This is a genomic window from Variovorax sp. GW821-FHT09D04 (assembly GCF_059416405.1).
Map to the genome: position 1 here is coordinate 1 of NZ_JBWKPA010000001.1, position 224251 is coordinate 224251.

Sequence of the window (224251 nt, forward strand, 5' to 3'; positions counted from 1 at the left end):
TCTTTGCTTACTTTCTTTTGGCGAAGCAAAAGAAAGTGAGTCCGCCGCCGGGCGGAACTCCCGGCCCCGGGAAGCAAACAAGCAGCAGGAGTACACACAGATCAAGCCGCCTCCTCCTCGAGCTCCGAAGAAGAAGCCCGAGCACTCCCCCCACCCAACCGATCAAACGCCAGATAAATAACAGGCGTAGTGAACAAAGTCAGCAACTGACTAACGATCAACCCCCCAAAAATCGCCAACCCCAGAGGACGCCGCAACTCCGCCCCATCCCCAAAACTGAACATCAGCGGCACAGCAGCAAACAGCGCAGCCAAAGTAGTCATCAAGATCGGCCGAAACCGCAACAACGCAGCCTGATGAATCGCCTCACGAGCCGACTTCCCCTGCGTCCGTTCCGCATCGATAGCAAAGTCGATCATCATGATCGCGTTCTTCTTCACGATGCCGATCAGCAAGATGATCCCGATGATCCCGATCACCCCCAGGTCATTGCCGGTCAGCATCAAGGCCAACAAGGCCCCAACCCCAGCAGAAGGCAACGTAGACAAGATCGTCAGCGGATGCACATAGCTCTCGTACAGCACCCCCAGCACGATGTACACACAAACCACCGCCGCCAAAATCAACCACAGCTGATTCGACAACGACTTCTCATAAGCCCCAGAAGCCCCCAGAAAAGTCATCGTCACACTGCTCGGCAGCCCGATCTCTTTAGCAGCCGCGCGAATCGCGGCAACCGATCCACCGAGCGAAACCCCCGGCGCCGTATCGAAGTTCAACGTACTCGCCGGATACTGCGCCACGTGCGTGATCTGCAACGGCGCCTGCTGCTCGCTGATCTCCGCAAACGCCGACAACGGCGTCGCCGTGCCAGACCCCGCAATGAGGTTCAGCTGCCCCAGCGTCTGCGGCGTGTTCACCATGCCGGGCTGGGCCTCGAGGATCACGCGGTACTGATTCGTCTCGGTAAAGATGGTCGACACGATCCGCTGCCCGAAGGCGCTGTACAGCGCGTCATCCACCGAGCTCGCAGTGATCGACAGCCGCGACGCCGTGTCGCGGTTCACGTTCACATACGCCGCCAGACCTTGCGCACCGGCATCGCTGCTCACGTTGCGCACCTTGTCCGATTCCTGCAGCTTCGCCACCAGCTTCTGCATCCACTCGGTGACCAGCGCGCTGTTCACGCCTTCGAGCGACACGCGGTACTCGGTCGGCCCGGTCTCGGCATCGATGGTCAGGTCCTGCGTGGGCTGCAGGTACAGCGTGAGGCCGGCCACCTGCCGCACGCGCTCGCGCAGGCGCTCCATCACCTCCTGCTGGTTGTCGTGGCTGCGGGTCAGGTTGATGAGCATGCTGCCGGTGTGCAGCATCGTGTTGTTGGCCGCGTCCACGCCGACGAAGGAGCTGAGGTTCTCGACGTCATGATCTTCAAGGATGGCGCGCGCGGCCTGCTGCTGCAGCTGCGCCATGCGCTCGAAGGAGACGTCTTGCGCGGCCTGCACGCGGGCCTGCAGCTGGCCGGTGTCCTGCGTGGGGAACAGGCCCTTGGGGATCGTGAGGTACAGCAGCACGGTCAGCACCAGCGTGAGCAGCGCCACCAGCAGCGTGAGCGGCTGGTGCGCGATCACCCAGTGCAGCGAGCGGTCGTAGCGCACCATCACGCCGTCGAAGAAACGCTGGGCGCGCGCGCCGAAGCCGGTGCCCGATGCGTCTTTCTTCGGCTCGTGCTTGAGCCAGCGCGCCGACATCATCGGCACCAGAGTGAGCGAGACCACGCCCGAGATCAGGATGGTGATCGCCAGCGTCACGGCGAACTCGCGGAACAGACGGCCCACCACGTCGCCCATGAAGAGCAGCGGAATGAGCACGGCGATGAGCGACACGGTCAGCGAGATGATGGTGAAGCCGATCTGCGTGGCGCCCTTGAACGCGGCCTGCAGGGGCTTCTCGCCCTCCTCGATGTAGCGCGCAATGTTCTCGATCATGACGATCGCGTCGTCCACCACGAAGCCGGTGGCGATGGTCAGCGCCATCAGGCTCAGGTTGTTCAGGCTGTAGCCCAGCAGGTACATCAGGCCGAAGCTGCCGATCAGCGAGATCGGCACGGCGATGCTGGCGATGACGGTGGCGCGCAGGCTGCCCAGGAAGGCAAAGATCACCAGCACCACGAGCACCACGGCCAGCACCAGCTCCATCTCGACGTGCTGCACCGACGAGCGGATGCCGGCGGTGCGGTCGCTCAGCACTTCGACCTGCAGGCCCGCGGGCATGCCGGCCTGCAGCTCGGGCAGCTGCTTCTTGATGGCGTTGACGGTGGCGATCACGTTGGCGCCGGGCTGGCGCTGCACGTTCAGGATGATGGCCGGCGTCAGCTGCACCTGCCCGTCGACCTTGCGCCCGGCCCAGGCGCCCAGCTGCGTGTTCTCGGCGCTGTTGACCACGCGCGCCACGTCGACCATGCGGATCGGCGCGCCGTTCTTGTAGCTGACGATGAGGTTCTTGTAGTCGTCGACCGTGAGCAGCTGGTCGTTCGAGTTGATGGTGTAGGCGCGCTTGGGGCCGTCGAAGCTGCCCTTGGCGCCGTTGGAGTTGGCCGCGCTGATGGCCGTGCGCAGCGAATCCAGCCCGATGCCGTTGGCCGCCAGCGCCTGCGTGTTGGCCTGGATGCGCACGGCCGGGCGCTGCCCGCCGCTGAGCGACACGAGGCCCACGCCCGAGACCTGGCTGATCTTCTGCGCGAGCCGGGTGTTCACGAGGTTCTGCACCTCGGTGAGCGGCAGCGTGTCGGAGGTGATGGCCAGCGTGAGTACCGGCGCGTCGGCCGGGTTGACCTTGGCATACACCGGCGGCGCGGGCAGGTCGGCCGGCAGCAGCGAGCCGCCGGCGTTGATGGCGGCCTGCACTTCCTGCTCGGCGACGTCCAGCGTCTGGCCCAGCGAGAACTGCAGCGTGATGATCGACACGCCCGCCGCGCTGGTCGAGCTCATGCGGTCGAGCCCCGACATCTGGCCGAACTGGCGCTCCAGCGGCGCGGTGACGGTGTTGCTCATGACCTCGGGGCTGGCCCCGGGGTAGAGCGTCTGGACCTGGATGGTCGGGTAGTCGACCTGCGGCAGCGCCGCCAGCGGCAGGAAACGGAACGCCACCAGGCCGGCCAGCACGATGGCCAGCATCAGCAGCGAGGTGGCGACCGGCCGCAGGATGAACGGGCGCGAGGGGCTCATGGGCTGCGCCGTCCCTCACCGCCGCGTTCGCCACCGCCACCGGCGCCACCGCGCTCGGCCATGCGCTGCCAGCGCTCCAGCGCGGCGGGCTCGCCGCGGTCGAGGGCTTCGAGGAAACGCTTGCGGCGTTCGAGCTGTTCAGGGTCGTCCTTGGCCGCATCGAGCATGCGCTGGCGCTGCTCGGCGGTAGGGAGCTTGGCGGGCGTGGCTGCCGGTGCGGGCGTTGTGGCCGCCGGCGCTGCGGCCGGTGCCGCCGTTCCAGCGGCGGGTGCGGCCGGTGCTTGCGAGGGCGAAGCCGGCGCCGCCGCTTCGGCCGGGCGGGCACCGCCGCCCTGAGCACCGCCAGCGCCACCCGCACCACCGCCACCTTCCTGCCGACGTCCTCCACGCCGTCCGCCCGGCGCTGCTGCGCCCGAGGCCGCACCCGCCGGCCGGTCGACCGTGGTCTGCACGCGCGCGCCGTCCTTCAGGCGGTCGCCGCCTTCGGTGACCACGGTTTCGCCGGGCTGCAGGCCCTTGGTGATGGAGGCGAAATCGACGCTCGACTCGCCGCGCGTCACCGGCCGCTGCGAGGCCGTGTTCTCGGCCGTCACCACGTACACGTAGTCGCCGTTCGGGCCGTGGCGCAGCGCCGTGACCGGCACCACCACCGCGCTGCTCACGGTGCGCAGTAGCAGCCGCAGGTTGACGAACTGGTTCGGGAACAGCGCGCCGTCGGCGTTGGTGAAGCGCGCCTTGGCCTTCACGGTGCCGGTCTGCGTGTCGACCATGTTGTCGAGCGTGGAGAAGCTGCCGTCGGCCAGCCGGCGCGTGCGCGTGCGGTCGAAGGCGGTGGTGGCGAGCGTGGCGCCCTGGCCCAGCCGCTCCTGCACCTCGGGCACGCGGTCTTGCGGAATGGCGAACTCGACGTCGATGGGCGCGATCTGCGTGATGGTGGCCACGCCGCCGGTGCTGCCGGTCGAGATGTAGTTGCCCGCGTCCACCGGCCGCAGGCCGATGCGCCCGCTCACCGGCGCCGTGATGCGGCTCCAGGCCAGGTTGAGCTTGGCGGTGTTCTCGTTGGCGCGGTCGATGGCCACGGTGCCTTCGAGCTGCTTGACCAGCGCGGCCTGGGTGTCGACGTCCTGGCGGGCGATGGAGTCCTGCCCGAGCAGCGTCTGGTAGCGCTGCAGCGTGACGCGCGCCGCGGCCAGCTGGGCCTCGTCGCGCTGGCGGGCACCGGCGGCCTGCGCCAGCGCGTTCTCGAAGGGCTGCGGATCGATGGTGGCGAGCACGTCGCCCTTCTTGACCATCTGGCCTTCCTTGAACAGCACGGCCGTGAGCACGCCCGACACCTGCGGCTGCACCGTCACGTTGGCCAGCGGCGTGACCGTGCCCAGCGCTTCGAGCTGCACCGGGATGTCGGCCTGCCGCGCGACGGCGGTGCCGACGGTGCTGGAGGCCGGGCCTCCGCCGCCCGCCCGACCGCCCGGGCCACCGCCGCCGGGGCGGCCTGCGCCTGCACCCGGCCCGCCCGCGCCCGGTGCCGGCGACTTGGAACGCTGCACCAGGTACCAGGCACCGCCCCCGAGGGCCACCAACAGAAGCAGGGCCAGCAGGCTCCCGACCCAGCGGCGCCGGCGCGCCGGAGGATGGGTCGGCGACACGACGGGTGGCAGGGGTTCGGGGGGCGTTTGGGAATCCATGGGCGGTGCGTGCGAAGGGGTGCGAAAAGGCGGCCTGAAGGGAGGCGGCCTAGAGTACAGCGCGAAATATCACTCCCGCAGTTTTCCGTGCCGTAAAGCGACGGTAAAGCTTCCGTTTGCGCGGCGCCCCGCCATCGCCGGGGTCTCCATTCGCGCCGGCGACCGGCACTTCACGCCGCCCACCCGCATTTCGTCGCATGGCCGTGGCGGGGGCCGGGCGGCATCGGCACAGTCCGCTCCATCGATTTCCTGCCCCCTTTGTCTTCTTCCAACCGAACGGAGCCTCTCATGCTGATGCAAATCCTTCTTCACACCCCGAAGTGGGTGTTCGCCGTGTTCGTCCTGCTGGCCTGGCTCGGTGGCCGGCAGCTCGTGGCCAACCGCATCGGCCTGAACCGCGTGCTGGTGATGCCGGTCGCCATGGCCGGCCTGTCGTTCTGGGGCGTGGTGTCGGTGTCCGGCGAGTCGGCCGGCGCCCTGCTCGGCTGGGCCGTGGCCGCGCTGCTGCTCATGGTGCTGGTGCTGCGCCGCCCGCTGCCGGCGACCACGCGCTACGACGCCGCGGCGCGCCAGTTCGAGGTGGCCGGCACCGCCGTGCCGCTGATGCTCATGATGGGCATCTTCTTCACCAAGTACGTGGTGGGCGTGTCGCTGGCCATGCACCCTGAGCTGCGCCACCAGGCCGCCTTCGCCCTGGGCGTGCCGGCGCTGTACGGCGCCTTCAGCGGTGTCTTCGCGGCCCGCGCCGCGCGCCTGTGGCGGCTGGCCGCCGCGTCGGGCGCGATGGTCAGCGGCGCCCGCGCGGCCTAAGATTCCGACGCCCCCCGCCCGCCCTTCGCCGCCAGGAACCGCCATGACCGTGCTCGTGTTGATCCTCAAGATTTCCATCTCGGTGGTGCTGCTTGCCTCGCTGGCCGAAGCGCTGGTGCTGTCGTGGCGCAACGGCTGGCGCAGCTACGACTGGAAGGCGGCGGGCATCTCGGTGTTCGACTTCCTGGTGCGCGAATACCCGCTGCGCTGGCTGCTGCCGCTGGCCTTCTGGGTCGGCGCCATGGACTGGCTCTACGCCCACCGGCTCTTCACGCTGCCGATGGACCACTGGACCGGCTGGCTCGCCTGCTTCGTCGGCCAGGAGTTCTGCTACTACTGGTACCACCGCGCCGCGCACCGCGTGCGCTGGTTCTGGTGCACCCATGCCGTGCACCATTCGCCGAACCAGCTGAACCTGTCGGCCGCCTACCGCTTCGGCTGGACCGGCCGGCTCACCGGCACGCTGACCTTCTTCCTGCTGGCGCCGCTGTTGGGCATGCCGCCGCGGATCATCTTGCTGATGCTCACGCTGAACCTGCTCTACCAGTTCTGGATTCACGCGACCTGGATTCCGAAGCTCGGCCCGCTCGAATGGGTGCTGAACACGCCCTCGGCCCACCGCGTGCACCACGCCTCGAACCTGGAGTACCTGGACGGCAACTACGGCGGCGTGCTGATCGTGTTCGACCGCCTGTTCGGCACCTACATCCCCGAGCGTGCCGACCTGCCCTGCCGCTACGGACTGGTGAAGCCGATCACCTCGTACAACCTGTTCGAGATCGAGTTCAGCCAATGGCGCGACCTGTGGCGCGACCTGCGCTCGGCGCGTTCGCTGCGCGCCTTCGTCGGCTACCTCGTGAAGCCGCCGGGCTGGCGGCCGGACGGGCCGGGCGAGACCACCGAGGAGCTGCGCCAGCGCGCGGCCCTGCCACCTTCACCGTCGATGCCGGCATCGGCCGCCAGCGACTTCGTTCCCCTTTCACCTGCCTCTCTCAAGGAGCTGTCATGACCCCCATGTCCTCTTCCTCTTCTTCCTCCTCTTCTTCTTCGTCCGCCGATATCGAGCGGCGCGCCCGCCGCCGCGCCGGCGCCAAGATGGGCTGGTTCATCCATGCCTTCGTCTATGTGGTTGTCAACGTCGGGCTGGTTGCGCTCGCGGCCTCGCGCGGCCACAACTGGGCCGTGTACCCGCTCATGGGCTGGGGGCTGGGCCTGCTGATCCATGGCGCCGTGGTCTGGCTCATCGCGCCCGGCGGCGGCCTGTACAACCAGCTGCTGGAACGTGAGCGCCGCGCGCTAGGTGGCGGGGACCGCCGGTGACGGCCACGGCGGACGACACGCCACGCCCGTCGCGCTTTCGCGCCGAGAACCTGCGAGACATCCTGCGGCACGGCCTGATCACGGCCGCCTTCTGCTGCGTCATCGCCGCGGCGCTGACCGTCTCGGGCATGGGCAGCTGGAGTTCGCAGATGGTGTATTCGCTGTCGATCGGAACGATCAGCTGGCTGGTCATCGACACCGGGCGCCTGTTCATCAGCGGCCACCAGAACGTGCTCTGGCCGCACGGGCCCTGGGGCTTCGTGCTGGTGGCCTTCGGTGTCACGCTGGGCTTCCTCGGCGGCGGCGCCATCGGGGACGCCTGGGTCGGTCGGCCGCTGTTCGACTTCACCGGCTTCGCCAGGCACCGGATGGTCTCCACCATCGTCATCACGCTGGCCGCCACCATCGGCATGTGCTACTTCTTCTACAGCCTCGGGCGCAGCAAGCACATGCAGCGCCAGCTCGACCTGGCCCAGCGCGACGCCACCGACGCGCGCCTCAAGCTGCTCGAAACCCAGCTCGAGCCGCACATGCTGTTCAACACGCTGGCCAACCTGCGCGTGCTGATCACCGTCGACCCGCCGCGCGCCGTGGCCATGCTCGACCGGCTCAACAGTTATTTGCGCATGACGCTCAGCGGCTCGCGCGCGCTGTCGCATCCGCTGTCGGCCGAGTTCGACCGGCTGGGCGACTACCTCGAACTGATGTCGGTTCGGATGGGCGAGCGCCTGCGCTACACGCTCGACCTGCCCGACGAGTTGCGCGACACGCCCGTGCCGCCGCTGCTGCTGCAGCCGCTGGTCGAGAACAGCATCCGCCACGGCCTCGAGCCCCAGGTCGAAGGCGGCGAGATCGCCGTGCGCGCGCGCCGCGAGGCGGGCGAACTGGTCATCGAGGTGAGCGACACCGGCGTCGGGCTCGACGCGACCCGGCCGCAGGCCTCGGAAGGCAGCGGCTTCGGGCTCGAACAGGTTCGCGAGCGGCTGGCCACCGTGTACGGCGAGCAAGGCCGCCTGAGTCTGGCCCCCGCGCCCACGGGCGGCGGGACGCGCGTCACCCTGAACCTTCCCCTGCCCGCCTGAACAGGCCCCACGACAACAACAAGACGATGCCCCTCACCGCCCTCATTGCCGAAGACGAACCCCTGCTGGCCCAGGCCCTGCAGGCCGAACTGGCCGCCGCCTGGCCTGAGTTGCGCGTGGTCGCCACCGCCCGCGACGGCCGCAGCGCCGTGCGCGAGGCGCTGCGGCTGCTGCCGCAGGTGCTGTTCTTCGACATCCGCATGCCCGGCCTGGACGGCCTGGGCGCCGCCGCCGAACTGGCCGACAGCTGGCCCACCGACGAAGCGCCGATGCCGCAGCTGGTGTTCGTGACCGCCTACGACGAATACGCCGCGCGCGCCTTCGAGGCCGAAGCCATCGACTACGTGCTCAAGCCCGTGCAGCCCGAGCGCCTGCGCAAGACCGTGGCGCGGCTGCGGCAGGCGCTGGCGGCGGCCGCGCCGTCGATGACGCCGCCCGTCCCGCCTGACGAGGTGCTGGAGCGTACGCTCGCCCAATGGCGCCAGGTGCTGGGCGCCGCCGGCGGGGCCCCGTCGGCATCGTCGGCATCGTCGGCATCGTCGTCACCGTCAGCGCCGCTGCGCATGATTGCCGCGAGCGATGCCGGCGGCGCCACCGTGCGCATGGTGCCGATCGACGAGGTGCTGTATTTCGAAGCCGCCGACAAGTACCTGCGCGTGCTCACCGCCACGCAGGAATACCTGATCCGCACGCCCCTCAAGCAACTGCTGCCCCAGCTCGATGCCGACACCTTCTGGCAGGTGCACCGGGCGGTGGTGGTGCGCAGCGCGGCCATCGAGGCGGTGCACCGCGACGAGGCCGGCAAGCTGCACCTGGCGCTGCGCGGACGGGCCGAGAAGATCCCGGTCAGCCGGCTCTACGCCCACCTGTTTCGCGCCATGTGAAATCTACGCCGCGGACGCGCAGCAAAAAGCCGGCCTTTTCGGGGCCGGCTTTTTTCATTCAGTCACGAATGGCGTTGTAAATCAGCGCCAGTGGCCGTGTCCGTGGCCATGACCGCGGTGATAACCACGACCGTAGTAGCGCGGGCCGTAATAGGCCGGCGGCGGTGCGTAGTAGACCGGTGCCGGGCGGTAGTACACCGGCGGCGGCGGACGGTAGTAGACCGGGGGCGGCGGTGCGTAATACACCGGGGCCGGCGGCGCATAGACCGGGGCCGGGTAGTAGGCGGGACCGCCCACGCCAACCGCCACGCCGGGCACGCCGACGCCGATCGACCAGCTCACGTCGCCGCGGGCGCTGGCCGAGGTGGCGGCAAACAGTGCACCGAAGGCCACCGCACCGGCGGCGGCCCATTTGAAGAGGGTAGAACGTGTGACGCTCATGATGTGGGACTCCTTGTTGGGGGGCGTTGTGCGCCCCATGTCCGTATTGAACGCTGCAATTGCAAAGCGGGTGGACGCTGCATTGTGAAGAGCGTTGCCAAAAGTAACCCCGACAGGCCCCCCTCTAGAATGACGCGATGACCTCCCCGACCGACAAAAGCGGCACCAAAACGACCGCTGCACCGAGCAATTTCCTGCGCCACGTGATCGAGAACGACCTCGCACAGGGTGCCTACGCAGGCCGCACCTGGGGCGGTTCCCCGGGCGACGCCGCCCACCACGCCCAGGGCATGCCCGACCCCGCCAAGGTGCGCATGCGCTTCCCGCCCGAGCCCAACGGCTACCTGCATATCGGCCACGCCAAGAGCATCTGGCTGAATTTCGAGCTGGCCAAGGAATACGGCGGCGTGTGCCACCTGCGCTTCGACGACACCAACCCCGAGAAGGAAGAGCAGGAGTACGTCGATTCCATCCGCGACGCCGTGAAGTGGCTCGGCTACGAAACCTACCTGGCCGACCGCCCCAGCGCGCCCGGCACGATTCAGGAACACGAGTACTTCGCCAGCAACTACTTCGACTTCATGTACGAAGCCGCCGAGTACCTGATCGGCGCCGGCCTGGCCTATGTCGACGAGCAGACGCCCGAAGAAATGCGCGCCAACCGCGGCGACTTCAACACGCCCGGCACCGACAGCCGCTTCCGCAGCCGCACGCCCGACGAGAACCTGGCGCGCTTTCGCGAGATGCGCGACGGCAAGCTCGCCGACGGCGCCGCCATCCTGCGCGCCAAGATCGACATGGCGAGCCCCAACATCAACATGCGCGACCCCGCGCTGTACCGCATCCGCCGGGCCACCCACCACAACACGGGCGACAAGTGGTGCATCTACCCGATGTACACCTACGCACACCCCATCGAAGACGCGCTGGAGCAGATCACCCACTCCATCTGCACGCTCGAGTTCGAAGACCAGCGCCCCTTCTACGACTGGCTGCTCGACCGCCTGGCCGAAGGCGGCTTGGTCGCCAGCCCGCACCCCCGCCAGTACGAATTCGCCCGCCTGAACGTGACCCACGTGATGACCAGCAAGCGCAAGCTGCGCCAACTGGTCGAAGAGAAACACGTCGACGGCTGGGACGACCCGCGCATGCCCACCATCGCCGGCCTGCGCCGCCGCGGCTACACGCCCGCCGCGCTGCAGCTGTTCTGCGAACGCAGCGGCACCACCAAGTCGGGCGGCTGGATCGAGTACGCCAGCCTCGAGGCCGCGCTGCGCGACACCCTCGACCCCGTCGCGCCGCGCGCCATGGCCGTGCTCGACCCGGTGAAGCTCGTCATCACCAACTGGGGTGAGCTGATGGGCAGCGACGATGCGCTGGACGACTGCTCCGCGCCCGTGCACCCGCACCACCCCGAAATGGGCAAGCGCGAGTTCAAGCTCGGCCGCGAAGTCTGGATCGAGCGCACCGACTACGAAGACGTGCAGCCCAAGGGCTTCTTCCGCCTGTTCCCCGGCAACAAGGTCCGCCTGAAGTACGGCCACGTCATCGAATGCACCGGCGCCACGCGCGACGCCGACGGCAAGCTCCTCGAAGTGCAGGCCACGCTGGTGCCCGACACCAAGAGCGGCACGCCCGGCGCGGACGCGATCAAGGTCAAGGGCAACATCACCTGGGTGGCCGCGGCCGATGCCGTGCAGGCCGAGGTGCGGTTGTACGAGCGCCTGTTCGCCGAAGCCAACCCCGGCGGCGGCGAGCTGCTGGACGAGCTGAACAAGCACAGCCTGGAGGTGTGCACGGCCTTCGTCGAGCCGTCGCTGGCGAAGGCCGAGCCCGGCGTGGGCATCCAGTTCGAACGGCATGGCTACTTCGTGCGCGACACGAAGGGCGGCGGTGCCGGCGGACAGGTGGTGTTCAACCGCGCGGCGGGGATGCGGGACAGCTGGGCCAAGTAAGCCCGCTGGTCGCGTTCTCCCGCAAAGCCGGGGCCGTCATGGCTCCGGCTTTTTTCTTGCGCCGAGCGTCGACAGACCCCGGCTATCCTGTCGGTTCATGAACGCTACGAGCCCTTCTTCTCGCCTGATCCGCTTCAACAAACCCTACGGCGTCCTCAGCCAGTTCACGCCCGAGGGCCGTTGGCGCGGGCTGAAGGACTTCATCGACCTCCCCGGTGTCTACGTCGCCGGCCGGCTCGATGCCGACAGCGAAGGCCTGCTGCTGCTCACCGACGACGGCAAGCTCCAGGCGCGCATCGCCGATCCGCGCTTCAAGATGGAGAAGACCTACTGGGTGCAGGTCGAGGGCGTGCCGACCGACGAAGCGCTGGCGGCGCTGCGCAACGGCGTGCAGCTCAACGACGGCCCCACGCGCCCCGCACGGGCGCGCCGGCTCGACCCGCCGCCCGCCGTGTGGCACCGCGAGCCCCCCATCCGCGAGCGCAAGCTCATTCCCACCGCGTGGCTGGAGCTGGCGATCAGCGAAGGCCGCAACCGCCAGGTGCGGCGCATGACGGCGGCCGTCGGGCTGCCGACGCTGCGCCTCATCCGCGCCGCCATCGGGCCTTACACGCTCGACGGGCTCGCGCCCGGAACCTGGCGGGAACAGAGCGGCGGCTGAGCCGCCGCACCACCAACTCTTCATTCGAATCCTGTCCATGCACATGAACCTTCCTCTCTCCGATCTCTCTTCTGCTGCATTGAACCGCCGCAGCGCCGTGCTCGGCGCCCTCGGTCTGCTGGCGCTGCCTGCCGGTGCCGCGGCCCCGGCCCCGGCCAAGAAAAACAACAAGCCGCAGGCGCCTGATGTCTGGCCGCGCGCCTTGCTGGTGCCGGGCGGCGTCGCCCGCCTGTCGCTCGGCCCCGCCGCCACGCGCCCCAAGGCTTTCGCCGGTGACGTGCCGCTGCTGGTGCTCGGCGATCCGATCGAATGGACCGCGCTGGTCGGCATTCCGCTTGCCACCCCACCCGGCGAAGCCAGCATCAGCGTGCGCGCCGAGGGCAACAAGCCCGAGCGCCAGATCGCCTACACCGTCGCCCCGAAGCAGTACCGCGAACAACGCCTGACGGTGGCGCCGCGCACGGTCGACCTGTCGCCGGAAGACGAGGCGCGCTACACCAAGGAACGCGACCACCTGACCGGCGTGATGGCCACGCTCTCCGACCTGCGCCCCGACGCCGCGCTGCAGATGCGCGTGCCCGTGCCGGGCCGCCGCTCCAGCTCGTTCGGCCTGCGCCGGGTGTTCAACGGCCAGTCGCGCAATCCGCACAGCGGCATGGACATCGCAGCCGGCACCGGCACGCCCGTGCGCGCGCCGCTGGCCGGCAAGGTGATCGACACCGGCGACTACTTCTTCAACGGCGGCACCGTCTGGGTCGACCACGGCGGCGGCCTGCTGACGATGTACTGCCACCTGAGCCGTTGGGACGTGAAGGTGGGCGACGTGCTCAAGATCGGAGACCCGTTGGCCGCGGTGGGCGCGACGGGACGGGTGACCGGGCCGCACCTGCATTGGGGGGTGATGCTGAACCGGACGATGGTGGACCCGGCGTTGTTCGTTGCGGGTTGAGGCACCCAGCCGGAACGCCGTCATGCGTGACAAAGCGCCGACCCTCTTCACCGAAGCCTGCCTCGCCTCCTCGTTCGCCCCCAACGAACGCCGCGAAGCCCTCGCTCGCCTCAACACCCTCTTGCACCCCGCCCTGCAGCGGATCGTCGCCGCCGAGGTCGCCGCGGGCAACCGCGTCGTCGATGTCGGCGTCGACTGGCCCGACGAGGGCTCGGTGCACGTCACGCTCCAAAGACACTTCACGGACCGGCACGCCGGCAAGCAGGCCGCGTTCAGCCTCTGCGACGACCCGCACTACTGGCATGCCGACTACAGCACCGCGGACAAACCGCGGCACCTGCTGATCTGCTGAACTGAAGGACGCCGCCCTCAGAGCGGCCTGGTCAGGTACACCGCCTCGCGCCCCACGATCGTGCGCTGCGCGGGCATGAAGATCGTGCAGTCGTCGCACGGCGCGCGGATTTCGTCGGGGCCGTTGGTGGCGATCAGCTCGCCCTTGGCAAAGGTCTCGAAGCCGATCAGCGGGCGCACGAAGGCGAAGTCTTCCGACTTGATCACGTGCGTCTGGAGCAGCTCGAAGCGACGCTGCTCGCCGGGCGCGGGCACGGCCGGGTCCTTGTCGATGAGGCCGAAGTGCGCCAGGAAGTCGAGCGAGATGGCGGTGGCCAGCTCGGAGGCCGAGCGCAGGAAATGCTGGCCGCACTCGGCCACCAGCGCCACGCCCTTGCCGTCGGCCCGGCCATGCTGGCCGTGCTGGATCAGCGGCGTGCCCGAGCCCAGGCCGTCGGGCATCACCAGGTGCACCGACGGGCGGCCGATGGCCATGGCGGCCTCGGCGTTGCGGTCGAAGGCCGGGTACACCCAGAACGGGATCACGGGCTGGCTCGTGGAATGGATGTCGAGGATGTGGTCGGCCGCGCTCACCACCGGGCGCAACTCGCGGGCGCGGCGCAGCTCGGGGCTGTCCTCGCTGCCGTCGAGCCATTCGGGCGACCACACGCGGTTGAGGTTGTGCACCAGCTGGCGGCTGTCGAACGGCAGCGCCTCGTTGAAGGACTCGTAGGCCGCCACGTTGGCAAAGCTGACGGTGAGCGTGCCGATCTTCGGGCGCACGCCGGTGTCGAGCAGGTGCGTGGCGGCGGTCATGCCGCAGATCTCGTTGCCGTGCGTCAGCGCGTTGATCAGCACGTGCGGGCCGGGCTTGCCGGACTCGAAGCGGTGCACGTAGTCGATGCCGACGTTGCCCTCGCGGTAGGCGGAGAGATCGCGGGGGAGGACTTCGAGGGCGGGGGGAGATTGGGTCATGGGGTGGTGAACAGGTGGGATCGGAGGCCGCCGGCAAGTTTGCTACAGCTGGCAAATTCGTGCCGTGAGCCGCAAATCCCCGGATGCGGCTCATGTCCTGAGCCGCATCGCCCTCACCAATTCACTTCGCGCTCCGGCGTCGCCGAAATGTGGTGGATCGACAGGTCCGCCCCGTCGTACTCCTCCTCCTGCGACAGCCGCAGCCCCATGGTCGCCTTGAGCACGCCGTACACCACGGCGCCGCCGATCAGCGCCCAGACTACGCCGAGCAAGGTGCCGATCAGCTGCGCCCACAGGTTCACGCCGCCGATGCCGCCCAGCGCCTGGGTGCCGAAGATGCCGGCCGCGATGCCGCCCCAGGTGCCGCACAGGCCGTGCAGCGGCCACACGCCGAGCACGTCGTCGATCTTCCATTTGTTCTGGGTGCGAGTGAACATGAAGACGAAGATGGCGCCGGCCACGCCGCCCGTCACGAGCGCGCCCAGCGGGTGCATGAGGTCGGAGCCGGCGCACACAGCCACGAGGCCGGCGAGCGGGCCGTTGTAGACGAAGCCGGGGTCGTTCTTGCCCATGGCCAGCGCCACCAGCGTGCCGCCGACCATCGCCATCAGCGAGTTGACGGCGACGAGGCCCGAGATCTTGTCGATGCTCTGCGCGCTCATCACGTTGAAACCGAACCAGCCCACGCACAGCACCCACGCGCCCAGCGCCAGGAAGGGGATGTTCGACGGCGGGTGCGCGCTGAGCGAGCCGTCGCCGCGGTAGCGGTTGCGGCGAGCGCCCAGCAGCAGCACGGCCGGCAGCGCGAGCCAGCCGCCCACGGCGTGCACGACGACCGAGCCGGCGAAGTCATGGAACTCGTGGCCGGTGACCGAAGCGATCCAGCCCTGGATGCCGAAGGCCTTGTTCCAGGCGATGCCCTCGTACAGCGGGTAGACGAAACCGACGATCACCGCGGTGGCGATCAGCTGCGGCCAGAACTTGGCGCGCTCGGCGATGCCGCCCGAGATGATGGCCGGAATGGCCGCCGCGAAGGTCAGCAGGAAGAAGAACTTCACCAGCTCGTAGCCGCTTCTTACCGACAGTTCGGTGGCGCTGACGAAGAAATGCGTGCCGTAGGCCACACCGTAGCCCACCAGGAAGTACACGATGGTCGACACCGAGAAGTCGACCAGGATCTTGACCAGCGCATTGACCTGGTTCTTCTTGCGCACGGTGCCCAGTTCCAGAAAGGCAAAGCCGGCATGCATGGCCAGGACCATGATGGCGCCGAGAAGGATGAACAGCGCGTCAGCGCCCTGTTTGAGTGCGTCCATGAGAGCTTCTTGCAGGTTTTTGGTTTGATTTGGTGCGTCGCACCCGAACGGCTCGGGGCGCCGGCGCAAGAAAGCAAAAATGGTGCCTGAAGGCTCTTGAATGGTGCAAAACGACCCAGGAATGGGCCGAATTCGCAGGGCGCGCACCGGATCGGAACGCGCCGAAACGCTCAGCCCGCGCCGCCGCGCAGCGCGTCGCGATACCGCCGGCTGCAGGGCACGCTCGTGCCGTCGTGCATGTGCAGCCGGGCGTCGCCGCCGTCGAGCGGCTCGATCTCCTTGATGCGGCCCAGGTTCACCGCGTGGCTGCGGTGCACGCGCACGAAGGTGGCGGGGTCGAGCTGGGTCAGGAAGTCGGTGAGCGTGGCGCGCAGCAGGTAGTCGTGGCCGTTGACGTGCAGGCCGACGTAGTTGCCCTCCGCCTGCAGCCAGTCGATGTCGGTGGCGGCGATGAGGAATTCGCGGCGCAGCTTGCGCACGAGAAAGCGTTCGGGGCGGGCCGGCGGCGGCGGTGCTGCCGGCGCGGGCACGTCCTGCACGGAGGGTTCGAAACCCTCCGGTTCCGCCAGCGCCTCGGGCACCGGCGCCACGCCCTCTTCTGGCGGATCGAGCACGCGCGCCTCGCCCTGCAGCCGCAGCATGAAGAGCCGGTAGGCCCACACGCCGAAGACCATCGTGGCGTAGACGCGCACGTCCTTCAGGTACTCGTAGCCCCATCGCCCCATGGCGCCGGCGAAGTCGTAGGGCTCGCCGGCGGCCGCATACACCGCGGCGCGCAGCCCGAACATCGCCGCGACGTGCGCCAGGCTCAGGAGCACGCTGGCCACCAGATGCCCGGCGAGAAAACGCACCCAGTGGTCGCGCGCCAGCGGCGACAGCCGGCGCTCCACGGCCACCAGCACCGGCACCAGCGCCAGCAGCGCGATGTGGCTCGACACCTCCCAGGTAATGACCTCCCAGTGCGCGCGCGGCACGGCGCGGCTGCGGGCGTCGATGAGCGCGACCACGGTGCTGATCGCGGCATGCACCGTCATCAGCACGATCCAGAAGCCGACTTCGACGTACCGCCGGATCGGTTCGTAGCGCTCGTACAGGTTCTTGCGCGGCTCGCTCATGCGGGGATTCTCGCGAACCGGGGGCCGGATTTCGTCCCTGAGGGCCACCGTTCGTCACAAATCCGGGCCGATCCGTCCCGGCGATGGCCCCGGAGGCGGGCGCGGGGGCCACGATGGCCGCCGTTTCCTCGTTCCAGGAGCCCGCCATGCCCTCCGATTCCGTTCCCACACCGCAGCGCCGCCACGACATCGACGCCCTGCGCGCCCTCGCCTTCCTGCTCGTCATCCTCTACCACGTGGGCATGTACTACGTGGCCGACTGGCCCTGGCACCTGAAGAGCCCGCACGCGGCCGAGTGGCTGCCGTGGCCGATGCGGGTGCTGAACCTGTGGCGCATGGACCTGGTGTTCCTGATCTCGGGCGTGTCGCTCGGCTTCCTGAGCCGGGGCCAGGGCACCTGGGGCCTGCTGCGCAGCCGGGGGCTGCGGCTGATGCTGCCGCTGGCCTTCGGCATGGCGGTGGTCGTGCCCTACCAGGCCTATGCCGAAGGCGTGGCGCGCGGGCTGGTGGCGCCGGGCTTCGGCACCTTCCTGCTGCGCTACTTGTCGATGGGCGCGCCGTGGCCCAAGGGCGCGTTCGCGGGGGCGGAGTTCGGCATCACCTGGAACCACCTCTGGTATCTGCCCTACCTGTTCCTCTACACGGCGCTGGTCGCGCTGACGCTGCCGCTGTGGCGCTCGGCGGCCGGCCAGTGGGTGCGGCGGCGCTTCAACGGGCTGCGTGGCTGGCAGCTGCTCCTGCTGCCGGCGCTGCCGCTGCTGGCGTGGACGGTGCTGCTGGCGCGGCACTTTCCGGCCACGCACAACCTGGTGTGGGACTTCCACCTGCACAGCATCTACTTCACCGTCTTCCTCTACGGCTACTGGATGGGCGTGGACACCGGCATCTGGCGCGAGCTCGAACGGCTGCGCCGCGTGTCGCTGCTGCTGGCGGTGGCGGCGATCGGCGCGTTCATCGCGCTGCGCGTCGGGGCCGTCGTTGCGCCCAAGGGCCTGTTGATGGACGTGCTGCGCACGGCCTACCTATGGCTCGCGGTCGCCACGATCCTGGGCCATGGCCACCGCCACCTGAACCGCCCCTGGCCGTGGCTGCGCTGGGCCAACGAGTCGGTCTACCCCTGGTACATGCTGCACCAGACACTGATCGTCGCCGGGGTGGCGCTGCTGGTGCCGCTGGCGCTGGGCCCGGTGTGGGAGCCCGTGGCGCTGGTCGTCGTGACGATCGCCGGCTGCTGGCTGCTGACCGACGGGCTGATCCGCCGCATCGGCTGGCTGCGCCCGCTGTTCGGGCTGAAGCGCAAGCCCGGGGCCGAGCCTGCCGTGGTGCTTACGCCGCCTGCTTCGGCTTCGGCGTCGTCGACGCCTCGTCCACCGGCACCAGGATGGCGTTCGCCGTCGCCACGAGCTTGAGCTTGTCTTCGCCCTGGCCTTCAGGCTGCGCGAACAGCTCGGCCCCGACGAACACCTGCTTGCGCCCCGCCTTCACCACGCGCCCGCGCGCCACGAAGGCCTCGCCGATGGCGGGCGAGATGCAGTTGATGGAGAAGTGCGAAGCCAGCACGCGGCCCGCCACGGTGGCGGCCGCGAAGCCGCTCACGGTGTCGAGCAGCGCGGCGATCATGCCCGCGTGCAGGAAGCCGGTGTACTGGCCCATGTCTTCCTCGCGCCATTTCATGCGCAGTTCGGCCTGCCCGTCGGCGGCCTGTGTGACGTCGAAGCCGGCCCAGCGGTTGAAGGCGGCCGAACGGTTGATGGCCTGGATCGTGTCGAGCATGGAGGGTGTCCTTTCAGGGGAGTGGATGGAAGGCGAGACCCACTCTAGGAAGTGGAACCGCCGCGCACCGTCTCTTGGGTGACCGGTTCGCCGCCGGCAGATGCCTGCGCGACAGCAGTGCGCCCGCGTCACACCGGCGTCATGAAAAAACTTCGCGACGCCTTAACCCCGTTCGCCCGCCCCGTCCGTAGAAGCGGAGATTCGTCACCGACTTTCTTCCGGAAGGCTTTCCATGTACACACCGTTCTCCGCCCGTCCCCTCCTGCGTGCCACCGCCGTCGCGGCCCTCTGGCTGGCCGCGGGCGCCGGCGCCCATGCGCAGCTGCAGGCCGATGCCTCGCGCATCACCCAGGTCAAGGTCTACCCCGGCAGCGCCACGGTGGAGCGCGTGGCGCGCGTCGCGGCGGGCAGCCGATCGGTCACCTTCGCCTGCCTGCCGGCCGGGCTCGACGTGCAGAGCCTGCAGGTGTCGGCCGGCGCGGCGGTGCGCGTGGGCGAGACCTCGGTGCTCAGCGAGGCGCGCGAGCTCTCCGCCAACTGCGCCACCAGCGCGCTCGACGGCCGCATCCGCGAACTCGAAGACCGCAAGGCCGCGTTGCAGGCCGAGACCGATGCGCTGGGCATGGTCACGGGGTATCTCAAGGGGCTGTCGGGCGGCGAGTCGGGCCCCGGCGCGCGGGCGCCGATGGACGCGCGCAACCTCGCGGCCATGACCGACGCCATGCGCCGTTCGGGCCAGGACGCGCTGCTCAAGCAGCACCAGATCCAGCGCCAGCAGACCGACCTCGACCGCCAGCTCAAGCCGCTGCTGGCCGAGCGCGGCCGCACGCAGGGCCAGGGCGCGCAGGTGACGGCCGTCACCGTCACACTGGCCGCCAGTGCCGACGCCGACGTGAAGCTCAGCTACCAGGTCAACGGCCCCGGCTGGACGCCCAGCTACCGCGCGCTGCTCGACACCACGACGCGCAAGGTGCGCATCGAGCGCCAGGCGCTGGTGGCGCAGGCCACGGGCGAGGATTGGCGCGGCGTGAAGCTGGTGCTGTCCACCGGCCAGCCGCGCCGCGAGACCACGGGGCGCACGCCGAGCGCGTGGCGCATCGGCATCGAACCGCCGCCGCGCGCGAATGCCGAGGCGGCCTACATGGCCGCGCCGATGGCCGCCGCCCCCTCGCCCATTGCCGCCGACCGCAAGATGGCCATGGAGCGCGTGCGCGAGCCGCTGTTCGACGTGAGCGTGTTCGACGACAGCTTCGCCACCGAGTTCGCCGTGCCGCAGAGCATCGACGTGCCCTCCAACGGCCAGCGCGTGACCCTGGCGCTGGGCCAGCACGAGGACACGGCGCAGCTCGCCGCACGCACCAGCCCGCGCGCGGACCCGAGCGCCTTCCTGGTCGCCGAGATGGCGCAGCCCACGGGCGTGTGGCCGGCCGGCCCGATGCAGCTGTACCGCGACGGCAACTTCGTCGGCCAGGGCCGCTGGAACGCGCCGAGCGACGCGAAGCTCACGCTCTCGTTCGGCCGCGACGAGCTGGTGCGCGTGCAGGTCGAGCCCGAGCGCGACAACCAGGGCTCGGGCGGCTTCGCGGGTTCGCGTGCCGAGCGCCAGGTGCAGCGCGCCTACGTGGTCGAGAACCGCCACCGCACGCCCATCGCGGTGCAGGTGCTGGAGGCCGCGCCGGTGTCGGTCGACGAGCAGGTGCGCGTGACCACGCGCTTTGCGCCGCAGCCCGCTGATCAAGCGTGGAACAAGCAGCCGGGGTTGGCGATGTGGCGCTTCGACCTGGACGCGGGGCAGACGGCGCGCGTGTCGGCGGACTACACGATCGGGTATCCGAAGGATGCGCGGTTGCAGATGCGCTGAGGCTGGGTTTGTTCAGGGCGAGTGCGCAGGCCACCGGGTACTTCCCTCCGCGAATGTCCCCCGGGCTTCGCCCTCCTCCTTGATTTCGCTGCGGGAAGCACCCAGTGTCCTGCGCACGGGGCACGCTGCTGGTTCTCCCCAGCGCACAGGGCTCAGAAGTCGAACTTCGCCGACACCTCGAAGGTCCGCCGCGGCGCCAGCAGCACCTGGCTCGCGGCGCGGCCGGTCCATGTCGCATAGAGCCGGTCCGTCAGGTTGCGCACGCGAAAGCTCAGCAGCGCATTCTTCAGGCGGTAGCTCACGGCCGCATCGACCGTCGTGAAGCCGTTGATGCGGATCTGGTTGGCGTTGTCGGTGTACATCGGCCCCGTGTGGTTCAGCGATGCGAAGTACTCGAACTTGGAACCGTCGGGCCTGTAGGTGGCAAAGACGTTGGCCATGCGCTCGGGCACGTTCGGCGGGGTCTTGCCCACGCGCGAGACGTTGCCGGCTTCGACCAGCGTGTCGAAGCGCGCATCGAGCGCCGCGAGGTTGCCCGCCAGCGTCCATTCGCGCGTGGGCTTCCACACGGCCGACAGCTCGAGGCCGCGTGACGACTGCCGGCCGTTGTTCACGGTGGTGGCGGCGTTGTTCGGGTCGCGCGAAAGCACGTTGTCGAGCTCGATCTTGTACAGCGCCGCGGTCCACTCCAGGTTCGCTGCGGGCAGGCTCTGCTTGAAGCCCACCTCGGCCTGCTTGCCGCGCGACATCGGGAACGCGGCGTTCGACGCCGACAGCAGGAAGAGCGAACCCACCGGCAGCGTCGCGTTGGTGTACTGCGCATACAGGCTCGACTGCGGCGACAGGTCGTACACCGCGCCGAGGCGCCCCGAGGTGGCGCGGTAGCTCGCGCCGAAGCGCGTGACGCTGCCCGCGTTGAGGTCCCAGATGCGGCGGTCGACCTCGGTGCGGTCGTGGCGCAGGCCGCCGACCAGCGTGAGGTCGCGCATCGGCTTGAACGCGTCTTCCACGAAGACCGAGGCGACTTTCACGCGCGAGAAGGTGTCGGCGCGGTTGCCCGCACCGGTGGTCAGCGCGGGGTTGTCGTCGAAGTAGCCGGTGTACGGGTCGAACACGGGCACGCGCAGTTGCGCGGCGGTGGCGGGGCTGCTGTTCGAGAAGCGGCGCTGGCTGCCGAAGCGCGTCTCGCTGTATTCGCCGCCGACGACGAAGCGGTTGTCCAGGCCGGCGATCTTTCCCTTGTGCGTGGCGTCGAAGCGGTCGAGCCAGAAGTCCTGGTCGTGCGTGATGAGCGTCTGGTCCCGCGCGATGCTGGCGGGCGGCACGAAGGTGGCGCTTTCGGAGTTGCGGAACATGCGCTTGGACTGGTTGGCCGAGAACTCGTTGCGCCACGACCAGCCGCTGTCCAGTTGCCCCGTGAGGCGCGCGCGCAGCCAGTAGGTTTCCGACGAATTCTCGTCGTCGCGCACGTTGTAGTTGGTGCGCGCCATGCGTCGGTCGATCACGCGGCCGTCGGGCGTGCTGACGACGTTCGTCGGCTGCGTGGCGAAGCTGCGCGGCACGAGCGGTGTGCCCCAGTAGGCGTCGTTGTCGTCGCGCAGGTAGTCGAACGACAGGTCGAGCTTCACCGAGCCGCCCAGGTCCACCAAGAGGCCGCTCGTGAAGTGGTCGATGCGCTCGCCGTTGCGGTCGATGGTGCCCACCTTTGTGTCGTTGCGGCTGTAGTCGAGCCGGTAGGCGCTGGCCTCGCCCAGCGCGCCGCCGAAGCCGAAGGCCGCGCGCGTGGAACCGTAGCTGCCGTACGAGAGCAGCGCCTCCTTGTGCGGGTTGCTGCGGTCGGGCCGCTTGGTCACGAAGTTGACGATGCCGCCGATGGCGCCCTCGCCGTCGAGCACCGAGGCCGGGCCCTTGAGCACTTCGATGCGCTCGTAGTTCCAGGTGTCCTGCACGCGGTTGGTGACGCCCGCGCCCGAGCTGCGCACGCCGTCGTACAGGTACATGAGGCTGGTGAAGCCGCGCAGCGACAGCGTGGTCGGCGACGACGGGGGGCCGCCGCCCGAGAGGCCCGCCATGCCGCGCAACGCCTCGCTGAAGGTGCGCGCGCCGCGTTGCTGGATCGCGTCCTGCGACAGGATCTCGACCGAGGCCGGCGTCTCGCGCACCGACAGGCCCAGGCGCGAAGCCGAGCCGCTCGACTCGTCGAGGTGCAGGCTGTTCGCGTCTCGGCTGCCTTCGATGGTGACGGTGCCGAGTTCGGCGTTGTTGCGGCTGTCTTGTGCAGAGGCGACTTGCAAGGCGGTGAAGGCGGCCAGCGCGACGGTGGTGCGGGTGAACGGGGTCATGGAGCGGTGCGTGGAAGAAATGAAGAAAGCGTCAGGCCACCGAGAAGCGCCGCAGCCGCCAGGCCGCGAGGCCGAACAGCAGCAGGCTCGGCACCAGCAGTTGCAGCACGGCCAGCGCGGCCTGCCCGCGCACGAGGTCGGCGGGCTCCTCGTGCCAGGCGAAGGTGGGCATGCGGTCGAAGTCGGCCGGGGCGAGCGCATCGCGCGCGTCGATGCGCGGGAAGAAGAAGGCCTTCCAGGCCTCGTGGTGCGCCACGGTCTGCGCGTCGAAGCGCGCATGGCGGCGCGCGCCGTTGCCGGCCAGCGCAGTCATGCCTTCGTAGGCCACGGCCGCCGGCGACACGGCGCCGAAGCGGCCCACCAGCGCCTGCTGTGCCGCCTGCTGCGCGTCGAAGCGCGCGAGCGCGGGTCGGATCGCTTCGTCGACCTCGCGCTGGATGCGGTAGTTGGCCAGCGAGCGGCCGGCGATCTCGATCTTGCCGTCGCGCGGCACGAGGATCGCGCCCTGCCCCACGTGCTGGTACTCGGTGCCCAGCAGGTCCTGGTAGCGCTTCATCGCCTCGGCCGTGACCACGCGCTGGCGCGTGGCCAGTTCGGTGCGCGAGGGCGCGGGGCTAGCCTGCGTGACGGCCAGGTTGAGCAGCACCGGCGCCACCAGCACCAGCAGCACCCAGGCGATGACCAGCACCATCGCGTTCGTCGCCGACGAGGCGCCGAAGGCGTTCACCGCCACCACCAGCGCGAACCAGAACAGCGCATAGGCGCCCACCAGCAGCGCCCACCACAGCGTGGCGCTGCCCGCGCCGCCCGCCGTGAGCCCCGCATGGCGCGCGATCCACAGCACGGCCACCGGCAGCAGCACGGCGGGGCCCAGCAACACTGCGGCGCGCACCGTGAGCTTGCCCGCGAGCAGCGTGCGCAAGCGCAGCGGTTGCGACAGCAGCAGGCGCAGGGTGCCGTTCTCGCGCTCGGCCGACAGCAGGTTGTAGCTGAGCGCGAAGATGAGCAGCGGCAGCAGGTAGACGATGACGAAGGCCAGGTCGAAATGCCCGCTCAGCAGGTGCCAGGGGTTCTCGATGTCGCTGGGGTTCATGAACACCACGCGGCTCTGGTTCGTGACCTGGTACTGGCTCGGGAACAGGTCGCTCTGCCCCAGCGCGACCGGGCCCAGCGGCGCGGTCGGCAGCAGCACGTGCTGGCCGCCGTAGCCGCTGGCCATGCGCGAAGGATCAGCCGGATTCTCGAAGGGCGTGGGCTGCGCGGTGCCGGTCAGGATGGCTTCGAGCAAGGTGCGCTGCGCGGTGCGGGTGTCGCGGTCGGCCTGTGCCACCGCGGCCTGCGCGCGGTCGCGCTGGGCGGTCTGCAGCAGGCCGTTGCCCAGCGCATAGGCCACGAGCAAGAGGAACAGCGCGCCGACGACCCAGAGGCCGCGCTCGGCGAGCATCAAACGAACTTCCTGGCGCATCACGGCCAGCAGGCGGCGGCCTTGGGGAGGATGGATGGACATGGTTGGCATCCCCTCTCAGAGCGCGCGCTGGCGCAAGGTGGCGAAGGCCGCGAACGCCGCCGCGAGCAGCAGGCCGGCGCACAGCACGAGGAAGCTGCGCGCCTGGTGCCGCAGCGCCCACCCGGCCCCCGGCGGGTGGTAGTCGAAGGGCGGCACGGTGGCCCAGAGCTCAGGCGTGGCCTGGTAGGAGAAGTGGCGGTCGCCGAGCGGATCGGCATGCGCCACGAGGTCCTTGCTCATCAGGTCCTGGATGTGGCGGCGGTGCAGCTCGGCCGCCGTGGTGAAGCGGCGGTGGTGCGAGAAGTCGGTGCCCGCCATGCCCATCGAGAAGCTGCGCACCGCGAGCAGCGGCAGCAGCAGGCCGCCCCACTCCTGCACTTTCTGCTGCTGTTCCCAGGTGTCCCACAGGCGGCCGTAGTGGCGGTCGTACACGGGGTACGAGGCCTGGTCGTCCAGGCGCAGCGCAATGCCCCACTTGCTCAGCGGCACGTCGCGCCCCCAGCGCTCGGTGGTGCCGAAGTTCTGCTGCCAGACCTGGTTCGACACGGCCTTGAGTTCCGCGCCCAGCGCTTTGTTGAATTCGAGCCGCGTCGGGCTCGGATACCAGGTGCGCGAAAGCTCGGACAGCACGCGCGGCGCCATCACGGCCTGCCCGATCCACAGCGCGAGCAGCACGGTGATCGCCATGCGCGAGGTCGACGACAGCGCCGACACACCCAGCACGAGGCACACGAAGATGCCGAGGTAGACCGCGTAGCCCAGCGACCACGCGCCCAGCCGCAGCAGCGCATCGACGCGCCCGCCCGGCTCCGCGCCCACCGCCACGGCCACAGCCGCGACCAGTGCCGCCGGCACCAGCAGCACCGCGAGCAGCGCCGACAGCGCGAGCGCCTTGCCGGCCAGCAGGCGCAGCGGCGCCACGCCCAGGCTCAGCGTCTGGCGCAGGATGCCCTGCTCGCGCTCGCCCGCGAAGGCGTTGAAGCCCAGCACGATCACCAGCAGCGGGCCGAGCACCTGCAAGATCCAGCCGACCGAGAGGTTGCCGAAACGCTGCAGGCCGGTCGCGTCCTGCGCGGCATTGAACTTGACCTCGCTCTGGCGGTGCGCCTGCAGCCACACGGTGCTGCCGATGTAGGGGTTGATGCCCGCATCGACCATCGACAGCGGCGGCTCGGGCTTGAAGGCGTGCATGCCCTGGTGCGCGGCGTCGTGCGGGTGGCGCTTGTCCTGGTGCAGCCAGTCGCGGTAGTCCATGGCCTGCGCGGCCACCTGCTCGGCATGCGCGCCGCGCTGGTGCGCCCAGCCGACGGCCAGCGCGGTGAAGAGCAGCACGGCCACGAGCCCGCCGGCCCAGTACAGGCGGCCGTCGCGCAGGCGTTCGGTGAATTCGCGTCGGGCGATCCAGCGCATCGTCATCGGGTCAGGCCCTCATGTGTTGCAGGTAGAGGGACTGCAGGTCGGTCTGGCCGATCTGCGCGCCATCGAGGCTTTCGACCAGCCGGCCGCGCTTCATGATTCCGACGCGCGTGGCGGTCTGCTGCGCGTGGAACAGGTCGTGCGTGGTGGTGAGCACGGCCACGCCGCGGTCGGCCGCGCGCCGCAGCAGGTCGGAGAACTCGGCGGCGGCATGCGGGTCGAGCCCCGAGGTGGGCTCGTCGAGCAGCAGCGCCTTGGCCTCTTTGGCCAGCGCCACCGCGATCCACACCTTCTGGCGCATGCCCTTCGAATACATGCTGACGCGCTTGTCGGCGGCCGCGTGGTCGAGCCCCACCTCGGTCATCAGCGCGAGCAGGCGTTCGCGCGGCAGCTCGTGGCCCAGCGCCAGGCCGGCGAAGAAGCGCAGGTTTTCCAGGCCCGAGAGCGTGCCGTACAGCGTGACCTGCTCGGGGATGTACGCCACGTCCTGCTTGGTCGCGACCGGGTGGCGCGTGACGTCGGTGCCGTTGATCTGCACCGTGCCGTCGGTCGGCGCGATGAAGTTCAGGAACAGGTTGATGGTCGTCGTCTTGCCCGCGCCGTTGGCACCCAGCAGGCAGTAGATGTCGCCGCCGCGGATGTCGAGGTCGAGGCGGTCGAGCGCGGTGTGCGCGCCGTAGCGTTTGGTGAGGCCGGAGGCTCGGAGCATGGCGGAGGGATTCCGATGGAAGGAAGAAGGAAAGGAAAGACGCGCGCAGGCACGCCCCGGCGTGGGCACGCCGATGCGGTCATCGAGGGGGAATGAAGGCGGCAGCGGTGCCGCCGCGCGTCAGCGCTTGTTCTTGTTCTTTGCGCCGCCTTGCCGCGCCTTGAAACGCGGGTTGGACTTGCAGATGACGTAGGTGCGGCCGCGCCGCGTCACCACCTGGCAATCGCGGTGACGCTTCTTGGCTTCCTTGAGCGAGGACAGGACTTGCATGTGCGTGGCCGGGGAGTTCGTTCGGACACGCGAATATACGTTATTGCGAATTCATTCTCAATAACTTTGTTGACCTTTCCCCTGCATCCGGGGCTTCGCCGTCGTCAGTGCGGCGGATGCGCCTTCGGCGCTTTCGCGCCGGCCCCGACACAGGCGGCGCACAGGCCATGCAGCGTGACCTCGTGGTGCGTCACCTGGAAGCCCTTGGGGGCCAGGTCGTGCATCGGCCCCGGGCATGCGTGCAGCAGGAACACCTGGCCGCAGTGCGAACAATGGAAGTAGTGATGGTGGTGGTGCCCTGCATCCCCACCCTCGCCTGCGCCGTGCGAATGGTGGTCGTGCGGGTCGGCCTTGCAGGCCACTTCGTAGCGCGCCGGTTCGCCCGGCAGCTCGACCTTGGCGATCTCGCCGTCGGCCAGCAGCAGCGAGACCTGGCGGTACACCGTCGACAGGCTGATCTCGGGCACGATGGCCCGTGCGTGTTCGAGGATTTCGGGGGCGGTCAGCACGCGGCCGGCGTCGCTGAAGGCGGAGAAAACGGCGTTGCGCTGGCGCGTGAGACGTTGCATCTCTCGATGATAGGGGCGGCCCGCGCGGCCTTCAGCGCGGCGCGCGCAAGACCTTCACGCGTCGGCCGTCGGGCCGCTGTCTGCGTCGGGCGCCTCGGGCTTGGCCTTGCCCTTCTTGCCGCGCGCCGCCTTCTTCGCGGCGCGCTCGGCGTCGGCGCGCTGGCCGGCGGCCAGCCACTGCGCGAACTCCTCGGGCGTCTCGAGCGTGATGCGCCCCAGGTTGCCGGCGCGGAACTCGTGCATCACGATCTCGGCTGCCTTCTGCAGGTTGACCTTGCCCTTGCCCAGCAGCGCCCCGCGCTTGCGGCCGATGGTGTCGAGGACGTCTTCGTCCTTCATGCCGCCCAGGGTGGCGGCGTCGAGCTCGACGAGCTTGAAGCGCGCGACGATGCCCTCGGCGTAGTTCGCCTTGAGGTAGTCGAGCAGCTCCAGCGCCACTTCTTCTTCATCGAAAGCGTTGCGCCCCACCGCGCCGCTGGCCGCGAGGTTGTAGCCGCTCTTGGGCACGATGATGCGCGGCCACAGCATGCCGGGCGTGTCCCACAGGTAGAAGTCGTCGGCCAGCGTGATGCGCTGCTCCAGCTTGGTGATGCCGGCCTCGTCGCCGGTCTTGGCCTTGCGCCCGCCGGTGAGCGTGTTGATGAGGGTCGACTTGCCCACATTGGGGATGCCGCAGATCAGCACGCGCATCGGCTTGGCCATGCCGCCGCGGTTGGGCGACAGCTCGTGGCAGGCGCGCACGATGCGCTGCGCGGGCATGGTCAGGCTGGCATCGAGCGCGATGGCGCGGGTGTCGGGCAGCGCGTTGTAGTGCGCCAGCCAGGCCTCGGTGCGCGCGGGGTCGGCCAGGTCCTGCTTGTTGAGCACCTTCAGCGTGGGCCGCCCGGCCGTGAGCTCGGCCAGCATCGGGTTGGCGCTGGAGCCGGGCAGGCGCGCGTCGAGCAGTTCGATCACTACGTCGATGTCCTTCACCCGTTCGGTGATGGCCTTCTGGGTCGAATACATGTGACCGGGGAACCACTGGATCGCCATCGATGGATGCTCTTTCTTTCGCGCTGTCTGGAAGGGGGCCGGCCTCGCAGGCCGGGTGCGCATTGTGAACCGGGAAACGGACCGATTCCTCGATGCTGCGCTTTTGATAGCACCAACTGGCGTATTCACTGGCTTGTTGGCCGCAAGATCACCCCTAGAATCCGCGCGCTGCGCCCGCAGCCGTTTCAAAAAGTCACACCGAGGGAGATCCTTTTCATGGTCCAGCGCCTTGCCGCCGCCGCCCTGCTCGCGGCCACCACCATCCTGTCCGCCACTGCGGTGCACGCCCAGCGCCCGTCGCCCCCGCCCGGTCCGCTGACCGACGGTTTCCTGTGCTGCAACATGCGCACGTATGGCGACTCGATCAGCGACATCAACTACGACGAACAGGGCACGAGCATCGTCCCGGTGGGCACGCCGGCGCGCATCACGGCCTACGACTTCCGCTTCTTCAACCTCGATCTCGCGGGCAAGCCCCAGCGCATCAAGAACGACTACAGCCGCAACATCTCGCTGATCGACTTCGCCAAGCGCTACGTGGTCACCGAAGACCCCAAGCGCAAGATCGCAAGCTTTCCACCCGCGATGGGCGCCGCCATCCTCGCGGGCAAGGTGATGCCGGGCATGACGCGCGAACAGGTGCTGATGGCGCTGGGCTACCCGGTGGCCAGCGAAAACCCGAGCCTGGACACGCCGGTGTGGCGCTACTGGCGCGACAGCTGGTCGGAGTTCCAGGTGAACTTCGACGCGCAGGGCCTCGTGAAGGACGTCGCGGGCAATGCCGTGGCGCTGAGCCGCGTGCTGGCCGCCGCGCCCTGAGCACCCTTGATCATCCCCGGGTTCGTGTGCGCGGCATGACACGCGCAACACCCGGGAGGGTTTTGCATCGCGAAGGGCGATTCCGCCCCTATGATTTGTCCGAAGCACGGCGCCGCCACGTGCGTCGGCCGGATCGAAACCCCTGAATGGAGTGCCTGCGATGAAACCCGTCTCCGAACTGCTCAAGCGCCACGATTCCGCCGCCTGGCGCACCTCGCCCGACACCAGCGTGTTCGACGCGCTGGCCACGCTGGCGCATTTCGAAGTGGGCGCGCTCATGGTGATGGACGGCGAGAAGCTCGTGGGCTTTTTGTCCGAGCGCGACTACACCCGCAAGGTGGCGCTGCAGGGCAAGAACTCCAAGGAGATGAAGGTCGCCGAGATCATGACGCCCGACGTGATGACCGTCACCCCGCAGACCCGCACCCGCGCCTGCATGGCGCTCATGAGCCAGCGCAAGTTCCGCCACCTGCCCGTGGTCGACGGCGACAAGGTGGTGGGCATGATCTCCATTCAAGACCTGATGGACGACATCATTTCCGAGCACGAGCAGACCATCACGCAGCTGACCAGTTACATCCAGAGCTGAGCACGCGGCCATGCCCCGGCAAAAAGGGGCAACACACCTACGCACAGGGGCACTCTTTCGGGTGCACAGTGAAGGCTCGTTCACCATCCAGCAGGGACATACGCAATGCAGATCCAGGTCAACACGAGCAATGGCATCACCAACAAGGACACGCTGGAGCGCTGGGCAGACACCGAGATCAAGCAGCACCTGAGCCGTTTCGTCGAAGACGTGACGCGCGTCGAGGTGCACCTGAGCGACGAGAACCACGACAAGGCCGGCGGCGGCGACAAGTGCTGCGTGATGGAAGCGCGCCTGGCGCACCACCAGCCGCTCGCGGTGACACAGCACGCCACCAGCCTCGACGAGGCCTTCCGCGGCGCGGCCGACAAGCTCAAGCGCCTGCTCGACAACACGCTGGGCCGCCTCAACAACCACCGCGCGCGCGATTCGATCCGCCGCGACGGCGAGGGCTTCGTCGCCGAATAGCGCTCAGCGCGCGGGCTTGCGCTTCGGCGCGGGCAGGCGCTGCGGCGTTTCCACCGGTATGAGCGGCGGGCGCCGCCCGTCGGCCATCCAGGCGTCGTAGAAATCGATCTTGCGATCGACCAGCGACAGCGCCTGCTGCCAGTCGGCGATCGTCTGGTGCACGCGCGCGCGGTGCGCCTCGAGCAGGTCACGCCGCTGGCGCAGCGTGGCCTTGCCCTGCAACGCGAGCGCCGTGTAGTCGCGCATCTCGGCGATCGACATGCCGGTGCGGCGCAGCCGGTCCATCAGGTCGAGCCAGCCCACGTGCAGTTCGCCGTACACGCGCCGCCCACCCGCATCGCGCGCCACGCCGGGCACGAGGCCCTGCGATTCGTACCAGCGGATGGCGTGCACCGTGCGGCCCGTGCGCGCGGCCAGTTCGCCGATGTGGAACGACGGCGTGGCAGTGCTGGCGTCAGCCGGCATGGGCGGTCGGCGCGTCGAGCGCCCGCTCGACCAGCGCGGTGTCGAAGTACTCGGTCAATGTTTTCACCTGGCCTCCTTCGAGTCGGTAGACGTAGCAATAGCGGTTGTTGTAGCGCTTGCCGGCCTTGGTGGGCACGTCGCCGCTGAACAACACCACCACGCGGTCGCCTTCCGCAATGATGCATTCGGTCTTGCTCACATAGGGCCCGGCGAACTGCCCGAACAGCGGCTTGATCAGCTCTTCGCGGATCGCCTGCTTGCCCTGGTACGTGCGCGACCAGGGCGTGCTGCCTTCCAGCGTCCAGCTGGCGTCGTCGGCCAGGCTGTCGATGAAGGCCTGGCCGTTGCCCCTGTCCAGCTCCGCGTGGATGCGCTGGACCAGGGCCTTGTTGTCGATCGTGTGCATGGCGTGATTTCCTTGGATGAATGAAGACACCGGACATCCGGTGAATTCATTGGAAATGCTCGAGTGCGCTCGAAGTCAAGCGCCATGCACCGCGTGACGAAGGCTCAGCTTCGGCCGGCGTTCGCCTGGCCCTTGGCGACTTCATTCGCGCCCTGGGCGGCGCCGCTCTGCGGCACGGCCTCGCCCTCGCGCGCGGTCACTTCCGACAGGCGCGCGGCCAGCTGCTCGGGCGTGTCGGCGGCAATGCCCAGCCAGGCGCCCTGCGTGAGCGTGATGTGGGCGGCCTCGAAGGTGCCGGCGCCGGCGCAGAGGATGGTGCGGTTGGGCGCGTCCTGCGCGGCCAGCACCAGCATCGCGGGCACCACGGCCTCCGGGCGGAAGGCCTCGAGCATGTCCTTGGGGAACAGGTCTTCCGTCATGCGCGTGGCGGCGGTGGGCGCCAGGCAGTTCACGCGGATGTCGTTCTTGGCGCCTTCGATGCTCAGCGTCTGCATGAGGCCCACGAGCGCCAGCTTGGCGGCGCCGTAGTTGCTCTGGCCGAAGTTGCCGTACAGGCCCGACGACGAGGTGGTCATCACGATGCGGCCGTACTTCTGCTCGTTCATGAGCGCCCAGACGGCCTTGGTGCAGTTCACGGCGCCCATCAGGTGCACGTCGACCACCAGCTTGAAGTCGTCCAGTTCCATCTTGGCGAAGCTCTTGTCGCGCAGGATGCCGGCGTTGTTCACCAGGATGTCGACGCGGCCCCAGGCGTCGACCGCCTGCTTGACCATGGCCTGCACGGCCTCGAAGTCGGTCACCGAGGCGCCGTTGGCAATGGCTTCGCCGCCGGCCGCCTTGATCTCGTCGACCACCGCCTGCGCGGCGCTGACCGAGCCGCCCGAGCCGTCGCGCGCGCCGCCCAGGTCGTTGACCACCACCTTGGCGCCGCGCGCCGCCAAGGCCAGCGCATGCTGGCGGCCCAGGCCGCCGCCCGCGCCGGTCACGATGGCCACGCGGCCCTGGAAGTCGATGGAGGTGCTGTTGCTCATGAGGTCTCTGCTCGCTGTCTGAACTGTGTGGGTCGGTGTTGGTGAGGGTTGCCAATTGACAACAACCCAACGTTTTACCTCAGTTCCCCGCCCTGCTTGCCGCCGGGCGCCCCCGGCGGGAGTCACCCATGCGACGGCTGGACCGTGGCGCAGTACGCCACCAACTGATCGAGTTCGGCCGATTTGTCGAAAAAGGCATCGGCGCCCAGTTGCTGCGAGCGCAGGCGCATGTCGGCGGTGGCGTAGTTGCTGAGCACCACCACCTTCTGGTGCGGCGAGCGCTGGCGGCAGGCGTTCAGCACGGCCAGGCCGTTGCCGCGCTGCAGGAACAGGTCGACGATGGCCAGGTCCCAATCGCTCTTGTGATCGCGCAACCAGTCGAGCGCTTCGTCGGCGGTGCTGGCCGAGGCGATCACGTGCGCATCGATCACGTCCTCGAGAAAGTCGACCAGGTTCTCGCGGATCACCGGACTGTCCTCGACCAGGTAGGCATGGAGCGTCATGGTGGGAGTCTCGGGTCCGGAACTGGGCAGCGCATGACGCCATCTTCGGGGCTGGCCGCCGCGCCACGGTGAGCCGGACAGGTCAATGGCTGTAGGCCATCGGCCAGCGGCGCTGTCGGCATGCGCCGGCCGGCGCCGCCGGGGTGACGCTTCAGAAGGTGTGAATGAATCCGGCGTGGCCGAGCAGCCCGCCCAGGCGCGTCCCCTCAAGGCGCAAAGCGCAGCCATAGCTTGGGCTATGGCGAGCATTTGCAACGCCGAGGGGGCGCGCCTGGGTGGGATGAGCGGACATGGCGGGTTCGTTCACACCTTCTTAGGCCGCGACCGGCAGGCGGCCGGGGTCCATGCCCAGGCGCGCCGGCGAGACGTACTGCTCGCGGTAGATCTCGAAGGGCATGGTGTCGGCCGCCTCGATGCGCTTTTGCGCCTGGATCGACTCGGCCGTCATCTGCTCGAACCCGGCCTGCTGCGCGGCCGAGAACGGCAGCGCCAGCAGCGCGGCGCGGGTCTGCTCCGACTGGGCGCGCACGAAGCCGACGAAGGAGTTGCCGTGCTGCTGCTCGATGGCCGCGAGCACGCGGGCCGAGGGCAGGCTGTCCGGGTTCTCGAGGCCGGCCTTGGCGGCGCGCACCGCGTCGACGTGCTGCGTGCCGCCCTGCGCCGCGTCGAGCGCGGCAGCAATCGGCAGGCACTGCTCGACCAGCTCCAGGCCCCAGTCGGTGAGCCCGACCTCGCGCCCGTCGCGGCGCAGCTTCAGGCCTGGTTCGCGGCCGCGCGCGGCCGTGAGGTGCTGGTTCTGCGCCAGGTCGGCGATTTCTTGCGGGGTGTCGTCGGGGCTGTCGTTCAGCAGGCAGTGCAGCAGGAACACGTCGATGAAGCGCATGGTCTGCGCGTTGATGCCGACGGTCTCGAAGGGGTCGAGGTCCATCAGGCGCACCTCGACGTACTCCACGCCGCGCTCGCGCAGCGCATGCAGCGGACGCTCGCCGGAGTGGATCACGCGCTTGGGGCGGATGGTGCCGTAGAACTCGTTCTCGATCTGCAGCAGGCTGGTGCCCAGCTGGTTGTAGTCGCCGCCCAGGTTGCGGATGCCGATGGCCTCGTAGGCCGGCCACGGACGCGTGAGCGCGTCCTGCAGCGAGGCGCCGTAGCCCTCCAGGCTGTTGTAGCTCACGGCCAGCGAGGCCTGCGCCTCGCTCTGGTAGCCCAGGCGGCCCATGCGCAGCGAGGTGCCGTGCGGCATGTACATGCTGCCGTCGCCCAGCGGCTGCAGCTCGTGCGGGCGGCCCGCGACAAAGCTCGAACACAGGGCCGGCGAGGCGCCGAACAGGTACAGCAGCAGGAAAGCCTGGCGACGGAAGTTGCGGATGAGCGCGAAGTACTCTTCGCTCGACACCTCCGGCAGCGACCAGTTGTAGTGGATGCCCGAAATGGTCTGCATGCGGCGGCCATAGCGGTGGCTCAGGCCCATGCGGTACACGCTCTTGGCACGGCCCACGTTCGACGAGCCGTAACGGCCGATCGGAATGGTCTCGTCGGTCGGCAGGCCGCAGGGCATGCTCGACACCCACAGGCGCTCGTCGCCGAGCTGGTCGAGCACACGGTAGGTGAACTGGTGCACCCGCGTGAGCTCTTCGAGCGCCGACTCCACACCCGCGTGCACGCCCGTGATGAGTTCGAGCTGCGATTCGCTGAAGTCGGTCGTGATGTGCGGATGCGTGAGCGCCGAGCCCAGCGCCAGCGGATGCGGCGTGAGGGCCAGCTTGCCGTCGGGCAGCGCGCGCAGGCTTTCCTTCTCGATGCCGCGACGCATTCCCTTCAATCGCGCGGCCGGGAGTGCACCCAGCCTCTCCTGCAATCTGTTGCTCATGTTCTTATGACCCATCAATCTTCTGTGGGGCTGGAAGGTAGCACGGGCGGACAGGCACTGCTGAAGCAGGGAATCCCGCATCCGGCTATGCTGTTTTTTGCTACTTTTTTCATAGCTACCCTCTCAAATACCACCGGCCTTGCGGCGCGCAGCGGGGTTCGAAATTCAGGCCTTGGCGCGGCCCGCCGCGAGGTCGATCTCTTCCGACTGGTAGACATGGATCGACGGCACCCCGTCGGCCATGGCCGCGAGCGCCTTGCCGAAAGCGCGCGACGCATCGACGCGAAAGTGCGCCTGCAGCGCCGCCATGTCGCTCCAGCGCTCCACGAAGGTGAGCTGCAGCGGGTCTTGCACGTCGGTCGTGACGTCATGCGAGATGCAGCCGGGCTCGGCGCGCGAGCGCAGCACGTGTTCCACGCTGATGGCCAGCATCGCCTGCAGGGTGTCGGCCTTTGCCAGCGCGTGTCCGATGACCAGGATCATGGGGGTCTCCTTCTGTGCGTTCTTGCGGGGTGACAGGATCAGGATGGATGCGCGCGCGGCCCGGCGTGGCGGGCCTTCAGCCGAACACGCGCAGCAGGAAGTGGTTGAGGTCGGCGATCTCTTCCATGCAGACCGAGTGCGCCATCTGGTATTCGTGCCATTCGACGGGGTGGCCCAGCGCCACCAGCGCGTCGCGCGACTGTTCGGCGCGCGCCAGCGGCACCACCGGGTCCTGCCGGCCGTGCGCGAGGAACACGGGCGTGTCGTGGTTGGCGCCGTGGCGCTCGGCCGCCGTGGTTGCGGCGATCGGCAGGTAGCCCGAAAGGCCGACGATGCCGGCCAGCCGCTCGCCGTGGCGCAGCCCCGTCATCAGCGCCATCGCGCAGCCTTGCGAGAAGCCAGCCACCACGATGCGATGGGCGGGAATGCCGCGTGCCTTTTCGTTGGCGATGAGGGCCTCGATGCTCGCCTGCGAGCGGCGCAGGCCGGCCTCGTCCTCGCGCGCCACCAGGTCGGCCACCGCGATGTCGTACCAGGCGGGCATCTCGTAGCCGCCGTTGATGGTCACGGGAATGACGGGCGCGTTGGGGAACACGAAGCGCACCGGGCCCACGGTCGACAGGTCGAGCTCGCCGGCGATCGGCACGAAGTCGTTGCCGTCGGCACCCAGGCCGTGCATCAGGACCACCGAGGCGGTGGGGTTCGGGGCTGTTTCGATTTCGATGGGGGGACGGGGCATGGTCAACGAAGGTATTCAGGAATGCGAATGTCCGGACCTTAGCGCATTCGGGCGACCCGGGCCGCGGCGAAACGGCCGGTTGGCTGACTTGCACCTCGCAACATCCGCGCCTTCGGGCCGCCCTGGCGCCCTTGCCGGCACAAGGGAGCGCCGGATGCAACACAATGGCGTTTCGCATGAAGACCACCCCGAACCCGTCCCCGAAGACCTCGTCGCCCGGCCCCGCCTTCGACAGCGAGGCGCTGCTGCGCGGCAGCGGGCTGCGCGTGACGCGCGCCGCCCAGACCGTGCTCGAGCTGCTCGAACACGGCTCGCAGCCGCTGACCCACGAGGAAGTGGCCGCCGCCTACACCGCCGCCACGGGCGAGCCGCCCGACCGCGTCACGCTCTACCGCGTGCTCGACCGGCTGGTCGAGGCCGGCCTGTGCGACCGCCGCGTGGGCGCCGACCGGGTCAACCGCTTCGCGCGGCACGTCGACACCGCCTCGGGCAACACCTTCGAATGCGACCAGTGCCACAAGGTGCTGGCCCTGCCCTCCGACCCCGAACTGCCCAAGGTGATGGGCCGGCTCGGCAAGGCGCTGCGCAAGCAGGGCATCGACACGCGGCACACGGCGCTCACGCTGCACGGCATGTGCGGCGACTGCGCGCGGTAGCTCGCCAAGCCGACCAGGCCGCGCGTGTACGTCTCCCGGCACCACCGCCAGCCCGACATCGGCGCGAGCCACGCGCTGATCGACGCGCATCCGCTGGGCGCCTGGGTCGTTCAGGGCGCCGACGGGCTGGTCGCCAACCACCTGCCCTTTCTGCTCGACCGCTCGCGCGGCCCGTTCGGCACGCTGCTCGGCCACGTGTCGCGCGCCAATCCCGTGTGGCGCCAGCTCGATGCCGCGGCCCCTTCGGTCGTGATGTTCCAGGGGCCGCAGGCCTACATCACGCCCGGCTGGTACCCCGGCAAGGCCGAGCACGGCCAGGTGGTGCCGACCTGGAACTACGCCGTCGCCCATGCGCACGGCATCGCGCGCGCCATCGACGACGAAGCCTGGCTGCTCGACCTGCTCGCGCGGCTGACCGCGGCGAACGAGGCCGGCCAACCGGTGCCCTGGCAGACCACGGACGCGCCCGAGACCTTCATCCGCAAGCTGGCGCGCGCCGTGGTGGGCATCGAGATCCCCATCGACCGCCTCGAAGGCAAGCTCAAGGCCAGCCAGGACGAAGCCTTGCAGGACCGTCAAGGCACGGTGCAGGGGCTGGCCGCTGTCGGCTCCGAGAACGCGTCGGCCATGGCGCGGCTGGTGCAGCAGGCGATGCAGCCCGGCAGCGCCGGCGACTGAATCTCCTGCGCCCTACGCATTCCACGACGGAAACGGATCGGGCAGGTTCTGCCACCACGAGGGGCCGAAGCGCATCTCGTTGGGCGTGAGCAGGCAGGCATCGAGCCGCGCGCGCAGTGCGGCTTCGTCCATGCCGATGCCGATCAGCACCAGCTCCTGGCGCGCGTCGCCGGTGGCGTCGTCCCAGTTCTTGCGGATGAGTTCGAGCCCGTCGGGGTCGGTCGGCCAGTGCTCGCGCGGCACCGCCGCCCACCACAGGCCCGCCACGCCGTAGCGGCAGGCACCGCCGGCCTGCGACCACGAACCCGCGCGGGTCGGCCGGCTCGCGAGCCAGAAGAAGCCCTTGGAGCGCACCACGCCCTCCCACTCGCTCTGCACCAGGTCCCAGAAACGCTGCGGATGGAACGGCAGGCGCGAGCGGTAGACGAAGCTACGGATGCCGTAGGCCTCGCTCTCGGGCACATGCTCGCCGCGCAGCTCGGCCAGCCAGCCCGGCGCCTGCTCGGCCTGCTCGAAATCGAACAGGCCCGTGTCGAGCACGCGGTCGAGCGCGACGCGGCCGAACTCCGATTCTTCGATGCGCGCACGCGGGTTGAGGCTGCGCAAGATGGCCATCAGCCGCTCGCGCTCTTCGGCCGTCACGAGGTCGGTCTTGTTGACCACGAGCACGTCGCAGAACTCGATCTGCTCGATCAGCAGGTCGACCACCGTGCGCGTGTCTTCGTCGCCGAGCGACTGGCCGCGCTGGCCCAGGCTGTCGGGCGAGCCGTAGTCGCGCAGGAAATTGAAGGCATCGACCACCGTGACCATGGTGTCCAGCCGCGCCACGTCGGCCAGGCTCTGGCCGTCCTCGCCCGCGAAGGTGAAGGTCTCGGCCACGGGCAGCGGCTCGGAGATGCCGGTCGACTCGATCACGAGCTGGTCGAAGCGCCCTTCCTTGGCGAGCCGCTTCACCTCGATCAGCAGGTCTTCGCGCAGCGTGCAGCAGATACAGCCGTTGCTCATCTCGACCAGCTTCTCGTCGGTGCGCGACAACGCGGCGCCGCCTTCGCGCACCAGCGCGGCGTCGATGTTGACCTCGCTCATGTCGTTGACGATCACCGCCACGCGGCGGCCCTCGCGGTTGTGCAGGATGTGGTTGAGCAGCGTGGTCTTGCCGGCGCCCAGGAAGCCGGACAGCACGGTGACGGGAAGACGATCGGCCATGAGGGCAGGCTCCGTAGTTGCAACATAATTGCATTATATGGATTGACGCAACTCAGTTGCATTTCATGCAAACGTGACCGACAGGCGCGCGCTCGCCTACCATCCAGCGCATGACCGATTTCTCTGCCTTCGTCGCCCCGCCGCCCTCCGACGCGCCGCACGCGACCGTCGTCGCCGCCGCGTCGGCCTGCCTCGACCGTTTCACGGCCGCGTTCAACGCCTCGGACACGCGCGGCATGGACGCCGAGCTGCACTTTCCGCACACGATGCTCTCGGGCGCGCAGCGGCTCGACTGGCCCGCGCCCGGCCGGCACCCCGCCGATTTCTTCGACACGCTCAAGGCCGGCGGCTGGGCGCGCACGCAGTACGAAAAGAAGGAGCCGGTGCTCGTGAGTCACGACAAGGTGCACTTCGTCGTGCACTACACGCGGCGCGATGCGGCCGGCGCGGTGCTCAGCACGCACGCCAACCTCTGGATCGTCGTGCAGGCCGAGGGGCGCTGGGGCATCGCCCTGCGCTCGTACTGATCAAAAAACAAGGACCGTCTCCCATGTCCCTTTCCGCACTGCAGCTCGTCTGGCCCTCGCCCGAGCATTTACCCGGCTACATCGCTGCGCTCGAGCGCGGCTGGTCGCCCAACAACCTGCGCGCCGAAGCCGGCCGCGAAGAACTGGCGCTGATCCGCACCGACCCCGACGGCTTTCTCGCCGGCCTCGTCGACCGCGAAGCCAAGGGCCCGCCCATCGCGCTGCCCACCGGTGGCACCGTGCCCCGGCTGCCGGGCTACCGGCGCTGGCTGTGGGACGGCGAGTTCTGCGGCAGCATCCAGCTGCGCTGGCAGCCGGGCACCAACGCCCTGCCTTCGTACTGCCTCGGCCACATCGGCTACGGCGTGGTGCCGTGGAAAAGCGGCCGGGGCTATGCCACCGCCGCGCTGCGTGCGCTGCTGCCCGATGCGCGCGGCATCGGCCTGGACCACGTCGAGATCACGACCAGCCCCGACAACCTCGCCTCGCAGCGCGTGATCCGCGCCAACGGCGGCGTGCTGGTCGAGGAGTTCATCACCGAGCCCGGGCTCGGCGGCGCGCCCGAGCTGCGCTTTCGCATCGACGTGCGCGACCTGCGCTGACGCGCCCTACAGCTCGAACGCCTCGACCTGCCGCCCGTCGATGTCGGTGAAGCCGTAGGCACGCGCCAGGTCGGCCACGCGCAGCACCTGGCCGGTCTTGTCGAGCACCTGCGCATCGCCCGCCAGCGCGGCCACGGCGCGACCCAAGTAGCGCGGCGATTCGGTGCGCGCCAGCGCGGGGCGCTCCTGCCAGTGCGCCTCGTCGGTCTTGTGGCCCGCGAGCACGAACTCGGTGCGCATCCAGCCCGGCGACACGGCCACCGAGGCCACGCCGTGCGGCTGCAGCTCCTGCGCGATGCCGAAGGCCAGCCGAGTCATCGACGCCTTGGCGAGGTCGTAGAACAGGTTGCCGCGCAGGTAGTGGCCACGGTCCCAGAAGGTGGTGGTGACGATCAGGCCTTGCTTGCGCGCCACCATGCCCGGCGCGGCGCAGCGGCTGGCCACGAGGTGGTTGCGCACGCCGCGGTCGAACATCGAATCCCAGTTGGCGAGCGGATGTTCCCAGAACGGCGCCTCGAAGACACCCGTGAAGCTTTCGTGGCCGCCCCAGGCGTTGTTCACGAGCAGGTCGAGCCGGCCCTGCTCGCGCTCGACGCGCGCGAACAGCGCCGCCACCTCGTCTTCCTTCGTGTGGTCGCAGGCCACGGCGATGCCGCGCCCGCCGCGTTGCGTGACCTCGTCGGCGGTGTCGTCGATGGTGCCGGGCAAGGCGGCCAGCTCGGACAGGGCGAGCAGCTGCCCGTAGCTGTCGGCCGGCCGCGCGCGGGTGCTGCGCCCGGTCACGTACACGGTGGCGCCGGCCGCGCCCAGTTCCTGCGCGATGCCGCGGCCCGCACCGCGGCTGGCGCCAGTCACCACGGCCACGCGGCCCGCCAGCGGACGGTGCGCGGCGTCAGGGGTGGAGGGGGCTGCTGTCATGTGTCGTTGCTCCTTCGTTCGGTGAGGGTCCTTGGGCAGGACAAGCGGCCACGATAGGCCGGCCTCAGCGCGCCGTCTTGGAAGAAACCGAAACCCGGCGCCCGAGGAACTCGGTGGGCGTCACGCCGCACAGGGCGCGGAACTCGTTGACGAGGTGCGACTGGTCGTAGAACCCGTGGTCCAGCGCCATGTCGGCCCAGGCCGGCGCGCTGTGCAGGCGCAGCGCGCGCAGGCAGGCATGCAGCCGCGCGAGCCGGCCCCAGGCGCGCGGCGACAGCCCGACGTGCGCATGAAAAAGCTGCTGCAGCCGGCGCTCGCCCACACCGACCGCCTGCGCCACCTCGCGCAATGCCTGACGCCCGTCGGCGGCGGCGATGAGCCGTGCAGCGTGCATCGCGGCGGCCGGCGGCGTGCAGTCGCCGGCTTTCTGCAGGCGCTTCATCAGGGCCTGCTGCAACAGATCGGCGCGTGCAACATCGCCGTGCGCTTCGGCCATGCGCACGAGCAGCGTCGTGCCCTCGCCGCCCCAGAGTTCGTCCAGGTGCACCGCGCGGCCCACGATCTCGCCGGCCGGCACGCCCAGCAGCGCCGCCGCCGCGCCGGGACGCAGCGCCACCGACAGGCCTTCCACCGTGTCGCGCATCCGCACCACGGCCGGCGCGGCGAAGGCACCGATGGCCTCGATCGCCTGCCCGGGCGCGTCGTCGGCCGAGGGCGCATCACCGAAGTTGAAGACCAGCCGGATCGCGCCGTCGGGCAGCACGCGCTCGCGCACCTCGTGGCCGGGCGCGAAGGTCTCGCGGTACATCAGCAGGTGCGAGACATGCGACCGAAGGGCCGGTGCGACCGGCAGCACCTGCAGCGTGCCGTCGGGCACGCCCGACTCCGGCCCGTGCAGCGGGTCGTCATGAAGCCGGAGGAAAAGACGTTCGCCCATGGCGGTCGATTGTGAGGAAAAACCCGCCGCCGCGCGACCCGGCGGGCACGGGCCGACAATCGGCCGGCTCCGCTTGTTCACCTGTCGTTCGCATGCCCGATTTCGCCCTCCCCGTGCTCTATTCGTTCCGCCGCTGTCCGTATGCGATGCGGGCCCGGCTCGCGCTGGTGGCGAGCGGGCAGCACTGCGAGTTGCGCGAGATCGAGCTGAAGCGAAAGCCCGCCGAGATGCTCTCGGCCTCGCCCAAGGGCACGGTGCCCGTGCTGGTGCTCGACGGCGGCGCGGCTGTGCTGGAACAAAGCCTGGACGTGATGCTGTGGGCGCTGCGCCGCCACGACCCGCTGCGCTGGCTGGCGCCGGAGCGCGGCAGGCTCGACGACCTGCTCGCACTGATCGCCGCCTGCGATAACGATTTCAAGCCGCTGCTCGATCGCTACAAGTACCCGGCACGTTATCCCGCGTCGGAAGGCTCGGCGCGCGACGAGGGCGCGCGCTTCCTGCAAGGGCTTGAAGACCGGCTCGCGATGTCAGTGCAACTGGCCGGCGCGCATGCCACGCTGGCCGATGCGGCGCTCATGCCCTTCGTTCGGCAGTTCGCGATGGTCGATATGGCCTGGTTCGACACGCAGCCCTGGCCGCGCCTGCAGGCCTGGCTGGCAGGCTGGACCGGGTCAGATCTGTTCACGCGCGTCATGCACAAGTACGTACCCTGGCAGGCGGGCGAACCGGGCGTGAGCTTTCCGCCCGTTTGATCAGTAGACGTCGCGGCGGTAGCGGCCTTCGGCGATGAGCGCGTCCATGCCGCTCTCGCCCAGCACCTCGGTGAGCGCCGCGTCCACGCCCGGCGCCATGCCTTCGAGGCTGCCGCAGACGAAGACGATCGCGCCCTCTTCGTCCACCCACTGCTTCAGCACCTGCGCAACCTCGCGCAGGCGGTCCTGCACATACACGCGCTGCGCCTGGTCACGCGAGTAGACGAAGTCGGCGCGCGCCACGAGGCCGCCGGCCTGCCATGCCGCGACCTCGTCCGCGCCGAAGCCGTCGTGCGCCGCCTGCCGTTCGCCGAACACCAGCCAGTTGCGGCCGTGCCCTCGGCGCGCACGCTCGCGCAGCAGCGCGCGCAGGCCCGCAAAGCCCGAGCCGTTGCCGATGAAGATGCAGGGCCGCGCATCGTCGGGCAGCGCGAAGCCCGGGTTGGCGACGAGGCGCAGCGCGAGTTCCGTGCCCATCGGCGCGCCGACCGTGAGCCAGCCCGAGGCCACGCCCAGGCCGTTGTCGTGCCGCGCCTGACGCACCAGCAGTTGGACGGCACCGTCGGACGGAATCGACGCCACCGAATAGCTGCGCGGCGCGGGCGCCGGGGCGCCGTCGTCGTGCATCTGGTGCGGCACGATCTCGACCAGTGCGCCGGGCACCCAGTCCATCGTGCTGCCATCGACGCGCCGCAGCTCGATCTCGAACAGCGGATCGCCCTGGCTGCCCGCATTGAGCAGCCGCCGGCCGTCGAGCCGCCAGGCGTCGAAAGCCGGCGCGGTCGACACAGGCCACGCGGCATCGCGCACCCCGAAGGTCTCCCGCAGCGCGTCGTGCCAACGCGCGAGCGCCGCCGGGTCTTCGCCGTCCACCTCGATCATCGGGAACAGCGGCTGCGCCCCCTGGTTGTGCAGGTCGTGGTCGAGCTTGCGGCCGAAGCCGCAGAAGGTCGCGTAGTGGCGGTCGCCGAGCGCGAGCAGGCCATAGCGCAGGTGGCGCAAGCCCGGGCCGCTCTGCCGCGCGAACACGCGGGCAAAGGCGCGCGCGCTGTCGGGCGGGTCGCCCTCGCCAAAGCTGCTCGCCACCCACAGCACCTGCCGGAAATGCAGCAGCGCGTCAGCGCTCAGTGACGACACGGGCCGCACCACCGCCGCGACACCGGCCGCCTGCAACGCGCCGGCCGTCTGCAGCGCGAGGCGCTCGGCATGGCCGGTCTGGCTCGCGAAGGCGACCAGCACCTGGCCCGCATCGCCTGACGTAGCGGGCACGGCGACCGCATCGAGCCGCGCGCGCTCGGCGCGCACGGCCTTCGCGGTGCGGCGGCGGCCGAGGTACATCATCCAGCCGCTGATCGCGAACAGCGCGAGCCCCAGGCTCGTGAGCATCATCACGATGCGCCCCGGCAGGCCCCAGTAGGTGCCCATGTGCAGCGGGTAGATGCTGTTCACGAAGCGGCCCATGGGCGGCTTGTCGGCATAGCGTTCGTGGCGCAGCGTCTCGCCGGTCGCGGCCTGCAGGTACAGGCGGTTGCGCGCGCGCTCGTGCTCGGCATGCGTGCGCAGGTAGACGGCCTCCACCTGCGTGCCGTTGCGCGCGGGCAGCCGCAGCGTCACCTGGGTCCAGTCGCCCCCCGTGGTGTCGACGAAGGCTTGCCAGACGCGCGCCAGGTCGAGCGTCACCGGGGCATCGGCCGGCGCGCGTTCGGCACGCACCACGCGGCCTTCGCCGACCGCGCCGTCGACCGCCTTGCGCAAGCCGTCGAAGGCCCAGTACATGCCGGTGGTGGTCGACACCACGTAGGCCAGCAGCGCAACGGTGCCGACCACCGCATGCAGGTTCCACAGGAAGGCGCGACCACGCAACGCGAAGTCGATGCGCAGCCACTGGCGCCACGCGAAAGGCCGGCGCGGCCAGCGCAGGTACAGGCCCGAGAGCGCGAGCAGCAGCAACAGACCGGCCAGCGAGCCGGTGACGGGCTTGCCGTCGTCGCGCGGCAGCAGCAGCCAGCGGTGCAGCTCCTCGACGAACTCGAAGAAGTGCTCGCCCACCGGATCGGGCAGCAGCGCGCCGGTGGCGGGATCGGCGAAGCGCGTCTCGCCGCGCCGCTCACCGGGCGGCGGTGCGAACCCGATGCGCGCGGGGCGCCCGGGCTCGGTCGACACGGCGACGGTCGCGATGCGCCGCCCGGGCATCTCGGCCTGCACGCGCGCAACGAGCGCAGGCGGGGCCAATGCGGGCGCGGCCGAGGCCGCCGGGATCGGGTTCAGGAGGTCGGTGATCTCGGCGCGGAACGACAGCGTCGCCCCGCTCAGGCCGATGACGACCAGCACGCTGCCCGCCGTGATGCCGATGAACCAATGGATCTGGAACCAGACGCGACGCAGCAAAGCCATGAAAAACAGAAGAAAACGAGAAACAGGAAGCCCCGCCAAGGCGGGGCGCGCGGGTTCAAAGATCGATCTTGACCAGGGCCTTGATCGTACGCGGCGTGCCGACCGCCAGCCGCGTGCCGGCCGCCGACCAGTAGCGCTTGTCGCCCACGTTGTCGACGTTCAGCTGGAAGGTGGTGCGCCTGCCCATGAGCTGCGCCACGTAGCGCGCGCCCAGGCCAAAGACGGTGGTGCCACCGATGAAGCCCTGGTTCAGGTCATCGACGGGACGACGCCCCGTGAAGTACGCGCCGCCGTTGACCGACAACCCCGGCACCGCCGCGATGTCGTATGAGAGAAAGGCGCTCGCCGTGGTGCGCGCCGTGTTTTCGGGCCGCTTGCCGTCGTACTGCGCGTTGATGCGGCGGAACTCGGCATCGAGCCACTGGCCCGAGAGCTGCCACGCCAGCGTGGGCGTGAGCCGCCCCTGCGCCGACACCTCGAGGCCGCGATAACGCTGGCGCCCGCTGGCCACGAAGGTGTTGGCGCTGTCGGTGTAGGCGCCGGGCCGTTCGATGTCGAACAGCGCACCCGACAGCAGCGTGCCGCCGCCGGTCAGCCAGCGCAGGCCGATTTCCTTCTGCCGGCTCACGCCCGGCGGCATGCGCGTGTTCTGGTTGGCGGTGCCGGCCGGTGCCACCTCGCCCTCTTCCACGCCCTGCGAGTACGACACGTAGGCCATGAGGTTGGGCGTGAACTTGTAGCTCAGCGCCGCCAGCGGCGTGGTCTTGCGCACGCTGTAGTCCAGGGCCGGCAGCGTGGCGCTCGCGCCCTGCCAGCTCTGGTAGCGCGTGTGGCGCAGGCCGGCCACCAGCTGCCACTGCGGCGAGAAGGTGATGCGGTCGAGCGCGTACAGGCCCAGCTCCTCGCTGTCCTGCGCGCCCGAGGTGGGCCGCGAGGGCATCGCGCTCAGCGCCAGCGCGCCGATGGGCACGGGGTTGTACAGGTTCTGCAGCGTGGTCGCACCGCCGTAGTTGCGCTGGAACACGGGCGCCTGCGTCTTGTCGCTGCGCGCCGCGCCGAGCGTCAGCTCATGCTGCAGCGCGCCGGTGGCGAAGGCGCCGAACAGCTCGGCGCGCAGCAGGTCCGAACGCTGCTCGAGGTGCTGCACATTGCCCGTCAGGCGGCCGATGCCGGTGCGCACGTTGTAGTTGCCGAACTGCGCCAGGCGCCGGTCGCGCTCGGCCTCGGAATGGCCGGCTTCCACGCTGAGCGCCCAGTGGTCGCTCAAGGCGTAGTCGGCGCGCAGCTGCGTGTTGGTGACCTCGGCCTCGAACACGGCCCAGGGCGGCGCGATCAGCTTGTGCGGATCGGGCAGCGCCGGCAGCGCGATGACGCCGTTCACCGCCGCAAGCCGCGCGATGCCGGCCTGCTCGGTGATGCGCTTGCGGTAGTGCTCGATGTCGGCCTTCAGCGTGAGCCGCCGGTTCACGCGCCAGTCGAGCGCGGCCGAGACGAAGGTGCGGTCGCCGTCCACGCCGTCGATGGTCGAGCCCAACTGGCCGCCGGCTGCATTCAGGCGCAGGCCGAACTGGTCGTTCTCGCCGAACTGGCGACCGATGTCGACCTGCCCCTGCAGCCCGCCCTGGTTGTCGACGCTCATCCCGAGCGAGGTGACGGGCGTGCGCCCCGCGCGCTTGGTGACGAAGTTGATCACCCCCGCCGGCGTGGTGAAGCCGTAGTACAGCGCCGACGCGCCCTTGAGCACCTCGACGCGCTCCTTGTTCTCCATCGGAATTTCCGACACGTTGGGAATCGCAAGCGCGCCGTTGAGGCGGTAGTTGGTGCGGTTCTCCACGGCAATGCCGCGAATGACGAGCTGGTCGAAGGTGTCGCCGCCGTTCTGCTGGCGCGTCACACCGGCCGTGTTGCGCAGCACGTCGTACACGCCCGCCGCGCCCTGCAGTTCGATCACCTCGCGCGTCACGGTATTGACCGTGGCCGGCACGTCCATCACGGACGCGCCCCGGAACGTGCCCGCCTCGACCGTCTCGGCCAGGAAGCCGTTGGCGCGCGAGGCCTCGACGTTGACGGTGCTCAGCTCGCTTGCCCGCGATTCGGGGGCAGCGGACGCAGGCACGGATTGCGCCTGCGCCGCCTGCACGGCGGCGAGCGCGAGGCTCACACAAACTCTCTTCATTCAGATCCCTTGGATGTTCTGGCGGCGCGCCTCCCGGCGGCCTGGTGACACTTCCGGCGTGCGGAAGCGGGAGGGATTATGAATGAGAGGAGTTCTCATTTGACAACAGTTGCCAGACCCTGCCGATAGGATCAGACGTCAGAGCGTTCGATGTCGAAACGCCATCAAGGAGGAATTCATGACTGCCAGTGAAACATCGACCAGGCGGGAGGCCCTGCGATGAAGACGGCCGGACGCCTGGCGCTCGGCGTGCTCGCCTGGGTCACCGTGGTCCCGCTGCTGGGACTTCTGTGCATGTGGCTGGGCCCGTCGGTCCTTGACTCGCCCGAAGCCTCGCGCGTCACCATGTATGCAGTCCAGGCCATCAACCTCGGCGCGGCCGCGCTGCTCTACTGGTATGCCGTGCCGAGCGTGCCGCACTGGGGCCGACGCGTGGCCTACTTCGCCGCCTTCGTGGTGCTGATGGTGGTCGCCAGCGCCCTCGTGGCCTTCGGCGTCAAACTGCTTTTCGTGGCGCTGGTGTTGTTCTCGCGTTGAGCAAAGGCCCGGCGGGCCGTTACGTCGCCCTCATCGCCGACGCCCGCTGAATGCACTCGATGAAGTGCTGCGCCGCCGGCGTCGACGGCTGCCCGCGCCGGCGCACCACGCACACGTTCAGCATCGGCAGCGTCTCGCGCACGTCCACGCGCCGGATGCCGTGGCGCTTGAAGCTGAGCCCGGCCAGCGGCTCGACGAAGAGGCCGATCAGATCCATGTGGCCCACCAGCGCGAGCGCTACGGTGACCGAGTGGCCCTGCAGCACGCGCGTGGGCGGCGACAGCCCGAGCGGGGTGAACAGCGGCGCCACGGCGTTGGTTCCGCCATGGTCGTCGCCCGGCAGGACCCATTCGGCGGCATAAAGGTCGTTCAGCGAGCGCGCGTTGCGCAGCGGATGGCGCTCGCGCAGGCCGACCACCAGCTGCACCGGGAACAGCTCCAGCGCCTCGAACTGCGGATCGAGCGTGCCGGGCACGATGTGCGCCACCGCGAAGTCGAGATACCCGTCGCGCAGCCGCGCGAGCATCCACGGCAGTACGGCCTCGCTGAACTGCACGTCGACCGCCGGCAGGCGGGTGTGGAAGTCCTTGAAGGCGGCGGGCAGCACGGTGAGTGCGAACGAGGCGCTCACGGCCAGCGAGACAGAGCCGGTGGCGCCGTCGCGGATCTGTGCAATTTCGTCGCGGGCGCGCTCCATGTCGGCCAGCAGCAGCCGCGCGCGCGGCGCGAAGGCCAGGCCGAACTGCGTGAGCCGCACGCCTTGCACACTGCGCTCCACCAGCGGTGCGCCGACCTCGCGCTCCAGCTCGCGCACGATCTTGGTCACGGCCGGCTGCGAAATGCCGAGCACGCGCGCGGCGGCGCGGATGCTGAGCTGCTCGACCACGGCCACGAAGGCATGCAACTGATTGGGTTTCATCTTTGGAGTGACAACCAAAAGTTATCGTTGACGCCCAATTATTGTCTTTTCATGACAGCGGCGAGTCTCTAGCATCCGCCGCGGTTCGGGCCCACGCGGCCTGCGCCCCCGATACACACAGGAGACACATGAACACCCCCGCTTCCCAGCCCTCGCCTTCCTCGCCGGCCCGCCGGCGCCAGACCATCGTGGCCACCACCATCGGCAACGGCCTGGAATTCTTCGACTTCACCGTCTACGGCTTTCTCGCGCTGGTGATCGGCAAGCTGTTCTTCCCCACCTTCAGTTCCTACGGCCAGCTGCTGCTGACGGTGGCGAGCTTCGGTGTCGGTTTCATCATGCGGCCGCTGGGCGGCATCGTGATCGGCGCGTACGCCGACCGCGCGGGCCGCAAGAAAGCCATGACGCTCACGATTTTCTTGATGGCGCTGGGCTGCGCGCTGATCGCCTTCACGCCGACCTACGCGAGCATCGGCGTCGCGGCGCCGATCGTGATCGTGCTGGCGCGCCTGATCCAGGGCTTCTCGGCCGGCGGCGAGGTGGGCGCATCCACCACGCTGCTGGTGGAGCACGCCACGCCCGCCAACCGCGGCTACATGGCGAGCTGGCAGTTCGCGAGCCAGGGCCTGGGCGTGATGCTCGGCGCGGTGGTGGTGGGCGCGCTCACCTTCTCGCTCACGCCCGAGGCGATGCAGAGCTGGGGCTGGCGCGTGCCCTTCGTGCTCGGCATGCTGATCGCACCGGTGGGCATGTACATCCGCCGCCACCTCGAGGAGTCGCTGCACATCTCGCCGGAAGACGCCAAGGCACCGCGCGAGAGCAGCCTGAAGATCGTCTGCACGCAGCACGGCAGGACGGTGCTGGCCGCCATCCTCGCGCTGGTGGGCGGCACCACGGCGGCCTACGTGGTCACCTTCTACATGCCGACCTACGCGGTGCGCGAGCTGGGCCTCACGCCCTCGGTGGCGCTGTTCGGCGCGGCGCTCACGGGCCTGCTGTCGTTCGCGCTTGCGCCGTTCGTGGGCAAGTGGTCGGACATCGTGGGCCGCAAGACGCTCATCCTCTGGAGCCGCATCGTGATGGCGATCCTGATCTACCCGGGTTTTCTGTGGCTCAACGCCTCGCCCACGCCCGTGGTGCTGTTCACCGTGCTCGGCGTGCTGAGCATCGGCCTGGTGGTGCAGACAGTGCCGGGCATCACGATGCTGCCGGAGATGTTTCCCAAGCGCGTGCGTGCCAGCGGCATGTCGCTGGTCTACAGCGTCGGCGTGGCGCTCTTCGGCGGCTTCGCGCCCTTCATCAGCACCTGGCTGGTCAACGCCACCGGCAGCAAGCTCGCGCCGGCCTGGTACCTCGTGGCGATGACGCTGGTGTCGCTGCTCGGGCTCCTTTGGTTGCGCGACCACACGGGCCGCGACATCGATGCGGCCAACGCCCACGCGCCGGCCTGATACCGTCTTCCTCCTTCCCGCCTTCATGCACAGGAATCTTCCCGCCATGTCCCAGCCTGCCACCGCCGCCACCCGCCATTTCTCGGGCACGTACGTCGAAGCCCGCGCCAAGTTCCTCGAGGCCGCCGCGGCGCGCGGCGCCACCATCGAGTCGTTCGTGCACCCCACGCACCGCGGCGCGCTCGGCGAAGAACTCGCCACCGACGTCGCGCTGATCGGCGCGGCCGACGCCAAGAAGGTGCTGCTCGTCACCTCGGGCACGCACGGCCCCGAGGGCTTCTGCGGCTCGGGCGCGCAGGTGGCCACGCTGAACGACGCCGACCTGCTCGCGCGCCTCGAACGCGCGGGCGTGGCGCTGCTGCTGGTGCACGCGGTGAACCCGCACGGCTTCTCGCACCTGCACCGCACCAACGAAGACAACATCGACCTGAACCGCAACCACATCGACTTCAGCGCGCCGCTGCCGGTGAACGCCGAGTACGCCGACGTGGAGCCGCTGGTGCTGCCCGCCAGCTGGCCGCCGACGCCGGCAGACGACGCGGCGGTGGCCGCCTACATCGCCACGCACGGCATGACCGCCTTCCGGGCGGCCGTCACGCGCGGGCAGTACACCTCGCCCGACGGCCTGTTCTACGGGGGCACCGCGCCGTCGTGGAGCAACCGCACCATCCGCGCGATCCTGCGCGGCTATGCGGCCTCGGCCACGCACCTGGGCTGGATCGACGTGCACACGGGCCTGGGCCCCTACGGCCACGGCGAAAAGATCTACCCGGGCCGCAACACGCCCGAAGACCTCGCACTGGCCCATGCCTGGTGGGGCGCCGACGTGTTCGCGCCCTTCGCGGGCGACTCGGCTTCGGCCGACGTGTCGGGCCCGGTGATCTCGACCGCCTACGACGAATGCCCGAACGCGCGCGTCGCGCCCATGGGCCTCGAATTCGGCACGCTGCCCGACCTGGAAGTGCTCGACCGCCTGCGCGCCGACACCTGGCTGCGCCGCCATCCCGAGGCGCCCGAAGCGCAGAAGCGCGAGATCCGCCGCCGCCTGCGCGACGCGTTCTACTGCGACAACGACGAGTGGAAGGGCATGGTGCTCGGACAGACGCGCGTCGTGCTCCTGCAGACCCTGCAAGGCCTCAAGAGCGCCTGATCCGGCGGACTTCGGCTCAGCCGAAGTTCGGCGCGCGCTTCTCGCGCAGCGAGGCCACGCCCTCGCGCACGTCGGCGCCCGCGAAGCCCATGAACTCCAGCGCCAGCGAGGCGTCGAAGGTCGGCCCCGCCTGGCGCAGCCAGTTGTTCAGCGCGTACTTGGTGAAGCGGATCGCGCTCTGGCTGCCGGCCGCCAGGCGGTCGGCGATCTCGTAGGCGCGCGGCAGCAGGTCGGCCTCGTCCACGGCGAGCGACACCAGGCCGATGCGCTCAGCCTCCTCGCCGCTCACCGGCTCGCACAGCAGCAGGTGGTACTTGGCCTTGGCCATGCCGCACAACAGCGGCCACACGATGGCCGCATGGTCGCCCGCCGCCACGCCCAGGCGGGTGTGACCGTCGACGATCTTCGCGTTCTTCGTGGCGATGGAGATGTCGGCCAGCAGCCCCGCCACCAGCCCCGCGCCCACGGCCGGGCCGTGCATGGCGCTCACGATGGGCTTGTCGCAGTTGACGAGGTTGTAGACCAGGTCGCGCGCTTCCTTCCACACGCGCTGGCGCACGGTGTCGTCGGTGGTCATGTCCTGCACCATGCCCAGGTCGCCGCCGCCCGAGAAGCCCATGCCCTCGCCGCGCAGCACGGCGCAGCGCACCGTGTCGTCGGCCGCCACGTCGCGCCAGATCTCCGCCAGCTCGCGATGGCCGTCATGGCCGGCCGTGGGCAGCTTGCCGTTGGCGGCGCGCATCTGGATGTCGAGCACCGCGCCGTTCGCGCCGCGGCGCGTGAGGGCGAGGGTCTGGTAGCGGGAGTAGTCCATGCGTGTGTCTCCGCCCCGCACGCACGGCCATGGCGCGGGGACTTCGTTCGGTGAGAGGAAAAGACGAAAGGCCGGAGGCCTATTTTTGCGCGGCCAGCTCGCGGCAGCGCTTCACGTTCGCATCGAAACGCGGCGCCAGGCCCGGCTCGCAGGCATCGTCGGCGGGGTTCAGCCTGCACATCCCGACCACCGCGTAGTCCATGACGGCCGCCGTGCACATCGGGTAGGCGGCCAGCTCGGGGTTGGCCTTGGCCTTGAAGCCCCAGCGCTCGGAAAACTGCACCATGCGCGTCATCGCGCCGAGGAAGAAGCTGCGGTCCTTCGCGGCAATGGCCGCTTCCATGCGCGGCAGCTCCTCGTTGAGGTAGCCGACCGAGTCCATCGGAAAGCCGGCGGGGTCGGGCTGCGGCTGCGCGAAGGCCGTGGCGGCCATCAAGGCCAGCGAGGCACCCACGCAGGCGCGTCGGAACGGGAGGAAGAAGGCGGAACCGGTGGGCAGGTGGCGGTATGGCATGGCCTGCGATTCTGCAACGTTTGGAAGCATTTTTGCGCGCCGACCGATGCGAGCACGCGACGTTTTCAGGCGGCTGCCTGCCTCTCCGCGCGGCGCGGGACAATGGCCGCTTCCGTTTTCCCTTGCAAAGACCCCCATGGCCCGACGCCCCCAACGACAGCTGCGCACCATCGAGCGCGGCATCCTCTGCCTCCTGATCGGCGTCGCCGTGCTGCTGGGGCCGCGCTTCCTGCAGGGCACGCGCTGGTTCGACATGGTGGCCGGCGCGTACCTCGTCGGCTGGTTCGCGCTCGCGCTGGGGGTGGCGCTGGTCGGTGTCGGCCTGTTCCAGCGCGGCAAGCCGGACCGCTGAGGCCCGGCCGCAAGGTCAGCAGGCGCTCAGTGCGCCGCCGCCTTCTTGCCACGCAGCTTGCCGACGAGTTCCACCACGGCCAGCACGATGGCGCCGGCCACGATGCCCACGACGGCATTGACGCCCATCGAGCCCAGCGTGCCGAACACGCCGCCCGTGGCCTTGGCCCAGTCTTCGACCGCATGGCCGAACGCCGGCACGCCGTGCACCAGGATGCCGCCGCCCACGAGGAACATGGCGGCCGTGCCGGCCACCGACAGGCCCTTCATGAGCCAGGGCGCCGCCGCCAGGATGCCGCGGCCCAGGGCGCGCGCCGCCGCGCTGCTGCGCTGGCTCAGGTACAGGCCCGCGTCGTCCAGCTTCACAATGCCGGCCACGAGGCCGTACACGCCCACCGTCATGATCAGCGCGATGCCGACCAGCACGCTGAGCTGCGTCGTGAACGGCTGGCCCTGCACGGTGCCCAGCGTGATGGCGATGATTTCGGCCGAGAGGATGAAGTCGGTGCGCACCGCGCCCTTGATCTTGTCCTTCTCGACCGCGACCACGTCGACCGTGGTGTCGGCCACGGCCTGCTGGTGACGCGCAGTGTCGGCCTCGTGCTCCTGCTTGTGCAGGAACTTGTGGACCAGCTTCTCGGCACCCTCGAAGCACAGGAACGCGCCGCCCACCATGAGCAGCGGCGTCACCAGCCAGGGCAGCCAGGTGCCGATGGCCAGTGCGGCCGGCACCAGGATGGCCTTGTTGACGAGGGAGCCCTTGCACACGGCCCACACCACCGGCAGCTCGCGCTCGGTGCGCACGCCGGTGACCTGCTGCGCGTTCAGCGCGAGGTCGTCGCCGAGCACCCCGGCGGTCTTCTTGGCAGCAACTTTGGTGAGGACGGAGACGTCATCGAGCACGGTGGCGATGTCGTCGAGCAGCAGGAGCAGGCTGGTGGCCATGGGCGAAAGTCAGGCTGTGGAAGAAGCGGCGAGCTTATCCGCAGCCGATGGCCGCGCCGGTGAAGACCGTACGCGGCATCCGGGGGTGGATCAGTCCACCGCCCGCTTCAGGCGGATTTCTTCGACGCGGACGGTGCCCAGTGCGGTGGTCTTGGCCGTCTTCATCTCGCGCTTGAAGCCGGCGAGTTCGTGGAAGCGCATGGCACGGTCGTTGCGCAGCGGCACCCAGATGGTGACCGTGGTGCAGCCTTCTTCGGCCAGGCCTTCGCGGGCGGCGTCCCACAGGGCCACGCCGGCGCCCTTGCCCCAGTGCTCGGGCTTGACGTAGATGGCCCAGATCTCGCCCGTGGTGGGCGGCGTCTTGGGGTCGCGCGAGCGGTCGAAGCCCACGAAACCGACGATCTCGCTGCCGTGCGTCACCACATGGACCTGGGGTTCGCTGAATTCGATGGCCTCGCGCCACTTGGCCTCGCGCGAGGCGGGGGCCAGCACACGCAGGTCGTCTTCGGACAGGATGCCTTCGTAGGCGGCCTTGGCAGAGAGGGCATGGACTTCGGCGACGGCCTTGGCGTCGCGCATCGTGGCGGGGCGAACTTCGTAATCGGACATGAAAGCGGAAAAACGTGTGGAACCGGCTATTGTCGCCGCACCGCTAAACTCCTCCGGCATCCGCACGTATCAACTGGAGAAAGCACATGGCCAAGGGTCAGCAACGCACCAACAAGGAAGCGAAGAAACCGAAGAAGGACACCTCGCCGCCGAAGGCCCCCACCGGCGGCATCGAGCCCGTGCGCACCGTCACCACGGCGGTGATTCCGCGCGGCAAGCTCAAGAACAAGTGACCGAGTGACCGACGTCCCCGCGCCCGCCCCCAAGCCGGCGCAGCCGCGCAACCCGTTGCATGGCCTCACGCTGGAGGCCATCGTGACCGCGCTGGCCGATTACTACGGCTGGGAGCAGCTCGGGCACCTGGTGCCGATCCGCTGCTTCATCAGCGAGCCCAGCGTGGGTTCCAGCCTCAAGTTCCTGCGCAAGACCCCCTGGGCACGCGACAAGGTCGAGAGCCTGTACCTCTTCATGCTGCGCGAGCAACGCCGCGAACAGCAACAGCAGCAAGAACCTCCCGCGCGATGAAGGTCCGTCTCGAACCGTCGGGCCTCGAATTCGAGGCCGAGGCGGGCGTCACGCTGCTGCATGCGGCGGAGGCGGCCGGCATCGAGCTGCCCAGTTCGTGCCGCAACGGCACCTGCCGCACCTGCATCTGCCAGCGGCTCTCCGGCGAGAGCCGCCACCTCATCGAATGGCCGGGCCTGAGCTTCGACGAAAAGATCGACGGCTGGATTCTTCCGTGCGTGGCCGAGGCGCAGAGCGACCTCACGCTCGACGTGCCACAGGCGCGCGCCCTCTTCGACTGACGATCAGGGCCGCGCCGAAGCCGAAGCCGGCGCTGCGACCACCAACCGGTCGCGCTGCGCCAGCGACGGGAACAGGCGGAACCACGTCAGCGCCACCAGCATCGTTCCCACGCCGCCGAGCACCACCGAGCCGACCGGCCCCAACAGCGCCGCCGTGGCGCCCGACTCGAACTCGCCGAGCTGGTTGCTCGCACCGATGAAGATCGAGTTGACCGCGCTCACTCGCCCGCGCATGGCGTCGGGCGTTTCCAGCTGCACCAGCGTCTGGCGGATCACGACGTTGACCATGTCGGCCCCGCCCGACACCGCGAGCGCGACGAGCGAGACGAGAAAGCTCTTCGACAGCCCGAACACCACCATGCACAGCCCGAACGCCCCCACGGCCAGCAGCAGCGTGCGCCCCACATTGCGCTCGACCGGCCGGCGCGTGAGCGCGATCGACATCACCAGCGCGCCCACCGCCGGTGCGCTGCGCAGCAGGCCCAAGCCCCAGGGGCCGGTGTGCAGGATGTCCTTGGCATAGATCGGCAGCAGCGCCACGGCGCCGCCCAGCAGCACGGCGAACAGGTCGAGCGACACGGCGCCCAGCACCGGCTTGCGCTTCCAGATGAAATTGACGCCCGCGAACACCGTGGCCAGCGTGACCGGCTCGCGCGCGGCCGGCGCGTGGTCGTAGCGCAGCCGCAGCACCAGCACGCAGGCCACCGCGAAGCACAGCACGCTCGCGCCGTACACCACCGCCATGCCCGCCACGAACAGCAGCCCGCCAAGCGCCGGCCCGCCGATGATCGCGCCCTGCATGCCGGCCGAGCTGAACGCCATCGCGCGCGACAGCAGCAGCGGCGGCACCAGCAGCGGCGTGAGCGCCTGCTGCGCCGGCATCTGGAAGGCGCGCACCGCGCCCAGCACCAGCGACAGCCCGAGCAGCAGCCCGCGCGTGTCGTTCTTGTGCAGCACCGCGAACAGCAGCGCCAGCGCCACCGTGCCCTGCACCGCGAAGCACACCGCCACGATGCGGCCCCGGTGATGGCGGTCCACCACATGGCCGGCCAGCAGCGCGAGCAGCAGCGCAGGCACGAACTGGTACAGGCCGACCAGGCCCAGGTCCCACGCACTGCCGGTCAGCTCGTACATGTGCCAGCCGATGGCCACGAGCATCATCTGCGAGGCGGCGGTGCCGAACAGGCGCGCCACCCACAGCTGCATGAAGGGGCGCTCGCGCCTCAGGTCGGTGAACGTGGGAGACAAGGGAGAAGAAGCGGCGCCGGGCATATCGGTCGAGGATAGCCCAGCCTTCTTCCGGCTTTCTGAGCCTCTCTACACTCGCTGTCCCCATGACCGCTTCGCCGCCCGACCTGCTTCCCGTTCACGAAGACGCCCACCTGCTGGTGCTCGATAAGCCCGCCGGCCTGCTGTGCGTGCCCGGGCGCGGCGAGGACAAGCAGGACTGCCTGAGCGCGCGCGCCCAGCGCCAGTGGCCCGACGCGCTCATCGTGCACCGGCTCGACATGGGCACCAGCGGCCTGGTGGTGATGGCGCGCGGCCTGGAGATGCAGCGCGCCCTGAGCGCGGCCTTCGCCGACCGCGAGGTGCACAAGCGCTACGAAGCCGTGGTCGACGGCGTGATGCCGCAGCGCGACGACTGGTCGCTCATCGACGCCCCGCTGATGGCCGACTGGCCGCGCCGGCCGCTGCAGAAGATCGACCCTGCCGGCAAGCCCAGCCTCACGCGCTGGCGCGCACTGGCCAGCGTGTCGCCGCCCGGCGGCCCTGCGGCCACGCACGTGCTGCTGGAGCCGCTCACCGGCCGCTCACACCAGCTGCGCGTTCACCTGCTGTCGATCGGGCACCCGATCCTGGGCGATGCGCTGTACGGCGATGCCGCGCTGCAGGCACGCGCGCCGCGCCTGCTGCTGCATGCCAGGGAACTGGGGTTCGTGCATCCCGCGACGCGGGAGCCGTTGCACTTCGAATGTGCGGCGGGCTTCGTGCTCAGCGGCCCTTGACGACGAGCACCGGCATGGTGGCGTCCTGCAGCACGCGCTGCGTCACGCTGCCCAGCAGCAGTTTCTCGATGCCGCTGCGCCCGTGCGAGCCCATCACGATCAGGTCGGCAGCGATGGCGATGGCGGTGTCCACGATGCCTTCGTGCACCACGTGGCCGTCGATCACGCGCTGGTCGCTGTGCAGGCCCTCGGCCGCCAGGGCGGCCACGCCGCGTGCGAGCGCCGCGTTGGCGCTGGCGGTGGCCGCCGCGAGGTATTCGTTCTGGCCGAGCGCGTAGTCCGCGCCCACGCCGATGAAGGGGTAGTTGTCGATCACGTGGATCAGCGTGATGCGGCTGCCGAAGGCCAGGGCGAGACCGCTGGCCTTGCTGACCGCGAGCATGGAAGTTTCGGAGCCGTCGATGGGGACCAGGATGTGATTGAACATGGCGGGACCTCGCTTAGCGTTCGCAGACAGACAGACTGACGGACCCGGTTCGCACCGGGTCGGGCCCCGAATTTAACCGCTATGCAGAACCCGCCCTGTAGGACTCCGACCAGCGAAGTCCGCAGGCGTCTCAATCCCCCTGGAAACCCTCGGACCGGCAGGTGACCACCAGCGTGTCGCGCCACCCATCGCCGCCCTCTTCCAGCGGCTGGATCGGCGTCGATTCATGGATCACGCGCGCGTCGTCGAGCAGCAGCAGCGTCCACGGCTCGGTCATGGTGAAGCGCTCGCCGCGCCGGCCGTTGGCCTCGAACACGCGCGTCTCGCCGCCCTTGATGCCCTGGCGCCCGATCAGCACCACCGCCACCAGGTCAACACCGTCGCGGTGCGCGCCTTCGGGCGTCGGGCGGCCGATGCCGCCGGCGGTGTCGATGCGGAACTGGTGCGCTTCCACGAACCAGCGCTGCGCTGCGCCGCGCATGTCGCTGCTGACCTGGCCGAGCTGCTGCATCAGCCGCTGCCACACGGGCTGCGCCACCGTGGCCTCGAGCATCGGCGCGAACCAGCGCTGCATGCCGCCGTGCAGCGCGTTGTATTCGACCGGCTGCCAGTGCGCGCGGTGCGGCACCTGCGCCAGCGTGGCGTCGGCCTCGACCGTGAAGCAGGCGTGGCGCCGCGTGCGGTAGCGCCCTCCGTCCTTCAGGTACTCGTCGGGCGGCAGGTCGTTCCAGTCGGCATGCAGCGCTTCGAGCTGCGCCAGCGGCACGCCGAGCCAGTCGCACACGCCCTGCGGGCTGAGCACCGCATAACCGTGTTCGCGCAGCGCACCGGCCAGTTCGGCCGGCGGCGTGAACGGGGGAGCGAAGGCGGCGGTGCTCACTGGGCGCTGACCTTCACGTCCTTCCAGAACGCGACGCGGTCACGGATTTCCTCGGCTTCGGGCTTCGGGTCGGGGTAGTACCAGGCGGCGTCGGCGTGAAGTTCGCCGTTGACCAGCAGCGAGTAGTAGTTCGCCGAGCCCTTCCACGGGCAGGTGGTCTTGTGGTTGCTGAAGGTGACCACGTCGCGGTTGAGCGAACTCATCGGGAAGTAGTGGTTGCCTTCGACGAGCACGGTGTCGTCGCTTTCGGCGATGGTGACGCCGTTCCAGGTTGCTTTCATGGGATCGATCTCCGGGGAGGTGCAAGGTGCCGATGCCGCATTGCGCGCTCGGGACAGCGGCTATTGTGACGCTGGCGCGACGTGCTTTCCTTGCGCCGGGTCATCCCGGCCCGATGCCGGCAGGGTTTCCCCCGCAACCTCAGCCGCGACCGCGCCCCGTGCGCCCCGACGCCGGCTCGAGAAACAGCTGCCGGAAATAGTTGCGGAACGCCGTCATCGCCGGCGAAAACTCCACGCCCTGTTTCCACCCCAGGCCGATGTTCATCGTGGGCACCGCGTCGCGCAGGTTGATGGTCTCGATGCGCTTGCCCTCCAGCGACCACGGGCGGTAGACCATGTCCGACAGCACCGTCACGCCCAGCCCGTTGGCCACCGTGCTGCGCACCGCCTCCACCGAACTCGTGCGCAGCCGGATCTGCGGCTGGTGCGGCGTCTTGCTCCAGTACTTGAGCGCGGTGGCCGCGGCCTCGTCCACCGTGAGCATGATGTAGGGCTCGGCCGCCACGTCGGCCAGCGTCACCTCGGCCTTGTCCAGCAGCGGATGCTTGGCCGGCACCCACAGCCGGCGCTGCGAGCCGAAAAAAGTTTCGAGCGACAGCTCGCGCAGCACCACGTTCGAGGTGAGCACCACGCCGATGTCGTAGCGCTGCGTGATCAGGCCCTCCTCGATGGCCTCGCGCGCCACCTCGTGCACCTTCACCGTCACCTGCGGATGCAGCTGCTCGAAGCGCTGCAGGTGGTGCGGCAGGAAGTAGCCCAGCACCGTGTAGCTGGCCGCGATGGTGAGCGAGCCCTCGACGTTCTCGCCCTCGTGCGGCATGCGCACCGCCTCGTCGGCCGCCGACAGCACCGCGTAGGCATGGCTGAGAAAGCGGCGCCCGGCCTTGGTGAGTTCCACCCCGTGCGGGTGCCGCTCGAAGAGCTGCTGCCCCATCAGCTCCTCGAGCTCGCGGATGGCGGTGGTCACGGCCGACTGCGAGATATTGAGCTGCAGCGCCGCGTGCGAGATGCGCCCCACCTCGGCCACCGCAGAGAAGTACTTGAGCTGGCGAAGGGTCAGGGACATGGCGCCGTCTTCCTAGGGTATTTACGGATACGCGCTGCCTGCCTCGGGCGAAAACCCGATACCGCGCGATCGCTTCCCTCCAGCGTAGCGCCCATTCCGGCGGCTTGCAGCATCTGTTTTTCAGATATCGGACCGTCTGAAAACAATGCTTTTCGGCCTTTCGACTGCTGGCTAACCTTCGCGCCAACCTGCATCGCCCCCTTGGCGATGCGCACCACACAAAGGCGGGACGACGTGACGAAGACAACGCGGATCGATCTGAATTCCGACATGGGCGAAGGCTTCGGCCCCTGGACCATCGGCGACGGCGTGGACGAGCAGCTCATGCCGCTGATCAGCTCGGCCAACATCGCGACCGGCTTCCATGCCGGCGACCCGAACATCATGCGCAGGATGGTGCTGCTGGCCCGCGAACACGGCGTGGGCATCGGCGCGCACCCGGGCTTTCGCGACCTCGTGGGCTTCGGGCGCCGCCACATCACCGCACCGGCCGACGAGCTGGTGAACGACATGGTCTACCAGCTCGGCGCGCTGCGCGAGTTCGCGCGCCTGGCCGGCATGACGCTGCAGCACATCAAGCCGCACGGCGCGCTGTACATGCATGCGGCGCGCGACGAGGCGCTGTCGCGCGCCCTCGTCACCGCGCTGCAGCAGATCGAACCCACGCTGCGCCTGTTCTGCATGGAGTCGTCCGTCACTTTCCAGGTGGCGCGCGAACTCGGCCAACCGGTGGTGCGCGAGTTCTACGCCGACCGCGACTACGACCTGAGCGGCTCCATCGTCTTCACGCGCCGCGTCGGCGCGCTCGACCCCGAGGCCGTGGCCACCAAGGTGCTGCGCGCCTGCACCGAGGGTGTGGTGCGCACGGTCGAAGGAGAAGACATTGCGATCGGCTTCGACTCGGTCTGCATCCACAGCGACACGCCCGGCGCGCTCGCGCTGGTGCAGGCCACACGGCGCGCCCTTGCCGACAACGGCATCGAAGTTGCAGGCCTGGCCAAGCCCGCCTGAGTTTTTTTTCCCCGTTACCCGAACCTGTTCCAGGAGTGTCCCGATGCCCGCTACCCATGAAGTCCTGAGCCCGCTGCCGGGCACCTTCTACCGCCGCTCGGCGCCCGACGCGCCGCCGTTCAAGGCCGAAGGCGACACCGTGGCCGTGGGCGACGTGCTCGGCCTGGTCGAGGTGATGAAGCAGTTCAGCGAAGTCACGGCCGACGCGGCCGGGCGCCTGGCGCGCTTCGCCGTCGAGAACGGCGAGCCGGTCGATCCGGGCCAGCTGCTGGCCGTCATCGAAACGGCCTGAGGCAACCGCCCATGACCGCCGCATTCGACACACTGCTGGTCGCCAACCGGGGCGAGATCGCGGTGCGCATCATCCGCGCCGCCAAGGAGCTGGGGCTGAAGACCGTCGCCGTCTACAGCGACGCCGACGCGCAAAGCTTGGCCGTGCGCATGGCTGACAAGGCCGTGCGCATCGGCCCGGCGCACGCCACCAAGAGCTACCTGAGCATCGACGCGATCCTGCAGGCCGCCGCCGACAGCGGCGCCGGCGCGGTGCATCCGGGCTACGGCTTTCTTTCGGAGAACGCCGCGTTCGCCGAGCGCGTCGAGGCCGCGGGCCTGGTGTTCGTGGGCCCGACGCCGCATGCGATCCGCACCATGGGCGACAAGGCCGCGGCGCGTGCTGCCGCCCTGCGCGCCGGCGTGCCCACCGTGCCCGGCAGCGCGGGCGTGGTGACCGACCCCGACACCGCCGTCGAAGTGGCGAAAGACATCGGCTACCCGATCATGATCAAGGCCTCGGCCGGCGGCGGCGGGCGCGGCATCCGCGTGGCGCACGACGAGGCCGAGCTGCGCCAGCAGTTCGCCACGGCCACCGCCGAAGCGCAGGCGGCCTTCGGCAACGGCGAGGTGTACCTCGAACGCTTCATCCGCCAGGCGCGCCACATCGAAGTGCAGATCCTGGGCGACGGCGAGCACGTGGTGCACTGCTTCGAGCGCGAATGTTCGCTGCAGCGCCGGCGCCAGAAGGTGTGGGAAGAAGCGCCCTCGGCCGCCATCAGCGAAGCCACACGCGCCGCGCTGTGCGAATCGGCACTGCGGCTTGCGCGCGCCGTGGCCTACCGCGGCGCGGGCACACTCGAATACCTGTACGACGACGACACGCGCGAGTTCTTCTTCATCGAGATGAACACGCGCATCCAGGTCGAGCACCCGATCACCGAGATGGTCACCGGCGTCGACCTCGTGAAGGAAATGCTGCGCATCGCGCTGGGCCAGCCGCTGCGTCTGCAACAAGAAGACATCCGCCTGACCGGCGCGGCCATCGAGGTGCGCATCAACGCCGAGAACGCGGCGAAGAACTTCATGCCGAGCCCCGGCCTCGTGTCGCAGCTCGTGGTGCCGGGCGGCCCGGGCGTGCGCTTCGACACCTTCCTGTTCCCCGGCTACACCGTGCCCGCGTACTACGACTCGCTGCTCGGCAAGCTCATCGTGCACGACACCGACCGCGCCAGTGCCCTGGCCCGCATGCGCCGTGCGCTCGACGAGTTGCAAGTCGAAGGTATCCACACGACGATCCCGCTGCACCGTGCGCTGTGCGAGGACGCGGATGTCGCCAAGGCCGAGTTCCACACCGGCTTTCTCGAAACCTGGCTCGCGGCGAATCCACTCGCCGATGCGCCTCCTTTGCTGAAGGTGGCCGCATGACTGCTGCAAGCACCCTCCCCGCCCAGGCCCGCTACAGCTTCGGCGGCGACGAGCACCTGTTCGTCGAGATCAGCGAAGAGATGTCGCTGCCCGCCTTCTTCAAGGGCATGGCGATCTGCAACGAGCTGCGCCGCCGCGCCCTGCCCGGCGTGACCGAGATCTGCCCGGCCAACGCCGCGTACCTCGTGCGCTTCGACCCCGACACGATCGCGCCCGACGCGCTGCTGGCCACGCTGAAAGAGATCGAGGCGGGCCTGGGCGACGCCGACCTGCAGATGCAGACGCGCATCGTCGAGATCCCGGTGCTCTACAACGACCCGTGGACGCACGAGACGCTGATGCGTTTTCGCGAGCGCCACCAGGACCCGTCGAGCACCGACATCGAGTACGCCGCGCGCATCAACGGCCACGCCTCGGTCGAGGCCTTCATCGAGGCGCACTCGTCGGCGCCGTGGTTCGTGTCGATGGTCGGCTTCGTGGCCGGCCTGCCCTTCCTGTTCCAGATGGTCGAGCGCCAGCGCCAGATCCAGGTGCCCAAGTACCTGAGCCCGCGCACCGACACGCCCAAGCTCACGCTGGGCCACGGCGGCTGCTTCAGCTGCATCTACTCGGTGCGCGGCGCGGGCGGCTACCAGATGTTCGGCGTCACGCCCGCGCCGATCTTCGACCCGGCCCAGCGGCTGTCGTACCTCAAGGACCTGATGGTGTTCTTCCAGCCCGGCGACATCGTCAAGTGGAAGCCCATCGACCGCGCCGAGTACGACCGCCAGGTCGCGCAGGTCGAGGCCGGCACCTACGCGCTGCACATCGCGCCCGTGTCGTTCTCGCTCAATGAATTTTTGGCCGACCCGGACGGCTACAACCAACAGCTCCTGAAGGTGCTCCATGGCGATTGACGTGCTCAAGCCCGGCCTCGCGACCAGCGTGCAGGACGCCGGCCGCCCCGGCTACTACCACCTGGGCATTCCGCTGTCGGGCGCGCTCGACCAGCAAAGCCTGGTGCTCGCGAACCTGCTGGTGGGCAACGACGAAGGCGCGGCCGTCATCGAAAGCACGCTGCTCGGGCCCGAGCTGCAGTTCGACGCGCCCGCGCTGGTGGCCGTGACCGGCGCCGACGCGAAGATCAAGCTCAACGGCAACGAAGCGCCGCGCAACACCTCATTCGCGGTGCAGGCCGGCGACAAGCTGAGCTTCGACTTCATGAAGCTCGGCGCACGCATGTGCATCGCCGTGGCCGGCGGCATCGACGTGCCGGTGGTGCTGGGCAGCCGCTCGACCTACGGCCTGGGCGCGTTCGGCGGCTTCAACGGCCGCAAGCTGCTGGCCGGCGACAAGCTGCCCGTGGGCACGCCTTCGGCCAACGCCCGCGCGGGCCGCACGGTCGATGCCGCGCTGCTGCCGGTGCTCGAGAAGGAAGTGGCCCTGCGCGTGCTGCCGGGCATCTACTTCCACCGCCTGCAGGAGGTGTCGGTGCACAGCTTCTTCGCCGACACCTGGACCGTCGGCTCCGAGGCCGACCGCATCGGCTACCGCTACAAGCACGGCACGCCGCTGAAGTTCCAGGACCGCACGCCGCCCTTCGGCGCGGGCGACGACCCGTCGAACATCGTCGACGCGGGCTACCCCTACGGCTCCATCCAGGTGCCGGGCGGGCGCGAGCCGATCATCCTGCACCGCGATGCGGTCTCGGGCGGCGGCTACGCGATGGTCGGCACGGTCATCAGCGCCGACATGGACCTCATCGCCCAGATGCAGCCCAACCACAAGGCGCGCTTCGTCGAGGTCGACATGGCGCAGGCGCTCGAAGCCCGCGCCGAACGCCGACGACGGCTCGACCGCCTGCGGGCCGCGCTCGCGGCCTGACGCGCGCCCGTCCTTCCCTTTTTCTTCACCGCTGTCACCCAAGGAGTTCTTCATGAACAGCTCGCCCCTGCGCGTTTCATTGATCGCCGCTTCGCTCGCCACCGCCCTGGCGTGGCACGCCCCGGCCTCGGCCGCCGACTGGTTTCCCTACAAGGCCGAGGCCACCGAGCCCGCCTTCTCGGCCGAGGGCACGAAGAAACCCATCGACTACACGCCGCTGGCCAAGGCGTCGAAGAAGTGGGACATCTGCGTGTCGTTCCCGCACATGAAGGACGCCTACTGGCTCGGCGTGGACTACGGCGTGATCGAAGAGGCGCGCCGCCTGGGCGTGAAACTGCAGGTGGTCGACGCGGGCGGCTACACCAACCTGGGCAAGCAGGTCTCGCAGATCGAGGACTGCGTGGCGCGCGGCGCCAACGCGGTGGTCATCGGCGCGATCTCGGGCGACGGACTGAACAACGTCATCAAGGCCACGGCCGCCAAGAAGGTGCCGGTGATCGACCTGGTGAACGGCATCAGCTCGCCCGACCTGTCGGCCAAGTCGCTGGTGTCGTTCTACACGATGGGCCAGTCGACCGGCGAGTACCTCGCCAAGAAGCATCCGGCCGGTTCGCCGGCGGTGAAGGTCGGCTGGTTCCCCGGCCCGGCCGGCGCGGGCTGGGTCGAGGCCGCGCACAAGGGCTTCATGGAAGCGATCAAGGGCAGCGCCGTGACGGTGCTCGACCCCAAGTACGGCGACACCGGCAAGGAGGCACAGGCCAAGCTGGTCGAAGACGTGCTGCAGGGCAACCCCGACCTCGCCTACGTGGCGGGCACGGCCGTGACCGCCGAGGCTGCTACCGGCATCCTGCGCGCGCGCAACCTCGACAAGAAGGTGCAGGTGCTCTCCTTCTACATGACGCCGGGCGTGTACGAAGGCATCCAGAAAGGCCGCATCGTGGCCGCGCCCGCCGACTCGATGGTGATCCAGGGCCGCATCGCGGTCGACCAGGCTGTGCGCCTGCTGGAAAACAAGGACGTGGTGAAGCACGTCGGCCCGAAGATCTTCGTGGTCGACAGCGGCAACATCAAGACCGTGAAGCAGGCCGACATCCTGCCGCCGACCGGCTTCAAGCCGGTGTTCGAGGTCAAGTAGGCCGGCCATGGCTCCCGTGCTGCTGCAGACCCTCGGCCTGGGCAAACGCTACCCCGGCGTGCTCGCGCTCGATGCGATGGACTTCGAGCTGCGCGCCGGCGAGGTGCACGTGCTGTTCGGCGAGAACGGCGCCGGCAAGTCGACGCTGATCTCGCTGCTGGCCGGCGCCAATGTGCCGACGGCGGGCGAGATCCGCATGCACGGCGCGCCGGTGAAGTTCGCCAACGTGCACGACGCGCGGCGCCACGGCATCAGCGCGGTGTTCCAGGAGTTCTCGCTGATCCCCACGTTGTCGGTGGCGCAGAACCTGAGCCTGGGCGAGGAGCCGTGCCAGGGCGGCCTGCTCGACCGCGCGGCGGTGCGCGAACGCGCCCGCACGATGCTGGCCGATCTGGGCTTCGAGATCGACGTCGACGCACCCGTGGCGGGCCTCACGCGCGCACAGCAGCAGATGGTGGAGATCGCCAAGGGCCTGCGCGGCGAGGTGTCGGTGCTGATCCTCGACGAGCCCACCGCCTCGCTCACCGACACCGAGACGCAGCGCCTGTTCGAACTGGTGGCGCGGCTGAAGGCGCGCGGCGTGGGCATCGTCTACATCTCGCACCGCATGCAGGAGATCGCGCAGATCGCCGACCGCATCACGGTGCTGCGCGACGGCCGCAAGGTCACGACCGTGGACGCGCATGCGACCAGCGCCGACCGGCTCATCGAGCTGATGAGCGGGCGCGCCATCGACAACATCTACCCGCGCATCACGGCCAGTCCCGGCGAGGTCGTGCTGCAGGTCGAGGGGCTGGCCTCGCCCAACGGCGTGCGCCACGCGAGCCTCACGGTGCGGTGCGGCGAAGTGGTCGGGCTGGCTGGATTGGTCGGCTGCGGCAAGTCGGAGCTGTTCCGCGCGATCTACGGGCTCGACCCCGTGAGCGAAGGCCGCGTGCTGTTCAAGGGCCGGCCGCGCACCGGCGCGACGGTGCGCCAGCTGCTCGACGAGGGCCTCTTCTACCTGCCGCCCGACCGCAAGGGCGAAGGGCTGGTGCTCGGCTTCACCTCGCGCGCCAACATCACCTTGCCCCTCGTGCACGGGCCGTTGCGCGGGCGCGGCGGCTGGCTGCGCAAGCGTCTCGGGCGCCGGCTTTCGACGACGGCCGCCGAGCGCGTCGAACTCGCGCCGCGCAACCTCGAACGGCCCGTGGGCCTGCTCTCGGGCGGCAACCAGCAGAAGGTGCTGTTCGGCAAGGGCATGACGCGCGACGCCGCGCTCTACGTGTTCGACGAACCCACGGTCGGCGTCGACGTCGGCACGCGCAGCGCGCTGTACGAGGTGATCCGCAAGCTCTGCGAAGGCGGCGCGGCGGTGGTCGTGATCTCGTCCGACCTGCCCGAGGTGCTGCACCTGAGCCACCGCGTGTACGTGATGTGCCGCGGCGAGATCGCCGGCGAGCTGCATGGCGACGCCATCCAGGAAACCGCCGTGCTCAACCTGTTTTTCGGCCCCAGCGAGAACCCCTCCTCATGACTTCGCCTTCCCTCACCGCCGCCCCGGCGGCCCCCACGCCCGGCCTCGTCGGGCGCGCCCTCGGCCTGCTGCGCAGCCTCTTTTTGCGCCTGGGCGTGCTGCCCTTCATGCTGGTGATCGCCTGCGTGGTGTTCGCCACGCTGTCCGACCAGTTCCTCACGGTGCAGAACCTGGTGAACCTGCTGCGCCAGTCGGTCTACCTGATCCTCGTGTCGCTGGGCCAGATGCTGGCGCTGGTGACCGGCGGCTTCGACCTGTCGGTGGGCACGGTGATGGCGATCACCTCGGTGGTCTCCGCGCTTGCCATGCAGGCGCTGGGCGCGGCCTTTCCCGACGCGGCCTGGATGGTGGTGCTCGTGGGCTGCGCCTGCGGGATGCTCGCCGGGCTGGTGGTGGGCCTGGTCAACGGCTTCGGCGTGGCGGTGATCGGCGTGTCGCCCTTCATCGTGACGCTGGGCGTGCAGTCGATCGGCTTCGGCTTCGCGCTGTTCCTCACGGGCGGCGTGCCGGTGTCGGGCATGCCGGCGCAGTTCAGCGAGCTGTTCGGCTTCGGCACCGTGCTCGGTGTGCCGGTGCCGATCCTCGTCACGGCCGTGTGCGTGGCCGGCATGGGCCTGCTCATGGGCCGCCTGCCGACCGGCACGCACCTGCTCGCGGTGGGCGGCAACGCCAAGGCCGCGGCGCTGTCGGGCATCGACACGCGCCGCGTGCTGCTCATGGCCTACCTGCTGTGCGCGGGCCTGGCGGCCGTGAGCGGCCTGCTGCTCACGGCCCGCGTGGAAACCGGCGAGGCCAACCTCGGCGGCACCGTGGCGCTCGAATCGATTGCGGCCTGCGTGATCGCGGGCGTGAGCCTGCGCGGTGGCATCGGCCGCGTGCCCAACGTGGTGATGGGCGCCATCTTCATCGGCCTGGTGCAGAACGGCATGAACCTGGCCAGCGTGGGCTCGTACCTGCAGATGGTGGTGCTGGGCGCCCTGCTGATCGTGGCCGTGGTCGCCGACCAGATCCGCCATCGCATGGTGGCGCCGGGCAGCCACTGAGCCTCCAACCAACACAAGCAACGAAGGAATCTCATGACATCCAGGACCAACGCCGCCATCGACGCGCGCCGCATCGCCGCCACGCCGCGCGGCGTCGGCATCGGCTTTCCCATTTACGCAGAGCGCGCGCTCAACGCCGAGCTGTGGGACGTCGAAGGCCGGCGCTACATCGACTTCGGCTCGGGCATCGCCGTGCTCAACACCGGCCACCGGCATCCGCGTGTGGTGGAGGCGATCCGCGCGCAACTCGATCGCTTCACCCACACCGCGTACCAGGTCGTGCCGTACGAAAGCGTGGTGTCGCTGGCCGAGCGCCTGAACCGCCTGACGCCCGGCACCCACGCCAAGAAGACCGCCTTCTTCACGACCGGCGCCGAGGCGGTCGAGAACGCCATCAAGATCGCGCGCGCCGCCACGCGCCGGCCGGGCGTGATCGCGCTGGGCGGTGGCTTTCATGGCCGCACTTTCATGGGCATGGCGCTCACAGGCAAGGTGGTGCCGTACAAGACCGGCTTCGGGCCTTTTCCCGGCAGCATCTTCCACGTGCCCGCGCCGATCGCGCTGCACGGCGTGTCGGTGGACGATTCGCTGCGCGCCATCGACAAGCTGTTCAAGGCCGACATCGAGCCCGAGCAGGTGGCGGCCATCATCCTGGAGCCGGTGCAGGGCGAAGGCGGCTTCTACGCCGCGCCGCCCGCCTTCATGCGCGCGCTGCGCGAGATCTGCGACCGCCACGGCATCCTGCTGATCGCCGACGAGATCCAGACCGGCTTCGCGCGCACCGGCAAGTGGTTCGCCATGGACCACCACGACGTGGTGCCCGACCTCATGACGATGGCCAAGAGCCTGGCCGGCGGCACGCCGCTGTCGGCCGTGTGCGGCCGCGCCGAGATCATGGACGCGCCCGCGCCCGGCGGCCTCGGCGGCACCTACGCCGCCAACGCGCTGGCCATTGCGGCGGCGCATGCGGTGCTCGACGTGATCGAGGACGAACGCCTGTGCGAGCGCGCGCAAATACTGGGCGACCGGCTCAAGGCACGCCTCGAAGGGCTGCGTGCGAAGGTGCCGCAGATCGCGGACGTGCGCGGCCTGGGCGCGATGGTGGCGGTCGAGTTCGCCGGCGCCGACGGCGCGCCCGACCCCGAGTTCACCAAGCAGGTGCAAACCCGAGCGCGCGACGCGGGTTTGCTGCTGCTGACTTGCGGCGTGCACGCCAATGTGGTCCGCTTCCTGTTCCCCCTGACCATCGAAGACGCGGTGCTCGGCGAAGGCCTCGACATCCTCGCCGCCGCATTGCAAGCCTGAGACAAACCACCCATGCCACTGAAACTCCAAGACCCGACCCTGCTGCGCCAGCAGGCCTGCATCGCCGGCGCCTGGGTGAATGCCGACAACGGCACCACCGTCGCCGTCACCAACCCCGCCACCGGCGAGCACATCGGCACCGTGCCCATGTGCGGCACCGAGGAAACCGTGCGCGCCATCGCCGCCGCCGAAAAGGCCCAGAAGGCCTGGGCCAAGGTGCCCGCCAAGGAACGCTCGGCCATCCTGCGCAAGCTCAACGACCTGATGCTCGCGAACGTGGACGACCTCGCGTTGATCATGACCACCGAGCAGGGCAAGCCCCTGGCCGAGAGCCGCGGCGAGATCGCCTACGCCGCCTCGTTCATCGAGTGGTTCGCCGAAGAGGCGCGCCGCGTGTACGGCGACACCATTCCCGCGCCGCAGGCCGACCGCCGCATCCTCGCGCTGAAGCAGCCCGTCGGCGTCACCGCCGCCATCACGCCCTGGAACTTCCCCACCGCCATGCTCACGCGCAAGGCCGGGCCCGCGCTCGCGGCCGGCTGCGCGATGGTCGTGAAGCCGGCCACGCAGACGCCGTTCTCGGCGCTGGCCTTCGCCGTGCTGGCCGAACGCGCGGGCGTGCCCAAGGGCCTGCTGTCGGTGCTCACCGGCTCGGCCAGCCAGATCGGCGGCGAGATGACGCGCAGCCCCATCGTACGCAAGCTGACCTTCACCGGCTCGACCGAGGTGGGTCGCACGCTCATGAAGCAGTCGGCCGACACGATCAAGAAGCTGTCGCTCGAACTCGGCGGCAACGCGCCCTTCATCGTGTTCGACGATGCCGATGTGGATGCCGCCGTCGAAGGCGCGATGGTCTCCAAGTACCGCAACACCGGCCAGACCTGCGTGTGCGCCAACCGCCTCTACGTGCAGCGCGGTGTGCTCGAGGCCTTCACGCAGAAGCTGGTGGCCAAGGTCAACGCACTGAAGGTCGGCAACGGGACCGAGGCCGGCGTCAACCAGGGCCCGCTGATCGACGCCAAGGCGGTCGAGAAGATCGAGGAGCACGTGGCCGACGCCGTCGCCAAGGGTGGCACCGTGCTCGCGGGCGGCAAGCGCCATGCGCTGGGCGGCCTGTTCTACGAACCGACCGTGATCGGCGGCGCCACGCCCGACATGCTGTTCGCGCGCGAGGAAACCTTCGGCCCGCTGGCGCCGATCTTCGCGTTCGACACCGAGGCCGAAGCCATCGCCGCGGCCAACGACACCGAGTTCGGCCTGGCCGCGTACTTCTACAGCCGCGACATCGGCCGCATCATGCGCGTGGCCGAAGCGCTCGAATCGGGCATCGTGGGCGTGAACACCGGCTTGGTGTCGACGGCCGAGGCGCCGTTCGGCGGCGTCAAGCAATCGGGGCTGGGGCGCGAGGGCTCGAAGTACGGGCTCGACGATTTCCTCGAGGTGAAGTACGTGTGCCTGGCGGGGCTGGACAGCTAGGAACTCGCTGCCCGTGACAACGTACCAAGGCGCTTGCCACTGCGGCGCGTGCCGCTTCGAAGTCGACACGGACCTCGACCATGTCCGCAGCTGCAACTGCTCCGTGTGCCGGCGCCGCGGCGCGCTGATTCACCGCGTGCCCGCATCGGCGCTTCGCCTGCTCACGCCGCTAGAAGACCTCACGGTCTACGAATGGCACACACGGACCGCACGCGACTACTTCTGCCCCACCTGCGGAATCATGCCGTTCCGGATTCCCAGCGCGCCGACCGCGCAAGAGACCGCCGACGGCAAGCTGCCGTTCACGGGATGGGCCATCAATGCGCGCTGCCTGGAAGGCGTGGATCTGGCCAGCGTGCCGGTCCGGCTCGTGAACGGCGCGGACCTGTCCTGAGGCTCAGCTTAGGAGCCAGTGCACGCTGAACAACCGCTCGGGGTCGGTCCACACCGCCCCGACGCGGAAGCCCGCGCGCACCGCCAGGGCCTGCAGGCCCTCGACGGTGAACTTGTGCGAGTACTCGGTGTGCAGGGTCTCGCCTTCCTCGAACGAGAAGCGCTCGCCGCGCAGCTGCACGCTCTGCGCGCGCCGGCTCACGAGGTGCATCTCGATGCGGCGCATCGGTGCGTTGTAGAAGGCCGCGTGCGAGAAGCCGTCGAGGTCGAAGTCGGCCGACAGCTCGGCGTTCGCGCGCCGCAGCAGGTTGAGGTTGAACGCCGCCGTCACGCCCTGCGCGTCGTTGTAGGCCGCGTGCAGCCGGTCAGGGTCTTTCACCAGGTCGACGCCGATCAGCAGGCCGCCGCCGCGCAGCATGCGCGCCGCGAGCTGCAGGAACGCCAGCGCCTCGTCGGGCTCGAAGTTGCCGATGGTCGAGCCCGGAAAGAACCCCACGCGCCGGCCCGCCCCGGCCATCGGCGCGGGCAGCACGAGCGGCATGGTGTAGTCGGCCGCGATGGGCTGCACCGCCAGCGCCGGGTAGTCGGCCTTCAGGCGCGCCGCCGCGGCTTCGAGGTGCTCGCCCGAGATGTCGATCGGCAGGTAGCGCTTGGGTGATTCGAGCGCGTCGAGCAGCAAGCGCACCTTGGTGAGCGAGCCGGCGCCGAACTCGACGATCTCGGCGTTCGGCCCGATCTGCGCGGCGATCTCGCCGGCACAGGCGCCCAGGATGCCCAGCTCGGTGCGCGTGGGGTAGTACTCGGGCAGTTCGCAGATGCGGTCGAACAGCTGCGAGCCGGCCACGTCGTAGAAGAACTTGGGCGAGATGTGGCGCGGCGTGCGCGCCAGGCCGGCCTGCATGGCGCGGCCGAACTCGGACCACGGGGCGGTGTCGGGCGGGGTCGCTGCTTCCTGTCGCTGCAGGTGGCTGGCGAGGGCGAACGGGGCGGTCGGATTGCGCATGGTGCTCGGCTCCATCGAGGTGTCGGTCAAAGGTCTTTCGCGAGCCGCAGCCCCGAGAATTGCCAGCGTGCCGCCGGCGGAAAGAAATTGCGGTAGCTCGGCCGCGTGTGGCCGGCCGGCGTGGCCACGCTGCCGCCGCGCAACACCAGCTGGCCCACCATGAACTTGCCGTTGTATTCGGCCGCGATGCCGGGCAGCGGACGAAAGCCCGGGTACGGGTCGTACGAGGAACGCGTCCATTGCCAGACATGGCCGCTCATCTGCGCGATGCCGGGCGCGTCGAAGGCGGCCTCCCATTCGAACTCGGTGGGCAACCGTGCGCCGGCCCATTCGGCGTACGCGGCGGCCTCGTAGAAGCTCAGCTGGGACACGGGCGCGTCGGCCTCCATCGGCCGCACGCCGTGCAGGCCGAACACCTGCCAGCCGCCGGGCGCGGCAGGGCCGCCGCCGGCGCCGAGGGTGGCGATGCGCGGGTCGTCGGCTTCGAGCCAGTAGGCCGGGTGGCGCCAGCCCTGCGCCTGCACCGTGGCCCAGCCGTCGGACAGCCACAGCTCGGGCCGGCGGTAACCGCCGTCGGCGATGAACTGCGCGTAGTCGCCGCAGTTCACGAGCCGGTCGGCGATGGCGTAGGGGCGCAGCAAGGCGGCGTGGCGCGGCGTCTCGTTGTCGAAGCAGAAGCCTTCGCCCGCATGCCCGACCTCGACCGTGCCGCCCGGCTGTTCCAGCCAGCGCACCTCGGCCGGCACGGCCGCCAGCCGCCGCGCGGGGCCGCTCGCGGGCTTGTACGCCGGCAGCAGCGGGTTGCACGACAGCGCATGCAGGATGTCGGTGAGCAGCAGCTCCTGGTGCTGCTGCTCGTGGTTCAGCCCGAGCGCGACGATGGCCTCGATGGCTACCCAGTCGAGCGCCTCCGGCGCAGCCAGCAGCGCGAGCACCGCCTCGTCGACATGGCGGCGGTAGGCGTGCACTTCATCGAGCGAAGGCCGCGTGAGCAGCCCGCGCTGGGGGCGCGGGTGGCGCGGCCCGAGCGCCTCGTAGTAGGAGTTGAAGAGGTAATGAAAACGCGTATCGAAGGGTTGGTACCCCGCCGCATGCGGCTGCAGCAGCACGGTCTCGAAGAACCACGTCGTGTGCGCCAGGTGCCACTTGGTCGGGCTGGCGTCGGGCATCGACTGGATGCACTGGTCCTCGGCGGACAGCGGCGCGGCCAGCGCCACGCTGGCGGCGCGCACCGTGCGGAATTGCTCGCGCAAGGCGCTCGCCACGGGGGCGATCGGCCGGGAAAACGTCATGGTGTCTCCAGTCGGGTGAGCCGGAAGTTTTAGCCCATACCGGCGACAAAAGCACGTAGGACAAGACGCCGCCGCCGCGCCGCCGCAGGAGCCCGTCCTGCGCGCAAGCGGCCCGGAACGCCCCGGCCCGCTGCGTATGATTCGGGCGATGCAAACCCCCTCTCCTTCGGCCAGGCCCCACGTTGTCATCATCGGCTGCGGTTTCGGCGGACTCGAGGCAGCGCGCAAGCTGCAGCGGGCCGACGTCGATGTGACGGTGATCGACAAGACCAACCACCACCTGTTCCAGCCCCTGCTCTACCAGGTGGCGACCGCCGGGCTCGCGGCGCCGTCGATCGCGGCACCGGTGCGCGCCCTGTTCCGCAAGCAGGCCAACGTGACCACGCTGCTGGCTGAGGTGACGGGCATCGACCCGGCCGCGCGCACGGTGCAGCTGGCCGATGGCAGCCAGGTGGCCTACGACCACCTGATCGTGGCGGCCGGCGCCACGCACAGCTACTTCGGGCACGACGAATGGGCCCCCGCCGCGCCGGGCCTGAAGACGCTGGCCGACGCCTTCGAGATCCGCCGCCGCGTGCTGATGTCCTTCGAGACGGCCGAGACCACCGCCGACCCCGAGCGCCGCCGCGCGCTGCTCACCTTCGTGGTGATCGGCGCCGGGCCGACCGGCGTCGAGATGGCCGGCACGCTGGCCGAGATCGCCAAGCACACGCTCGCGGGCGAGTTCCGCCGCATCGACCCCGGCAGCGCGCAGGTGCTGCTGGTCGAGGGCGGCCCGCGCGTGCTGCAGGCCATGCCCGAAAGCCTGAGCCAGAAGGCGCTCGAGCAACTGGAACGGCTCGGCGTGGAGGTGCGGCTGAACGCGCGCGTCACCGCCATCGACAACGCCGGCCTCGAAGTGCAGACCGGCGGCGGCCCCGACGGCGCGCCGCTGCAGAGCTACCGCATTCCCAGCAGCTGCGTGGTGTGGGCGGCCGGTGTCGCGGCCTCGCCGCTGGGCCGGCTGCTCGGCAATGCCACGGGCGTCGAGTGCGACCGCGCGGGCCGCATCAAGGTCGAGCCCGACCTGAGCCTGGCCGGCCACCCCGAGATCAGCGTGGTGGGCGACCTGGCCGCCGCCATGAGCCACGCGCCCGGCAAGCCGCCCAAGCCGGTGCCCGGCGTGTCGCCCGGCGCCAAGCAGGCGGGCCGCGCAGCGGCGGCGAACATCCTGCGCCGCCTGGCGGGCCAGCCCACGGTACCGTTCCGCTACGCCGACTACGGCAACCTGGCCACCATCGGCCGCAACTCGGCCGTGGTCGACCTGGGCACGCCCTTCGGCCCGCTGCGCTTCAGCGGCCGGCCCGCGTGGCTGTTCTGGCTGTTCGCGCACGCGTACTTCCTCATCGGTTTCCGCAACCGCGTGGTCGTGATGTGGGACTGGGCCAGCGCCTACTGGAGCTTCCAGCGCAACGCGCGCGTGGTGGCCGACGTGCAGGGCCGCAGCGAGTCGTAAGCACGCCCCACGCCGCGCGATGACGTTGCTCTGGTGGGTCGTCTTTCATGCGCTCGATGCGCTGTTCTGGCTCTGGATCCTGCGCTGGGGCGGCGCGGCCTGGCTCGAAGGCACTTTCCTCTCGGGCTTTCTCGTGAGCATCTTCGCGCCGCGCTGGGGCGCCGAGGGCCTGCGCATGTTCGCGCTGCTCATGCTGATCGTGTGCGCGATCAGCTTCGTCTGGGGCCTGTTCATGCCCGAGATGCGCTGCTGGTACTCGGGCCACTGCTGAAGCCCAGAGGGCGCCCCCGCAAGGCGCCCCCTGGCCGCGTCAGCTGCCGATCACCCCACCGTCGATCTTCGTGATGACCACGGTCGCCGAGCGCGGCCGGCCCGCGCCGTCGGGCCACTTCGACACGGCGAGCGGGCGCTCGGGGTCGCTGCGCTCGTTGGCCGGCTCGCCCGGGTGCTGGATGTTGATGAACAGCGTGCGCAGGTCGGGCGTGGCCGTGAGACCGGTGATCTCGCAGCCGGCCGGGCCGAGCAGGAAGCGGCGGATCTCGCCCTTGGTCGGGTCGCAGGCCAGCATCTGGTTGTTGGGCAGGTTCGTGTAGTCGCCCTTGCCGAGCGTGGAGGTCGACACGTCGGTCTGGATCCACAGCACGCCGCGCGCATCGACCATCAGGCCGTCGGGGCTGCCGAAGGCATCGCCCTTGACGTTGCCCTGCGCCTCGTAGCGCGTCTGCTTCGGGTCGCCCGCGAGCACGAGGTGGTTCCACGCGAACTTCGTGGCGTCGAGGTCGCCGCTTTCCTTCCAGCGGATGATCTGGCCCATCGTGTTGTTGGAGCGCGGGTTGGCCGCGTCCATGAAGGGCTGGCCCGGGGCGCCGCGGTTGCTGTTGTTGGTGAGCGTGCAGTAGACCTCCTTCGTCAGCGGATCGACGGTGGTCCACTCGGGGCGGTCCATCTTGGTGGCGCCGAGGATGTCGCTGGCCTGGCGCGACTTGATGAGCACGTCGCCCTGCGTGGCGAAGCCCTTGTCGGCCACCAGCCCGTTCTTGCCCTGCACCAGCGGCAGCCATTCGCCCGTGCCGTCGACGTCGAAGCGGCCCACGTAGAGCGTGCCGTGGTCGAGCAGGTCGCGGTTGGCGGCGGCGCCGCCGGGGCGCACCTTGTCGCGGCTCACGAACTTGTAGATGTACTCGAAGCGCGAGTCCTCGCCCATGTAGACCACGGCGCGGCCGTCGTCGGTGAGCGCCACGGCCGCGCCCTCGTGCGCGGCGCGGCCCAGTGCGGTGCGCTTGCGCGGGGTGGAGCTCGGGTCTTGCGGATCGATCTCGACCACCCAGCCGTAGCGGTTCGATTCGTTCGGATGCTTGGCCACATCGAATCGTTCTTCGTGCTCGTGCCAGCGGTACTTGGCGCCGTTGCCCTTCTTGAGGCCCCAGCGCTTCTGGTGCGCGTCGGGCGTGGCGGTGCCCTCGAAGTAGTCGGCGAAGTTTTCCTCGCAGGTCAGGTAGGTGCCCCACGGCGTCTGGCCGTTGGCGCAGTTGTTGAAGGTGCCGAGCACCTGCGTGCCCGAGGGGTCGCCCGCGGTGCGCAGCATCGGATGGCCGGCCGCGGGGCCGGTGAGCGTCATCGGCGTGAGCGCGGTGATGCGGCGCGCGAAACGCGAAGGCAGCACCTGCTGCCAGGCCGCGCCGTCGCGCTGCAGCTCGATCACCGACACGCCGTGCGCGTGCATCGACTTGCGCACCTTCGCGGCGCTCCAGGTCTTCATGCCGTCGGTGTGCAGCAGGCCGTCGTCCACGTACTCGTGGTTCAGCACCAGCAGGCCGCGGTTCGATCCGTCCAGCGGGAAGAAGGCCATGCCGTCGTGGTGCATGCCGGCCTGCAGCGCCTGGTCGTCGGCGGAGTCGGAAGCGTCGGTCTTGAAGGCGGGCATGCGGCCCGCGATGCCGGTGGGGTCGCCCCAGCGGTAGATCACCTGCGTGCGGTAGCCCTCGGGCACGACCACCTGGTCGACCGCCGCCATGGGCACGCTCTTGAAACCGATGGCGCGGCCCAGGCCGCTCACTGCGCTATTGCTACTGCCGCTGCCCGTGCTGGCACAGCCGGCCAGCGGCCCGAACAGGCCCGCCACGGCCGCCGCCAGGCCGCCGCGCACGAAGACCCGCCGCTGCGGATCGGACACGTCGTGGATGGTGGGATTGCCGGAGGGGTTCGAGTCCTCCATGCGGGCGAAGTCTTTGGCCATGTCCTGAAGGTCCGTGGGAATCGTGGGAGCCTGCGATGCTCCCGCGCGCCCATGAAGCCGTCATGACAGGGGTTCGAAGCGCACGTCGCCCCAGGGCCGCGAGCCGCCGTGGCTGTTGTTGCCGTTGCGCGGCTGCTCCCGGCGTTCGCGTCGCCAGTCCCACGGCGGCGTCGGCGCGGTGTCGGCCCACAGGCCCAGGTGCTGCGCACGCGCCGCGGCTTCGAGGCGGAACAGGTCGCCACCGCGCTTCTTCGCGATGCCGTGGTAGTCGTACACCCAGGCCCAGCCCTCGGCCACCAGGCGGCGGCCGGCGTCTTCGCCGTTGCAGCGCACGTCGGCCACGGTGCGGCCGTAGCGGTCGGTGTCGCGTTCGGTGATGACGGCCTTCTCGGCGTAGCACAGGCGGCTCAGCGCCTGGCGGCTGCGCTGGCCGTAGGGCTGCGCTTTCTCGGGGGCGTCGATGGCGGCGATGCGCACCTTGACTTGTTCATAGGCGCCAATGCGGCCGCAGCGCGCGGTGAGCGTGTCGCCGTCGCTCACGCCCACGACGAGGCAGGTGCGCGGCGACGCGGCGTGGGTCAGCAGCGGGAGGGAAAGGCCGAGGGACAGAAGCAGGAAGACGGGGCGAAAGCGCATGCGGAAAGGGAACGGAACACGGGGCCAAGAATGGCCGACGATTCTCGGCGCGAAGTGTGCGCGCCGCCCTTCGGATGCATTTGTTTTCGTCTTCGTTCAGCGCGCGGCCGGCGCGGCCGTCGACTTGCGCACCACCAGCTCCGGGCGCAGCACCACGGTGGAGGCCGACAGCGCCTGCCCGTCGATCTCCTCGAACAGCATCTCGGCCGCACGCCAGCCGAGTTCGCGGTGCGGCAGGCGGATGGTGGTGAGCGGCGGATCGACCATGTCGACCAGCGGCATGTCGTTGTGGCCGGTGATCGAAATGTCCTTCGGCACGCGCAGGCCGGCCTCGCGCAGTGCGTCGTAGGCGCCCAGCGCCACGAGGTCGTTGCAACAGACCACGGCCTGCGGCGTGGCGCCAGCCGCGAGCATCTGCTTCATCGCGGCCGCACCCGCCTCGCGGCTGTAGCTCGCGCACTCGACGATGCGCGCCGGCTTCATGCGGTGGTCGCGCAGTGCCTGCTCCACGCCCAGCAAACGGCCCACGCCGGTGGGGATGGTCTGCGGCCCCGCCAGGTGCGCGATGCGCTTGTGGCCCAGGCCCACGAGGTGATCGACCGCGAGCTTCATCGCCAGCCGGTCGTCGCTCACCACGGCGGGCAGGCGGCCGGTCTCGTCGGCGCGGTTGACCAGCACCGCCGTCATGCCGGCCTTGGCGACGAAGTCGACCAGCGGGTCGTCGCGCGTGGCGGTGGCCAGGATCACGCCGTCCACGCGCTGGGCCAGCATGCGCTCGAGCACCGGCCGTGCGAGCGCCGGGTCGACCACGTTGGTGACGAACACGAAGTAGCCGCGCGCCGCCGCGCTGGCCTCGATGCCCTGCAGGATCGGCGGGAACACCGCGTTCGTGATGTCGGGCACCAGCACGCCGATGGTGTGGGTGCGGCCCGTGCGCAGCGCCGAGGCCGCGCGGTTGGGCCGGTAGCCCAGGCGCTGCGCGGCCTCCTCGACCACGCGCAGCACCTCGTCGCTGATCAGCGAACGCTTCTCGGGGCTGAGCGCGCGCGACACGGTCGACACATGCACCCCGGCGGCACGGGCGACGTCGCGGATGGTGACGGGGCTGGTAGGGGGATGGGTGCTCATTGGTGCAAACGATTGTTGGGCATTCGGTGCGCCATGGTTGGCGAATTCCCATTCTGGCATCCCGGATACCCAGCATTTTACTTTTTCGAAATCTGTCTTAAGATCATGCAAACGATTGCAAGGATTGCAGATGAACATCGCCACCTCCCCCGATTCGGTGCTCGGCTTTGCGCTCGACGCCATGAAACGCACCCCCGATCCGCGCCTGCGCACCGTGATGGACGCGCTCACGCGCCACCTGCACGCCTTCGTCCAGGAGGTGAAGCTGACCGAGGAAGAGTTCGAGCAGGCGCTCGAATTCATCGTCGCCATCGGCCACGCCACGGGCGAGACCAAGAACGAGGTGGTGCTGGCGGCCGACATCCTGGGCGTGTCCACGGTGGTGGCGCTGCAGAACAACCAGGACCCGCACGGCGAATCGCCGGCCGCGCTGCTGGGCCCCTTCTGGCGCGCCAACTCGCCGGCCTGCGCGGCGGGCGAGAGCATCGCGCGCTCGGGCACGCCCGGCACGCCGCTCGACGTGACGGGCACGGTGCGCGACGTGAGCGGGCAGCCGATGGCCGATGTCACGGTCGACGTGTGGCAGGCCTCGCCGGTCGGGCTCTACGAGAACCAGGACCCGGAACAGGACGACATGAACCTGCGCGGGCGCTTCACCACCGACGCGCAAGGCCGCTTTCATTTCCGCAGCGTGCGCCCCGCCGGCTACCCGGTGCCCACCGACGGGCCCTGCGGCGTGCTGCTGCGCGCACAGCAGCGCCACCCGAACCGGCCCGCGCACCTGCACTTCATGCTGAGCAAGCCGGGCCACAAGGTGCTGGTCACGCAAGTGTTCGCCGACGACGACGAGAACCTGGAGAGCGACCCGACCTTCGGCGTGACGCGCCAGCTCATCGGCCGCTTCGCGCTCGCGCCCGACGGCCGCAGCGCCACGCTGCAGTACGACTTCCAACTCGAACCGGGCGAGATGAAGTTCCCCCGCCCGCCGATCCCCTGATTTCCCAACTTCCCTTCATCCCATGAGCTTCGATCCCCAATCCCGACTCCACGGCAAGATCGCCGTCATCACCGGCGGCCTCGGCGCCATCGGCTACGCCACGGCCACGCGGCTGGCCGCGCTGGGCGCCACCTGCGTGCTGCTGCACCGCGGTGGCGACGACAACGCCGCCGCGCGCGCCGCCGCCCTGCCCTCGGACAGCGGCCAGCGCCACGGCGCGATCCGCGCCGACATCGTCGACACGCCGAGCCTGCAGGCCGCCGCCGCCGAGGTGAAGGCCGCGCACGGGCGCTGCGACATCCTGGTCAACAGCGCGGGCCACACGCAGCCCGTGCCGGCCGGCGACCTCGACGCGCTGACCGACGACCTCATCGACGACCTGCTGCGCGCCAACTTCCGCGGCGTGTTCGCCACCATCCGCGCCTTCGCGCCGATGCTCAAGGTCACCGGCGACGGGCTGGTGGTCAACATCTCGTCCATCGCCGGTTTCACGGGCGTGGGCAGCAACCTCGCGTACGTCGCGGCCAAGGCCGGGCTCGACGTGGTGGGCGACGCGCTGGCCAAGGCGCTGGCGCCCGCGGTGCGCGTGGTGTCGGTGTCGCCGGGCGCGGTCGAGTCGGGCTTCGTGCCCGGGCGCGGCGCCGAGTTCGCCGACAAGATGGCCAGCACCACGCCGCTGGGACGCATCGGCAAGCCCGACGACGTGGCGGCCACCGTGGAAGCGCTGGCGACGACGCTGCGCTTCGTCACCGGCACGCGCATCGTGGTCGACGGAGGGCGCCACCTGTGAACAACGCGAAGACGCTCATCACCTGCGCCGTCACGGGCAACCTCGTGAAGCCCGAGCAGACGCCGCACCTGCCGATCACGCCGGTGCAGATCGCCGACGAATGCCTGGCCGCCGCCGAAGCCGGCGCGGCGCAGGTGCACATCCACGTGCGCCACCCCGAGACGGGCAAGCCCTCGATGGAGGTCGATCTGTACCGCGAGGTGGTCGACCGCATCCGCCGCGAGAACCGCGAACTGATCGTGAACCTCACGACCGGGCCGGGCGGGCGCTTCATTCCGAGCGAGGACGACCCGAAGATCGCCGCGCCCGGCACCACGCTGCTGCCGCCCGAGAAGCGCGTGGAGCACATCGCGCTGATCCGGCCCGACGTGTGCTCGCTCGACCTCAACACCATGAACTCCGGCCCCGACGTGGTGATCAACACGCCAAGGAACGTGCGCCGCATGGCGAAGGTGATGCGCGAGGCCGGCGTGAAGCCCGAGCTGGAGATCTTCGACTCGGGCGACATCCACCTGGCGCTGGACCTCATCGCCGACGGCACGCTCGACGGCCCCGCCATGTGGACCTTCGTGCTCGGCGTGAAGTACGGCTTCGCGCCCACGCCCGAAACGCTGCTCTATGCGCGCAACCTGCTGCCGCGCGGCGCCTTCTGGAGCGCCTTCGGCATCGGCCGCACGGAGTTCCCCATCGTCGCGCAGTCGTGGCTGCTGGGCGGCCACGTGCGCGTGGGCATGGAAGACAACATCTACCTCGAGAAAGGCGTGCTGGCCGAAAGCAACGCGCAGCTCGTGGCGAAGGCGCGCGACATCCTGCGCAGCCTGGGCGGCGAGGTCGCCAACCCGCGCGAGGCCCGCGCGATGCTGGGGCTGGCCGGCACCCGCGCCGTTCAGGGAGCCGCACGATGAGCGCCATCCTTCATGAACCCCGCGCCCTGCGCGTGAACGCCAAGGCTGCCAACCCCGAGGCGCTGCACCTGGAGGCCGCACCGCAGCCCGAGCCCGTGGCGCCGCCCGGCCATGCCGTGGTGCGCGTGGCCGCCGCCGCCGTGAACCCGAGCGACGTGAAGGCCGCGCTGGGCCTCATGCCGCAGGCCGTCTGGCCGCGCACGCCGGGGCGCGACTTCGCGGGCACCGTGGTGAGCGGCCCTTCGGAATGGATCGACCGCGAGGTCTACGGCTCGGGCGGCGACGTCGGCATCACGCGCGACGGCTCGCATGCACGCTACCTCGTGCTGCCCGAAGCGGCCCTGCGCGCCAAGCCCCAGGGCATCTCGATGGACGAAGCCGGCGCGGTGGGCGTGCCCTTCGTCACGGCCTACGAGGGCTTCCGGCGCTGCGGCATGCCGCAGGCGGGCCAGACGGTGCTGGTGCTGGGCGCCAACGGCAAGGTCGGGCAGGCGGCGGTGCAGCTGGCCGCGCAGGCCGGCGCGCGCGTGATCGCGGTGCAGCGCGGCCCGGGGCCCTTCGCGGGGTTCGCGAGCGCGCCGGTCGACGTGGTCGATGCGCGCCACCACGCCGACGTGGGCGCGCAGGTGCGCGAGCTCACCGACGGACGCGGCGCGCACATCGTCTACAACACCGTGGGCAGCGCCTACTTCGAGGCCGCCAACAAGGCGATGGCCAAGGGAGCCACGCAGATCTTCATCGCCACGCACGACCGCGCGGTGCCCTTCGACATCTTCGCGTTCTACCGCGGCATGCACACCTACGTGGGCATCGACTCGCTGGCGATGGACTGCGTGGCCTCCACCGCGCAACTCGACGCGATGCGCGAGGGCTTCGAGCGCGGCACGCTGAAACCCTTTCCCGTGGCACGCCACTTCGCGCTCGACGAAGCGATCGACGCCTACCGGCTGGTGCTGTCGGGCAGCACCGACCGCGTCGTGCTGCGCCCCTGACCCCCGAGGACACCCACCATGCATGTGACCCGTTTCAACGAGGCGCCGCACTACGAGGCGCCCAACCACTTCGACATGCGCTGCCTGCGCCTGCAGGGCAAGGAGGCCGGCCCCTCGACGCAGATGTGGATGGGCATGAGCCAGATCCTGCCCGGCGGCCGCACCGGGCTGGACGGCTCGCCGATGGAGAAGCTCTACCTCGTGCTCGAGGGCGAGCTGCACGTCGTCGGCGAACTCGACGGCGCGCACCAGGAAGACGTGCTCCAGCCCTACGACAGCTGCCGCTTCGCGCCCGGCGAGAAGCGCCAGCTCGAGAACCGCAGCAACCGCCCGGTGCTGGTGGCGCTGGTGATGGCGAACGCACCGCCCGCCTGACGCGCTCCTTTCCCAGTCAGTCATTCATCGCTCGCACCAACAAATCAACGGAGACAAGACGCATGAAGAAGACATTCCCCTGGAGCCGCCGACAGGCACTCACGGTCGCCGCGGCACTCGCGGCCTGCACGCTCGGCGGCGCGCATGCACAAGGCGCGTGGCCTGGCACGCAGCCCATCAAGCTGGTCGTGCCCTTCACGGCGGGCAGCGGCACCGACATCGTCGCGCGCCTGGTCGCCGAGAAGCTGGGGCCCGCGCTGGGCACCAGCGTGATCGTGGACAACCGCCCCGGCGCGGGCGGCACGCTGGGTGCAGCCATCGCCGCCAAGGCGCCGGCCGACGGCTACACGCTGCTGGTGCATTCGGCCGGCCACCTCGTGAACCCGTGGATCTACAAGGGCCTGTCGTACGACACGCTGAAGGACTTCACGGGCGTGACGCCGATGGCCAGCCTGCCCAACGTGCTGGTGACCGCGCCTTCGCACTTCACCGACGTGAAAGACCTCGTGGCTAAGGCGAAGGCCAAACCCGGCGGGCTGAACTACGGCTCCGCGGGCAACGGCTCGGCCACGCACATGAATGCCGAGGTGTTCCGCCTCGCGGCCGGCGTCGATGCGCAGCACGTGCCCTTTCGCGGCACGCCCGAAGCCATGACCGAGGTGATGGCCGGACGCGTCGACTGGTTCTTCGCGCCGATGGTGTCGGCACTGCCGCTGATCAAGAGCGGCAAGCTGAAGGCGCTGGCCGTGGGCACCGCCGGTCGCTCGTCCGCCCTGCCCGACGCGCCCACCACGGTGGAGGCCGGCGTGCCGGGCTCGGCCTACCTGTTCTGGGTCGGCCTGTTCGCGCCCGCCAAGACGCCGCAGCCCGTGGTGGAACGGCTGCAGGCCGAGGTCGCGAAGATCATGGTGTCGCCGGAACTGAAGGAGCGGCTGGAGAAGCTCGGCGCCGAACCCTTCACCATGCCCTCCGCGCAGTTCAACAAGTTCATCGCCGACGAGACCGCGAAGGCGCAGCAGGTGGTCAAGGCCGCGGCCATCAAGGTGGACTGACCTCAGCGCAGCAGCGCCGCCAGCACCGGCACCAGCCCCGCACCACCGGCCACGGCGGCCGCGCCGGCGCCCCACGCCACGGCGCGCGGGCGGTACGGCAACAGCAAGGCCACCGGCAACGCACCCGCCGACAGGAAGCCCAGCCACGCGACCGTCCCGACCGTCGGGCCCCAGGCCATCACGCAGGGCACGATGGCCGCTGCCAGCAGCACCATGCCGATCACGCGCAAGCCCGTGCGCCGGCGCGCGGGCACTTCGCGCCCGCGCGTCAGCTGCTCGTGGTGCCGGTCCATGGCAAAGCTCAGGCACGACATGCCTGCATACGCCAGCGCAAGGCCAAGCAACGACGCCCATGCCGTCGTCATCGCGCCGCCTTCCGCAGCAGATGGCGCAGCGCGCCCAGCGCCGCAAGCCCGAAAGCCACGGCGCCCAGTTCGACGCCAAGGCTTTCCCAATCACTGCGCAGCAGCTGCGCCAGCAAGTGATCGCCCGTGGTCACGAAGTTGAGCAGCGGCAACAGCAGGCACAGCGCAGCCAGCGCACCGAGCTGCTCGCGCCACGCGCGCGCCGGCTGCCGCACGAAGGCATGCACCAGCGCCAGCGCCCACAGCGCGAAGAAGACCTGCAGTTCGCGGTCCGCGCGGTGCCCGATGCCGACCGGCACCAGCCGGTTGGCCCACAGGTAGCCCACGCAGGCGATCGCCAGGCCGGCGATGGCCGCGACGTTCAGCGCCTCGATCAGCCGGTAGACCCGCGCGGTCGCGCCGCCGAACTCGCCCAGGTGCTTCTGGCGGCGCTTGACGATGAACAGCACGGCGCCCGAACCCATCATCGCGGTGCCCGCGAGCCCGCACAGGAAGTAGAGCCACTTCATCGGCCAGCCGCCGAAAGTGACCATGTGCAGCCCGCCCATGGCCGACTGCGCGAGCATGGCCGTGCCGCCGTCCGCGGCGCCCGGCAGGCGCACGCGCTGCACCTCGCCACTGGCGGCCGAGAACTGCACCATGCCGGTGGTGGCGCTGAGCCGGCGCGCGGATTCGTCGTCGCCGTTCCATCCGTACACGCCGATGCGCGCAGCCGCGTCGCCCGGGTGGTCGATGACGACCGCGCGCACGGGCTGGCCCATGCGCTCCTGGCCGCGCGCCGCGAACGGTTCGAGCACGGGCACGGGCATCGCGCGGCCGGTGGCGGCGGGCTTGTCGCTGTCGCCCAGCTCGGACACGAAGCGCACCTGCGCCTGCGGGCCGGTGCCGTAGTGCAAGACCTTGGGGGCCGGCATGAAGCTGGTGCCCGAGATCACGAGGCCGGTGTAGGCGATCATGAACTGGAAGGGCAAGGTCAGCACCGCCACGGCGTTGTGCGCGTCGAGCCAGCTGCGCTGGCCCTTCTTGGGCCGGAAGGTGAAGAAGTCCTTGAAGATGCGTTTGTGCGTGATGACGCCCGACACCAGCGCCACCAGCATCGCCATCGCGGCGATGCCGACGATCCACAGGCCGACGGTGCCGGCGTGCAGCTCGTAGTGGAAGTCGACGAAGTGGTGCCCACCCAGCGTGGCGCGCGCCGCGTGGCCGCCGTCTTCCTTCAACGGCTTGCCGGTGGCGGGGTCGAGCGCGACGCCCGCGTACTGCCGGTTGGCGTCGAACCAGAACACCCGCAGCTCGCCACCGCCCTGCGCATCCGAAGGCCACAGCTCCCACATCGAGGCGCCCGCGTGGTGCTCGGCCATGTAGGCCATGCCCCAGGCCAGGCGCTGCGCACGGTCGGCCGTGGGTTCGCCCTTTCTGGCTGCGGCAGCGGCTTCCTCGGCGTGGTGCTCCGGTGTCATCCAATGGGTGATGGGCTCGTCGAACACCGCCAGCGTGCCGGTGAGGAACACCGCGAACAGCAGCCACGAGAACCACAGGCCGCACCAGGTGTGCAGCCAAGCCTGGGCCTGGCGAAAGCCCCCTCGCGAGGGGGCATTGGTTGTCTTCGTGCTCATGCGCCGCCTCCCGCGCCGCGCAATGCGAGGCCGAGCCCGGCCAGCACCACGGCGGGCAGCAGCAGGCCGGCCCAGGCGCGCGACAGCGACACGGGCGCGAACGCCCAGATCACGGCGACGGTGTAGACCGCGAAGCTGAACTGCATGCCCCCGAGCGCGGCCTCGGCGGGGCCGGCCGGCAGCACGGCGGCCAGGAAGACGGCGGCGGCCGAGGCCAGCGCGTAGCCGCCGAGCACGGCGGCCGCGACGCGGGACAGCAGCCGCAGGGCGGGAGAAAAGGAGGAGGTGCGGGTGTTCATCGGGGACCGGAAAACGGGGCGCGGACATGCGCCCCTCCCCTACATGACAAACGAGAACGAAAAAAGGGTCATGCCCCCCGCTCTTTCCCGCTCAGAACGCGTAGCTCAGCGTCGCCACCGCGTTGCGCGGCGTGCCGAAGTAGGCCTGCCCGTCGATGTTGCTGTAGTACTTCTTGTCGAACAGGTTCTCGATGTTCAGCTGCAGCGCCAGCCTGGGCGTGAAGGCGTAGCGGGCCATCAGGCTCACGACCGCGCGCGAGCCCTGCTGGTAGCGCAGGTCGACATCGCCCACGCTGTACGCGTAGTAGGTGCGGTTCTGCCAGTTGACGCCGCCGCCCAGCGTGAGCCGGTGCCACGCGCCCGGCAGCCGGTAGGTGGTGAACAGCGTGGCCTGCGTGGTCGGCATGGCGGTGTTGATGCGGTTGCCGTTGCCTTCGCGGCCCAGCGTGCGTGCGATGCCCGCGTTCAGCTGCCAGCCTGGGGCCAGTTCGCCCGACACCTGCAGCTCGATGCCCTTGCTGGTCACGCCGCGCGCGCCGTAGTAGGCGCCTTCGCTCGAGTTGGGCACGAGCTTGGTGCCGTCGCGTTGCGCCACGTTCTCCTGCTCGGCGCGGAAGACGGCGATGGAGGTGTTGAGCTTGCCGTTCAGGTGCTCGCCCTTGAGGCCGATCTCGTAGCTCTTGCCGGTCACCGGGTCGAGGTAGGCGCCGCTGGCGTCGCGGTAGTTCTGCGGCTGGAAGATGTCGGTGTAGCTCGCGTACACCGAGTAGTTCTCGCTCAGGTCGTACACCAGGCCCGCGTAGGGCGTGAACACCTCGTGCTTGCGCGTGGCCGGGGCGTCGGCGGTCAGACGCGTGGAGCGCCAGCTGTTCTGGCGCCCGCCCACGATGAGCTTGAGCGAATCGGCCAGCGACAGGCGCGCGGCGCCGTAGTAGCCGGTCTGACGCGTCTTGGTGATGGCCGACACCTTCAGCGGGTCCCAGCCCGGCTCGGGGTACGACGCAGCGTTCCAGTCGTAGAAGTTGCCGGTGTCGGGCAACGGGCTGGTGCGCGGATGGCTCGCCTCCACGTAGCGCGACTGGCTGTTGCTGACGCCCACCACGAGTTCGTGCGTGCGCCCCAGCAGCGTGAAGGGGCCGGTGGCCTGCAGGTCGAGGCTGTTCTGGCGGAACTGGTGCTCGAAGTAGCCGGGCAGCGAGCCCAGGCCGGTGCCGGTGAGGCGTTCGAGGTCGCCGTACAGGTACAGCAGCTTGGCGTTCTGCTTGCTCTGCCGGTGCGAGCCGTTGGCCTTGAGCTTCCAGCCGTTGTCGAACTGGTGCGTGAGGTTCGCAAAGGCGGTGGTGGTGGTCGTGTCCCAGTGGGTCCACGGTGTGCCGACGGTCTTGGAGCGGTCCCAGCGCGTGGCCGTGCCGTCGCTGAAGGTCAGCGGCAGGCCGCCCCAGGTCGACGAGGTGGGCCGCGTGGCCTGCGACTCGATGCCCACGCTCAGCGTGGTGCTGGGCGTGAGGTCGGCATCGACCACGCCGTACAGCACGTGCTTGCGGCCGTGGTACATGTCGATGAAGGAGTCGCGGTCTTCCGTCATGCCGATGAGGCGGGCGCGCACGCGACCGTCTTTCGTCACCGGCGTCTGCAGGTCGACCGTGCCGCGGCGCAGGTTCCACGAACCCAGCGCAAGCGACGCACTGCCGGCGAACACCTTGCTGTCGGCGTGCTTGCGCACCAGGTTCACCGAGGCCGAGGGGTTGCCCGCGCCGGTGAGCAGCCCCGTCGAGCCGCGCACGACCTCGATGCGGTCGTACAGCACCGGGTCGTTGGTGGAGGCCCCGAAGAAGTCGGTCGTGACGGTGGTCGGCACGCCGTCGTACTGGTAGTTGTCGATGTAGAAGCCGCGCGCGTACAGGTCGGTGCGGTCGCTGTCGGAGCTCACCGAGAACACGCCGGGCACGCTCTGCATGGCCTGGCCGAGCGACAGCAGGTTCTGGTCCTCGATCTGCTGGCGCGTGATGACGGTGACCGACTGCGGCGTCTCGCGCGGCGAGAGCGCCAGCCCGGTGGCCGCCGCCGTGGCGCGCGTGGTGTAGGCGCCGGTGCCTTCGGTGGTGCCGCTGCGGTCGGCCTCGGCCGTGACGGTGACGGGCGAGAGCGTGTCGACGCCGCCGGCCCCTGCGGCGGGCGTGCCGGCCTCGCGGCGGTTCAGCGTGTAGCTGCCGTCGGTGCGCGCCACCACCTGCAGGCCGCTGCCCGCGAGCAGCCGCTCGATGGCTTCGCGCGCGGTGTAGCGGCCCGCCACCGCGGGGCTGCTGCGCCCCTGCGTCAGCGCGGGGTCGAACGACAGCGCGATGCCGTTGCCGGCCGCGAAGGCGGCGAGCGTGCGGCCCAGCGGGCCGGCGGGAATGTCGTAGGCGCGGGACGCGGCGGCGTCGAGCGAGGACGACGACGCTTGTGCGAAGGCCGGCCCTCCCGCGCCGGCCAGGCCGCCAAGGGCAAGCGCCATCAAGGCATGGCGAAGGACGGAGTTCAGGCGGCGCTCTGCGAACGGGCGCAAGGCGGACGGGCGGGATGCGGACATGGAGACGGGCCTTTCGGTTGGGCAACGGTGGGTTCTTCACCCTCCTTGCCAGCCGAAACGAAAAAAAGTCTCACCCCCGGATCGATATATTTTTTGAAGCGCCCGTCGCGCGCTCTTCGGGTGCCGCTCGCGGCACCAGCGTGACCCAGTAGCCGCGCAGGCGCGTGGCCGCGTCCACCGGGTAGGTCGACACCAGCATGCGCAGCACGCCATCGGTGTCGGCCAGCGGAAAGGCGCCCGAGACGCGCAGCTCGGCCACCGCCGCGTCGCACTGCAGCAGGCCGGGGCGGTAGCGCGACAGCTCGGCGGCGAAGTCGGCCAGCCGCATGCCGTCGGCGAGCAGCATCCCTTGGGTCCACGCCAGCACCGAGGCGTCCGCCGGGCGGAAGTCGTCGATGCCGTCGACCGTGAAGCGGGCCTGCTGCCCCGCCGGCAGCACGCGCGCGGCGGCGCGCTCGGGCGTGATGCGCACCGCGCCTTCGAGCACGGCGATGTGGGTGGCGCCGCCCGCCTCCTTGCGCACGCTGAAGCGCGTACCCAGGGCCTCCAGCGTGCCGCCTGCGCTGGCCACGCGGAACGGGCGGTGCGCGGCGGCGGGGTCGGGCGCGGTGGCGATGAAGATCTCGCCCGCCTGCAGCACCACGCGGCGCTGCGTGCCGTCGAAGTGCACATCGACCGCGCTGGCGGTGTTGAGCGTGAGGCGGCTGCCGTCGGCCAGCCGCAGTTCGCGGCGCTCGCCGGTGGCGGTGCGGTGCCCGGCCATCCAGCCGCGTTCGTCCGCCATCTCGACCGCCTGCCAGCCGAGCCAGCCGGCGGGCACGGCCGCCAGCAGCGCGGCCAGCCGGCCGAGGGTGGCGCGGCGGTTGTTCGCGTTGCCGCGCGCAGGTCGCGCGAGCGACGACATCGCCAGCGCCGGCGGCAGGCCGCCGAGCTTGTTCATCAGCAGCTCGGCGCGCGCCCAGGCGCGTGCGTGGTCGGGGTGGCTCTGGCGCCAGCGCTCGCAGGCGCGGCGGTCTTCGTCGGTGACGGCGCTGTCGTGCAGCCGCATCAGCCATTCGGCGGCTTCATCGAGCACGCGAGGGGCGAGCGTCGATGTCTCGAAATTCATCGCGCTCATCAGAATGCCTTCGTGCTTCGCACTTCGGCGCGCGCTTGCTTGGGGCGGCCCGGCGCGGCGCTCATGCCATCACCGCCAGGCAGCCCCGAAAGCCCTGCTGCATGTAGCGCTTGACCGTGACGAGCGACACGCCCAGCTCGCGCGCGATGTCCTCGTACTTCATGCCGTCGAGCTGCGACAGCAGGAAGGCCCGGCGCGCGAGCGGCTTGAGGGCGTCGAGCATCGCGTCGATCTCGTGCAGCGTCTGCAGGATCACCAGCCGCTGCTCGGGCGACGGCGCCTCGGGCTCGGGCATCACGGCCAGCGCTTCGAGATAGGCCCGCTCCAGCGCCTGGCGCTGGTACCAGTTCACGAGGATGTTCTTGGCCACGCTCGTGAGGTAGGCGCGCGGCTGCGCGATGACCTCGGGGTTGCGCGCCGTCAGCAGCCGCGCGAAGGTGTCCTGCGCCAGGTCGGCCGCGTCGCACGAATTGCCGAGCTTCTTGCGCAGCCACGACTGCAGCCAGCCGTGGTGGTCGCTGTAGAGGGTGTGGACTTGCTGGAAGGCGGCTTCGGCAGCGGACATGGCGGGCGGCACGGCGGCGGGGGCTCCGCCTACAAATAAGAATTATTCTCATTTTAAGCAAAAAGGCCGCACTGCCGCCCTGGCCGTCCTGTCCGCACTGCGGACAGCGTGGCTCAGGCCGGCCGGGCCGCCACGAGCGCCACCGCGTCCGCGCCCGCCGGATAGCGCAGCGTCTCCGCCGTGTCGTTCGCGGCGCGCCAGACGGCCTCGGCCACGTCGGCCGCCGTGGTCACGGCCGTGGGGTTGCCCAGCGCCGCGAAGACGCCCTGCGCGAGCGGTGCGTAGTCCGGCGGGATCAGGCCCTGCATGCGCTGCGCCCCGTTCTCGGTGAACCGCGTGCCGGGCCCGTAGCCCGGCTCGACGAGCTTCACGCGCACGTCGAACGCCGCCAACTCGAACGCGAGCGAGGCGGTAAAGCCCTCGATGGCGGTCTTGCTCGCGGTGTACGCGGCCACCAGCGGCATCGGCGCGAGCGTGACGGTCGACGTGACGTTGACCAGCAGCCCCGAGCGCCGCGCCCGGAACTGCGGCAGCACGGCCTGCGCCATGGCCATCATGCCGAAGGTGTTGGTCTCGAACACCTCGCGCACAGTGGCCATGGGCGTAGCCTCGAAGGCGCCGAAGAGACCGACGCCGGCGTTGTTCACGAGCACGTCGATCGGGCCCGCGTTCTCGATGGCGGCGGCGATGCTGTCGGGCTGCGTCACGTCGAGCGGCAGCACGTGCAGGTTCGGCGCGTCGGGAAAGAGGTCGTCGCGCGGCGTGCGCATGGTGGCGACGACGCGCCAGCCCTGGGCGTGGAAGTGGCGCGCGGTGGCCAGGCCGTAGCCGGACGAGCAGCCGGTGATCAGTGCGGTTTTCAATGGGGTTCCTTGGTGGTGGGTGATGAAGAGAAGAGCCCCAACGATAGGGACGAGCGACCGGACTTGCTACCATCGAACGTCGCCATTTCTTTTGCAGGAGTCCAGCCATGGCCGATCCCCTGGCCGAGGTCATCGCGCTGCTTCGCCCGCGCGCCGTGTATTCCAAGGTGATCGCGGGCGCCGGCGCCTGGGCCGTGCGCTACACGGCCTTCGGCCAGCCCAGCTTCTGCACCATGCTCGAGGGCGAGTGCATCCTGGCGGTCGACGGCCAGCCGCCGCTGGCGCTGGCCGCCGGCGACTTCCTGCTGATGCCGGCCACGCCCGGCTTCACGCTGTCGGGACTCACGCCGGCACCGCCGGTGTTCCTCGACCCGCATGAACAGGCGGCGCGCGAGGACGCACACGGCGAGGTCCGCCACGGCGACCGGAACGGCCCGCCCGACGTGCGCATGCTCGGCGGCTACTTCGCCTTCGATTCGCCCGACGCGGCCCTGATGGTGTCGCTGCTGCCCTCGGTGCTGCACATGCGCGGCGTCGCGCGGCTGTCGCTGCTGGTGCAGCTCGTGCGCGAAGAGTCCATGGCGCAGCGGCCGGGGCGCGACCTCGTGCTCGGGCGGCTGGTCGAGGTGCTGCTGATCGAGGCGCTGCGCTCGGCGCCCGGCGAAGGCGCGCCGCCGGGGCTGCTGCGCGCGCTGGCGGACAGCCGGCTGGCCGCCGCCGTGCGGCACATGCACGCGGACCCCGCGCGCTCATGGACGGTGGAAGAACTCGCCGGCAAGGCCGCGCTCTCGCGCTCGGCCTTCTTCGAGCGCTTCTCGCGCGCCGTAGGCCTGCCGCCGATGGAGTACCTGCTGGCGTGGCGCATGGCGCTCGCCAAGGACCTGCTGCGCCGCGGCGGCTGTGCGCCGGCGGAGGTGGCCGCGCGCGTCGGCTACAGCTCGGCCAGCACCTTCAGCACGGCGTTCAGCCGCCATGTGGGCCAGGCGCCGGGGCGCTACGCCCGCCAGCCCTAGCAAGGACAAGGGCGACGGCTCAGGCCGCCGTGCCTTCCTTCTCCTGCAGCAACCGCCACATCACCTTCCCACTCCCGCTCTTGGGCAGCGCATCCACAAACTCCACCTTGCGCGGAATCTTGTAGACCGCCATGTTCTCGCGGCACCAGTCGATGATCTGCTGCTCGGTCGTGTCCTTGTGCGTGGCGCGCAGCACCACCACGGCCTTGACCGATTCGCCGCGGTAGTCGTCCTTGGTCGAGATGACGCAGGCCTCCTGGATCGCGGGGTGGCGGAACATCAGCAGCTCGACCTCGGCCGGCCACACCTTGAAGCCGCTCGCGTTGATCATGCGTTTCAGGCGATCGGTGATGAAGAAGTAGCCCTCCTCGTCCATGCGGCCCATGTCGCCCGAGCGGAAGAAGCGCTTGCCCTCGAACTCGACGAAAGCGGCCTTGGTGGCGTCGGGGCGCTTCCAGTAGCCCTGGAACACCTCGGGGCCGTGGATGATGATCTCGCCCGATTCGCCGATGGGCATTTCCTGCAGCGTGTCGGGGTCGACCACGCGCGCGTCGGTGCTCATGAACGGGATGCCCAGGCACTGCTGCTTGGGATGGTCCGAGGGGTTGGTGTGCGAGGGTGCGGCCGTTTCGGTGAGGCCGTAGCCTTCCTGGTACTTCAGGCCGTACTGCTCGAGCAGGCGCTGCGCCACGGCCTGCGGCATGGCGGCGCCGCCGCCGCCGATGTGGGTCATGCTCGTGAGGTCGTAGCTCGCGAAGTTGGGGCTGGCCATGAGGTCGATGACCATGGTGGGGATGTTGGTCCAGCTCGTGACCTTCCAGCGCGAGATGAGCCGGCCCGCCACGTCGCGGTCCCAGCGCGGCATGATGACCAGCGTGGCCGCCGCGAGGATCGAGGTGTGCATCATGCTCACCACGCCGGTGATGTGGAACATCGGCACCACGGCCAGCACCACCGCCTCCGACGTGGCCTGGCCCCAGAGCTGGCCGGCCATCGCGTTGTGCATGAGGCTCGAATGGTGGTGCACGCAGCCCTTGGGCAGGCCGGTGGTGCCGCTGGTGTAGGGCAGCAGCGCCATGTCGTTGGCGCCCACCACGTGCGCGGGGGCCGGGTGGCCGGCCGCGAGCGCGTCGGTCCAGGCCATGACCTGGCCGTCGGCCAGCGCGGGCAGCGGGTGGCGCGTGCCGAGCCAGTCGGCCCAGGCCGGCGCGGGGGCGTCGTCGCCGGTCACGTTCGCATCGAAGGCGTCGGTGAACTGGCTCACGACGAGGTGCGACAGGCGCTGCTCGGGCGGCAGTGCGTCGCTGGCCTTGGCCAGCTCGGCCGCGAGGTCGCCGGTGGTGATCGCCACCTTGGCGTCGGGGTCGACGATGTAGTGCTTGAGCTCTTCGGCCCGGTTCATCGGGTTGACCGGCACCACGACGGCGTTGGCGCGCAGGATGGCGAAATGCGCGATCACCAGCTGCGGGCAGTTCTGCATGTTCAGCACCACGCGGTCGCCGCGCTGCACGCCCAGCGCATGCAGCGTGCCGGCCAGCCGCTCGACCTGGTCGGCCACGTCGCGGTAGCTCAGCACGCGGCCGAAGAAGACCAGCGCGGCCTTGTCGGGGTAGCGCGCCGCCGAGGTGGCCAGGTTGTGCCACAGCGAGGTCGCGGGGACGGTGATCGAATGCGGGAGGCGCTTGGGCCAGAACTTGTAATGCGGGCGTGGTTGCATGGTCTGTGAACAGGCGAAGGAGGAAGGAGAGGGAAAAGAAAGCGGTGCGACAAAGGCGCAATGCGCCAGCCTAAGCCGCACCGGCCGCCGCTCCCATCGGGGAAGCCCCCGGGGCGTCACCTTGGCGACGCCCATTCTTCGTACGTCGGGTAGGCACAGCGCATCGGCTATCGTGCGGGCTCCGCTTCACCTGTGCCTGCCTGCCATGCCCGATCCCGCCCGCCCCACCTTGCGCCGACGCATCGCCCTGTTCAGTGCCGCACTGGCCGCCCTGGCCGCGGCGGGCTGCTCGCGGGTCCCCCGGTTCGGCATGTCGGCCCCTCCGACGGAGCCGCAGTCCAAGGAACCGCCGACATGGTTCGTGGCTGACTGCTGGCTCGGAACCGAGGACGTGGTCCCGCCGCACAAGGGCAAGGCCGGCGGCTCGGCGGCCGGTACGCTGACGCTGGCCACCGGGCTGTTCGAATGGCGCGTGAACGCCGCACGCCTGAGCGGCCCGGCGACGGTCGTCGGCTTCTACGGCCCCGCCGCCAAGGGCAGCAATGGCCCGCTGGCGATCCAGCTGCCGCTGCCCAGCGAGGGGGAGCCGCGCAACGACGGCGCCGGCTACGAGCGGACCGGCACGAGCCGGCTGACGCCCGCCCAGATGACTGACCTGATGGCGGGCCTCTGGTATGTGAGCGTGTCGACCCAGGCCTGGCCGGGCGGCGAGGTCCGGGGCCAGCTCAAGCGCAGCACCTGGGGCGTGCACGGCGGCTGACATCGGCCCCCGATGCGATGCGCTCTGCGACTACAGACAGGCGCGGATTTCGGAGCGATACCTGCGGTTCTCCCTCCGATCCACCCTCCACCTGACTGAAGGAATGTCCATGGCAGCAGACAAGCACGCAAGCGTTCACTGGGAAGGCGCCGGCAAGACCGGCAAGGGCCTGGTCAGCACCGAGACCGGCGCCCTCAAGGACTACCCCTACGGCTTCGCCAGCCGCTTCGAAGACGACCGGCGCGGCACCAACCCCGAGGAAATCGTCGGCGCGGCCCATGCGGCCTGCCTGACGATGGCCTTTGCCTTCGCGCTGGAAGCGGCAGGCCTGACCGCGACGCGCATCGACACCAAGGCCGCCGTGCGGCTGGCCAAGGACGGCGCCGGTTTCAAGATCGATCGCATCCAGCTCGAACTGGACGCGGCCGTGCCCAACCTCGACGAAGCGAAGTTCCAGGAAATCGCCGCCGCCGCCAAGGCCGGTTGCCCGCTGTCGAAGGCGCTGGCGAGCGTGCCCGAGATCACGCTGAAGGCCACGCTGGCCAGCTGACCGCGCTGCTTATGATCGTCTCCACAAAAAAGGAGACGGATCATGAGCAAGCCCACCCGGACCGCATCGGCGGTCCTTTCTTTCGCCCTCGGCGCGTTCGGTGCGTTCGGCACCACGGCGGCCCTGGCCGCCTACCCCGACAAGCCGATCAAGGTCGTCATCGGCTTCCCGGCCGGCGGCCCGCTCGACCAGCACGCGCGCCTGTTGACCGACAAGCTGCAGGCCGTGCTCGGCCAGCCGCTGATCGTCGACTACAAGCCCGGCGCGGGCGGCTCGGTCGGTGCCGACTTCGTCGCCAAGAGCCCGGCCGACGGCTACACGCTGGTGCTGGCCAACACCGGCGTGGCGGTGATCAACGGCGCGCTCTACAGCAAGCTGCCCTACAACACGCAGCGCGACTTCGTGCCGATCGCGCGCACCGCGATGCAGCCGCTGGCGCTCTTGGTCACGCCCAAGCTGCCGGTGCAGAACCTCAAGCAGTTCATCGACTACGCCAAGGCGCGGCCGGGCCAGGTCAACTACGGCTCGGCGGGCAACGGCGGCATCAGCCACCTCGTGCCCGAGATGTTCAAGACCGCGACCGGCCTCTTCATGGTGCACATCCCCTACCGCGGCAGCGCGCCGGCCTTCACCGACCTGATGGGCGGGCAGGTGCAGTTCATGGCCGAGTCGATTCCGCAGGCCGCCAACTATCACAAGCAGGGCAAGGTGCGCGCGCTGGCCGTGACCAGCCGCGAGCGCAACCCCGCGCTGCCCGACGTGCCGACCGTCATCGAGTCGGGCGTCAAGGGCTTCGAGGTGGTGGGCTTCTACGGCTTCCTGGCGCCGAAGGACACGCCCAAGGACGTGGTCGCCAAGCTCAGCGATGCATTCAGGCAGGTGCTGACCAGCCCCGAGGTGCGCGAGCGCATGGTGAGCCAGGGCGCGGACCCGGCCTACCTGGGCAGCGAGGACTTCGCTCGCTTCCTCGCGACGGAAACGCCGCGCTGGGACAAGGCGGTGAAGGCCTCGGGCGCGCGGATGGACTGAACCCCGGCGAGGTTCAACGCGGCGTGGCCGCGTGCCGCTCCAGCTGTGCGCGGTCGAGCAGTTCGATGCTGCGGTAGCGCACGCGCAGCGTGCCGTCTTCCTCCCACAGCTTGAGCTGGCGGTTCACGCTCTGGCGCGACACGCCGAGCATGAACGACAGGTCTTCCTGCGACACGCCCAGCAGCGTGCCGCCCCCTTCCTCCGCAGGCGCGACCGCGCGCGCATCCAGCGTGAGCAGCCGGTGCGCCAGCCGCACGGGCAGCGGCATCAGGATCACGTCGTCGATCCAGGCCAGCGCCTGGCGCAGCCGCAGGCACACGAGCCGGGTGAAGGCCATGTGCACGTCGGGATGGTCGGCCACCAGCCGGTGGAAGTCGGCCGCGGCGACCACGGCCATCTCGGTGGTGTCGACGGCGCAGGTGTCGTAGACGCGCTCGCGCCCCACCAGCAGCGAGACCTCGCCGAACCAGTGACCCGGCTCGAGCATCGCGATCACCGCTTCGCGCCCGCCCGGCGCGACCACGCTCACGCGCAACGAGCCGCTGACCACGCCGAACAGCGCGTCGGGCGACGAGCCCTTGTGGAACAGCGATTCGCCGCGCACCAGCGTGCGCCGGTGCGCCACCGCGAGCAGGCGCTGCTGCACGTCGTCGGCCAGCCGCATGTCGCTGTTGTGCACGGGCGAAGGCTGCGCGTCCGGCTCGGCGGGGCTGGCGCTGGAAGAAGGGGAAGAGCGTGGCATCGCGGGTTTGTCCGGGGCCTCGATTGCCAACACCGGACAGTCTGGCGTCGAGGCGCTGTCGATAGTACGCAGGCCACCCGGGTCGACGCATTCGCGGCAACCCGATGTCCCCTGTCACCCCTGTCGCATGGAGCACACCCCGATGACCACACTGACCGACCTGCAAGCCCGCCGCGAGCGCCTCGTGCTCGACCATTTCGCCGACGAAACCCGCCAGGACTTCGACGCGGTGCTGGGCACCTTCCCGCACCCGCACTACGAGCTGATTCCCAGCGGCGAGGTGCACGACGGCATCGCCGACGTGCGCCAGTACTACACCGACACGCGCCGCGCCTTCCCCGACCAGCGCCACGAGATCATCCAGCTGCGCCATGCCGACGACTCGGTGATCGTCGAGTTCTGGCTGCTCGGCACGCACCGCGGCCCGCTCAAGGGCCTGCCGCCGACGGGCAACAGCTTTCGCTGCCGCATGAACGCCTTCTTCATCTTCGAGGGCGACCGGCTGGTGTGCGAGCGCGTGTACTTCGACACGCTGACGATGCTGCGCCAGCTGCTCGTGGGCGTGCCCGCTGAGATGGTGGGCGGCCTGGTCGCCGGACTGCTCGGCCAAACCGCCCCGCGGGCCGAGGCCGCCACGGCATGACCGACGCGCTCGCCCGGCCACTCGAAGGACGCCATGCGATCGTGACCGGCGGTGCGCGCGGCATCGGCCTGGCCATCGCGCGGCGCTGCCTCGCGAACGGCGCGGGCGTCGCGCTGTGGGATGTCGAGGCCGCGACGCTGGCGGATGCGGTGGCGCAACTGGCGCCGCTGGGCACCGTGGTCACATCGTTGGTCGACGTGCGCGACGAAGACCAGATCGCCCGCGCGGCTTCGCAATCGCAGGAGCGCTTCGGCCGCGTCGACATCCTCGTCAACAACGCGGGCGTGCTCGGACCGACCGTGCCCGCGTGGGAGCACACGCCCGCGCAATGGCGCCACGTGCTCGACATCAACCTCACGGGCGCCTGGCTGTGCTGCCGCGCCATCGCGCCGCTGATGCTGGCGCAACGGCGCGGGCGCATCGTCAACATCGCCTCGGTCGCGGGCAAGGAAGGCAACGGCTTCAACGCCGCCTACTCGGCCTCGAAGGCCGGGCTCATCGCGCTGACCAAGTCGCTCGGCAAGGAGCTGGCCTCGTCGGGCGTGCTGGTGAACTGCATCACGCCCTCGGCGGCCGACACGGCCGTCTTCGCAGGCGTGCCCGCCGAGCACCGCGAACAGCTGCGCACCGCCCTGCTCTCGCGCGTGCCGATGGGGCGCTTCGTCGACGTCGACGAGGTGGCGGCGATGGCCGCGTGGCTGGCGTCGGACGAGTGCTCGTTCAGCACCGGGGCGGTGTTCGATATCTCCGGAGGGCGCTCGATGTACTGAGCGACGAACCCGCAAGCCCACGCATCCAGACACAGGAGACGACCATGACCCGAGACCCCGAACCCACAGGCTTCGCGCAGATCACCGAACTCGACGACACGCGCCACGCCGCCATGCCGCAAGACCGCCTGCGCGCCATCCGCCGCGGCGCCGAAGCCCTGCGCGAGCGGCTGCTCGACGCGCCGCCGGTTCACTTCGCGCGCAGCTTCAACCTGCTGCGCATTCCGTACCCCGCGTGGTTCGCCTTCACCGGCGTGTACTCGCAGCAGCTGCTCAAGCCGCACATGGTGCATCTGCTGGCGCGCACCGTGCTCGTCCAGTACGACGACTTCGAAGGCCGGCTGCGCACGCTGCTCTTCACGCCGGCCGACTTCGAAGCCGGCAACGAGACGCCCTACTTCAAGCGCCTGAGCGACCAGACGCCGAAGTTCCTGCACAAGGCGATCGCGCCGGTCTACCAGACCGTGCTGCAGGCGCTCGCCAGCTGCGGCGTGGCGCCCGAACAGATCGACCACATCACCTACGACCACCTGCACACGCAGGACGTGCGCCGCTGGCTCGGCAGCGCGGGCGCGCCGGGCCTGCTGCCGAACGCGAAGCTGCTGGTGCACCGCCAGGAGCTCGCGAACGTGCAGGGCTTGCTGCCGGTGCAGGCCGAGTGGTACTGCCCGCACGGCCTGGACGGGGTGCCGCCCGAACGCGTCGTCGCCTTCGACGGCAGCCTGCAGCTCGGGCCCGGCATCGCGCTGGTGCACACGCCGGGGCACACCGAAGGCAACCACTCGCTGGTGTACCGCACGGGCGACGGCCTGCGCGTGAGCAGCGAGAACGGCGTGGCCGCCGACAGCTGGGCGCCGCTGCAGTCGCGCCACAACGGCATCCGCCGCTATGCGCAGGCCACGGGCGCCGAGGTGATCCTCAACGGCAACACGCAGGAAAGCAGCAACGACCAGTACCTGTCGATGGTGCTCGAGAAGACGCTCGCGGGCACCTCGGCGCTGCACGGCTTCAGCAACGTCGTGCCGTCGGCCGAGTGCTCGCCGCACTGGCTGTTTCCCGGTGCGCCGACCAGCCACCTGTGGGGCGAAACCAGCTTCGGCGCGCTCGTGCGGGCCTGACCCGCCGGCACGCGCACCACAGCCAACAAGAAAAGGAGACACACCGATGAACACCGCCACCCTCGACGCCGCCGGCGCGCGCACGCCGGCTTCGGCCGATGCGCGCGACGACGCCGCGCTCTTTCGCAAGATCACCTGGCGGCTGATGCCGCTGCTGTGCGCCTGCTACGTGCTGAACTACCTGGACCGCACCAACGTCGGCTACGCGCAGCTGCAGATGAAGGACCAGCTGGGCTTCAGCGACGCGGTGTTCGGGCTGGGCGCCGGCATCTTCTTTCTCGGCTACGCGGTGTTCGAGATCCCGAGCAACCTGATGCTCGCGAAGATCGGCGTGCGTGCCACGCTGCTGCGCATCATGGGCCTGTGGGGCCTGGCCTCGGCGGCGATGATGTTCGCCACCACGCCCACGCAGTTCTACGTGCTGCGCTTTCTCATCGGCGTGTTCGAGGCCGGCTTCGCGCCGGGCGTGCTGTTCTACCTGACGCTGTGGTTCCCCTCGCGCCGCCGCGCGCAGGCCACCGCGCTCTTCTTCATGGCCTTCGGCGCGGCGCCCATCGTCGCGGGGCCGATCGCCGGGCTCACGATGACCTACCTGGACGGCGTACTGGCGCTGCGCGGCTGGCAGTGGCTGTTCCTGCTCGAAGGGCTGCCGAGCGTGCTGCTGGGCGTCATCGCCTTCCGCACGCTGTCGAACAGCCCGGCGCAGGCGCCGTGGCTCTCGGCGACCGAGAAGCAGCGCGTGGCCCACCTGCTGGCCGAGGACCAGGCCGCGCACGGCGCCGCCGGGCGCCACACCTTCGGCGCGGCGATGCGCGACGGGCGCGTGTGGCTGATCGGCTTCATGTCCTTCCTGATCATCCTGGGCATCTATGCGCTGTCGTTCTGGCAACCGACGATCCTGAAGTCGATGGGGCTCAGCGTGCTGCAGATCGGCTTCTACTCGGTGATTCCCGCCGTGGCCGGCATCGCGGCCAACATCCTCGTGGGGCGCCACTCCGACCGGCACCAGGAACGCCGCTGGCACTTCGCGCTGGGCGCGCTCGCGGGCGCGGCCGGCCTGGCGCTGACCACGCTCTTCATGCACAGCCCCGTGGCCGCCGTGCTGTGCCTGGCGCTGGCGTCGATGGGCATCTCGAGCGCCTTCACCGTGCTGTGGGCGATTCCCGGCAGCTTCATGTCCAGGAGCGCCGCGGCGGCGGGCATCGCGCTCATCAGCACCATCGGCGGCAGCGCGGGGCTGGTGGCGCCGATGATGGTGGGCGCGCTCAAGACGCTCACGGGCGGCTTCACGGCCAGCCTGTATGTGCTGAGCGGCGCGCTGGTGCTGTCGGCGCTGCTCATGCTGCTGGCCCTGCCCCGCAGCGCGCTCGGCCAGCGCTAGCGCGCACCGCCGGCGCACCGCGGCCGGCCCATTTCGGTGCACACAGCTTGCATACCAGTTGGCACGGAAGCTGCTGATATGCAGGCCTATGGCCATCTCCGCATCCGAAATCAGTGCACGCATCGTCGAAGCGGTGATGGCGCAGAAGCTCGCGCCCGGCGCGCGCCTGGGCGAGCAGCCGCTGGCGATGCTGTTCGACTGCAGCCGCACCATCGTGCGCGAGGCGCTCACGCGGCTGGCCGCGCGCGGCATCGTCACGGTGAGCGCGCGGCGCGGCTGGTTCGTCATCGAGCCTTCGCAGGACGAGGCGCGCGAGGCCTTCGAGGCGCGGCGCGTGATCGAGCTCGGCCTCATCCGCAGCACGGGCCGGATCGACAAGGCCGCCCTGCGCCAATTGAAGGCGCACCTGCAGCGTGAAAAGGCCGCACTGAAAGAGAGCGACGTCGGCCACCGCAGCTTCCTGCTGGGCGACTTCCATGTGTGCCTGGCCGAATGCCTGGGCAACACGCTGCTGGCCGACACGCTGCGCGACTTCACCGCGCGCACCACGCTGATCGCCATGCTCTACCAGAGCACGCATGACGCCGTGCAGTCGTGCGAAGACCACGTGCAGATCGTCGCGGCGCTGGAGCGCGGCGACCACGCCGCCGCCGAGGCGCTGATGGCCGAACACATCGGCACGGTGCAGTCGGCGCTGCGCGTGCAGGCGCCCGCCGACCCGCTCGCGCAGCTGCGCGATGCATTGGCACCGCTGAACAACACCCCCGCGCCGAAGCGCCGCCGCAAGGCCGCGCCCGCCGACGACGCCACCGATTCATCGACCTACCTAGGAGCCCTGCTATGACCTCTTTCGCCTCCCGCCGTCTTGCCCTCGCGCTGGCCAGCGCCGCCCTGCTGGCCGCCACCGGCACCGCCCAGGCGCAGAACGCGCTCGACAACGTGCTCAAGGCCAAGACCATCAAGATCGCCGTGCCCACCGACTACCCGCCCTACGGCTCGGTCGACCGCAACATGCAGCCGCAGGGCCTGGACGTGGAGATGGCGCAGCTCGTCGCCGCCAAGCTCGGCGTGAAGGTCGAGCTGGTGCCGGTGACCAGCGCCAACCGCATTCCCTACCTGCAGACGCGCAAGGCCGACCTCGTGATCTCCACGCTCGGCAAGAACGTCGAGCGCGAGAAGGTGATCGACTTCAGCGCGGCCTACGCGCCCTTCTTCCAGGCCGTGTATGCGGCCAAGAGCATGAAGCTCACCAGCTTCGCCGACATGGCCGGCAAGACCGTCGCCGTGACGCGCGGCGCCATGGAAGACCAGGAACTGAACAAGGTGGCGCCGCCGAACGTCGACTACCGCCGCTTCGAGGACAACAACGCGACGATCGCCGCCTTCGTGGCCGGCCAGACGCAAACCCTCGCCACCAGCGCGGCGGTGGCCGGCGACATGCTCGCGAAGAACCCGAAGGTGAGCGCCGAGTACAAGCTGCTGCTCAAAGACAGCCCCTGCTTCATCGGCATCGCCAAGGGCGAGACCGCATTGAAGACCCGGGTCAACGAGATCATTGCCGCAGCCAAGAAGGACGGCACGCTCGACGCGATGTCCAAGAAGTGGCTCGGCAAGGCCGCCGGCGACCTGCCGGTCTGATCGAAGGGCGCGGCCATGGGCATTGAATTCGACTTCGGCGCGGTGCTCGCCGAGTGGCCGCTGCTGCTGCGCGGCGCGGCGTGGACGCTGGGCCTCACGGCCGTCGGCACCGTGCTCGGCCTGGCCGTGGGCACGCTGTGCGCGTGGGCCCGCTCGGGCGGGCCGGCGTGGCTGCGCGCGCTCGTGGGCGCGTACGTGGAGCTGATCCGCAACACGCCCTTCATCGTGCAGCTGTTCTTCATCTTCTTCGGGCTGCCGGCCGCGGGCGTGAAGCTCTCGCCCGAGGTGGCCTCGGTGATCGCGATGGTGATGAACCTGGGCGCGTATTCCACCGAGATCATCCGCGCCGGCATCGAGGCCACCCCCAAGGGGCAGATCGAGGCCGCCGTGAGCCTGGCGCTCAGCAAGGCGCAGGTGTTCCTGCGCGTGGTGCTGCCGCCGGCGCTCAAGAAGGTGTGGCCCGCGATGGTGAGCCAGATCGTCATCGTGATGCTGGGCTCGGCGGTGTGCGGGCAGATCTCGACCGAGGAGCTGAGCTATGCGGCCAACCTGATCCAGAGCCGCAACTTCCGCGCCTTCGAATCCTTCATCGTCGCCACGCTCATCTACCTGGCGCTGGCCGTGGCGCTGCGCCGCCTGCTCCAGTGGGCGGGGCCGCGCTTCTTCTTCGGCCGCTGAACGCGAGGCCCTTGCACCATGGTCGATTTTTCTCTGTGGGACATCCTGCGCAACCTGCTGATGGCGCTGCGCTGGACCGTCGTGCTCTCGCTCATCGCCTTCGTCGGCGGCGGGATCGTGGGTGCGCTGCTGCCGTTCGCGCGGCTGCGCGGCGGCAAGGCGGCGCAGCGGGTCGTGGGCCTGTACGTGCAGCTGTTCCAGGGCACGCCGCTGCTGATGCAGCTGTTTCTCGCCTACTTCGGCATCGCGCTGTTCGGAATCGACGTGTCGGCGTGGACCGCCGCGAGCGTGGCGCTCACGCTGTACACCAGCGCCTTTCTCACCGAGATCTGGCGCGGCTGCGTGGCCTCGATCCCCAAGGGCCAGTGGGAGGCCTCGGGCAGCCTGGCGCTGAGCTTCGGCGAGCAGATGCGCCACGTGATCCTGCCGCAGGCCGTGAAGATCGCCATCGCACCGACGGTCGGTTTCCTGGTGCAGGTGATCAAGGGCACGGCGCTGGCGTCGGTGATCGGGTTCGTCGAACTCACCAAGGCCGGCAGCATGATCTCGAACGCCACCTTCCAGCCCTTCGTGGTGTTCAGCTGCGTCGCCCTGCTTTACTTCGTGCTGTGCTTCCCCGTGAGCCTGTACGCCAAGACCCTCGAGAGGAAGACCCATGGCCGCCGTGCTTGAACCCCAAACACAACCCGAAGCCGCATCGTTCGCCGCGCCCATCGTGCGCATCACGGCGCTGCGCAAGTCCTACGGCACGAACGAGGTGCTCAAGGGCATCGACCTGGACGTGAAGCGCGGCGAGGTGATCGCCATCATCGGCAAGAGCGGCTCGGGCAAGAGCACGCTCCTGCGCTGCATCAACGGGCTCGAGGTGTTCCAGGAAGGTGCGCTCACGGTCGACGGCAAGCCGCTCCTGCATGAGAGCGCGATGGCCATGCGCACGCTGCGCCAGCGCGTGGGCATGATCTTCCAGGGCTTCAACCTGTTCCCGCACCTCACGGTCGGCAAGAACGTGATGCTGGCGCCCACGCTGGTGAAGAAGCGATCGTCGATGGAAGCCGCTTCGCAGGCGCGCAAGCTGCTCGAGCGCGTGGGCCTGGCCGAGAAGTTCGATGCGATGCCCGAGCAGCTGTCGGGCGGCCAGCAGCAGCGCGTGGCCATTGCCCGCGCACTCGCGATGGAACCGGCCGTGCTGCTGTGCGACGAGATCACCTCGGCGCTCGACCCCGAGCTGGTCGGCGAGGTGCTGCGCGTGGTGGAGTCGCTGGCCGACGAAGGCATGACGCTGTTGATGGTCACGCACGAGATGAGCTTTGCGCGCAAGGTCAGCGACCGCGTGATCTTCATGCACCAGGGCCGCGTGCACGAGATGGGCCCGCCGGCGGAACTGTTCGGTGCGCCGCAGACGCCGGAGCTGAAGCAGTTCCTGTCGTCGCTGCACGACTGACCGCGCGCGTGGCAGCGGCAGCAGCGGCCGCCGCTACAGGTGCTGCGATTCGTCGATGCCCAGCCGCAGCCCCGCGGCCAGCGGCGGCACCAGCCGCCCGCCGCGCCGCTCGACCTCTTCGCCCGCCTTCAGCAGCTGCTGCACCTGCTGGAAGAGTTCGTCGCCGGCCGCGGTCAGCTGCACGCCCTGCTGGCTGCGCGCGAACAGCGCGTGCCCGAGGATGCCTTCGAGTTCCCTCACGCGGGCCGTGATGGCCGGTTGGCTGACAAAGAGGTGGCGGGCCGCCGCGTTGACGGAGCCCAAGGTCGCGGCCCAGTGAAAGGCCTCCAGTTGCCGGAAGGTGATGCGCAACACCGCAGCCACCTTTCAGCCGGGGGCTGTCGTGGACGTGCAGGGGTACACCGCGGCCTGTTCGCTCTTCTGCTTCATGTCTGCCTTCTTTCAAAGCAATTCAATCGCATCGAATGGCGAGAAGGCCACGCAACGGGGAATTCTAATTGCGTGAATTCCCATGACCACGGACGCAAACCACGGATCCAATCCAATTCAACAGAGGTGATTCCTTCTCATCAAATCCTTGAATTAACCGACTCCCAGGCTTGTAAGGCATCGCCGGGAGTGAATTGAGAATTTAGTGCAATCACAGTTCCTGTTAAAGAGAAATTTTTTGATATAGAACTTTGGAGGTAAGTGCAATTCGGCCGAAAGCCACGGGAATCGGTGGGCCTTGCGGGCCTGGCCGGGGCCGCGCGTCAATGCGCCGTCAATGCGCCGCCAACGCGCGCTCCCGCCAGGCCCCCAGGCCTTCCGGCCCGAAGCGCTCGGCGATGCGGTGCAGCCAGATCGTGAAGTGCGCCGGGGCCCGCGCCAGTTCGCGGTGCAGGTCGGGCAAGGCCAGCCATCGCCACTCGCGCACCTCGCCGGGGTCGGGTTGCGGCAGCCCGTGCGCGATGCCGACGAACACGTGGTCGTACTCGTGCTCGACCAGTTCCGCGGACACCGCCTCCCGGTAGAGAAAGGCCGTCACCGGCTGCAGCGCGCACCGCAGGCCCAGCTCTTCGTGCAGCCGCCGCAGGGCGGCCGCGCCGGTGTCCTCGCCGGGGCGCGGGTGCCCGCAGCAGCTGTTGCTCCACAGGCCGGGCGAGTGGTACTTGCCCAGCGCGCGCTGCTGCAGCAGCACGCGGCCCTGCGTGTCGAACAGGAAGATCGAGAACGCCCGGTGCAGGATGCCCTCGCGGTGGGCACTCATCTTTTCGACCGCGTGCAGCGGCCGGTCATCGGCGTCGACGGCGATCAGGAATTCGTCCATGAGCTGCTCCAGAAATGAGGGCCCGGAGCCTCGCGGCCCTGCGATTTACGTGGCCTGGCGGCTTCGAAAAAAACCGGTCCACTTCTTTAGCACGTATTTTTTGCCAGACTGCAATAAGAAATTCAAATTAGTTCGAACTGATTACACCGGCTAGGAATATAAAAAATGGAATAAACACAAATAATTACATAGATAACAAAAATATCGAATCCGATTCACAAATGAGCCCAAATCGCCCCACAGGTATTTCTTGCGCATTTCAAACCGTGGTTCCTGGTTCGCCCCTCGTGGCCCGGTCAACGGCGCGCCATCGGCAACGCGTGATCGCCGGCGCTTTCCCGCGCGCCCCGGGCCGGGTTAACCTCGCCCTCCATGGCCCGCCTTCGCACCGCATCGATCATTCGCCCGCTCTCGCGAGAGCGGGTGAGCTAGCGCACGGTTCGAAACCACGCCATGCAACCCGCCCCAGGAGGCGGGTTTTTCTTGTCCGTCTCCCGAGGTCTGTTCCCCACCCGCAGGAGACCGAATGACATCGACACCCCCCACATCTCCCTCACCTGTGCTGCACATGGTCTGCGGCAAGATCGGCGCCGGAAAATCCACGCTGACCCGGCGCCTGGCGCTGGCGCCCGCCACCGTGTGCATCAGCGAGGACACCTGGCTCGCCGCGCTCTACCCCGGCGAAATCCACGCACTGCCCGACTACGTGCGCGCCGCGGGCCGGCTCAAGCAGGCGATGGGCGAGCACGTCTGCGCGCTGCTGGGCGCCGGCGTGTCGGTGGTGCTCGACTTTCCGGCCAACACCGTGAGCCACCGCGCCTGGGCGCGCGGCCTCTTCGAGCAGGCCGGCGCGGCGCACCAGCTGCACTTTCTCGACGTGCCGGACGACATCTGCAAGGCACGGCTGCGGGCGCGCAACGCGGCGGGCGAGCACCCCTTCGAAACCTCCGACGCGCAGTTCGACCTGATCACCCGCCACTTCGTGCCGCCCACGGCCGAGGAAGGGTTCCACGTGATCCGGCACGCCTGACACCGGTGCCGGTAAGCTGCGCGCCGATGCACATCGAACCCGCCCTTTCCACCGAAGCGCCCGCCGTCGCCGCCGTGTTGACCGAAGCCGCGCAATGGCTCGCCGAGGGTGGACGCCCGCTCTGGAGCGCCGCCGACACCGGCCTCGAACGCATCCAGCGCGACACCGACGCCGGCCGCTACGTGGTGGCCAAGGAGAACGGCGACTGGGCCGGCGTGATGCGCCTCGATCTGGAAGACCCGTCGTTCTGGCCCGAGATCGCGCCCGGCAGCGCGCTCTTCGTGCACAAGCTGGCCGTGCGCCGCGCCTGGGCGGGCCGGGGCGTGTCGCGCGCGTTGCTGGGCCATGCGCGCGACCACGCCCGCGCGCTCGGGCGCCCCTGGCTGCGGCTGGACTGCGTGGCCGACCGCACCGCGCTGCGCACGCTGTACGAGGGCTTCGGCTTCGCGCTGCACAGCTGCATCGACCTGCGCGGCGGGACGTTTGCGCGCTACGAACTGCGCGTCGACGGCTGACCGTCCGACACGCCGACGCGCCCCTTCGGCGCTGGCGGGAACATCGCCGCCTGTGGCAAGCTCGCAAGCTCCATGACCGACCGAATCCCGCCCTCTCATTTCCGCCGTCGGGTGCTGCGCGCGCTGCTGGGCGCCGCCGCCCTGCCCGCGCCGTTCGCGGCGCTGGCCGGCTTCAACTTCTTCACCAACGAATACACCGCCACGCGCGAGGAGCTGCAGTCGCAGATCGCCAAGCGCTTTCCGGTGGCCGAGCGCTATGCCGAGATCTTCATGGTCGGGCTGCGCGACCCGCAGCTGGGCCTGGACGGGCGCGCCAACCGCGCGGCCATCACGGCCACGCTGACCATCGCCAGCCCGCTGCTGGCGGCCTCGCCGGTGCAGGGCGTGGTGTCGGTGAGCAGCGCGCTGCGCTACGACGCGGCGGCACGCGCGCTGCGGCTCGATCAGCCCAAGGCCGAGCGCCTCGAGCTGCAGGGCGTGGAAGGCCGCGACGCCGAGCGCCTGCAGAAGGTCGGCGCGGTGGTCGCGCAGGAACTGCTGCAGGGCCAGATCCTGCGCAGCTTCACGGCCGACGAACTCACGGTCGGGCGCAAGACCTACGAGGTGGGCGACATCACGGTGCAAGACAACGGCATCAAAGTGCAACTCAAATGAAACAACGTGCCGCCCTTCTTGTCCTGATCGCCGCTGCGCTCGTCAGCGCCGGCTGCGCCGCCATCGCCCCGAAGGCGAAACAGCATTTCGACCTGCAGGCCCACCGCGGCGGACGCGGCCTGGCGCCCGAGAACACGCTGGCCGCGTTCTCCAACGCGATGGACCTGGGCGTGACCACGCTCGAACTCGACATCGGGCTCACGGCCGACGGCGTGGTGGTGGTGTCGCACGACACGGCGCTCAACGCCGACCACACGCGCGACGCGCGCGGCGCCTGGCTCACGGCCAAGCCCGCCCCTTCCGTGCGCTCGCTCACGCTGGCGCAGCTGCAGACCTACGACGTGGGCCGCCTCAACCCCGAGAGCAACTACGGCAAGCAGTTCGCGCTGCAACAACCGCGCGACGGCGAGCGCATTCCCACGCTGGCCGCGCTGTTCGCGCAGGTGCAGGCGCGCGGCGCCGATGCCGCGCGGGTGCACTTCAACATCGAGACCAAGATCGATCCCACGAAGCCCGACGAGACCGCCGCGCCCGAGCCCATGGTGCGCGCGCTGCTGGCCGAGATCGACAAGGCGAAGATGGCCGACCGCGTGACCATCCAGAGCTTCGACTGGCGCACGCTCGCGCTGGTCGGCCAGCTCGCGCCGCAGCTGTCGCGCGCCTACCTCACCACGCCCCGCACGCTGAAGGACAGCCGCTGGACCGCCGGCCTCGACCCCGCGAGCTTCGCCTCGGTGCCGCAGCTGGTGAAGGCCGCGGCCGGTGCCTCGACCGGCCCGGTGATCTGGTCGCCGGCGCACGCCGACCTGGGCGCCCCCGCGATCCGCGAGGCGCAGAAGCTCGGCATGAAGGTCGTGCCCTGGACCGTGAACCAGCGCGCCGACATGGTGCGGCTCATGGACGCGGGCGCCGATGGCCTGATCACCGACTACCCCGACGTGCTGCGCGACCTGATGCGCGAGCGCGGACTGGCACTGCCACCACCAGCGAAGGCCACCTCATGAGCACCGTGACGCAACTCGACACCATCGCCTCGGGCATCGCCGCGCTGCAAGGCGGCGGCGGCTCGGTCGCCACGCTCTCCACGGCCGCGCGCGCCAGCACCGAGCTGCTCGCCGTCCTGCCGCCGCGCTACGGCGAGGTGCTGTTGAACCTGCTGGACCGCCTCGAATCGAGCGCGCTCTTCAGCGAGGAAAGCTGCTCGTTCAGCCAGAAAGACCTGCTCGACAACCTGCAGGTGTGGGTCGACAAGGCCCGCGGCCAACTGGTGTCTTGAGGCGCCGGCGCCCCGCCCCGGTTTATCATCGCGCCCAACCATGCGCACCCTGCTGCTCGCCCTCATGATCGCCCTGCTGCCCATCCGCGGCTGGCTCGGCGACGCCATGGCGGTCGAGATGGTGCGGCATTCGCTGCCCGCCGCCGAGGCGGTGGTGGCTGCAGCAGCCGGCATCGCCGAATCGCACTGCCATGACGCCACCATGGAGGCCGACACCGGCCACGACATGGCGGCCATGCACGACAACAGCGGCGATTCGCAGCAGTCCCACGGCACCGACCACGCGAACTGCGGCACCTGTGTCGCCTGCCAGGTCTGCCACACGGTGGCGCTCGGCGGCATGCCGCTGGTCGACACCCCGCATGCGGCGCCCCAGGCGCCGCCGGCCGCGCACGCGGCCCGCTTTGCCAGCGCCGAGCCCGTCCTGGGCTTCAAGCCGCCCATTTCCTGATCTTCCTGCCCGTAGTCCGTCCGCAGTGAGCCTTTGCCGGCTCGCAGCGTTCGCCGTATTGCCCATGGAGATCGCTCGTGAATTCCCTTGCTCGCCGGCCGTATGCCGGCATCCCCCGCTGTCGAACAGATAGCCCGCCCCCCGGGCGAAAAAGTCACTTTTCATTCCTCAGAACCGCCACCGCGCTGACCGCTGCGTTGGTGCTCGCCGGCTGCGCCAGCCTGTCGCCCGACGGCGGCGCCGGCGACGTGCAGGCGCTGGTCGACGGCAACCCGCTCATGGCGGGCGCCGCGGCCCAGCGCAAGCCGGACGACGCCTCGCAGCAAAGCGTCGACGCGCTGCTGGCCAAGCCGCTGGACGCCGAAGCCGCGGTGCGCATCGCGCTCGTCAACAGCCCGCGCGTGCAAGACGCCTTTGCCACGCTGCAACTGAGCGACGCCGACCGCGTGCAGGCCGCGAGCCTGCCGAACCCGGTGCTGTCCTTCAGTCGGCTGGCGCAGGGCAGCGAGCGCGAGTTCGAGCGCATGCTGACTTTCAACGTGGTGGGCCTGCTCACGCTGCCGTGGCAGGCGCGCTGGGCCGGCCAGCGGCACGAAGCCGCCAAGCTGCAGGCGGCGCAAAGCGTGCTGCTGCTGGCCGCCGACACCCGCCGCGCCTGGGTGCGCGCGGTGGCCGCGCAGCAGAGCGTGAGCTACCTGCGCGATGCGAAGGACGCCACCGAGGCCGGCGCCGAACTGGCGCACCGCATGGCCAAAGTCGGCAACTGGAGCGCGCTGCAGCGCACGCGCGAACAGCTGCTGCTGGCCGACGCATCCGCGCAGCTCGCACGCGCCGAGCAGGCGGCCGTGGCGAGCCGCGAACAGCTCACGCGCCTGCTGGGCCTGAGCGGCGCGCGCATCGGCTACACCCTGCCCGACCGCCTGCCGCCGCTGCCGAAGGCCGCGCCCGAACTCGGCGACGTGCAGGCCCTGGCGCTGCGCGACCGGCTCGACGTGCGCTCGGCGCAGGCGCAGAACACGGCCGTGGCCGGTTCGCTCGGCCTCACGCACGCCACCCGCATGATCAATGCGATGGAACTGGGCGTGGTGCGCAACACCACCTTCGAGAACGACGCCGATCGCTCGAAATCGACCACGCGCGGCTTCGAGCTCGAGCTGCCGATTCCGATTTTCGACTGGGGCCAGGCCCGCAGCGGCCGCGCCGAGGCGCAGTACCTGCAGTCGGCCGCGCGCGTGCGCGACGTGGGCGTGCTCGCGGCCAGCGAGGCGCGCGAAGCCTGGCAGGGCTGGAACACCGCCTACGCCCTGGCGCGCCGCTACCGCGACGAGGTGCTGCCGCTGCGCAAGCAGGTCAACGAGGAGATGGTGCTGCGCTACAACGGCATGCTCGCCAGCGTGTGGGAACTGCTCGGCGAAACGCGCGCCAGCATGCTCGCCGTGAACGCCGGCATGGAGGCCCAGCGCGATTTCTGGCTGGCCGACACCGACCTTCAACTGGTGCTCACGGGCAGCTCGCCCGGCGGCATGACGGCCCTGCAGACCGCGGCCACCAACGAACCTGCGGCGGGAGGCCACTGACATGAACCGTCGCAACTTCTTTGCGGGCGCCGCCACGGCCGTGGCCGCCACCACCGTGAGCCGCGTGAGCATGGCTGCACTGCCCGAGCCGGTGACACAGGCCTCGACCGCCACCGCGCCACCGCTCGTGCCGCCCAACGGCCGGCCCTACAACCCCGTCGTCACGCTCAACGGCTGGACGCTGCCCTGGCGCATGAACGCCGGCGTCAAGGAATTCCACCTCGTCGCCGAACCCGTCGTGCGCGAGATGGCGCCCGGCTTCAAGGTCAACATGTGGGGCTACAACGGCCAGTCGCCCGGCCCGACCATCGAGGTGGTCGAGGGCGACCGCGTGCGCATCTTCGTGACCAACAAGCTGCCCGAGCACACGACCGTGCACTGGCACGGCCAGCGCCTGCCCAACGGCATGGACGGCGTGGGCGGCATCACGCAGCCGCACATTCCGCCGGGCAAGACCTTCGTCTACGAGTTCACCGCGCGCCGCCCCGGCACCTTCATGTACCACCCGCATGCCGACGAGATGGTGCAGATGGCGATGGGGATGATGGGCTTCTGGGTCACGCACCCGAAGGCGGAGCATCCGCTGATCGAGAAGGTCGACCGCGACTTCTGCTTCCTGCTCGGCAGCTTCGACGTGGAGCCCGGCAGCGCCACGCCCAAGGTCAACACCATGACCGACTTCAACATCTGGAGCTTCAACAGCCGCGTGTTCCCGGCCATCGACACGCTCAACGTGCGCCGTGGCGACCGCGTGCGCATCCGCGCGGGCAACCTCACGATGACCAACCACCCGATCCACATCCACGGCCACGAGTTCGAGGTCACGGGCACCGACGGCGGCCCCGTGCCGCGCACCGCGCGCTGGCCCGAGGTGTCGGTGGACGTGGCGGTGGGCCAGATGCGGCAGATGGAGTTCATTGCCGACGAGGAAGGCGACTGGGCGCTGCACTGCCACAAGGCGCACCACACGATGGGCCCGATGGGCCACGACGTGCCGACCATGATCGGCGTGGACCACAAGGGCGTGGCCGAGAAGATCAAGAAGCTCGTGCCCGACTACATGGTGATGGGCGACAAGGGCATGGCCGACATGGGCGAGATGGAAATGCCCATTCCCGAGAACACCGTGCCCATGATGACCGGCACCGGCCCCTTCGGCTCGGCCGAGATGGGCGGCATGTTCACGCTGCTCAAGGTGCGGCGCGACCAGAAGCCGGGCGACTACCGCGACCCGGGCTGGTTCAAGCACCCGGCCGGCACGGTCGCGCGCGAGGTGTCGGCCAGCGGTGCGCCGGTGGCGCCGCGCAAGACGGGCACCGCACCCGCCAGCCCCGACAGCGGCAGCGCCACCGTGCGCAAGCCCTCGGGCCATGGGGCCCACAACCACTGATCGCATCGATCCAACTTTTTTGAGATTCCATTCATGAACACCCGTTTCTCCACCCTCGTCGCCGGCCTCGCACTCGCAGCCGTCACCACGCTCGCCACGGCTCACGAAAACCACGCGCCCGAAGCCGGCAAGGCCGCTGCCGCATCGCTCGCACCCGAGCAGAAAGCCTGGGGCATCGCCGGCAAGGCCAGCGCCGTGAAGCGCACCATCGACATCGCGATGGCCGACGACATGACGTTCACGCCCTCGGTCCTGGAGGTGCGCGAAGGCGACACCATCCGCCTGCGGCTGAAGAACCGCGGCAAGGACCTGCACGAGCTGGTGCTTGGCACCACCGCCGTCATCGAGGACCATGCCGCCATGATGAAGAAGCACCCCGGCATGGAGCACGACGAGCCCTGGATGGCGCATGTGCAGCCGGGCAAGACCGGCGAACTGATCTGGACCTTCAACCGCGCCGGCGACTTCGACTTCGCCTGCCTCGTGAAGGACCACTACGAACTCGGCATGGCCGGCCGCGTGCGCGTGCGGGCCGCTGCCGCGCCCGCACGATGACCCACTGAAAGGAACTCCACCATGCAACGACGAACCCTCCTGAAACTCGCCGCCGCCACCGCGTCCCTGCCGCTCGCCGCGCAGGCCGCCGCGCCGATGGTCGAGATCTGGAAAGACCCGAACTGCGGCTGCTGCCAGGACTGGGTCAAGCACCTCAACAAGAACGGCTTTGCCACGCGCGTGCACGACGAGGGCAACGGCCCCGCGCGCGAGCGGCTCGGCATTCCGGCGAAGCTGGGTTCGTGCCACACCGGCCGCGTCGGCGGCTACGCCATCGAAGGCCACGTGCCGGCGCGCGAGATGCAGCGCCTGCTGAAGGAAAAGCCCAAGGCCATCGGCCTGGCCGTGCCCGGCATGCCCATCGGCTCGCCCGGCATGGACGGCCCGGCCTACGGCGACCAGCGCGACGCCTACGACGTGCTGCTGGTGCTGGCCGACGGCAGCACGCGTGTCTTCCAGAGCTACCGCTGAGCCCCTCTTCACCCTTCATCCCATCCAAACCAGGAAGGAACACCGACCATGAAAAAAGTCCTCACCGCCCTCTCCACCCTCGTGCTCGCCGCCGCCGCGTTCGCGCAGGCCACCCTGCCTCAAGTCGAAGGCGAAGTCCGCAAGGTCGACACCGACGCCAAGAAGATCACCCTGCGCCACGGCGACATCCCGAACCTCGAGATGACCGGCATGACCATGGTGTTCCGCGTGAGCGACCCGGCGCTGCTCGCCAAGGTGAAGGCCGGCGACAAGGTGAAGTTCACCGTCGACAAGGTCGACGGCGCACTCACCGTGCTGTCGATCACGCCGGTGAACTGAACCTCAGGACCTGAAGCGCCCCGGATCGAAGGGCGCCAGCGGTATCTCCGGCGCAACGCCCGCCAGCAGCTGCGCCGCCAGCCGCCCGGTTCGCGCCGAGCCGCACAGGCCGACGTGGCCATGCCCGAAGGCCAGCACGATGTCGCCGCTGGCCGCCGACGGGCCGATGCACGGCAGTCCGTCGGGCAGGCTCGGGCGGTGTCCGAGCCAGTGCGCCACCGAAGACGCACCGGGCGCGGGCGGTGCCAGCGACGGGAACATCGATTGCAGATGCGCGTGCAGGATCTCGGCGCGGCGCCAGTCGGGCGCCGCTTCGAGGCCCGCGATCTCCACCTGGCCCGCCGCGCGCAGGCCGCCGTCCATCCAGTGCGCGATGAGTTTGCCGTCGGCCACCATGGTCGGCGTGCGCGGGCCGGCCGTGGCGCCTTCGAGCACCACGTGGTAGCCGCGCTCGGACTCCAGCGGCACCGCCGAGCCGGCCGCCGCGGCCAGCGGGCCCGAGCGCGCGCCGGCGCAGATGGCAGCACCATCGCAGGCGATCTCGCCGGCCTCGGTGTGCACGGCGCGCAGCCGGCCGCCCTCGATGCGAAAGCCGGTGGCCCGCGCGGCGACGCGTTCGGCGCCCGCGTCGAGCGCATGTTGGGCGAGGGCCGCCACGTAGGCGCCCGGATTGCGGCAGTGGCCGGCTTCGGGCACGAAGATGCCGAGCGTGTAGCGCGCGGCCAGATCGGGCTCGCGGCGGCGCAGTTCGTCCGCCGGCCATTCTTCCCACTGGACACCCGCGCGCCGGCGCACGCGCCAGCCCAGCGCGTCGCTGTCGAACTCGGCGCGCGAACGGTAGGCATGCAGCAGCCCGCGCCGTTCGATGAGCTGCGGCACGCCGGCCTCGGCAGCCAGTTGCGCATGCAGCGCGGGCGCATCGGCCAGCAGCGTGCGCAATGCGTCGGCGGTGCGCTGCACGCGCGCCTCGGTCCAGCCCGAGGCCAGGTAGCGCAACAGCCACGGCAGCGCGCGCGGCAGGTGGCGCCAGCGCAACGCCAGCGGCCCGAGCGGGTCGGCCAGCCAGCCCGGCACCTTGCGCCAGGCCCCCGGCAGCGCGGGCGGCACCACGGAGTGCGACGACAGCCAGCCGGCGTTGCCGTAGCTCGTGGCCTGCGGGCCACCCGGCTCGCCGGGCTCCACCAGCGTCACGCGCAGGCCCGCGCGCAAGGCCTCGATGGCGGTGGCGCAGCCCACCGCGCCCGCGCCGATCACCACCACGTGGCGGCTGCCGCCCTCGGGGGAGAAACTTCTTGCAACTGTCATTGTGGGGATCGTAAAGGTCGCAGTCCCATAATCGGCCGCCATGTCCGCTGCGTCTTCTTCCCCCTCTTCTCACGCCGGTGCCATCACCGACGTCGCCGGCATCGAAGTCGGCCATTTCTCCGACACCCGCCGCCCCACCGGCTGCACCGTGATCATTGCGCGCGACGGCGCCGTGGCCGGTGTCGATGTGCGCGGCGCTGCGCCCGGCACGCGCGAAACCGACCTGCTCTCGCCCGGCAACCTCGTGCAGGAAGTGCACGCCGTCATGCTCGCGGGCGGCAGCGCCTGGGGCCTGGCCGCCGCCGAGGGCGCGATGCGCTGGCTCGAAGAGCGTGACGTCGGCATGGACGTGCGCTTCGGCACCCTGCCCATCGTGCCGGCTGCCGTGCTGTTCGACCTGCCGATGGGCGACGCGCGCATCCGCCCCGATGCGGCCGCGGGCTATGCCGCCTGCGAAGCCGCCTCGACCGACGCGCCCGCCGAAGGCAACGTCGGCGCGGGCACCGGCGCGCTGGTGGGCAAGCTCTTCGGCGTGCATCGCGCGATGAAGGGCGGCATCGGCACCGCCTCGGTCACCGTGGGCGGCGTCACGGTCGGCGCACTCATCGCGGTCAATTCGCTGGGCGACGTGATCGACCCCGACACCGCGCTGCCCGTGGCCGGTGCGCGCACCGAGGACGGCGCCGCCCTGCTCGACACGCGCCGCGCGCTGCTGCGCGGCGAGCTGCCCAAGCCGCTGCTGGCGGGCACCAACACCACCATCGGCGTGATCGCCACCGACGCGGTGCTGACCAAGGTGCAGGCCAACCGGCTCGCCATGGTGGCGCACGACGGCCTGGCGCGCGCCATCAACCCGGTGCACACCATGAGCGACGGCGACACGCTGTTCGCACTGGCCACCGGCCGCGTGCCGCTCGAAGGCGATGCGCCCGGCATGACCGTGCTGAGCACCATGGCCGCCGAAGCCACCGCGATCGCCACGGTGCGCGCGGTGCGCGCCGCGCGCGCGATGACCGTGGGCGAGCTGCACATTCCCTGCGCCGCCGACCTGGCCGCACCGCGCGGCTGACCCGCGCACTGCACGACGAGGCACCCCATGGCGTTTCCCCGCACCCTGAAGCTGATCCTGCTGTCGATCCGCGACCTGATCGCCTCGGCCGGCCCGATCGTGTTCATCGTCATCGGCCTGCTGATTGCGGCCTACTGGTGGTTGCAGCCGCAGCCGCCCAAGCACGTGACGCTGGCCACCGGCCCCACGGGCAGCGCCTATGCGCAGTTCGGCAAGCGCTACGCCGACGCCCTGAAGCACAGCGGCATCACCGTCGAGCTCAAGGCCACCTCGGGCTCGACCGAGAACCTGCAGCTGCTGCGCACCGGCAGCGCCGACGTGGCCTTCGTGCGCGGCGGCAGCGCCGACCCGGTGGCCGACGAAGAGGCCGGCCTGCGCTCGCTGGGCGCGCTGTTCTTCGAGCCCATCTGGCTCTTCTACCGCACCGACACCGCGCAGAAGATCGATCGCAAGACCGGCACGCTGACCTCGCTCACGCAGCTGCGCGGCCTGCGCGTGAACGTCGACCTGCCCGGCAGCGGGCTGCCCGAGATCATGGAGCGGCTGCTCAAGGCCAACCGGCTCGGGCCCGACGACCTGCTGCTGTCGAACCTCGAGCAGGCCGCCGCGGCCGAGGCGCTGCAGGCCGGGCTGCTCGATGCCATCGTGCTGTTCTCGGCGCCGCAGTCGCCGCAGGTGCAGCGGCTGCTGCGCGCCGGCGACATCCAGCTCATGGACTTCGGCCAGGCCGAGGCCTACACGCGGCGCTTTCCGTTCCTCTCGGCCGTGTCGCTGCCGCGCGGCGTGGTCGACCTCTCGAAAGACCTGCCGCTGCACGACGTGTCGCTGCTGGCCGCCACCACCTCGCTGCTGTCGCGCGACGAGACCCACCCGGCCCTGCGCCAGCTGTTCGCGCAGGCCGCGCAGACCGTGCACAGCGACGCCGGCTGGTTCAACCGCGCGCGCGACTTCCCCAACACGCGCACCAGCGAACTGCCCGTGAGCCCCGAGGGCGACCGCGCGATCAACGGCACACCGCCGTTCTGGCAGCGCTACCTGCCGTTCTGGGCCAGCAACCTGGTCGAGCGCATGTGGCTGGTGCTGGGCGGCGTGCTGGTGCTGATGCTGCCGCTGAGCCGCGTGATCCCGCCGCTGTACCAGTTCCGCGTGCGCCGCCGCGTGTTCCGCTGGTACGCGCGGCTGCGCGACATCGAGGCCAAGGTGGACGGGCGCCAGAGCCAGGCCGAGCGCGACAAGCTGCTGGAAGAACTCGACGACCTCGACCGCGTGGTCAACAAGGTGGCCGTGCCGCTGTCGTACGCCGACGAGCTCTACGCGCTGCGCAACAACATCTACGCGGTGCGCAAGCGGGCACTCGCGGGCTCTGCGGGCGCAGCAGCAGCAGCAGCCGCGCCGGTCCGCGCGGCCACCTGACAAAAGGCCCGGGCGCGCGCTTGCTGTCCACGCTGATCGATTTCGCCGACCCGCGCACCGACGGGGCGACCCGGCTGCGCACTGCCTTCGGTGCGCCCGTGCGTGTGCTGGTCGCCCATGCACCGCACGAGGTGCGCCCTGTGCTGGAGGCCGTCGAGGCGCTGGCCCGCGAAGGCCGCTGGTGCGTCGGCCACCTGCGCTACGAGGCCGCCGCGGCGTTCGACCCCGCATTCGACGTGCATGCAGCCGACGGGCCGCTGGCCTGGTTCGGCGTGCATGACGAGGCGTTGCCATGGCCGGACGCGCCGGTGCCCGCCGTGGCGCCCGTCGCGTGGACGGCCGACCTCTCGCGCGAAGCCTTCGACCGCAACATGCAGGCGATCCACCGCGCCATCGCCGACGGCGTGCTGTACCAGCTCAACTACACGGCGCCGCTGCGCGCCACTTTCGACGGCGACGCGCAGGCCTGGTTCCATGCGCTGCGGCAGGCGCAGCCCAACGGCTACAGCGCCTTCATCGACACCGGCGACGAGCAGGTGCTGTCGGTGTCGCCTGAGCTGTTCTTCGACCGCGACGGCGACCGCATCCTCGTGCGCCCCATGAAGGGCACCGCCCCGCGCGGCGCCACGCCCGCCGAGGACGAAGCCCACGCGCTGCGGCTGCGCACCGTGCCCAAGGAGCGCGCCGAGAACGTGATGATCGTGGACCTGATCCGCAACGACCTCTCGCGCGTGGCCCAGCCCTTCTCGGTGCGCGTGCCGCGCCTTTTCCACACCGAGGCGCTGCCCACCGTGTGGCAGATGACCTCCGACGTGGAAGCCCGGCTGCGCGAAGGCACGACGCTGGCCGACCTGTTCGCAGCGCTGTTCCCCTGCGGTTCCATCACCGGCGCGCCGAAGGTGAGCGCCATGCGCATGATCCGCGCGCTGGAGCCCGACGCGCGCGGCGTGTACTGCGGCGCCGTGGGCGTGGTGCGGCCCGGCGGGCACGCGACCTTCAACGTGCCGATCCGCACCGTCACGCTGCGCGGCAACGCCGCGCGCTGCGGCATCGGCAGCGGCATCACGGCCGATGCGCAGGCGGATGCGGAGTGGGACGAGTGGCGGCACAAGCGCGTCTTTCTCGGCGCGGCGGTATCTTCGCAACCATGACGTCCTTCGAATTGCTCGAAACCCTGGCGCTGGCCGATGGCGCACTGCGCGATGCGCCCGCGCACCTGGCGCGCATGCGCAACGCGGCTGCGCACTTCGGCTATCCGTGGCACGAAGCACACGTGACGGCCTGCCTGGACCAACTACGCACCACGCATGCCGCAGGCACATGGCGCGTGCGCCTGCTGCTCGACGCGCAAGGACAACCGCGCGCCGAAGCCTTCGCCATGGACGCCCCGCCACCGCGCGTGCGCGTGCAACTGGCCGCGCGCGCCTTCGACGAGGCCGACAGCGAGTTCTCGCGCTTCAAGACCACGCGCCGCGCGCACTACGAAGCCTTCGCGCCCACCGAGCCGGGCGTGTTCGACACCCTGCTGTGGAACCGCGATGGCGAGATCACCGAATGCACGCGCGGCAACATCGCGCTGCAACTCGACGGCCGCTGGGTCACGCCGCCGCTGCACTGCGGGCTGCTCGACGGCATCGGCCGCGCGCGCCGGCTGCGCGAAGGACAACTGACCGAGGCGGTCGTGCGCGTGGACGACCTGCCGCGCGCCGAAGCCCTCGCCTTCGTCAACAGCCTGCGCGGCTGGCTCGACGCGGACCTCGTCGGCCACGGCGTTCCCTGAACGACAAAGCGCGCGGCCCCTTGCGGAACCGCGCGCTCTGGTTGTCGAAGCGGCCGAAGCCGCCCGCGTCCTGTCTTACTTGAGGGCCTTGTAGCGCATGCGCTTCGGCTTCGCGCCTTCTTCGCCCAGGCGCTTCTTCTTGTCGGCTTCGTACTCCTGGTAGTTGCCGTCGAAGAAGGTCCACTGGCTGTCGCCTTCGGCGGCCAGGATGTGCGTGGCGATGCGGTCGAGGAACCAGCGGTCGTGGCTGATGACCATCACGGTGCCGGCGAACTCGAGCAGCGCGTCTTCCAGGGCGCGCAGGGTTTCCACGTCCAGGTCGTTCGAGGGTTCGTCCAGCAGCAGCACGTTGCCGCCCGCGATCAGCGTCTTGGCCAGGTGCAGGCGGCCGCGTTCGCCGCCCGACAGCGTGCCGACCTTCTTCTGCTGGTCGGCGCCGTTGAAGTTGAAGCGACCCGCGTACGCGCGGCTGGCCATCTGGAACTTGCCGACGTTGATGATGTCCAGGCCGTTGGAGATGTCTTCCCACACGGTCTTGTCGGACGCCAGCTCGTCGCGGTGCTGGTCGACGAAGGCCATCTTCACGGTCTGGCCGATGACGACCTCGCCCGTGTCCGGCTTTTCCTTGCCCGCGAGCAGCTTGAACAGCGTCGACTTGCCGGCGCCGTTCGGGCCGATGATGCCGACGATCGCGCCCGGCGGCACGGTGAAGCTCAGGTTGTCGATCAGCATGCGGTCGCCGAAGGATTTGCTGACGCCGTGGAACTCGAACACCTGCTGGCCCAGCCGCTCCGCCACAGGAATGAAGATTTCCTGCGTTTCGTTGCGCTTCTGGTATTCCATGTCGCTCAGCTCCTCGAAGCGGGCCAGGCGCGACTTGCTCTTGGCCTGGCGTGCCTTCGGGTTCTGGCGCGACCACTCGAGTTCCTTCTTCAGGGCCTTGGCGTGGGCTTCTTCGCTCTTTTGCTCCTGCGCCAGGCGTTCACCCTTCTGCTCGAGCCAGGTGCTGTAGTTGCCCTTCCAGGGAATGCCGCGACCGCGGTCCATTTCCAGGATCCACTCGGCGGCGTTGTCCAGGAAGTAGCGATCGTGGGTGATGGCCACCACGGTGCCCGTGAAGCGCTGCAGGAACACTTCGAGCCACTCGACCGATTCGGCGTCCAGGTGGTTGGTCGGTTCGTCGAGCAGCAGCATGTCGGGCTTGGACAGCAGCAGGCGGCACAGCGCCACGCGGCGCTTTTCACCGCCCGACAGCAGGCCGATCTTGGCGTCCCACGGCGGCAGGCGCAGCGCGTCGGCGGCAATTTCGAGCTGGTGCTCGGAATCGGTGCCGGCGGTGGCGATGATGGCTTCGAGCTGGGCCTGTTCGGCCGCCAGCGCGTCGAAGTCGGCGTCTTCAGCACCGTAGGCGATGTAGACCTCTTCGAGGCGCGCCTTGGCCGCGAACACCGCGCCCATGGACTCCTCGACCGATTCGCGCACCGTGTGCTCGGCGTTGAGCTTGGGTTCCTGCTCCAGGTAGCCGATCGTCATCCCCGGCATGGGCAGGGCCTCGCCCTCGAATTCCTTGTCCACACCCGCCATGATCTTGAGCAGCGTGGACTTGCCCGAGCCGTTCAGGCCGAGCACGCCGATCTTGGCGCCGGGGAAGAAAGAGAGCGAAATGTCCTTCAAGAGCTGCCGCTTGGGCGGCACGGTCTTGCTGACGCGGTTCATCGAATAGACGTATTGAGCCATCTGTGAATGATTACCTTGGGTAGCTTGGGATTTGCGTAAAAGCACGGTCGTCCGGACAGTGATCCGGGCGCGGCGAACCAATGATTATCGACTCATGCGACAATAGTCCTCGTTGCCGGGTCCAGTTGCCCGCAAACCGGCTCTCTGCCGGGGACGAAGAAAACCCCAAATCACCGCGGGTCTTCCGGCTCCCACCCCTGACCTTCATCTGCCTTGACTGGCTCGGCGTCACCCCAAAACGACGCCTGGCGGGCCGATGCCACTGCGCCGTGTATGGCGCTTGTTGTTTCCACAATGAATTTTGACGAACTGAAGCTGGCTCCCGCCATCTTGAAGGCTGTGCACGAGCACGGCTACGACACCCCCACCCCCATCCAGGCGCAAGCCATTCCCGTGGTCCTCGACGGCCACGACCTGCTGGGCGGCGCCCAGACCGGCACCGGCAAGACCGCGGCCTTCACCCTGCCGATGCTGCACAAGCTCACCATGAGCCGCAGCGCCACCAACAAGTTCGGCGGCATCGGCATCCGTGCCCTCGTGCTGACCCCCACGCGTGAACTCGCGGCCCAGGTCGAAGAGTCGGTGCGCACCTACGGCAAGTACCTGCAGCTCGACTCCACCGTGATCTTCGGCGGCGTGGGCATGAACCCGCAGATCAGCAAGCTCAAGAAGGGTGTCGACATCCTCGTGGCCACCCCCGGCCGCCTGCTCGACCTGCAACAGCAAGGCATGCTCGACCTGAGCCAGGTCCAGATGCTGATCCTGGACGAAGCCGACCGCATGCTGGACATGGGCTTCATCCACGACGTGAAGAAGATCCTGGCCCTGGTGCCCAAGGAAAAGCAGAGCCTGCTGTTCTCGGCCACCTTCAGCGACGAGATCCGCGACCTCGCCGGTTCGCTGCTCAAGAACCCGCAGAGCATCCAGGTCACGCCGCGCAACACCACGGTGCAGCGCATCACGCAGGTGATCCACCCCGTGGGCCGCGGCAAGAAGAAGGCGCTGCTCGCGCACATCATCAACGAGAACAAGTGGAGCCAGGTGCTCGTGTTCACGCGCACCAAGTTCGGCGCCAACAGCGTGGCCGAGTTCCTCACCAAGAACGGCATCGAGGCGATGGCGCTGCACGGCAACAAGAGCCAGAGCGCGCGCACGCAGGCGCTGGCCGGCTTCAAGAGCGGCGACATCCGCGCCCTGGTGGCCACCGACATCGCCGCGCGCGGCATCGACATCGACGAGCTGCCGCACGTCGTGAACTACGAGATCCCGAACGTCAGCGAAGACTACGTGCACCGCATCGGCCGCACCGGCCGCGCCGGTTCGAGCGGCGAGGCCGTGAGCTTCGTGTGCCTGGACGAAGAAGGCTTCATGCAGGAAATCGAACGCTTCACGAAGCAGACGATCCCGGTGCAGAAGGTCGAGGGCTTCGGTCCTGAAGAAGGCGAACGCGCCGAGCCGATCGCCATGGGTCGCCAGACGATCTGGGGCGGCGCCGGCCGTCCGCCGAGCCGCGAAGTCATGCAGGCAGCCGCCAAGGCCGCCCGCACCGAGATGATGTCGCGCATCCGCGAGAACAAGGCCGGCCAGGGTGGCGGCAACGGCGGTGGTGGCGGCGGCAATGGCGGCGGTCAACGCCGCGGTGGTGGCCAGGGCGGCGGTCAAGGCCGCAATGCCAACGGCGGCGGCCAAGGCCAGGGCCAGGGCCCGCGCGGCCAGGGCGCAGCCCGTCCCGCACAGGGCCGCGGCCCGCAGCAAGGCCAGCCGCGCGCACCGCAGCAGCCCCATCACCACGCACCGCACGAAGAGCGCCAACCGCGCCATCACGGCAACAGCCACAGCCCGACGCAGGCCAACCAGGTCGCGCACCTGCGCGCTGAAGCCGTCGCAGGCGGCGGCGCCGGCCAGCCGGACCCGTTGCGCACGAGCGTCGACCACATGGGTGGTCGCGGTCGCGGCGGCCGTCCGGGTGGCGGTGGCGGCTACGGCGGCAACCGGTCGGGCGGCGGTGGCCGCTCGGGTGGTGGCGGCGGCTACGGCGGCGGTGGCAACCGTTCCGGCGGTGGCGGCGGCGGTCGTTCGTTCGGTCGCTGAAGCGCGCACACGCGTTGATTCCACAAAGGGCACTTCGGTGCCCTTTTTCGTTTCTGCCGGTGCGGCCGGCGCAGCAGGTTCGTTTGCACCGTCTCAGGACACAATGTGCGGGCCATGCCCTCCTACATCCCGCCCAACTACGCCACGCTCTTCGTCGCGACCTGCAACCTGCTCAATCTCGCGAACCCCAACCGCGTGTACTACGAGAACCAGGACGCCTACAACGAGCGCGAATACGAACGCAAGATCGACTGGATCGGCGAGCGCATCCACGCGCTCAACGCCGACGTGCTCGCGGTGCAGGAGGTGTGGGACGAGGCCGCGCTGAAGGCCGCCATCGGCCGCAGCGGGCTGCGCTACGACTTCGTCTCGGTGCCGGGCGCCGAGAACTCGCCGCCGCCCGCGAGCCCGCCGGGCACGCCCGGGCGGCCGGGCGCACAGGGCACGCCGCGCGTCGGCATCGTCACGCGGCTGCAGGTGGACAGCGTGCAGTCCTTCGTCGACTTCCCCTCGGGCTTCGGTGTCGAGGTGCCGGGCATCGGCCCGCACACGCGCTTCGAGCGCCCGCCCCTGCTGGCCACCGTGCGCATGAAGCACGGCCAGCAGGTGCATGTGCTGACGGTGCACCTGAAGTCCAAGCGCCCCAAGTTCCTGCAGGACGCGCAAGGCAACTCCCTGGAAGACCGCGACGACCGCAAGATCGGCGCGATGGCCTCGCTGCGCTCCTTGCTGATGCGCGGCGCCGAGGCCGCGGCCCTGCGCTGCATCGTGATCGACCTGCTGCAGGGCACCAACGTGCCGCTGGTGGTGATGGGCGACTTCAACGACAACCCGCACAGCGTGACCACGCAGCTGGTGGCCGCCACGTCCGAGGTGGCCTACGACAAGGCCGCGCGCGACGTGGCGCTGTTCAACGCCTACGAGATGCAGGGCGAGTCGGCGCTGAAGAAGGACGTGGCCTACTCGCACATCCACCAGGGCTTTCCGGACGTGCTCGACCAGATCCTGGTGAGCGAGGAGTTCGTCGCCAGCAGCCGCCACAGCCTGGGCGACGTGCGCCGCGTCGACTACTTCAACGACCACCTGCACGAAGGCCGCGACCGCTCGCGCTCGGACCACGGCTTCGTGCGCGCCCTGCTGCGGCTGCGCACCGACGACAACCGCTGACGAACGGCGCTAAGTCGCCTTCGACACCCGCACGATCGCGTCGGCGCGCTTGTGCAGGTCGGGCAGCAGCTCCAGGCCGAGGCCGGGCTTGTCGTTGAGGCTGATCATGCCGTTCTCGACCTTCGGCAGCTCGGTGACGAGTTCCTTGTACCAGCCGGTGAAGAAGGCGCGCACGCTCTCCTGGATCAGCGCGTTGGGCGCATGCAGGCTCAGGTGCGTGGACGCGGCCCAGACCACCGGCCCGGTGCAGTCGTGCGGCGCCACGGGCAGCTGCCAGGCGTCGGCCATGGCGGCGATCTTGCGCGCCTCGGTGAGACCGCCGCACCAGCTCAGGTCGAGCATCGCGACCCCGGCCACACCGGTCTGCAGGTAGTCCTTGAAGCCCCACTTGTAGCTCAGCGTCTCGCTGGCGCAGACGAGCGCCTGACAGTCCTTCGCGTACTGCTTGAGCAGGTCGAGGCTGTCCATGCGGATGGCGTCTTCGTGCCAGAAGGTGTCGAACTCCTGCAGCGCGCGTGCGATCTTCTGCGCCATCGGCAGCCGCCACAGGCTGTGGAACTCGACCATGATGTCCATCTTGCCGCCCACCGCCTGGCGGATCTTGCGGAAGGGCTCGAGCGCGGTGTCGAGATCGGCGTTGCTGATGTACTGCCCGTGGCTCTTCTCCGCCGCCGGATCGAAGGGCCAGATCTTCATGGCCGTGATGCCTTCGGACAGCAGCGATTCGGCCAGTTCGTCGGCGTGGTGCAGGAAGCCCTGCAGGTCTTCGTACGGCCCGTTGTTGTTGGCCAAGCCCCAGTTCGAGCTGGTCTGGTTCGTGGCGCTGCGGATGTACTGGTAGCCCGCGCAGGTGTTGTAGATGCGAATGGCATCGCGGCTCTTGCCGCCCAGCGCCGTGTGCACCGGCATGTTGGCGGCCTTGCCGAACAGGTCCCACAGCGCGATGTCGACGGCCGAATTGCCGCGCGTTTCCACGCCCGACCCGCGCCAACCGAGGTAGCCCGTGATGTCGCGGTTGCGCGCTTCGATCTGCAGCGGGTCGGTGCCCAGCAGCTTCAGCGCCGCCCACTCGTGCAGGTAGGCCTCGACCGCTTCGGCGCCCATGAAGGTCTCGCCGAGGCCGACCAGGCCCTCGTCGGTGTGCAGGCGCACCCACAGGATGTTGGGAAATTCGCCGAGGCGGATGGTTTCGAGCTGCGTGATTTTCATGACAAGGATTCCGCAAAAAGAAAAAGCCGCGGCGGCGGATGCCGCGCGGCTCTTGCAAACATTCAGCGCATGGCCGAAAGCCTCGGTCAGCCCCCGCGCGCCTTCTTCAGCGCGTCGGTGACCACGCCCACGGCTTCCGTGCCGATGTTGGGCACGTTCTTGTCGTACACGGGCTTGACCTTCTCCAGCATGCGCTTCTGTTCGGCCGCCGAGACTTCGTTCACCGTCATGGTCTTGCGCAGGCTGGCGAGCGACTTCTCGTTGAGCGCCCGGTTGGCTTCGCGCTGGACCTTCTGGCCTTCCTTCGCGGCCTCGCGCAGCACCGCCTGCTCCTGCGGGTTGAGCTGGTCCCAGAGCTTCTTGCTGTAGAGGATGAGGAACGGCGTGTAGGCGTGGCGCGTCACGCTCAGGTACTTCTGGACCTCGCTGAACTTGGAGGTCTCGATGGTCACGAAGGGGTTCTCCTGGCCGTCGATGGTGCGGGTCTCGAGTGCGGTGAACACCTCGCCGAAGGCCATGGGCACGGCGTTGGCACCCAGGGTCTTGAACGAGTCGAGGAAGATGTTGTTCTGCATCACGCGCAGCTTCACGCCTTCGAAGTCCTCGGCCTTGGCCACGGGCTTCTTGCTGTTGGTGAGGTTGCGGAAGCCGTTCTCCCAGTAGGCCAGGTTCACGAGACCGGCGGCCTCGAGCTTCTTGTTGAAGTACTCGCCCGCGGGGCCGTCGAGCACCGCGTCGGCCTCCTTCTCGTTGGCGAACAGGAACGGCAGGTCGAAGGCACCGAGTTCCTTCACGATGCCCACCAGCGGCGAGCTCGAGGTGCACACCATTTCCTGCGTGCCCGCGCGCAGGGCTTGCGTGGCCGGCAGGTCGCCGCCCGCGGCGCCGCCCCAGAAGGCCGTGATCTTCATCTTGCCGCCGGTCTTGGCAGCGAGCACTTCCTGCATCTTCTTCACGCCCACGCCCACGGGGTGGTCTTCGTTCACGCCGTTGGTGAACTTGATCGTGCGTTCGGCAAATTGCGCGAGGGCGCCGGTCGACGCCAGCAGGCCGCCGGCCACGAGGGCGGCGGTCATCAGGGTTCTGCGAAACAACATGCTTGTCTCCTTCGATTCGAGGGGTTGGTTGAACGAACTGACTGACAGGAAAAAAAGAAGAACTAGCGCCCCATCCACCACTGCAGCGGCACGGTCACGAGCTGCGGGAAGAACACCAGCGTGAACAGCACCACCAGGTGGGCGATGAAGAAGGGCATCACGCCCTTGAAGGCATCGTCCATCGAGATGCGCGCCACGCCGCTCACCACGTTGAGCACCGTGCCCACGGGCGGCGTGATCAGGCCGATGGCGTTGTTCATGATGAACAGCACGCCGAAGTACACCGGGTCGATGCCGGCCTTGAGCACCACGGGCATCAGCACCGGCGTGAGGATGAGCACGGTGGGCGTGAAGTCGAGCGCGGTGCCCACGATGACGATCAGCACCATCATCACGAACATCAGCAGCGTCTTGTTGTCCAGGAAGGGCTCCAGCAGCGACACCACCTCGGTCGGGATGTTGGCCACCGTGATGAGCCAGGCGCTCACCATCGCGGCGGCCACGAGGAACATCACGACCGCGGTGGTCTTGCCCGCCGCGAGCGTGAGACGGTACAGGTCTTTGACCTTGAGTTCGCCATAGATGAAGAGACCCACCACGAGCGAATAGACGGCCGCGACCACGGCGGCTTCGGTCGGCGTGAAGACGCCGAACTTCATGCCGCCGATGATGATGATCGGCAGCGCCAGCGCCAGGCTGCCCTGCGCCGTGACCTTCAGCCGCTCGCCCCAGGGCACGCGCGGCGAGGACTTCACGTTGTCCTTCCGGGCCACGATCCACCAGGCCACGCCCACCGCGAGCCCCATCAGGATGCCGGGCACGATGCCTGCGAGAAACAGCTTGGTGATCGACACGTTGCCCGCCACGCCGAACACGATGAGCCCGATCGACGGCGGGATCACCGGCGCGATGATGCCGCCCGCGGCGATGAGACCGGCCGAGCGGTTCATCTGGTAGCCGGCGGCCTTCATCATCGGGATGAGGAGCGCGGCCAGCGCGGCCGTGTCGGCCACGGCCGATCCCGACAGCGAGGCCATGATGATCGCGGCCAGCACCGCCACGTAGCCCATGCCGCCGCGGTAGTGGCCGACCCAGGCCATCGCCAGGTTCACGATGCGCCGGCTGAGCCCGCCCGCATTCATGAACTCGCCGGCCAGCAGGAAGAACGGCACCGCGAGCAGCGGGAAGTTGTCGGCGCCATCGACGAAGCGCTGCGCGATGATCTGGCTGTCGAAGGCCGGCAGGCCGCCGGTGTAGGCCAGCCAGCCCATCAGCGAGACACCGCACACCAGCAGCGAATACGAGATCGGAATGCCCAGTGCCATGGCGCCGAGCAGGGAGACGATGAAGATCGTGACAGTCATTGCGCCACCTTCCCGTGTGCGGCGGCGTCGAGCACCTGTTCTTCGGATTCCATGATCTGGATCAGCTCCTGGTCGGGCACCCGGCCCCTGAACAATCGCCAGAGCTTGTCGATGTTGAAGAGGGCCATCACCACCGACACCACGTAGCCGATGCCGTAGACCCAGATCATCGAGATGCCCACCACGGGCGAGATGTTGGTCACCTGCAGCTCGTGCATCTCGTAGGTGCCCATGAAGAAGAGCACGTTGCAGAACAGCATGAGCGACTGGCTCAGGAAGAAGCAGACCTTCTTGCCCATGAGGGGCAGGTGCTTGATGAGCGTGTCGACACCCAGGTGCGCGCCGTCGCGCATCGCCACCATGGCGCCGATGTAGGTGAGCCAGATGAAGCAGTAGCGCGACATCTCGTCCGACACCGAAATGCCCGAATTGAAACCGTAGCGCAGCACCACGTTGCCGAACACCATGACGACCATCGCCACCATGCACACGACGACGAGGAACTCCAGCAGGCGAAAAAATCCGTCGATTGCCCTTTGCATCAGCATCTGCGTCTCCTGACTTTCCAGTGTTGTTATGGGATGTCTGCGCGGCCGCCGCGTCTAGAGCGGGAAGGCCTTCAGCTGCGTCGCCGGGCGGCTGATGCGCGGAATCTTCTTGCGCGAGGCCAGCACCGTCTCGATGTCGTGGCGCGCGCCGTCGATGAGCACCAGCACGGCTTTCTCGGCGGCGGCCGGATCGCGTGCGATGACGGCGTCGAGCACCGCGCGGTGCAGCGGCAGCGAACTCGCGGGCCCGTTCTTGCGGGTGGTCGAAATCTCGAAGCTGGTGCGCAGCAGCGCGCCCAGCGCACGGCTCATCTGCACCAGCATGCGGTTGTGGCTGGAGCGGATGAGGCCCTGGTGAAAGCGCAGGTCGGGCGTGATGTAGTCGCCGCCGAATTCGATGGCGCGCTTCATGCCCGCGTAGGCGTCTTCCATGTCGGCGATGTCTTCGGCGGTGGCGCGCTGGGCGGCCAGCGCCACCGCGGCGGGCTCGACCACGCGGCGCAGGTCCTGCAGGTCGCGCAGGAACTCGGCCGACAGGCCCGCCTGCGTCTGCCACACGATGACGTCGGCGTCGAACCAGTTCCACTGGTCGGGCGGCTGCACGCGCGTGCCCACCTTCGGGCCGCTGGTCACCAGGCCCTTGGCGATCAGCGACTTGATCGATTCGCGCACCACGGTCCGGCTCACGCCGAGCTCTTCGCACAAGAGCGGCTCCGGCGGGATCGACGCGCCGGGCGCATAGCGGCCCGCGACGATGTCGCTGCCGATGCGGTCGACCGTGTTGCCGTGAACGTTCTTGATCATGCCTGCCTGTGGGTGTGTGGTTCTGGTGGTGTCCGGTGCCTGTTTGCCTGCCCGTATCGGGGCCGGATTCAGGCGGATTTGCCTGTGCCGGCCACTCGAAAACCCTGAATGCGCGACAGCTCGTCACGCTTATCATATGATGATTGAAACGGCCGTCCCGCAGGAAAAACCCTGAGGATTTCCGCAAAGCATCAACGACGAAGAGACACATCCCATGAGCAACGCCCCGAAGAAAAAGCCCGCCAGCGAACTGCGCAGCCAGCAGTGGTTCGGACGCCACGACCGCGACGGTTTCATCTACCGCAGCTGGATGAAGGGCAAGGGCGTGCCGCACGACCAGTTCGACGGTCGCCCGGTCATCGGCATCTGCAACACCTTCAGCGAACTCACGCCCTGCAACTCGCACTTCCGCACGCTCGCCGAGCAGGTGAAGATCGGCGTGTACGAGGCCGGCGGCTTCCCGCTCGAGTTCCCGGTGATGTCGCTGGGCGAGACGCTCCTGCGCCCCACCGCCATGCTGTACCGCAACCTCGCGAGCATGGACGTCGAGGAAAGCATTCGCGGCAACCCGCTCGATGGCGTGGTGCTGCTCATGGGCTGCGACAAGACCACGCCCGCGCTGATGATGGGCGCGGCCAGCGTCGACCTGCCGACCATCGGCGTCTCGGGCGGGCCGATGCTGTCGGGCAAGTGGCGCGGCCAGGAGCTAGGCTCTGGCACCGGCGTGTGGCAGATGAGCGAACAGGTGCGCGCCGGCACGCTCAAGCTGCAGGACTTCTTCGAGGCCGAGAGCTGCATGCACCGCAGCCACGGCCATTGCATGACGATGGGCACGGCCAGCACCATGGCCAGCATGGTCGAGTCGCTGGGCATCGGCCTGCCGGGCAACGCGGCCTACCCTGCCGTCGACGGCCGCCGCAACGTGCTCGCGCGGCAGGCGGGCCGGCGCATCGTCGACATGGTGCATGAAGACATGAACATGTCGAAGATCCTCACGCGCCAGGCGATCGAGAACGCGATCAAGGTCAACGCGGCCATCGGCGGCTCGACCAACTTCGTGATCCACCTGCTGGCCATTGCGGGCCGCATCGGTGTCGACCTCACGCTCGACGACTTCGACCGCATCGCAGCCGACCTGCCCTGCCTCGTGAACCTGCAGCCCTCGGGCCAGTTCCTGATGGAAGACTTCTGCTACGCGGGCGGCCTGCCCGTGGTCATCAAGGAAATCGCCGACCACCTGCACAAGGACATCCTCACCGTCACCGGCCAGAGCGTGTGGGAGAACGTGAAGGACGCCGAGAACTACAACCCGCAGGTCATCCGCACCCAGGCCGAGCCCTTCAAGGACAAGGCCGGCATCTGCGTGCTGCGCGGCAACCTCGCGCCCAACGGCGCCATCATCAAGCCCAGCGCGGCCACGCCGGAGCTGCTGGTGCACAAGGGCCGCGCGGTGGTGTTCGAGAGCGCCGACGACCTGCACAAGCGCATCGACGACGAGAACCTGGACATCGACGAGCACTGCATCATGGTGCTCAAGAACTGCGGCCCCAAGGGCTACCCCGGCATGGCCGAGGCCGGCAACATGCCGCTGCCGCCGAAGGTGCTGCGCAAGGGCATCACGGACATGGTCCGCATCAGCGACGCGCGCATGAGCGGCACGGCCTACGGCACGGTCGTTCTGCACACGGCGCCCGAGGCGGCTGCAGGTGGCCCGCTGGCACTGGTGCAGGACGGCGACATCGTCGAGCTCGACGTGCCGAACCGCAAGCTGCACCTGCATGTGAGCGACGAGGAACTGGCGAAGCGCCGTGCGAAGTGGGTCGCGCCCAAGGCCCCGCTCGATTCGGGGTACTGGAAGCTGTACGTCGACACGGTGCTGCAGGCCGATCAGGGAGCGGACCTGGCCTTTCTGCGTGGTCGCCGTGGGGCCTTTGTGCCGCGAGACAATCACTGATTTGGAGAGCTCCAGGGCGCGCTCCCGCCGACGGGGTACCTTGCTCCGCGAATGTCCCCCGCCCTTCGGGCTCCTCCTTGATTTCGCTGCGCAAGGCACCCCATCGACGTGAGCGGTTCAGAGCAGTTGTTGATCGGCCAGCACCACGACAGCGCCTCCCGGGCTCAGGACACCGGGTGCTTCCCGCAGCGAAATCAAGGAGGAGGCCGCAGGCCGGGGGACATTCGCGGAGGGAAGTACCCGGTGGCCTGTGCACGCGCCCCGAACAACCTCTCGAAACGCTACAGACGACAAACATGACAAGACTCATCGCCATCGACTGGGGCACAAGCTCGCTACGCGGTGCATTGCTCGACCCGAGCGGACAGGTCATCGAAGAGCGCAGCGACGCCCGCGGCATCCTCACCGTGCCCGAGGGCGGCTTTCCCGCCGTGTTCGAGTCGCTGTTCGGCGACTGGATGCGCCTGGAAGACACGCGCTGCCTGATCTCCGGCATGGCCGGCAGCAAGCAGGGCTGGGTCGAAGCGCCCTACTGCCCCTGCCCCGCGGGCCGCGTCGAAGTAGGCCGCAGCATCATCGCCACAGACGCCATCCCCGGCGCGCGCATCGCCATCGTGCCCGGCCTCAGCGACGAGCACGCCGGCGTGCCCGACGTGATGCGCGGCGAAGAGGTGCAGATCCTCGGCGCCATGACGATCACCGGCCTGGACGACGGCGTCTTCGTGCTGCCCGGCACCCACAACAAATGGGCCACGGTCAAGAAGGGCCGCGTCGCCGGCTTTCGCACCTACATGACGGGCGAGTTCTACGCGCTGCTGAGCCAGCACTCGATCCTGGGGCGCACACTCGATGCCGCCGCGCCGCTCGACGAAGCCGCGTTCCTCGAAGGCGTGACGCGCTCCGAGAACGGCCACGGCCTGCTGCACAACGCCTTCGGCACGCGCACGCTCGCGCTGTTCGAACGCATGCCCAGGGAAGAGCTGTCGAGCTACCTGTCGGGCCTGCTCATCGGCGAAGAGCTGCGCACGCAATCGGTACAGGCCGTCGGCGAGGTCGTGCTGATCGGCTCTTCCGCCCTCACCCAGCGCTACACCCTGGCCCTGCGCGCCACCGGCGTCGCCACGCGCACGCTCGGCGCCGAAGCCACCTGGGCCGGACTGCACACGCTGTCCGGCTTTCTCGACACCGACAGGACACCCGCCCCATGACCACGCCCCTCGATAAATTCAACGCCGCGATGCAGGCCCTGCCGCTCGTCGCCATCCTGCGCGGCCTCTCGCCCGCCGAAGCCGCCGACGTGGGCGACGCCATCGTCGAGCCCGGCTTCCGGCTGCTCGAAGTGCCGCTCAATTCGCCGCAGCCGCTGGAGAGCATCGCGCTGATGCGCCGGCGCTTTCCGAACGCGCTGGTCGGCGCGGGCACCGTGCTCGACGCCAAGCAGGTGCGCGAAGTGCATGCGGCCGGCGGCGAGCTGATCGTGTCGCCCAACTTCAATGCCGACGTCATCGCCGAGGCCGCGCGCCTGGGCATGGCGTGCCTGCCCGGCGTGATGACGCCGACCGAAGCCTTCGGCGCGCTCGCGGCCGGCGCCACGGGCCTGAAGCTGTTCCCGGCCGAGCTGGCCTCGCCCGCCGTGGTCAAGGCCCTGCTTGCGGTGCTGCCCGCCGGCACGCCCGTGATGCCCGTGGGCGGCATCGCGCCCGACAACATGGGCGCGTGGCGCGCGGCCGGCGCGGCCGGCTTCGGCATCGGCTCGTCGCTCTACAAGCCCGGCAAGACCGCCGCCGCCGTGCGCGAGGACGCGCAGCGCTTCGTGGCGGCCTGGGCCGGGCTGGCCCGCGCCTGATCCGACAAGACCCATCCACCACAAGAAAGAAGGAGACCCCCGCGATGTCCGCCGATTCCGAATACGCCAGCCCCGCCGTGCGCCAGTTGCGCGAAGACCTCGCGCTCGCGCTGCGCGCCGCGGCCCACCATGGGCTGTCCGAAGGTGTGTGCAACCATTTCAGCGTGTTGCTGCCGGGCGCGCAGGACCGCTACCTGATCAACCCGCGCGGGCTGCACTGGAGCGAGATCGGTCCTGACGACATCGTGCTGATCGACGTGCACGGCGAAGTGCTGGCGGGCCGCCACCGCGTGGAGCCCACGGCCCTCTTCATCCACGGCGCGGTGCACCGGCTCACGGGCCACGCCGTGGTGCTGCATTGCCACATGCCCTATGCGACGGCGCTGACGCTCACGGTCGACCGCGCGCTCGATCCGACCGCCAGCCAGAACGCCATGCGCTACATGAACCGCATCGCCATCGACGCCGAGTACAACGGCCTGGCACTGGACGACGCCGAGGGCGAGCGCATCGCGCGTGCCATGGCCGGCAAGGACGTGGCCTTTCTCGCGAACCACGGCGTGATCGTGGCGGGCGGCACCATCGCGCATGCCTACGACGACCTGTACTACCTGGAGCGCGCCTGCCTGCACCAGGTGATCGCGCAATCGACCGGGCGCCCGCTGGTGCCCGTCAACGCCAAGCTGGCCGCGCATGTGGCGGCGCAGATCCAGGGCGAGCGGGAACAGTCCGATCTGTTCTTCGAAGCCCTGCGGCGCATGCTGCCGGCCCCGCAACGCTGAAAAAGCGCGAGCGCAGCGGCTTACAGCTCTTCATGCGATTTCGCTTCCGGCTTACAAGAACTTCACATAATGGCGCGACGATGAGGCATCGCAATCACTCCCCAGGAGTCGCCATGAAAAAGCTGACATTCGCCTTCGGTGCTGCCGCCCTGCTGTCGCTGGCCGCCCTCACCGCGCCGGCCCATGCCCAGGCCGGCGGCCCGTTCATCCAGGCCCAGGTGTACGTGACACCCGCGCCACCGCCGCGCCATCACTACTACGCCCCGCCGCCGCCTCCGCGCCACTACCACCCGGGCTACTACGACGGCCCGCGCCGCCACGGTTACTACGACCATGGTCGCCGCGATTGGGAAGGCCGTCGCCACGGCCGCCGGGACAACGACGGCGACGGTGTGCCCAACCGTTACGACCGCCGCCCGAACAACCCCTACCGCTATTGACGCACGTCAGACCGGCGGGCTCGCATACGCGGGCCGCTCGGTCGACAGGCTCTGCTTGAGCTGGCGCGTGACCTCGTCGGCCAGCACCTCGGGCAGCCCCGCTTCCACGCCCGCCAGCGCCTGGCGCGCGGCGTCATCGGGAGAGGTCTTGGGGCCGGGCAGGCGCGCCGCCATGTCGGTGTCCATGAGCGCCACGTGCAAGCTCGTGACCTGTGTGCCCTGCCCCGCCAGCTCGTTGCGCAAGCCGTTGCTCAGCGACCAGGCCGCCGACTTGGTGGCGCTGTAGGTCGCCACGCCAGGGAAGGTGGTCCAGCTCAGGGCCGACAGCACGTTGAGGACCGCACCACCACCGTTCGACGCGAGCACCGGCGCAAAGGCCTGCGTGAGCGCCCAGGGGCCGAAGAAGTTGGTCTCGAACTCGGCGCGCGCCGCGGCTACCGCATCGGGCGAGCCGAGGAAGCTCGATCCGCGCGAGATGCCCGCGTTGTTGACCAGCAGCGTCACATCGCCGCAGGCACGCACGGCGGCCTCGATCTGCGCGGGCTGCGTCACGTCGAGCGCCACGGGCACGACGCCCGCGAGCGTGATGCTCTTGGGGTCGCGCGCGGCCCCGTAGACCTTGCGCGCACCGGCCGCGAGTGCCGCCTTGGCGAACGCCAGGCCGAGCCCCCGGTTGGCACCGGTGATGAAGACGACGGAATCCTTGATCTGCATGACGAGCCTTTCGTTGAAAAGAAATCGATGGGCACTCAGGCCTGCGCCACGCGGCGCAGCAGCCCCTGGGTCGTGCGCGGCCAGCCCACGCGGCCGAACCACGCACCGCCCGCGATGGCCGAGGCGATGACGATGCCGTACACCACCAGCGCCACGCCCTGCGCCGCGAACACGCCGGTGAGCCCGCCGCCCCAGCGCAGCGCCAGCCAGCCGCCCGTGCCCGCCACGGCGAGCCGCGCGATGTTGCCGAGCACCGGCCACAGCAGCCGGCCCGCGCCCTGCGAGGCGAAGTACAGCACCAGCCCGACGCCGAAGAAACCGTACAGCGGCCCCACCACGCGCAGGTAGTGTGCGCCGGTCTCGAGCATCACGGGGTCGTGGCCGAACAGCATCAGCCACGGACGCGGGAACAGCGCGGCGGCCAGCCCGATGACCTCGGCCATGCCGAAGGCCAGCGCCGCGCCGGCCCAGGTGGCGCGCAGCGCACGCTCGCGCAGCCCCGCGCCCATGCAGGTGCCGACCATCGCGACCAGCGGCGCACCGAGGCCGAACACCAGCGGCACCAGCAGGTACTCGAGCCGCGACGCGGTGCCGTAGCCGGCCAGCGCGCCCGCGCCGAAATGGCCGGTGAGTGCGGTGGCGATGCCGATCGACAGGTTGGTCGCCACCGTCGACACCGTGCCCACCAGCCCGATGCGCAGGATGTCGCGGAACAGCGGCCAGCGCATCTGGAACGCCGCCAGCGTGGGGCGCAGCAGGCTGCGCGGCGAGCGCAGGTAGGCGATGAGCGCGAGCGAGCCCAACAGGTAGTACAGCAGCAGCGCCAGCGCGCCGCCCGCGATGCCCATGCCGCCCCACGGCCCGATGCCGAAGATCAGCAGCGGCGACGCCGGAATGAGGAACACCACGCCCACCACCGTCACGTTGGCCGGCACCGCCATGTTGCCGGTGCCGCGGATGATGGCGGACAGCGAGTTGAAGAGCCACACCAGCACCGCGCCCGCGAACACCCAGTTCGAGTACGTGAGCGCGGCTTCCAGCGCGGCGCCAGTGCCGCCCATCACGCCATACAGCCAGCGCCCGCCCAGCAGCAGCGCGAGCGTGAAGCACAGGCCGAAGCCGATCGCGATGACCACCGCGTGCCACACCAGCGCGTCGGCGTCGCCCCGGCGACGCGCGCCCAGCGCACGCGCGATCGACGACGCAATGCCGCCGCCCATTGCGCCGCTGGAGGTCATCTGCATCAGCATGACGATGGGGAACACCAGCGCCATGCCGGCCAGCGCGTCGGTGCCGAGCTTGCCGACGAAGTAGGTCTCGATGAGCCCGACGGAGGCCTGCGCCAGCATCACGAGCACATTGGGCGCGGCCAGCCGCAGCAGCGTGGGGATGATGGGCGCCTCGAGCAGGCGGCGCGTGCGCGGGTCGAGGTCGCCGTTCGCTTGTTGGGGGGTGGTCATGCGGATCTCCGGCGGTCAGGCGCGCGCGGCGGCGCTGGTGGTGGCCGCGGCCGGTGCGGCGGCGGTCTTGGCGGGACGGCGGATCGCCATGACGATCACCGCCGCGAACAGGCAGGCCGCGCCGGCCGTGTACAGCGCCGGCGTATAGGTCAGCAGCAGCGTGCGCGCAAAGCCCGCGCCGTAGGCCGCGGTGGCCGCGCCCAGCTGGTGGGCCGCGAAGATCCAGCCGAACACCAGCCCGACCTTCGCGGGACCGAAGGCGGCGCCCGCGAGCTTGACGGTCGGTGGCACGGTGGCGATCCAGTCCAGGCCGTAGAACATCGCGAACAGGCCCAGGCCGTAGATCGTGAATTCGGAATGCGGCAGCCAGAACAGCGACAGCCCGCGCAGGCCGTAGTACCAGAAGAGCAGCTTGCGGTTGTCGTAGCGGTCGGAGAGCCAGCCCGACAGGATAGTGCCGACGAAGTCGAAGGCGCCCATCATCGCGAGCACCGAGGCAGCCGGCACGGCGCTCATGCCGTAGTCGCCGCACAGCGAGATGAAGTGCGTCTGCACCAGGCCGTTGGTGCTCAGGCCGCAGATGAAGAAGGTGCCGGCCAGGATCAGGAAGGTGCGGTTGGTCGCCACCTCGCGCAGCACGCGGAACGGCGTGGCGAAATTCATCGTGAAGGCGGGCGCCTGTGCCGGCTGCGTGCCGGGCGCTTCACCGTAGGGCTGCAGGCCGATGTCCGACGGCCGGTTGCGCACCAGGCACAGCGCGAGCAGCGCGATCACCACGCTGCCCACCACGATCGGCACGATGGCCGAGCGCCAGCCCCAGTGCTCGATCATCCAGGCCGCCAGCGGCAGGAAGGCCAGCTGGCCGGTGGCCGCGCTGGCCGTGAGCATGCCCACGACCAGGCCGCGCCGCGCGACGAACCAGCGGTTGGCCACCACGGCGCCCAGCACCAGCGCCGTCATGCCCGTGCCCAGGCCGAGCATCAGGCTCCACAGCACGAACAGCTGCCACAGCTGCGAGGCCGTGGTGACCAGCGCCATGCCCAGGCCGACCAGCGTGAGGCCGGCGCACATCACCGCGCGCAGGCCGTAGCGCTCCATCAGCACCGCGGCGAACGGGCCCATGAGGCCGAACAGGGCAAAACGCAGCGCGAGCGCGGACGAGATCTGCTCGGTGCTCCAGCCGAACTCCTCGCCGAGCGGCTTCATCATCGCGCCCGGCAGGCCGAGCGCGGCCGACATGGTGAGCATGGTCAGGAAGGTGACGGCGGCGACGATCCAGCCGTAGTGGATGCCGCGGCGCTGCAGCCATGCGGAGACGTGGGTGGCGAACATGGGACCTCTGGAACTGTTGGAATGGGTCGGGGGAGAAACGAAGAGACAGGAAATCCGGCCGCGCGACTGCGTAGACGCGGAAAGTGTTCGTTGTGGGGGTGGCGGGAAGCGTCAGTCCTGCACATCGGCCGGCTCGCCCGTGCCCAGCAGCGCGAGCGATTCGTCGATGAGCGCATGCAGCGCGAGCACGCGCTCCACGCCCAGCAGCGCATTGAGCTTGAGTTGCGCCGTCTTCCAGTGCTGCTGCGCTTCGCGCCACTTGGCATCGCCGGCGTCCGTGAGCGACACCAGCCGGCTGCGCGCGTCGGCACCCGCCACTTGCGCCACCCAGCCCGCGGTAATGAGCGGCTGCAGGTTGCGGCTCAGCGTGGACGCGGTCATCTTCAGTTCGCCCGCCAGGTCGACCGGGCGCATCGGGCCCAGGCGCTTGAGGTGCGACAGCAGCGAGTACTGCGTGGTCTTGAGGCCGCTGCGCGACACCTCGGCGTCATAGTGCTGCGTCAGGCGGCGCATCAGCTGGCGCGTCTTGAAGCTGGTGCAGCCGCGGGGTTGGGTGGGTGTGTCCATGGGGTATTATTGTATGTGCAACTATTGCATATGCAATCAACCCCTCCCCGCAAAGCCCCCAGCAGGAACACAGGCATGACGCAGCAAGCTTTCACCGACACCCCCTCCCATCTGCTCGACGCATGGATCGCCGAAGAGCGGCAGATCGCCGAGCGCCTCGAGAACGGCCCCGGCCCCGGGCTCGCGCGCCCCGAGCAGGTCGCCGGCAAGACCGGCCTGGAGGTCATGCAGGCCATGCTCAACGGCGAGATTCCCTACGCCGCCATCGCCAAGACGCTGGACTTCACCATCGTCTCGGTCAGCAAGGGCGTCGCCATCTTCCAGGGCACGCCGCTGCCGCAGCACCTGAACCCGCTGGGCACCATCCACGGCGGCTGGGTCGCCACGATGCTCGACTCGGCGCTGGGCTGCTCGGTCCACACCATGATGCCGCCCGGTCGCGCGTACACGACGGCCGAACTCAGCGTGAACTACGTCAAGGGCCTCACGCCGAAGGTGCAGCGCGTGCGCGCCGAAGGCAAGGTGATCCACTGCGGCAAGCAGCTCGCCACCGCCGAGGCGCGGCTGGTCGGGGCGGACGGCACGCTGTATGCGCATGCGACGACGACGTGCCTGGTGTTCGAGGTGCCGGCGGGGCGGTGAGGCAAGGGCCCCGTCCTCGTTGAACCGCAGGGCGCCCCGCCCTCCTCTGAAGGCCGACATATGTCGGCCTTTTTCGTTGGGGCGTTCGGCGAGAAAGTCGTCATCGCCAACCAAGGAAAAGACTGCCATGGCCGCCATGGGCTGGCCGGCGGCGGAACCCTCCGTCGCCGAACCCGAAGGCACCGCCTGCGTTCGCGCGAGGCAGCCCGCAGAGGACTCAACCAGATGACAACGACACTTACCGAAAAGACTTTTGCCGAGCTGTTCACCTATGCGGGCGGCACGAACGGCTCTCGCGTCAACACCCAAGGCTTCATCGAGCCCTGTGCCACGCCACGGTTCGACTTCGATCCGATCACGAAGGTGGCGAAGGGGCTGCTTATTGAAAACGCGCGGACGAACTTGCTGCCGTTTTCGTCTCGGTTCGAAAACCCGGCCTGGGTGAAGGCCAGCGTGACCGTCGCGCCTGGCGCCGCCCAGGCGCCGAATGGCCGGTGGGACGCTTGCAAGCTGACCCTCTTCAACGGCGTGAACGCAGGCACCGGAAACCTCCTTCGAGAGGACGCAAAGGCAGCGACGCCGATCACCTACGCCTTTTCGGTCTATGCGAAGGCCGCAGGATCGTCCGCCGGATGGCTCTACGCGAAGGGAACCACCGGCAGCATCAGCATCCCCTTCAATCTGTTGACGGCGACCGCTTTGCCTGGCCCTGCCACCGGAGGTTTTGTCGAGGTCTCCAAGAGAGTTGTCGATGTCGGCAATGGCTGGTGCAGGGTCGAGATCGCTTTCACGACCGATGCAACCACATCGATCAGAACGTGCATCTACCCCGGGTCGTCTGCAGGCAACACCGGCCCAGGGGACGGCAACGCCGGCATTTACATCTGGGGTGCGCAGCTCGAAGTGGGGGCGTTCACCAGCTCCTACATCCCCAGTGGGGATGGGGTCACGGCACGAACCTCCATCGGCAGCTACTACGACGCCAAGGGCATCCTGCGCTATGCGGCGGCAGGCGTTGTGCGCAACAGCTACGAGCCGTCGAATCTGACGCTGCCGCCTGTGTTGATGGTCGAAGAGCAGCGCACGAACATCCTGCAGCGCAGCAGCGACATGCACATCGCGCCGTGGACCTTGTCCGGCGCTACCCGGACACCCGGCAAGCAGGCACCAGACGGAACGCTCCGTGCCACTGAAGTGTCCGGAGCGACGACCAGTCCGTTCGCCCAGAACCTTCTTGCGACCGCGACGGTCATGACCTACTCGATCTACGTCAAGAACGTGTCGAGAACGCAGCCGCTCTCCCTGCTCGTGCGCAACAACACGACGGGCGTCAATTCTTCGTACGGCTACCCCGCATTGCATGGCGCAACGCCTTCGATCACCGGGGCTGGCTGGGAGATGCGCCCGGTCGGCAACGGCTGGTTTCGCTGCACGTACACAACGGCGATGCCGATTGCCGTTGGCGACTCGCTGTATGTCTATGCGGGATTCACTGGCACGACGGCGGACAGCGGTGCCTTCCAGGTCTGGGGCGCCCAACTGGAGGCCGGCGCCTTCGCCACCAGCTACATCCCGAGCACCGAGACCTTCACCAGCCGCGCGTCCATCGGGACCTATTTCGACTCCACGGGTGCAACCAAGGTCGCGGCCTCCGGCGTCGCTCGGATGACCTACAACCCGGCCGACTTGACCATTGCACCTTGGCTTGTGCAAGAGGGGCAGAGCACAAACCTAGTCCTGCAATCGGATCGCTTGTCGGTGTCGCCCTGGAGCGGCAGTCCAACAAGAACCGAGGCGCCTGAGAAGTTTTGCGGTCTCCCTTTCTGGGAGATCAAGAAAACGGCCGCCATCACCAGCGAAGGCGTCAGCCAGAGCAGTCTCGCGACGGCGGCCGTCGGTGACACGTTCACAGCGACGTGCGCCGTCCTGGCAGGAACTTCGACTCGGATTTCTTTAGGGCTTTACAACGGCACGACAGCCTCATGGGGAGTCTTTGCTGAACGGACCATCGAAATCATCAGTGGTCCTGGTACGGTCACAACGTCTTCGGGAGCGCTGGCCTACATCGACAACCTCTCTCAAACCGAAGCTACGATGGTCCGGATCACACGCACGTACACGTCGACGGGCATCGTTGCGTTCCTGCTCTATGCAGGTGGCGCCAACAGCGCAACTGCCACAGATTCCGTCAAGGTTGCGCGCGTTCAGGTTGAGCCCGGGGCCGTTGCAACCAGCTACATCCCCACAACGACGGCAACAGTGACGCGGGTTGCAGACATCGCGACGTCAGCAGCCACCACCCGCCAGGCAGACACCGCAACCTCGGCCGCCACCACGCGCACCGGCGACCTCGTTCGCGTCGACACGACCAAGGGCTGGTGCAATGCCGCCGAAGGCACCCTCTTCATGGAGTTCGGACGACCAAGAGAAGGTGACGCTTCAACTCGAAACCTGATCGAAATCGGCTCCGCCATTGCCAATCGCGTCGGCATCGGATTCAACGCGACGGGCTCGGCCTATGCCTACTCCAACGCCAATGGCGTGTCAGGCCCGAGCACGGTGGCGGTCGGCCTCCTCGGCACCCCCGTTGGAAACCCGGTCAAAGCCACGGTCAGCTATGGCGCCGACGGTCTTCGCTACGGATGCAGCGGACAGTTGTTCAAAGCGGCCATGGCGACGGTCCCGCCCATGAACTTCCTTGGCATCGGGAACCTGGCCACTGGCGGCAACCAGCCCTTCCTTCATGTCCGATCGGTGCAATATCGGCCGCAGAAGCTGACCGACGCGGAAGTCGTGGCCTTGACCGCCTAGCGACACCCAGGCCCGAAGCAACGCCAACGCGCCGCAGTAAGCCCTCAAGCTGTAAGCCAAAGGAAAACCCGCTCCTCCCCGTCAGTGATAATTGTTCTCATCAGCGACGCACCCGCCGTCGCCGATGCCTTTTCTAGAACACCTCACCGCACCTGGAGGATCCTCTTCATGACCGACCGTTCCGGCCCCCAGGGCCGCGTGGCGCACGCCCTCCTCGGCGTTTCCGCCGCCTGGCTCGCCCTCTCCGCCCTGCCCGCGCACGCCGCCAATGACGAGCTCACGCTCTACACGACGCGCGAGCCGGCGCTGATCCAGCCGCTCATCTCGGCGTTCAGCGCGCAGAGCAAGATCAAGGTCAACACGGTGTTCGTGAAGGACGGTCTGCTGGAGCGCGTCAAGGCCGAAGGCGCGCGCTCGCCGGCCGACGTGCTGATGACGGTGGACATCGGCAACCTCGTCGACCTCGTCGAAGGCGGCGTGACGCAGCCGGTGAAGTCGGCCGCGCTCGAGTCGGCCATTCCGGCCAACCTGCGCGGCGCCGACGGCCAGTGGTTCGCGCTCTCGCTGCGCGCGCGCGTGCTGTACGCCGACAAGAACCAGCCGCTGACCAGCTTCCGCTACGAAGACCTGGCCAACCCGAAGTACAAGGGCAAGGTCTGCATCCGCGCCGGCCAGCATCCCTACAACACGGCCCTGGTGGCCGCGATGATCGCGCACGACGGCGAGGCCAAGACCGAGCAGTGGCTGCGCGGCGTCAAGGGCAACCTGGCGCGCAAGGCCACCGGCGGCGATCGCGACGTGGCGCGCGACATCCTCGGCGGCATCTGCGACATCGGCGTGGCCAACTCGTACTACGTCGGCCAGATGAAGAGCGCCAAGGAAGGCACCGACGCGCGCAAGTGGGGCGACGCCATCAAGGTGATCCGTCCGACCTTCGCCAGCGCCAAGAGCGGCGGCACGCATGTGAACATCAGCGGCGCGGCCGTGGCCAAGAACGCGCCGCAGCGCGCCAACGCGGTCAAGCTGCTCGAGTTCCTGGTGTCGGAACCGGCCCAGGCGCTGTACGCCGACGCCAACTACGAGTACCCGGTGCGCAAGGGCGTGGCCCTCGACCCGATCATCGGCCAGGCCATCGGCGAGCTGAAGGTCGATCCGCTGCCGCTGACCGAGATTGCCAAGTACCGCAAGCAGGCCAGCGCCCTCGTCGACAAGGTCGGCTTCGACCAGTGACCTTGCATGGCCGGGCACACCTTGCCGGCAACTGAATGCTGATTTCGCGGCGCCAGCCGCCGGGCCTGCGCGCCGCGGGCCCGGCATGGCGCTGCGCGTCGTTCCTGATCGCCCTCGGCGTGCTCGCGCCGGTGCTCACGCTGGCCTGGCTCGCGTTCGGCTCGGGCGTCGGCCACTGGGGGCCGCTGTTCGCGCACGTGCTGCCGCAGGCGGCGCTCAACACGGCGCTGCTGCTCGCAGGCGTCGGCACCCTTGTCCTCGTGATCGGCACCGGCTGCGCCTGGCTGGTCACGGCGTATGACTTTCCCGGCCGCGGCGTGCTCAACTGGGCGCTGCTGCTGCCGCTGGCGATGCCGACCTACATCGTCGCCTTCGCCTACCTCGACCTGCTTCACCCCATCGGCCCCGTGCAGGGCGCGATCCGCTGGATGCTGGGCTTCGACAGCCCGCGCCAGTTCCGCCTGCCCGACCTGCGCTCGATGCCGGGCGCGATCTTCGTGCTGGGCTTCGTGCTCTATCCGTACGTCTACATGACGGCGCGCGCGATGTTCATGACCCAGCCGGCGCACCTGCTGGAAGCGGCGCGCACGCTCGGCGAGAACCGGCGCGGCGCCTTCTTTCGCGTGGCGCTGCCGCTGGCGCGGCCGGCACTGGCCGTGGGCCTGAGCCTTGCGCTGCTCGAGACGCTCAACGACATCGGCGCCTCCGAATTCCTCGGCGTGAACACGCTCACGGTGGCGGTCTACACCACCTGGATCACGCGCTCCGACCTGGCCGGCGCCGCGCAGATCGCCTGCGCGATGCTGTTCGTGGTGGTGGCGCTGGTCTGGCTCGAACGCAACGGCCGCCAGCACCAGCGCTTCGGCTCCGCGCAGCGCATGCGCGCGGTGCAGCCCCGGCGCCTGCACGGCGGCGCGGCCTGGGCGGCGACCGCGACGGCGGCGCTGCCGGTGCTGATCGGCTTTGTCGCGCCCGCGCTCTACCTGGTCTGGGAAAGCGGCAAGCGGCTGCACCAGGGCGGCGGCATTTCGCAGGGCCTCGTGGCCAGCCTGGGCAACACGCTGGCGTTGGCGGCCGGCGTGACGGTGGTGGCCGTGGCGGCGGGGCTGGTCGTGGCCTGGGCCTCCCGCAGCCAGGGAACCAGCCTCAATCGCGCCCGATGGCAGGCGCGCGCGGCCACGCTGGGCTACGCGGTGCCGGGCACCGTGCTCGCCATCGGCCTGCTGACGCCGGCGCTGGCCTTCGACGCGGCGCTGGCCGGCGCGATGGGCTGGCAGGGCCTGCCGCTGATGGGCGCGGGCATCGTGCTGGTCATGGCCTGCGCCATCCGTTTCCTTGCGATGCCCGTGGGTGGCATCGAAGCCGGGCTGGCACGCATTCCGCCGGCCATCGAGCAGGCCTCGCGCCTGCTCGGCGAAACCACCGGCGGCACGCTGCGCCGCGTGCACCTTCCGCTGCTGCAGCCCGCCATCGCGGCGGGCGCGCTGCTGGTCTTCGTCGACGCCATGAAGGAGCTGCCGGCCACGCTGCTGCTGCGCCCGGCCAACTTCGACACCCTCGCCACCTGGCTGTATGCCGAGGCCGCGCGCGGCACCTACGAGGAAGGCGCGATCGCCGCGCTGGCCATCGTGGTCGCCGGCCTGCTGCCGGTGGTGCTGCTGGCGCGCAACCAGCTCGGCACGACACCGGCGGTGACGCCTCCCGACACGGACCCCGCATGAGTTCCCCGCTTCATCTCGACTTGCTCCAACTCGCGTACGACACGCCGCGCGGCCCGCACACGGTGGTCGACGGCTTTTCGCTGGACCTGGCCGCGGGCGAGATCGCCTGCCTGTTCGGCCCCTCGGGCTGCGGCAAGACCACGGTGCTGCGCGCCATCGCCGGCTTCGAGCCCGTGCGCGCCGGCACCATCCGCCTCGGCGACACGCTGCTGTCGTCGCCCCAGAAGCACCTGCCGCCCGAGCAGCGGCGCGTGGGCATGATGTTCCAGGAGTACGCGCTGTTCCCGCACCTGTCGGCCGCCAGGAACGTCGCCTTCGGCCTGCGCCGCCTGGGCCGCGCAGCGCAGCAGGCGCGCGTGGCCGAGATGCTCGCGCTGGTCGGCCTGGCCGAGGCCGGCGAGCGCTACCCGCACGAACTGTCGGGCGGCCAGCAGCAACGCATCGCACTGGCCCGCGCGCTGGCGCCCTCGCCGGCCTTGCTGCTGCTGGACGAACCGTTTTCCAACCTCGACGGCGGCACGCGCGAGCGCCTGACCGCCGAGGTGCGCGGCATCCTGAAGAAGGCCGGCCAGACTGCGATCCTGGTCACGCACAACGAGGCCGAGGCGCATGCGATGGCCGACCGCATCGGCGTGATGCACAACGGGCGGATCACGCACTGGCTGGAGACGGCCTCGTAGAAGGAGGCACTCCGATGCACAAGGCGACCCGACTCTTCCTCGCGTGGGCGATGTTGCTCGGGTCGGCGATGCCGGCCCTGGCAGAAGTCCGCACGGTCTACCAAGGCACCCTCGGCACCAGCGAGGTCGTGCTCGAAGTGAATGCCACTGGCGGCGGGCGGTACTTCTATCGCCGCCACGGCGTCGACATTCCTCTCTCCGGGCCAGTGACGAAACTCGTGGAAGCCCTCCCGATCCAGGGCGAGGCGATGTACCGGGCGGCACAAGGCGGCAACGCGCCGTTGTTCGAAGACGCGCAGACCCGACAGCCGGGTCCGACATGGCGCGGCCAGGCGATCGACGGCACTTTTGCCGGGAGCTGGAGCGATGGCCCCGGCAAGCAGAACGTCGCGTTCGAGCTTCGGCAAGTTCGCCAGTACGACCCAGACCGGAGTCCCGGCGCCACTGCGCCGGTGACGCGCGCCATCCCGCCAGGCAACACCACTGGCGCGGCTTCGGACGCACCGGTTTCCATCGAGACGGCCCCCTACGACCACCTGAAGCTGCAGACCCCGCTCAAGCAAGGCGCGGAGCACGTCAGCGGAGCGGTGGCATGGCGCATGGTCATCGATCCGCGCACGCGCTTTTCCTATCCGCGGCTCACGCGACACCCGAATGCGCGCGTGGTCGAGAAGGTCAACGCCATCCTCGCGCGCAGGCACGGACAGCTCAGCCTCGCCGCGCTCGAATGCAAGGCCACCCTCTACACCGCGACGCACCCGGCGGCCAGCTCACTGGGAAACTACGACGCGGAATCGGTGCGCGTCACCTTTCTTAGCCCGACGCTGATGAGCGTCGTCGAATCGGGAAGCGCCGACTGCGGCGGCGCCCATCCCCACAACCACTACGCGCCCTACACACTCGACCTGGTCCGTGGCGAGTACCTCGACTTCGAACGCCTGTTCCGCGCGTTCACCAGGACGCCGGACGGGTTCGTGCCGAGCAAGACGCTCATGGCGCTGATCGGGAAGAAGCTGAAGGCAGAGGGACGTGGGCCCGAATCCGCAGCCGCCGCAGACCCGCAGCACTACACGGGTTGCGACGAGGTGTGGCCCGAGTACCTGGCATTGCATTTCGAGCGCATCCGCGGGCGCGATGCGCTGGCCGTCGCGGTCAGCGGCGTGCCGCACGCGCTCGGCGCCTGCCTCGGCACCACGGTGGCGCTGCCGTTCACCGAACTCAAGCCCCTTCTCAAGCCTGCGGCCGGCGCGTACCTTTTTCCCAAGCCGTAGCACCCGGGCGCCGCCCGAATGGGCTTTTCCAGAAAAGGTTGTTCAGGCCCGCAAGAATCGCGGCGATCCGACCACCCATTTCTTCGAAGACGGAATGCCCCATGACCCAGGCCCTCACCCTCGTCAGCCACCTGCTGTGCCCCTACGTGCAACGCGCCGCGATCGCGCTGCACGAGAAGAACGTGCCCTTCGAGCGCGTCGTGATCGATCTCGCGAACAAGCCCCAGTGGTTCCTCGACATCTCGCCGCTGGGCAAGGTGCCGCTGCTGAAGGTGCAGCGCCCCGACGGTACGGAAACCGTGCTGTTCGAGAGCAACGTGATCTGCGAATACCTCGAAGAGACGCAATCTGGCGCCCGCCTCCACCCCGAAGACCCGCTCGCACGTGCGCAGCACCGCGCATGGATGGAATTCGGCTCGGCCGTCCTCGCCGACCTGTGGGGCTACGAGACCACGCAGGACGCCGCCGTGTTCGCGCAGAAGCGCGAGGCGCTGGCCGCCAAGTTCGAACGCGTCGAGGCCGCGCTGGGGCAAGGCCCCTACTTCGCGGGCGAAGCCTTCAGCCTCGTCGACGCGGTGTTCGCGCCGGTGTTCCGCTACTTCGAGGTGTTCGATGCGATCAGCGATTCGCACCTGTTCGACGCGCTGCCCAAGGTGAATGCCTGGCGCCATGCGCTGGCGGCGCGCCCCAGCGTGCGCGCGGCAGTGCTGCCCGAGTACCCGCAGCATCTGATGGATTTTCTGAAAAAGTACCAAGCGCACCTGCTGACGCTGGCAGCTTGATCGTCTTGAGCAGAGGGCGACAATAGCCCCCTTCCCCCCATAACGACAGACCCACGAGATGCGACTTCTCCACACCATGCTGCGCGTTGGCAATCTCCAGCGCTCCATCGACTTCTACACGCAGGTGCTCGGCATGACGCTGCTGCGCACGTCGGAAAACCCCGAGTACAAGTACAGCCTCGCCTTCGTCGGCTACGGCAACGGCAACCCCGACCAGGCCGAGATCGAGCTCACCTACAACTGGGGCACCGAGAGCTACGAGCTCGGCACCGCCTACGGCCACATCGCGCTCGGCGTGCCCGATGCCTACGCGGCCTGCGACAAGATCAAGGCCGCGGGCGGCAACGTGACGCGCGAGGCCGGTCCGGTCAAGGGCGGCACGACGGTGATCGCCTTCGTGACGGACCCCGACGGCTACAAGATCGAGCTCATCCAGCGCAACGAGAACGCCGCGGGCGGCGGCCTGCGCTGAGCCGTTTCGGGCCGCACCCCACGCCATGGCAAGCCCGAAGACAAAGAAGAAAGACGCGCCGCTGACGCGCTACGTCGCCCTGCTGCGCGGCGTGAACGTCAACGGCATCACGATCAAGAGCGCCGACCTGAAGGCGCTGTTCGTCGACGAACTCAGCTTCGGCGCGGTGCGCACGGTGCTCGCCAGCGGCAACGTGCTGTTCGACACCGACGCGCCCGATGCCGCCGCACTGCGCACGCGCATCGAGAAAGCGCTGCGCCAGTGCTTCGGCTACGAGGCATGGATCGTGCTGCGCACGCAGCAGCAGGTGGCCGACATGGCGGCGAGCTATCCCTTTGAACGCATCGACGACACGCATCATCCGTACCTCGTGTTCGGCTCCGACCCCGCGATGCTCGACGAGATCATGGACAAAGCCGGCACGGTCGACGCCAAGGTCGAACAGCTGGTGCGCGGCGACGGCGTGCTGTACTGGCAATGCCCGCGCGGCGAAAGCCTGGAGACGCCGGTGGCCAAGCTGCTTGCGAAGACCCGCTACAAGTCGAGCACCACCACGCGCAACCTGCGCACGGTGGAAAAGCTCATCACCGACTGATCGATCAGCAGCCCAGCCGGTCGGCCAGTGCGACGATGTCGCGCACATGCAGGCTGTTGTCCGGCTGCGGCGACACGTCCTTCGGCTGCTTGCGGCCGAACTCGTGGGCCCGCTCGATGTACGCCGTCTTCAGGCCGCACACGCGCGCGGCCGCCAGGTCGTCGTGGTGCGCCGCGGCGAGCATGACCTGGCCCGGCGTGGCGTCGAACACACCCGCCACGCCGAGGTAGGTGCGCGGGTCGGGCTTGTAGGCCTTGAACACCTCGGCCGACAGCACGCAGTCCCAGGGCAGGCCGGCGCGCTTGGCCATCTCGGTGAGCAGGCCGATGTTGCCGTTGGAGAGCGTGCAGATGGTGAACTTCTTCTTCAGCCGCGTGAGCCCCTCGACCGCATCGGGCCAGGCCGGCAGGCGGTGCCAGGCACGGCTCAGGTCGCGCTTGGCGGCGCTGTCGAGGTGGTCGGCCAGGCTGAAGTCGTGCAGCACCTGTTCGAGCATGCTCAGGTGCAGCTCGTCGAGCAGCGTGAAGCCGCCCTCGCCGGCCGCGATGCGTTCCATCACGGCCTTCATGGCGGGCTGGTAGCCGGCGCGCCAGGCCAGTGCAAAGGCCGCCCCGTCCACGCCGGGCAGCACGCGCTCGACCTCCGCCGCGATGCCGCTGTGCCAGTCGACCACCGTGCCGAACACGTCGAACGCGATGACCTTCAGGTCGCCCGCGTCGAAATCGGCCGACATGCTCAGCGCGGCAGCTGGCTCGCGGCGCGCGCCAGTTGCTCGATGCGGGTCCAGTCGCCGTCGCGGATGGCGTCGGTCGGCACGATCCACGAACCGCCCACGCAGGCCACGTTCGACAGCGCGAGGAACTCGGCCGCGTTGCCCGCATGGATGCCGCCCGTGGGGCAGAAGGTGACGTCGCCGAACGGGCCCTGCCAGGCCTTGAGCATCGGCAGGCCGCCGGCCTGCAGCGCGGGGAAGAACTTCAGCTGGGTGTAGCCGTCTTCCTGCGCCGTCATGATCTCGCTGCCGGTGGCCACGCCGGGCAGCAGCGGCAGGCCGAGGTCGTGGCAAGCCTTGCCGACCGCGCGCGTGTAGCCCGGGCTCACGCCGAACTTGGCGCCGGCCAGCGCCGAGGCCTGTGCGTCGGCCGCGCTGCGGATGGTGCCCGCGCCGGCGACGGCCTCGGGCACTTCCTTGGCGATGGCCTCGATGCACTGCAGCGCCTGCGGCGTGCGCAGCGTCACTTCGAGCATGCGGATGCCGCCTGCGACCAGCGCGCGCGCCAGGGGCACGGCGTCTTTCACGTCGTTCAGCACGATGACCGGAATGACGGGTGCGTCGCGCATCACGTCGAGGGGGGTGAGTCTGTCTGTCATCTCATGGCTCCAAAAATTTCTTGCGGCCCGCGTGGGCCCCGTCACATCCAGGTGCAGGCGCCCTCTTCGGCGGTCAGGGCGTTGCGGCGCATGCCGGCGAACAGTTCGCGGCCCAGGCCGTGGCCGTCCGCGATGCGTTGCGCGTCGGACAGCGTTGCGGTCTCGCGCGCGGCCCATTCGTCTTCGGGCAGCAACACGGCGAGCGTACCCGCTACGGCGTCGAGGCGGATCAGGTCGCCGTCGCGCACCTTGGCCAGCGGGCCGCCGGCAGCGGCTTCGGGCGACACGTGGATGGCGGCCGGGATCTTGCCCGAGGCACCGCTCATGCGGCCGTCGGTGACCAGCGCCACGCGGAAGCCCTTGCCCTGCAGCACCGACAGCGGTGGCGTGAGCTTGTGCAGCTCGGGCATGCCGTTGGCCTGCGGGCCCTGCCAGCGCACCACGCAGACCACGTCGCGCTCCAGCTCGCCGGCCGTGAACGCTTTTTGCAGCGCGGCCTGCGAGTCGAACACGCGCGCGGGCGCTTCGATGACGTGGCGGTCGTCGGGCACCGACGACACCTTGATCACGCTGCGCCCCAGGTTGCCGCTGAGCAGCTTGAGGCCGCCGGTGGCGCTGAAGGGGCTGGCCACCGGGCGCGTGACGGCTTCTTTCTGCAGCGGCGCAGCGGGCGTCCATTGCAGCGTGTTCTCGCCGGCCAGCGACGGGATGTTGGCGAATTCGCGGATGCCGCCGGCGCGCACCGTGAGCACGTCGGCGTGCATGAGGCCGGCCTCGACCAGCTCGCCGATCACGAAGCCCGGGCCGCCGCAGGCCTGGAACTCGTTCACGTCGGCGCTGCCGTTGGGGTACACGCGCGTGAGCAGCGGCACCACGTCGGACAGCTGGGAGAAGTCATCCCAGTCGATGAGGATGCCCGCGGCGCGCGCCACCGCCACCCAGTGGATCAGGTGGTTGGTGGAGCCGCCCGTGGCCAGCAGCGCGACCATGGCGTTGACGATGCAGCGCTCGTCGACCATCTCGCCGATGGGCGGGCAGTTGAAGGCGGTGTCGCTGGCCTTGCCGAGCACCGAGCGCACCGCTTCGCGTGTGAGCGTTTCGCGCATGGCGTCGCCGGGCTGGATGAAGGCCGTGCCGGGCACGTGCAGGCCCATGGCCTCCAGCAGCATCTGGTTGCTGTTGGCGGTGCCGTAGAAGGTGCAGGTGCCGACCGTGTGATAGGCGGCCATCTCGGCCTCGAGCAGGCCCTGGCGGCCCACGAGGCCCTGCGCCGCCTGCTCGCGCACCTTCGACTTGGCGGTGTTCGACAGGCCCGAGGGCATCGGCCCGGCGGGCACGAAGACGGTGGGCAGGTGGCCGAAGTGCAGCGCGCCGATCAAGAGGCCCGGCACGATCTTGTCGCACACGCCGAGCATCAGCGCGCCGTCGAACATGTCGTGCGTGAGCGCGACGGCGGTGCTCATGGCGATCAGGTCGCGGCTGAACAGGCTCAGCTCCATGCCGGGCGTGCCCTGCGTGACGCCGTCGCACATGGCGGGCACGCCGCCCGCGACCTGCGCGGTGGCGCCGTGGCGGCGGGCCTCGTGCTTGATGATGTCCGGGTAGCCCTGGTACGGCGCGTGGGCCGAGAGCATGTCGTTGTAGGCCGTGACGATGCCCAGGTTGGGCGCGCGCTCGGCCACCACCTTGAACTTGTCGTTGGCCGGGATGCCGGCCACGGCGTGCGCCACGTTGGCGCAGCCCATGCGGTCGGAGCCGCGGTCGCGGGCGCGGATCTCGGCCAGGCGCGTGAGGTAGGTGCTGCGCGTGTCGCGGCTGCGCGCGCGGATGCGATCGGTGACGTCGCGGACGGTGGGGTGTGTGCTGCTCATGGGGAAGTTGGCTCTTGCTGCGTGTCGCCGGCGCGACTGTGGGCCTGGAGGCCCATCGTACCAATTCGAGCGCGACGCCCCGATGAAATCAGGCCGCAGAACGATACGAAATTACTCAGGCATGCAGCCGGCCGCGTGCAGGCACAAAAAAACCCGGCCATGCCGGGTTTTTTGCTGGGGGATGCGAAAGGCTGGATCGCTCAGTCGACCAGCCGGACCTCGACGCGGCGCGCCTCGGCGTTGTTGCCCGATCCGGCGGTGACGGCGGGCTTCTGCAGGTCGATCTTCTCGGCCGGCACGCCCAGGCCCGCCAGCACCTCGCGCACCATCTGGGCGCGCTTCTTGGCCAATTCCTCGTTGACGGCGGCGTCGCCGGTGGCGTCGTGGAAGCCCGAGACCACCGCCTTGCGGCCACCCTCGACGCCCTTGATGACCAGGGCCAGCGCCTCGGCCGCGCCCGGTGCGAGGTCGGCGCTGCCGGTCGCGAAGTAGAAGTTCACCACGCCGCCGACCACGCGGATGCTCGCGCCGTCGGGGATCACCACGGTGACGGTCTCGGTGACTTCGGTCACCTGCACCGCGCCGCCCGGTGCCGCTGCCGCCGAAGCGGCGACAGCGGGCTTGGCCTGCGCGGCCGTCGCGCCCAGGCCCTTGTGCCAGAAGGCGACGCCGATCACGAACATGATCACGAGCATGATCAATGCCACCAGGAAGCCGAGGGCGAAATTCTGCTGGCTGTCGTCGTTGTTCATGGAAGCGCGATCTCCGTAGGAAAGGGGTCGGTAAATAATGGTGCGGTGAACCATGATCACGAAATTGTAGGCGCCACCCCCGACACCCCCGTGTCAGCCGGCGCGCCGGACCCTGGTCCGCCGGGGCTGGACCCCATGCCCCGTCCGCTGCGCGACCCGCAGCCGATGCTGGAACGCGCGATCGCCGACTGGGGCGGACGCGACGATCTCTGGCTGTTCGGCTACGGCTCGCTGATCTGGCGGCCCGAGTTCGGCTTTGCGGAACGGCGCGCGGCCTCGGTGCACGGCTGGCACCGCGCGCTCAAGATGTGGAGCCGCGTCAACCGCGGCAGCGTGCAGACGCCGGGCCTGGTGTTCGGCCTGCTCTCGGGCGGCAGCTGCCGGGGCGTGGTGTTCCGCGTGCCGAAGGCCGAGGGCCTGGAGACGCTCAAACGACTCTGGCTGCGCGAGATGCCGACCGGCGTGTACGACCCCAAGTGGCTGCAATGCGGCACCGCCGAAGGGCCGGTGCGCGCGCTGGCCTTCACGCTGTCACGGCGCAGCCCCAACTTCACGGGCGAGCTCAGCGACGAGCGCTACCGCCACATCTTCGCGAATGCCGTGGGCCGCTACGGCAGCTCGCTCGACTACGCACGCCAGACCCTGCTCGAGCTGCAGCGCCACGCGATCCACGACGCCGCGCTGGCCCGGCTGGTGGCGCTGGCCGCCGAACCGCCATTTCAGACACCCGCCGATTGCGGGACAGCCCCGGCTCCGGTATACGTTGCGGGGTCTTCGGACACCGCGTCCTCTCAACCCTCCACCCCGTTCAACAAGGAAAACCAATGATCCATCGCCGTCTCCTCGCCACTGGCACCGCCCTCCTCGCCACTGCCGTGCTCGCCGCCTGCGGCAGCATGGGCGGCAAGCCGAGCACCACAGTCGAGCTGACGCCGACCGCCGCCGTCACGCCCAACCCCGCGCGCGGCTCGGTGACGCTCACCGCCCTCGACCACGGCGTGCGCGTGTCCGGCGAGGTGCGCGGCCTGGCGCCGGGCAGCGAGCACGGTTTCCACATCCATGAAAAGGGCGACTGCGGCAACAACGGCAACGCCTCGGGCGGCCACTTCAACCCGGCCGGCGGCACGCACGGCAAGTTCTCCGCCCCCGGCAGCCACGCCGGCGAACTACCCAGCCTCGTGGCCGATGCCAGCGGCGTGGCGCGCTTCAGCGTCGAGAACCACGCGATCTCGCTGACCGACGGCGCCGCCAACAACGTGCGCGGCCGTGCGCTCGTGGTGCACCGCGACCGCGACGACTTCACGACGCAGCCCGCCGGCAACTCCGGCCCGCGCGTGCTCTGCGCGGTCGTTGCCCAGAACTAAGCAAAAAGTGTGAGTGGTCAGGCGCCCGCGCGCGCCTGCCAGAGCGCCTCGGCCCGCGCCAGGGCCTCGGGCGTGTCGATGTCGGTCACGACGCCGGCATCGTCCACGGCCAGATCGATGACCGAATCGATGGCACGCATCGCCCGCAGCACGGACGACGCGCCCAGATTCCCCTCCAGCGCCGCCAGCTGGGCCCTGCAGCCCGCCGCAAAACCCACCGGGTGCCCGCGCTCGCCCAGGTACTGCGGCTGCACGGCATTCACCCGCCCGCCGAGCGCGGCGGCCACCGCCCGCAGCGTCGCGGGCTGCACCAGCGGCAGGTCGCCCGGCAGGATCAGCCAGCCCGCCGCGTCGGGCGTGGCGCGCACCGCGGCGGCGATCGAGTCGCCCATGCCGGGGTGACCCGCGTCTTCCAGGTGCCACGGCAGGCCGCTCGCGCGCACCGCGTCGAGCGTGCGCTCGAGCACCGGCCGGCCCGCGAGCAGCGCCTTCAGCTTGGAGCCCGTGCCGCCGGCCGCGATGAAACGCTCGCCACGGCCCGAGGCCAGCACGATCACGGTCGGGGAGTTCGCCTCTGTCGTCGTCATGGGCCGAGTATGTGCGCAACAATCCCGGCATGACTTCTTCTCCTCTTTCCAAGGACGCGCTGGCCGCGCTGCGCAAGAGCTACGAGCGCGCCGAGCTCGACGAGACCCGCAGCGCCCCCGACCCGCTGCAGCAGTTCGAGCGCTGGCTCACCGAAGCCGTCGACGCGTACATCCCCGAGCCCAACGCGATGACGCTGTGCACCGTGGGCAGCGACCTGCGGCCGTCCAGCCGCATCGTGCTGATCAAGGGCTACGACGCGCGCGGCATCGTCTGGTACACCAACTACGACAGCCGCAAGGGCCGCGAGCTGTCGGGCAACCCGTATGCCTCGCTGCAGTTCCACTGGGTCGAGCTGGAGCGCGTGGTGCGCATCGAAGGCCGCGTGGAACGCGTCAGCGCCGAGGAGAGCGACGCCTACTACGCCAGCCGCCCGCTCGATTCACGCATCGGCGCCTGGGCCAGCCCGCAAAGCGAAGTGATCAGCGGGCGCGACGTGCTGGTGAAGAACGCCGCCGTGTACGCCGCCAGGCACCTGCTCTCGCCGCCGCGTCCGCCGCACTGGGGCGGCTTCCGTCTCGTGCCCGACCGCTGGGAGTTCTGGCAGGGCCGCAAGAGCCGGCTGCACGACCGGCTGCGCTATCGGCTCGAAGGTGCGGACTGGGTGCGCGAACGGCTCGCGCCCTGAGCCTGGCTCAGGCCTCGCAACCGGCCACTTTGAACTCGACGCGCCGGTCCAGCGCGTCGCTCGCATCGTCGGCGCCCGTGCCGACGATGTTCTCGCGAAAGCCCATGCCGGCTTCGCGCAGCTTCTTCGACAGCGGCGGCGCCTCACCCACCAGCCGCGCCTTGACGCTGGTCGCGCGCTGCAGCGACAGCCGCTCGTTGACCGCCTCCGAGCCCGTGCGGCTCGTGTGGCCCGTGACCACCACGCACGACTCGATCTGCGCCGCCTGCCGCGCGATCTGGCGCAGCCACATCGGGTAGGCCGCGCTGATCTTCGGGTCGGCCAGGAAGTCGGTCGAGCCCGGCTTGAACAAAAACTTGACGCTCAGGTTGTTGCTCTCGAGCCCCAGCCGCGCCAGCGTGCCGAAGGTGCGCTCGGCGTCGGCCGTGCGGCCCAGCTGCGACTGCGTGAGGTACAGCCCGCTGTAGATGCGCAGCTGCTGGCCGTCGGCGCGTTTCGACGCGGCTTCGTAGCGGCTCAGGGCCTCGCTCATGCGGCCGGCCTCGTAGGCAGCAGTGGCCTCCTGCAGCACCGTGGCGGTCGGCAGGCGCTCCAGGTACAGCGCGTCGGCGGCCTGCCCGGCCGGCGTCTCGGCGGTGCGGATGTAGCCTTCCACGCCGCGGTCCTTGCCGTTCACCGGGCTGTCGCGGAAGAAGGCGGTGGGCCGCGTGTCGAGCGAGGCATCGCTGATGCGCGCCACCGACTGCGCGATCACCATGCCGCTCTTGATCTCGGTCATGGCGAGGTTCAGCCGGTACGGCGCGCCCGAGGCGTCCTTGTCGCGCACCAGCGTGCCGTTGAGCACGTACTGCGCGTTGCCGATCTCGTTGGCGTTGAACGGCGTCACGGTGAACTGCTTGAACTGCGCCTGCATGCGCTGCACGATGCGCTGCTCGGCCACGCGCGTCACCTCGGTCTGCTGGCCGCTGGCGCCTTCGAGCAGCGGGTCGATCACGATGCGCCGCTGCGTCAGCGTCGACTCCACCTTGGCCAGGAAGGCCGGCAGCTTCTGGGTCTGCACCATGAGGTCGTCGACCGCCTGGGTGACGGCCTGGTCGAAGGGCATGGCGCTGCTGGGCGCGGGGCGGTGCGCGCAGGCGGTGGCCAGCAGCGCGGCGGTGCACAGCGCCAGCACGCGCCACAAGGCTCGGGGGATGGCGGTGTTCTTGGTCGTGGTCATCAGCACTGGCTCCTCAAAATGGTCATGTCCTGGTCCGACAGCGGCTCGCCCACGGCGGCGCGCATGTTGATCTCGCTGCAGCGTTTCGAAGGCGCGGGGCGCCGCTCGACGGGTTCGCGATGCACCTCGGGCGCCGGTGCCGGGGCCGGCGCTGCGGTGGCGGTGATCTGCGGGCGCGGCTTCGGCGCCGGCCGCACGACGGCGGGCTTGGGCTCCACGTCCCTGGCCGGCGGTGCCTCGGCCGGCACGGGAACGGCCAGGCAGGGCGTGCGGCATGGCTTGGCCTCGCCCGCCGCATGCGCGCGCGCGCCGTGCAGCGCGATCACCGTCGCGACCACCGCCGTCACTGCAAGGGCAAGGGGCGAAACACGCGCCGGGTAGATCGTCATCAGCCGGCAAATGTAGGGGCGCGAACGCCGCTCGCCAGCCCACCAAACGGCCACCCCTGCCAAACGGCATAGGGCTAGCGCTGTCGCTCAGTCGGGCAAAAGTTCGCGAAAGGCGCGGAAGAAATGGGGGCCGTCAGGGCAACCACTGCACCCAGGTCATCACCAGGGTGAGCGTGCCCAGCGCCAGCACGGTCGACACGGCGACGCTGGCCGTGACCAGGTCTTCGGCGCTGCGGTAGCGCTGCGAGAACAGGAACACGTTGGCGCCGATGGGCAGCGCCGCCGCCACCACCATCACGGTGAGCGGGATGCCGCGCACGCCCAGCAGCCAGCCGATGAGCGCCACCAGCAGCGGGTGCACGAGGTTCTTCACCAGCGCCTGCACCAGCGCGCCGCGCCAGTGGCGCCCGATGGGCGTGAGCGCGAGCGTGATGCCCACCATCACCAGCGCGACCGGCCCGAAGGCCTGGCCCAGCAACTGGATCGGCTTGTCGATCACCTCGGGCATCACGAGGCCCGTCTGCGCGAACAGCAGGCCCGCGATGATGGGCAGCGGCACCGGATGGATGATGGCGTTGCGCAGCGCGCGCCCCACGGTGCGCGCCATGGAGCGCCGGTCGGCGCCGCTCACCGCCGCGTGCTCGCGCGCCACGGCCAGTTCGAGCACCACGGTGGCGCTGGTCATGAGCACGAGCGAATGCAGCGAGATCAGCGTGAGCAGCACCACCATGCCGGGCTCGCCGTAGGCCAGGCCGATCAGCGCGATGCCGATCATCACGGTGTTGCTGTAGGTGTTGGCCAGCGCGAGCACCGCGCCCGTGCGGTTGAAGCCGCGCCACGCGAGCGTGGCCGCGAACAGCAGGCCCGAGGCGATGAAGTACGCCGCCACGGGCTTCAGGCTCAGCTGCTGCACGTGCACCGTGCTCATGGCGCGAAACAGCAGCGCGGGCGCGAGCAGCAGGAAGATGAGGTTCGACAGGTCTTTCACCGCATTGCCGCCGATCCACCGGCGCCGTCCGGCGAGGTAGCCGGCGGCAATGAGGAGAACGACGGGCAGCAGGGAGGAAATGACGAACGAATTCACCCGGCGAGGATAGCGCGCGCCCGCCGCATGAAAGGCCGGCGCCTCAGAACGTGACGCGCAGGCCCACCTTCAGCGAACGCCCCGGCAGCGGCGCCTTCGGGAACACCGTGGTCGTCAGGATCGAGGTCGGCGTGTAGGCCAGCGTGTTCCCGATGTTGTCCATGCGCGCGTACCAGGTGAGGTTGGCGCGCTGCACCTTCATGCGGTAGCTGATGGACGCGTTCCACAGCGTGTACGCGTCCGTCTCGCGCGCGCCCACGCTCGGCACCCGGCGCTGCGCCGCGTTGTAGTCGAAGCCGACGCGCGCGGTCCACGGCCCGTTGCCGTAGGCCAGCGTGGCGCCCAGGCGCAGCGGCGCGATGCGCGGCAGCGGCTCGCCGGTGTCGAGGTTCTTCGCGCGCACGATGTCGCCGCGCCATTCGAGGTCGAGCGTGCCCGCGTCGGCCATGCGCGCGAAGCCGTCGGTGCCCAGCAGCCGCAGGTTGCCGTTGGCCTCGATGCCGGTGAAGCGCGCGCGCATGCCGCCGTAGCGGTACTCGGCCAGCGTGTCGGTCGCCTCGGGGTCGGTGACGACCTGCCCTTCCTCGTCGAGCGTGCGGCCCGACGCGGTCAGGCCGATGTAGTTGCGAAAGCGCGTGACGTACGCGTTCACGCGGGCCGTGTTCGGGCCCGACTTCCACTGCGCGCCCAGGTCGAAGCCGGTGGACTTTTCCTTGCCCAGGTTCGGGTCGCCCACTTCCCAGGCCGCCGTGGCCACGTGCGGGCCGTTGGCGAGCAGTTCGTAGTCCTTCGGTGCGCGCTCGGTGTAGGCCAGGTTCGAGGTCAGCTGCCACTGCGGCGTGAGGTTGACCAGCGCACCGAACGCCGCGCTGTGCGGGTTGAAGGTGCGCTCGCCGATGGCGAAGCGCGTCACCGACAGGTCGTCGGGGTAGCCCAGCGAACGCACCGTGACCTTCTCGGTGCGCGCGCCGAAGCTCAGGCGGCCCCACGAGGTGCCGAGCTCTTCGTGCAGGAACAGCGCGTTGGAGCGCGTGCGGCTGTGCGGCGCGAAGGCCTCCGAGCCGTCGGCGGCGAAGCGGTTGGTCTCGCGACTGAAGCCGACCAGGCCCTCGAGGTTGCCGATCTTTTCGTGCCGCGCCTCGATGCGCAGGTCGTTGCTCAGGTTCGAGAAGGTGGTGCCGGCCTCGCGGCCCTCGAACTCGGTGTGGCGGTAGTCGGTGCGGCTCACCTTCGCGTGGATGCTGCGGATGAAGCCGCTCGGGCGCCACTCGCCTTCCAGCGCGTAGCGGTCGGACTTCATGCCGATGGTCACGTCGTCCTCGGCCACGGTGCCGTAGTTGCTGCGGTAGGTGCTGGCCGAGGCGCCGATCCAGCCCTGGCTGAAGAACAGCGTGCCGCCGACGGCGCCGCCGTGCGCCTCGTTCTGCGAGTTGCAGATGCGGCGCGCGAGCGACAGGCGCCCGGGCTTGCTGCATTCGAGGTCGACCGGCACCGCCACGTCCTTCGAATCGCGGTTGAAGGCGTCGACGTGCAGGGCGAAGCGGTCGTTGCCGCCTTCGAGCAGCACGCCACCGCTCTTTTCCTTGTTGCCGCTGGCGTAGCCCAGCTCGGCACGGCCGCCGAAGCCGTTGATGGGCTCGGTCGGGATGCGGTTGTCGATCACGTTGACCACGCCGCCCACGGCGCTGCCGCCGTACTGCAGCGCCGAGGGGCCGCGCAGCACCTCGATGCGCTCGGTCACCAGCGCGTCGACGGGCACCGCGTGGTCGTAGCTCAGCGCCGAGGCGTCGGGCGCGCCGCCGCCGTTCTGCAGGATGCGGATGCGGTCGCCGTCCTGCCCGCGGATGCTGGGGCGGCTGGCGTTGGGGCCGAAGTAGCTGCTGCTCACGCCGGGCAGGTTGTTCAGCGTTTCGCCCAGCGTCGATTCGGAGCGCAGCAGCAGCTGGTCGCCCGACAGCGAGGTGGTCGGCGCGATCAGGTCGCTCGCGCCCAGCGGGTTGCCGGTGACGGTGACCTCGCGCAGGCTGGAGGCGTCAGCGGCCGGGGCCGCGGCGGTGTCGGCGGTCTGGGCCAGGCTCGCCACCGAGGCGAGCGAAAGAACGGCAGCGCCGATGGCGTTGCGACGGAATTGGGGGGTCATGAAGAAAGAACACTCGTTGAATCGGGGAACGACCGGCCGCCCTCACCCGCCCGAAGGGGTGCGGCAACCGGAACACGGGGGATTCAGCGAGTGGACGGCGGGCCGCGCGCGTCGAAGAGCGCGACCCAGCGGGCGATGGCTTCGCCCTGCAGATAAGCAAACGTGGCCGCCGGCAGCAGCATCGGCAGCACCACCAGCGGCACGCCGGGCACGCCCGTGCCGTGCGCGAGCTGGTCGTACAGGCGGCAGTCGGCGTCGTCGTGCACGCCGAACAGGCTGGCCAGCGTGTGGCCGGTGTCGTGCCGGTGCGCGGCCTGTGCCTGCGCAGCCGCCGCAGCGGCGGGCAGGCCCGGCACGTGCAGCGAACGGTGCATCAGCCCCATCGTGCCGGCGAACCAGAGCGCGAACGCCAGCGCGACGACGAGCGCGCGGGTGGCGCGCGTCATGCGGGTCGGGGTCTGGCGCAGGGTGGCGGACACGGGACGTGAAAGAAGAGACTCAGGCCTTGACGCGCGAAGCGAAGGTCTTCTGGAACTTCTCGACCTTCGGGCCGACCACGAACGCGCAGTAGCCCTGGCTCGGGTGGTTCAGGAAGTAGTCCTGGTGGTAGGCCTCGGCCGTCGAGTAGTTGGCCAGCGGCGCCACTTCGGTCACCACGGGCGAGCTGTAGGTCTTGCTGGCCTCGATCTCGCGGATGACGGATTCGGCGACGTCCTTCTGCGCGTCGCTCGTGGTGTAGATGCCGCTGCGGTACTGGGTGCCGACGTCGTTGCCCTGGCGGTTGAGCGTGGTGGGGTCGTGCACCACGAAGAAGATCTCGAGCAGCTCGCGCAGGCTGATCTGCGCCGGGTCGAATTCGAGCTTCACGACCTCGGCATGGCCGGTGCGGCCGGTGCAGATCTGCTCGTAGCTCGGGTTCACCGTTTGGCCGTTGCTGTAGCCCGATTCGACGTCCAGCACGCCCTGCACCCGGTCGAACACCGCCTCGGTGCACCAGAAGCAGCCTCCGCCGAGCACGATGGTTTCGGTGGGCGACGGTGAGGAAGACATGGCGCGGCTCCGGGTGGGTTGGAAAAAGCGGGGACCGGTATTGTCGCGGCTTGACGGGCCGGATGCCGGTCACTACATTACTAACCCGTCAGTCATTAACACCATGGCCTCCCCCCGTTCCCTCGTCGACAAGTTCTGCCCGCTGCCTTCCAAGCGCGAGCGGCGCAAGGAGGCGCGTCCGGGTGAGTTGCTGGCGGCGGCGCTCGACCTGTTCGTCGAAAAGGGCTTTGCCGCCACCCGCTCGGAAGAAGTGGCGGCCCGCGCCGGCGTGTCCAAGGGCACCCTCTTTCTTTACTTTCCGAGCAAGGAAGAGCTGTTCAAGGCCGTGGTGATCGAAAACCTCGGCGGCCGTTTCACAGAGTGGAACGCCGAATTCGAGGCTTTCGAGGGCACGACGGCCGAGATGCTGCGCTACTGCATGAACGTCTGGTGGGAGCGCGTCGGCCTGACCAAGGCCTCGGGCCTGACCAAGCTGATGATGAGCGAAGGCGGCAATTTTCCCGAGCTGGCGGAGTTCTACCGCGAGCAGGTGGTGCGCCCGGGCCACGAGCTGCTGCGGCGCATCCTGCAGCGCGGCATCGACCGCGGCGAGTTCGTGCCCATGGACATCGACCACGCCATCTATTCGGTGGTCGCGCCCATGGTGTTCCTGATGCTCTGGAAGCATTCGGCCATGGTCTGCGTCGACGGCGTGAGCACGCTCGACCCTGAAAAATTCATCGCCACCCAGTGCGAAACCGTGCTTCACGGCCTGTGCGTGCGCCCCGGGAGCCCCGCATGACGCCCGCCGGATGGCCGACTGGCGCGGTGGCGTCATCGGCGCGACCTAAAATTGAAGGTTTGTCCCGTCCAGAGCCTTCAAGGAAAGCCACGCCATGAACCCCACGCCCACCCTCGAGCGCTTGCGCTTCAACATGATCGAACAGCAGATCCGTCCCTGGGACGTGCTGGAGTCGGACATCCTCGAGCTGCTGGCCGAGATTCACCGCGAAGACTACGTGCCCGACGCGCACCGCACGCTGTCCTTCTTCGACATGGAACTGCCGCTGCTCGACGGCTCGGTGCCCGGCGAATTCATGCTGTCGCCCAAGGTCGAGGCCCGCACCCTGCAGGACCTGCACATCCAGAAGCACGAATCGGTGCTCGAGATCGGCACCGGCTCCGGCTTCATGGCCGCCCTGCTCGGCGCCCGCGCGGCCCAGGTGCTGTCGCTCGAGATCAACCCCGTGCTGGCCGCCCGCGCCGCCGAGACGCTGCGCAGCAACGGCGTGACCAACGTCGAAGTGCGCCACGCCGATGGCGCCGTGCCGCTGGCCAGCGGCCCGAGCTTCGACGTGATCGTGCTCAGCGGCTCGGTCGCGCGCATTCCGCAGAACCTGCTCGGTTCGCTCAAGGTCGGCGGCCGCCTGTCGGCCATCGTCGGCGACGAGCCCATGATGCGCGCCCATTTCGTGACCCGCACCAGCGAAAGCAAGTGGGAGACGATCCAGCCCTGGGACACGGTGGCGCCGCGCCTGCTGAACTTCCCCGAGCCCTCGCGCTTCGCCTTCTGATCGAGCGGCCCACCGAATGATCGATCAAGTCCGCCCCGCCGACCTGGCCGCCTGGTTCGCACAGGACGCCGACGCCGCCCCGGTGCTGCTCGACGTGCGCGAGCCCTGGGAGCTGCAGACGGCGAGCGTCGCGCCGCAGGGCTTCACGCTGGTCGCGATCCCGATGAACGAGATCCCCGGCCGGCTGGCCGAACTCGCCGCCGGCGACGGACAGCCCGCGCCGCGCATCGCCTGCCTGTGCCACCACGGCGCCCGCAGCCAGCGCGTGGCCGCTTTTCTGCACCAGAACGGCTTTGACTCGCTCGCCAACGTGGCGGGGGGCATCGACGCCTGGTCCGCGCAGCACGACCCGAGCGTGCCGCGCTACTGATTCTTTCCCTCCCAAGGACGTTCAATGCCTCCCAGGCCCCGGTTTCTGCCACTTTCCGCAGCCCTCGCAAGCGCCATTGCGAGCCTGCTCGCACTGCCGGCCCAGGGCCAGACACTGAACGAACTCTACGATTCCGCGCGCGGCTTCGATGCCACCTACCAGGGCGCCCGCGCCCAGTACGAGGCCAACCTGGCGCGCGCCGCGCAGGCCAAGGCGGGCATCCTGCCGGCCGTCGGGCTCACCGCGGGCGTGAACCGCAGCAACCTGGACATCGACACCCTGACCGGCACCGGCCGCGGCAGCAGCGCCTCGCGCGACTTCACCACGCAGAACGTGGGCATCAACGCCACGCAACCGCTGTACCGCCCCGCCAACTGGGCCACCTACGAGCAGGGCAAGCGCCAGGCCGAAGTGGCGCAGGCGGTGCTCACCATCGCCGAACAAGACCTCATCGTGCGCGTGAGCCAGGCCTACTTCGACGTGCTCGCCAGCCAGGACAGCCTGGCCCTGGTGCGCGCGCAGAAGGTGGCCGTGGCCGAGCAGCTGGCCTCGGCCAAGCGCAACTTCGAGGTCGGCACCTCCACCATCACCGACTCGCGCGAGGCCCAGGCCCGCTACGACCTCGTGATCGCCCAGGAAATCGCCGCCGAGAACGACCTGCAGGTCAAGAAGGTGGTGCTCGACCAGCTGGTCGGCCGCCCGGGCAGCGTGCCCGTGCCGCTGGCCGCGCCGGTCGTGCTGCCGACCGCGCAGCCCGCCGACATCAACGCCTGGGTGGCGCAGGCCGACGAGGCGCACCCGGCGATCCGCCAGGCGCGCCTGGGCCTGGACGTGGCCGGGCTCGAAGTGCAGAAGGCGCAGGCCGGCCACAAGCCCACGCTGGACGCCAACCTCGGCTACAACGTCACGCGCAACCCGACCGGCACCAGCACCAGCACCGTGGGCACGCGCGTCAACGCCGCCACGGTCGGTGTCACCTTCAACCTGCCGCTGTTCGCGGGCTTTGCCACCGAGAACCGCATCAAGGAAACGCTGGCCCTCGAAGACCAGTCGCGCAGCGTGCTCGAGGGCACGCGCCGCAGCGTGGCGCAGGCCACGCGCGCGGCCTACCTCGGGCTGGTGTCGGGCGCCGGCCAGGTGAAGGCGCTCGAAGCGGCCGAATCCTCCAGCCAGAGCGCGCTCGACGCCAACAAGCTGGGCTACCAGGTGGGCGTGCGCATCAACATCGACGTGCTCAACTCGCAGAGCCAGCTGTTCCAGACCAAGCGCGACCTGGCGCAGGCGCGCTACAACGTGCTGCTGGGCAACCTGAAGCTGCGCCAGGCCAACGGCACGCTGACCACCGACGACATGAACGCGATCAACGCGACGCTGGCACGCAACGGCGCCACGCCGGCCGTGCCTGCCGCGACCACGGGGGCACCCGTGGTGCCGGTCACGCCGCCGGCCATTCCGGTGGTGCCGCCGGTGCCGGTGCAGCCGTTCAACCCGCCCGCGCCGACGATGCCGTCGGCACCGCCGCCGCCGGTGATCCTGAACCCGCCGGTGCGCTGACCCGGCAACGGGCCGCTCAATCCAGCGTGGGTTCGGCCCGCGCCGCTTCGGGCGGCGCGCCGTCGTCGCCGGCCACAGGTGTCGTCACCGGCTCCGCCGCCTGCGCAATCGCCAGCACCGCCGCCGCCGTGCGTTCGGCCGCGCCACGGTTCGACGACGAGAAGGCCAGCGCGGCCTGCGCCATCACGGCGCGGCGCTCGGGGTTCTCGACCAGCTTGAGCGCGGCCGTCACGGCCTGCTCCATGCCCTCGACACGCAGCGACGCGCCCGCCGCGAGCGACAACTGCGCCGCCTCGGCGAAATTGAAGGTCGAAGGGCCCATGACCACCGGGCAGCCGCAGGCCGCCGGCTCGATGAGGTTCTGCCCGCCCAGCGGCTCGAAGCTGCCGCCCAACAAGGCCACGTCGGCCAGGCCGTAGTACAGCGCCATCTCGCCCAGTGAATCGCCGAGCCAGATCTCGGCCTCGGCCGGCTGGCCGGCCGCGCTGCGACGCGCCACCGCGAAGCCTTCGGCCTCGATGAGCGCCGCCACTTCGTCGAAACGCTGCGGATGGCGCGGCACGATCATCCATTGCACGTCGTGCACGCGCTTGGCGATCGAGCGGATCGCGCCCTGCTCGGGCGGCACCGGCGAGGTGGCGCCGAAGCGCTTGAGCACCTCGAGCAGCAGGCGTTCTTCGCCGTCGCGCGAGCTGGCCAGCACGACCATCGGACGCGGCAGGTGCTCGCGCAGCGACACGGCCGTGGCCAGTTGCCGCGCGTCGGGCGTGGCGTCGAACTTGAGGTTGCCGTAGATCCCGGCCACCTTGGCGCCCAGCGACACCAGCCGATGCGCGTCGGCCTCGGTCTGCGCCCAGACGGCGGCGAGCGCCGAGTACGCCGGCCGCGCCAGCCCGCTGAGCCGTTCGGCCGCGGCGCGCGATTTCTCGTTGAGCCGCGCATTGGCCAGCACCAGCGGAATGCGGCGCTCGGCGCAGGCGGCGGCCATCTCGGGCCAGACCTCGGTTTCCATCAGCACGCCGATGCGCGGCTGGAAGCGGTCCAGAAAGCGGGCGACGGCGCCCGGCGTGTCCCACGGTTGCCAGACCTGCGTGTCGCCCGGCTCGAGCAGCTTGGCGCCCTCTTCGCGGCCCGTGGCGGTGCCGTGCGTGAGCAGGATCGGAATGCCCGGGTACTGGCGCCGCAGCTCGGCGATCAGGATGGCGGCGGCGCGCGTCTCGCCCAGCGAGACGGCGTGCACCCAGCACTGGGCAAAGCCGGTGGTGGCCTCGTCGTAGTGGCCGAAGCGCTCCTCGACGGCCACGGCATAGCCGGGCTCGGCGATGGCGCGGCGGCGCAGCTTGCGGCGGACCAGCGGTTGGACGGCGGTGGTGAAGACGCCGTAGAGGCGAAGCAGCAGGGAACGCACAGGTTCTTCAGTGGGCAGCAGCGGCCAGCGTGGCGTCGGGCTTGACCGTTCGCAGCACCGCAAGCATCTCGGTCTCGATGCGTTGGAGCGCCGCCTCGGTCTGGCCTTCGAAGCGCAGCACCAGCACGGGGGTGGTATTGGAAGCGCGGATCAGCCCGAATCCATCGGGCCAGTCCACGCGCAGGCCGTCGATGGTCGAGACCTGGGCGGGCGCGTCGAAGCGCGCGTTCTGCACGAGCTGGGCGACCAGCGCGTGCGGCTCGCCTTCGGCGCAGGCGACGTTCAGTTCGGGGGTCGAGAAGCTGGTGGGCAACGCATTGAGCACGGCGTTCGCATCCGGGTGCTTGCTCAGGATCTCGAGCAGGCGGCAGCCGGCGTAGGTGCCGTCGTCGAAGCCGTACCAGCGCTCCTTGAAGAAGATGTGGCCGCTCATCTCGCCGCCCAGCGGCGAATCGATTTCCTTCATCTTCGCCTTGATGAGCGAGTGGCCGGTCTTGTAGATCATCGGCGTGCCGCCCGCGGCCTCGATGGCCGGCGCCAGGCGCTGCGAGCATTTCACGTCGTAGACGATGGTGCCGCCAGGCACGCGCGAGAGCACGTCCTGCGCAAAGAGCTGCATCTGGCGGTCGGGGAAGATGTTCTGGCCGTCCTTCGTGACGATGCCCAGGCGGTCGCCGTCGCCGTCGAAAGCCAGGCCCAGCTCGGACTGGCCCTTGGCCAGTTCGGCCATCAGGTCCCGGAGGTTGTCGGGCTTGCTCGGATCGGGGTGGTGGTTGGGGAAGTTGCCGTCGACCTCGCTGAACAGCTCGACCACGTCGCAGCCGATGGCGCGGAAGATGGCCGGCGCGGTCGCGCCCGCGATGCCGTTGCCCGAATCGACCACGATCTTCATGGGGCGTGCGAGACGGATGTCGCCCACGATGCGCTGCACATACGCCTCGGTCACATCGACCTTGCGCACGCTGCCGCCCGGTGCGAGCTTTGCAGTGCCCTCTTCCATGGTCTTGCGCAGGCCCTGGATCTCGTCGCCGTAGATCGCGCGGCCGGCCAGCACCATCTTGAAGCCGTTGTAGTCCTTCGGGTTGTGGCTGCCCGTGACCTGGATGCCGCTGGTGCACAGCGTGTGGGCCGCGAAGTACAGCATCGGGGTCGTGACCGCGCCCACGTCGATCACCTCGACGCCGGTGGCGACCAGGCCGTCGATCAGCGCGTCCACCAGCGCCGGGCCCGACAGGCGGCCGTCGCGGCCCACGGCCACCGCGGTCTCGCCGGCGGCGCGGGCTGCGCTGCCGAAGGCACGGCCCAGCGCCTCGGCCACTTCGACATCGAGACTGAGGGGCACGACGCCGCGGATGTCATAGGCCTTGAAGATCGATGCGCTGAGCTGCATGAAGGGCGGGGTCACTGTTGGTTCGGAGTCGGGCATTGTAGGCAACGCGTTGTAGACATCGATGTCCGAAAACGGCCAGTTGAAACGAGTCGAAACCGTATCATTTCCCCATGTCTACCGCCCACGCCCCCTCCGAAGTGCTCGAGAGCGACGCCTGCTACCTGGCGATGAAGACGCACGACGCGCGCTTCGACGGCTCGTTCTTCACGGCCGTGACCTCCACCGGCATCTACTGCCGGCCGGTGTGCCGCGTGAAGCTGCCGCGGCGCGAGAACTGCCGATTCTTCCGCCACGCGGCCCAGGCCGAAGCGGCGGGCTTCCGGCCCTGCCTGCGCTGCCGGCCCGAGCTGGCACCGCGCGCGGCCAGCTGGTCGACCGAAGACGCCTCGCGCATCCTGGCGCTGCAGGCGGCGCGGCTCATCGACGAGCCCGACGCCTGGTCCGAGGAAGGCCCCGGCGCGGCGCAGATCGCGGCCCGCCTGGGCGTGAGCGACCGCCACCTGCGGCGCATCTTCGAGGCGCAGTTCGGCGTGTCGCCGCTGCAGTACCTGCAGACGCGCCGCCTGCTGGCCGCCAAGCAGCTCATTGCCGACACGCGCCTGCCGATGACGCAGGTGGCGCTGGCCAGCGGCTTCGCGAGCGTGCGGCGCTTCAATGCGGCCTTCGTGGAGCACTACGGGCTCAACCCGAGCGCACTGCGCCGCGCGGGCGGCACCGAGGGCGGCGAAGGCAAGGCCATCGAGGTGAAGCTGGGCTTTCGCCCACCGTATGACGCCAACGCCATGCTCGGCTTCTTCGCACGGCGCGCGCTGCGCGGCGTCGAGACCGTGCACACCGCCGACGGCAAGGAGCCCGCCAAGGGCAGCACGCCCACCTATGTGCGCCTGGCGCGCACCCTGCGCGTGCAGCAGGGCGGGCAGGCGCACGCCGGCTGGCTGCAGCTGCGCTTCGACCTCGAACGCGAGCAGGTGCTGCTGGCCGTGAGCGATTCGCTGGCCGCGGTGCTGCCCATCGTCATCAGCCGCGCACGCGCGCTGTTCGACCTCGACGCGGAGCCGATGGCGATCAACGCCGCCCTGCATGCCGCCTTTCCGCACGGCGACGGGCTGCGCGTGCCGGGCACGGTCGACGGCTTCGAGCTCGCGGTGCGCGCGGTGCTGGGCCAGCAGATCACCGTGGCCGCGGCGCGCACGCTGGGCTCGCGGCTGGTCGAGGCTTTCGGCGACGCGATCGACACGCCCATCGACGGCCTGACCCGCCTCTTCCCCACGCCCGCCGCGCTGGCGGCGGCCAGCGGCGATGCGCTCGGGCAGCTGGGCATCGTGCGCCAGCGGCAGGCCGCGCTGCAGGCCATCGCGCGCGAAGTGGCCTCGGGCCGGCTGGCGCTGCATGCGGGCGCCGACGTGCCCTCCACCCTGTCGGCGCTGCAGGAACTGCCCGGCATCGGCGCCTGGACCGCGCAGTACATCGCGATGCGCGCACTGCGCTGGCCCGACGCCTTTCCCGCCGGCGACGTGGCCCTGCAGAAGGCGCTGGGCGTGACCACCGCGCGCGCCGCGGGCGAGGCCTCGCAGGCCTGGCGCCCCTGGCGCAGCTACGCGGTGCTGCGGGCCTGGCACACGCCGCCCGCGCCCTCCGAACCGGCACCGGCCGCCGCGCCGATCGCCACTTCTTCCGACCTCGCAACGGCAGGCCCCGTGCCTGAAAGACCATGAAATTCAAGCGCACCGTCATCTACACCTCGCACACCGACACGCCGCTGGGCGGCGTCACGATGGCCGCCACCGACCAGGGCCTGGCCGGTGTCTGGTTCGACCACCAGCGCCACTGGCCCGACACCACGGGCTGGCAGACGAAAGACGACCACCCCGCGCTGGTCGAGGCCGCCGCGCAGCTGCGTGACTACTTCGCGGGCCGCCGCAGCCACTTCGACATGCAGCTCGACCTGTCGCACGGCACGGCCTTCCAGCAGAGCGTGTGGCAGGCGCTGCTGGCCATCCCGGCCGGCGAGACCACGACCTACGGCGCGCTGAGCCAGCGCGTGGGCAACCCGGCCGCGGTGCGTGCAGTGGGCGCGGCGGTCGGGCGCAACCCGATCAGTGTGATCGTGCCCTGCCACCGCGTGCTGGGTGCAGACGGCTCGCTGACCGGTTACGCTGGCGGGCTCGAGCGCAAGACGGCCTTGCTCGAACTCGAGACCGGCAAGTAAGACAGAAGAAAACACCGCCCATGGCGCAGCGCCACATCACCTCGATGTGGCGCCGCGCCATTCCCCAAAGAGACGCATGACCACAACGAACAACAACACCACCGTCGCTCCCCCGCCTGCCCCCGCTTCCGCCGCGCTCGCACCGAAGGCGTGGCTCGTCGATCTCGTGCTGCTGGGCGCGCTGTGGGGCGCCTCTTTCCTGTTCATGCGCATCGGCGCGGCGGAGTTCGGCGCGCTGCCCACGGCCGCCGTGCGCGTGGTCATCGCGGCGCTGTTCCTGCTGCCGATTGCGCTGCTGCGCGGCCAGGGGCCGTCGATCGCCAAGCACTGGAAGGCCAGCCTCACGGTCGGCATCTTCAACTCGGGCATGCCCTTCGCGCTGTTCTGCTTTGCGCTGCTGACCATCAACACCGGCCTGGCGGCGGTGCTCAACGCCACCACGCCGATGTTCGGCGCGCTCGTGGCCTGGGCCTGGTTCCGCGAGCGGCCGAACGGCTCGCGCCTCGTCGGCCTGGTGATCGGCTTCGCGGGCGTCGCGATGCTCGCCAGCCGCAGCGCCGGCCTGCATGCCGGCGCCAGCAACCACGCCGCGCTGTGGGCCGTGCTGGCCTGCCTGGCGGCGTGCCTCTGCTACGGCATCTCGGCCAGCGCCACGCGGCGCCACCTGTCCGGCGTGCCCGCGCTGACCACGGCCACCGGCAGCCAGATCGGCGCCAGCCTGTTCCTCGCGCTGCCCGCGATCTGGCTCTGGCCCGCGCAGATGCCCAGCCTGCGCGCCTGGCTGGCGCTGCTGGCGCTGGGCATCGCCTGCACGGGCGTGGCCTACATCCTGTTCTTCCGGCTCATCGAACGCGCCGGCCCGGCCCGCGCGCTCACCGTGACCTTCCTCGTGCCGGTGTTCGCGCTGTTCTACGGCGCTGTGTTCCTGGGCGAGCAGATCACGCAGTGGATGCTGATCTGCGCCTTCGTGATCGTGTGCGGCGTGGCGCTGTCGACCGGCATCGTCAAGCTGCCGTCGCTGCGCAAGGCCGCGGGCTGAGTTTTCTTCAAACCACCCCGGCGACCACGTTCACGGACAGGGCCAGCACGAGCATGTTGAAGGCGAAGGCGAGCACGCTGTGGACCAGCGTGATGCGCCGCATCTCGTGCGAGGTGGCCTGCACGTCCGACACCTGCGAGGTCATGCCGATCACGTAGGCGTAGTACATGAAGTCGAAGTAGTCCGGTTCTTCCTTGCCCGGAAAGTCGAGCCCGCCGTCGGAGGCGCTGTCCTTGCGGTCGATGTAGTAGCGGTGCGCGTAGTGAAAGGCGTAGATCGTGTGCATCATGAGCCACGAGCCCGCCAGCGCCACCAGCCCCAGCGCCACGTGCGCGCCGCGCGCCCAGCCGCTGAGCTGGCGCACCTGCTGCAGCAGCATCGCGATGGCGACCACGCTCACGCCCACCGCCACCAGCATCGACACCAGGATCACGACGTTGGGTTGGTCCAGCTGCTGTGCGCGCTCGCGCGTGCGCTGGGCGTCGAAGGTCTCGGCCAGCCACCAGCTGAGCACCTGGTACACCGCCACGCCTGCGCACCAGCCGGCCAGCGCGCGCGCCGTGAGGCCCATCGGCCAGGGCACGAGCGCCACCGCGACGGCCGCCGCGGCCCCGTAGAGAAGACGTTGGGGACCGGTGGTGGTGGAAAGGTGTTCGCGCATGGGCGGACTGTAGCGCCGCGACATGCATCGGCGCGCGATCGGCAATTTCCTACAGGCACATCGGCCAACGGCGCATGCGCGGCGCGATGCCGCGTCACTAAGGTGATGCGGTTTCAGGGAGCCTCAGCCCGGAGGCATTGCGCCATGCACATGCCCGAGGCATCTTTCACCCGAAGGATTTCTTTCATGCTGTTGCTTCGTTCGCGTCCGTTCGACCGGACCGCGAGATTCGGCGCCCTGGACGCCCTGGCCGGAACCGGCGCCCTCTCCCTGCTTTGCTTCGCGCCCTTTGCTGCGGCCAAGCCCTCGCCGGCGCTGGACCGTTTCAGCTTCTCGGTGGGGGCCTTCAGTGCCGATCCCAAGTTCAGTGCCTCGGTCGAAACCCCCTACGGCGTGCTGCGCTCGAACGAGCTCAAGCCGGGCCGCGTGACCATGCCGCGCATCTCGGCCGACGTGCTGATCGGCGACAGCCAGGGCCTGTCTTTCGACTACTACCGCTACAAGCGCGACTACGAAGGACAGGTGGCGGGCAACACCTCGTTCGGCAGCTTCGGCTCGCTGAGCGCCATCGGCAACGCGAACCTCTCGGCCCAGCTCGACTTCGCCAAGCTCGCCTACAAGTGGTGGCTCGGCTCGGGCAACACCGTCTTCGGCCTGGGCGCCGGCGCGGCCTACTACCGCGCGACGCTCGGTGCCAGCGCGCTGGTCGGCGTGAACGGACAGGTGCGCTCGGTCAGCGAGCGCTCGAGCGACAACGCCATCGCGCCCCTGCTCGAGGTCGGCGTGCGCCACGCGATCACGCCCGACCTTCGGCTGTTCGCCGACGCCTCGGGCGTGTGGAAAAGCAGCGGCCGCTTCCACGGCAACATCTACAACGCCGCAGCCGGCGTGGAGTGGTTTCCGGTGAAGAACGTGGGCCTGGTGCTGTCGTATGGCGTGACCAACATCGACCTCACGCGCGAGGGCGGCTTTGCCGATTCGCGCCTCAAGGTGCGGCTGCAGGGGCCCTCGGCCTTCCTCAAGGCCCGCTTCTGACGCGGCCCCGGCGGGCGGCCGGCGCCGCATAGCCACTCTTCGCAAGACTGGCAGGCGGTGCCGGTCTTAGTCTGCGCTCCGATCGAACACCCCCAACGACCGGAGACACGCCCCCATGCCCGCCGCCCGCCCCGAGCCCACGCCCTCCTCCTTCCAACGCATCGCCCGCATCGCGCTGGGCGACGTGATCCACCGCAGCGCGCGGCGCTTCGGCGCGCGCACTGCGCTGATCGAGGGCGAGCACCGCATGAGCTACAGCGAGCTCGACGCCGCATCGAACCGCTTCGCGCACCACCTGCTGGGCCTGGGCCTCGCAAGCGGCGAGCGCGTGGCCATGCTGTGCAACAACTCGATCGAGATGGTGGTCGCGCTGCTCGGCATCCAGAAGGCCGGCCTCGTGTGGGTGCCGATCAACACGGCGCTCGCGGTCGATGCCATCGGCTACATCCTCGAACACGCCGAGGCGCGGCACCTGGTAATCGACACCGCGCTGCACGCGCGCCCCGAGCTGCGCCAGCTGCTGGACACGGCGGGCGTCTCGCCGCTGCTGTGCGTGCTCGACGGCGACACGCCGCCGCCCGGCGTGCCCACCGTGGCGCAGGCCATCGCGCAGGGCCCCGCCACGCTGCCCGACGTGGCCATCGACACCAACCAGCTCGCCCTCATCATGTACACCAGCGGCACCACCGGCCGGCAGAAGGGCGTGATGCATTCGCACGCCTCGGTGCACTCGGTGCTCCAGAGCAACATGCTCGAATGGGGCGGCGGCCCCGCCCACCACGACGTGTGGAGCAACGTGCTGCCGCTCTTTCACTGCGGGCAGCACACGGTGCTGATGTCGGCGCTCGCGGTGGGCGGCACGAACGTCATCCTGCGCGGCTTCGACCCCGGCGCGATGCTCGCGGCCATCGAGCGCCACAGGATCACCGTGACGGTCGGGCTGCCCATGATGTACGGCGCGCTGCTGGCCCACCCGCAGCGCGAGTCGCGCGACCTGTCGAGCCTGCGGCTGTGCGTGTATGCGATGGCGCCGATGTCGCGCACGCTGCTGCTGCGCCTGCTCGACGCGCTGTGCCCGAACTTCGCGCTGGCCTCGGGGCAGACCGAGATGTACCCCGGCGCCACCATCTTCGAGACGCACCGGCAGCGCGAGCGCTTCGGCTCGTACTGGGGCGTGGGCACGCTGGTGAACGAGGTCGCGGTGATGGGCGACGAGGGCGAGCTGCTCGCGCCGAACCAGGTCGGCGAGATCGTCTTTCGCGGGCCGAACGTGATGCTCGGCTACTACAAGGACCCGCAGGCCACGGCGCACGCGCAGCGCTTCGGCTGGCATCACTCGGGCGACCTGGGCAAGCTGGACGACGACGGGCAGCTGATCTTTCTCGACCGGCTCAAGGACATGGTCAAGTCGGGCGGCGAGAACGTGCCCTCGCTCAAGGTCGAGGAGGTGCTGCTGCGCCACCCGGGCGTGCTCAACGCGGCGGTGGTCGGCCTGCCGCACGAGCGCTGGGGCGAGGCCATCACGGCCTTCGTCACGCGCCGGCCCGATGCGCCGGCGGAGTTCTCGGAGGCCGCGCTCACGGCGCACTGCAAGGAGCACCTCGGCGGCTTCGAGGTCCCCAAGGACATCGTCTTCGTGCCCGCGCTGCCGATGACCTCGACGGGCAAGATCCAGAAGTTCGAGCTGCGCCAGGCGCACCAGGGGCACTACCAGCGCGACTGAATTAGGATGACGACAGCTTCTGCAGCAGCGACGCCCGCACTTCCTTCTTGAGCACCTTGCCGACCTTGGAGCGCGGCAGGTCGGCCCACACCTCGACCTGCTTGGGCGCCTTCACGCTGCCGATGCGCGACTTGACGAAGGTCTTGATCGCCTCGGCATCCACGCTGCGGCCCGCATGCAGCTGCAGCACGGCCACCACGCGCTCTCCCCACTTCTCGTCGGGCAGGCCGACGACGGCGCTGTCCTGCACGTCGGGGTGCTGCATCAGCACCTGCTCCACCTCGGCGGAGTAGACGTTGAAGCCGCCCGAGATGATCATGTCCTTGGCGCGGTCGACGATATACAGGAAGCCGTCGCCGTCGAGGTAGCCGATGTCGCCCGTGTGGTGCCAGCCGTGGCGAGAGGCCTCCTGCGTGGCCTTCGGGTCCTTGTAGTAGCCGCGCATCACGAGCGAGCCGCGCACCACGATCTCGCCGCTCTCTCCCGTGGGCAGCAAGGCGCCCTCGCCGTTCATGATGCCGACCTGCACCAGCGGCCCGGGCCGCCCCGCCGAGGCCAGGCGCTGGCGCGCCACCGAGCCGTCGGCATTGAAGTGGGCGCGCGGCGGCATCATCGAGACCATCATCGGCGCCTCGGTCTGGCCGAAGAGCTGGGCCATGACGGGGCCGATCTTGTCGAGCGCCTCTTCGAGCCGCGCGGCCGACATGGGCGCGGCGCCGTACCAAAAGCACTGCAGCGAATCGCGCTTCGTCTGCGCCAGCTCGGGGTGCTGCAGCAGCATGTAGATCAGCGTCGGCGGCAGGAAGGTGTGGGTGACGCGCCGGCGCTCGATGAGCGAAAGGAACTCGCTCAGGTCGGGCTTGGGCATGATGACCACGCGCCCGCCCAGCGCCATCACCGGCAGGCACAGCACGCCGGCCGCATGCGTGAGCGGCGCGAGCGCCAGGTACACAGGCCGGCCTTCGAAGGGATATCCCATGAGCGTCAGCGCCGACATGGCCTCCAGGTTGCCGCCCGAGAGCATCACGCCCTTGGGCTGGCCGGTGGTGCCGCCGGTGCCGGCGATCATGGCCACGTCGTCGGGCGGCGCGATGTCGATCGGCGCATCGTCCAGCCCGTCGAGCCATTCGTCCATGGCGGGCGCGAAAGCCTGCCGCTGGTCGAGGCACACCAGCGCCTTCAGCTTCGGCAGCTGCGCGCGCATCTGCTCGACCATGGGCGCGTAGTTGCTGTGGAACACGAGGCACGCGCAATCGAAGGCATCGAGCACGAAGGCGTTCTCGCTGGCTTCGTTGCGCGGGTTGATCGGGCACCACACGCCACCGGCGCGCGAGATGCCGAACACCGTGGCGAAAGCCAGGGCGTCGTTGCTCGAGAGCACCGCCACCTTGTCCCCGGGCTGGACGCCCGCGCGCTGCAGGCCGCGCGCCACGCGCCAGCTGATGCGTTGCACCTGGCCGTAGCTCAGGTCGGCGTCGCCCATGGTGAGGCACGGCGAATCGGCGCCCTGCTGGGCGCCTTTGTCGAGGTAGTCGACGAGGCGCATGCGCGTCAGCCCATCCGCGTGAGCACGGGTTCCTGCACCAGCCCGAAGCTGCGCAGCGCCCCCAGCAGCTCGCGGTGTCCGAAGGCCTGGCAGCCCGAGGCAAAGCCGGCGCGCCGCGGCGCCTGCTGCAGCAGCGAGGCCGCGGCATAGGCCTGCAGCAAGCCGGTCTGCTTGTAGTTGCAGTTGCCGAAGATCACGCAGTGCGCACGGCCCAACGGACCGGAGGCATGCACCGAGTCGACCGACTTGTTGATGCGCGGGTTCTCGCGCGGCGGCATGGTGTTCATCACGCCCGCGGCCGTCTGGGCCAGCGCCGCATAGCGGTCTTCGTCGTTCATGCCTTCGGTGGCCTTGAGCGCGGCGGCCACGATCTGCGGCACGCCCAGCATCAGCGGCTTGTTGAAGACGCCGCCGAGCACCTTCACGTTGGCCACGCGCGGATCGCGCTTGAACCACACCGGGTGCGAAGTGCCGCCCCAGGGCAATGCCAATGCGGCTTCGTGCTGGCCGGGAATCGACAGGTGGTACAGGCCCGCGTCGGGTTGCCATTCGACGTACTGGTTCTGCTCCAGGTAGAAGGCCTTGGACGTGGCCGCGTTCACCAGGATGGTCTGCGTCGACGCGATGGTCGGACTGCCGCCCCAGAACACGGCGATGTCGAGCGTGTCGAGGCCTGGCGTTTCCAGGCACAGCTGCGCCGCGATTTCGCCGGTGGTGTACATCTGCGCCAGGCCGGGCGAGAGCAGCAGGCCGGCTGCCGCGAACTTGGCGCCGTATTTCTGGTCGAGCGTGATGAGCCAGTCTTGTTCGCCGGTGGTGTCGGTGTAGTGGCAGCCGGCGGCCAGGCAGGCATCGACCACCTCGGGACCGAACTTGGCGAACGGCCCCACCGTGTTGAGCACCACCGAGGCGCCGGTGAAGAGCTCGGTGAGCGCTTCGACCGTGTGCGCGACCTCGACCACTTCGTAGTCGGCGGTCTCGATGCCGGGCACGTTCGATTTCATCGCGGCCTCGAGCTTTTCTGCGCTGCGGCCTGCCGCGATGAAGGGGATGTGGTACTCGCGCAGGTACTCGCAGACCAGGCGCCCGGTGTAGCCGGAGGCGCCGTAGACGATGACGGGTTTCTTCTTGCTGCTGCTCATTGTTTCTCTCCTGGTTGATCGCTCACATGCCCATGCCGCCGTCCACCGCGAGGCCCGCGCCGGTGATGAACCGGGCGGCGTCGGAGCAGAGGAAGACCACCACGTCGGCCATGTCGCCGATCTCGCCGAGGCGGCCCAGCGGCGTCTGGCCGATGACGTCGCCCACGGCGGCCTCGACGCTGGGCGCAAGCCCGGCGGCCACGATGTCGTTGGCGAGCTTCATGCCCATGTCGGTGGGCACGAGGCCGGGGTAGATGCAGTTGACGCGCACGCCGTAGCCCAGCTTGCCGGACTCCATGGCCGCCACGCGCGTGGCGCGGTCGACCGCCGACTTGGTCGCCGAGTAGCCGGCGATGGCGGGAAAGGCGATGGTGGCCGCGACCGAGGCGATGTTGACCACCGCCCCGCCGCCGCCCGCGCTGCCGCCGGGGCGCATGGCGCGAAAGGCGTGCTTCATGCCCAGCAGCGTGCCGGCCACGTTCACGTCGAGCATGCGGCGCAGGTCGTCGCCGTCGACGTTGACCACCAGCGAGGTGATCTCGATGCCGGCGTTGTTGACCAGGATGTCGAAGCCGCCCAGCGCCTTCACCGTGGCCTCGGTGGCAGAGGCCCAGTCGCCGTCCTTCGTGACGTCGAGCGGGACGAAGCCCACCTTCGCCCCTTCGGCCGAGAGCCGCTGCGCGGTCTCGCGGCCCAGATCGGCGAGCACGTCGCCGATCATCACCGACGCACCCGCCTGCGCCAACGCCTGGGCGATGCCCGCGCCGATGCCGCGCGCACCCCCTGTCACCAGGGCCTTGCGCCCCGTCAAGTCGAACTTGGCCATCACTTGTCTCCTGTGGATATGTGTATGAGATGGAGCGGTCATGCTAGGAATCGACTTGACGAGTGTCAAGAATTTTTTTGACGACTGCCCAAATTTCGTAAAATGCCTCTGGAATGCACGCACGAGGGATTTCCCACGCCGCGTGCTATGGTTTGCAATCACCAGGAAACACAGCGGCCGGCACTCTGCGGCCTGGCTAGAAATGACCACTCATTCACGGGTAAAGAAGCACGCCGGACGGGTGCAGAAGGCACCGGCCGACAAGTTCGAGCAGCGCCGCGCCGAGCTCGGCGAAGCCGCCCTCACCACGCTGGCCACGCTCGGCTACGCGCGCACCAGCCTGCGCGAAATTGCGCAGAACTCCGAGTTCTCGCATGGCGTGCTGCACTACTACTTCAGCGACAAGGTCGACCTCATCGTCTGCAGCGTCAAGCAGTACAAGGCGCGCTGCGTCACGCGCTACGACCACGCCGTCGACACCGCCACCACGTATGACGAGCTCATGGAAGGCTTCCTGCAGAGCCTGGGCGACACGCTGCTGGGAGAAGGCCACGTGCACCGGCTCTGGTACGACCTGCGTTCGCAGGCGCTGTTCGAAGCGGCCTTCCACGACGACGTGGTGCAGATCGACAAGAGCCTCGAAGACATGATCTGGCGCATCATGAGCCGCTTCGCCGAACTCTCGGGGCAAGCCCCCGGCCTGCCGCCCTCGGCCTGCTACGCCCTCTTCGACGGGCTGTTCTTGCAGGCGCTGCTCAAGCACCTCTCGGGCGACACCAAGGCCATCGCCGACATGCAGGCCGACGTGCGGCAGTCGATCGAGCGGCTGTTCGCTGCACCCGCCGCGCCGGCCTCCCGCAAGCGGCGCGCCTGACGCCGCCATGGCGCCCTTCAACACCGCCTACCGGCAGACGCTGCTCGCCGGGCGCCTCACCCTGGGCTTGATGACGCCGCTGGCGCGCCCGCACGGCGCGATGGCCGACCCCGCGTCCGAACTGCAACTGGCCCGGCTGGCCGACACGCTCGGCTTTGCCGCGCTGTGGACGCGCGACGTGCCCGTGATGGTGCCGCAGGGCGAAGAGACCGCGGTGCTCGACGAGCCCTTCGTCTGGCTCACCGCGCTGGCCGCCGCCACGCAGCGCATCGCGCTCGGCACCGCCGCCGCGGTGCTGCCGCTGCGCCATCCGCTGCACGTGGCCAAGGCCGCGCTCTCGCTCAACCGCCTGTCGAACGACCGCTTCATCCTCGGGCTGGGCTCGGGCGACCGCGAGGCGGAGTTCGCCATCTTCCAGCAGGACATCGCGCTGCGCGGCGACGTCTTCCGCGAACGCTGGAACCTCGTGCGCTCGGCGCTCTCGCCCGATGCGCACGAGCGCGCCGCGCTGCACGAAGCCACCGGCGGCCACGACCTCATGGCGGCGCCCGCCGCGCGCATCGGCATGCTGGTGGTGGGCTCGGCGCGCCAGTCGCTGCAATGGACCGCCGCCCACGCCGACGGCTGGGCCACCTACCACCGCGACGAAGCGCGCCAGCAGGGCCGCATCGGCCTGTGGCAGACCGCGCTGCGCGAACGTGCGGGCGGCGAGCCCAAGCCCTTCGTTCAGTCGTTGCAGCTCGACCTGCTGGACGATGCCGACGCGCCCGCCGAGCCCATCGAACTCGGCCTGCGCGCCGGACGCCATGCGCTCGTCGACTACCTCGACCGCATGGAAGACGCCGGCGTCGCGCACGTGCTGCTGAACCTCGTGCGCAGCAGCCGGCGGCCCGCGCAGGACGTGGTCGACGAACTCGGCCGCGAGGTGCTGCTGCGCCTGCAAGGCCATGCGCGCACACCGCCCGCCTGAGCCGTGCAGAATCCGGCGCTCGCCGTTGTCGCCCCTATTCCAAGGACTTTCCCCATGACCGATCTCTCGCACTTCCCAATCACGAAGAAATGGCCCGCGCAGCACCCCGAGCGCCTGCAGCTGTACTCGCTGCCCACGCCCAACGGCGTGAAGGTGACGATCCTGCTGGAAGAAACCGGCCTGCCCTACGAGCCGCACCTCGTAAGCTTCGAGACCCAGGACCAGATGTCGCCGGAGTTCCTGTCGCTCAACCCGAACAACAAGATCCCCGCCATCCTCGACCCGAACGGCCCGGGCGGCCAGCCGCTGGCGCTGTTCGAATCGGGCGCGATCCTGCTGTACATCGCAGAAAAGACCGGCCAGTTCATTCCAAAGGATGCGGCGGCCCGCTACGAGACCATCCAGTGGGTGATGTTCCAGATGGGCGGCATCGGCCCGATGTTCGGCCAGCTCGGCTTCTTCAACAAGTTCGCCGGCAAGGACTACGAAGACAAGCGCCCGCGCGACCGCTACGTGGCCGAATCGAAGCGCCTGCTCGGCGTGCTCGACAAGCACCTTGCCGACCGCACCTGGATCATGGGCGACAGCTACACCATCGCCGACATCGCCACCTTCCCGTGGGTGCGCAACCTGATCGGCTTCTACGAGGCCGGCGACCTCGTGGGCTTCAGCGAGTTCAAGAACGTGGCGCGCGTGCTCGAGGCCTTCGTGGCGCGGCCGGCGGTGGTGAAGGGCCTGGGCATTCCGAAGCGGGGCTGAGGCCCCGGCAACAGCCCCTAGTTCGCGCTCAGGTCCATGAGCATCCGCGACAGCAGATAAAGCCGCGGCACCACGCTCTCGACCTCGGCGTATTCTTCCGGCGTGTGGATGCCGCCGCCCACGATGCCGAAGCCGTCGAGCACGGGCACGCCGACACCGGCCACGAGGCTGGCGTCGGCGGCGCCGCCGCTGCTCTCGATGGTGAGCTTCTTGCCGATCTCGCCGTAGATGCCCTCGGCCATGCGCACCAGCTTGTCCGATGCGGGCGAGCGCGGCATCGGCGGCAGGCCGCGCACGAGGCGCACGCGCACCTCGGTCTCGGGGATGAGCTTGTTCTGCGCGATGCGCGTGAGGTCCTTCTCGACGCGGTCGAGCTCCTCGGGCGTGGCGGCGCGCACGTCGCCCTTGGCGCTGGCCGAGGCGGGGATCACGTTGGTCGGTCCGTTGGCCGTGAGCACCGTGAAGTTGACCGTGGTCTTCTTCGCCGCATCTGCCACCTTCGACAGTTGCAGCACCTGGTGCGCGACTTCCATCGCCGCGTTGCGGCCCGCTTCGGGCGCGACGCCCGCGTGCGACGCGAGCCCCTTCACCTCGATGAGCGCCGTGGCCGAGCCCTTGCGCTCGACCACGAGGCCGTCGGCCGGGCGACCCGGCTCGAGGTTCAGCGCCACGTCGTGCTGCTTGGCCACGCGCTCGATGAGCGCGCTGGTGCCGACCGAGCCCGTCTCTTCGTTGGTGTCGATCAGAAAGGTGATCTGGCCGTAGTCCTTGAAGCCGATCTTCTGCAGGATCTTCAGCGCCTGCAGGCCGGCCACGACGCCGCCCTTGTTGTCCATCACGCCGGGGCCGTAGGCGCGGCCGTCCTTGATGTAGAAGGGCTTGGCCGCGGCCGTGCCGTCCTTGAACACGGTGTCGATGTGGGCCAGGATGAGGATCTTCTTCTTGCCCTGGCCGGTCAGCGTCGCGACCAGGTTGGTGCCCGGGTGCGGCTCGGCGGGAAAGCTCTCGATGCGCGCGTCGAGCTTGCGCAGTTCGTCCGCGACCATCTCGCGCACCTTGGCCAGCCCTTCGGTGTTGGTCGAGCCGGAGTCGATGTTGACCATGCGCTCCAGCAGCTGCAGCGTCTCGTCCTTTTGCTGCGTGGCGGCGTCGAGCACGCCCTGGTGCGGCTTCTGGGCCATGGCGTTGACGGCGAGCAAGGCACTGGCCAGCACGGCGCCCTGGCAGGCGGCGCGCGTCCATGAACGCGGGGTGGAGCGAAGGTGCATGAGGAAGCCTGTTCTTTCTGTTGTGGAGGTTCGTTCGAAGCGAACCCCACACTAGCACCCGCTTCGCGAACGGGTCAAGCCGCGAGGCTCGGTGCCGGCGCCTCGGTGGCCTGCGCGATGCGCCCGGCCTTCATGTGGACGATGCGGTCGGCCACATGAAAGTAGCGGTCGTCGTGCGAGATGACCACCAGCGAGTGCCCCTTGGCGCGCAGCTCGGGCAGCAGCTCGGTGTAGAACAGGTGACGAAAGGCCGGGTCCTGGTCGGCGGCCCATTCGTCGAACACCAGCACCGGCCGGCCTTCGAGGTACGCGTGCACCAGCGCCAGCCGCTTGCGCTGGCCGGTCGAGAGGTCGGTGGTGCTGAAGGCGCCGTCTTTCACCGACACCTTGTGCGCGATCTCCAGCCGTTGCAGGTAGGGCATGGCGGTTTCGGGCAGCGCCTGGTGGCCGCCCTCTTCGCCGGCCACGAGGTCTTCGAACAGGTAGAAGTCGGAGAACACGGTGGTGAAGAGCTGGCGGTAGTCGTCGCGCGTCTGCGGCGTCACGGGCTTGCCGTCGAGCAGCAGCTCGCCCGACACCGGTGCGTAAAGGCCGAGCAACAGCTTGATGAGCGTGGTCTTGCCCGAGCCGTTGTCGCCGACGATGAAGACGATCTCGCGGCGGCCGATGCGCAAATCGACCGGGCCGAGCACGAAGGGCTCCGCGCCCTCCACCGCCGGGAACGCATAGCGCGCGCCGCGCAGCTCGATGGCGTCGTGCAGCACCGGCGTGGCGGGCGGCGCGTGCAGGTCCAGGTGCGGTTCGGGCGTGGCGAAGCGGGCCGACAGGTCGCCGATGCGCTCGAAGGCCACCTTCGCGCGCCCCAGGTGCGGCAGCGCCGCCACCACCTGGTCGAGCGGCCCCTTCAAAAACAACAGCACCAGCACGAAGCCGCTGAGCACGACCGGCGCGGTGTCGCGGAACGCGGCCCAGCCGAGGATGAGCGCAATCAGCAGGAAGAACAGCGCCGAACCGAAGGACGAGGCGAGCACGAAGATGTTGATGGCGCGGCGGTTGATGTCGTGGATGCGTTCCACCGTGTGCGCCACCTGCTGCTCGTACACCTTGGCGCGGCGCGCGCGGTGCATGCGCAGCTCCTTCGCGCCTTCGCTGATGCCGCGGTAGGCCTTGTGCAGCGCCTCTTCCTGCTCGCGCGCCTTGAAGAAGCCCGAGATGCCGCGCGCATGCGCCAGGCTCTGCACGGTGATGCCCACCAGCAGCGCCACCAGCAGCAGGCCGAACAACGGCGGCGAGAGCCACGCCAGGTAACCCAGGCAGCCGAAGGAGACGGCCAGCGCGATCATGGTCGAGGCCAGCATGAAGGCCACGTCGCTGATCATGTCGACGTCCTGCGTGAGCACGGGCATCAGGCGGTGCATGCGGTAACGCTCGAGCGCATCGATCGGCGCGGCGAGGATCTTCAGCGCCAGGCTCTTGCGCACTTGCGCCACGAGCCGCTGGCCGACCACGTTGTTCGACATGTCGGAGGTGGCGCGGCCGACCAGCGCCACCACGCACAGGCCGATGAAGGTCAGCAGCAGCCCGCCGGCCAGGCCGCCGGGGCGATGCAGCACCTCGTTGATGGTCGCCAGCAGCGCGACGGTCGCGATGCCCGCGCCGATGCCGGTCACGGTCGACAGCGCGATCCACGGGAAGTAGGGCCGCAACAGCCGGACGAGTTCGGACGCGGGGGCGCTGGCGGGTGTGAGGTTCATGCGGCGGACGGTTCGTTGCAAAGGGAGACGGGCTCCCTGCAATGACGTTCGGCGCGCCTGCTTGTTTAGCAGGAAGACGCGGCGCCTATTGCAGCAGCGGCTGCGCGCCCGCCTCGCGCGCGGCCTCCACCACCGAGGCGCCGGCCAGCGCCCACAGCGTCAGGGCCTCGTCGAGCGCGCGCACGTGGCCCGGGTCCTGGCCGAGCCAGGCCACGAGCTGTTCGGCGCGCTCGGGCGACGGTGCGTCGTGCAGCTCGCGAAAAAGCCGCCAGGCCATGCTGAAGGCCGGATCGGAGGGACGGTGTCTCGGGAAGCTCATGGGGATTCGCACGCCTGCACTGCTGTCGATGAGTGAGTAGACGCTCCGTGGGGCAGGCTGTTTAGGCGCGGGGCCTGCGCGGACTAAATTTCCGGCTCGCCGGCGCGTCTTCTGCTGCATGCCTGTGCGTCTTCTTCTTCACGCCACCTTCGGCCTCGCCCCGTGATCCCGCTGCTCGCGCCGATCTTCCAGGGCGAGTGGGCGCCCTACGGCGAAACGCTGGCCTGCGCCCCGCACCCACCGCCCGACGCCGTGCGCGTGGCCGACCTGCTGGCCGATCCGCCGCGCCTGCTGGCGCTGCTGCGCCTGAAGGCGCGCACGCTGAACATGCCGGAGCGCGACCTGCGCGCGGTCGCGTCCGCCTGGAGCATGAACTACCTGCACGCGCTGCTGCCGCCCGTGGCCGCCGCGGCGAGCCTGCTGCAGCACGGCTTTCCGATCGGGCCCGAGCAGGTCTGGGTCAGCCTCGACGACGCAGACGGCGACCCGGAGTGCTTCCACATCGTCGAGCTCGGCACGCCGTGCCCCGGCACCGACACGGCCGCGCGCTACGACGTGCTGCTGTGGACGCACCTGACGCCCTTGTTCACGCGGCTGACGCAGCTCACGCGGCTGGCGCCCAAGATCCTCTGGGGCAACGCCGTGCGCTACCTCGAGCCGGTGCTGGAAGAAGGCCTGCGCATGAGCGGCCAGGCGCCGGCCGTGACCGCCGACCTCGAGCACCTGCTGCACCGCCCGACCTGGCCACAACCGTGCGGCGAGGCGCGCGACAACCCGATGTTCATGCCCGCGCGCCGCGGCGTGCGCGTGGCCGACCGCAGCGCGCCGCCCGTCACGCTGCACCGCCAGTGCTGCCTCTACTACCTCGTGCCGCGGCTGGGCTACTGCGGCGCGTGTCCGCTCTCGCCCGAGTTCGAGCGGGAGCGCTGTGCAAGCACCGCCGACTAAACATCCGGCCGCAGCCCGCGTCTTCCTTCTACATCCCACATCGACCACACGACGGAGGTTTTCCTTGGCCGCCCACGACACTGCATGGCGCTTTCACGCGCATCCCGAAGGCCGGGTGCTGGACGTCCGGCTGGAAGGCACCGCGCTCAAGGTGACACCGCTCGACGGCGACCGCCACGGCAGCACCTGGGCCCTGCGCGCGCAGCCCGGCACGCCGCGCCTCGAATGGCTGGGCGCCTGCGCGGGCGAGCCTGACGAAGCGCACCTGCTGGCGGCGATCGAGGCGGCCTTTCAGCGCCACCCGGCCGCGCGGCAGCTCGCGCTGCAATCGCCGCTGCCGACCGGCACGCGGCTGGTGGACGCGGGCATCGTCACGCCGGCCGAGGGCGCGCTGCCCACGGTCGCGCGCGAAGCCTTCTGGCAATGGCCGCGCGCCTGGCTACCGCAGCCGCGCGAGCCTTTCGCGCAGCGCTTCGTCGTCACGCAGGGCAAGCGCCATCCGCTGCGCCCCGCCAAGCCGCAAGGCACCGTGTACCGCCGCCACATCCCGTGGTTGGGTAAGACGCTCACGCTCGACACGGTCGACATCGAACGCGACCTCCCCGCCTTCCACCGCTGGATGAACGACCCCGTGGTCGCCCATTTCTGGGAAGAGGAAGGCGACCTCGCGCGCCACCGCCAGTACCTGGAAGGCATCGCGGCCGACCCGCGCGTGACCGGTCTCGTCGGCCGCTTCGATGGCGAGGCCTTCGGCTACTTCGAGGCCTACTGGGCGAAGGAAGACCGCATCGCGCCCTTCTACGACGCGGCCGACCACGACCGCGGCTGGCATGCGCTGGTGGGCGAGGCGCGCTTTCGCGGCAAGCCCTTTCTCACGGCCTGGATGCCGTCGGTGTCGCACTACCTGTTCCTGGACGACCCGCGCACGCAGCGCCTGGTGATCGAGCCGCGCGCCGACAACGAAAAAATGATCCGGAGCCTGGGCCGCTGCGGCTACGCCCATGTGAAGGAGTTCGACTTTCCGCACAAGCGCGCCCTGCTGGGCGTGCTGTGGCGCGAGCGTTTCTTCGGCGAGGCGCTGTGGATTCCGCGCGCCGACCCCACCGCCGCTTCGCCGGCCCCGGCTCGTCGACACGAGCCATCCCTGGAGGACATCCATGCAAATCCATGACCTGATCGGCGTCGGCTTCGGCCCGTCCAACATCGCACTGGCCATCGCGCTCGACGAGAAGCGCCAGAAGGGCCACTTCGTCGATGCGCTGTTCATCGAGAAGCAGCCGGGCTTCGTCTGGCACCGCAACATGCTGCTGGACAACGCGCACATGCAAATCTCGTTCCTGAAGGACCTGGCCACGCTGCGCAATCCGTCGAGCCGCTTCACCTTTTTGAACTACCTGCATGAGAAGGAGCGCCTGCAGGACTTCATCAACCTCAAGAGCTTCTTCCCGAGCCGCCACGAGTTCAACGACTACCTCGGCTGGGCCGCGGCGCAGTTCGAAGACCGCTGCGCCTACGGCGAGGCCGTGTTCGAGGTGGTGCCCGAGATGAAGGGCAACGAGGTCTCGCTGCTGCGCGTGCGCTCGCGCGACGCCAACGGCGCGGTGCGCGAGCGCCTGGCGCGCAACCTGGTGGTGAGCGTGGGCGGCGTGGCCAACATCCCGGCGCGCTTCCAGCCCCTGCGCGACGACGGCCGCGTGTTCCATTCGAGCACCTACCTGGAGGCCATCGCCCGCCACCCCGGCGCCGACCGCATCGCCATCGTGGGCGCGGGCCAGAGCGCGGCCGAGATCTTCATGGACCTGCAGTCGCACCCGGCGAAGCCGCAGGTCGACCTGATCATGCGGGCGCGCTCCATCAAGCCCTCGGACGACAGCCCGTTCGTGAACGAGATCTTCAACACCGACTTCACCGACTTCGTGTTCAACCGCTCGGTGAACGAGCGCGCCGAGCTGCTCGAGGAGTTCTGGCACACCAATTACGCCGCGCCCGACCTGGAACTGATCCAGCAGATCTTCAACGTGTTCTACCGCCAGCGCGTGGCCGGCTCGACGCGCCACAGCTTCCTGCGGCGGCACGAGGTGTCGGCCGTGCGCGCCGCGCAAGACGGCATCCACCTGTCGCTGCACGACCTGAACACCGGTGCGCGCCACGACAAGGCCTACGACGCCGTGGTGCTCGCCACCGGCTACGCTCGCGACGCGCACCGCACGCTGCTGGCACCGCTGGCGCCCTACCTGGGCGATTTCTCGGTCGACCGCGACTACCGCGTGCAGGGCACGCCGGCGCTGCGCCCGGGCATCTTCCTGCAGGGCGCCTGCGAGACCAGCCATGGCCTGAGCGACACGCTGCTGTCGGTCACCGCCATCCGCTCCGACGAGATCGGCCAGGCGCTGCTGAACGCCACGCCGCGGCACACGGCGCAGGCGCCGCAGGCCCCCGCCGCGGAGCGCCCCGCCCACGCCGCGCCCGTGGTCTAGCCACGGAAACGCAAGGCTTCGGTGCTACACTCAATAAGAATAGTTCTTATTCACCCCATCCCCGGGGTCACCGAAGCCAGCGCCCTCGCCTCCTTGTTCACCGGCGCGCACCAGCCATCGGCCCAGGGGTCCTTTGTCGATGCTTGCGAGAAGGCGACCGGATGCGCGACCTCGTCCAGGAACTTGTGTCTCACTACGCGGACTTGCGCCGGCAGCTCACGCGCGACCTGCGCGACCCGCACCATGCGGCCGACATCGCGCAGTCCAGCTTCGAGCGCGTGTACACGCACACCCTCGGCCTGCGTGACGGCGCCGCCATCGAGTCGCCGCGCGCCCTGCTGTTCCGCGTGGCGCGCAACCTGTGCATCGACGAAGCGCGCCACCGCAAGGTCGCGCAGGAGTGGGCCGTCTCGCATGCCGTCGTGGGCACGCACCTCACGGCCCCCTCGTCCGAGTACGTCGTGGCCCAGCACCGCGTGCTGCGCCGCGTGGTGGAAACCATGGAACAGCTGCCGCCGCGCCGGCGCGAGGTGTTCCTGCTGTTCCGCGCCTACGGCCACTCGCGCGCCGAGATCGCGCAGCGCCTGGGCATCACCGAGATGGCGGTCGCCAAGCACCTGCTGCGCGCCACCATCGACTGCTCGCGCGTGTTCGCCGAGCTGCGCCATGAACTGATCGAGCCGCAGGCGGTGAACAGCCACGCCGGTTTCGACACCGCACTGGCCGAAGACTTTTCATGAGCCGTGCGGCCACAGCGGTCGTTCCGCGTGAACGGCTGATCGAACGCGCGCTCGCGCTCATCGTCGAGGACGAGATCGCGCCGCCGAGCCCGGCCGCCAACAGCGCCCGGCTCGCGCTCGACCAGTGGCGCACGCGCTCGCCCGAACACGCCGCCGCCGTGCGCGAGGCGCGCGAGCGCTGGAACGCCCTGGGCGGCATGGCCGACGACCTGCGCGCGCACTTCGACGAGCCCACACCCGCACCGGCCCCGCGCAACCCCTCGCGCCGCAAGATGCTGCTGTCGGTCGCCGGGCTGCTCGGCGCCGGCGTGGTCGCGGGGCGCGGCGTGCAGTGGTACTGGCAGCAGCCCGTGTTCCAGGCGACGTACCGCACGCCGAACGCGCGGATGCTCAAGGTCACGCTGGCCGATGCCGCCGATGCCTCGGCCGGCAGCCGCCTCGACCTCGCGCCCCAGAGCGCCGTCGACGTCACGCTCTACCGCCGCCGCCGCATGATCGACATGGCACGCGGCGAGGTCCGCTTCGACGTCGCCCCCGACGCCGATCGTCCCTTCGTGGTGCGCACGCGCGAGGCGATCATCGAAGTGGTCGGTACCGCCTTCACCGTGCGCGACCGCGGCGGCCCGATCACCGTGGGCGTCGAGCACGGCCATGTGCGCGTGCAGGTGCTGCGCCAGGCCGGCACCGAACGCAGCGGCGAAGTGGTCGACCTGCGCGCCGGCGACATGCTCGAGGTGCGCGACGGCCACGCCGACCCGGTGCGCCAGGCCGACACCGCCGCCCTCTCGGCCTGGCGCGACGGCTGGCTGGTGTTCGACAACACGCCGCTGGGCGACGCGCTGGCCGCGGTCAACAGCTACCGCAGCGCGCCCATCGTCGGCGCCGACGCCCGCATCGACGCGATGCGGCTCTCGGGGCGCTTTCGCACCAACGACTCGGCCGGCCTGCTCGACGCACTGCCCGCCATCCTGCCGCTGGTGGCGGTGGCCCGGCCCGACGGCAGCGTGCGCCTGCAGGCGCGCTGACCCGGGTGCGCCTGCCGGCGCGCCGCTCCCTTTTCCCGCTCGTTTTCGGCCCGCATCGACGCGGCGGCCGATGCCTTGTCACGGGCCTGTCTCTCTTTTTCGAGTTCAAACGTCTTACATCCAGAAGCACCCCGCATCCGATCGACGGCTGCGGCGCGCCCCCGTTTCATGCCGCACCGATTTATTTGTCTGGAGCCTTCACCCATGCGTTTCTCGCCTCGCCACCGACTCCTGAGCGCCGCGCTTGCCGCCGCCTTCGGAACCGCCTTTGCCAGCTGGAGCGGCCTCGCCGCCGCCCAGGGCGCCGACCAGGCCGCTGCACAAGCACGCGACATCAACGTCCCCGCCCAGCCGCTGGGCGCCGCGCTCAACGAACTGTCGCGCCAGACCGGCGTGCAGGTACTCGCCGCCGGTGACGTGGTCTCGGGCCTGGCCGCACCGGCGGTGTCGGGCCGCCTGAGCTTCCAGCAGGCGCTCGACCGGCTGCTGGCCGGCAGCGGCCTCGTGGCGGTGCGCAACGGCCCCACGCGCGTCACCATCCAGCGCCAGAGCACGGCCGGCGCGTCCACGCTGCCGGCCGTGACCGTGGCCGCGCAGGCCGCCACCGACGGCACCACCGAAGGCACGGGCTCGTACACCACGCGCGCCGCCGCCGGCGCCACGCGCATGGACCTGTCGCTGCGCGAAACGCCGCAGTCGGTCAGCGTCATCGGCCGCCAGCAGATCGACGACCAGAACCTCGTCACCCTCGAGGACGTGCTGCGCCAGACGCCCGGCATCGTGGCCGACCGCAACGACGAGCGCGTGACCTTCTCCTCGCGCGGCTTCGCCCTGAGCACCATGATCGACGGCGTGCCCACGCTGGGCTTCAACAGCGTGGCCGGCGAGTCGAGCATGATCAGCACCGCCTTCTACGACCGCGTCGAGGTGATCCGCGGCGCGGCCGGCCTGCTCAACGGCGTGGGCTCGCCCGGCGGCGCCATCAACCTCGTGCGCAAGCGCCCGACCTCCGAGTTCGCAGGCCACATCTCGGGCGGCATCGGCAGCTGGAGCCGCTACAACGCCGAGATCGACGTGGGCGGCCCCCTCAACGCCGACGGCAGCGTGCGCGGGCGCTTCATGGCCTCGCGCACCGACGGCAAGAGCTTCATCGAGAACAAGAAGCGCAGCGAAGACGCGCTGTACGGCATTCTCGAAGTCGACCTCGCGGCGGGCTCGCGCCTGTCGGTGGGCTTCGAGCACCAGAAGACCGCCATCGACGGCGCCAACTACGGCCAGAGCCCGCTGTTCTTCAGCAACGGCCAGCGCACCAACCTGCCGCGCTCGTTCAACTCCAGCGCGCCGTGGAGCTACTGGGACATGTACAGCGACAAGCTGTTCGCCAACCTCGACCAGCGCCTGGGTGCGGGCTGGCAGCTCAAGGTGGACGCCAGCTACCTCAAGAGCAAGCGCGAGCGCGCCTCGGGCGACCTGAGCATCTACCGCGCGATCAACGCGCGCACCGGCGCCTCCACCATCGACATCCGCGAGAACCCCGCCGAAGGCGCCAACAAGGCCCTCGACGTGCACTTGAAGGGCCCGTTCGAGGCCTTCGGCCAGACGCACGAGGCCGTGGTGGGCATGAGCTACAACACCTACGACGCCACCGTGTACACCCGCGGCGCCGTGCCGCGCATGATCGACCGCCGGCCGCTGAACTTCTACCAGCTGCAGAGCTTCCCCGAGCCGACCTCCTTCTCGTACCCGCTGTACACGGCGCCGCTGAACACCACCGAGAAAGCCATCTACGCCTCGACCCGGCTGAAGCTGGCCGAGCCGCTGTCGCTCATCGTCGGCGCGCGCGGCACCTGGTACAAGTCCGACGCGTCCACGCTCGACTGGACCACCTGGCGGCGCACCGGCGTGAGTTCGATGCGCGAGAACGGCGTGGTCACGCCCTACCTGGGCGTGGTGTTCGACGTGAGCAAGGAACTCTCGCTGTACGGCAGCTACACCGACATCTTCCAGCCCAACACGGTGCGCGACCGCAACAACTCGCTCATCGCGCCGCAGCGCGGCAAGAACATCGAGCTGGGCCTGAAGGGCGAGCACTTCGGCGGCAAGCTCAACACCAGCGCCGCGATCTTCAAGACGCGCGAGACCAACCTGGCCGTGATCGACACCGGCGCCGGCTCACTGCTGCCCGACGGCGGCATCCCGTACCGCGCGGTGCAGGGCGCCAAGAGCAAGGGCTTCGAGCTCACCGCCGCCGGCGAAGTGCTGCCGGGCCTGCAGATGCTCGCGGGCTACACCTACCACGCCAAGCGCGACGCCGACGGCGTGCTGCTGAACCCGCAGTACCCGCGCCGCCTGTTCCGGGTGGCCACCAGCTACCGCCTGCCGGGCGAGTGGAGCAAGCTCACCGTCGGCGGCAGCGTGAGCTACCAGAGCGGCATCTACTACGACGAGTTCAACGAACTGGGCCGCGCCTCGCAAGGCGGCCTGACGCTGTTCGGCCTGATGGCGCGCTACGACATCAACAACCGCCTGAGCGCCTCGCTGCACATCGAGAACCTGGGCGACAAGCGCTACTACAACGGCCTGGGCGCCTACAACGGCTACACGCAGGGCAACCCGCGCAACGCCTGGCTGAAGCTCAGCTACAAGCTCTGACACGCACCAACGAAATGAAATAGGGCGGCACCGGCAGAAGGGTGCCCTTGACGCACGACCCGGCTTCCGGGTCGTGCGTTTTTTTATGCCCGGGCGTCAGGCCGCGAGGGCTTCGGCTTCGCCCAGTCGCTCGGCCAGTTGCGTCAACAACACCGGGCTACGCAGGATCGCGTGGTGGTCCTCGTCGAGCGCCGCAGTGCTCGCGAGATCCGGCCGCCCCAGCTGTAGCGCGAGCGCGGCGCGGTCCGCCGCCGGGCGCCGCGCGATCCACCAGCACTCGGCGTGGCAACGCAGCGGCACGAGCGCCTCGGTCTCGATCGCCTTCAGCTGCTGGCTCACGAGGAAGATGCGGGCCAGCTCGTCGTCGGGCAGGTTCGCGTGCGCCGGCATCTCCAGCGCATCGCCACGGGCCTGCGCCTTGGCACGCGCCTGGGCGATCAGCGCAGCCACCGTCGCCTCGTCGCAGACGAAGTCGTCGATGTCCAGCAGCCCGTCCAGGCGCGCCGCCGGCCAGGCCGAGGCGACGAAGTCGGCGAAGTCGCGGCGGCCGTCGTCGTCCACCGTCTGCAGGGGCGCGTCGGGCTCGGGCACGTAAGGATCGACCAGGCCGAGGAACGCCACGGCCTGCCCTTCGGCTTCGAGCCGCGCGGCCACGGCCGCCGCGAGCGCGCCGCCGAGCGACCAGCCCAGCAGGTGGTACGGCCCCTGCGGCTGCACGCCACGGAGCATGCGGGCGTAGTCGTCGGCCATGCGCGCCAGCGACACGTCGCGGTGCGCGGGGTCGGCGAGCATGCGGCACGGCAGGCCGTACACAGTGCGCACGCCCTGCAGGCGACGCGCCAGCGGCGCGTAGTCGTACACCGTGCCCAGCGCGGCGTGCAGGCAGAACAGCGGCGCCGCACCGGGCACCACGGCATTCAGCGCGACCAGCGACGGCGCCTCGGCACGCCCGCCCAGCAGCCCCGCGATGGTCGGCGCGCGCAGGAAGTCGTGCAGCTTCAGGTCGAGCGCCGGCAGACCCAGTCGCCGTGCCTGCGCCATCACCTTCAGGCTCAGCAGCGAATCGCCGCCGAGTTCGAAGAAGTTGTCGTCGCGGCCCACGCGTGCCACGCCCAGCACCTCGGACCAGATGCGCGCGAGCGCCTGCTCGGCGCTGCCGCGCGGCGCGTCGTAGCCGTCGCCGCCGGCGAACACCGGCGCCGGCAGCACATGGCGATCGACCTTGCCGCTCATGTTCAGCGGCAGCGTGTCGAGCACGACGATGGCCGCCGGCACCATGTGCTCGGGCAGCAGTGCTGTGAGGCCGGCACGCAGTTGCGAAGGCTCGATGCGCTCGCCCGCCAGCGGCGACACATACGCCACCAGCCGCGCGCCGCCCGCGCCCTGGCTGGCGACGACCACGGCCTCGCGCACCTGCGGCAGCGCCAGCAGCTGCGCCTCGATCTCGCCGAGCTCGATGCGAAAGCCGCGGATCTTCACCTGGTGGTCGATGCGCCCCAGGTAGGCCATCTGCCCGTCGGCCTCCCAGCGCACGAGGTCGCCCGTGCGATAGAGCCGGCCGCCCGGCGCGCCGAAGGGGTCGGCCACGAAGCGTTCGGCGCTCAGGCCCGCGCGCTGCAGATAGCCGCGCGCCAGGCCGTCGCCGCCGAGGTACAGCTCGCCGGCCACGCCGGGCGGCACCTGGTTCATGGCGCCGTCGAGCACGTAGGCCGTGCGGTCGCCGACGAGGCGGCCGATGGGCATGTAGGCCGCGTCGAAGCCTTCGCCCGGCGCGGCCTTGGCGATCATCGGCGTGATCACCGTCTCGGTCGGCCCATAGCCGTTGACGATGCGCGGCGGCTTCAGCACCGACTGCACCAGCGCGAAGCTGGTGCGCGGCATCGCCTCGCCGCCCACGGTGTAGGAGCGAATCGGCAGCCGGCTCGCGGCCTCGCCCATCAGCTCGGCCATCTGGTGCAGGTAGCCGGGCGTGAAGCAGGCAATCGTGATGCCGTGGCGCGCGATTTCGGCGCAGGTGCGCTCCACCGGCCAGACCTCTTCGTCGCGCGGCATCAGCGCCGCGCCGAAGGCCAGCGGCACCCAGGTGCGCTCGTGTGCGCCGTCGAAGTTGATCGATGCGAACTGCAGCTCGCGGTCGTCCGGCGTCATGCCGTAGGCCTCGCCGATGGACTGCACGTGCATGGCCAGCGGGCCGTGCGCCACGGCCACGCCCTTGGGCTTGCCGGTCGAGCCCGAGGTGTAGATCACGTAGGCCAGGTGGTCGCGGTGCACCGCCACGCCGGGGTCGTGCGACGGGCCGTTCGACAGGTCGAGCGTATCGAGCGTCAGGGCCTTCACACCGGGCAGGCCGATGCGGTCCAGCACCACGGCGTCGTCGGCCAGCAGCAGCGCGACGCCGCTGTCTTCCACCATGTAGGCCAGGCGCTGCGGCGGATACGCCGGGTCGAGCGGCACGTAGGCGCCGCCCGCTTTCAGGATCGCGAGCAACGCCACGACCATGTCGGCCGAGCGCCGCACCGCGAGACCCACGCGCACTTCGGGCCGCACGCCCGCGCGCACGAGGTGGTGCGCCAGCCGGTTGGCGCGCGCTTCGAGCGCGGCGTAGCTCAACGTGCGGTCGCCGAAGATCAGCGCCGTGGCCTCGGGCCGCAGCGCGGCCTGGCGTGCGACCAGCACGTGCACCGGTGCGGTGTCTTGGTAGGCGGGCGTGTTCTCGCCCCAGGCCTGCAGGCGCTGCGCCTCGTCGGCGGTGTGCAGGTCGAAGGCCGCGACCGGGTGCGTGGCCGCCTGCGCTAGGTCGTCGGCCACGCGGCGCACCGCGTCGTGCATGTACTGGCACACGCGCGCGGCGCCCACCGCCGCATCGACCTGCGCGGTCAGTGCGAAGCCGTCGGCGCGTTCGTTCACCGACAGCGCGAAGGCGTAGTTCGAACGCTCCTGCGCGCCGAGCGTCTCGATGCCTTCCCAGCCGCCGGCATCGGCACCCACATCGGGCGCCTGCGCCACATAGCGGTAGTTCAGCAGCGTCGAGAACAGCGGCGTGCCCTTGGGCACTGCGCTGCAGCGCTGCGCGAGCGACAGGCTCGCGTGCTCGTGGTGCAGCAGGCCGGCCAGCGCGGCGTGGGTCTGGCGCACGCAGGCCAGCGCGTGGCTGCGGCCCAGCGTCACGCGCAGCGGCAGCGTGTTGATCATCATGCCGAGCGCGCGCCCCGCGCCCTCGCCGCCTGCGAGCCGGCCGAACAGCACGGTGCCGAACACCACGTCGTCCTTGCCCGTGGTCTTGGCCAGCACCAGCGCCCACGCCAGGTGGAACAGCGTGGCCGCACTCACGCCGCTGCGCTGCGCCTGCGTGCGCACAGCCTGCGCCAGCGCCGCATCGAGTTCGAGGTGCGCTTCTTCGACGGCCATGCCGTCGCCGCGCGCATCGAACAGATCGAAGGGTGCGGTCGGTTCGCGCACGTCGCCGAGCATGCGGCGAAAGAAAGTCTCCTGCTCGGCCACATCGGCACCGAGCCGTGCCTGCGCGACAAAACTGCGGAACGGCACGGGCGCGGGCAGCGCATCCGCGCGGCCCTGCAGCAGCAGCGTGATCTCCTCGACCAGCAGGTCGCGCGACACATGGTCGAGCGCCAGGTGGTGGCTCGGCAACTGCAGCAGCCAGCCACCGCCCGCGGCGTCGTGCGCGGCAATGGCGCGCAGCATGGGCGCGCGGCGCACGTCGAGGCGGTAGTGGCCGGGGCGCACATGGGCTTCGAGTTGCGCGGCGACATCGCCCGCGGCGGCGTCGATAGCCAGCCATTCGATCTTGGCGGGTGCATGGCGGTGCACCACCTGCACCGGCTCCGCCAGCCCTTCCCATAGCACCGCCGTGCGCAGCATGTCGTGGCGCGCGATGACGCGGTTCAGGCAGTCCATGAACGCATGGAGCCGGGCCTCGCTGTCGAAGCGCATCTGCAGCGACTGCACATAGACGTCGCCCTCGGCCTGCATCAGGTGATGGAACAGCAGGCCTTCCTGCAGCGGCGCGAGCGAGTAGATGTCCTGGATGTTGGCCGCGCCGCCGGGCACCGCGGCTTCGATGCGGCGCAGCTGCGCATCGTCGAGCGTCACCAGCGGCAGCATCTGCGGCGTGAGCAAAGTGCAGCCGTCGGGAATCGCGTTGTCGGGCACTACCGGCGCCGGGCGCGACGAGGCACCGGCCTCCAGCGTGGCGCGTGCGAAGTCGACGAAGCGCGGGTTCTGGAACAGCGTGCGCACTTGCGCACCGAAGCCCTGGCGACGCAGCCGCTCGAGCAGCTGCATGGCCAGCAGCGAATGGCCGCCGAGTTCGAAGAAGTTGTCGTTGCGGCCCACGCGCGGCGCGCCCAGCACCTCGGCCCACACGGCGGCCATCGCCTCCTCGGCCGCGCCCTGCGGCGCTTCCCAACTGTCGGCTGTAGCAGCGAACACGGGCTCGGGCAGCGCGGCGCGGTCGACCTTGCCGTTGGCGTTCAGCGGCAGCGCCGCGAGCACCGTGATCGCCGACGGCACCATGTACTCGGGCAGCACCTGCGCCAAGCCGTCGCGCAGCGTGAAGGCCTCGACCGGGCGCTGCGCGTCGAGGCTCGACACGTAGGCCAGCAGCAACGCACCGCCTGCACGCTCGCGCGCGACCACCACGGCCTCGCGCACGCCGGGCTGCGCGCGCAGCCGCGCCTCGACCTCGCCGAGCTCGATGCGGAAACCCCGCACCTTCACCTGGTGATCGAGCCGCCCCAGGTACTCAAGCTGCCCGTCGGCGCGCCAGCGCACGAGGTCGCCCGTGCGGTACAGGCGCCCGCCGTTCGCATCGAAAGGGTCGGCCACGAAGCGCTCGGCGCTCAGGCCGGCGCGGTTCAGGTAGCCGCGCGCCAGCCCCGAACCGCCGAGGTACAGCTCGCCGGCCATGCCGGGCGGCACCAGGTTCATGTCGGTGTCGAGCACCACGGCGCGGCGGTCGCCCACGGGCGCGCCGATGGGCAGGTAGGCCGCGTCGAAGGCGGTGCCGGCATAGGCCTTGGCGATGGTCGGCGTGATCACCGTCTCGGTCGGGCCATAGCCATTGATGAGGCGCGGCGGCTGCAAGGTCTGCATCACGCGCTCGCAGGCCACGCGGCCCATGGCTTCGCCGCCGACGGTGTACGAGCGCAGCGTGGGCACGCGCCCTTCTTCGCCGAGTTCGTCGGCCATCTGCTGCAGGTAGCCTGGCGTGAAGCAGGCCACCGTGATGCCGTGGCGGCGCATCTCTTCACGGCTGCGGTGCACGGTCCACAGCTCCTGGCTGCGCGGCATCAGCGTGGCGCCGAAGGCCAGCGGCGTCCAGATGCGCTCGTGCGCGCCATCGAAGTTGATCGACGCGAACTGCAGCTCGCGGTCCTCCGGCGTCATGCCGTAGGCGCGGCCGATGGTCTGGATGTGCATGCTCAGCGGGCCATGCGCCACGGCCACGCCCTTGGGCTGGCCGGTGGAGCCCGAGGTGTAGATCACGTAGGCCAGGTGCTCGGGATGCACCGCGACATCGGGTGCGTCTTCGGGCCCGCTGTCGAGCACGCCGCCATCGAGCAGCAGCGCGGGCAGCGCCTTCATCGATGCGCCCAGCCGCTCGCGCACGCGCGCCTGCGTGAGCAGCAGCCGCACGCCGCTGTCGGTCGCCATGAAGTCGAGCCGGTCGGACGGGTAGTCGGGGTCGAGCGGCACATAGGCCGCGCCCGCCTTCAGCACGCCGAGCAGCGCCACCACCATCTCGGGCGAGCGCTCCACCGCGAGGCCGATGCGGTCCTCGGGTCGCACGCCCTGCGCGATGAGGGCATGCGCGAGCCGGTTGGCACGCCGGTCGAAATCGCGGAAGCGCATCGGCACGCCGTCGACGATCAGCGCCGTGGCTTCGGGTCGCAGCGCGGCCTGGCGCTCGACGAGGCGGTGCACGGGCACCTCGTCCCAGGCCGTGTCCCGGCCCTCGCCCCATTCACGCAGCTGGGCGTGCTCCTGCGGACCGAGCAGCGCCACCTCGCGCAGCGTGCGCGACGGGTCGTCGGCCAGCTGGCGCAGCACCGCGACGTAGTGCGCGGCCATGCGCTCGATGGTGGCGGGCTCGAAGATCGCGCGGGCGTAGGTGAAGCTCAGGCCGAGCGTGCCGTCGGCCTGCTCCAGCGTGTCGAGCGCGAGTTCGAAAGGCGCCGCCTGTTCATCGAGTTCGCAGGGTTCGATGCGCAGGCCTTCAAGCCGGTCGAGCGCGCCCAGGTCCTGCTGCCGGTGGTTGAAGATCACCTGGAACAGTGGCGGGTGGCTCAGGCTGCGCTCGGGCTGCAGCGCCTCGACCAGCTGCTCGAACGGCAGGTCCTGGTGCGCCTGTGCGCCCAGCGCCGCCTCGCGCGCCTGTGCCAACGCCTGGGCCAGCGTGGTGTGGCCGGCCAGCTCGGCGCGCAGCACCTGCGTGTTGACGAACAGGCCGAGGATGCCGGCCGTCTCGGGCCGGTCGCGGTTGGCCACGGGCACGCCGAGCCGGATGTCGCCCTGGCCCGTGTAGCGGTGCAGCAGCGCCTGGAAGCCGGCCAGCAGCACCATGAAGAGCGTCGCGCCCTCGGCGCTCGCGCGGCGGCGCAGCGCCTGCGTCAACTCATCCGGCAGGTCGAGCCGATGGCGCGCGGCCAGATACGGCCCTTGCGGCGGACGCGCGCGGTCGGCGGGCAGTTGCAGCAGCGGCTGTTCGCCGCCCAGGCGTTCGGTCCAGTAGGCGAGCTGGCGTTCGCCCTCGCCTGCTTCGAGCCAGTGGCGCTGCCAGGCCGCGTAGTCGGCGTACTGCAGCGCCGGCGCGGCCGGCACGGCGGCGTCGTTCCCTTGACGGTGCGCCTGGTACAGCGCGCCGAAGTCGTCGACCAGAAGCTGCATCGACCAGCCGTCGGACACGATGTGGTGCATCACCAGCACCAGCAGGTTCGCGGTCTCGCCGGTGCGCAGCAGGCCCACGCGCAACAGCGGGCCGCGCGCCAAGTCGAAGGGCGTGCGCACGAGGCGCGCAGCCTCGTCGCGCACCTGCGCGGGGTGGGCGCGCAGGTCGGCTTCACGCAGGTCGAGCACCGCCTCGGGCGAGACCGTCTGCTGCGGCACGCCGTCGTCGCTCACGCCGAAGCGCGTGCGCAGCGACGGATGCCGCGCCACCAGCGCCTGCAGGCTCGCGCGCAGCGCCGCATGGTCGAGCGCGCCGTGCAGCGTAAGCGCGGCCGTGATGTGCTGCGCCGTGCTTTCGGGGTCCATCTGCCAGAGGAACCACTGGCGCGCCTGCGCGTACGAGGCGGGCCGCGGCGCACCGGGCACGGCGGCCGGGTCGGGCACGATCGGCAGGCGACCGAAATCGATGCCCTGCGCACGAAGCGCGGCGATGAATTCCTTTTGCCGCGCCGGTGGCAAACCCGCCAGCCGCTGGGCGATGGCCCTGCCGCGTTCGCTGCTGCTGCTGTTCGTGCTACTGCTCACTCAACCCCCCAGACTTTCCAACAATGCATCCATGCGATCGAGATCGCTCTCGGCCTGCGCGGCCTGCTGCGCCTGCGCCGGCCCTTGCGCGTCGAGCGCCTGCGCGCACGCCGCCAGGTCGGGCAGTTCGAAGTAGCGCTGCAGCGGCAGGTCGATGCCCATCTGCGCCTTGACCTGCTGGCGCAGCTTGAGCACCGCGAGCGAATGCCCACCGAGCTCGAAGAAGTTGTCGCCGCGTCCCACGCGCGACAGCCCCAGCACCTGCGCCCACAGACCCGCCAGCGCGGTTTCGGTGGCGCCCTGCGGCGGCACGTGGGCGCGCTGCTCCGCCGCTTCGGGTGGTGGCAGCGCCTGCCGGTCGACCTTGCCGTTGGCGTTCAGCGGCAGCCCCTGCGGCATCGCGACGATGACGCTCGGCACCATGTAGTCGGGCAACGCCGCTGCCAGCCCCGCACGCAGCGCCGCGGGACGCAGCGGCTGGCCTTCGGCGCCGGCCGCATAGGCCACCAGCCGCGCACCGCCCGGTCCTTCCTGCGCCAGCACCAGGGCCTGTCGAACGCCGGGCTGCGCGAGCAGCTGCGCCTCGACCTCGCCGAGTTCGATGCGAAAGCCCCGCACCTTCACCTGGTGGTCGAGCCGGCCGAGGTACTCGAGCTGGCCGTCGTCGCGCCAGCGCACGAGATCGCCGGTGCGGTAGAGCCGCCCGCCGTGCCCATCGAACGGATCGGCGACGAAGCGCTGCGCCGTCAGGCCGGCGCGGCGCAGGTAGCCGCGCGCCAGCACCTCGGCGCCGACGCACAGCTCGCCCGCCACGCCGACGGGCACGGGGTTCAGTTGCGCGTCGAGCACATGCAGCCGCGCGCTCGATGCGGGCGTGCCGATGGGCGGCAGGTCTTCATCGCCTGCGCCGTCGAGCGCGAACTCGCTCACCACGTGCGTCTCGGTCGGCCCGTACTGGTTGATGAGCCGGCACTGCGATTCGCGCGCCAGCCATTCGGCGAGCGCGGGCGTGCGCTTGAGCTGCTCACCCGCCGTGAGGATTTGCCGCAGCGCCGGCAGCCGACGGCCGGAGGCCAGCGACTGTTCGGCGAAATGCTGCAGCACCGAGAAGGTCAGGAACATGCGCTCGACGCCTTCGCGGTGCACCAGGTCTTCCAGCGCATCGAGGTCGAGCCGCTGCGCGTCGGCGGTCTGCACGAGACAGCCGCCGCCGGCCAGCCCGCTGACCATTTCCTGGAACGCCACGTCGAAGCACGGCGACGCGAACAGCAACGTGCGGCTCGCACCCGGCAGGCGTTGCAGCTGCCACGCGATGAGGCGCGCCACCGCGTCGTGGCGCATCGCCACGCCCTTGGGGCGGCCGGTGGAGCCCGAGGTGTAGAGCACGTAGGCCAGCTGCTCGCCATGCACCGGCACCGCCGGGTCGTGGTCGGGCCAGGCGGCCATGCCGTCGTCAGCCGCGTCGAGGTCGAAGGCCAGCCGCTGCACGCTCGCTGCGTCGGGCAGGCGCGGCATCAGCGCGCGGCGCGTGAGCAGCAGCGAGGCGCCGCTGTCCTCGACCATGTAGGCCAGCCGCTCGGGCGGGAATGCCGGGTCGAGCGGCACATAGGCGCCGCCGGCCTTGAGCACGGCGAGCAGGCCGACGACGGTTTCGGCCGAGCGATCGACCGCGATCGCAACCGGCATGTCGGGCCGCACGCCCTGCGCGATCAGTCGGTGCGCCCAGCGGTTGGCGAGGCGGTTGAGTGCGGCGTAGGTGAGGCGATGCTCGGCCGTGACCAGCGCCAGTGCGTCGGGGTTCGCCTTCGCCTGTTGTTCGATGAGGTGGTGGACGGGCACGACCGCCTGCGGTGCGAATGCACCACGCGACCATGACGACAACCGCTCGCGCTCGGCCGCATCGGCCAGCGTCATCTGGCCCACAGCCTGCGCCGCATCGCCGGCGAGCGCCAGCAGCGCCGCGCGCAACTGACCCACGAACGCCGCGGCCTGCACCTCGTCGCACACGTCGAGCGCATGCACGAGGTCGATGTGCAGCGCCGCATCGTCGTGCACCATCAACGTGAGCGGGTACGAGGTTTCTTCCTTCGTATGCACCGCACCGAAGCTGAGGCCCGCCGCCGCATCGTCGCGCAAGGCCGCATCGACCGGGTAGTTCTCGAACACCACCAGCGTGTCGAACAGCCCCTGCCCGCCCATCCCGGCCCAGGCCTGGATCTCGTGCAGCGGCGTGTGCTCGTGTTCGCGCGACGCGACCTGCGCCGCCTGCAGTTCGTGCAGCCAGTCGCCCACGGGCTGGCCGGGGCGCAGGTGCGCGACCACGGGCAGCGTGTTGATGAACAGGCCCAGCATGCGCTCGGCGCCCGGCATCTCGGCGTTGCGGCCGGCGACGGTGGCGCCGAACACGACGGTGCCGGTGCGCGTGCGCTGGCCCAGCAGCAGCGCCCAGGCGGCCTGCACGAAGGTGTTGAGCGTGACGTGCGCGGCGCGCGCGGCCTCGCGCAGGCCGCGCGTGGCCTCGGTGTCGAAGGCCAGGCGCTGGCGGGCCTTGCCGGGGCGCGGTGCAACAGGCGGCACCAGCGCGGTCGCCAGGCGCGTCGGTTCTTCCACGCCGGCCAGCACGCGGCGCCAGTGCGCCTCGCCGGCTTGTGCGTCGCGCGCGGCGAGCCACGCGATGTGGTCGCGGAAGCGCCCGGGCGCGGGCTCGCTCGCCTCTCCCGCGTAGCTGCGCAGCACCTCGGCCAGCAGCTGCGCCACGCTCCAGCCGTCGAGCAGCAGATGGTGGTAGGTCCAGACGAGGTGATGGCGCTGCGCCTGCGTGCGGGCCAGCGCGATGCGCATGAGCGGCGGGCGCGCGAGGTCGAAGCCGCTCGCGCGCTGCGAGGCGGCCAGCCGCGTCAATGCGCCCGGCACGTCGGCGCTCTCGCGCAGGTCTTGCTCGGCCCACGGCATCTCGGCACTGCGCGCCACCCATTGCAGCGGCGTGGCGCCGTCGGCCAGGAAGCCGCTGCGCAGGATCTCGTGGCGTGCCAGCACGCGCTGCCATGCGGCGCGGAAGCGCTCGGCATCGAGGCCGTCGATGTCCATGCACAGCTGGTTGATGTAGGCCTCGCCCTGCGCATCGACCAGACTGTGGAACAACATGCCCGACTGCATCGGCGAGAGCGGGTAGAGGTCTTCGAGTTGCGCCACGGGCAACGGCAGCGCATCGAGCTGCGCGGCGTCGAGCCCGGCCAGCGGGAAGTCCGACGGCGTGACGCCGGAAGCGCCCGAGGTGCAGTGCGCGATCAGCGCTTCGAGCTCGTCGCCGAAGCGGTTCACCCAGCCTTGCACGTCCTCCTGCGCATGCCGCGCCGCGCTGAAGTCCACCGTCAGCTGCAGCGCACCGTCGCGCACCTGTGCGTTGACGCTGAATTCGTGCAGCAGCGGCGCGCTCGCCGCGACGGGCTCGCCCGCGTCTTCGGTCGCGAGCGACCATGCGGCCTCGGGCGCACCATCGACCTGCCCCAGGTAGTTGAAGACCAGCTGCGGACGCGGCAATGCGCGCAGCGCCTGCTGCTGTGCGTCCGTGCCCAGATGCATCAGCACGCCATGGCCGAGCCCGCGTTGCGGCACGCGGCGCAAGTCTTCCTTCACGCGCTTGATCGCGTCGCCCCACGCGCCCAGCGGGTCGAGCCGCACGGGGAACAGGCTCGTGAACCAGCCCGTGGTGCGCGAAAGGTCGAGTGCCTTCTGCGCGGGGAGGATGTCTTCACGGCCGTGCCCTTCGAGCAGGATCGCGAGCTGCGCATGCCCGCTCCAGCCGCACAGCGCGCGCCCCAGCGCGGTGAGCAGCAGGTCGTTGACCTGCGTGCGGTAGGCGGCCGGCGCCGTCTTGAGCAGCGCCTGCGTGCGCGCGCGGTCGAGCTGCCACGCGATGCTGGCGCGGCGCGCCACGGTGTTCACGCCCTCGGGCCGCGCGCAGGGCAGCGCGACCGGCACGTCGGCGAAGGCCTGCCAGTGCGCGAGTTCGCCGTCCATCGCGGCGGCCTGGCCCTGCAGCTCACGCGCCCAGGCCTGCAGGCTGGCGCTCTTCGGTGGCAGCGCGACCGACCGGCCGTCGCGGCACTGCGCGTACGCGGTGGCCAGGTCGTCGAGCACGATGCGCCACGACACGCCATCGACCACGAGGTGGTGCGCCGCCAGCAGCAGGCGCCAGTCGCCGCCGGGCAGGCGGATGACCAGCGGACGCAGCAGCGGCCCGTGCGCGAGGTCAAGGCTGCGTTGCGCTTCGTCGCACAGCGCGGCGATCTGCGCCGGGTTCGCTGCATCGCGCACCCAGAGCCATTCCTCGCGCCAGCGCGCCGGCAGGGCCTCGTAGACCTGCCGCCAGCGGCCATCGGCCGCGCGATGGAAGCGCAGGCGGAAGGCATCGTGGTGCTGCACCACGGCCGCCAGCGCGGCTTCGAGCGCGGGCACCGCCAACGGCTCGCGGCCTTGCAGCAGCAGCGACTGGTTCCAGTGGTGGCGCTCGGGCATGTCGGCCTCGAAGAACGCGGCCTGGAACGGCAGCAGCGGCACCTGGCCTTCGGCTGCGGTCTGCTCGGCCTGCACCGCCGCGCCCACGGGCTCGGCCACGGCCGCCTGCCCGGCGACGGTCTGGCGCTCGAACATCTGGCGCGGCTTGAGCTTCCAGCCCGCCGTGCGCAGCCGCGACACGATCTGCAGGCTCAGGATCGAATCGCCGCCGAGTTCGAAGAAGTTGTCCTGCCGACCCACGCGCGGAAGGCCGAGCACCTCGGCCCAGACCGTGGCGAGCGCCTGTTCGACCACGCCCTCGGGCGCCTCGTAGGCCTGCGCCCCGCTGCGTTCGGGCTTGGGCAGCGACTTGCGGTCGATCTTGCCGTTGGCGTTGAGCGGCAGGGCCGGCAGCACGCACAGCTGCGCCGGCACCATGTACTCGGGCAGCACCTCGGCCAGGCGCGCCTTGAGCACGGCCGCGTCCACCGCCGCACCGGGCTGCGGCGACACGTAGCCGACCAGCCGCGTGCCGCCCGGGCCTTCATCGGCCACCACCACGGCCTCGCGCACCTGCGGTTGTGCCAGCAGTTGCGCCTCGATCTCGCCGAGTTCGATGCGGAAGCCCCGCACCTTCACCTGGTGGTCGATGCGGCCCAGGTAGGCCAGCTGGCCGTCGTCGCGCCAGCGCACGAGGTCGCCCGTGCGGTACAGGCGCTCGCCGCTGTCGCTGAACGGGTCGGCGACGAAGCGCTCGGCCGTGAGGCCTAGCCGGTGCAGATAGCCGCGCGCCAGGCCGATGCCGCCCAGGTACAGCTCGCCGCCCACGCCCGGCGGCACGGGGTTCAGGCCCGCGTCGAGCACGTAGGTCTTGCAACCCGCGATGGGGCGGCCGATCGCGACATGGTTCAGCCCGTCGGCGCGGCAGGTCCAGTGCGTCACGTCGATGGCCGCCTCGGTCGGGCCGTAGAGGTTGTACAGCCCCGCGCCCGGCAGGCGCTCGAACACCTTCGCCTGCGCCTCGGCGGGCAGCGCCTCGCCGCTGCAGACGATGCGCCGCAGGCTGGTGCAGGCCTCAATGCCGTCGTGCGCCAGGAAGGCCTGCAACATCGAGGGCACGAAATGCAGCGTGGTCACGCCGTGCGTGCGGATCAGCTCGACCAGGCGAGCCGGTTCGCGATGGTCGCCAGGCGCGGCGACGACGAGGCGCGCGCCCTGCATCAGCGGCCAGAAGAACTCCCACACCGACACGTCGAAGCCGAACGGCGTCTTCTGCAGCACGGTGTCGGCGTCGTTCAACGCGTAGGCGTCCTGCATCCAGGCCAGGCGGTTGTAGAGGGCGTTGTGGCGGTTGGCCGCGCCCTTGGGGCGGCCCGTGGAGCCCGAGGTGAAGATCACGTAGGCGAGGTTTTCGCCATGCAGTGCGACCTGCGGGCAGGCGGTGGATTCGGCCGACAGGTCGAGCGCATCCAGCGCAAGCAACTGCACATGCGCCGCCACCGGCAACGCCTCGCGCAACTGCGACTGCGTGAGCAGCAGCGTCACACCGCTGTCTTCGAGCATGTAGGCGATGCGTTCACGCGGCAGCTCGGGGTCGACGGGCACATAGGCGCCGCCGGCCTTCAGGATCGCCAGCAGCCCCACCACCATCTCGAGGCTGCGCTCGGCGGCGATCCCCACGGGCATGTCGGGCCGTACGCCCAGGCCGATCAAACGATGCGCGAGCGCGTTGGCGCGCGCGTCGAGTTCGCCGTAGCGCAGCACCGTGTCGCCGAACACCAGCGCGACCGCCTCGGGCCGCTCGCGCGCCTGCGCTTCGATCCGCTGGTGCACGGGCTGCGTGTACGGCCGGTGCGGCAGGTTCTCGCTCCACGCACGCAGCCGCGCCTCATCGTCCGCATCGGTGAGCACGAGGTTCGCGAGCACGCGGTCGGGGTCGTCCGACATCGCCTGCAGCACGCGCTGGTAGGCGCGCACCAGGCGCTGCGCCGTCGTGGCGTCGAACAGGTCGGTGTTGTATTCGAGCCGCCCGCGCACGCCGCGCGGGTCGATGTAGAAGTCCAGCGACAGGTCGAACTTGGCACCCGCGTCATCGAACTCTTCGAGCTCGGCGCGCACGCCCGCGAAGTCGAGCGCCACGGCCTCGCCGGCCATCTGCACGCCGAACATGGCTTGGAACAGCGGGCTGCGCGCGGGATCGCGGCGGTCCTTGCGGCTGGCCAGCAGCACCTCGAACGGCAGGTCGGCATGGTCGAGCGCGGCCAGCGCATCGGCACGCACCTGGCGGCACACCTCGCGCAGCGTGCGCCGGGGCGCGAGCCGCGCACGGAACACCTGCGTGGTGATGAAGAAGCCCAGCAGGTCTTGCACCTCCTCGCGGTGGCGGCCCGCGTTGGGCACGCCGATGGCAAAGTCATCCTGCCCGCTGCAGCGCGACAGCAGCACCTGCCAGGCCGCGAGCAGCACGACGAACGGCGTGCAGCGTTCGGCGCGGCAGAAGGTCTGCAGCGCCGCCGCCAACGCAGGCGGCAACTCGAAGCCCAGCGCGGTGCCGGCGAAGGTCTGCTGCGCGGGGCGCGCGCGGTCGGTCGGCAGATCGAGCGAGGGCACCTCGTCGCCGAGGTGGCGGTTCCAGTGCGCGAGCTGCGGCGCGAGCACCCCGCCCTGCACGCGGGCACGCTGCCACACGGCGAAGTCGGCGTACTGCACGGGCAGCGGCGGCAGCTGCACCGGGCCTTCGCTGCGCAGCGCCAGCGCGTAGGCCGCGCCGAGGTCGCGCGCCAGGATCGGGTTCGACCAGGCATCGGAGACGATGTGATGCAGGCAGACGGTCAGCACATGCCGGTCGTCGGCCAGCGTCGCGAGCCGGGCCACCAATGCGGGCGCGCGGCCCAGGTCGAACACATGCGTCGCGGTGCGGTGCACGAGCGCGTCGACAGCGGCTTTCTGTGCGTCTGCACCCTGGTCCGCGAGGTCGATGCGCTCCAGCGCGAACGGCACTTCGGCCTGCACCACCTGCATCGGCACGCCGTCGTGTTCGACGAAGTGCGTGCGCAGGATCGCGTGGCGCGCGACGACCGCCTGGAACGCGCGTTCCAGCGCATCGGCGTCGAGCGCGCCGCTCAGCCGGAACACGCGCAGCAGGTTGTAGGCCGTGAGCCCGGGCTCCAGCTTCTGCAGGAAGCACAGCTGCTCCTGCGCATACGACAGCGGCACCGCCTGGCCGTCGTGCACGGTGCGGGTGATCTCGTCCATGGCGATGCTCATGCGGCCTCGCCCACGGATTCGTCGGCCAGGTCGCGCTGCCGGTGCGTCTGCGCCAGCTGTTCGAGCGCGATGGCATCGGCGCTGGCCTCGCGCAGCACGGCGGCGAGCGCCGCGGGCGTCGGGTGGTCGAACACCACGCCGGCCGCCACCTCGACCTGCAGCAGCTTGCGGATGCGCGCCACCAGCTTGATGACCTGCAGCGAGTGGCCGCCGAGTTCGAAGAAGTCGTCCTCCACACCGACCGGGCCGCTGCCCAGCAGAGTGGCCATGCCGTCGGCGAGCAGCGCTTCGAGCGCGTCGCGCGGGGCCTTCACTGCACGCTGCGGCGCTTCGGCCGGGGCCGAGGCCGCCAGCGCGAGCCGGTCGATCTTGCCGTTCGGCAGGCGCGCAAACGCGCTCACCGCCGTGCAGCTCGCAGGCACCATGTGTGCGGGCAGCAACGCGGCGAGTTGCTCGCGCAGCGCGCGGCCATCGGCCGCCTCGCCGTCGCCAACGAAGAAGGCGGCGAGCGTGGTCGTACCGGCCGCATCGGGCACGGCCAGCACCACCGCCTGGCGCACGCCGGGCCGCGCCAGCAGCGCCGCCTCGACCTCGGCCGGCTCCACGCGGTAGCCGTGGACCTTCACCTGGTGGTCGGCGCGCCCCGCCAGGCGAAGGCCGCCTTCGGGCAGCACCCACGCGAGGTCGCCCGTGCGATAGAGGCGCTCACCGGCGCGGAACGGGTCCGCGACGAACACGTCAGCGTTCGCGCGGTTCAGGTAGCCGCGGCACAGCTGCGTCCCGCCGATGCAGACCTCGCCCAGACCGCCGGTCGGCACGAGGCCGCGCGACGCATCGAGCACGCGCACACGGTTGTTCGCGAGCACGCGCGTCAGCGGCAGCTGCTCAGGCACGGGCGCGCCGGCTTCGACCGCATGCACCATGACACCGACCGTGGCCTCGGTCGGCCCGTAGTGGTTGTAGATGGCGCACTGCGGCGCCAGCCGCGCGATGCGCTCGACCAGCGCGCGCGGCGCGGCCTCGCCGCCCAGCACAAGGGTGCGCGGCAGGCAGAGCGTGGCGCTTTCGAGCAGCGCCTCGAGGTGCGAGGGCACGATCTTCAGTGCGTCGATGGCGTGTGTGCGCATGAAGCGCGCGAAAGCCTCGGCGTCCTTGGCCTCGTGCGGCGCCGCCACGACGAGACAGGCGCCGTTGTGGAACGCGCCGAACAGTGCGGTGTTGCCCAGGTCGGCCGCGACCGAGCTGGTGAGCGCCCAGCGGCGGCAGGTGTCGAGCTGCATCGCGGCCGATGCGGCTGCCACGTAGTTCTGCAACTGGCCCTGCTCGACGGCCACGCCCTTGGGCGTGCCGGTGGAGCCGGAGGTGTAGAGCACGTAGGCGAGGTCGCTCGGTGCGGCGATGTGCGATGCGGCTTGTGCTTCGGGCAGCGTGGCCGCATCGGGCAACGCCGCGTCGATGGTGAACAACGGCTTCGCATCGGCCAGCACCGCCGCGCGGCGCGCCTCGGGCCAGTCGGGGTCGAGCGGCAGGTAGGCGGCGCCCGCGCGCCAGACGGCGAGGATCGCCACCGGCAGGTCGAGCGCACGCGGCAGGTTCAGCGCGACGATCGCACCGGGCGTCACGCCCTGCCCTTGCAGCCAGTGGGCGATGCGACCGATGCGCTGGTCGAGTTCGCGGTAGCTCAGGCGCTGGTCGCCTGCTTCGAGTGCGGGCGCATCGGGCGTTTCGACGGCCCAGTGGGCGATGCGCTGCGTGACGGTCGTACCGACATCGGCCACGGCTTCCTGCGACTGCAGCAGCAACTCGCGTTCGCGCGGGCCGACCAGCGGCAGCGCGCCAAGCGCGGTGTCGGGGCGTTCGACGACGGCGTCCAGCAGGCAGAGGTATTGCATCAGCAGGCGCTGCGCCGCCACCTCGCTGTGGCGCGCCGCATCGGCATGCACCGAGAGCGCTGCGCCCTCGGCGTCCCATGCGACCTGCAAGGCGAGTTCGAACGTCGGCAGCGGCCCCGGCAGCGCAGCCAGTTGCCATTGCGGATCGACGCCGTGGCGGCGCGGCCGCTCGTGGCACGCGAAGCCGACCGCGAGGTGCGCGGCGATGGGCGGCGACTCGACGGCCCAGTACTCCTGCGCCTCGACATGCGCGGCCAGCGTGCCGTCGACGTTGTCGAACCAGTCGGCAAAGCGCGTCTCGGGCGCGGTCTCGACGATGAGCGGCAGCACCTTGTCGAACACGCCGACCGCACCCTGCATCGGCGGGTAGTCGCGGCGGCAGTCGTGCTGCCAGCCGGCGATGAAACGGCTGGTGCCGTCCAGCCGCGCGATCAGCAGCCACCAGACGGCCTGCAGCAGCGTGTCGGGCTGGGCGCCCAGTGTGTCGGCGCAGGCGGCGATGCGGCCCGCGAAAGTGGCGTCGACGGATTCGTCGGCACGCACGCGCGTGGCCTGTTGCGAGACAGCAGCCTGCCGACCGACGAGGCGCGGCGGCGTGAGCGTGGCGGCCTGCGCGAGGTAGCGATGCCAATAGGCACGGCCCTCGGCGGCATCTTCGCCGTCGAGCAGGTCCTGGCGCCACGTCACGAAGCGTGCATACGGGAACACCTCAGCGGCATCGAAAGCGTGTTCGTCCGCGAAGGCCGTGGCGATCTGGTCGAACAGGTGCTGCAGGCTGCCGCGGTCGCCGACCCAGGCATGTACGGAAAGCGCCAGCGTGTGACGTGCCCCACCGGTGCGTGCGAGCCCGGCATGGACCATCTCGCCGCGCGCGATGTCCAGCGGCGCGGCTTGCAGATTCGCCAGCCATTCGATGACCGCAGATTCGGGCGCATCGCGCAGATCGGCGTTCCTCCAAGCCAGCGGCGCCATGCCGTCGGTGTACTGCTGGCGCAGACCGCGGTAGCCCGGCACCGCACGGATGGCACTGCACAACGCGCCGTGCGCACCCAGCACGCGCGCCACCACGTCGCGCAGACGCGCCGGGTCGGTTGCGCCCTCGATGTCGGCGCGCAGCAGCAGGCGCGGCGCATCGGCCGGCACCGCGCGTTGTTCGGGGCTCAGCGGGAAGGTCGTGTCGTCGAAGGGGTCGGTCATGGTCGTCATTTCAGTCATGCACCTTGCTCATCGGCCAGGCGGGACTCGGTGCCGCGCGCGCCGTCGTCGAGCGCGGCGCGGTCGAACATCGCGCCCATCGCCACCACGATCTTTCGCGGGCCCTCGAAGGGGTCGCGTGCATGGGCGGCGAGCATGTTGTCGAGCATCACCACGTCGCCCTGGCGCCAGTCGAAGCGCACGGCGCAGGCCTCGTAGGCCTCGCCGACGATGGCCATGGTCTCGTCGGCGATGGGCGAGCCGTCGCCGTAGGTCACGTGGCGCGGCAGGCGCTCGACACCGCCCATGGCCAGCAGGTCTTCGCGCACCTGCGGCTCGAGGCAGGCGACGTGGTGCAGCTGCACCTGGTTGAAGAACACGCGCTCGCCGGTCAGCGGGTGGCGGATCACGGCCGGGCAGCGGGTGCGCGTCTGCAGCGTGCCGCCGTCGAACCAGCGCCATTCGATGCCGGCAGCGGCCAGGCGCGCCTCGACGTCTTCGCGGCGGTCGGTCTTGTAGAAGTCCTGCCAGCTCACGTCCAGGCCGGGCGTGAAGGTGCGCACGTACTGCAGCCCCTTGCGCTCGAAACCGGCGACCACCTCGGCCGGCAGACGGCGCAGCATCTCGCGGCAGTCGACGATGGGCGTGGCGCCGCCCACGGGCGACGGCAGCTCGCAGAAGAACCACTGCTTGCGCGGCCAGCGGTCCAGGTGCGCGCTCTCGTTGTGGAACAGGATCATCTGGCGCTCGGGGTACGGCGTGGAGCGGTAGGTCTTCTTGCCGCCCTCCTTCTTCGGCAGGTCGCCGTAGCTGCCGTACAGCTCGGGCTCGATGGCCTCGGCAAAAGCCTCGAAGTCCTGCGGGGTCTTCAGGCCGAAGTCGCGGAACAGGATGCCGCCGTGCTTCGCGACCAGCATCTCGATGTAGTCGGCCTGGCCCTTGGCCCAGGCCACGGTGTCGAGCTCGGGGCTGGTGGCCTGCAGCACGATGGGAAATTCGGCGCCGGGCTTCAAAAACGAGGTCTGCACGGCGGGCCGCGCGGCGGCGCGCACGGGCGCGCGGCCGGCGCCCAGGGCGTCGAGCTTTCCAATTTTGCCGAGCTTGTCCAGTTTCGAGGCCGGGCGGACGTTGGGAGCGTTTGTCATGGCGATGGATTCCTCCGAGGGCATGGGGGCCAGCGCGTCAATCGGCTGGCCGGGTGTGGCGACGATCCGCTCCAGCAGCGCATGCCACGAAGCGGTGAAGGTTTCGACGGTCTTCCGCCGGTAGAGGTCGGTGGCGAACACCCACTCGGCGGTGAGCGCGCCGTCGTGTTCGCTGGCGAACACCGCCAGGTCGAACTTGGATTCGTTCATCTGCTGGGGCAGCACCTGGACCTCGGCGCCTTCGATGGCGAACCGGATCTCGGGTGTGTTCTGGAGCACGAAGAGCACCTGCACCAGCGGGTTGCGGTCGCGCGCACGCGGCACACCCGACAGCTCGACGATGCGGTCGAAAGGCACGTCCTGGTGGTCCATCGCGGCCAGGGTGTCGGCCTTGGTGGCAGCCAGCCATTGCGCGAAGTCGGCACCTGTCTTCGCACGGCGCGAGCGCAGCGGCACCACGTTGACGAAGAAGCCGAGCAGCCCTTCGAGGTCCGGGTGGCCGCGGCCCGCGACGTCGGTGCCGATGACGATGTCGTCGGCGCCCGAGGCCTGGTGGAAGAACAGGAAGAACGACGACAGCAGCAGCGTGAACAGCGACGTGTCCGACGCTCGCGCGAGCGCGGCCAGCGATTGCGACAGCGCCGGCGACAGCGTGAGCCGCACCGAGTCGCCGGCATGCGTGGGCACGGCCGGGCGCTGGTGGTCGGGTTTGATGCCCGAGGTCTGTGGCGCGCCCGCCAGCCGCTCGCGCCAGAACGCGGCCTTCGGCGCGAAGCCGTCGGAGGCCAGCGCGCGCGCATACCAGGCGGCATAGTCGGCGTACTGCACGGGCAGCGGCGCCAGTTGCAGCGGCTGGCCGCGCCGTGCGCGCTCGTAGAAACCGGCCAGCTCGCGTGCGAACACGGCGATCGACCAGCCGTCGAACACGATGTGGTGCACCACGAGCACCAGCACATGCTCGCGCGCGGCCATGCGCACGACGGTGGCTTTGATGAGCGGGCCCTCGGCCAGCGCGAGCGGTGCGCGCACCAGTTCGTCGAACAATGGGCCGTAGCGCGCGCTGTCGTCGAGTGCGATCACGGGAATGTCGAGCGGCGCGCCGGGGCGCACGACGGCCATCGGCTCGCCCTCGTCGTCCTCGGTGAAAACGGTGCGCAGCACCTCGTGGCGCGCAACGATCGCGTCGATGGCGGCGCGCAGCGCGCCGATGTCGAGCTCGCCGTGCAGCGCGAGGCCGGCCGACATGTTGTAGGCCGCGCGGCCGCTGCGGTTGGCGGCGTCGGTGAGGCGGTCGACCAGCCAGAGGCGGCGCTGCATCGGCGACAACGGCAGCGCGCCGCCGCGCGCGACGGGCGTGATCTCCATCGCGCTGCGCTGCGGCGCGGCGGCGGTCGAGGCGACGCCGAGCCGCACGGCCAGGCCGGCGATGGTCGGCGCCTTGAAGAACTCGCTGGGGTGCAGCTCGGTCGCGTAACGCTTGCGCACGCGCGACAGCAGCTGGATGGCGACGAGCGAATCGCCGCCGAGTTCGAACAGGTTGTCGTCCACGCCGATGGGCGCGATGCCCAGGCGCTCGGTCCACAGCGCGGCAAGCGCGGTCTCGACCTCGCCCTGCGGCGCGACGAACGGGGTCTGCAGCGCGGGCCGGGGATGGGCCGCGCCCGCGGCGGCGGCCGGTGCCTCGTCGCCGAGCAGGTCGAGCATGCCGTTGTCGAGCGGGCCCAGGCGTGTGGCCAGGTCGGCGGTCGAGATGACGGTCTGCGCGCGCGCCGGACCGTTGACGATGCGCTCGAAGACGCGCGCGCCTTCGGGGCCGTCCATGCCGATGTCGTCGGGCACGTCCATGTGCGCGGCCATGCCCAGGCCGCGCCAGGCGTCCCAGTTGACCGAGAACACCGGAAACGCGCCGAGTCGTTCGTGCGCGACGGCCACGGCGTCGAGGTAGGCGTTGGCGGCGGCGTAGTCGCTCATGCCCAGGCCGCCGGCCACGCTGGAGATGGACGAGCACAGCAGCACGAAGTCCAGCGGCTGGCCGCGCAGCGCGTCGAACAGCACGCGCGTGCCGTGCACCTTGGTTGCGAACACGGTGTCGACCTGCGCGCGCGTGCGTCCGGCCATCATGCCGCCGCCCGCATCGCCGGCCGCGTGCACGACGCCGTGCAGCGCACCGAAGCGATCGTTCGCCTGCGCGAGGGCGGCGCGCACCGCGTCGACGTCTGACACGTCGGCCGACACGGTGAGCACCTGTGCGCCGAGCGCTTCGAGTTCGAGCAGTTGCTGCAGCCGCGCCTTCAGATCGGCGGGTGTGCTGTCGGCCGCCACCAGCGCCGGCCAATCCGCGCGCGCCGGCAGCGCCGTGCGGCCGAGCAGCACCAGCCGCGCCTGCCAGTGCACGGCCAGGTGCTTCGCCAGCGCGAGGCCGACACCGCCCAGGCCGCCGGTGACAAGGTAGACGCCCTCGCGGCGCAGGCGCGGCTGCGCAGCGGCGGTCAGTGTTGCGGGCTCATAGGTCTTGATCCAGCGGTGCGCGCCACGGCAGGCCACGAGCGGCTCACCGGGCTCGGCTTGCAGCGCCGCGGCCTCGACCACGATCTGCGCGACCAGCCGGCCTTCGGCGTCGCTTTCGGGCGCGGGCAGCACCACGTCGATCACGCGGCAATGCACGTGCGGGTATTCCTGGCCGATCACCTTGCCGATGCCGCGCAGCGTGGCCTTCTCGGGGCACAGCGGCTCGGTGCCGGTGACGTCTTCGAGCTGGTTGGCGACGACGGCGAGCGGCAGCGTGCGCTCGCCCGCGTCGAGCGACTGCACGAGCGCGAGCAGGCTGAAGAAGCTGCGCTCGAGCAGCTCGGCCTGCGGCTGTTGAGCGGGCAGCGCTTCGTCGAGGCTCCAGAGGTGGTAGATGCCGGCGATGGCGCCGAAGTCGGCCGCGATCTCGGCCTGCAGGCGCGCGTGGTCGTCGCGCGCGCCGGGGCGCAGCGTCCAGTGGCCGTGGCCCGTGCGCGCGAAGGCGCTACCGCGCTCGGCCAGCACCACGGTGCGGCCCTGCGCACGCAGCTGGCGCACGAGGTGGCCCGTGAGGCTGCGGCTGTCTCCGAGCACGAGCAGGCAGCCGCCGGTATCGGTCGAAGGCGCGACGACCAGCGGCTCCGTGCGCTGCCACGAGGGCACATAGAACGCGTCGGCGTTGGTGCGCTGCGGCGCCTTCGCACCACGGGGCGCTTCGACCCAGTAGCGGCGGCGCTGGAACGGATACGCCGGCAGCGGCACGCGCCGACGCGCGGCGCCCGCGTGGCAGGCAGCCCAGTCGATGTCCACGCCCGCGACCCACAGCTGGGCCAGCGTCTGCGCAATCTGCTGCGCGTTGCGTGCCTGCTGCTGCGGATGCGCCTGGCTGGCGAGCACGCCGGCGGCGGTGTCGGCCAGCGGATGCTGGCGCGCCAGGCCCGCCAGCGTTTCGCCGGGACCGACCTCAAGCAGCACGCGGCCCGGCACCTGCAGCAAGGCGCCCACGCCGTCGGCGTACTGCACGGTGCCGCGCAGATGGCGCGCCCAGTAGGCGGGGCTCATGGCGTCTTCGGGCGTGATGAGCTGGCCCGTGACGTTCGAGACGAAGGGAATCGTCGGCGGCCGGCGCGGCACCGAGGCGATGAGCGCCTCGAGCGGCGCGAGCAGCGGCTCGGTCATCGCCGAGTGCGAGGCGATCGACACATGCAGCCGGCGCGGCAGGTGGCCCGCCGCGCGCAGCCGCGCCTCGGCGGCCTCGACCGCTTCGCGCGGGCCGGAGATCACGCTCAGCTGCTCGGCGTTGGCGGCAGCGAGGTCGCAGCCCGGCGCCAGGAAGGGCGCGAGCGCGGCTTGCGACAACGGCACGGCGGTCATCGCGCCGGGCGGCATCGACTGCAGCAGGCGTCCGCGCAGGGCCGCGACTCGCAGCGCATCTTCGAGGCGGAACACGCCCGCCAGGCAGGCGGCGACGTACTCGCCCAGGCTGTGGCCCATCATCACCGCGGGCCGCACGCCACGGCGCATCCACCACTGCGCCATCGCGTAGGCGACGACGAAGAGCGCGGGCTGCGCGAGCGCGATGTCGAACAGCCGCGCGTCGGCCTCGGCTTCGCCGCCCAGTGCGGGGAACAGCACGGTGCGCAGGTCGAAGCCCAGCTCGGGCTCCAGCAAAGCGCAACAGCGGTCGATGTCGTCGCGGAAGGCCGCGTCGTCCTCGTAGAGCGCGCGGCCCATCTGCGCATGTTGCGTGCCGCCACCGGGGAAGAGGAAGACCACCTCGGGCGCCTGCGCGGGCGCGGCGCGCACGGCCAGTCCTTCGCCCGCCGAGAGCAATTGCACGGCGCCTTCGGCATGGTCAGCTACCACGGCGCTGCGGTGCTCGAAGACGCGGCGGCCCGCCTGCAGGGTGTGGGCGACGTCGGTGAGCGGCAGTGTGGGGTGCGCGCGCAGGTGCTCGGCCAGTTGCTGCGCGGCTTGTCGCGTTGCGGATGCGCTGCGGGTCGACAACGGCAACACCTGCCAGCCGGCCGTTTCGGTGGCGGTGGCCACGGGCGGCGCCTCTTCCAGCACGACGTGCACGTTGGTGCCGCCGATGCCGAAGGAGCTGACACCCGCGCGGCGCGGCGTATCGCCCTCGGGCCACGGGAGCGCCTCGGTGTTCACGCGGAACGGGCTGTTCGCGAAATCGATCTGCGGGTTCGGTTGCTCGAAGTGCAGGCTTGGCGGCAGCGTGCGGTGGCGCAGCGCCAGCGTCGCCTTGATGAGCCCGGCCACGCCGGCTGCTGCGTCGAGGTGGCCGATGTTGGTCTTGACCGAGCCGATGGCGCAGTAGCCGCAGCGCCCGCCATCGCCGCCATCCGCACGGAAGGCCTGTGTGAGCGCGGCCAGCTCGATCGGGTCCCCCAGCGTGGTGCCGGTGCCGTGCGCCTCGACATAGCCGACCGTGTGCGCGGGCACGTCGGCCATCAGCTGCGCCGCGCGGATCGCGCCGGCCTGGCCTTGCACGCTCGGTGCGGTGAAGCCGATCTTGTCGGCGCCGTCGTTGTTGGCGGCCGTGCCCTTGATGACGGCATGAATGGTGTCGCCGTCGCGCAGCGCATCGGCCAGCCGGCGCAGCACGACGATGCCCGCGCCGCTGCCGATCACCGTGCCCGCGGCCCGGGCGTCGAAGGCGCGGCAGTGGCCGTCGGGCGAAAGGATGGCGCCGTTCTGGTAGCGGTAGCCGCCGTCCTGCAGCAGGTTGAGCCACACGCCGCCGGCCAGCGCCATGTCGCAGTCGTGGCTCAGCAGGCCCTGGCAGGCCAGGTGCACGGCCACCAGCGAAGTCGAGCATTCGGTCTGCACGCTCAGCGCCGGGCCGCGCAGGTCGAGCTTGTAGGCCACGCGCGTGCACAGCGAGCCGGCGGAGTTGCCGCTCATGAGGCCCAGCATGTCGGCGATGCCGGTGCCCGCGTCGATGCCGACGGCGGGCAGCAGGTGCTTCATGAGGTAGAGGTTGGGCCCGTCGCCCGCGTAGACGCCGACGGGCGCCCCGCCCTTCGGGCCATCACGCCCCACTGGCCAGCCCGCATGGTCCATCGCCTCCCAGGCGCATTCGAGAAAGATGCGCTGCTGCGGATCGAGGTGCTCGGCCTCGCGCGGCGAGTAACCGAAGAAGCCGGCGTCGAAGCGGTCGAAGCCGTCGAAGAGCACGCCGGCCTTCACGTAGTCGGGATCGGCCAGCGCGCGCTCGGGCACGCCGCGCGCACGCAGCTCGTCGTCGCTGAAGACGGTGACCGACTCGACGCCGTCGCGGATGTTGCGCCAGAAGGCGTCCACGTCGGGCGCGCCGGGGAAGCGGCCGGCCATGCCGACGATGGCGATCTCGAGGCCCGTGGTGTCGGGGGAAGAAGGCGGGGTGTCGTCTTGCGCGTGCATCAGAGGGTTCTTTCCGTGGGTCGGCGGCGTTGCAGCAGGGCGGCGCGCTGTTGCTGCGCGCGCTGCTTCGCCTGCGCGGCGTCGTCGGTGGCGGCAGCGGCGGGGCCACGCCCCTTCTGCTCGATGTGACGGGCGAGCGCGCCGACGGTCGGGTACTTGAAGAGGTCGACCACCGCCAGGCCCGGCTGCAGGCGGTCTTCCACCAGCCGGTGCATGCGGATCACGAGCAGCGAGTTGCCGCCGAGGTCGAAGAAGTTGTCGTGCAGGCCGACCTGCGCGACCTTGAGCAGCTCGGCCCAGATCGCGGCCAATGTTTGCGCGACGTCGCCGCGGGGGGCTTCGTAGCCTGGGGTGCCGGCGGCCGCCGGTGCGGGCAGCGCGCGGCGGTCGACCTTGCCATTGGCGCCGAGCGGGAAGCTGTCGAGCACCATCAGCGCCGAAGGCACCATGTAGTCGGGCAGCGCCTGCGCCAGCTGCGTCTTGAGCGTGGTCGCGTCGAGCGATGCGCCTGCAGCGGGTGCGACGTAGGCCACGAGCGACGGGCCCGCTGCGCCCTCGTGCAGGCACACCAGCGCCTCACGCACGCCGGGCTGCTCGCGCAAGCGCGCCTCGACCTCGCCAAGTTCGATGCGGAAGCCCCGCACCTTCACCTGGTGGTCGAGCCGCTCGAGGTACTCGAGCTGGCCGTCGGCACGCCAGCGCACGAGGTCACCGGTGCGGTACAGGCGACCGCCGGCCCCGTCGAAGGGATCAGCGACGAAACGCTCGGCCGTCAGCGCTGCGCGCCCGAGGTAGCCGCGCGCGAGGCCGTCGCCGCCGAGGTACAGCTCGCCGGGCACGCCCTGCGGCACGGGCTGCAGATCGGCGTCGAGCACATGGGCGGTGCGGCGGCCGACCGGGCGGCCGATGGGGGCGTAGCCCTGCACGATGGCCTCGGCGTCGGCGGACCACAGGGTCGGCGTGATCACGGCCTCGGTCGGGCCGTAGGCGTTCACGATGCGTGCAGGGTGCAGCACGCGACGGACCAGCGCGAGGTCTTCGCCGGTCCAGGCCTCGCCGCCGAAGAGCGCGAGGCGCACGGCGTGGTGGAACGGCGGCTGGTCTTGCAGCAGCTGGCGGGCGTAGGCCGGCGGCAGGTCGACCACGCTGACGCAGTGGCGCTGCAGCAGGGCGTCGAGTTCGCTGGCGAGCGAGCACCACTGCGGCTGCAGCACCAGCGCGGCGCCGGTGGTCAGCGGCAGCAGGCACTGCTCGATGGCGGCATCGACATGCGGCAGCGCGAACTGCAGCGAACGATCGCTCGCCGTGAAGCCGCAGGTGTCGGCCATGGCCTGCAGATGCATCGACAGCGCGCCGTGCGCGACCGCCACGCCCTTGGGGCGGCCGGTGGTGCCCGAGGTGTGGATCACGTAGGCCTGGTGGTGATCGTGCAGCGCGACTTGCGGCGCCTCGTTCGGTTCGTCGTCGAGCGATGCGTCATCGACCGTGATGCGCGTGACGGGTCCGTCCACCGAGCTGTGGCTGCCGGTCAGCAGCAGCGCGGCGCCGCTGTCGGCCAGCAACTCCGACAGTCGCTGCGGCGGGTGCGACGGGTCCATCGGCAGGTAGGTGCCGCCGGCTTTCAGCACGGCGAGCAGGCTGACGACGCGATCGACCGGGGCATCGACGGCCACGGCGACCGGCGTGTCGGGCCGCACACCGTGGCGCAGCAGGCGGTGCGCAAAGCGGTTGGCGCGGCGGTCGAGGGCGGCGTAGGAGAGCTCGGTGTCGCCTGCGATCAGCGCGATGGCATCAGGTGCGCGGCGGACGTGCGCTTCGAACAGGCGATGCGCGGGCGTCGCGGCGGATGCGGGCGATGGGCCCGTGCCCCAGGTGTGCAGTCGCGCCTGCTCTTCGGCAGCGAGCCACGGCGCATCGCCGATGGCGCGGGCCGGGTCGGCCGTCAGCGCGTCGAGCAGCGCGCGGTAGTGTGCGGCCATGCGCGCGACGGTCTCCTCGTCGAACAGCTCGGCCGCCGTGGTGAAGACCGCACGCACCTGGCCGTCGGCGCGCTCGCGGATGTCGAGCGCGAGTTCGCACTGCGCGGCGCTGTCGTCCATGCGGTACTCGTCGACCGCCAGGCCCGGCAGGCCGCGCAGCACGGCCGTGTCTTCGCGCAGCAGGTTGAACATCACCTGGAACAGCGGGTTGTGGCTCAGGCTGCGCTGCGGCTGCAGGGCGTCCACGAGCTGTTCGAACGGCAGGTCCTGGTGCGCCTGTGCGCCGAGCGCGGCCTCGCGGGTCTGGGCCAGCAGTTGCGCGAACGGGGTGCGGCCGTTCAGCGTGGCGCGCAGCACCTGCGTGTTGACGAAGAAGCCGATGAGGCCCGTGGTCTCGGGGCGGTGGCGGTTCGCGACCGGCACGCCCACGCGCACATCGGGCTGGCCCGTGTAGCGATGCAGCAGCGCCTGGAAGCCCGCGAGCAGCACCATGAACAGCGTGGCGCCGTGCGCCTGCGCGGTGGCGTGCAGGCGGGCGACGAGGGCGGCGTCGAGGTCGAAGGCATGCGCGGCGGCGCGGTAGTTCGCGACCGCATGGCGGGGGCGGTCCGTGGGCAGGGCCAGCACGGGATGGTCGTTGCCGAGCTGGGTGCGCCAGTAGGCCAGCTGGCGTTCGGCCTCGCCGGCGGCGAGCCAGTCGCGCTGCCAGGCGGCGTAGTCGGCGTACTGGATCAGTGGCGTGGCGAGCGACGGCGTCTCGCCCTTCGCGTGCGCCGCATAGGCCACGCCGAACTCGTCGAGCAGCACCTGCAGCGAGGCGCCGTCGGACACGATGTGGTGCGTGACGATCGCGAGGATGTGGTGCGCGTCGCCGAGCTGGAGCCAGGCCGCGCGCAGCACGGGGCCGGCCACGAGGTCGAAGGGCTCGGCCTGCAGCTTGCGCGCCTGCGCGGCGGCGGCGCCTTCACGGTCGCCGTCCGGCAGCGCGCGCAAGTCGATGTGGGCGAGCGCCAGCGGCGCCGCCGGCAGCACCTGCTGGTCGACCGTGCCGTCGGCCGCCGAGCGGAACACGGTGCGCAGGCTCTCGTGGCGCGCGAGCAGGCCTTCGAGCGCCGCCTTCATTGCGTCGGCATCCAGCACGCCCGACAGGCGCAGCGCCACGCCCACGTGGTAGGCGCTGTTCTGCGGATCGAGTTGCCAGAGGAACCACTGGCGCGCCTGCGCATGCGACAGCGCGAGCAGCCCCGTGCGGCGCTCGGCCGGCAGGGCCAGGATCGGCTGGTGCGCGCGGCGCTGGCCGAGCGCCCGCACGCGCCGCAGTTCGCGCGCGAGGTCGCCCAGGCGCGGCTGTTCGAACAGCGCGCGCAGCGGAAAGTCGATGTCCCAGCGCTCGCCGATGCGCGCGGCCACCTGCGTGGCGGCGAGCGAGTTGCCGCCGTGGGTGAAGAAGTGCGCATCGCGCGCCAGCGGCCGTTCGGCCGGGCGGCGCAGCACCTCGTGCCAGATCGTGGCGAGGGCCTGTTCGACGTCGTCGAGTGCGGCTTCGGTTGTCCCGACTGCAGGGGCGCTGCCGCCCAGCACGAACACGCCGTGTGCGTAGATGGCATAGGCGTCGGCCGTGCGATCGATCCATCCCTGGCGGCAGGCGCCGCGCTGCAGCTTGCCGCTCGTGGTCTTGGGCATGCCGCCGGGGTTGAGCAGCATCACGACCGACAGCGGCTCGCCGCACTGCTCGCTCACGGCCGCGCTCAGTGCCTCGACCAGCACCTCGGGCCGCACCAGCTTCTGGATGCTGCGCGACACCTCGGCCGCGAGGCCGATGCCCTCGCCCTCCGCCCCCTCGACAGCGAAGGCCGCGACGCGGCCCTTGCGCACGGCTTCGACCTCGCGCTCGACTTCGCGCTCGATGTCCTGAGGGTACAGGTTGTGGCCGCGCACGATGATCATGTCCTTGATGCGGCCGGCCACATAGAGCTGGCCGTCGTGCACGAAGCCCAGGTCGCCGGTGCGCAGCCAGCGCGTGCCGTCGTGCTCGACGAAGGCCTTCTGCGACACCTCGGGCTTGTTCCAGTAGCCGCTGCCCAGGCTCGGGCCCGAGGCCCAGATTTCGCCGACGGCGCCGTCCGCGCACACGCTCAGCGTGGTGGTGTCGACGATGCGCACCGCGTGGTGCGTGACGCTGCGGCCGCAGCCCACGAGCATGCCGCCGCCCTCGTCGCGTACCACGGCGCCTTGCGCCAGGCGCGCCTTGTCGAAGGCGTGCGCGACCATGCCGGTGCCGCGGTGTCCGCCCGCGACGAACAGCGTCGATTCGGCGAGGCCGTAGCAGGGGTACACCGCCTCGGCCGGAAAGCCCGCGGGCGCGAAGCGTTGCTGGAACGACCGCAGCGTGTCGGCGCGCACCGGCTCGGCGCCGGAGAACGCGAGGCGCCAGGACGACAGGTCGAGTCTTTCCAGTTGCGCGTCGGACACGCGGTCCAGGCACAGGCGGTAGGCGAAGTCGGGCCCGCCGCTGACCGTGGCGCGCAGCCGCGAGACGGCTTCGAGCCAGCGCACGGGCCGCTCGAGGAAGTAGCGCGGCGACATCAGCGCCACGACCGCACCGCGATGCATCGGCTGCAGCAGGCCGCCGATGAGACCCATGTCGTGGTTCAGCGGCAGCCAGGTGACGAAGGTGTCGCTCGTGCAGACGGAAAGGCCCTCTTCGATCGCGCGCATGTTCGCCATCAGGTTGGCGTGCGTGACCATGACGCCCTTGGGCGCCGAGGTGGAGCCGGAGGTGTACTGCAAGAAGGCGATGTCGGTGGCGGCCGGCGTGTGCGGGCGCCATGCGTCGGCACCGGCGGCATCGATCTCGTCCACGGCGATGAGCGTGGCCTGCGCGAAGGCATCGGCCACGCCTGCCATCGCATCGCGGATGGCGGCGTGGGTCAGCACGCAGCAGGCACCCGCGTCGGCGGCGATGCCCTCGAGCTTGCCCAGGTGGCGCTTGCGCGTGGACTCGGGCGGGAACACCGGCACGGCAACGAGGCCCGCATAGAGGCAGGCGAAGAAGCTCACGACGTAGTCGTCGCTGTTGTCCAGCATGATGAGCGCACGGCCGCCGGGCGCGAAAGCCTGCTGCAGGTGCGCCGCGAGACCGCGCACGCGCGCGTCGAGGGTGCGGTAGCTGATGGGCGTGTCGAGTGCGGCGCCGTCGCGGTCGGTGATGGCGATCAAGGCGATGTCGTCGGGGCGCTGCGCGGCGAGGCTGCGCAGGTGGGTCACGAAGTCCACGGGATGCATCGGGTTCACAGGGGTTGTTCCTTGGTGTGCCAGGCCAGCGCGGCGGCATAGCCCGGCGGCGCGGACAGCACCATCGCTTCAATGCCGGCCCACGCGGGCACGGCGCAGTCGACGGCAATCGCGCCGTGGGCGTCGGGGTGGATGCCGACGCTTTGCAGGTGTTCGGCCATGCCGACGCCAGCGGCTTTCAACACAGCTTCCTTGCCGACCCAGCGTCGGTAGAAGGCGCGTGGCAGGTCGGCGTCGCTGCGGATTTCGCGCTGTTCGCGCGCGGTGAAGGCCATGGCGAGCAGCGCATCGGCGTCGGCCATGAGGTCGCGCGCGCAGGCTTCGATGTCGACGCCCACGCAGCGCATGCGCACCGGGTCGGCCAGCGCGATGAGCGCGTGGTCACCGGCGTGCGAGATGTTGAAGAGGGGCACGGCGTTGTCGCTGCCGGCTTCGACGAAGGGCTTGCCGTGTGCGTCGGCGCGCAGCGGCACGTCCGCCGGACGGCAGGCGAGGCGCTGCGCGATCAGGCGGCGCACGGCGGCGCGGGTGTGGGCGAAGCGCACGCGGTCGGCGCGGCGGGCGAAACGGTGGGCGCGTGCGTGTTCGTCCGGCGTGAGATCGGCCCAGGCATCGCCGTCCTCCGTCGCAAGGTCGAGGTCCAGGCGGTGCAACGCGATGCCCGGCGGCAACGGGTCACGCCAGGGCACGAGCCGCATCGATGCCTCCTGCCGCCATCACCGCCGGCGCAAGGTGCCGCGCCAGCGCAGCCAGCACGGGAGTCTCGTGCTGGCGGATGAAGAAATGGCCGCCCTCAAACCAGTCGAGCGTGAAGCGCGCGTGCGCGGTCTCGGCGGCCCAGGCCTGCATGCGCCACGGCGCGATGTCGTCCTGGCGGCCCCCCAGCACATGCAGCGGCACGGGCAGCGGCGCAGGGTCGGCGTGCACGAAGCTGCGGCACAGGCGGTAGTCGGCGCCGAGGGTGTCGAGCGTCATGCGCAACAGCTCGGGGCTGTCGAAGAGTTCGTCGGGCGTGCCGCCCTGCTTGCGCAGGTCGGCGATGAGGGCTGCGTCGTCGGTGATGTCGAGAAAGCGGTCAGGGTCGCGCTGCGAAGGCGCTGCGCTGCCAGAGACGATCAGCGCGCCCGGCAGCGGGCGGTGCTGCTGCCGCTGGTGCTGCGCCATGCCCCAGGCCAGCAAGGCGCCCATGCTGTGGCCGAAGAGCGCGTAGCGGCCGCGCAGCAGGCCTTCGTGCTCGGCGCACAGCTGCGCGACCATGCGGTCGAAGCTGTCGACGAAGCGTTCGCCCAGGCGCCCGCCGCGGCCCGGCAGCTCGACCGGCACGACCTCGATCCAGCGTGGCAGCGCACGCCGCCAGCGCAGGTACATGGTGGCGCTGGCGCCCGCGCAGGGCAGGCACAGCAGGGGCAGCGAGGCCTGCATGTGCGTCAGGCGGAGGCGGACGCGTTGTCGCTCTGCTGCTGCGCGGCCATCCAGTCGCGCAGCGACTTGGGGCGCATGTCGGTCCACTGGGCTTCGACGTAGTCGAGCACGGTCTTCTTGTCGCCCTTGACGCCGTCGACAGCGCTCCAGCCGCCGGGCACGGCCTTCCAGTGCGGCCAGATGGAATATTGCGCTTCGTGGTTGACGAGCACGATGAAGGTCTCGTCCTCGCGGTCGAAACAGCTGGTAGACATGGGCGGTCCTCTTGGTAAGTGCAATGACGGGCAGGGTTTGCCCTTGCGATACAAGACGCGCCGCGAGGCTGGGTGTTTAGTCCCGCATGCATCCAGACCGTGCACGGCTGCGCCGCGGCGAGGGCCGCTGCAGGAGCTGCGAAAAAAAGAGGGAGCGGGCTAGCGGGCCGCGTCTTCGGCGTCCGGCGACGGGACGTCGTGCGCAGGCGGCACCAGGCCGACGAGCAGCCAGAGGCGGGCCGCCTCGGCATAGGTCTGGCGATG

General features: G+C 70.0%; 203 protein-coding genes and 1 pseudogene (1 of these 204 cut by a window edge). 111 read left to right on the forward strand and 93 right to left on the reverse strand.

Annotation, left to right across the window (positions count from 1 at the left end; all coding sequences use genetic code 11):
* Positions 1–101: 101 nt before the first annotated feature.
* The gene (locus AC07O4_RS00005; protein ID WP_495303375.1) at positions 102–3227 is read right to left on the reverse strand and encodes an efflux RND transporter permease subunit; all 3126 of its coding nucleotides are present in this window, start codon (positions 3225–3227) and stop codon (positions 102–104) included.
* A complete protein-coding gene (locus AC07O4_RS00010; RefSeq protein WP_495303376.1) occupies positions 3224–4912 on the reverse strand; it encodes an efflux RND transporter periplasmic adaptor subunit in 1689 nt (562 codons plus the stop codon). The genes AC07O4_RS00005 and AC07O4_RS00010 overlap by 4 nt, the downstream gene beginning before the upstream one ends.
* Positions 4913–5200: 288 nt before the next feature.
* Between AC07O4_RS00010 and AC07O4_RS00015 the strand changes: the two genes are divergently transcribed.
* The 5 genes from AC07O4_RS00015 to AC07O4_RS00035 are packed head-to-tail and all read left to right on the forward strand — an operon-like array spanning position 5201 to position 9008.
* A complete protein-coding gene (locus AC07O4_RS00015; RefSeq protein ID WP_495303377.1) occupies positions 5201–5722 on the forward strand; it encodes a DUF6622 family protein in 522 nt (173 codons plus the stop codon).
* Positions 5723–5765: 43 nt separating this feature from the next.
* Entirely contained in the window at positions 5766–6731 is a 966-nt protein-coding gene (locus AC07O4_RS00020; protein ID WP_495303378.1) for a sterol desaturase family protein, read from the forward strand.
* A complete protein-coding gene (locus tag AC07O4_RS00025; RefSeq protein WP_495303379.1) occupies positions 6728–7042 on the forward strand; it encodes a 2TM domain-containing protein in 315 nt (104 codons plus the stop codon). The genes AC07O4_RS00020 and AC07O4_RS00025 overlap by 4 nt, the downstream gene beginning before the upstream one ends.
* Positions 7039–8124: a sensor histidine kinase gene (locus AC07O4_RS00030; protein ID WP_495303380.1), complete on the forward strand. Its 1086-nt coding sequence runs from the start codon at positions 7039–7041 to the stop codon at positions 8122–8124. Before AC07O4_RS00025 ends, AC07O4_RS00030 begins: the two co-directional genes overlap by 4 nt.
* 26 nt (positions 8125–8150) lie before the next feature.
* Positions 8151–9008, forward strand: a complete 858-nt coding sequence (locus AC07O4_RS00035) for a LytR/AlgR family response regulator transcription factor (RefSeq protein ID WP_495303381.1) — start codon at positions 8151–8153, stop codon at positions 9006–9008.
* Between the two features lie 81 nt (positions 9009–9089).
* Here AC07O4_RS00035 and AC07O4_RS00040 read toward each other — a convergent pair whose 3' ends face one another.
* Positions 9090–9449, reverse strand: a complete 360-nt coding sequence (locus tag AC07O4_RS00040; RefSeq protein WP_070062581.1) for a hypothetical protein — start codon at positions 9447–9449, stop codon at positions 9090–9092.
* Positions 9450–9586: 137 nt separating this feature from the next.
* On the opposite strand from AC07O4_RS00040, the gene AC07O4_RS00045 reads away from it, so the two are divergent.
* The 4 genes from AC07O4_RS00045 to AC07O4_RS00060 all read left to right on the forward strand — a co-directional run bounded on the left by AC07O4_RS00045 (position 9587) and on the right by AC07O4_RS00060 (position 13366).
* Positions 9587–11404: a glutamine--tRNA ligase/YqeY domain fusion protein gene (locus AC07O4_RS00045; RefSeq protein WP_495303382.1), complete on the forward strand. Its 1818-nt coding sequence runs from the start codon at positions 9587–9589 to the stop codon at positions 11402–11404.
* Between the two features lie 97 nt (positions 11405–11501).
* The gene (locus tag AC07O4_RS00050; RefSeq protein WP_495303383.1) at positions 11502–12065 is read left to right on the forward strand and encodes a pseudouridine synthase; all 564 of its coding nucleotides are present in this window, start codon (positions 11502–11504) and stop codon (positions 12063–12065) included.
* Between the two features lie 43 nt (positions 12066–12108).
* Positions 12109–13014, forward strand: a complete 906-nt coding sequence (locus AC07O4_RS00055) for a peptidoglycan DD-metalloendopeptidase family protein (RefSeq protein ID WP_495303384.1) — start codon at positions 12109–12111, stop codon at positions 13012–13014.
* Positions 13015–13036: 22 nt separating this feature from the next.
* Positions 13037–13366: a hypothetical protein gene (locus tag AC07O4_RS00060; RefSeq protein ID WP_495303385.1), complete on the forward strand. Its 330-nt coding sequence runs from the start codon at positions 13037–13039 to the stop codon at positions 13364–13366.
* Between the two features lie 17 nt (positions 13367–13383).
* On the opposite strand, the gene AC07O4_RS00065 is transcribed toward AC07O4_RS00060, so the two are convergent.
* The 3 genes from AC07O4_RS00065 to AC07O4_RS00075 all read right to left on the reverse strand — a co-directional run bounded on the left by AC07O4_RS00065 (position 13384) and on the right by AC07O4_RS00075 (position 16750).
* The gene (locus AC07O4_RS00065) at positions 13384–14319 is read right to left on the reverse strand and encodes a M14 family metallopeptidase (protein ID WP_095948925.1); all 936 of its coding nucleotides are present in this window, start codon (positions 14317–14319) and stop codon (positions 13384–13386) included.
* A 113-nt stretch (positions 14320–14432) separates the two neighbouring features.
* The gene (locus AC07O4_RS00070) at positions 14433–15635 is read right to left on the reverse strand and encodes an ammonium transporter (protein ID WP_495303386.1); all 1203 of its coding nucleotides are present in this window, start codon (positions 15633–15635) and stop codon (positions 14433–14435) included.
* A 170-nt stretch (positions 15636–15805) separates the two neighbouring features.
* A complete protein-coding gene (locus tag AC07O4_RS00075; RefSeq protein ID WP_495303387.1) occupies positions 15806–16750 on the reverse strand; it encodes a LytTR family DNA-binding domain-containing protein in 945 nt (314 codons plus the stop codon).
* A 146-nt stretch (positions 16751–16896) separates the two neighbouring features.
* Here AC07O4_RS00075 and AC07O4_RS00080 point away from each other — a divergent pair, with 146 nt between their 5' ends.
* Positions 16897–18159, forward strand: a complete 1263-nt coding sequence (locus AC07O4_RS00080; protein WP_495303388.1) for an acyltransferase family protein — start codon at positions 16897–16899, stop codon at positions 18157–18159.
* Here the strand turns inward: AC07O4_RS00080 and AC07O4_RS00085 are convergent.
* Positions 18077–18523 carry a PaaI family thioesterase gene (locus AC07O4_RS00085; protein WP_062476955.1) on the reverse strand — a complete coding sequence of 149 codons (447 nt, stop codon included), beginning with the start codon at positions 18521–18523 and terminating at the stop codon, positions 18077–18079. The genes AC07O4_RS00080 and AC07O4_RS00085 overlap by 83 nt on opposite strands.
* 232 nt (positions 18524–18755) lie before the next feature.
* Between AC07O4_RS00085 and AC07O4_RS00090 the strand changes: the two genes are divergently transcribed.
* On the forward strand, positions 18756–20384 hold the full coding sequence (locus tag AC07O4_RS00090) for a DUF4139 domain-containing protein (RefSeq protein WP_495303389.1): 1629 nt from the start codon (positions 18756–18758) through the stop codon (positions 20382–20384).
* A 152-nt stretch (positions 20385–20536) separates the two neighbouring features.
* Here AC07O4_RS00090 and AC07O4_RS00095 read toward each other — a convergent pair whose 3' ends face one another.
* The 7 genes from AC07O4_RS00095 to ylqF all read right to left on the reverse strand — a co-directional run bounded on the left by AC07O4_RS00095 (position 20537) and on the right by ylqF (position 28229).
* A complete protein-coding gene (locus tag AC07O4_RS00095; RefSeq protein ID WP_495303390.1) occupies positions 20537–22726 on the reverse strand; it encodes a TonB-dependent receptor in 2190 nt (729 codons plus the stop codon).
* Positions 22727–22757: 31 nt separating this feature from the next.
* Entirely contained in the window at positions 22758–24233 is a 1476-nt protein-coding gene (locus AC07O4_RS00100) for an ABC transporter permease subunit (RefSeq protein ID WP_495303391.1), read from the reverse strand.
* Positions 24234–24248: 15 nt separating this feature from the next.
* Positions 24249–25649: an ABC transporter permease subunit gene (locus tag AC07O4_RS00105; RefSeq protein ID WP_495303392.1), complete on the reverse strand. Its 1401-nt coding sequence runs from the start codon at positions 25647–25649 to the stop codon at positions 24249–24251.
* A 4-nt stretch (positions 25650–25653) separates the two neighbouring features.
* A complete protein-coding gene (locus AC07O4_RS00110; protein ID WP_062476970.1) occupies positions 25654–26358 on the reverse strand; it encodes an ABC transporter ATP-binding protein in 705 nt (234 codons plus the stop codon).
* Positions 26359–26478: 120 nt separating this feature from the next.
* Complete coding sequence (gene ykgO / locus AC07O4_RS00115) at positions 26479–26628, reverse strand: type B 50S ribosomal protein L36 (protein ID WP_013542562.1); 150 nt, start codon at positions 26626–26628, stop codon at positions 26479–26481.
* A gap of 104 nt (positions 26629–26732) precedes the next feature.
* Entirely contained in the window at positions 26733–27197 is a 465-nt protein-coding gene (locus tag AC07O4_RS00120; RefSeq protein ID WP_495303393.1) for a Fur family transcriptional regulator, read from the reverse strand.
* A 54-nt stretch (positions 27198–27251) separates the two neighbouring features.
* Positions 27252–28229, reverse strand: coding sequence for a ribosome biogenesis GTPase YlqF (gene ylqF, locus AC07O4_RS00125; RefSeq protein ID WP_495303394.1), 978 nt, complete (start codon positions 28227–28229; stop codon positions 27252–27254).
* 216 nt (positions 28230–28445) lie between these two features.
* Between ylqF and bamE the strand changes: the two genes are divergently transcribed.
* The 3 genes from bamE to AC07O4_RS00140 all read left to right on the forward strand — a co-directional run bounded on the left by bamE (position 28446) and on the right by AC07O4_RS00140 (position 30105).
* Positions 28446–29048 (forward strand): outer membrane protein assembly factor BamE domain-containing protein, encoded by a 603-nt coding sequence (gene bamE / locus AC07O4_RS00130; protein ID WP_495303395.1) that lies wholly within the window; start codon positions 28446–28448, stop codon positions 29046–29048.
* A 160-nt stretch (positions 29049–29208) separates the two neighbouring features.
* Positions 29209–29637 (forward strand): CBS domain-containing protein, encoded by a 429-nt coding sequence (locus tag AC07O4_RS00135; RefSeq protein ID WP_070062567.1) that lies wholly within the window; start codon positions 29209–29211, stop codon positions 29635–29637.
* Positions 29638–29742: 105 nt separating this feature from the next.
* The gene (locus AC07O4_RS00140) at positions 29743–30105 is read left to right on the forward strand and encodes an HPF/RaiA family ribosome-associated protein (protein WP_062476985.1); all 363 of its coding nucleotides are present in this window, start codon (positions 29743–29745) and stop codon (positions 30103–30105) included.
* A 3-nt stretch (positions 30106–30108) separates the two neighbouring features.
* Here AC07O4_RS00140 and AC07O4_RS00145 read toward each other — a convergent pair whose 3' ends face one another.
* From AC07O4_RS00145 to AC07O4_RS00175, 7 genes are all read right to left on the reverse strand, one after another.
* A complete protein-coding gene (locus AC07O4_RS00145) occupies positions 30109–30570 on the reverse strand; it encodes a MerR family transcriptional regulator (protein WP_369646327.1) in 462 nt (153 codons plus the stop codon).
* Entirely contained in the window at positions 30560–30976 is a 417-nt protein-coding gene (locus AC07O4_RS00150) for a nuclear transport factor 2 family protein (RefSeq protein WP_159270919.1), read from the reverse strand. The genes AC07O4_RS00145 and AC07O4_RS00150 overlap by 11 nt, the downstream gene beginning before the upstream one ends.
* Positions 30977–31080: 104 nt before the next feature.
* A complete protein-coding gene (locus AC07O4_RS00155; protein WP_159270918.1) occupies positions 31081–32007 on the reverse strand; it encodes an SDR family NAD(P)-dependent oxidoreductase in 927 nt (308 codons plus the stop codon).
* Positions 32008–32129: 122 nt separating this feature from the next.
* Positions 32130–32510, reverse strand: a complete 381-nt coding sequence (locus AC07O4_RS00160) for a response regulator transcription factor (protein ID WP_062476998.1) — start codon at positions 32508–32510, stop codon at positions 32130–32132.
* Positions 32511–32823: 313 nt separating this feature from the next.
* A complete protein-coding gene (gshA, locus tag AC07O4_RS00165) occupies positions 32824–34380 on the reverse strand; it encodes a glutamate--cysteine ligase (RefSeq protein ID WP_495303396.1) in 1557 nt (518 codons plus the stop codon).
* Positions 34381–34545: 165 nt separating this feature from the next.
* Entirely contained in the window at positions 34546–34863 is a 318-nt protein-coding gene (locus AC07O4_RS00170) for a putative quinol monooxygenase (RefSeq protein ID WP_062477003.1), read from the reverse strand.
* A 76-nt stretch (positions 34864–34939) separates the two neighbouring features.
* Positions 34940–35602 (reverse strand): alpha/beta hydrolase, encoded by a 663-nt coding sequence (locus AC07O4_RS00175; protein ID WP_495303397.1) that lies wholly within the window; start codon positions 35600–35602, stop codon positions 34940–34942.
* A gap of 176 nt (positions 35603–35778) precedes the next feature.
* On the opposite strand from AC07O4_RS00175, the gene AC07O4_RS00180 reads away from it, so the two are divergent.
* Complete coding sequence (locus tag AC07O4_RS00180) at positions 35779–36258, forward strand: Fur family transcriptional regulator (protein WP_062477006.1); 480 nt, start codon at positions 35779–35781, stop codon at positions 36256–36258.
* A 24-nt stretch (positions 36259–36282) separates the two neighbouring features.
* Positions 36283–36936: an FMN-binding negative transcriptional regulator gene (locus AC07O4_RS00185; RefSeq protein ID WP_495303398.1), complete on the forward strand. Its 654-nt coding sequence runs from the start codon at positions 36283–36285 to the stop codon at positions 36934–36936.
* Between the two features lie 12 nt (positions 36937–36948).
* On the opposite strand, the gene zigA is transcribed toward AC07O4_RS00185, so the two are convergent.
* Entirely contained in the window at positions 36949–38142 is a 1194-nt protein-coding gene (zigA, locus tag AC07O4_RS00190; RefSeq protein WP_095948941.1) for a zinc metallochaperone GTPase ZigA, read from the reverse strand.
* A 110-nt stretch (positions 38143–38252) separates the two neighbouring features.
* Here zigA and AC07O4_RS00195 point away from each other — a divergent pair, with 110 nt between their 5' ends.
* Positions 38253–38669 (forward strand): hypothetical protein, encoded by a 417-nt coding sequence (locus AC07O4_RS00195; protein WP_495303399.1) that lies wholly within the window; start codon positions 38253–38255, stop codon positions 38667–38669.
* A gap of 23 nt (positions 38670–38692) precedes the next feature.
* Positions 38693–39271 carry a GNAT family N-acetyltransferase gene (locus tag AC07O4_RS00200; protein ID WP_487848280.1) on the forward strand — a complete coding sequence of 193 codons (579 nt, stop codon included), beginning with the start codon at positions 38693–38695 and terminating at the stop codon, positions 39269–39271.
* Between the two features lie 6 nt (positions 39272–39277).
* Here the strand turns inward: AC07O4_RS00200 and AC07O4_RS00205 are convergent, their stop codons facing one another.
* Together AC07O4_RS00205 and AC07O4_RS00210 are read right to left on the reverse strand one after the other, a co-directional pair.
* Positions 39278–40189 (reverse strand): SDR family oxidoreductase, encoded by a 912-nt coding sequence (locus tag AC07O4_RS00205; RefSeq protein ID WP_495271686.1) that lies wholly within the window; start codon positions 40187–40189, stop codon positions 39278–39280.
* Between the two features lie 64 nt (positions 40190–40253).
* Positions 40254–41126 carry a helix-turn-helix transcriptional regulator gene (locus AC07O4_RS00210; RefSeq protein WP_495303400.1) on the reverse strand — a complete coding sequence of 291 codons (873 nt, stop codon included), beginning with the start codon at positions 41124–41126 and terminating at the stop codon, positions 40254–40256.
* 92 nt (positions 41127–41218) lie between these two features.
* Here AC07O4_RS00210 and AC07O4_RS00215 point away from each other — a divergent pair, with 92 nt between their 5' ends.
* The gene (locus AC07O4_RS00215) at positions 41219–41878 is read left to right on the forward strand and encodes a glutathione S-transferase (RefSeq protein ID WP_495303401.1); all 660 of its coding nucleotides are present in this window, start codon (positions 41219–41221) and stop codon (positions 41876–41878) included.
* Here AC07O4_RS00215 and AC07O4_RS00220 read toward each other — a convergent pair whose 3' ends face one another.
* Positions 41879–44272: a PepSY domain-containing protein gene (locus tag AC07O4_RS00220; RefSeq protein WP_495303402.1), complete on the reverse strand. Its 2394-nt coding sequence runs from the start codon at positions 44270–44272 to the stop codon at positions 41879–41881. It abuts the gene before it with no gap.
* Between the two features lie 55 nt (positions 44273–44327).
* The gene (locus AC07O4_RS00225) at positions 44328–46448 is read right to left on the reverse strand and encodes a TonB-dependent siderophore receptor (protein WP_495303403.1); all 2121 of its coding nucleotides are present in this window, start codon (positions 46446–46448) and stop codon (positions 44328–44330) included.
* 219 nt (positions 46449–46667) lie between these two features.
* Here AC07O4_RS00225 and AC07O4_RS00230 point away from each other — a divergent pair, with 219 nt between their 5' ends.
* Entirely contained in the window at positions 46668–46985 is a 318-nt protein-coding gene (locus AC07O4_RS00230) for a hypothetical protein (RefSeq protein ID WP_495303404.1), read from the forward strand.
* A 19-nt stretch (positions 46986–47004) separates the two neighbouring features.
* Here the strand turns inward: AC07O4_RS00230 and AC07O4_RS00235 are convergent, their stop codons facing one another.
* Entirely contained in the window at positions 47005–47904 is a 900-nt protein-coding gene (locus tag AC07O4_RS00235) for a LysR substrate-binding domain-containing protein (protein WP_495303405.1), read from the reverse strand.
* 128 nt (positions 47905–48032) lie between these two features.
* Between AC07O4_RS00235 and AC07O4_RS00240 the strand changes: the two genes are divergently transcribed.
* Together AC07O4_RS00240 and AC07O4_RS00245 are read left to right on the forward strand one after the other, a co-directional pair.
* On the forward strand, positions 48033–49355 hold the full coding sequence (locus AC07O4_RS00240; protein WP_495303406.1) for an MFS transporter: 1323 nt from the start codon (positions 48033–48035) through the stop codon (positions 49353–49355).
* Positions 49356–49401: 46 nt separating this feature from the next.
* Positions 49402–50505 carry a M14 family metallopeptidase gene (locus AC07O4_RS00245; RefSeq protein WP_495303407.1) on the forward strand — a complete coding sequence of 368 codons (1104 nt, stop codon included), beginning with the start codon at positions 49402–49404 and terminating at the stop codon, positions 50503–50505.
* 16 nt (positions 50506–50521) lie between these two features.
* On the opposite strand, the gene AC07O4_RS00250 is transcribed toward AC07O4_RS00245, so the two are convergent.
* On the reverse strand, positions 50522–51319 hold the full coding sequence (locus AC07O4_RS00250) for an enoyl-CoA hydratase/isomerase family protein (RefSeq protein ID WP_495303408.1): 798 nt from the start codon (positions 51317–51319) through the stop codon (positions 50522–50524).
* A gap of 79 nt (positions 51320–51398) precedes the next feature.
* The gene (locus AC07O4_RS00255) at positions 51399–51833 is read right to left on the reverse strand and encodes a hypothetical protein (protein ID WP_495303409.1); all 435 of its coding nucleotides are present in this window, start codon (positions 51831–51833) and stop codon (positions 51399–51401) included.
* 136 nt (positions 51834–51969) lie between these two features.
* On the opposite strand from AC07O4_RS00255, the gene AC07O4_RS00260 reads away from it, so the two are divergent.
* The gene (locus AC07O4_RS00260; protein ID WP_095948954.1) at positions 51970–52185 is read left to right on the forward strand and encodes a hypothetical protein; all 216 of its coding nucleotides are present in this window, start codon (positions 51970–51972) and stop codon (positions 52183–52185) included.
* A 26-nt stretch (positions 52186–52211) separates the two neighbouring features.
* On the opposite strand, the gene AC07O4_RS00265 is transcribed toward AC07O4_RS00260, so the two are convergent.
* Entirely contained in the window at positions 52212–53129 is a 918-nt protein-coding gene (locus AC07O4_RS00265; RefSeq protein WP_492736560.1) for a DUF808 domain-containing protein, read from the reverse strand.
* A gap of 90 nt (positions 53130–53219) precedes the next feature.
* Positions 53220–53738 (reverse strand): GNAT family N-acetyltransferase, encoded by a 519-nt coding sequence (locus tag AC07O4_RS00270; protein WP_062477596.1) that lies wholly within the window; start codon positions 53736–53738, stop codon positions 53220–53222.
* An 86-nt stretch (positions 53739–53824) separates the two neighbouring features.
* On the opposite strand from AC07O4_RS00270, the gene AC07O4_RS00275 reads away from it, so the two are divergent.
* The 3 genes from AC07O4_RS00275 to AC07O4_RS00285 are packed head-to-tail and all read left to right on the forward strand — an operon-like array spanning position 53825 to position 54544.
* The gene (locus AC07O4_RS00275; RefSeq protein WP_167395057.1) at positions 53825–53971 is read left to right on the forward strand and encodes a hypothetical protein; all 147 of its coding nucleotides are present in this window, start codon (positions 53825–53827) and stop codon (positions 53969–53971) included.
* Between the two features lie 4 nt (positions 53972–53975).
* Positions 53976–54263 carry a VF530 family protein gene (locus AC07O4_RS00280; protein WP_070062546.1) on the forward strand — a complete coding sequence of 96 codons (288 nt, stop codon included), beginning with the start codon at positions 53976–53978 and terminating at the stop codon, positions 54261–54263.
* Positions 54260–54544 carry a 2Fe-2S iron-sulfur cluster-binding protein gene (locus AC07O4_RS00285; RefSeq protein WP_369646309.1) on the forward strand — a complete coding sequence of 95 codons (285 nt, stop codon included), beginning with the start codon at positions 54260–54262 and terminating at the stop codon, positions 54542–54544. The genes AC07O4_RS00280 and AC07O4_RS00285 overlap by 4 nt, the downstream gene beginning before the upstream one ends.
* Before the next feature lie 3 nt (positions 54545–54547).
* Here the strand turns inward: AC07O4_RS00285 and AC07O4_RS00290 are convergent, their stop codons facing one another.
* The gene (locus tag AC07O4_RS00290; protein WP_495304017.1) at positions 54548–55750 is read right to left on the reverse strand and encodes an MFS transporter; all 1203 of its coding nucleotides are present in this window, start codon (positions 55748–55750) and stop codon (positions 54548–54550) included.
* A gap of 128 nt (positions 55751–55878) precedes the next feature.
* Between AC07O4_RS00290 and AC07O4_RS00295 the strand changes: the two genes are divergently transcribed.
* Positions 55879–56550 (forward strand): RluA family pseudouridine synthase, encoded by a 672-nt coding sequence (locus AC07O4_RS00295; protein WP_495303410.1) that lies wholly within the window; start codon positions 55879–55881, stop codon positions 56548–56550.
* Here AC07O4_RS00295 and AC07O4_RS00300 read toward each other — a convergent pair.
* The 4 genes from AC07O4_RS00300 to AC07O4_RS00315 form a co-directional block, all read right to left on the reverse strand.
* Positions 56537–56977 (reverse strand): universal stress protein, encoded by a 441-nt coding sequence (locus AC07O4_RS00300; RefSeq protein ID WP_056579296.1) that lies wholly within the window; start codon positions 56975–56977, stop codon positions 56537–56539. The two genes, AC07O4_RS00295 and AC07O4_RS00300, sit on opposite strands and share 14 nt — an antisense overlap.
* Positions 56978–57107: 130 nt before the next feature.
* Positions 57108–57857 carry a 2OG-Fe dioxygenase family protein gene (locus tag AC07O4_RS00305; RefSeq protein ID WP_495303411.1) on the reverse strand — a complete coding sequence of 250 codons (750 nt, stop codon included), beginning with the start codon at positions 57855–57857 and terminating at the stop codon, positions 57108–57110.
* Positions 57854–58138, reverse strand: a complete 285-nt coding sequence (locus tag AC07O4_RS00310) for a DUF427 domain-containing protein (RefSeq protein WP_056579293.1) — start codon at positions 58136–58138, stop codon at positions 57854–57856. The genes AC07O4_RS00305 and AC07O4_RS00310 overlap by 4 nt, the downstream gene beginning before the upstream one ends.
* Before the next feature lie 139 nt (positions 58139–58277).
* The gene (locus AC07O4_RS00315; RefSeq protein WP_070062541.1) at positions 58278–59204 is read right to left on the reverse strand and encodes a LysR family transcriptional regulator; all 927 of its coding nucleotides are present in this window, start codon (positions 59202–59204) and stop codon (positions 58278–58280) included.
* Positions 59205–59438: 234 nt separating this feature from the next.
* Between AC07O4_RS00315 and AC07O4_RS00320 the strand changes: the two genes are divergently transcribed.
* Genes AC07O4_RS00320 through AC07O4_RS00370 form a run of 11 tightly spaced genes read left to right on the forward strand, consistent with a single transcriptional unit; the run spans position 59439 to position 70645 of the window.
* The gene (locus tag AC07O4_RS00320) at positions 59439–60215 is read left to right on the forward strand and encodes a 5-oxoprolinase subunit PxpA (protein WP_495303412.1); all 777 of its coding nucleotides are present in this window, start codon (positions 59439–59441) and stop codon (positions 60213–60215) included.
* Positions 60216–60258: 43 nt separating this feature from the next.
* Positions 60259–60507, forward strand: coding sequence for an acetyl-CoA carboxylase (locus AC07O4_RS00325; protein WP_095746198.1), 249 nt, complete (start codon positions 60259–60261; stop codon positions 60505–60507).
* An 11-nt stretch (positions 60508–60518) separates the two neighbouring features.
* Positions 60519–61913, forward strand: a complete 1395-nt coding sequence (locus AC07O4_RS00330) for an acetyl-CoA carboxylase biotin carboxylase subunit (RefSeq protein WP_495303413.1) — start codon at positions 60519–60521, stop codon at positions 61911–61913.
* Entirely contained in the window at positions 61910–62809 is a 900-nt protein-coding gene (locus AC07O4_RS00335) for a 5-oxoprolinase subunit B family protein (protein WP_495303414.1), read from the forward strand. The genes AC07O4_RS00330 and AC07O4_RS00335 overlap by 4 nt, the downstream gene beginning before the upstream one ends.
* The gene (locus tag AC07O4_RS00340) at positions 62799–63776 is read left to right on the forward strand and encodes a 5-oxoprolinase subunit C family protein (protein ID WP_495303415.1); all 978 of its coding nucleotides are present in this window, start codon (positions 62799–62801) and stop codon (positions 63774–63776) included. The genes AC07O4_RS00335 and AC07O4_RS00340 overlap by 11 nt, the downstream gene beginning before the upstream one ends.
* A 52-nt stretch (positions 63777–63828) precedes the next feature.
* Positions 63829–64911 (forward strand): TMAO reductase system periplasmic protein TorT, encoded by a 1083-nt coding sequence (gene torT / locus AC07O4_RS00345; protein WP_495303416.1) that lies wholly within the window; start codon positions 63829–63831, stop codon positions 64909–64911.
* A 7-nt stretch (positions 64912–64918) separates the two neighbouring features.
* Positions 64919–66427, forward strand: a complete 1509-nt coding sequence (locus tag AC07O4_RS00350) for a sugar ABC transporter ATP-binding protein (RefSeq protein WP_495303417.1) — start codon at positions 64919–64921, stop codon at positions 66425–66427.
* On the forward strand, positions 66424–67470 hold the full coding sequence (locus AC07O4_RS00355; RefSeq protein WP_495303418.1) for an ABC transporter permease: 1047 nt from the start codon (positions 66424–66426) through the stop codon (positions 67468–67470). The genes AC07O4_RS00350 and AC07O4_RS00355 overlap by 4 nt, the downstream gene beginning before the upstream one ends.
* 33 nt (positions 67471–67503) lie before the next feature.
* Complete coding sequence (gabT, locus tag AC07O4_RS00360; protein WP_495303419.1) at positions 67504–68775, forward strand: 4-aminobutyrate--2-oxoglutarate transaminase; 1272 nt, start codon at positions 67504–67506, stop codon at positions 68773–68775.
* 12 nt (positions 68776–68787) lie between these two features.
* Complete coding sequence (locus AC07O4_RS00365; RefSeq protein WP_495303420.1) at positions 68788–70251, forward strand: NAD-dependent succinate-semialdehyde dehydrogenase; 1464 nt, start codon at positions 68788–68790, stop codon at positions 70249–70251.
* 13 nt (positions 70252–70264) lie between these two features.
* A complete protein-coding gene (locus tag AC07O4_RS00370; protein ID WP_495303421.1) occupies positions 70265–70645 on the forward strand; it encodes a GFA family protein in 381 nt (126 codons plus the stop codon).
* 3 nt (positions 70646–70648) lie between these two features.
* Here the strand turns inward: AC07O4_RS00370 and egtD are convergent, their stop codons facing one another.
* A complete protein-coding gene (egtD, locus tag AC07O4_RS00375) occupies positions 70649–71647 on the reverse strand; it encodes an L-histidine N(alpha)-methyltransferase (protein ID WP_139705681.1) in 999 nt (332 codons plus the stop codon).
* Positions 71648–71673: 26 nt separating this feature from the next.
* Entirely contained in the window at positions 71674–72939 is a 1266-nt protein-coding gene (gene egtB / locus AC07O4_RS00380; protein ID WP_495303422.1) for an ergothioneine biosynthesis protein EgtB, read from the reverse strand.
* Between the two features lie 148 nt (positions 72940–73087).
* Here egtB and AC07O4_RS00385 point away from each other — a divergent pair, with 148 nt between their 5' ends.
* On the forward strand, positions 73088–74434 hold the full coding sequence (locus AC07O4_RS00385) for an NAD(P)/FAD-dependent oxidoreductase (protein ID WP_062477668.1): 1347 nt from the start codon (positions 73088–73090) through the stop codon (positions 74432–74434).
* A 19-nt stretch (positions 74435–74453) separates the two neighbouring features.
* Positions 74454–74705, forward strand: a complete 252-nt coding sequence (locus tag AC07O4_RS00390; RefSeq protein ID WP_495303423.1) for a hypothetical protein — start codon at positions 74454–74456, stop codon at positions 74703–74705.
* Between the two features lie 39 nt (positions 74706–74744).
* On the opposite strand, the gene AC07O4_RS00395 is transcribed toward AC07O4_RS00390, so the two are convergent.
* From AC07O4_RS00395 to AC07O4_RS00405, 3 genes are all read right to left on the reverse strand, one after another.
* Positions 74745–76670 carry a PhoX family protein gene (locus AC07O4_RS00395; RefSeq protein ID WP_495303424.1) on the reverse strand — a complete coding sequence of 642 codons (1926 nt, stop codon included), beginning with the start codon at positions 76668–76670 and terminating at the stop codon, positions 74745–74747.
* Positions 76671–76730: 60 nt separating this feature from the next.
* Positions 76731–77306: a thermonuclease family protein gene (locus AC07O4_RS00400; protein ID WP_495303425.1), complete on the reverse strand. Its 576-nt coding sequence runs from the start codon at positions 77304–77306 to the stop codon at positions 76731–76733.
* A gap of 96 nt (positions 77307–77402) precedes the next feature.
* Positions 77403–78434 carry a LacI family DNA-binding transcriptional regulator gene (locus AC07O4_RS00405; protein ID WP_495303426.1) on the reverse strand — a complete coding sequence of 344 codons (1032 nt, stop codon included), beginning with the start codon at positions 78432–78434 and terminating at the stop codon, positions 77403–77405.
* A gap of 130 nt (positions 78435–78564) precedes the next feature.
* Here AC07O4_RS00405 and AC07O4_RS00410 point away from each other — a divergent pair, with 130 nt between their 5' ends.
* The 6 genes from AC07O4_RS00410 to AC07O4_RS00435 all read left to right on the forward strand — a co-directional run bounded on the left by AC07O4_RS00410 (position 78565) and on the right by AC07O4_RS00435 (position 83545).
* Positions 78565–79431 carry a dioxygenase family protein gene (locus tag AC07O4_RS00410; protein ID WP_495303427.1) on the forward strand — a complete coding sequence of 289 codons (867 nt, stop codon included), beginning with the start codon at positions 78565–78567 and terminating at the stop codon, positions 79429–79431.
* 22 nt (positions 79432–79453) lie between these two features.
* Positions 79454–80221, forward strand: a complete 768-nt coding sequence (locus tag AC07O4_RS00415; RefSeq protein WP_495303428.1) for an SDR family NAD(P)-dependent oxidoreductase — start codon at positions 79454–79456, stop codon at positions 80219–80221.
* Positions 80218–81126, forward strand: coding sequence for a beta-keto acid cleavage family enzyme (locus tag AC07O4_RS00420; RefSeq protein WP_495303429.1), 909 nt, complete (start codon positions 80218–80220; stop codon positions 81124–81126). Before AC07O4_RS00415 ends, AC07O4_RS00420 begins: the two co-directional genes overlap by 4 nt.
* A complete protein-coding gene (locus tag AC07O4_RS00425) occupies positions 81123–82118 on the forward strand; it encodes a quinone oxidoreductase family protein (RefSeq protein ID WP_495303430.1) in 996 nt (331 codons plus the stop codon). Before AC07O4_RS00420 ends, AC07O4_RS00425 begins: the two co-directional genes overlap by 4 nt.
* 18 nt (positions 82119–82136) lie before the next feature.
* A complete protein-coding gene (locus AC07O4_RS00430) occupies positions 82137–82493 on the forward strand; it encodes a cupin domain-containing protein (protein WP_495303431.1) in 357 nt (118 codons plus the stop codon).
* A gap of 62 nt (positions 82494–82555) precedes the next feature.
* The gene (locus AC07O4_RS00435) at positions 82556–83545 is read left to right on the forward strand and encodes a Bug family tripartite tricarboxylate transporter substrate binding protein (RefSeq protein ID WP_495303432.1); all 990 of its coding nucleotides are present in this window, start codon (positions 82556–82558) and stop codon (positions 83543–83545) included.
* A 2-nt stretch (positions 83546–83547) separates the two neighbouring features.
* On the opposite strand, the gene AC07O4_RS00440 is transcribed toward AC07O4_RS00435, so the two are convergent.
* The 7 genes from AC07O4_RS00440 to AC07O4_RS00470 form a co-directional block, all read right to left on the reverse strand.
* Positions 83548–83910, reverse strand: a complete 363-nt coding sequence (locus tag AC07O4_RS00440) for a DUF3325 domain-containing protein (RefSeq protein WP_095948978.1) — start codon at positions 83908–83910, stop codon at positions 83548–83550.
* The gene (locus AC07O4_RS00445) at positions 83907–85526 is read right to left on the reverse strand and encodes a PepSY-associated TM helix domain-containing protein (protein ID WP_495303433.1); all 1620 of its coding nucleotides are present in this window, start codon (positions 85524–85526) and stop codon (positions 83907–83909) included. Before AC07O4_RS00445 ends, AC07O4_RS00440 begins: the two co-directional genes overlap by 4 nt.
* Entirely contained in the window at positions 85523–85825 is a 303-nt protein-coding gene (locus tag AC07O4_RS00450; RefSeq protein WP_492684433.1) for a DUF3649 domain-containing protein, read from the reverse strand. The genes AC07O4_RS00445 and AC07O4_RS00450 overlap by 4 nt, the downstream gene beginning before the upstream one ends.
* A 91-nt stretch (positions 85826–85916) precedes the next feature.
* On the reverse strand, positions 85917–88397 hold the full coding sequence (gene fhuE / locus AC07O4_RS00455) for a ferric-rhodotorulic acid/ferric-coprogen receptor FhuE (protein ID WP_495303434.1): 2481 nt from the start codon (positions 88395–88397) through the stop codon (positions 85917–85919).
* 70 nt (positions 88398–88467) lie between these two features.
* A complete protein-coding gene (locus tag AC07O4_RS00460; protein WP_495303435.1) occupies positions 88468–89514 on the reverse strand; it encodes a FecR domain-containing protein in 1047 nt (348 codons plus the stop codon).
* Positions 89515–89575: 61 nt separating this feature from the next.
* Positions 89576–90079, reverse strand: a complete 504-nt coding sequence (locus AC07O4_RS00465; RefSeq protein ID WP_153282851.1) for a sigma-70 family RNA polymerase sigma factor — start codon at positions 90077–90079, stop codon at positions 89576–89578.
* Between the two features lie 113 nt (positions 90080–90192).
* Positions 90193–90942, reverse strand: coding sequence for an SDR family oxidoreductase (locus tag AC07O4_RS00470; RefSeq protein ID WP_495303436.1), 750 nt, complete (start codon positions 90940–90942; stop codon positions 90193–90195).
* A gap of 107 nt (positions 90943–91049) precedes the next feature.
* On the opposite strand from AC07O4_RS00470, the gene AC07O4_RS00475 reads away from it, so the two are divergent.
* Positions 91050–91955: an AraC family transcriptional regulator gene (locus AC07O4_RS00475; RefSeq protein ID WP_495303437.1), complete on the forward strand. Its 906-nt coding sequence runs from the start codon at positions 91050–91052 to the stop codon at positions 91953–91955.
* 19 nt (positions 91956–91974) lie between these two features.
* Here AC07O4_RS00475 and AC07O4_RS00480 read toward each other — a convergent pair whose 3' ends face one another.
* On the reverse strand, positions 91975–93672 hold the full coding sequence (locus tag AC07O4_RS00480; protein WP_495303438.1) for a long-chain fatty acid--CoA ligase: 1698 nt from the start codon (positions 93670–93672) through the stop codon (positions 91975–91977).
* A 391-nt stretch (positions 93673–94063) separates the two neighbouring features.
* Here AC07O4_RS00480 and AC07O4_RS00485 point away from each other — a divergent pair, with 391 nt between their 5' ends.
* The 3 genes from AC07O4_RS00485 to AC07O4_RS00495 all read left to right on the forward strand — a co-directional run bounded on the left by AC07O4_RS00485 (position 94064) and on the right by AC07O4_RS00495 (position 96011).
* Positions 94064–94432 (forward strand): CHRD domain-containing protein, encoded by a 369-nt coding sequence (locus AC07O4_RS00485; RefSeq protein WP_495303439.1) that lies wholly within the window; start codon positions 94064–94066, stop codon positions 94430–94432.
* Positions 94433–94541: 109 nt separating this feature from the next.
* On the forward strand, positions 94542–94982 hold the full coding sequence (locus AC07O4_RS00490) for an OsmC family protein (RefSeq protein ID WP_062475918.1): 441 nt from the start codon (positions 94542–94544) through the stop codon (positions 94980–94982).
* A 42-nt stretch (positions 94983–95024) separates the two neighbouring features.
* Positions 95025–96011, forward strand: a complete 987-nt coding sequence (locus AC07O4_RS00495) for a Bug family tripartite tricarboxylate transporter substrate binding protein (RefSeq protein ID WP_062475921.1) — start codon at positions 95025–95027, stop codon at positions 96009–96011.
* Between the two features lie 13 nt (positions 96012–96024).
* Here the strand turns inward: AC07O4_RS00495 and AC07O4_RS00500 are convergent, their stop codons facing one another.
* The gene (locus tag AC07O4_RS00500) at positions 96025–96753 is read right to left on the reverse strand and encodes a Crp/Fnr family transcriptional regulator (RefSeq protein ID WP_495303440.1); all 729 of its coding nucleotides are present in this window, start codon (positions 96751–96753) and stop codon (positions 96025–96027) included.
* A 142-nt stretch (positions 96754–96895) separates the two neighbouring features.
* Between AC07O4_RS00500 and AC07O4_RS00505 the strand changes: the two genes are divergently transcribed.
* From AC07O4_RS00505 to AC07O4_RS00545, 9 genes are all read left to right on the forward strand, one after another.
* Complete coding sequence (locus tag AC07O4_RS00505) at positions 96896–97396, forward strand: ester cyclase (protein ID WP_354343730.1); 501 nt, start codon at positions 96896–96898, stop codon at positions 97394–97396.
* Positions 97393–98166, forward strand: coding sequence for an SDR family NAD(P)-dependent oxidoreductase (locus AC07O4_RS00510; protein WP_495303441.1), 774 nt, complete (start codon positions 97393–97395; stop codon positions 98164–98166). The genes AC07O4_RS00505 and AC07O4_RS00510 overlap by 4 nt, the downstream gene beginning before the upstream one ends.
* 44 nt (positions 98167–98210) lie before the next feature.
* Positions 98211–99284, forward strand: coding sequence for an MBL fold metallo-hydrolase (locus AC07O4_RS00515; protein ID WP_495303442.1), 1074 nt, complete (start codon positions 98211–98213; stop codon positions 99282–99284).
* A gap of 46 nt (positions 99285–99330) precedes the next feature.
* A complete protein-coding gene (locus AC07O4_RS00520) occupies positions 99331–100665 on the forward strand; it encodes an MFS transporter (protein ID WP_495303443.1) in 1335 nt (444 codons plus the stop codon).
* An 88-nt stretch (positions 100666–100753) separates the two neighbouring features.
* The gene (locus AC07O4_RS00525) at positions 100754–101509 is read left to right on the forward strand and encodes a GntR family transcriptional regulator (protein WP_495303444.1); all 756 of its coding nucleotides are present in this window, start codon (positions 100754–100756) and stop codon (positions 101507–101509) included.
* Complete coding sequence (locus tag AC07O4_RS00530; RefSeq protein WP_495303445.1) at positions 101506–102303, forward strand: transporter substrate-binding domain-containing protein; 798 nt, start codon at positions 101506–101508, stop codon at positions 102301–102303. The genes AC07O4_RS00525 and AC07O4_RS00530 overlap by 4 nt, the downstream gene beginning before the upstream one ends.
* Positions 102304–102318: 15 nt before the next feature.
* Positions 102319–102981: an amino acid ABC transporter permease gene (locus tag AC07O4_RS00535; protein ID WP_495303446.1), complete on the forward strand. Its 663-nt coding sequence runs from the start codon at positions 102319–102321 to the stop codon at positions 102979–102981.
* An 18-nt stretch (positions 102982–102999) separates the two neighbouring features.
* A complete protein-coding gene (locus AC07O4_RS00540) occupies positions 103000–103653 on the forward strand; it encodes an amino acid ABC transporter permease (RefSeq protein ID WP_495303447.1) in 654 nt (217 codons plus the stop codon).
* The gene (locus AC07O4_RS00545; RefSeq protein WP_062475950.1) at positions 103637–104422 is read left to right on the forward strand and encodes an amino acid ABC transporter ATP-binding protein; all 786 of its coding nucleotides are present in this window, start codon (positions 103637–103639) and stop codon (positions 104420–104422) included. Before AC07O4_RS00540 ends, AC07O4_RS00545 begins: the two co-directional genes overlap by 17 nt.
* Positions 104423–104455: 33 nt before the next feature.
* Here the strand turns inward: AC07O4_RS00545 and AC07O4_RS00550 are convergent, their stop codons facing one another.
* Complete coding sequence (locus AC07O4_RS00550; RefSeq protein ID WP_159275929.1) at positions 104456–104776, reverse strand: LysR family transcriptional regulator; 321 nt, start codon at positions 104774–104776, stop codon at positions 104456–104458.
* 409 nt (positions 104777–105185) lie between these two features.
* On the reverse strand, positions 105186–105731 hold the full coding sequence (gene idi / locus AC07O4_RS00555) for an isopentenyl-diphosphate Delta-isomerase (protein ID WP_495303448.1): 546 nt from the start codon (positions 105729–105731) through the stop codon (positions 105186–105188).
* A gap of 526 nt (positions 105732–106257) precedes the next feature.
* Between idi and AC07O4_RS00560 the strand changes: the two genes are divergently transcribed.
* The 11 genes from AC07O4_RS00560 to AC07O4_RS00610 all read left to right on the forward strand — a co-directional run bounded on the left by AC07O4_RS00560 (position 106258) and on the right by AC07O4_RS00610 (position 113989).
* Positions 106258–106761 (forward strand): P-loop nucleotide/nucleoside kinase family protein, encoded by a 504-nt coding sequence (locus AC07O4_RS00560; RefSeq protein ID WP_495303449.1) that lies wholly within the window; start codon positions 106258–106260, stop codon positions 106759–106761.
* 26 nt (positions 106762–106787) lie between these two features.
* Positions 106788–107276, forward strand: a complete 489-nt coding sequence (locus AC07O4_RS00565; protein WP_495303450.1) for a GNAT family N-acetyltransferase — start codon at positions 106788–106790, stop codon at positions 107274–107276.
* Between the two features lie 72 nt (positions 107277–107348).
* Positions 107349–107930, forward strand: a complete 582-nt coding sequence (locus tag AC07O4_RS00570) for a YceB family lipoprotein (RefSeq protein ID WP_062475964.1) — start codon at positions 107349–107351, stop codon at positions 107928–107930.
* Positions 107927–108934, forward strand: a complete 1008-nt coding sequence (locus tag AC07O4_RS00575; RefSeq protein ID WP_495303451.1) for a glycerophosphodiester phosphodiesterase — start codon at positions 107927–107929, stop codon at positions 108932–108934. The genes AC07O4_RS00570 and AC07O4_RS00575 overlap by 4 nt, the downstream gene beginning before the upstream one ends.
* Entirely contained in the window at positions 108931–109206 is a 276-nt protein-coding gene (locus AC07O4_RS00580; RefSeq protein WP_492736635.1) for a hypothetical protein, read from the forward strand. Before AC07O4_RS00575 ends, AC07O4_RS00580 begins: the two co-directional genes overlap by 4 nt.
* A gap of 40 nt (positions 109207–109246) precedes the next feature.
* Positions 109247–109657: a hypothetical protein gene (locus AC07O4_RS00585; protein WP_495303452.1), complete on the forward strand. Its 411-nt coding sequence runs from the start codon at positions 109247–109249 to the stop codon at positions 109655–109657.
* 200 nt (positions 109658–109857) lie between these two features.
* A complete protein-coding gene (locus tag AC07O4_RS00590; protein WP_495304018.1) occupies positions 109858–111234 on the forward strand; it encodes a TolC family protein in 1377 nt (458 codons plus the stop codon).
* Between the two features lies 1 nt (position 111235).
* A complete protein-coding gene (locus tag AC07O4_RS00595) occupies positions 111236–112624 on the forward strand; it encodes a multicopper oxidase family protein (protein WP_307696085.1) in 1389 nt (462 codons plus the stop codon).
* Between the two features lie 33 nt (positions 112625–112657).
* A complete protein-coding gene (locus AC07O4_RS00600; RefSeq protein ID WP_159270863.1) occupies positions 112658–113179 on the forward strand; it encodes a cupredoxin domain-containing protein in 522 nt (173 codons plus the stop codon).
* A 21-nt stretch (positions 113180–113200) separates the two neighbouring features.
* Positions 113201–113650 carry a DUF411 domain-containing protein gene (locus AC07O4_RS00605; RefSeq protein WP_492680591.1) on the forward strand — a complete coding sequence of 150 codons (450 nt, stop codon included), beginning with the start codon at positions 113201–113203 and terminating at the stop codon, positions 113648–113650.
* A 48-nt stretch (positions 113651–113698) separates the two neighbouring features.
* The gene (locus AC07O4_RS00610; RefSeq protein ID WP_095746244.1) at positions 113699–113989 is read left to right on the forward strand and encodes a copper-binding protein; all 291 of its coding nucleotides are present in this window, start codon (positions 113699–113701) and stop codon (positions 113987–113989) included.
* 3 nt (positions 113990–113992) lie between these two features.
* Here the strand turns inward: AC07O4_RS00610 and AC07O4_RS00615 are convergent, their stop codons facing one another.
* Positions 113993–115294, reverse strand: coding sequence for an NAD(P)/FAD-dependent oxidoreductase (locus AC07O4_RS00615; RefSeq protein WP_495303453.1), 1302 nt, complete (start codon positions 115292–115294; stop codon positions 113993–113995).
* Positions 115295–115334: 40 nt separating this feature from the next.
* Here AC07O4_RS00615 and AC07O4_RS00620 point away from each other — a divergent pair, with 40 nt between their 5' ends.
* Genes AC07O4_RS00620 through AC07O4_RS00635 form a run of 4 tightly spaced genes read left to right on the forward strand, consistent with a single transcriptional unit; the run spans position 115335 to position 119556 of the window.
* Positions 115335–116363, forward strand: coding sequence for a P1 family peptidase (locus AC07O4_RS00620; protein ID WP_495303454.1), 1029 nt, complete (start codon positions 115335–115337; stop codon positions 116361–116363).
* Between the two features lie 27 nt (positions 116364–116390).
* On the forward strand, positions 116391–117776 hold the full coding sequence (locus AC07O4_RS00625) for a TAXI family TRAP transporter solute-binding subunit (RefSeq protein WP_495303455.1): 1386 nt from the start codon (positions 116391–116393) through the stop codon (positions 117774–117776).
* A 20-nt stretch (positions 117777–117796) separates the two neighbouring features.
* Positions 117797–118927 (forward strand): aminodeoxychorismate synthase component I, encoded by a 1131-nt coding sequence (pabB, locus tag AC07O4_RS00630; protein ID WP_495303456.1) that lies wholly within the window; start codon positions 117797–117799, stop codon positions 118925–118927.
* Positions 118924–119556, forward strand: coding sequence for an aminotransferase class IV (locus AC07O4_RS00635; protein WP_495303457.1), 633 nt, complete (start codon positions 118924–118926; stop codon positions 119554–119556). Before pabB ends, AC07O4_RS00635 begins: the two co-directional genes overlap by 4 nt.
* A 75-nt stretch (positions 119557–119631) precedes the next feature.
* Here the strand turns inward: AC07O4_RS00635 and ettA are convergent, their stop codons facing one another.
* A complete protein-coding gene (gene ettA, locus AC07O4_RS00640) occupies positions 119632–121293 on the reverse strand; it encodes an energy-dependent translational throttle protein EttA (protein WP_062475998.1) in 1662 nt (553 codons plus the stop codon).
* A gap of 294 nt (positions 121294–121587) precedes the next feature.
* Between ettA and AC07O4_RS00645 the strand changes: the two genes are divergently transcribed.
* Both AC07O4_RS00645 and AC07O4_RS00650 read left to right on the forward strand, forming a co-directional pair.
* Positions 121588–123384 (forward strand): DEAD/DEAH box helicase, encoded by a 1797-nt coding sequence (locus tag AC07O4_RS00645; protein ID WP_495303458.1) that lies wholly within the window; start codon positions 121588–121590, stop codon positions 123382–123384.
* A 114-nt stretch (positions 123385–123498) separates the two neighbouring features.
* Complete coding sequence (locus AC07O4_RS00650; RefSeq protein WP_493193634.1) at positions 123499–124551, forward strand: endonuclease/exonuclease/phosphatase family protein; 1053 nt, start codon at positions 123499–123501, stop codon at positions 124549–124551.
* A 9-nt stretch (positions 124552–124560) separates the two neighbouring features.
* On the opposite strand, the gene AC07O4_RS00655 is transcribed toward AC07O4_RS00650, so the two are convergent.
* The 5 genes from AC07O4_RS00655 to AC07O4_RS00675 all read right to left on the reverse strand — a co-directional run bounded on the left by AC07O4_RS00655 (position 124561) and on the right by AC07O4_RS00675 (position 129573).
* A complete protein-coding gene (locus AC07O4_RS00655; RefSeq protein ID WP_495303459.1) occupies positions 124561–125760 on the reverse strand; it encodes a mandelate racemase/muconate lactonizing enzyme family protein in 1200 nt (399 codons plus the stop codon).
* A gap of 86 nt (positions 125761–125846) precedes the next feature.
* Positions 125847–126857: a TRAP transporter substrate-binding protein gene (locus AC07O4_RS00660; RefSeq protein WP_062476013.1), complete on the reverse strand. Its 1011-nt coding sequence runs from the start codon at positions 126855–126857 to the stop codon at positions 125847–125849.
* 62 nt (positions 126858–126919) lie between these two features.
* Positions 126920–128221, reverse strand: a complete 1302-nt coding sequence (locus AC07O4_RS00665) for a TRAP transporter large permease (protein ID WP_070062487.1) — start codon at positions 128219–128221, stop codon at positions 126920–126922.
* Positions 128218–128763, reverse strand: coding sequence for a TRAP transporter small permease (locus AC07O4_RS00670; protein ID WP_062476027.1), 546 nt, complete (start codon positions 128761–128763; stop codon positions 128218–128220). The genes AC07O4_RS00665 and AC07O4_RS00670 overlap by 4 nt, the downstream gene beginning before the upstream one ends.
* A 60-nt stretch (positions 128764–128823) precedes the next feature.
* Positions 128824–129573, reverse strand: a complete 750-nt coding sequence (locus AC07O4_RS00675) for a FadR/GntR family transcriptional regulator (protein WP_062476018.1) — start codon at positions 129571–129573, stop codon at positions 128824–128826.
* A 214-nt stretch (positions 129574–129787) separates the two neighbouring features.
* Here AC07O4_RS00675 and AC07O4_RS00680 point away from each other — a divergent pair, with 214 nt between their 5' ends.
* The 5 genes from AC07O4_RS00680 to AC07O4_RS00700 all read left to right on the forward strand — a co-directional run bounded on the left by AC07O4_RS00680 (position 129788) and on the right by AC07O4_RS00700 (position 134595).
* Entirely contained in the window at positions 129788–131527 is a 1740-nt protein-coding gene (locus AC07O4_RS00680; RefSeq protein WP_495303460.1) for an IlvD/Edd family dehydratase, read from the forward strand.
* A 296-nt stretch (positions 131528–131823) separates the two neighbouring features.
* Entirely contained in the window at positions 131824–132735 is a 912-nt protein-coding gene (locus AC07O4_RS00685) for a 2-dehydro-3-deoxygalactonokinase (protein ID WP_495303461.1), read from the forward strand.
* The gene (locus tag AC07O4_RS00690; RefSeq protein ID WP_495303462.1) at positions 132732–133373 is read left to right on the forward strand and encodes a 2-dehydro-3-deoxy-6-phosphogalactonate aldolase; all 642 of its coding nucleotides are present in this window, start codon (positions 132732–132734) and stop codon (positions 133371–133373) included. The genes AC07O4_RS00685 and AC07O4_RS00690 overlap by 4 nt, the downstream gene beginning before the upstream one ends.
* 44 nt (positions 133374–133417) lie before the next feature.
* Positions 133418–134155: an aldolase gene (locus AC07O4_RS00695; RefSeq protein WP_095746253.1), complete on the forward strand. Its 738-nt coding sequence runs from the start codon at positions 133418–133420 to the stop codon at positions 134153–134155.
* Positions 134156–134268: 113 nt separating this feature from the next.
* On the forward strand, positions 134269–134595 hold the full coding sequence (locus AC07O4_RS00700; protein WP_095746254.1) for a hypothetical protein: 327 nt from the start codon (positions 134269–134271) through the stop codon (positions 134593–134595).
* Between the two features lie 6 nt (positions 134596–134601).
* Here AC07O4_RS00700 and AC07O4_RS00705 read toward each other — a convergent pair whose 3' ends face one another.
* From AC07O4_RS00705 to AC07O4_RS00720, 4 genes are all read right to left on the reverse strand, one after another.
* Entirely contained in the window at positions 134602–135309 is a 708-nt protein-coding gene (locus AC07O4_RS00705) for an SDR family oxidoreductase (protein ID WP_307696070.1), read from the reverse strand.
* 35 nt (positions 135310–135344) lie between these two features.
* Positions 135345–136769, reverse strand: coding sequence for an MATE family efflux transporter (locus tag AC07O4_RS00710; RefSeq protein WP_095746256.1), 1425 nt, complete (start codon positions 136767–136769; stop codon positions 135345–135347).
* Between the two features lie 15 nt (positions 136770–136784).
* A complete protein-coding gene (locus AC07O4_RS00715) occupies positions 136785–138101 on the reverse strand; it encodes an MFS transporter (protein WP_495303463.1) in 1317 nt (438 codons plus the stop codon).
* 111 nt (positions 138102–138212) lie between these two features.
* Positions 138213–138668, reverse strand: a complete 456-nt coding sequence (locus AC07O4_RS00720) for a MarR family winged helix-turn-helix transcriptional regulator (protein WP_159270852.1) — start codon at positions 138666–138668, stop codon at positions 138213–138215.
* Between the two features lie 75 nt (positions 138669–138743).
* Here AC07O4_RS00720 and AC07O4_RS00725 point away from each other — a divergent pair, with 75 nt between their 5' ends.
* From AC07O4_RS00725 to AC07O4_RS00765, 9 genes are all read left to right on the forward strand, one after another.
* Positions 138744–139310 (forward strand): PaaI family thioesterase, encoded by a 567-nt coding sequence (locus tag AC07O4_RS00725; RefSeq protein WP_307696067.1) that lies wholly within the window; start codon positions 138744–138746, stop codon positions 139308–139310.
* A 60-nt stretch (positions 139311–139370) separates the two neighbouring features.
* Positions 139371–142121, forward strand: coding sequence for a phage head spike fiber domain-containing protein (locus AC07O4_RS00730; protein ID WP_495303464.1), 2751 nt, complete (start codon positions 139371–139373; stop codon positions 142119–142121).
* Between the two features lie 168 nt (positions 142122–142289).
* Positions 142290–143351: a Fe(3+) ABC transporter substrate-binding protein gene (locus AC07O4_RS00735; RefSeq protein WP_369646255.1), complete on the forward strand. Its 1062-nt coding sequence runs from the start codon at positions 142290–142292 to the stop codon at positions 143349–143351.
* Positions 143352–143386: 35 nt separating this feature from the next.
* On the forward strand, positions 143387–145072 hold the full coding sequence (locus AC07O4_RS00740) for an ABC transporter permease (RefSeq protein ID WP_495303465.1): 1686 nt from the start codon (positions 143387–143389) through the stop codon (positions 145070–145072).
* Positions 145069–145752, forward strand: coding sequence for an ABC transporter ATP-binding protein (locus AC07O4_RS00745; RefSeq protein ID WP_495303466.1), 684 nt, complete (start codon positions 145069–145071; stop codon positions 145750–145752). The genes AC07O4_RS00740 and AC07O4_RS00745 overlap by 4 nt, the downstream gene beginning before the upstream one ends.
* A gap of 14 nt (positions 145753–145766) precedes the next feature.
* Positions 145767–147023 carry a hypothetical protein gene (locus tag AC07O4_RS00750; protein WP_495303467.1) on the forward strand — a complete coding sequence of 419 codons (1257 nt, stop codon included), beginning with the start codon at positions 145767–145769 and terminating at the stop codon, positions 147021–147023.
* 101 nt (positions 147024–147124) lie between these two features.
* Positions 147125–147805: a glutathione S-transferase family protein gene (locus AC07O4_RS00755; RefSeq protein WP_495303468.1), complete on the forward strand. Its 681-nt coding sequence runs from the start codon at positions 147125–147127 to the stop codon at positions 147803–147805.
* Positions 147806–147863: 58 nt separating this feature from the next.
* The gene (gene gloA / locus AC07O4_RS00760; RefSeq protein WP_070062472.1) at positions 147864–148277 is read left to right on the forward strand and encodes a lactoylglutathione lyase; all 414 of its coding nucleotides are present in this window, start codon (positions 147864–147866) and stop codon (positions 148275–148277) included.
* A 25-nt stretch (positions 148278–148302) separates the two neighbouring features.
* Positions 148303–148872 carry a DUF1697 domain-containing protein gene (locus AC07O4_RS00765; protein WP_495303469.1) on the forward strand — a complete coding sequence of 190 codons (570 nt, stop codon included), beginning with the start codon at positions 148303–148305 and terminating at the stop codon, positions 148870–148872.
* A gap of 4 nt (positions 148873–148876) precedes the next feature.
* Here the strand turns inward: AC07O4_RS00765 and AC07O4_RS00770 are convergent, their stop codons facing one another.
* The 4 genes from AC07O4_RS00770 to AC07O4_RS00785 form a co-directional block, all read right to left on the reverse strand.
* Entirely contained in the window at positions 148877–149605 is a 729-nt protein-coding gene (locus tag AC07O4_RS00770; RefSeq protein WP_495303470.1) for a haloacid dehalogenase type II, read from the reverse strand.
* Between the two features lie 2 nt (positions 149606–149607).
* Positions 149608–150243 carry a bifunctional 4-hydroxy-2-oxoglutarate aldolase/2-dehydro-3-deoxy-phosphogluconate aldolase gene (gene eda, locus AC07O4_RS00775; protein WP_070062470.1) on the reverse strand — a complete coding sequence of 212 codons (636 nt, stop codon included), beginning with the start codon at positions 150241–150243 and terminating at the stop codon, positions 149608–149610.
* A gap of 41 nt (positions 150244–150284) precedes the next feature.
* Positions 150285–152114 carry a phosphogluconate dehydratase gene (gene edd, locus AC07O4_RS00780; protein ID WP_139702881.1) on the reverse strand — a complete coding sequence of 610 codons (1830 nt, stop codon included), beginning with the start codon at positions 152112–152114 and terminating at the stop codon, positions 150285–150287.
* A 200-nt stretch (positions 152115–152314) separates the two neighbouring features.
* Entirely contained in the window at positions 152315–152866 is a 552-nt protein-coding gene (locus tag AC07O4_RS00785) for an OmpA family protein (RefSeq protein ID WP_307696059.1), read from the reverse strand.
* A 135-nt stretch (positions 152867–153001) separates the two neighbouring features.
* Here AC07O4_RS00785 and AC07O4_RS00790 point away from each other — a divergent pair, with 135 nt between their 5' ends.
* Both AC07O4_RS00790 and AC07O4_RS00795 read left to right on the forward strand, forming a co-directional pair.
* A complete protein-coding gene (locus AC07O4_RS00790) occupies positions 153002–153694 on the forward strand; it encodes a gamma-glutamylcyclotransferase (RefSeq protein ID WP_307637857.1) in 693 nt (230 codons plus the stop codon).
* Positions 153691–154230 carry a superoxide dismutase family protein gene (locus AC07O4_RS00795; protein ID WP_095949020.1) on the forward strand — a complete coding sequence of 180 codons (540 nt, stop codon included), beginning with the start codon at positions 153691–153693 and terminating at the stop codon, positions 154228–154230. Before AC07O4_RS00790 ends, AC07O4_RS00795 begins: the two co-directional genes overlap by 4 nt.
* A 17-nt stretch (positions 154231–154247) precedes the next feature.
* On the opposite strand, the gene AC07O4_RS00800 is transcribed toward AC07O4_RS00795, so the two are convergent.
* The gene (locus AC07O4_RS00800; protein WP_495303471.1) at positions 154248–154817 is read right to left on the reverse strand and encodes a nucleotidyltransferase family protein; all 570 of its coding nucleotides are present in this window, start codon (positions 154815–154817) and stop codon (positions 154248–154250) included.
* 29 nt (positions 154818–154846) lie between these two features.
* Here AC07O4_RS00800 and pdxH point away from each other — a divergent pair, with 29 nt between their 5' ends.
* On the forward strand, positions 154847–155503 hold the full coding sequence (pdxH, locus tag AC07O4_RS00805; RefSeq protein WP_495303472.1) for a pyridoxamine 5'-phosphate oxidase: 657 nt from the start codon (positions 154847–154849) through the stop codon (positions 155501–155503).
* Positions 155504–155510: 7 nt separating this feature from the next.
* Here the strand turns inward: pdxH and AC07O4_RS00810 are convergent, their stop codons facing one another.
* The 6 genes from AC07O4_RS00810 to msrA all read right to left on the reverse strand — a co-directional run bounded on the left by AC07O4_RS00810 (position 155511) and on the right by msrA (position 161385).
* Entirely contained in the window at positions 155511–156722 is a 1212-nt protein-coding gene (locus tag AC07O4_RS00810; RefSeq protein WP_492736660.1) for an OmpA family protein, read from the reverse strand.
* A complete protein-coding gene (locus AC07O4_RS00815) occupies positions 156722–157111 on the reverse strand; it encodes a hypothetical protein (RefSeq protein WP_491513593.1) in 390 nt (129 codons plus the stop codon). The genes AC07O4_RS00810 and AC07O4_RS00815 overlap by 1 nt, the downstream gene beginning before the upstream one ends.
* Before the next feature lie 133 nt (positions 157112–157244).
* The gene (locus tag AC07O4_RS00820; RefSeq protein WP_495303473.1) at positions 157245–158195 is read right to left on the reverse strand and encodes an AEC family transporter; all 951 of its coding nucleotides are present in this window, start codon (positions 158193–158195) and stop codon (positions 157245–157247) included.
* 43 nt (positions 158196–158238) lie between these two features.
* Positions 158239–160335 carry a TonB-dependent receptor gene (locus tag AC07O4_RS00825; RefSeq protein WP_495303474.1) on the reverse strand — a complete coding sequence of 699 codons (2097 nt, stop codon included), beginning with the start codon at positions 160333–160335 and terminating at the stop codon, positions 158239–158241.
* Positions 160336–160418: 83 nt separating this feature from the next.
* Positions 160419–160814, reverse strand: a complete 396-nt coding sequence (locus tag AC07O4_RS00830; RefSeq protein WP_495302889.1) for a hypothetical protein — start codon at positions 160812–160814, stop codon at positions 160419–160421.
* A 19-nt stretch (positions 160815–160833) separates the two neighbouring features.
* The gene (gene msrA, locus AC07O4_RS00835) at positions 160834–161385 is read right to left on the reverse strand and encodes a peptide-methionine (S)-S-oxide reductase MsrA (RefSeq protein WP_495303475.1); all 552 of its coding nucleotides are present in this window, start codon (positions 161383–161385) and stop codon (positions 160834–160836) included.
* A 103-nt stretch (positions 161386–161488) separates the two neighbouring features.
* On the opposite strand from msrA, the gene AC07O4_RS00840 reads away from it, so the two are divergent.
* The 4 genes from AC07O4_RS00840 to AC07O4_RS00855 all read left to right on the forward strand — a co-directional run bounded on the left by AC07O4_RS00840 (position 161489) and on the right by AC07O4_RS00855 (position 164862).
* Positions 161489–162166, forward strand: coding sequence for a TetR/AcrR family transcriptional regulator (locus tag AC07O4_RS00840; RefSeq protein ID WP_095746275.1), 678 nt, complete (start codon positions 161489–161491; stop codon positions 162164–162166).
* A gap of 94 nt (positions 162167–162260) precedes the next feature.
* On the forward strand, positions 162261–162938 hold the full coding sequence (locus tag AC07O4_RS00845; RefSeq protein WP_062469799.1) for a protein-L-isoaspartate O-methyltransferase family protein: 678 nt from the start codon (positions 162261–162263) through the stop codon (positions 162936–162938).
* A gap of 16 nt (positions 162939–162954) precedes the next feature.
* On the forward strand, positions 162955–163308 hold the full coding sequence (locus AC07O4_RS00850) for a rhodanese-like domain-containing protein (RefSeq protein WP_070062458.1): 354 nt from the start codon (positions 162955–162957) through the stop codon (positions 163306–163308).
* 24 nt (positions 163309–163332) lie between these two features.
* Positions 163333–164862, forward strand: a complete 1530-nt coding sequence (locus AC07O4_RS00855; RefSeq protein WP_495303476.1) for a TolC family outer membrane protein — start codon at positions 163333–163335, stop codon at positions 164860–164862.
* A 16-nt stretch (positions 164863–164878) separates the two neighbouring features.
* Here AC07O4_RS00855 and AC07O4_RS00860 read toward each other — a convergent pair whose 3' ends face one another.
* On the reverse strand, positions 164879–166270 hold the full coding sequence (locus AC07O4_RS00860) for a 3-deoxy-D-manno-octulosonic acid transferase (RefSeq protein ID WP_495303477.1): 1392 nt from the start codon (positions 166268–166270) through the stop codon (positions 164879–164881).
* Positions 166271–166277: 7 nt separating this feature from the next.
* A complete protein-coding gene (locus tag AC07O4_RS00865) occupies positions 166278–167660 on the reverse strand; it encodes a phosphomannomutase/phosphoglucomutase (RefSeq protein WP_495303478.1) in 1383 nt (460 codons plus the stop codon).
* A gap of 110 nt (positions 167661–167770) precedes the next feature.
* Between AC07O4_RS00865 and AC07O4_RS00870 the strand changes: the two genes are divergently transcribed.
* The 3 genes from AC07O4_RS00870 (at position 167771) to AC07O4_RS00880 (ending at position 170908) form a co-directional block, all read left to right on the forward strand.
* The gene (locus tag AC07O4_RS00870) at positions 167771–169375 is read left to right on the forward strand and encodes a DNA-3-methyladenine glycosylase 2 family protein (RefSeq protein ID WP_495303479.1); all 1605 of its coding nucleotides are present in this window, start codon (positions 167771–167773) and stop codon (positions 169373–169375) included.
* Positions 169372–169869 carry a methylated-DNA--[protein]-cysteine S-methyltransferase gene (locus AC07O4_RS00875; protein WP_492680665.1) on the forward strand — a complete coding sequence of 166 codons (498 nt, stop codon included), beginning with the start codon at positions 169372–169374 and terminating at the stop codon, positions 169867–169869. The genes AC07O4_RS00870 and AC07O4_RS00875 overlap by 4 nt, the downstream gene beginning before the upstream one ends.
* Positions 169870–169945: 76 nt before the next feature.
* Entirely contained in the window at positions 169946–170908 is a 963-nt protein-coding gene (locus tag AC07O4_RS00880; RefSeq protein ID WP_495303480.1) for a DMT family transporter, read from the forward strand.
* A 7-nt stretch (positions 170909–170915) separates the two neighbouring features.
* Here AC07O4_RS00880 and AC07O4_RS00885 read toward each other — a convergent pair whose 3' ends face one another.
* Positions 170916–171569: a DUF1345 domain-containing protein gene (locus tag AC07O4_RS00885; RefSeq protein ID WP_495303481.1), complete on the reverse strand. Its 654-nt coding sequence runs from the start codon at positions 171567–171569 to the stop codon at positions 170916–170918.
* A 186-nt stretch (positions 171570–171755) separates the two neighbouring features.
* On the opposite strand from AC07O4_RS00885, the gene AC07O4_RS00890 reads away from it, so the two are divergent.
* Positions 171756–172604, forward strand: coding sequence for a hypothetical protein (locus AC07O4_RS00890; protein ID WP_495303482.1), 849 nt, complete (start codon positions 171756–171758; stop codon positions 172602–172604).
* A gap of 115 nt (positions 172605–172719) precedes the next feature.
* Positions 172720–174327: a class I adenylate-forming enzyme family protein gene (locus AC07O4_RS00895; protein ID WP_495303483.1), complete on the forward strand. Its 1608-nt coding sequence runs from the start codon at positions 172720–172722 to the stop codon at positions 174325–174327.
* Position 174328: 1 nt separating this feature from the next.
* Here AC07O4_RS00895 and AC07O4_RS00900 read toward each other — a convergent pair whose 3' ends face one another.
* From AC07O4_RS00900 to AC07O4_RS00910, 3 genes are read right to left on the reverse strand one after another with little or no spacing between them, the layout of a single operon-like run.
* Positions 174329–175873, reverse strand: a complete 1545-nt coding sequence (locus tag AC07O4_RS00900; protein WP_495303484.1) for an acyl-CoA synthetase — start codon at positions 175871–175873, stop codon at positions 174329–174331.
* A 5-nt stretch (positions 175874–175878) separates the two neighbouring features.
* Positions 175879–177015: a DUF5938 domain-containing protein gene (locus AC07O4_RS00905; protein WP_159270827.1), complete on the reverse strand. Its 1137-nt coding sequence runs from the start codon at positions 177013–177015 to the stop codon at positions 175879–175881.
* A gap of 22 nt (positions 177016–177037) precedes the next feature.
* A complete protein-coding gene (locus AC07O4_RS00910; RefSeq protein WP_495303485.1) occupies positions 177038–177841 on the reverse strand; it encodes an SDR family NAD(P)-dependent oxidoreductase in 804 nt (267 codons plus the stop codon).
* A 202-nt stretch (positions 177842–178043) separates the two neighbouring features.
* On the opposite strand from AC07O4_RS00910, the gene AC07O4_RS00915 reads away from it, so the two are divergent.
* The 3 genes from AC07O4_RS00915 to AC07O4_RS00925 are packed head-to-tail and all read left to right on the forward strand — an operon-like array spanning position 178044 to position 180444.
* Positions 178044–178715 (forward strand): TetR/AcrR family transcriptional regulator, encoded by a 672-nt coding sequence (locus tag AC07O4_RS00915; protein WP_159270826.1) that lies wholly within the window; start codon positions 178044–178046, stop codon positions 178713–178715.
* A 7-nt stretch (positions 178716–178722) separates the two neighbouring features.
* Positions 178723–179685, forward strand: coding sequence for a TIGR03571 family LLM class oxidoreductase (locus AC07O4_RS00920; RefSeq protein WP_495303486.1), 963 nt, complete (start codon positions 178723–178725; stop codon positions 179683–179685).
* Positions 179686–179739: 54 nt separating this feature from the next.
* A complete protein-coding gene (locus tag AC07O4_RS00925; RefSeq protein ID WP_495303487.1) occupies positions 179740–180444 on the forward strand; it encodes a glutathione S-transferase N-terminal domain-containing protein in 705 nt (234 codons plus the stop codon).
* 17 nt (positions 180445–180461) lie between these two features.
* On the opposite strand, the gene AC07O4_RS00930 is transcribed toward AC07O4_RS00925, so the two are convergent.
* The 3 genes from AC07O4_RS00930 to AC07O4_RS00940 form a co-directional block, all read right to left on the reverse strand.
* Positions 180462–181712, reverse strand: coding sequence for a glutamate carboxypeptidase (locus AC07O4_RS00930; protein WP_062469846.1), 1251 nt, complete (start codon positions 181710–181712; stop codon positions 180462–180464).
* Between the two features lie 74 nt (positions 181713–181786).
* Positions 181787–183466 carry a cyclic peptide export ABC transporter gene (locus tag AC07O4_RS00935; protein WP_495303488.1) on the reverse strand — a complete coding sequence of 560 codons (1680 nt, stop codon included), beginning with the start codon at positions 183464–183466 and terminating at the stop codon, positions 181787–181789.
* Between the two features lie 85 nt (positions 183467–183551).
* Positions 183552–183785 (reverse strand): hypothetical protein, encoded by a 234-nt coding sequence (locus AC07O4_RS00940; protein WP_062469860.1) that lies wholly within the window; start codon positions 183783–183785, stop codon positions 183552–183554.
* A gap of 162 nt (positions 183786–183947) precedes the next feature.
* On the opposite strand from AC07O4_RS00940, the gene fhuF reads away from it, so the two are divergent.
* The 6 genes from fhuF to AC07O4_RS00970 all read left to right on the forward strand — a co-directional run bounded on the left by fhuF (position 183948) and on the right by AC07O4_RS00970 (position 191627).
* Positions 183948–184733: a siderophore-iron reductase FhuF gene (gene fhuF, locus AC07O4_RS00945; RefSeq protein WP_495303489.1), complete on the forward strand. Its 786-nt coding sequence runs from the start codon at positions 183948–183950 to the stop codon at positions 184731–184733.
* Positions 184734–184797: 64 nt separating this feature from the next.
* Positions 184798–185904 (forward strand): GNAT family N-acetyltransferase, encoded by a 1107-nt coding sequence (locus AC07O4_RS00950; protein WP_495303490.1) that lies wholly within the window; start codon positions 184798–184800, stop codon positions 185902–185904.
* On the forward strand, positions 185891–187210 hold the full coding sequence (locus AC07O4_RS00955) for a lysine N(6)-hydroxylase/L-ornithine N(5)-oxygenase family protein (protein WP_495303491.1): 1320 nt from the start codon (positions 185891–185893) through the stop codon (positions 187208–187210). Before AC07O4_RS00950 ends, AC07O4_RS00955 begins: the two co-directional genes overlap by 14 nt.
* 161 nt (positions 187211–187371) lie before the next feature.
* Positions 187372–187950: an RNA polymerase sigma factor gene (locus AC07O4_RS00960; protein WP_070062439.1), complete on the forward strand. Its 579-nt coding sequence runs from the start codon at positions 187372–187374 to the stop codon at positions 187948–187950.
* Positions 187947–188975, forward strand: a complete 1029-nt coding sequence (locus AC07O4_RS00965) for a FecR family protein (protein WP_495303492.1) — start codon at positions 187947–187949, stop codon at positions 188973–188975. Before AC07O4_RS00960 ends, AC07O4_RS00965 begins: the two co-directional genes overlap by 4 nt.
* Positions 188976–189179: 204 nt before the next feature.
* Complete coding sequence (locus tag AC07O4_RS00970) at positions 189180–191627, forward strand: TonB-dependent siderophore receptor (RefSeq protein ID WP_495303493.1); 2448 nt, start codon at positions 189180–189182, stop codon at positions 191625–191627.
* Positions 191628–191723: 96 nt separating this feature from the next.
* Here the strand turns inward: AC07O4_RS00970 and AC07O4_RS00975 are convergent, their stop codons facing one another.
* From AC07O4_RS00975 to AC07O4_RS01020, 10 genes and pseudogenes are all read right to left on the reverse strand, one after another.
* A complete protein-coding gene (locus AC07O4_RS00975) occupies positions 191724–199118 on the reverse strand; it encodes an amino acid adenylation domain-containing protein (RefSeq protein ID WP_495303494.1) in 7395 nt (2464 codons plus the stop codon).
* Positions 199119–203735 (reverse strand): amino acid adenylation domain-containing protein, encoded by a 4617-nt coding sequence (locus tag AC07O4_RS00980; RefSeq protein WP_495304019.1) that lies wholly within the window; start codon positions 203733–203735, stop codon positions 199119–199121. It lies immediately after the preceding gene.
* Positions 203727–206882 (reverse strand): annotated as a pseudogene (locus AC07O4_RS00985) (amino acid adenylation domain-containing protein); the annotation flags it as partial. The gene AC07O4_RS00980 and the pseudogene AC07O4_RS00985, both read right to left, overlap by 9 nt.
* A complete protein-coding gene (locus AC07O4_RS00990; RefSeq protein ID WP_495303495.1) occupies positions 206879–209971 on the reverse strand; it encodes a non-ribosomal peptide synthetase in 3093 nt (1030 codons plus the stop codon). The gene AC07O4_RS00990 and the pseudogene AC07O4_RS00985, both read right to left, overlap by 4 nt.
* 14 nt (positions 209972–209985) lie before the next feature.
* Complete coding sequence (locus AC07O4_RS00995) at positions 209986–217038, reverse strand: SDR family NAD(P)-dependent oxidoreductase (RefSeq protein ID WP_495303496.1); 7053 nt, start codon at positions 217036–217038, stop codon at positions 209986–209988.
* On the reverse strand, positions 217038–222302 hold the full coding sequence (locus tag AC07O4_RS01000) for an amino acid adenylation domain-containing protein (protein WP_495303497.1): 5265 nt from the start codon (positions 222300–222302) through the stop codon (positions 217038–217040). The genes AC07O4_RS00995 and AC07O4_RS01000 overlap by 1 nt, the downstream gene beginning before the upstream one ends.
* A gap of 5 nt (positions 222303–222307) precedes the next feature.
* Complete coding sequence (locus AC07O4_RS01005; RefSeq protein WP_495303498.1) at positions 222308–223009, reverse strand: 4'-phosphopantetheinyl transferase family protein; 702 nt, start codon at positions 223007–223009, stop codon at positions 222308–222310.
* Positions 222987–223733 (reverse strand): thioesterase II family protein, encoded by a 747-nt coding sequence (locus AC07O4_RS01010; protein ID WP_495303499.1) that lies wholly within the window; start codon positions 223731–223733, stop codon positions 222987–222989. Before AC07O4_RS01010 ends, AC07O4_RS01005 begins: the two co-directional genes overlap by 23 nt.
* Positions 223734–223738: 5 nt before the next feature.
* Entirely contained in the window at positions 223739–223987 is a 249-nt protein-coding gene (locus AC07O4_RS01015) for an MbtH family protein (RefSeq protein WP_495271778.1), read from the reverse strand.
* 159 nt (positions 223988–224146) lie between these two features.
* Positions 224147–224251, reverse strand: partial view of a FecR/PupR family sigma factor regulator gene (locus tag AC07O4_RS01020; protein ID WP_095950828.1) — the final stretch only. The gene runs 141 nt beyond the window's last position; only the last 105 of its 246 coding nucleotides appear in the window; its start codon lies beyond the right edge, outside the window; the stop codon is at positions 224147–224149.

Bases quoted from the DNA above. Each gene is read 5' to 3' on its own strand.
- AC07O4_RS00005 (WP_495303375.1), bottom strand. From the start codon at position 3,227: ATGAGCCCCTCGCGCCCGTTCATCCTGCGGCCGGTCGCCACCTCGCTG.
- AC07O4_RS00010 (WP_495303376.1), bottom strand. From the start codon at position 4,912: ATGGATTCCCAAACGCCCCCCGAACCCCTGCCACCCGTCGTGTCGCCG.
- AC07O4_RS00015 (WP_495303377.1), top strand. From the start codon at position 5,201: ATGCTGATGCAAATCCTTCTTCACACCCCGAAGTGGGTGTTCGCCGTG.
- AC07O4_RS00020 (WP_495303378.1), top strand. From the start codon at position 5,766: ATGACCGTGCTCGTGTTGATCCTCAAGATTTCCATCTCGGTGGTGCTG.
- AC07O4_RS00025 (WP_495303379.1), top strand. From the start codon at position 6,728: ATGACCCCCATGTCCTCTTCCTCTTCTTCCTCCTCTTCTTCTTCGTCC.
- AC07O4_RS00035 (WP_495303381.1), top strand. From the start codon at position 8,151: ATGCCCCTCACCGCCCTCATTGCCGAAGACGAACCCCTGCTGGCCCAG.
- AC07O4_RS00040 (WP_070062581.1), bottom strand. From the start codon at position 9,449: ATGAGCGTCACACGTTCTACCCTCTTCAAATGGGCCGCCGCCGGTGCG.
- AC07O4_RS00045 (WP_495303382.1), top strand. From the start codon at position 9,587: ATGACCTCCCCGACCGACAAAAGCGGCACCAAAACGACCGCTGCACCG.
- AC07O4_RS00050 (WP_495303383.1), top strand. From the start codon at position 11,502: ATGAACGCTACGAGCCCTTCTTCTCGCCTGATCCGCTTCAACAAACCC.
- AC07O4_RS00055 (WP_495303384.1), top strand. From the start codon at position 12,109: ATGAACCTTCCTCTCTCCGATCTCTCTTCTGCTGCATTGAACCGCCGC.
- AC07O4_RS00060 (WP_495303385.1), top strand. From the start codon at position 13,037: ATGCGTGACAAAGCGCCGACCCTCTTCACCGAAGCCTGCCTCGCCTCC.
- AC07O4_RS00065 (WP_095948925.1), bottom strand. From the start codon at position 14,319: ATGACCCAATCTCCCCCCGCCCTCGAAGTCCTCCCCCGCGATCTCTCC.
- AC07O4_RS00070 (WP_495303386.1), bottom strand. From the start codon at position 15,635: ATGGACGCACTCAAACAGGGCGCTGACGCGCTGTTCATCCTTCTCGGC.
- AC07O4_RS00075 (WP_495303387.1), bottom strand. From the start codon at position 16,750: ATGAGCGAGCCGCGCAAGAACCTGTACGAGCGCTACGAACCGATCCGG.
- AC07O4_RS00080 (WP_495303388.1), top strand. From the start codon at position 16,897: ATGCCCTCCGATTCCGTTCCCACACCGCAGCGCCGCCACGACATCGAC.
- AC07O4_RS00085 (WP_062476955.1), bottom strand. From the start codon at position 18,523: ATGCTCGACACGATCCAGGCCATCAACCGTTCGGCCGCCTTCAACCGC.
- AC07O4_RS00090 (WP_495303389.1), top strand. From the start codon at position 18,756: ATGTACACACCGTTCTCCGCCCGTCCCCTCCTGCGTGCCACCGCCGTC.
- AC07O4_RS00095 (WP_495303390.1), bottom strand. From the start codon at position 22,726: ATGACCCCGTTCACCCGCACCACCGTCGCGCTGGCCGCCTTCACCGCC.
- AC07O4_RS00100 (WP_495303391.1), bottom strand. From the start codon at position 24,233: ATGTCCATCCATCCTCCCCAAGGCCGCCGCCTGCTGGCCGTGATGCGC.
- AC07O4_RS00105 (WP_495303392.1), bottom strand. From the start codon at position 25,649: ATGACGATGCGCTGGATCGCCCGACGCGAATTCACCGAACGCCTGCGC.
- AC07O4_RS00110 (WP_062476970.1), bottom strand. From the start codon at position 26,358: ATGCTCCGAGCCTCCGGCCTCACCAAACGCTACGGCGCGCACACCGCG.
- ykgO (WP_013542562.1), bottom strand. From the start codon at position 26,628: ATGCAAGTCCTGTCCTCGCTCAAGGAAGCCAAGAAGCGTCACCGCGAT.
- AC07O4_RS00120 (WP_495303393.1), bottom strand. From the start codon at position 27,197: ATGCAACGTCTCACGCGCCAGCGCAACGCCGTTTTCTCCGCCTTCAGC.
- ylqF (WP_495303394.1), bottom strand. From the start codon at position 28,229: ATGGCGATCCAGTGGTTCCCCGGTCACATGTATTCGACCCAGAAGGCC.
- bamE (WP_495303395.1), top strand. From the start codon at position 28,446: ATGGTCCAGCGCCTTGCCGCCGCCGCCCTGCTCGCGGCCACCACCATC.
- AC07O4_RS00135 (WP_070062567.1), top strand. From the start codon at position 29,209: ATGAAACCCGTCTCCGAACTGCTCAAGCGCCACGATTCCGCCGCCTGG.
- AC07O4_RS00140 (WP_062476985.1), top strand. From the start codon at position 29,743: ATGCAGATCCAGGTCAACACGAGCAATGGCATCACCAACAAGGACACG.
- AC07O4_RS00145 (WP_369646327.1), bottom strand. From the start codon at position 30,570: ATGCCGGCTGACGCCAGCACTGCCACGCCGTCGTTCCACATCGGCGAA.
- AC07O4_RS00150 (WP_159270919.1), bottom strand. From the start codon at position 30,976: ATGCACACGATCGACAACAAGGCCCTGGTCCAGCGCATCCACGCGGAG.
- AC07O4_RS00155 (WP_159270918.1), bottom strand. From the start codon at position 32,007: ATGAGCAACAGCACCTCCATCGACTTCCAGGGCCGCGTGGCCATCGTG.
- AC07O4_RS00160 (WP_062476998.1), bottom strand. From the start codon at position 32,510: ATGACGCTCCATGCCTACCTGGTCGAGGACAGTCCGGTGATCCGCGAG.
- gshA (WP_495303396.1), bottom strand. From the start codon at position 34,380: ATGAGCAACAGATTGCAGGAGAGGCTGGGTGCACTCCCGGCCGCGCGA.
- AC07O4_RS00170 (WP_062477003.1), bottom strand. From the start codon at position 34,863: ATGATCCTGGTCATCGGACACGCGCTGGCAAAGGCCGACACCCTGCAG.
- AC07O4_RS00175 (WP_495303397.1), bottom strand. From the start codon at position 35,602: ATGCCCCGTCCCCCCATCGAAATCGAAACAGCCCCGAACCCCACCGCC.
- AC07O4_RS00180 (WP_062477006.1), top strand. From the start codon at position 35,779: ATGAAGACCACCCCGAACCCGTCCCCGAAGACCTCGTCGCCCGGCCCC.
- zigA (WP_095948941.1), bottom strand. From the start codon at position 38,142: ATGGCCGATCGTCTTCCCGTCACCGTGCTGTCCGGCTTCCTGGGCGCC.
- AC07O4_RS00195 (WP_495303399.1), top strand. From the start codon at position 38,253: ATGACCGATTTCTCTGCCTTCGTCGCCCCGCCGCCCTCCGACGCGCCG.
- AC07O4_RS00200 (WP_487848280.1), top strand. From the start codon at position 38,693: ATGTCCCTTTCCGCACTGCAGCTCGTCTGGCCCTCGCCCGAGCATTTA.
- AC07O4_RS00205 (WP_495271686.1), bottom strand. From the start codon at position 40,189: ATGACAGCAGCCCCCTCCACCCCTGACGCCGCGCACCGTCCGCTGGCG.
- AC07O4_RS00210 (WP_495303400.1), bottom strand. From the start codon at position 41,126: ATGGGCGAACGTCTTTTCCTCCGGCTTCATGACGACCCGCTGCACGGG.
- AC07O4_RS00215 (WP_495303401.1), top strand. From the start codon at position 41,219: ATGCCCGATTTCGCCCTCCCCGTGCTCTATTCGTTCCGCCGCTGTCCG.
- AC07O4_RS00220 (WP_495303402.1), bottom strand. From the start codon at position 44,272: ATGGCTTTGCTGCGTCGCGTCTGGTTCCAGATCCATTGGTTCATCGGC.
- AC07O4_RS00225 (WP_495303403.1), bottom strand. From the start codon at position 46,448: ATGAAGAGAGTTTGTGTGAGCCTCGCGCTCGCCGCCGTGCAGGCGGCG.
- AC07O4_RS00230 (WP_495303404.1), top strand. From the start codon at position 46,668: ATGAAGACGGCCGGACGCCTGGCGCTCGGCGTGCTCGCCTGGGTCACC.
- AC07O4_RS00235 (WP_495303405.1), bottom strand. From the start codon at position 47,904: ATGAAACCCAATCAGTTGCATGCCTTCGTGGCCGTGGTCGAGCAGCTC.
- AC07O4_RS00240 (WP_495303406.1), top strand. From the start codon at position 48,033: ATGAACACCCCCGCTTCCCAGCCCTCGCCTTCCTCGCCGGCCCGCCGG.
- AC07O4_RS00245 (WP_495303407.1), top strand. From the start codon at position 49,402: ATGTCCCAGCCTGCCACCGCCGCCACCCGCCATTTCTCGGGCACGTAC.
- AC07O4_RS00250 (WP_495303408.1), bottom strand. From the start codon at position 51,319: ATGGACTACTCCCGCTACCAGACCCTCGCCCTCACGCGCCGCGGCGCG.
- AC07O4_RS00255 (WP_495303409.1), bottom strand. From the start codon at position 51,833: ATGCCATACCGCCACCTGCCCACCGGTTCCGCCTTCTTCCTCCCGTTC.
- AC07O4_RS00260 (WP_095948954.1), top strand. From the start codon at position 51,970: ATGGCCCGACGCCCCCAACGACAGCTGCGCACCATCGAGCGCGGCATC.
- AC07O4_RS00265 (WP_492736560.1), bottom strand. From the start codon at position 53,129: ATGGCCACCAGCCTGCTCCTGCTGCTCGACGACATCGCCACCGTGCTC.
- AC07O4_RS00270 (WP_062477596.1), bottom strand. From the start codon at position 53,738: ATGTCCGATTACGAAGTTCGCCCCGCCACGATGCGCGACGCCAAGGCC.
- AC07O4_RS00275 (WP_167395057.1), top strand. From the start codon at position 53,825: ATGGCCAAGGGTCAGCAACGCACCAACAAGGAAGCGAAGAAACCGAAG.
- AC07O4_RS00285 (WP_369646309.1), top strand. From the start codon at position 54,260: ATGAAGGTCCGTCTCGAACCGTCGGGCCTCGAATTCGAGGCCGAGGCG.
- AC07O4_RS00290 (WP_495304017.1), bottom strand. From the start codon at position 55,750: ATGCAGCTGTGGGTGGCGCGCCTGTTCGGCACCGCCGCCTCGCAGATG.
- AC07O4_RS00295 (WP_495303410.1), top strand. From the start codon at position 55,879: ATGACCGCTTCGCCGCCCGACCTGCTTCCCGTTCACGAAGACGCCCAC.
- AC07O4_RS00300 (WP_056579296.1), bottom strand. From the start codon at position 56,977: ATGTTCAATCACATCCTGGTCCCCATCGACGGCTCCGAAACTTCCATG.
- AC07O4_RS00310 (WP_056579293.1), bottom strand. From the start codon at position 58,138: ATGAAAGCAACCTGGAACGGCGTCACCATCGCCGAAAGCGACGACACC.
- AC07O4_RS00315 (WP_070062541.1), bottom strand. From the start codon at position 59,204: ATGTCCCTGACCCTTCGCCAGCTCAAGTACTTCTCTGCGGTGGCCGAG.
- AC07O4_RS00325 (WP_095746198.1), top strand. From the start codon at position 60,259: ATGCCCGCTACCCATGAAGTCCTGAGCCCGCTGCCGGGCACCTTCTAC.
- AC07O4_RS00330 (WP_495303413.1), top strand. From the start codon at position 60,519: ATGACCGCCGCATTCGACACACTGCTGGTCGCCAACCGGGGCGAGATC.
- AC07O4_RS00335 (WP_495303414.1), top strand. From the start codon at position 61,910: ATGACTGCTGCAAGCACCCTCCCCGCCCAGGCCCGCTACAGCTTCGGC.
- AC07O4_RS00340 (WP_495303415.1), top strand. From the start codon at position 62,799: ATGGCGATTGACGTGCTCAAGCCCGGCCTCGCGACCAGCGTGCAGGAC.
- torT (WP_495303416.1), top strand. From the start codon at position 63,829: ATGAACAGCTCGCCCCTGCGCGTTTCATTGATCGCCGCTTCGCTCGCC.
- AC07O4_RS00350 (WP_495303417.1), top strand. From the start codon at position 64,919: ATGGCTCCCGTGCTGCTGCAGACCCTCGGCCTGGGCAAACGCTACCCC.
- AC07O4_RS00355 (WP_495303418.1), top strand. From the start codon at position 66,424: ATGACTTCGCCTTCCCTCACCGCCGCCCCGGCGGCCCCCACGCCCGGC.
- gabT (WP_495303419.1), top strand. From the start codon at position 67,504: ATGACATCCAGGACCAACGCCGCCATCGACGCGCGCCGCATCGCCGCC.
- AC07O4_RS00365 (WP_495303420.1), top strand. From the start codon at position 68,788: ATGCCACTGAAACTCCAAGACCCGACCCTGCTGCGCCAGCAGGCCTGC.
- egtD (WP_139705681.1), bottom strand. From the start codon at position 71,647: ATGCGCAATCCGACCGCCCCGTTCGCCCTCGCCAGCCACCTGCAGCGA.
- egtB (WP_495303422.1), bottom strand. From the start codon at position 72,939: ATGACGTTTTCCCGGCCGATCGCCCCCGTGGCGAGCGCCTTGCGCGAG.
- AC07O4_RS00385 (WP_062477668.1), top strand. From the start codon at position 73,088: ATGCAAACCCCCTCTCCTTCGGCCAGGCCCCACGTTGTCATCATCGGC.
- AC07O4_RS00390 (WP_495303423.1), top strand. From the start codon at position 74,454: ATGACGTTGCTCTGGTGGGTCGTCTTTCATGCGCTCGATGCGCTGTTC.
- AC07O4_RS00395 (WP_495303424.1), bottom strand. From the start codon at position 76,670: ATGGCCAAAGACTTCGCCCGCATGGAGGACTCGAACCCCTCCGGCAAT.
- AC07O4_RS00400 (WP_495303425.1), bottom strand. From the start codon at position 77,306: ATGCGCTTTCGCCCCGTCTTCCTGCTTCTGTCCCTCGGCCTTTCCCTC.
- AC07O4_RS00405 (WP_495303426.1), bottom strand. From the start codon at position 78,434: ATGAGCACCCATCCCCCTACCAGCCCCGTCACCATCCGCGACGTCGCC.
- AC07O4_RS00410 (WP_495303427.1), top strand. From the start codon at position 78,565: ATGAACATCGCCACCTCCCCCGATTCGGTGCTCGGCTTTGCGCTCGAC.
- AC07O4_RS00415 (WP_495303428.1), top strand. From the start codon at position 79,454: ATGAGCTTCGATCCCCAATCCCGACTCCACGGCAAGATCGCCGTCATC.
- AC07O4_RS00425 (WP_495303430.1), top strand. From the start codon at position 81,123: ATGAGCGCCATCCTTCATGAACCCCGCGCCCTGCGCGTGAACGCCAAG.
- AC07O4_RS00430 (WP_495303431.1), top strand. From the start codon at position 82,137: ATGCATGTGACCCGTTTCAACGAGGCGCCGCACTACGAGGCGCCCAAC.
- AC07O4_RS00435 (WP_495303432.1), top strand. From the start codon at position 82,556: ATGAAGAAGACATTCCCCTGGAGCCGCCGACAGGCACTCACGGTCGCC.
- AC07O4_RS00440 (WP_095948978.1), bottom strand. From the start codon at position 83,910: ATGACGACGGCATGGGCGTCGTTGCTTGGCCTTGCGCTGGCGTATGCA.
- AC07O4_RS00445 (WP_495303433.1), bottom strand. From the start codon at position 85,526: ATGAGCACGAAGACAACCAATGCCCCCTCGCGAGGGGGCTTTCGCCAG.
- AC07O4_RS00450 (WP_492684433.1), bottom strand. From the start codon at position 85,825: ATGAACACCCGCACCTCCTCCTTTTCTCCCGCCCTGCGGCTGCTGTCC.
- fhuE (WP_495303434.1), bottom strand. From the start codon at position 88,397: ATGTCCGCATCCCGCCCGTCCGCCTTGCGCCCGTTCGCAGAGCGCCGC.
- AC07O4_RS00460 (WP_495303435.1), bottom strand. From the start codon at position 89,514: ATGAGCGCGATGAATTTCGAGACATCGACGCTCGCCCCTCGCGTGCTC.
- AC07O4_RS00465 (WP_153282851.1), bottom strand. From the start codon at position 90,079: ATGTCCGCTGCCGAAGCCGCCTTCCAGCAAGTCCACACCCTCTACAGC.
- AC07O4_RS00475 (WP_495303437.1), top strand. From the start codon at position 91,050: ATGGCCGATCCCCTGGCCGAGGTCATCGCGCTGCTTCGCCCGCGCGCC.
- AC07O4_RS00480 (WP_495303438.1), bottom strand. From the start codon at position 93,672: ATGCAACCACGCCCGCATTACAAGTTCTGGCCCAAGCGCCTCCCGCAT.
- AC07O4_RS00490 (WP_062475918.1), top strand. From the start codon at position 94,542: ATGGCAGCAGACAAGCACGCAAGCGTTCACTGGGAAGGCGCCGGCAAG.
- AC07O4_RS00495 (WP_062475921.1), top strand. From the start codon at position 95,025: ATGAGCAAGCCCACCCGGACCGCATCGGCGGTCCTTTCTTTCGCCCTC.
- AC07O4_RS00500 (WP_495303440.1), bottom strand. From the start codon at position 96,753: ATGCCACGCTCTTCCCCTTCTTCCAGCGCCAGCCCCGCCGAGCCGGAC.
- AC07O4_RS00505 (WP_354343730.1), top strand. From the start codon at position 96,896: ATGACCACACTGACCGACCTGCAAGCCCGCCGCGAGCGCCTCGTGCTC.
- AC07O4_RS00510 (WP_495303441.1), top strand. From the start codon at position 97,393: ATGACCGACGCGCTCGCCCGGCCACTCGAAGGACGCCATGCGATCGTG.
- AC07O4_RS00515 (WP_495303442.1), top strand. From the start codon at position 98,211: ATGACCCGAGACCCCGAACCCACAGGCTTCGCGCAGATCACCGAACTC.
- AC07O4_RS00520 (WP_495303443.1), top strand. From the start codon at position 99,331: ATGAACACCGCCACCCTCGACGCCGCCGGCGCGCGCACGCCGGCTTCG.
- AC07O4_RS00525 (WP_495303444.1), top strand. From the start codon at position 100,754: ATGGCCATCTCCGCATCCGAAATCAGTGCACGCATCGTCGAAGCGGTG.
- AC07O4_RS00530 (WP_495303445.1), top strand. From the start codon at position 101,506: ATGACCTCTTTCGCCTCCCGCCGTCTTGCCCTCGCGCTGGCCAGCGCC.
- AC07O4_RS00535 (WP_495303446.1), top strand. From the start codon at position 102,319: ATGGGCATTGAATTCGACTTCGGCGCGGTGCTCGCCGAGTGGCCGCTG.
- AC07O4_RS00540 (WP_495303447.1), top strand. From the start codon at position 103,000: ATGGTCGATTTTTCTCTGTGGGACATCCTGCGCAACCTGCTGATGGCG.
- AC07O4_RS00545 (WP_062475950.1), top strand. From the start codon at position 103,637: ATGGCCGCCGTGCTTGAACCCCAAACACAACCCGAAGCCGCATCGTTC.
- idi (WP_495303448.1), bottom strand. From the start codon at position 105,731: ATGGACGAATTCCTGATCGCCGTCGACGCCGATGACCGGCCGCTGCAC.
- AC07O4_RS00560 (WP_495303449.1), top strand. From the start codon at position 106,258: ATGACATCGACACCCCCCACATCTCCCTCACCTGTGCTGCACATGGTC.
- AC07O4_RS00565 (WP_495303450.1), top strand. From the start codon at position 106,788: ATGCACATCGAACCCGCCCTTTCCACCGAAGCGCCCGCCGTCGCCGCC.
- AC07O4_RS00570 (WP_062475964.1), top strand. From the start codon at position 107,349: ATGACCGACCGAATCCCGCCCTCTCATTTCCGCCGTCGGGTGCTGCGC.
- AC07O4_RS00575 (WP_495303451.1), top strand. From the start codon at position 107,927: ATGAAACAACGTGCCGCCCTTCTTGTCCTGATCGCCGCTGCGCTCGTC.
- AC07O4_RS00580 (WP_492736635.1), top strand. From the start codon at position 108,931: ATGAGCACCGTGACGCAACTCGACACCATCGCCTCGGGCATCGCCGCG.
- AC07O4_RS00585 (WP_495303452.1), top strand. From the start codon at position 109,247: ATGCGCACCCTGCTGCTCGCCCTCATGATCGCCCTGCTGCCCATCCGC.
- AC07O4_RS00595 (WP_307696085.1), top strand. From the start codon at position 111,236: ATGAACCGTCGCAACTTCTTTGCGGGCGCCGCCACGGCCGTGGCCGCC.
- AC07O4_RS00600 (WP_159270863.1), top strand. From the start codon at position 112,658: ATGAACACCCGTTTCTCCACCCTCGTCGCCGGCCTCGCACTCGCAGCC.
- AC07O4_RS00605 (WP_492680591.1), top strand. From the start codon at position 113,201: ATGCAACGACGAACCCTCCTGAAACTCGCCGCCGCCACCGCGTCCCTG.
- AC07O4_RS00610 (WP_095746244.1), top strand. From the start codon at position 113,699: ATGAAAAAAGTCCTCACCGCCCTCTCCACCCTCGTGCTCGCCGCCGCC.
- AC07O4_RS00615 (WP_495303453.1), bottom strand. From the start codon at position 115,294: ATGACAGTTGCAAGAAGTTTCTCCCCCGAGGGCGGCAGCCGCCACGTG.
- AC07O4_RS00620 (WP_495303454.1), top strand. From the start codon at position 115,335: ATGTCCGCTGCGTCTTCTTCCCCCTCTTCTCACGCCGGTGCCATCACC.
- AC07O4_RS00625 (WP_495303455.1), top strand. From the start codon at position 116,391: ATGGCGTTTCCCCGCACCCTGAAGCTGATCCTGCTGTCGATCCGCGAC.
- AC07O4_RS00635 (WP_495303457.1), top strand. From the start codon at position 118,924: ATGACGTCCTTCGAATTGCTCGAAACCCTGGCGCTGGCCGATGGCGCA.
- ettA (WP_062475998.1), bottom strand. From the start codon at position 121,293: ATGGCTCAATACGTCTATTCGATGAACCGCGTCAGCAAGACCGTGCCG.
- AC07O4_RS00645 (WP_495303458.1), top strand. From the start codon at position 121,588: ATGAATTTTGACGAACTGAAGCTGGCTCCCGCCATCTTGAAGGCTGTG.
- AC07O4_RS00650 (WP_493193634.1), top strand. From the start codon at position 123,499: ATGCCCTCCTACATCCCGCCCAACTACGCCACGCTCTTCGTCGCGACC.
- AC07O4_RS00655 (WP_495303459.1), bottom strand. From the start codon at position 125,760: ATGAAAATCACGCAGCTCGAAACCATCCGCCTCGGCGAATTTCCCAAC.
- AC07O4_RS00660 (WP_062476013.1), bottom strand. From the start codon at position 126,857: ATGTTGTTTCGCAGAACCCTGATGACCGCCGCCCTCGTGGCCGGCGGC.
- AC07O4_RS00665 (WP_070062487.1), bottom strand. From the start codon at position 128,221: ATGACTGTCACGATCTTCATCGTCTCCCTGCTCGGCGCCATGGCACTG.
- AC07O4_RS00670 (WP_062476027.1), bottom strand. From the start codon at position 128,763: ATGCAAAGGGCAATCGACGGATTTTTTCGCCTGCTGGAGTTCCTCGTC.
- AC07O4_RS00675 (WP_062476018.1), bottom strand. From the start codon at position 129,573: ATGATCAAGAACGTTCACGGCAACACGGTCGACCGCATCGGCAGCGAC.
- AC07O4_RS00680 (WP_495303460.1), top strand. From the start codon at position 129,788: ATGAGCAACGCCCCGAAGAAAAAGCCCGCCAGCGAACTGCGCAGCCAG.
- AC07O4_RS00685 (WP_495303461.1), top strand. From the start codon at position 131,824: ATGACAAGACTCATCGCCATCGACTGGGGCACAAGCTCGCTACGCGGT.
- AC07O4_RS00690 (WP_495303462.1), top strand. From the start codon at position 132,732: ATGACCACGCCCCTCGATAAATTCAACGCCGCGATGCAGGCCCTGCCG.
- AC07O4_RS00695 (WP_095746253.1), top strand. From the start codon at position 133,418: ATGTCCGCCGATTCCGAATACGCCAGCCCCGCCGTGCGCCAGTTGCGC.
- AC07O4_RS00700 (WP_095746254.1), top strand. From the start codon at position 134,269: ATGAAAAAGCTGACATTCGCCTTCGGTGCTGCCGCCCTGCTGTCGCTG.
- AC07O4_RS00705 (WP_307696070.1), bottom strand. From the start codon at position 135,309: ATGCAGATCAAGGATTCCGTCGTCTTCATCACCGGTGCCAACCGGGGG.
- AC07O4_RS00710 (WP_095746256.1), bottom strand. From the start codon at position 136,769: ATGACCACCCCCCAACAAGCGAACGGCGACCTCGACCCGCGCACGCGC.
- AC07O4_RS00715 (WP_495303463.1), bottom strand. From the start codon at position 138,101: ATGTTCGCCACCCACGTCTCCGCATGGCTGCAGCGCCGCGGCATCCAC.
- AC07O4_RS00720 (WP_159270852.1), bottom strand. From the start codon at position 138,668: ATGGACACACCCACCCAACCCCGCGGCTGCACCAGCTTCAAGACGCGC.
- AC07O4_RS00725 (WP_307696067.1), top strand. From the start codon at position 138,744: ATGACGCAGCAAGCTTTCACCGACACCCCCTCCCATCTGCTCGACGCA.
- AC07O4_RS00730 (WP_495303464.1), top strand. From the start codon at position 139,371: ATGTCGGCCTTTTTCGTTGGGGCGTTCGGCGAGAAAGTCGTCATCGCC.
- AC07O4_RS00735 (WP_369646255.1), top strand. From the start codon at position 142,290: ATGACCGACCGTTCCGGCCCCCAGGGCCGCGTGGCGCACGCCCTCCTC.
- AC07O4_RS00740 (WP_495303465.1), top strand. From the start codon at position 143,387: ATGCTGATTTCGCGGCGCCAGCCGCCGGGCCTGCGCGCCGCGGGCCCG.
- AC07O4_RS00745 (WP_495303466.1), top strand. From the start codon at position 145,069: ATGAGTTCCCCGCTTCATCTCGACTTGCTCCAACTCGCGTACGACACG.
- AC07O4_RS00750 (WP_495303467.1), top strand. From the start codon at position 145,767: ATGCACAAGGCGACCCGACTCTTCCTCGCGTGGGCGATGTTGCTCGGG.
- AC07O4_RS00755 (WP_495303468.1), top strand. From the start codon at position 147,125: ATGACCCAGGCCCTCACCCTCGTCAGCCACCTGCTGTGCCCCTACGTG.
- gloA (WP_070062472.1), top strand. From the start codon at position 147,864: ATGCGACTTCTCCACACCATGCTGCGCGTTGGCAATCTCCAGCGCTCC.
- AC07O4_RS00765 (WP_495303469.1), top strand. From the start codon at position 148,303: ATGGCAAGCCCGAAGACAAAGAAGAAAGACGCGCCGCTGACGCGCTAC.
- AC07O4_RS00770 (WP_495303470.1), bottom strand. From the start codon at position 149,605: ATGTCGGCCGATTTCGACGCGGGCGACCTGAAGGTCATCGCGTTCGAC.
- eda (WP_070062470.1), bottom strand. From the start codon at position 150,243: ATGACAGACAGACTCACCCCCCTCGACGTGATGCGCGACGCACCCGTC.
- edd (WP_139702881.1), bottom strand. From the start codon at position 152,114: ATGAGCAGCACACACCCCACCGTCCGCGACGTCACCGATCGCATCCGC.
- AC07O4_RS00785 (WP_307696059.1), bottom strand. From the start codon at position 152,866: ATGAACAACGACGACAGCCAGCAGAATTTCGCCCTCGGCTTCCTGGTG.
- AC07O4_RS00790 (WP_307637857.1), top strand. From the start codon at position 153,002: ATGCCCCGTCCGCTGCGCGACCCGCAGCCGATGCTGGAACGCGCGATC.
- AC07O4_RS00795 (WP_095949020.1), top strand. From the start codon at position 153,691: ATGATCCATCGCCGTCTCCTCGCCACTGGCACCGCCCTCCTCGCCACT.
- AC07O4_RS00800 (WP_495303471.1), bottom strand. From the start codon at position 154,817: ATGACGACGACAGAGGCGAACTCCCCGACCGTGATCGTGCTGGCCTCG.
- pdxH (WP_495303472.1), top strand. From the start codon at position 154,847: ATGACTTCTTCTCCTCTTTCCAAGGACGCGCTGGCCGCGCTGCGCAAG.
- AC07O4_RS00810 (WP_492736660.1), bottom strand. From the start codon at position 156,722: ATGACCACGACCAAGAACACCGCCATCCCCCGAGCCTTGTGGCGCGTG.
- AC07O4_RS00815 (WP_491513593.1), bottom strand. From the start codon at position 157,111: ATGACGATCTACCCGGCGCGTGTTTCGCCCCTTGCCCTTGCAGTGACG.
- AC07O4_RS00825 (WP_495303474.1), bottom strand. From the start codon at position 160,335: ATGACCCCCCAATTCCGTCGCAACGCCATCGGCGCTGCCGTTCTTTCG.
- msrA (WP_495303475.1), bottom strand. From the start codon at position 161,385: ATGTCTTCCTCACCGTCGCCCACCGAAACCATCGTGCTCGGCGGAGGC.
- AC07O4_RS00840 (WP_095746275.1), top strand. From the start codon at position 161,489: ATGGCCTCCCCCCGTTCCCTCGTCGACAAGTTCTGCCCGCTGCCTTCC.
- AC07O4_RS00845 (WP_062469799.1), top strand. From the start codon at position 162,261: ATGAACCCCACGCCCACCCTCGAGCGCTTGCGCTTCAACATGATCGAA.
- AC07O4_RS00850 (WP_070062458.1), top strand. From the start codon at position 162,955: ATGATCGATCAAGTCCGCCCCGCCGACCTGGCCGCCTGGTTCGCACAG.
- AC07O4_RS00855 (WP_495303476.1), top strand. From the start codon at position 163,333: ATGCCTCCCAGGCCCCGGTTTCTGCCACTTTCCGCAGCCCTCGCAAGC.
- AC07O4_RS00865 (WP_495303478.1), bottom strand. From the start codon at position 167,660: ATGCAGCTCAGCGCATCGATCTTCAAGGCCTATGACATCCGCGGCGTC.
- AC07O4_RS00870 (WP_495303479.1), top strand. From the start codon at position 167,771: ATGTCTACCGCCCACGCCCCCTCCGAAGTGCTCGAGAGCGACGCCTGC.
- AC07O4_RS00875 (WP_492680665.1), top strand. From the start codon at position 169,372: ATGAAATTCAAGCGCACCGTCATCTACACCTCGCACACCGACACGCCG.
- AC07O4_RS00880 (WP_495303480.1), top strand. From the start codon at position 169,946: ATGACCACAACGAACAACAACACCACCGTCGCTCCCCCGCCTGCCCCC.
- AC07O4_RS00885 (WP_495303481.1), bottom strand. From the start codon at position 171,569: ATGCGCGAACACCTTTCCACCACCACCGGTCCCCAACGTCTTCTCTAC.
- AC07O4_RS00890 (WP_495303482.1), top strand. From the start codon at position 171,756: ATGCTGTTGCTTCGTTCGCGTCCGTTCGACCGGACCGCGAGATTCGGC.
- AC07O4_RS00895 (WP_495303483.1), top strand. From the start codon at position 172,720: ATGCCCGCCGCCCGCCCCGAGCCCACGCCCTCCTCCTTCCAACGCATC.
- AC07O4_RS00900 (WP_495303484.1), bottom strand. From the start codon at position 175,873: ATGCGCCTCGTCGACTACCTCGACAAAGGCGCCCAGCAGGGCGCCGAT.
- AC07O4_RS00905 (WP_159270827.1), bottom strand. From the start codon at position 177,015: ATGAGCAGCAGCAAGAAGAAACCCGTCATCGTCTACGGCGCCTCCGGC.
- AC07O4_RS00910 (WP_495303485.1), bottom strand. From the start codon at position 177,841: ATGGCCAAGTTCGACTTGACGGGGCGCAAGGCCCTGGTGACAGGGGGT.
- AC07O4_RS00915 (WP_159270826.1), top strand. From the start codon at position 178,044: ATGACCACTCATTCACGGGTAAAGAAGCACGCCGGACGGGTGCAGAAG.
- AC07O4_RS00920 (WP_495303486.1), top strand. From the start codon at position 178,723: ATGGCGCCCTTCAACACCGCCTACCGGCAGACGCTGCTCGCCGGGCGC.
- AC07O4_RS00925 (WP_495303487.1), top strand. From the start codon at position 179,740: ATGACCGATCTCTCGCACTTCCCAATCACGAAGAAATGGCCCGCGCAG.
- AC07O4_RS00930 (WP_062469846.1), bottom strand. From the start codon at position 181,712: ATGCACCTTCGCTCCACCCCGCGTTCATGGACGCGCGCCGCCTGCCAG.
- AC07O4_RS00935 (WP_495303488.1), bottom strand. From the start codon at position 183,466: ATGAACCTCACACCCGCCAGCGCCCCCGCGTCCGAACTCGTCCGGCTG.
- AC07O4_RS00940 (WP_062469860.1), bottom strand. From the start codon at position 183,785: ATGAGCTTCCCGAGACACCGTCCCTCCGATCCGGCCTTCAGCATGGCC.
- AC07O4_RS00955 (WP_495303491.1), top strand. From the start codon at position 185,891: ATGCAAATCCATGACCTGATCGGCGTCGGCTTCGGCCCGTCCAACATC.
- AC07O4_RS00960 (WP_070062439.1), top strand. From the start codon at position 187,372: ATGCGCGACCTCGTCCAGGAACTTGTGTCTCACTACGCGGACTTGCGC.
- AC07O4_RS00965 (WP_495303492.1), top strand. From the start codon at position 187,947: ATGAGCCGTGCGGCCACAGCGGTCGTTCCGCGTGAACGGCTGATCGAA.
- AC07O4_RS00970 (WP_495303493.1), top strand. From the start codon at position 189,180: ATGCGTTTCTCGCCTCGCCACCGACTCCTGAGCGCCGCGCTTGCCGCC.
- AC07O4_RS00990 (WP_495303495.1), bottom strand. From the start codon at position 209,971: ATGACCGACCCCTTCGACGACACGACCTTCCCGCTGAGCCCCGAACAA.
- AC07O4_RS00995 (WP_495303496.1), bottom strand. From the start codon at position 217,038: ATGCACGCGCAAGACGACACCCCGCCTTCTTCCCCCGACACCACGGGC.
- AC07O4_RS01000 (WP_495303497.1), bottom strand. From the start codon at position 222,302: ATGCATCCCGTGGACTTCGTGACCCACCTGCGCAGCCTCGCCGCGCAG.
- AC07O4_RS01005 (WP_495303498.1), bottom strand. From the start codon at position 223,009: ATGCGGCTCGTGCCCTGGCGTGACCCGTTGCCGCCGGGCATCGCGTTG.
- AC07O4_RS01010 (WP_495303499.1), bottom strand. From the start codon at position 223,733: ATGCAGGCCTCGCTGCCCCTGCTGTGCCTGCCCTGCGCGGGCGCCAGC.
- AC07O4_RS01015 (WP_495271778.1), bottom strand. From the start codon at position 223,987: ATGTCTACCAGCTGTTTCGACCGCGAGGACGAGACCTTCATCGTGCTC.